Consider the following 230,686-nt stretch of genomic DNA (forward strand, 5'->3'; position numbering starts at 1 on the left):
AGCGAGGCGCCTCGCTCGATGATCGTATCGCCGAGGTTGTCGACCACATAAGTGTCGTTGCCGGCGCCACCGTCAAGGGTATCCGCACCGCCCAGACCATTGAGGACGTTGGCGGCGTTGTTACCGATCAGGCTATTGTTCGAGACGTTACCGACAAGACTCAGGGCGGCAATGCCCAGCAGTTGCCCATCCTCGACATTGGCCGACAAGGTGTAGCTGACCGTTGTGCGTACCAGGTCGCGGCCTTGGTCGGCGAGTTCGATGACGCTGTCACCGAGGTTGTCGATCATATAGGTGTCATTGCCGGCAGCACCGATCAGCGTGTCCCGTCCGACGCCGCCATTGAGCAGGTTGTCACCGGTGTTGCCGGTCAGCACGTTACCCAGGGCGTTGCCGGTGCCATTGATATTGGCACTGCCCGTCAGCGTGAGGTTTTCCAGGTTGGCACCCAGGCTCCAGCTTACCGAGGCGCGCACGGTGTCGATTTCGCTGACCAGGGCACTGGTTTCGCTGACGACATCCATGAGGTTGTCGACGACGTAGGTATCATTGCCTGCCCCGCCGGTCATCGTGTCTATGCCCGCGCCACCATTTAGAAGATTGCCCAGTGCATTGCCAATCAGGGTGTCGTTATTGGCCGAGCCAGTTGCGTTTTCGATTTTAGCGCCGTAGGCAATCGCGAGCCCTTCATTGAAGGCAGCCCCGGTCTTGAGGTTGGTGAAGGCCTGGCCGATCTTGCTGAACTGGCCTTCATTCAGGTTGATGCGCACCGCTCCTGCCTGATTGCTTGCATCAATGGTGTCATTGCCGCCAGCGTCCCAGATCGTCTCGAACACCGATTGACCCGCCGCCCAGCTATAGGTGGTATTGCCAGTCTGCCACTGGGTGTTTGCGCCATAGAGACTCTGGATGGCAGCGATATCCAGCAGCATGGGCGTGGTCGGCTCATAGGAATACCCAGTGTTGTAACTCATGAGCGTGTAGCGCACGTCATCAAACTGAGCGGAAAGCACCGTGGGGTTTGACAGGACTTTGGAGAACGGATGCTTGAGGCCCAACGCGTGCCCGATCTCATGCATGAAAACCAGGTAGTCGTAGGAACCCTTGTCGGGTGTCGGATCGTTCGTGACTGGCCCCAGCCAGACGTCACCAGCGCTGGGAGTGTTACCGGGAAGATAGGCCCAGGCAGCAGTGTTGTCGTCCATCCACCAAAAGCCACCGAACCGCAAGTCACCGACATTGGTGGAGGACTCTTCGACTTGGGTGAACTTAAGATTGGCGACCGCACTCCAGGTAGCGAGTGCGCTGACAATGCCGTCTTGCTGTGCTGACGTCAGGACGTAGTCGGCCAGGTCCTCTCTTTCTTCGCTATAGCGGCGGGCGTAACTCGAATTCACAGTTATGAAGCTATACGTGAGAGACGTACCCGTGATCGCGTTGCCGGTCCAATAAGTGCCATAAAGCAAGCTGTTGACCTGCACGTTACCGGTCAACTTTGCGGACGAAACGGATGAGTAACCAGTTGGACTAGGCATACGAGCTTCCTGTGAACTATCTACGGCCCTTCCTGGATGCGACCGCTACAAAAAACGTTATTTTGCATGAGAAACAGTGGCATTGATATCACTTGGCCACCTATTTAACCATTAGTCCGATGTCGACGGCGCAACCAACCATTCGTTAGCCTTGCGAATATCCCCATCGGCCAATCTTCCGCTCCAGCGATGCAGCACCAGCAAACTGGTCACGAACCGGTATTGGGACTGATAGAAATCACGCCGTGCGCGAAACGCTTCCTTGATGCTGTCCAGGACATCGACGGCATTCTTGACCCCGTACGCAAAGGCTTTCTCCGTGGCTATCCGTGACTTTTCAGCGGATTCCAGCGCCCGGCGCGTCGCCTTGATTCGACTGAGTTCTGCCGTCATCCCCAGGTAGGCCGTGCGAGTTTCCTTGATGACCTGGCGCCGCAGGGCTTCCAGCTCTTGCTGGGCGACTTCCTTATCGCTTTCCGAGGTCGACACCCGGGCACGGGTGGAGCCGCCACTGTAGAGCGGCACCTGCAAGTCGAGGGATGCGATGAGGTTGTCCGAGCGCGGCGTCAACGTGCCCTCGTAGCCGATATCACTGCGTTGCGCCGTCAAGTTCAGGCCCAATCGGGGTAGATGGCCGGCCTTGGCTTCGCCAATCGCCGCATCGGCGGCACGGATACTGTGTTCGCGGGCGTGCAGTGCCGGGTTGCTGTCCAGTGCCGTCTGCACCCAGTAGTCCTGCGCCTGCGCGGGCAGACTGAACGCCGGATTGTCGCCGATGCGCTTGAACGGCTCCTGGACGTCGCGCCCCACCAGCTCGGAAATCGCTTCACGACTGACCTGGACCTTGTTGGTGGCTTCGATCTCGTCAGCCTTGAGCGCATCCACTCGAGCCTCCAGGTCCAGCGTGTCGGTCACCATCGCCATCTGGCGCGCATACAGGGCATTGACTCGCTTGAGGTTACGCTCGGTCGCCTCCAGCTCGCTGCGCACCAGGGACAGCTCGTCCTCGGCCGCCAGCACAGCGAAATAGCGCTCGGACAGATCAATGCTGGCCTGCACCTGGGTGTCATCGGATTCGTATTCGCCCTGCCGGGCCAGCTCTACGTACTTCTGATAGCTGCGCCAGACCTGCGGATCGTAGATCACCTGATTGAGCACCAGCGCCATGCGCTTGCCGTTGTACTGGATACGCTCCAGGTCATCGTCGCGTCGACTGCGATTGACACTGCCGCTGGCGTTGAGCTGCGGCAGCAATTGACCAAAGGCTGCACGTTCGTTGCCCTCACCACTACGGATCAGCGCCTGCGCCCGCAGGATGCGCGGATCGGCGCCCTGTGCTTCCTGATGCAGTTGCCACAGGTCGATATAAGTGTTGTCAGCCAGGACGCCAAGCGGCATGACGGCCAGACACAGCGCGATCAAAGACTTCATGTCAGTCCTCGATCAACGAACGGGCGAACGCATTGCTGGCAGGCTGCATCAAGTACTGCAACAACGTCCGCGCCCCCGTATTGATCAGCACTTCGACCGGCATTCCCGGCACCAGGGTGAGATCGCCCAGGGCCTGACGCCCGTTGTCGGTCAGGGCCACGCGTGCCAGGTAATAAGCGGTGCCGGTGTCTTTATTGGTCAGGCGATCGGCGGATATCTGCACCAACTGCCCTTCGATGACCGGCGTGGTGCTGCTCTTGAACGCACTGAAACGGATCTGCGCCAGTTTGCCCAATGCGATACGATCGATGTCCATCGGTGAAATCTGCGCTTCGACGATCAGCTCTTCGTTGGCCGGGACGATGTCCAACAGCGCAGTACCTGGGCTGACCACCCCGCCCGTCGTGTGCAGGGTCATCCCCATGACCATCCCCGACTCGGGCGCCAGGATATCGGTGCGCTGGTCGCGGTCCTGCAGGCTGGCCAGGCGCTCGCGCAGTTCATACACCTTGCTCCGCGCATCGCCCAACAGACCGGCGACCTCGGTGGCAAAGGTCTTTTTCAACTGCAGTATTTTCAACTGCGCCTCGTCGATATGAACCCGCGCTCGCGCAATTTCGGACTGGCTTTCAGCTATTTCGGCCTGCAGCCGAGAGAGCGCGCGCTCCTGCTCACGCAGGCGCTGCTTGTCCACGTAACCGTCGGCCAACAGGGCGCGCAAGTCGACAATCTCTTCTTGATAGGACGCCGCCAGTGTCTGCTTGCTGGCAATGATGGCCTTGAGGCCGCGAATCTGCTCCTCGATCTGTCCGATGGACTTCTCCTGCAAGCCGATTTCGCCGAGCAACGAGGTCCGTCGGGTCTGGAAGATCCGCGCTTCACTGTCGCGGGCTTCGCGCACGCGCGGGTCAGCCGGATCCAGCGTCGGCTCGGCGGGTGGTTCGGGCAGCGAGTCACGTTCAGCCACCAGTCGGGCTTGCAGTTCGAGCGCGGCGATCAACTGGCTGCGCATGGCTTCCATTTCCGAACGTGCCTGGGTGTTGTCGAGCACCAGCAACACATCACCGGCTTTCACCCGGTCGCCATCATGCACACGCAGTTCACGCACGATGCCGCCTTCAAGATGCTGTACGGTCTTGCGGTAGCTTTTGACCGTGACCACGCCTGGCGCAAGTGCCGCACTGTCGAGCGGCGCCAGGGTAGCCCAGCCGCCGAACAGGCCAAAGGTGACCAGCAACATGAGGTAGCCGATACGCCGTACCGGCGCATCATCGATGGGGAGCCCGGGTGAATCGGCGGATGAGTACTGACTGTTTTGCATAAAGTTGCTCATCCGCCTCTTACGGTTGAATCGCGCTAGCGGGGTGGATTGCAGGCGTAACGCCCTGCAGTCGCGCCAGGACCTTGTCGCGCGGCCCGAACAGGCTTAGCTCGCCCTGATTGAGCACCAGCAATTTATCCACCTGCGCCAATACCCCGGACCGATGGGTAATGACAAACACGGTGGCACGGCTCTGCCTGAGTTTTTGCAGTGCCTCGGCGAGCATTTTTTCTCCAGCGTCATCGAGGTTGGAGTTCGGTTCATCGAGCACCACCAGGCGCGGCTCACCGTACAAGGCGCGGGCCAGCCCGATGCGCTGCCGCTGGCCGCCGGACAAGCCACCGCCATTGGCGCCGATCACGGTGTCGTAGCCATCGGGCAGTTGCAGCACCAGCTCATGGACGCCGGCCATGCGCGCGGCGGCGACCACCGCGGGCGCATCTGCCGGGCCGAAGCGCGAGATGTTCTGGCTGATGGAGCCCTCGAACAGTTCGATGTCCTGTGGCAAATAGCCGATGTACTGACCCAATTCGTCTCGGCGCCATTGGCTGATGTCCGCACCGTCCAGGCGCACAGTACCGGCCTGGCTTGGCCAGACCCCCAGCAATGCCCTGGCCAGGGTCGACTTGCCGGCGCCGCTGGGTCCGATGATCCCCACCACCTCACCGGCGGATACCTGGAAGTCCACCCCGCGAATAATTGGCTTGCCACCGTGCGGGAGGGCCACCGAAAGCCCCTCGACACGGATCGCCCCTTCAGGCGCGGGCAAGGACATGCGCTCAGGCTCGGCGGCAATCTTGACCAGCAATTCGTGCAGCCGGGCATATTGCGAGCGTGCGCCCAGGAAGCCTTTCCACACGCCGATCAACTGATCGATGGGCGCCAGCGCGCGCCCCAACAAAATCGAACCGGCAATCATCAACCCGGAAGAAATCTCATGATTGATCGCCAGGTAAGCCCCCAGGCCCAACACCAACGACTGGACGATCTGACGGAACGTCCTCGACACGGCGGAAATGGTCGTGGCGCGGTCGCTGGCCAGGCTTTGCAAGGTCAGGACCTTATGGGTTTGCCCGTTCCAGCGCTGGCGCAGACTTGCAAGCATGCCCATGGACTCAACCACTTCGGCATTACGCAAGCTCTTGTTGGTGAAGGCGGTGGCCGCCATCTGCTCACGGTTGGCCGCCTGCAGCGGTGCACGGGTGAGCTTTTCGTTAACGAAGGCCAACACCCCCAGGAACACCGCGCTCAACACCCCCATCCAACCGTACCAGGGGTGAAAAATGAACATGACGGCCAGGTAGATCGGAATCCAGGGCGTGTCGAAAAACGCAAACAGGCCGTTACCGGTGAGGAACTGGCGCAACGCATTCAGATCGCTCAATGGCTGGGCCGTGGCATTCATGCCACCGGTATTGAGCGCCTGCTTGAAGCTGGCGTCGAACAGACGTTGGCCCAGCAGCGTGTCCAGGCGAGTACTGATTCGCACCATGATCCGCGAGCGAACCCATTCCAGGCCCCCCATCGTAACCATCAACAGCAACATGATCAGCGTCAGCATCAACAGCGTCGACAGGCTGGCACTGACTACAGCGCGGTCATACACCTGCAGCATGTAGAACGATGGAACCAGCATCAGCAAGTTGACGAAAAAGCTGAAAAAACCAACGGAAAGAAAACTGCCCTTGCAGGCGGCAAGGGCGCTTTCCAGCTCGGTCCTGGGATGGGCTGACATGGTTTATTACCTGAGGTCCGCTTATGTACAAACCTGCAAAAACGTAGTGGATACAGGCGAACGAACGCCTTGGGAATTTTGCGCAGGACTCCGCTGGCGGCTGCACAATAGGACCTACGCGCGTTGTATCGGCATGTTTGGGCGGTTCTGAAGGGCTTGGACGACGGCTTACTACCAGCGCGTGCGCAAAGTCATGCCGACGCTGCGCGGATCGCCGGTCAGCACCCCGTAGTCACCCGCACCCAGCTTGGCGTAGACAGCAGTGATGTACTGCTCGTCGAACAGGTTGCGCGCCCATAGTTCAGCTTCCCAGCGCCTGTTACTACGGCGCAAGCCAAGACGCAGGTTGGTCAGCCCATAGGACGGTTGATAGCTGCCGGGGCCGCCTTCGAGCGTGCCGTAGTAACCGCTGCGGAACTTGTAATCAAGGCCACTGAACAGCTCCAGGCCGTGCTCCAGCGGGTGGCGATAGTCAATCCCAGCGTTGGCGTTCCACTCCGGTGCGTTGAACAGACGCTGGCCTTTCAAGTCGCAGGACCACTGCGCGCTGGCCGGTGAACAGGGCGCATTGGGAAACTCACGGTAGCGTGCGTCGTTCCAGGCGATCCCCAGCCGCAGATCGATCCGTTCGCTGGCCCGCAGCAGGGCGTCCAGCTCGATGCCACGCAGGCGCACCTTGCCGACATTGATCAGGTTGTCGCGGATCGGTGGGGCAAACGGGCTAGCCGGCGCACGGTTGGTCAGCGCCTGGTAATCGTCGACATCCATCTGGTACACGGCCACGTCGAGCTGGCCCCGGTCGCTCCAGAAACCCTGCTTGACCCCAACCTCGAGCGAGCTCACCCGCTCGGCATCAAACGTCGACTCGGCGCTGGGACCGATCACCTCGAGGTTGATCCCGCCGGCCTTGTAGCCACGCGCCCAAGTGGCATAGCCGAGCAGGTCATCGCGAAACTGGTAGCTGAAGGTCAATTGCCCGGAGAGGTTGCCCTCCTCTACCGCGTCACGCCGGTAATACTCGCCGCCAAGTGCGGTACTGCGCAGCAAAGGTCCCGCCAGCTGGGAAACCAAGTCCGGCCCGAGCGGCGCCAGCCCCGAGACGCTACGGGAAATCCAGCCCTGCTTGCTTTCACGGGTGTAACGCAGTCCCGGCGTAATCGCCAGGCGGTCGGTGGCATGCCAGGTAAGCTGGCCGAACACGGCGCGACTGTCGGTGCGCTGCTCGCCATCGAAGCTCTGCTGCGCGCCCTCCAGCAACGAGGCCGGAATCATCCCCGGCGTAATACCGAGCAATGCGATTTCCGGTCGATCACCCAGAAAGTAAGCCGCCGCGTCCTTGCCGAAGCGCACACCCACCTCACGGTTCAACTTCTGCCGCAAGTAATAGAGACCTACCACGTAATCGAAGTGCTCGTTAGGCGAATCGGCCAGACGCAACTCCTGGCTGAATTGATGGTGATTGAGCTGCACGGCGGCGTTTTCGGCGATGGACAGCGCCATGCCATCGCCATCCTGGTCGGTGTCGTAGGTCCAATCTCGATATCCGCTGATGCTGGTCAGCGTGGCCCCGCTGTCCAACCACCAGTTCAGCTCCAGCGAGGCACCGGTCTGCAATGTCTTTATATTATTCGGCTCATCCTGCTGCACACGGCGCGCGTAGGGGTCGACAGGCAACTGGCGGTAGCCGACGAAAGCGGCCCGCTTGAGGGTCGTCTCACTGTAGTTACTGGCCGCATAAGCACCTCCCTGCTCGTCCTGCCAACCGTACTCGCCGATCAGCCGCGCGCTGAACGCTTCGCCGGGTGTCCACAGCAATTGGCCGCGCAGACCTTGGCGGTTCTGATCGCCAAGGTGGCTGCCGTCGTAACGGTTATCGATGAGACCGTCGCGCTCCACGTCGTAACCGGTCAGGCGCCCGGCCAATACGCCGTCGATCAGCGCGCCTGAAACCGTACCGCGGTACTGACGCAACCCCTTTTCACCGACCGAGACCTCGCCACTGCCCTCCGGCTCGAAGGTCGGCGCGCGACTGCTGACGTTGATCGCGCCGGCCGTGGTGTTCTTGCCATACAAGGTCCCCTGTGGCCCGCGCAATACCTCGACGCGTTCGACGTCAACCAGGTCGCCAAGCGACATGCCTTGGCGGCCCAGGTAAACCCCATCGAGAAACACCCCGACACTGCCATCGATGCCATCGTTGTAGGAGCTCGTGCCCAGCCCGCGAATGCCGTAGCTGGCATAACGCGCACTGGGCACCGTCACCAGCAGACTTGGTACGCGCTGCTGCAGGTCCTCGGTTCGGTAGAGGCCGGCATCGTTCAACTGCTCGCCATTGAGTACGCTCATGCTGATCGGCACTGTCTGCTGGAACTCCTCGCGACGCCGCGCCGTGACCGTTACCTCGTCGAGCACCAGGGCTGAATCGAGACGGGGCACAGCCTGCTCAGCGACCGGATATTCTGCAGCATGCGCCTCACTCAAACAGAAAAGACACACCACATAGAGCGGGCAGCCATTGCGCAATGCTCAATCCTCTTCAACGGTAGCGAGCGCCCCCGTTCATTCGCCGGCGGGACGCGCGAAAGCGTTGAGCGTGTCACGGAGTGCTTCCTGCCCATCGTCATCAAGCTGGCAAGCGGTGTTGATCTTATCGGTCACAGCCAAGAGTTCTTTACTCAACGCCAACGCGGCGTCAGTCAGGGCAATCAGCACACGACGTTCGTCACCTCTGTCTCGGGTTCGAGTCACCATGCCCGATGCCTCGAGACGCTTGAGCAACGGCGTGATTGTCCCGGTATCCATGGCGAGTTTGGTGCCCAGGTCGCCTACGGTCCTGGGCGCTTCAGTGAACAGTTCCAACATCACGAGGTATTGGGGGAACGTCAGCCCCAGCGGTTCCAACAAGGGTTTGTGCAGGCGAATCATCCGATTGGCCGCACCGTACAAGGCAAAGGACAACTGTTCCCCCACTTCCCCGGAGGCTGCAGCGCCATGAGCAGGTACCTGTTTCTGTTGCTCAATATTATCTAGCACACTAGTTAATATTGAATCTGACTGCTTATGCTGCGGCGCGTCTGTCGCCGCCCACCCAGACGGCTTATCAACATCAAGTAGCTCATCACGCGTCGCGCGTAAAATTCGATCCGATAGCTGCGGCTCATCCACTGCGCGGGCGAGCACCATCGCGCCGACAATCGCCGCCAGGAAGCCGATCGCCTGGTCCTCCCTGGAGCGACCGCGCCGCCAGGGAAGACTGGAGGTGAGCAACTCGATCATCCCGACCACCCGGCTCGTGAAGGAGCGGCGCATCCCCGGCTCACGGGAAACATCGATGGCCAGCGCAGGCATGGCGCACCCGGCTTCCGGATGGTCGCGGTGTCGCTGGCTGAGGTACCTGCCCAGAAAGGCCTCCTTGGGCGCATCACTGCCGGAGACCGTTTCCCGCAGTTCGAGCGCCAACTGGTCCATGGCGCGCTCAAGGCTGGCACAGACCAGCGCGTCCTTGGAGTCGAAATGCGCATAGAAGGCACCGTGGGTCAGGCCTGACGCCTTCATGACTTCGGCAATGCTCGCCCCGGCGATACCCTTGCCACGAAATAGCCGAGACGCCTCCTCCAGGATTTTCTCGCGCCGCTCTGCAGTCTGGCTTGGGGGATGCCTCATGAAAAACCTCCAATCTTGAACTTGACGAATTGCATGATGATCATCATGCTCACCTCACAATATGACGACCATCATACATGCTGGCAGGAAGATCAAACCGATTTCGCATCTACCGGTTTGACCTACCGCAACCGCGCCTACAAACGCCAAAGGTGTAAATCCATGACAACAACTGTTGCGACTGCCCCGACTCAAACCGTCCAACCGCTGACCGGGAAGGTTGTGGCACTGCTTGCAGGCCTGGCGGCAATCAGCATGTTGTCCACGAATATCATCCTCCCGGCGTTCCCAGCCATTGGTGAAGACCTCGGGGTGAGCGCACGGGAGCTTGGCCTGACACTGTCCAGCTTCTTCATCACCTTCGCACTGGGCCAGTTGGTGGTCGGGCCGTTGGCCGACCGTTACGGGCGCAAGAAACTGGTGCTGGGCGGGCTCTGCATTTTTGTCGTCGGCACCGTCATCGCAGGCTTGGCTTCCACGCTCGACATGCTGATTGCGGGGCGCATCATCCAGGCCCTGGGGGTATGCGCCGCCTCGGTGTTGTCGCGCGCCATCGCACGGGATCTATTTGAAGGCGAGACGCTCGCTCGCGCCTTGTCCTTGACCATGATTGCCACCGCCGCCGCGCCAGGTTTTTCGCCACTGCTTGGCAGCCTGCTGTCCGCCACGCTCGGATGGCGCGCCATCTTCATCCTGGTGGGGCTGGCCGCTGTCGCACTGGCGTTCTTCTATGTCCAGAGCCTGGGAGAAACCCATCCCGTCGACCGCCGAGCCCCGCATTCAACCAGGAGCGTGGTGCTCGCCTATCGAAAATTGGCACTGGATACGCGCTTCATCCTTCCGGCCGTTTCGATGAGTCTGTTGATGAGTGGGTTGTTTGCATCATTCGCCGCAGCCCCGGCGATCCTGATGAAAGGGATTGGCCTGACGTCATTGCAGACCGGCTTGTACTTCGCCGCCACGGTGTTCGTCGTGTTCGCCGCCGGCATGGCGGCTCCGCGCCTGGCGCACCGCCACGGTTCCCGGATCATTACGTTGCTGGGCATTGCCTGCGCCATGGCGGGCGGCGGCCTGCTGCTCGTGGGCCCGGCCGATCCAAGCCTTGGCTGGTACGCCTTATCGATGGTCACGTTTCTCTGGGGCATGGGGCTCGCCAATCCACTCGGCACGGCCATCGCCATGCAGCCTTTCGGCAGAGAGGCCGGGATGGCTTCCGCGCTGCTGGGTTTTATCTCCATGGGCGCCGCTGCACTCACCACCTGGCTGGCCTCGGTGCTGACCTTCGCGCCAGTCACGACACTGGGGGGCATCCAGGCGACGGCCTGCCTGATCGCATGGGTCTTGTTTGTTCTGCGAGGCAGTCTCGCGAAGTAAACCAGTAAGGCGCTCATGCGCCGCTTTGTTCTTTTTCGTCAATCATTGGAGAATCGACATGCAAATCAAAGGCAGTGTGGCGCTGGTGACCGGCGCCAACCGTGGCCTGGGCAAGGCATTCGTGCAGGCACTTCTCGCGGCGGGCGCCGCAAAGGTGTATGCCGCGGCACGCGACCCGGCCACCCTCGAAGCCCAGCCCAATGTGGTGCCGATCAAACTCGACGTCACCCGCCCCGAAGACATCGCGGCCGTAGCCGAGAGCGCACCGGATCTGACATTGCTGATCAACAACGCGGGCATCAGCGGATTCGAAGGCAAAGACCAGGACAGCAACAGCCTGACCACTCTTCGCCACGAGCTTGAAACCAACGCAGTCGCTCCGCTGGCCACCAGCCTGGCCTTCGCGCCAATCCTGGCGGCGAACGGCGGCGGGGTCATCGTCAACATGCATTCGGCCCTGAGCTGGGTGAACCTTCCCGGCACCCTCACCTATTCGGCCAGCAAAGCAGCCGCCTGGTCGCTCACCAATGGCCTGCGCCTGCAATTGGCAGCCCAGGGCACGCTGGTAGTGGGCGTGCACGTTGCGTTCGTGGACACGGACATGACACGGGGCATCGAAGGCGTGCCAAAGGCGTCTCCCCAGGATGTCGTCCAGCGCGTACTGGACGGGGTGATCAACGGCCAGCCGGAGGTGTTGGCAGACGAGACGAGCCAGCAACTCAAGCAGAACCTGAGTAACGGTATTTACCTGCGGCCGATCTCCTGAAACCAAACGCTCCCACAGATCTTTGTGGGAGCGCGCTTGCTCGCGATAGCGGTGGGTCAGCCTGCATCAATGTTGACCGTGCCGGATCAAGCCTCCCAGCGCCGAAACAGCACGCTTGCATTCACCCCGCCGAACCCGAATCCATTTGAAAGTGCGTGGGTGATCGGCATCTTCCGAGCATTCAGGGCGACCAGATCGAGCCCCTCGGCGGCCTCGTCAGGGTGAAGCAGGTTCAGGGTTGGTGGCACCACCTGATCACGAAGCGCCAACACCGTGAAGATCGCCTCGATGCCTCCCGCCGCGCCCAGCAGGTGCCCGGTAGCAGATTTGGTCGAGGTGATTGCCATGCCGGAATCACGCCCGAACACCGAGCGAATCGCCGCCAGTTCCCCGCTGTCGCCAACCTGGGTGGAGGTGGCATGGGCATTGATATGCTGCACGTCGGCAGGGCTGACAGTGGCCTGGCGCAGCGCCTGCTCCATCGCCCGCCGTGCGCCATTGCCATCTGCCGGACCTGCCGTCAGGTGATAGGCATCGGCACTGGTGCCATAGCCGACCAGTTCCGCCAGGGGTTTGGCACCACGACCCAGGGCATGCTCCAGCGATTCGATCACCAGCAACCCAGCACCTTCGGCCATGACAAAGCCGTCACGATCACGATCAAAGGGACGCGAAGCTTCTTGCGGGCGCTCGGCAAACCCCGTGGAGAGTGCGCGGGCGGCCGCAAAACAACCCAGGGTCACACGGTCTATCGCCGCTTCGGTGCCGCCGCACAGAGCGATATCCGCCTCACCACTTCGGATGAGCCTGGCCGCATCACCAACGGCCTGCACCCCGGCCGCACAGGCTGTGACGGGCGCGCCGAGAGGCCCTTTGAAACCGTGACGGATGGAAACGTGCCCAGCCGCCATGTTGGCGAGAAAGGCCGGTGCGCTGAACGGCGACAAGCGGCGCGGACCACGAGCATCGGTGGTGCGTACAGCATCGGCAATCGCGCCAAAGCCACCCACGCCCGATGAAATGATCGTCGCGGTGCGTTCCTGGTCGGCGGCGTCAGTCGGATGCCAGCCCGCCTGCGCCAGCGCTTCGTCAGCGGCCACCAGGGCGAACTCAATGAAACGATCCATTTTCTTGCGGTCCTTGGGCGAGATGAAACGCTCCGGGTCATACCCCGCAACGGCATCCACCTCCAGGGACGGCACCCGACCGCCCACTGCAACACCCGTTCCCTCAGTCATATCGTCGGGCAGGTGACGAATACCAGAGCAGCCAGCCAGCAACCGCCGCCAGACTTCCTCTACGCCGCAGCCCAGTGGCCCGACAATTCCAACGCCCGTGACGACAATGCGTTTTTGGCCTTCAGGAGTAATCATAAGAACCTCTTCATTTCTCGGTCGACGCCCACTAACAGCAGCATCCGCTTGCTGGCTTACACCCGCCTCGCGGCTTCGGTTTGCGCTGGATGCTCAGGACGGATCTTGAACCAGATGGAATACATCGCCGGCAGGAACACCAGCGTCATGATGGTGCCAACGAACGTGCCGCCAATCAGGGTGTAGGCCAGCGTTCCCCAGAACACCGAGTGTGTCAGCGGGATAAACGCCAGAATGGCCGCCAGTGCCGTCAGCAGCACCGGGCGGGCCCGCTGGACCGTGGCCTCGATCACTGCATGGAACGGGTCCAACCCTTCTTGCGTGTTGTGATGGATCTGCCCGATCAGAATCAACGTATTGCGCATCAGAATGCCCGAGAGCGCGATCAGGCCAACCAAGGCGTTGATGCCAAACGGCTGCTGGAAAATCAGCAAGGTCGGCACCACGCCAATCAATCCCAACGGTGCGGTGAAGAACACCATGATCATGGCTGAGATCGAACGCACCTGGACAATGATGATCAGCAGCGTCAAAGCCACCATGATCGGCACCAGTGGCACGATCGCCTTGCCGGCCTTGCCGGATTCCTCGATAGCCCCCGCCTGCTCGATCCGGTAGCCGTCAGGAAGGCTGTCGATGACCGGCTGCAGTTGTTTGATGATTGCGCTCGAGACGTCCGGAGGCTGCAAGTCTTCGGCGATGTCGCCACGCACGGTAATGGTTGGCGTGCGATCACGCCGCCGCAGGATCGGATCCTCCATGCGCACATCGACCTCGCCGACCTGGGACAGCGGAATACGCTGCCCCGCTGAGCCCACCAACGTAAAGCCTTCTATCCTGGCCGGGTCGAGGCGGATATCACCGGCCGCGCGACCGACCACCTGCACCGAGCGGATGTCTTCACGAACTGCGGTGATCGGCACCCCCGTGAGCAGGAACTGCAACTGCTGGGCGACGGCATTTGAGGTCAGGCCTACTGCCTGCATGCGGTCCTGATCCAGGCTGAAATGCAGCGCCGGCGTCAGTGGGCCCCAGTCGGTATTGACGGTGCGCATCATCGGGCTCGCTTGCATGACGTCTCGTACCTGATCGGCAATCTCGCGCAGCTTTGACGGATCAGGCCCCATCACCCGATAGGCAACCGGGAATGGCGAATACGGACCAAACACCAATTGAGTCACCCGCACCCGTGCCTGGGGAGCGAGCCCTTCGGCGACCGCTTCACGCAGGCGGAACTTCAGGGTTTCACGGGCCTCCTGGCTGTCCGTCAGCACCACAATCTTGGCGAACGACGGGTCGGGAAGCTCCGGCGCCATCGCCAGGTAGAAGCGCGGTGCGCCTTGACCGATGTAAGCCGTGACGATTTTTGCCTCATCCTGCTTTTGCAGCCATTGCTCGACCTTGGCGGTAGTGGCGCTGGTTTGCTCGATGGAGGTCCCATAGGGCATTTGCACTTCGATCAGCACCTCTGGACGGTCCGAGGTGGGAAAGAACTGCTTCTTGACCAGGCTCATGCCAAGGATTGCCACGACAAACGTCGCGATCACCGTGCCGGCCACCCACCATTTATGGGCAATGACACGCGTCAGAACCTGGCGAAAGCGATTGTAATGACGGGTGTTGTAGATGGCCGCGTGACCGCCCTCGACCTGCTTGATGTCCGGCAACAGCTTCACCCCAAGATAAGGGGTAAAAGCCACCGCGACGACCCAGGAGGCGATCAGGGCGATGCCGACGATCCAGAACATGTTGCTGGTGTACTCGCCAGCGGTCGATTGCGCGAAACCGTTGGGCATGAAACCGATGGCCGTTACCAACGTACCGGACAACATCGGCGCGGCAGTATGACTCCAGGCATACGCGGAGGCTTTGATCCGGTCGTAGCCCTCCTCCATTTTCACCACCATCATTTCGATCGCGATGATGGCGTCGTCCACCAGCAATCCGAGCGCCAGAATCAGCGAACCCAGAGTAATCCGGTCGAAGTTCTTTCCGGTGGCCGCCATCACTACAAACACTATCGCCAGTGTCAACGGTACGGCGGCTGCGACCACAACGCCTACACGCCAGCCCATGCTGAGAAAGCAAACGAGCATGACAACCAGCAGCGCGACAAAAAATTTGACCATGAACTCACCGACAGCCGAGTCAATGTTCACGGCTTGATCGGTGACTTTGGTCAACGTCATGCCCAGTGGCATGCCTTCATTTATCTTGGCCGTCTCCGCGTCCAGGGCCTTGCCCAGGTCCAGGCCGTTCCAACCCTCTCGCATTATGACCCCCAGCAACAAGGCCTCCTCGCCGTTACTGCGCACCAGGAAGGTGGCCGGGTCTTCATATCCGCGCTCGACTGTCGCGACGTCCGAGAGCTTGAGCGTGCGACCTTGAATCGCAAGGGGGGTGTCACGAATTTTCTCCAATTTATCGAAGGCGCCGTCCACCCGCAGGACGACCTGCGGCCCATTGGTTTCGATCGAACCGGCGGGCGTCAGCACGTTCTGGCTGTTCAGCGCGGCGAAGATGTCCTGGGGCGAGACGCCCAAGGTGGCCAGCCGATCATGGGAGAAGGACACAAAAATGCGTTCGGCTTGCTCACCGATGATGTTGACCTTCTTCACCCCCGCCACGTGCAACAGGCGCTGGCGCAACGCCTCAGCATCTCGCACCAGCAAGCGCTGCGGCTCACCCTTGGCTTTCAGGGCGAACAGCGCGAATGTCACATCGGCAAACTCATCGTTGACCATCGGCCCGATGACGCCCGCCGGCAGCCTCGCGGCCTCATCGTCGAGCTTCTTGCGCGCCTGATAGAACTCCTCCTGCACTTGCGAGGGCGGCGTGCGATCGACCAACGACACCATGGTGAAAGCCAGACCGGGACGGGTGTAGGTTTCCGTGCGGTCGTACCATTTCAGTTCTTGCAGGCGCTTTTCCAAGGGTTCTGCGACCTGATCCTGCATCTCCTGCGCCGTCGCGCCCGGCCATGCGGTAATGACGGTCAACTGCTTGACCGTAAAAGGAGGATCCTCGGCCCGCCCCAGCTGGAAGAACGCCAGCGTGCCCGCCACGGCGATCAGGAAGATCAGGAATACGGTGATAGAGCGCTCGCGAACGGCGAGCGCCGATAAATTGAGGCTCATTGACGGCCCCCGGCAACCTTCACATCACCCTGTTGAGCCAGCCGTACTTCCTCGCCATCGCGCAGCAGATGCGCGCCGAGCCCGACAATGTGCTCGCCCACCTTGAGATCGCCGGCGACGCGTGCGGCGTCGTCGCTCAAGCCCAGGACCTGGACGGGTCGCCAGGTGACTTTCGCAGGCTCACCGGCGATCACCCACACGCCAGTGCCTTTGCCCGGGTCATACACCGCGGCGATCGGCACTTGCAGCACCTGTTCCTGCGCTGCGCCTTCGGCAATGCGAAGGGTGACGGTCGAACCCAGCGGCGCATTCGCCAGCGCCCCCTCTAACACATACCGCGCCTCAAAGGTGCGCGTCACACGGTCAGCCGAATCCGAAAGCAACCTCAGCTTCGCGGTGACCGCAGCCGAGGTATAGCCATACAACGTCGCCTGCGCGGTGGCCCCTACCGCCGGCCGTAGCGTCTCTGGCAGTTGCACCAGGGCTTCGCGCTGCCCGGCCCGCGCCAGTCGAACCACGGTTTGCCCGGGGCTGACGACTTGCCCCGGCTCGGCGAGCGTTTCCATCACCACACCATCGGCGTCGGCCAGCAGCACGGCATAGCCCGATGCATTACGGGCCACGTCAGCCTGGGCTTGCGCGGCACTGAGTTGTGCCTTGGCGGTATCGGCCGCGGCTTTGATCTGGTCGTAGCCCGAGGCAGAAATGGCGCCTGCGGCCACCAGGTCACGATAGCGAGCCTCGTCATCGGCAGTCTGTTTGGCTCGGGCTTTGGCGGCAGCGACCGCCTCCTGCTGCGCTCGCGCCTGCAACCCCAAGTCGATGGGGTCAAGACGCATGAGCGGTTGACCCCGTTTAACGGTCTGCCCGGCATCGACCAAACGCTCAAGCACCTTGCCCGACACCCGGAAACCCAGGTCGCTCTGGACCCGAGCCGCCACGACGCCGGTAAAAGAACGCGAGATATTGGACGAACCCTGAACTTCAGAAACTCTCACCAGGGGGGCGAGCGTGCGCGGATCTTTGGCGGTGGAAGCGTCACCACACGCTGTCAGGACGAGAGGCAACAAGCAAGCGGCGAAGGTGACAGGTCGGAGCCGGAGCATAGGTTCCCTTTACTTGAGCAAATTAGGACAGGAGCCATATTCTCAGTCTCGTGACCAATACTGTCAATGGTCACATATCGCCCGACATCCACCTTTTAGATCCCCTCCCCTATGCTTCCAGTTAACTCTGGATCGCTCAGCAAGAGCATCAATTGACAGAAAGTGACCATAATATAATATGGTCACAAATCAGCCGCCCTTCCAGGAATCCCAATGCCGCATCTCCGCCCCCTTGCTCTTTTGGTGAGCGCCAGCTTGATGGCCGGTTGCGCGGTCGGTCCGGACTACCATCGTCCGGACGCTGCGCTTTCGAACCGCTTCCTGGGTCAGTCTTCTGTCGAACAGAGGTCCGGCGCAACACGTGCCAGTCTTGTAGCCTGGTGGGAAGGTTTTGATGATCCAGTGTTGACCGAATTCGTCGCCAAGGCGCTCGAACAGAACCTGGACCTGGCTCAGGCGGCTGCGCGAGTCGCGCAAGCACGGGCAGGCCTGGGGGCCGCCAATGCCGCGTTACTGCCTTCGGGTAACATCAACGGTCAAGCCGCGCGCGCCCGCCAGTCTGTGGAGACGCCACTCGGCCAAGTGCTGAACTCGACGCCCGGCTATGATCGGTATGGCAGCGCCTATGAACTCAACCTCAACGCCGGTTGGGAGATAGACGTTTTTGGTGGCCTGCGACGCGGACGCGAGGCCGCACTGGCTGAATACCAAGCCTCTGAAGCGGGCGTCGCCGCCACACGCCTGGCCGTCGCCGCGCAGACCGCCGATATCTACATCACCCTGCGCGGGCTGCAGGCTCGGCTGGACATTACCAACCGACAAGTCAAAACCCAGCAAGACCTGCTGGAGAAAGTCCAATTGCTCTATAGCAAGGGCCTCGCCGCCAACTATCAGGTTCACCAGACTGAAGGCGCCCTGTCTCAAGTCCAGGCGACGGTACCGGTGCTGCAAACCGGCCTGGATTCCGCCATGAACGCGCTGGATGTCATGCTCGGCACACCGCCGGGCACCCATCGCCGGCAACTGGCAACGATGGAAAGTATCCCTGCGGCACCGCAGATAACCGCCATGGGCACGCCGGCCGATCTGCTGCGCCGCAGACCGGATCTCATCGTCGCTGAGCGCCGCCTCGCGGCCTCCAACGCCCGCATCGGCGAAGCAATCGCCGAGTACTACCCAAAATTTTCCCTCAGCGCGTTGCTCGGCAGTGCCACGGCGGTATCCGCCGGAAACCTGTTCACTGGCGACGCCAGCCAGGCGACGGGCGCACTGGGCCTGCGCTGGAGACTCTTCGACTTTGGCCGCATCAACGCCCAGATTGATCAAGCCAAAGGACAGGAAGCCGAAGCCCTCGCCGCTTACCGCCAGTCCGTGCTGCGCGCCACCGAAGACGTTGAGAACGCCTTCTCGGCACTGGTCAATCGAGAAACCCAGACCACCACCCTCACCCAGGGCGAAGCGTCACTGACCCAGGCTCGACAATCATCATTCATCGCCTATCAGAAAGGCACGGCCAGCCTGATCGATGTTCTGAATGCCGACCAGACACTGCTGCAGGCCTCCGATGCCCGGGCCCAAGCACGAACGGAGTCGGCCCGTGCGGCGGTCGCGGCATTTCGGGCGCTCGGGGGTGGCTGGCAGCCGCCTGACGCCCAGCCAGTGGCAGCCAGATGACTGATACCCCTTTCTTTCAACTCAACAACCCGAGACCAACGACATGAAACCGAACGATAACTCCTGGGTGCTCATCACAGGCGCCTCAAGCGGATTTGGCGAGGAGTTTGCCCGGCAATACGCAGCACAAGGGAAATCTCTCGTTCTGGTAGCACGCAGGCTGGATAAGCTCGAAACGCTATCGGCGCAATTGCGCGAACGTTTCAGTGTTGATGTCATAGTCGAGCAAGTAGACCTTTCCTCGATCCCGGCGGTCATCGAGTTGCACCAGCGGCTGCGCGAGCGCAATGTCGTGATCGATGTGCTCATTAACAATGCGGGACATGGCTTGCAGGGGCCTTTCCTGGATCAGCCCCTGGACCAGTCCCTAGCCATGATTGATTTGGATATCGCCAGTCTGACGGCCCTGACTCACGTCTTCGCGGCAGACATGCGAGCCCGCAAACGTGGACATATCCTGATGGTCGCCAGCCTGCTGTCTTTTCAAGGCGTGAAGAATTTTGCCGTTTACTCTGCCGCTAAAGCTTACGTGCTGCGCTTCTCTGATGCGTTGCATCGTGAACTCAAAAGCGACGGCGTCATCGTGACGGCACTTTGTCCGGGGATGTCGGATACCGGGTTTGCGCAAAGCGCCAGGCAAACGATTACGCCAGCCTTGAAAATGGTGATGATGCAGCCACAACCCGTTGTAGCGGCAGGAATCCGTGCACTGCAAGCCGGACGCATAAGTGTCGTACCCGGCTTTGGCAACAAGGCTATGACCGTCCTGACCTGGGCCACGCCTCGCCGGTTTCACCAGGGTCTTATGGCGCGCATCATGGGTGCCTGAGCAGGTAATGAAGCGGCCTTGCACACGCCAACCAAAGGCCGGGGCAGCATGCGCTCCCGGCTTTTAGAGCAGCACTCAATCAAAAGCGATAGCTGACCGAAGTCCCGAAACCGCTCGCACTGTTTTTGTACTTGGAGCTGTAGGCACCCCGGGTGGCCGAGGCATCGTTGACCTGCACGCTTTCTTCCCACAGATAGGAATAAGCGACATCCACGGTGACATTGTCCACCGGAGTCCAGCCCGCGCCGAAGCTGATCACCTGCCGGTCGCCGGTAGGAATACGTGGCCCGCGGTTGGTGTTGTTGGCAGGCGATTGGTCAATCGAAAAACCTGCACGCAGCACCCACTGATTGTTCAATCGATACGCCGTACCGATAGCGTGAGCCCACGTGTCGTGCCAGTTCTGCTCTTCGCTGATGGTACCCAACTGGCCGCTCAACAAAGGCGGCAGCCCGGAGTTCTCGATGGTCAGCTCCTTGAAGCGACTCCAGCGTGTCCAGGTACTGCCCAGGTACAGAGTCCAGTCATTGTTGAGCTGGTGAGTCACCGAGAAGTCGACCGATTCCGGAGTATCCACATCCAGCGAAGCGTCATAGCTGCGCCCGCTTACCCCTAACAAGCTGAAGGTTCCGCCGCTCACCTTGGTCTTGGCATCCAAGCGGTAACTGACCTTGGAATGGTAGGTCACCCCCAGGCGGGTTCGGTCTGTCGCCTGCACCAGGATCCCCGCGTTGAAACCCAGGGCCGTGTCGTCGCCGGTGCTTTTGAGTTTTCCATCATTGCTACCCGGACTGAATGCATTGGGCACCATCGCGGATATCTCACCGCTGATGCGGTTGATCGTAGGTCCAAACCCGATCGACACCGTGTCGTTGAAGGCATAGCTGATAGTGGGCTGGAACGTGAGTGTCTTGACCTCGCTTTTATTAGCGTAATAACGCCCGGCGAAATCACTGCCGTAATCGGTAATCAAGCCGAACGGCACATAAAAACCAACGCCGAACGCCCAGTGTTCATCCACGGGTTTGACGTAGTAACCCATCGGCACCGTGGTTGTTGGCACCATGTCACCGTCTTCCTGGCCGCCGAAGGTACTGCGGGTCCGGCTTATTTCGGAGTTGGTGAAAAGCGTCGCCGCCCCCAGGCTGACCTGTTCCTTCTTCAAGCGAGACATCCCCGCCGGATTACCGAAGACCGTGCTCGCATCTTCAGCGGAGGAAGAACGGCCGGCAAAGCCTGAGCCCATCCCACTGACGCTTTGTTCATTGAGCGCGAAGCCGCTGGCAAACACATGAGAACTTGCGAGCACGACGGAGAGACCCAGCGGGGTCTTGAGCAATATTTTTTTCATTATGAGAACTCTAAGGAGCAGTAGCTGAGGTAATGGAGCGGTTGGGTTGTGTTACGTAAAAATCGCCACGGTCTGGCGAGCCCAAAGCACTCGCCGACCGCTCTCGTCCCAGATCTCCATATCCTGCAGTGAGTAACCTTCCAGGGCCTGCTGGCTAAAGGAGTTGATCAGGAACCACTCTCCACCGACGGCCGGCTGCGGCAGATCGATCGTCCAGGACGCAGAACTGATGGCGGCGGGCTCGGTGAAGCAGGTCATGGCGGCCGGCGGCAAACTGTCAGCCAGGGCAATCAGGGCGACTGCCGGGTCTACACCCCGCGCATCCAGATGGCGCACCCACATCAGTAATTCTGGATTATCAGCGCCGGATACCGGGAGCGAACCACCCGCAGGACGCATCTCAAAGTTGTAGGCACAGGCTGGTGCGACCCGGCTGTCCAACTCCAATGTGGCGTACCGGGAGGGTCCGTCTACCAGCGGACGCCCCCAAGCATCATGGGTAATACGGCTCGCCCGTGGCTGAGCGAACAGCAGGGTCGTGCGCAACGCCAGGTCATCACCCGACAGGCAGTCGACCGATACCGAGGTGACTGACCGGCCTTGACGCAACACGCTGACATCGAATGTCTGGGTCTGCGTGACCGGACCTATGAACGACACCTGGGCGGACTTGAACGGCGGAAAACCCGTCGGACGCTCAAGCAAAACCGCTTGCAGTGACAACGCTGCGGACAGTCCTCCAAAAATCGTACGGCCCTGCCGCCAGTTGGGCGGAGACACAAACGGCGCATCCGGATCGAATTGCTGCAGCAACTGGGCGAAGCTCGTCATGTCGACGCTCCCTGGGCCAAGGGCAGATGCACCATACTTATTCATGTGACTATTTGTGTCAATAGTCACAATCGAAGTAAATGAATACCCTATATCAACCCGCCATGACCGAGCGTTGAAAACGAGGAGGAATGTGTCGTTTGCAAACCGTCAGCCGACGATCAAGGCATGAGGCTACGCAAAATGAGATTGGAGGTGAGCGTGGGGGCCTCTTCGATGACGTCGAGGCTGTACTGCAACAGCAACGGATTGACGAAAGGCCGTAGCGCCAAGTGGATCGCATCTACTGTCTCGTCCAGCGGCGTCTTGCGTTCGAACTCACCGAGTTCTCGTCCTTCTCGCACGATTTGCAACACGAAGCTCTTGATTCGTGCGTTATAGACTTGCGAGCTGGGCCAGCGCTCCGACGCCGAGAACGCGGCAATGTCATAGAGCTTGCGGTCATTGAAGAACAGGTTCACGCCGGTAGTCACCAGGGTTTTGACCAGGCGTCGAAAACGCTCCGTCGGCGAGAGCCCCTCTTCGCTGATGGCCAGCTCCACCGCCGCAACGATTTCCGCCAGGCACCGGGTACAGATGGCCTCGCCGATCGCCTGCTTGGAGTCGAAGAACTTGTAGATGTATGCCTTGGAAAACCCGATGGCCTTGGCCAGGTCGGACACCGTGGTCTTACCGTAACCGTATTGACTGAAGTGCTCATTGGCCGCCGCGACGATCTGATCTCGGATGTCGTGATCGGCCGGGCCGCGGGTGCTGGGCGAAGATGGGGATGGCTGGTTCATGGGGGCAGCTTACGCATCCTGGAGACGGTTGACAACTTGTGACTCTTTTACAACAAAGTCACAAATCGTACATTAGCAGAAGCGCTTCCAGGGATCACGGCCCGGGCAAAAAAACGAATTATTCATAAGGTCAGGGCCTTCCCCGATGCGAGGATTTCGGTTCAAGTTTTCGCAACGGCTGGACCGGGCCGCACAAAGCACTGCTCCGTGACCCACTCTCCCCATTGCTGCCCCTCTTGCTCCCGCTCCAGCCTGAAACCAAAGTCTTCATACAATTTACGCGCGGCATCAAGGCCCTGGAACGTCCAGAGCCTCGTTGCACAAAAACCCCATTCGTCACAGAACTTCATTGCCTCAGCCAGCAAGCGTTTGCCCGCGCCCTTGCCTCGTGCAGAGTCATCCAGAATAAAGAAGCGCAGAACCGCCTCACCGCCTTCTCCTTCACCATCAATAGCGATCGATCCAACCATTCGCTGATCATCCAATGCCACCCAGACCTCATTGCGTGGGTTGTGCAAACGCCCCATCAGGTTAGCCATATCCGCGGCAACCAGGCTCTCGAAGGGCTGGCCAAAACTGAAATATCTTGCGTAGTAGTCAGCATGCATTTGCACGACGCGGGCAATTACGCCAGGCCGATAACCTCGTGCGATACCCAGCTCGACAGTGGCCGGCGGTTGTGTATCGAGTCGATGGGCTTGCAGGGCTGCGGCATAGTTGGCAATGCCCTCACTCGCTGTTTGCCATTGCTCGCGGGTCAAATGAGCCATGGCTGCCGCCACCTGTTTCGTAGCAAACGAATCAATGGATTGCAGGGTCCGTTTGCCTTGAGTCGAGAGCTGCAGCTTCTTGGAGCGCGCATCCTCCTCATGGGCAATTTCTTCAATTTCACCGGCCTCCACCAGCTTGCGAACCATCCGGCTCACGCTGGATTTTTCCAGGCCGAGCAGCTCAACAAGCTCCACCGCCGTCAGCGCCTGGCGATTCCCGATCTCAATGATTGCGTGCACGGATGACGCCGGATACCCCGTTGCCGCCAGCGTGGCGTGCAAGAAGCCCAGCTCTCGCACCATGAGGCGCGAAGCCGAACGGATTTTCTCAATCAACGCTTGTTGGGAATGGATCAAGGGAAATGCCTCAAATGGAACAGTCACATAGTTGTATCGCACAACTAATTACAGGTCAATTGAGGTCACACGCTGCGTAAACCCAGGTCCTTGCAACGCCTGGACCACAGGGGCTCAGTTTTCATGGATGCAATGGTCACGCTATCTATCCAGCCGGCATCAATTTTCAAGGCTCAAGGTTTTTGTCAATTGGATGATCTATACCTTAGGAACACGCAATAAGGCCAAGACGACAACGTTGACGTGCCCCGATAAAAAGACTGTGGCAAACCCGCTTTCGGTTCGCTGCATCGCATAACACATTGGCCTGCTGGACGATGTTTCCCGACGCCAAGCACACGTAGAATGGCGCACCACTTTCAATGCCTGAAGTATCGATCATGAGCCCGATCCCCCGCGTTTTGAATGTACACACCAAGGCGCTTCGCAGGCTTTGTCTGTTGTTACCGCTGCTGGTTGTCTATAACGCGTGCGGTGAACCCCTAGTGATTGAATTGCACATCCTGGACGCTCCCCCGCTAACCTTTGTCAACGACCCCAGGGGCTACGGAGTCGTGGGCGATGTCGCCGTGGCAGCCATGGCCAAAGCCGGATACACGATGAAAATCCATGTGCTCCCCTGGGCCAGGTCGCAGAAACACGTGAGCGAGGAACATGACCATTTGATCACTCCCCTGTCGCGCATACCGGAACGTGAAGACCGCTTCACCTGGATCGCCTCGATCATGCCCATGGAGCGAGCCTTTTTCAGCCTCGACCGGAAAGTGAACAGTTTCGCGCAAGCAAAAGAAACCTACCGCAAGATTGGCGTCGGCCTGGGCAGTGCCCAGGAGCAGATCCTGCGCAGCGAAGGATTCAGCGATGAGCAGATCTATCCGCTGGCCATTGGCGATAACCCCGCCCAGATGCTTTTGATGGGACGTATCGATGCCTGGTTCAACGGCGTCCCGGAGAGTCGCTACATTTGGCCGAACGTGTCCAAACGTAAACTGCTCATGAGTACAGTCGGCAGCCATGCCGATCTCTACCTGGCCTGCTCGAAGCACTGCTCGCCCAAAATGGTGGAGGATTTGCGCGAAGCGGTTGAAGCGCTTCACAAAGACGGTTCAGTCAAGCGTATCCATGATCTCTATTTGCCGGAATAGGCTCCTCCAGAGAGGATTCTCGCCAGCAAACGAGCATTAATTAGATTGATAGCTGACTAACGAAAGCCCCAGCCTAGAGGGCTCGTCGATGGCTTATATCATTCCGAATGATAGTTACCTTTGTTTCATTCGATTCGTTCCCCTGCCTTCGGCCACGCATCATCCGCCCATTCTCAATACATTGGCGGATGCTATCCATGGAACATTCACTTTCAAAACTGCGCTTTCCCCTCGCACTGCTGGCAGTGCTGGTGATGAGCGCCTGCGGCAAGACTCCCGACACGGCAGCGTCGATGCCGCCGGCCAAAGTCAGCGTGGCCAAGGTGCTGGAGCAACCGGTCAACGAATGGGATGAATTCACCGGGCGCCTCGAGGCACCGGAAACCGTCGAGATCCGCCCACGGGTTTCCGGGCAGATCGACGAAGTCGCCTTCACTGAGGGCGCGCTGGTCAAGAAAGGCGACCTGTTGTTCCAGATCGACCCACGCCCGTTCCAGGCTGAAGTACGTCGTCTCGAAGCCCAACTGGCCCAGTCCCGTGCTACCGCCACCCGTAGCGAGAACGAAGCCCAACGTGGCGAACGCCTGCGCTTGAGCAATGCCATTTCCGCCGAGCTGGCCGACTCGCGCACCAGCGCCGCCCAGGAAGCCCGCGCCGCCGCTGCGGCCATCCAGGCACAACTGGACCTGGCCAAGCTGAACCTGAGCTTCACCCGCGTCACCTCGCCCATCAGTGGTCGCGTCAGCCGGGCAGACATCACCGCCGGTAACCTGGTGACCGCCGATGTCACGCCGCTGACCAGCGTGGTCTCCACCGACAAGGTCTACGCCTACTTTGACGCCGACGAGCGCGTCTTCCTCAAGTACACCCAACTCGCCCGCCAGGGCCAGCGCGGCCAGGCCACGCCGGTCTACATGGGCCTGTCCAACGAAGACGGCAACCCGCACCAGGGCCAGATGAACTTCATCGACAACCAGGTCAACCCGCAAACCGGCACCATCCGTGGTCGCGCCGTATTCGACAACAAGGACGGCGCCTACACCCCTGGCCTGTATGCCCGCCTGAAGCTGGTGGGCAGTGGCACTTATTCCGCCGTGCTGATCAACGACGAAGCCGTAGGCACCGACCTGGGCAAAAAATTCGTGTTGGTGATGGATGCCGACAACAAGCCGGCCTACCGCGCTGTCGAACTGGGGCCGAAAATCGAAGGCCTGCGCATCGTGCGTAACGGCCTGAGCAAAGACGACACCATCATCGTCAAGGGCCTGCAGCGGGCTCGCCCGGGGTCGCCGGTCACGCCTGAAACCGTGCCGATGGCCAGCGACGAAACCATTGCCGCCCTGGCACAACAACGTAAAGCGCTCGAAGCCAGCAACCTGCCCCAAGTCGCGCCGTCCAAGGCCGCGTCTGGATCGGCAGGCAAGCTGGCCGCTGCGACCCCACGCGGTTAAGGGACTGAATCCAAGATGAAATTTTCCCAGTTCTTCATTTCGCGGCCGATCTTCGCAGCGGTACTTTCGCTGCTGATCCTGATCGCCGGCGCCATTTCGCTGTTCCAGTTGCCGATCAGCGAATACCCGGAAGTCGTGCCACCGACGGTGGTCGTGCGCGCCAACTTCCCGGGCGCCAACCCCAAGGTCATCGGCGAAACCGTGGCCGCGCCCCTGGAACAAGCCATCACGGGTGTCGAGAACATGCTGTACATGTCCTCGCAGTCTACCGCTGACGGCAAGATCACCCTGACCATCACCTTCGCCCTGGGCACCGACCTGGACAACGCTCAGGTGCAGGTGCAGAACCGCGTCACCCGGACCGAGCCCAAGCTGCCGGAAGAAGTGACCCGGATCGGCATCACGGTGGACAAGGCGTCGCCCGACCTGACCATGGTCGTGCACTTGACCTCGCCGGATCAACGCTACGACATGCTCTACCTGTCCAACTACGCCCTGCTCAACATCAAGGATGAGCTGGCGCGCCTGGGCGGCGTGGGGGATGTCCAGCTGTTTGGCATGGGCGACTATTCCCTGCGGGTCTGGCTGGATCCGAACAAGACCGCTTCGCGCAACCTGACTGCCACCGACGTGGTCACCGCGATCCGTGAACAGAACCGTCAGGTCGCCGCTGGCGCCCTGGGTGCGCCGCCCGCGCCAAATGCCCAGGCCTTCCAGCTCTCGATCAACACCCAGGGTCGCCTGGTGAATGAGGAAGAGTTCGAGAACATCATCATTCGTTCCGGTGCCAACGGTGAGATCACTCGTCTGAAGGACATTGCCCGGGTCGAGCTGGGTTCCAGCCAATATGCCCTGCGCTCACTGCTGGACAACCAGCCAGCGGTGGCAATCCCGATCTTCCAGCGTCCGGGCTCCAACGCTATCCAGATCTCCAACGACGTTCGCGCCAAGATGGACGAACTGAAGAAAGGCTTCCCGGCGGGGATGGACTACAGCATCGTCTATGACCCGACGATCTTCGTCCGTGGCTCCATCGAAGCGGTGGTCCACACCCTGTTCGAAGCGCTGATTCTCGTGGTGCTGGTGGTGATCCTGTTCCTGCAGACCTGGCGCGCCTCGATCATTCCGCTGGTGGCCGTGCCGGTATCGCTGATCGGTACGTTTGCCGTGATGCACCTGTTCGGCTTCTCCCTAAACGCCCTCTCGCTGTTCGGCCTGGTGTTGGCCATCGGTATCGTGGTGGACGACGCCATCGTGGTGGTAGAGAACGTCGAACGGAACATCGGCCTGGGACTCACCCCCGTGGAGGCGACCAAGCGCGCCATGGGCGAAGTGACCGGCCCGATCATCGCCACGGCGCTGGTGCTGTGCGCGGTCTTTATTCCGGCGGCGTTCATCAGTGGCTTGACCGGGCAGTTCTATAAGCAGTTCGCCCTGACCATTGCCATCTCCACGGTGATCTCGGCGATCAACTCCCTCACGCTGTCCCCCGCCCTGGCCGCGGTATTGCTCAAGAGCCACGACGCGCCCAAGGATCGCTTCTCCAAGTTCCTGGACAAGATTTTCGGTGGCTGGCTGTTCCGTCCGTTCAACCGCTTCTTCGACCGCGCCAGCCACGGTTATGTAGGCACCGTTGGCCGCGTGATCCGCAGCAGCGGCATCGCCCTGCTGCTCTACGCCGGGCTGATGGTGTTGACCTTCTTCGGCTTCTCCAACACGCCGACCGGTTTCGTGCCCGGCCAGGACAAGCAGTACCTGGTGGCCTTCGCACAACTGCCGGATGCGGCGAGCCTGGACCGCACCGAAGACGTGATCAAGCGCATGTCCGACCTGGCTCTCAAACAACCGGGCGTACAGAGCGCGGTGGCCTTCCCTGGCCTGTCGATCAACGGCTTCACCAACAGCCCGAACGCCGGCATCGTGTTCGTGACCCTCAAGCCCTTCGACGAGCGCAAGGACCCGAGCATGTCGGCCGGTGCCATCGCCGGAGCCTTGAACGGCCAGTACTCGGAGATCCAGGAAGCCTACATGGCGATCTTCCCACCGCCGCCGGTACAGGGCCTGGGCACCATTGGTGGTTTCCGCCTGCAAATCGAAGACCGGGGCAACCTGGGCTACGACGAGCTGTACAAAGAAACCATGAACATCATCACCAAGAGCCGCAGCGTGCCGGAACTGGCCGGGTTGTTCACCAGCTACACCGTGAACGTGCCTCAGGTCGATGCCGCCATCGACCGTGAAAAAGCCAAGACCCACGGCGTGGCCGTCAGCGACATCTTCGACACCCTGCAGATCTACCTGGGTTCGCTGTATGCCAACGACTTCAACCGCTTCGGCCGCACCTATCAGGTCAACGTCCAGGCCGAGCAACAGTTCCGCCTCGAGTCGGACCAGATCGGCCAACTCAAGGTGCGTAACAACCGTGGCGAGATGATCCCGCTGGCGACCTTCATCAAGGTCAGCAACACCTCGGGGCCGGACCGTGTGATGCACTACAACGGCTTCATCACCGCTGAAATCAACGGTGCCGCCGCCCCTGGCTACAGCTCCGGCCAGGCTGAAAAAGCCATCGAGAAACTGCTCAAGGACGAACTGCCCAACGGCATGACCTACGAGTGGACCGACCTGACGTACCAGCAGATCCTCTCGGGCAACACCGCGCTGTTCGTGTTCCCGCTCTGCGTCCTGCTGGCGTTCCTGGTGCTTGCAGCTCAGTACGAAAGCTGGAGCCTGCCGCTGGCGGTGATCCTGATCGTACCGATGACCCTGTTGTCGGCCATTACCGGGGTGATTCTGTCCGGCGGTGACAACAACATCTTTACCCAGATCGGCTTGATCGTACTGGTGGGGCTTGCCTGTAAGAACGCGATTCTGATCGTCGAGTTCGCCAAGGATAAACAGCTTGAGGGCATGAATCCGCTGGCCGCGGTGCTGGAAGCGTGCCGGCTGCGTCTGCGGCCGATCCTGATGACCTCCTTCGCCTTCATCATGGGCGTGGTGCCCCTGGTGTTCTCCAGCGGTGCTGGTGCCGAAATGCGCCATGCCATGGGTGTGGCGGTGTTCTCCGGGATGCTCGGGGTGACCTTCTTCGGCCTGCTGCTCACGCCAGTGTTCTATGTACTGATTCGCAACTTCGTCGAGCGCAGCGAGGCCCGCAAGGCGGCCCGGGCTTTGAAACTGGAGGCGCAACAATGAGTTTGAAAGTGTTCATGCCGAGCTTGCTGGTTCTGGCACTGAGTGCCTGCGCTGTAGGCCCGGACTACAAGGCACCGCAGACGGAGGCGGCGACTATCACCACCGCCACCGACGGCGCCGCCGGCCAGAAGAATTTCGACCGGGCCCGTTTCGAAGGCATCTGGTGGCAGCAATTTGAAGACCCGACCCTCAACGCACTGGTGACCCGCTCCCTGGACGGCAACCGCGAGTTGCGCGTGGCCTTCGCCCGTTTGCGGGCAGCCCGGGCCATTCGCGATGACGCCAGCAATGACGTCATGCCGACCATCACCAGCCGTGCCAGCAGCGAACTGGGCAAAGGCCAGAATCCAATGGGGCAAACTGACGACCGGGTCAATTCCGAGCGTTACGACCTGGGCCTGGACATGGCCTGGGAGCTGGATCTGTTCGGGCGCATCCGGCGCAACCTGGAAGCCACCGATGCTGACCAACAGGCGATCGAAGCCGACCTCTATCAGTTGCAGGTGACGATGATCGCCGAACTGGTGGACGCCTATGGTCAATTGCGCGGCGCCCAACTGCGGGAAAAAATCGCCCTGGCGAACCTCAAGAACCAGCAGGACTCGCGCAAGATCACCGAAAGCCTGCGTGACGCCGGCGTCGGTGATCAGCTCGACGTGGTCCGCGCCGATGCGCGCCTGGCCTCGGTAGAAGCCAGCGTGCCGCAACTGCAGGCCGAACAGGTGCGTCAACGCAATCGCATCGCCACGTTGCTGGGCGAGCGCCCGGACAAACTGAGTGTGGACCTGAGCCCGCAACAGTTGCCAGCCATCGCCAAGGCCCTGCCCATCGGCGACCCGGGCGAACTGCTGCAACGCCGCCCGGATATCCTCAGCGCCGAACGCCAACTGGCCGCCGCCACGGCACGCATCGGCGTGGCCAAGGCCGACCTGTTCCCACGGGTCAGCCTCAGCGGTTTCCTGGGCTTTACCGCCGGGCGCGGTTCGCAGATCGGTTCCTCGGCGGCCAACGCCTGGGCACTGGGCCCGAGCATTACCTGGGCGGCTTTTGACCTGGGCAGCGTGCGGGCTCGCCTGCGCGGGGCTGACGCCGAGGCCGATGGCGCCCTGGCGAGCTACGAACAGCAAGTGCTGTTGGCCTTGGAAGAATCGGAAAATGCCTTCAGTGATTACGGCAAGCGCCAACAACGCCTGATCTCGCTGATCCGTCAGAGTGAATCGAGCCGCGCCGCCGCTGACCTGGCCGAGATTCGCTACCGCGAAGGCACCGTGGATTTCCTCGTGTTGCTCGATGCCCAACGGGAACGCCTGGCCGCCGAAGACACCCAGGCCCAGGCCGAAGTGGAGCTGTATCGCGGCATCGTCGCAATCTACAAAGCTCTGGGCGGCGGCTGGAAACCGGAAACCGTCGCCAGCAACTAATCCCCTTTCTCCACCGAGCTCCTTTGGTTGGCCGCAACCAACCAAATTTTTGCCCCGCCTCCCATTTGGAGGCGGGGCTTTTTTTGCTTCAGCACACCATGGATTCGAGGCCACCCAGCCTCAAGCAGCGCCCTATGCCTGCTGCAGATGGCTGGAGCGGAAATCCTTGGGCGAGCGCTCGAACTGCTTTTTGAACGAACGGCTGAAGTGGGCCGAATCGGTGAAGCCCCACTTGTAGGCGATCGAGGTAATGGATTCGTCCCGCAAGAACGGGTTGCTCAGGTCGTCGGCGCTGCGTTTGAGTCGAGCGCGCTGGATGTAGCGGCAGACGCTGTCATCCTGCTCTTCGAACAAACGGTACAAATGCCGCACCGAAATGTTCAGGCGATTGGCCAGGCCCACCGGGCTCAGGCCGGGTTGAGTCAGGGATTCATCAATGACTTTCTGCACATAGCTGCGCAGTTGGCTACCTTGCAACGCGGCCCCCTCGTCACGGGCGTCGGTGTCCTGATCCAGGGCCGACCCCAACAGCGAAACGAACGCACTTTGCAACGCCTCCCCCTCTCCTGCCACCCCCTCGCCGTCCGGGGTGTCCTTGCATAGCTGATCCATCAACACATGCAGCATCCGCCCGCAGGCCTTGCTTGAGGAAATCTTGCCAAAGGTCTTGGCTTCTCCGCCCAGTTGCCGGGACACGTCCTGGCGAGACAGGGACAGCACGACGTGTTCAATCAGGCCGAACGGACTGATTTCAAGAGCGCCCACCGAATCCATCAATAACAGTTCGCCGGGCGCCAGTTGAATGCTCAGGCCGTTCTGGGTAATCCGGGAAAAGCCGCTGCGCTGGCTGACCAGAAAGCAATCCTGGTCGTCGTCATGATCTGGATTGGGTGAGTGGCGCTTGATGGCGCCGGCGTTGGTGCGCAGGTTGGCGAGGGCAAGGCCGCCCCGGGAGAAATTGGACACCTGGCCGATAAACAGCGCGCGATTAAAAGCCAGTTCCGTATCGAAATGACCGCAAGTCGCGCGCAGATCCCGGTTCCACGTCTCCAGCCCGTCTTGCCCAGCCTGTTGCATGCTCATGGCGTTCTCCGCAGTGGCTTATTGTTTTTGTCCGGCAATAGTTAACATGTTATCTATATGCGCGCAACAAGTACCTGATCGCCAGAGCAGTAGCAGGATTGATGCCAGGACAACGCCAAAAATCAGAGGGTTCCCAATACCCGCTGCAAACCGCTCAAGGCCGCCAGCAAGGCAGTACGCTGCTCGCGGCCCAGAGGAATGTAACGACGAAAGGCCGGCATGCGGTTCACCACTTCACTGCCGCCCATGTGCTCCAACCGTACGCACCATTGGCGCCCTTGCAGGTCAATGCGCAGGCGTTTGAAGTCCAGGGGCATGAGGGCTTGATACAGCGCTGAATCGCTTTCTATCGCCGCCTTCAATCGGTCCGACAACTCCCCGTCGCCGCCACGCTGCCGATAGCCTATGCCACGGCGTCGAACCGCCCCGCTGTGGTGCAACTCCAAGCGTGCCGCGCCCTCTCTCGACGCAGGCACGCGCAGTACGAACTCAGTCATCACCAGATGCATCAACAGCTGCGACTCGGTGCGCTCGACAATCTCCAACTGCAGGCGGCCATCGTCGGTGGCGACAGTCGCCGTCGCCGGCCCCGACATCTCGAATCGTGCCAGTCCGAGGTTGCGCCGCAACAGCGCCAGGGTCACCCCCGGTCGGTAGCCGGCCGGGGCACGCTGGGCACTGAACAGCTCAGACAGTTTTTGCAGCACGGTCATCAAACTCACCGGCAGATTGCCCTGGCTCATGGGAAAACTCCTTGGCCAGCACGTCTTCCACCGACGCTGGCTTGAATGGATTGACCTTCTGCACCACCAGGGTCCAGAACAAGGCGTACACCGCGGTGCCACCGAGCATCACTGCGAACGGAATGTAAATGTCCGCCGGGTTCATGCCAGGCGGGGTAATGAACCACATGCCAATGACGATGCCGACACTGGACAGGATTTGCGGCAACGGGAAAAACGGCGAGCGATAGGCACGCGGCAGGTCCGGGCGGCGAATGCGCAAACTGACCACTGACACGGTCACCAGCAGGTAGGCGAAACTCCAGGCACACACGGCAGCCAGCACCAGGTGCATGATGTTGTCGGTGTTGCCGCCAAGCCACAGTGCATGCAAACAAGGAATCAGCATCGCCACCAGGATGCACAATAGCGGCGTCTTGAAGCGTGGGTGCAGATAGGTGAAGACTTTCGGCAACGCACCATCTACCGCCATGCCGTAGAGAATCCGTGGCACCCCGGCCATCAGGGTATTGATAGTCGCCGCCCCGGCAAACAGGAAGCCGATCCCCAGCCACATCGGGCCTATGTCGCCCATGACCTGCTCGGCAAAACGCGGAATCGCCATGGGCGTATCCAGCAAATGCACGCCGCTGGTGGCATCCAACAGCACGTTTTCCACCTGACGCTTCATCGCCGCGCCGTAAATGAACATGCAGGTGGCGACGCTGAATAACCCCAGCATCATGGCCCGGGGCATGGTTCTGGCCGAACGGCGCAGGTCCGGCGCCAGTGGCGTGACGAATTCGCAGCCGACAAACATGAACATCGCCATGCCCACCAATGACAGCACCGTGACCAGGTCGGTGCCGACTACGGAAGCGCCGAACCAGCCCTCCAGCTCCACCGCCGGTGCGGCGATCAGGCCCAACACACCGAACACCATCAGGGTCGTCCACATGCCAAACGTGAGGATGATCTCAGCCCGGCCAAAGGCGCTCACGCCGAACCCATTGAGTACGCCAAACACCACGACAAACCCCACGCCCAGCAACCATGAACCACCCGCCGATTCGGCCAGGGTGTTGAGGTGCTCGAAATTCACCAGGGCCATGACCCCGGCCAGGATGGTCTCAGCGGTGCCGGCGAACACATGGACAATCAAATAAGCCGACAGCGTGCCAGTGATCGCAAAGAAGCGTCCCATGCCACAGTTGATGTAGTCATAGACCGAACCGGTAGTGGGCAGGATCGACGCGGCCTCGGCGAAGGTGGTGGCCTGGGCCATCATCATCACCAGGGCGATCAGCATCGCCATGGCAAAGGCACTGCCGCCGATGCCGAAACCCATGGTCGCGGTGAGGATCACCGGGCTTGCCATGATCAGGCCAATGGTGCTGGCCAACGCGGTGGGGAAGCCCACCGTACCCCGGTTCAAGTGCTCGGTGAGCCTGTCATTGATCGACATGGTGCAGATCCTCGAAAGCGGATTTTTAGTATGGATGCCTCAGCCGTCCAGGAGCTGGCGTTCAACCCTCCCCAGCCAGTCCCTGATCGAAACGGCGGTGCGTGCAGCATTACTCTGCGCCGCGCCGCCTCGGGCGTCTTGCCCATGTCTGCCGTCGGTTTTGTTGCTGCCTGCCAGCACTCCCCCCTTGGCGGGCTGGATCAATTGCCTGGCAGGCAGGTGAAAGACTTCCCCGTGCCCTACTCCCCTTAATGCGCGCTCTGCTGACCTATCACACCGGGGAAACCACCATGGAGCAAACACGCAAAGCACCTTTGTTATCCAAGGCAATCGGCCTGGGCATCGCCCTGCTGGTCGCCGATTCATCGGCCCACGCTTATGAGCTGTACGCCGACGAAGACACCACCGTTACCGGCAACTTCCTGGCGGTCTACGGGATGTTCAACAGCCGCAAGAACTACGACGGCAGCACCGGCGGTTCGAGCTGGCGCGAGGGCTTTATCAAGTATGGCTTGAGTATCGATCAGACGCTCAATGGCCTGGGCAGTGTCTACGGGACGGCCAACCTGGTCAGCTCTGGCACCTGGGGCGACGGCGATGCGGCTGGCCTGAGCGATGGTTCCGAGCGCACCACAAAATTCGATGAAGCCTTTGCCGGCTGGCGTTCGGGGGATCTGTTCCCGGTGCTGGGCAAGGACGGCGTCGACGTGTCCTATGGTCGCCAGGTAATCACCCTCGGCGATGGTTTCATCGTCAACGACGACGGCCTGAACCTGGGCAAAGGTGTGGCCGATGGCGAACTCAACCGCGGCGGCGCCTATTACCTGGCGGCCCGTCATGCCTTCGACAAAACCGCCGTGCTGCGCCTGGGTGGCAAGGAAGGCGTGCATGGCAGCCTGATGTGGATCAAGTCCGACAATCGCGCCCAGGCCAACACTGAAATGGCCGCCGGCACCCTGGAGTACAGCGCCGCGCCTGGCACCCTGGGGCTGACCTATATCCATGGCATCGATGTCGACGACCACTACGCCAGCGACTTCCAGAAGCAACGCGAAGGCATGAACATCTACAGCCTGCGTGGCGCCGGGAACGCCGGCGTCGAAAACGCCCACTTCGCCTTCGAATACGCCTGGCAAGACAAGGACGCCGGCCCGGAGAAAGCCTGGTACACCGAAGCCGGCTACACCTTCGCCGACCTGCCCTGGACGCCCGACCTGACCTATCGCTACAGCCGTTATTCGAAAAACTGGGACTCGATGTTCAACGGCCAGAACCGTGGCTATGGCACCTGGTTCCAGGGCGAAGTGGCCGGCAACTACTCCGGGCCATTCAACAGCAACACCGCGATCCAGCACGTCGGGCTCAAGCTCAAACCAGCGGAAACGGTGACCATCGGCGCATTGTTCTTCGACTACAAAACCCTGCACACCCGCGAGGCGTTGAACCTCGATGGGCGCGAAATGGACCTGTATGTGGAATGGGCGGTGAACGAGCACCTGATCGTCACGCCGTTGGTGGGCTTGTACAAGCCTGAGAAGGATGCGGACAGCGGCGGCAATCAGGTGGGCGGCAATGGCACCAACGTCTACAGCCAATTGGTGGTGGCGGTTCCATTCTAACGGTGTCGGGAGCTGCCCCAGCGGCGGCTCCCGCCCGGTTTATTGTTTGTGCTGATGCAACATGGTCTGGATCTGATGCGTTGCCTGGCGGGTGCTTTCAGCCAACTTGCGCACCTCGTCGGCGACCACGGAGAAACCGCGCCCGACCTCACCAGCCCTGGCGGCCTCAATCGCCGCGTTCAGTGCGAGCAGATTGGTCTGGTCGGCAATGCCCTTGATCACCCCCACCACCGTGGCAATCTGGGCGTAGGTCACCTGGTTCTGCTCCAGCATGCGCTGATGGGTGGACTGGGCCGAGCGTTCATCGCTGATGTCGCGTACCGCGCCGATGACGCGAACCAGGCAGCCCTGGGCGTCCCGGACCGCACGACCACGTTCGCGGCACCAGATGTAATCCCGCGTCTTGTGGCGCATCCGGTATTCGAACACGTATTCGCCGCTGCCTTGGGAACCGAGGATTTCCCGATCGAAAATCGCCATGATCTTCGGCAGGTCATCCGGGTGGGTAATGCCGACTTGTGCATCCCAGCCGTCAGGCAATTCGTTTGCCCCGTAGCCCAGCAACGCGCGAAACTGGCTGGAAAATCGCATGCCGCTGGCCGGGTGCTGAAGATCACCGTTGACCACCGTGATGTCCCAACAGCCTTCGGTCAGGGTCGATTGCAACAGCTCCCAGATCTGCGCTTCCTGGCGCTGTTGCTGTAACTGCTGGCTGTGCTCATCCAGGCGGGCTTGCAGCAACTGTTCGCGCTCCCGGGCCTGTTCCAGTTGTTGGCGAACGGCTTCCAGCGCGTGCTCACTTTGCTGCCCCCGAAGGGTTTGCTCAGTCAGCCGTTCTTCGGCCTGGCGAAGCTGCTCGGTAGCGGCGGCCATCTGCCGGGCATGCTGCTCCAGACAACCGCGCAGTTGCGGATACGTCTCCAGCATCGGCGCATCGTCCGTTGCGCCGGCCAGGGTTCGCTGCATTTGTTCGATCAATGCCAGTTTCTGTTTGTTGGTCTGGAGAAACATCGCCCGCCCCTTTGTCCATCAAGTCGAAACACTGATCTGAACGCAAACCGGACGTGCAGGCTTGTACTTGGCTGCACCGGCCTTTGCACCAGCCTGCCAGCCCCAGGCAATTGGCAGCCACAGACATACCGTGGGGCAGGCACAGTCAAGCGCCCCTGCGCCCCGGGGATTAACCTCGGGCTTTCCCTTGTTCGCGATCAGGAACCCCTCATGAGCGATATTGCCCTGCTGCCTCAGGTCAAAGCCTTTCTCGGTCGACACCACGCACTGTTCATCGATGGCCACGCCCTCGAAAGCCAAAGTGGCCAGACGCTGGACGTCATCAATCCCGCCACCGGCCAGGTCATTGCCCAGGTCGGCACTGCATCGCCGGGCGATATCGACGCGGCGGTGGCGTCTTCCCGGCGCGGCTTCAAGCAGTGGTCCCAGGCAGCGCCAGCAGTTCGCGGCCAGGTGCTGCTCAAGCTGGCGGATCTGTTGGAACAGCATCGTGAAGAGCTGGCGCAGATCGAAACCTGCCAGTCGGGGAAAATCATTCATATTTCCCGCGCCTTCGAAGTCGACCAGGCCGCCCACTTCCTGCGTTACTACGCCGGTTGGGCCACCAAGATCGGCGGCCAGACGATCACCCCGTCTCTGCCCTCCTTCGCCGGGGAACGCTACACCGCGTTCACCCTGCGTGAACCGGTCGGGGTAGTGGTCGGCATCGTGCCGTGGAATTTTTCCACCATGATCGCCATCTGGAAACTCGCCTCGGCGTTGGTGACCGGCTGCAGCATCATCATCAAACCCAGTGAGTTCACCCCACTGACCATCCTGCGCATCGCCGAACTGGCCATGGAGGCCGGCCTGCCGGCGGGCGTCCTCAATGTAGTGACCGGTGGCGGCCAGGTGGGCCAGGGCTTGATCGAGCATCCGGGCACCAACAAGGTCTCGTTCACCGGTTCCGTGGCGACCGGCATCGCCGTCGGCCAAGGCGCCATGGGCGCCGGGTTGACCCGAGCGACCCTGGAACTTGGCGGCAAGAATGCGGCGGGGTTCCTGCGGGATGTGGATCCCGACGTGGCAGTCAACGGCATCATCGAAGCGGGCTTCCTGCACTCGGGGCAAATCTGTGCGGCGGCCGAGCGCTTCTTTGTCCATCGCTCGCAACTTGAACCGATCGTGGACAAACTGGCCCAGCGCCTGAGCAAGCTCAACATCGGCTCGCCCCTGGACGAGCGCACCGAGTTCGGCCCGGTTACCAACCGTCAGCATCAACAGAAACTCGCGGCGTTCTTCGACAAGGCCCGGGCGCAAAACAACACCATCGTCCACGGCGGCAAACTGATCGACGGCCCTGGTTGCTACGTCGAGCCGACCATCATCCTCGCCAACCGTCGCGACGACAGCCTGCTCAACGAAGAGACCTTCGGCCCGATTGCCACGTTCTTCCCCTACGACAGCGAAGAGGAACTGCTGGAGCTGATGAACGACACGCCCTATGGCCTGAGCGCCAGCCTGTGGACCAACGACCTGGGCAAGGCCCTGCGCATGGTTCCCGCCATCGAAGCCGGCACCGTATGGGTGAACATGCACACCCTGCTCGATCCGGCGGTGCCCTTTGGTGGCAGCAAATCTTCAGGGATAGGCCGGGAGTTTGGCAGCGCGTTTATCGACGACTACACCGAACTGAAATCGGTGATGATTCGATACTGACGGTCAACGCCCAGGAGTCTGCGTCCAGCACATTTTCCGGGGTGCCCGGAGAGTTTGTGTACACCCCAAAATCCCCTGTGGGAGCGGGCTTGCTCGCGATAGCGGTGGGTCAGCTTGCAACGAAGTTGACTGGATACACGAAAAAACCGGAACTGCCCAAGCCTCCCGTCAGTCGCATGAACAGGTACGTCTGATTCAGGAGTAAATGTGACTCACGATCCCGACTGGCGGGCCGTCGAATCAGTGCCATTGGGCTCGCCTGCGGCGGTCCACCGGCTGCGGGTTCTGACGGTCAACACCCACAAGGGTTTCACCGCCCTCAACCGTCGTTTCATCCTGCCCGAATTGCGTGAAGCGGTGCGCAGTACCGGCGCCGACCTGGTGTTCCTGCAAGAAGTGCTGGGTGTACACGACCGCCACGCATCGCGCTACGACAACTGGCCGCAGACGTCGCAATACGAATTTCTCGCCGACAGTATGTGGAGCGACTTCGCCTACGGTCGCAACGCGGTGTACCCCGACGGCCATCACGGCAATGCCTTACTGTCCAAATACCCGATCCGCCAATTCCGCAACCTCGACGTCTCGATCACCGGCCCGGAACGACGGGGGTTGCTGCATTGCGTGCTGGACGTCCCCGGCCACGCCGAGGTCCATGGGATCTGCGTGCACCTGAGCCTTTTGGAAAGTCATCGCCAATTGCAGCTCAAACTGCTCTGCCAATTGCTCGACTCGCTGCCCGACGACGCCCCGGTGATCATCGCCGGCGATTTCAACGACTGGCAGTTGCGCGGCAATACCGCCCTGGCCCGCCGTCAATACCTGCACGAAGCCTTCGAGCACCATCACGGCCGCCCTGCCCGGACCTATCCGGCCCGCTTCCCCCTGCTGCGCCTGGACCGCATCTACCTGCGTAACGCCACCAGCCGTGCCCCACAAATCCTCGGCAGCAAACCCTGGACCCACCTGAGCGATCACCTGCCACTTTCGGTGGAAGTGCATCTATCACCCCCCTTAAAAGCTGCGCCCTACCTGTAAGTTCTGACAGTAGCGACGCTCCTTATTCGTTGTTAGCGTGCCATTCCATACAGCGAGCGTTGCCAGGCCCTGTGTGCCTTCTGTAGTGCAACCGATGCTGAATCCGGCATACCACGGATGCCGAAGCAGAGGGATAGCACATGAACTTGCGCGAGCATGGATTCAATCGGCTGTTCAACGCCCTATGGGTATCGGCCCCCTTCCTCCTACCTGTCCCGTCTGCCCTGGCGGCTTGCACGTTGACGCCAACCGCTGGCAATGACACCTATGTCTGCGACAGTGGCACCAGCCCCGGGCTGACGGATCTTTCAGGCAATAACCGCCTGACGATGCCGGCCAATGGTGGCGGCGTCATTCAGGGTGACGTCACTTTTGGCGCCGGAGTCGACAGGATCGAGATTAACGCCAACGGTGTGATTCAGGGCGACGTACAACAAGGCTCCGGCATTGACGATTTCGTCATGAATGGCGGCACCATCGAGTCACTGGCCCAAGGCGACGGCCTCGATACATTTTTCATGACTGGCGGCACCATTATCGGAGCGTTCGAAGACGGCGATGAAGCCAAAATGACCGGTGGCACCATTGGTAGGGTCGACATGAAACTCGACGACAACATTTTCGATATGTCCGGCGGGCAGATTCTCGGCAATTTGGTGACCGGTTTTGGCCAGGACACCATTACCCTGTCCGCAGGACGCATCGGCGGTAACGTGAGTGTCAGCGGCGGCAACGACAGTATTACCGTGAGCGGTGGCGAAATCGTCGGCGAGGTCCGTAGCAGTTTCGGCGATGACCAACTGCAGTGGAGCGGCGGCCTGATTCGCTCGGCCATTTTGATGGGTGAAGGCAACGACACGGCGCTGCTGAGCAGCCTCGATGAAACCGTGCTCGCCACCACACCCAGCCTGGATGGCGGGTTGGGCCAGGACGTTTTGAGCTTCGAAGGCACGACCTCCGGCACCGGCTCCCGCTACATCAACTGGGAAACGGTCAACCTCACCCAAGGCTCGCGCCTGGACCTCAATGACACGCTGACATTGGGCGACAGTGCCACCGCCACCGGGACACTCAACATCGAAAGCGGTAGCACGCTGACGGCGACCCAAGGCGTCATTGCCCCTTTTACTGCCGGTCAACTGGCGACGCTCAACAACGCCGGCACGGTTGACCTCAGCGCCGACAACAGCCGCACCGACGATACCCTCACCGTCCAGGGCAATTACGTCGGCAACAATGGCCAGTTGCGCCTGCAAACGGTACTCGGCACCGACGACTCCCCCAGCGATAAACTGGTGGTCAATGGCGCAACGCTCACCGGCAGTACCGCCATCACGGTCACCAACCTGAACGGCGCGGGCGCCTTGACCACCCAGGACGGCATCGAACTGGTCCAGGCACAAGGCGGGGCTGTCAGCGACAGCGGTGCTTTTTCACTGGCCCAAGCGGTCTCGGCCGGCGCATTCGACTACCGCTTGTTCAAGGGCGGTGTGACCGGCAATGAAAACAACTGGTACCTGCGCTCCACCGTGGTAGCAGGCCCGATAGCGGCGCCCAGTCCGACATTGCCTGCTCTACCTGTCGCGGTGCCCGGTGCCGCGCCGATTCCGTTGTATCGCCCGGAAGTGCCGACCTGGTCGGTGTTGCCTCCTGCTGCGGCGCAACTGACGCTGATGGCCCTGGGCACGTTCCATGACCGCCAGGGTGACCAGCGCTTGCTCACGGAGACCGGGGCATTCGCCGCGGGTTGGGGCCGGGTCTATGGCAAGGATCTGGATCAGACCTGGGCCGGCACCGTAACCCCGCGCCTGGACGGCTCCATCAAGGGCTTTCAAGTAGGCAACGATCTGTACAGCTCGGCGCTGTCCGGCGGCCAGACCCAACGCCTCGGCTTCTTCGTCGGCCATACCGAACTCAATGGCGATGTCAAAGGTTTCAACCTGGGCTTCCAAGGTCGGCACGCCGGCAAGATAGAACTCGACGGCGACAGTTTCGGGCTGTACTGGACCCTCATCGATCCCTCCGGTGGCTACGTCGACACAGTGATGATGGGCACACGGCTGAATGGCGACAACCGTTCCGAACGCGGGGTAAAAATCGACAATCGCGGGCACGCCTTGACCTTATCGGCGGAGGCTGGTTATCCCTTCGCCATGGCCGCCAACTGGGTCCTCGAACCCCAGGTCCAAATCATCCATCAGAAAGTGTCCCTGGACACCCAGGATGACGGGATCTCCAGGGTCGAGTTCGATTCCGACAGTGCCTGGACTGGCCGCCTCGGCGCTCGCCTCAAGGGCCGCTATCAGGTCAGCGGCATACCCGTGGAACCGTATCTGCGTGCCAACCTCTGGCACACTTTTTCCGGCACCGATGCGGTGACGTTCGACAATGTCCAAAGGATCGAAACTCAACAGCGCGCCTCCACTGGCGAACTGGGTATTGGTGTCATCGTGAGCCTGGCCCCCACGGTCAACGTCTACGCCGGGGCGGACTACAGCAACAACCTCGACAGCAATCAGCAGCGCAGTCTGGCCGGCAAACTCGGCATAAGGATCAGCTGGTAAACCTACAACCATTAAAAAATAAATAAAATACGATATAAAACATCAAGTTATACATCCTGATTAAACATTGCCATTCATCGTCCATTTTCTTGACGCAACGGCATCGATCCTCTTGACTACAACGTACTACCCCCGGAAATACAGTCAGGGGCAGGCCTCTGGAACCCGCTACAACGGGCCGCCAGAGGCTTGCCTCAATCCATTCGGTCGCCCCTCATTCGGGGTAGGAGAGACGCCAAAAGCGAGAAACGCATGCGATTGCAAGGCAGGCCCCCATGAAAACCTCCCTCCGCCCACAAGAGATCACCACCACTTTTTACACCGTCTCGACGTCGTTGCTGCTTCTTTCGTCCATGGAGGTTCAGGCCTGGCCTGTCGAAGAGACGTCGCAACCCTGGTACGGTCGAACATCGCAGGACAGCCAGAATGCCGCGGTCAGCGGCACTGACGTGGCATCGAACAAAAGCCCCGCCCTATTCACACTGCGCAACGACAGCGGGCACACCCAGCGTATGGGTCTGATCAGTGGACAAAACCAAATCATCTCCAACGCCGGTGGCGTGCTGGTGACGCCAGCCATGGCCGAACCGGGAAAAGACGCGTTGAACCTGCAGGGCCCTAACCTGGGTGCCTACTGGAGCCTGACCGGACCCACCGGCTGGCACGTGGACCTGAGCGCCAGCGGTGGGCGGGTCAACGGCTACGGCCGAACCGAACAAGGCCAGCGCCAGGCTGCCGAAGGCAACGCTGTGACGCTGTCGGTCGAAGGTGGCTTTCCGATCGGCATCAGCACCCACTGGGTGGTCGAACCCCAGGCGCAATTGATCAACCAGCGCGTCACCCTCGAAACACCGAATGCCGAGAGCGGCACCCGTAATGAACTGAACACCTGGAGCGGTCGCGTTGGCGCACGCCTCAAAGGTAATTACCAGGTCAACGGCCTGGGCGTGGAGCCCTACGTGCGAACCAACCTGTGGCATACCGTCCAGAACAACGACACCTTGACCCTGGACAAGGTCGACAAGATCAGCAGCAGCCGCAAATCTTCCACCGTCGAAGTTGGCCTGGGCCTGGTGGCCCGGGTCACGCCGCTGGTAAGCCTGTATGTCAGCGCCGACTACAGCAGTGATGTCGACGACAACGATTTGAACGGCATCATTACCAGCATGGGTGTGCGGATGCGCTGGTAAAACCCTGCCAAGGCGGGTCGGCACAACGTGCTGCCGGCCCATCGGGCTGCTCGGTTAAAATTCCCGTCACCTGCCCATGCCACTTAAAAAAAACCTCCATTAAGGCGTATAACGCTAAAAGCGCTTTACGCCTGCAAGCCGTTTGCCCATGGCTCATTTCATTGATGGAGTAACGACATGACCACAGCCCCTCTCCTCGCCAAGCTGTTTCCCAGTGCTGCCGAGATCCCGGATGCCTACCGCCTCGAGGGTCAGATCGAACAACGCGAGTACCTGGTCGATGGCGTCCTGGAAACCTGGCAAGGGCCGCTGGCCACGGTGCGCAGCCCGGTGTACCTGGCCGGCCCTCATGGCGATGAGCAAGTGATTCTTGGCAGTACGCCGCTGCTCGATGCCGAAACAGCCCTCACCGCCCTGGATGCGGCCGTCCGGGCCTATGATCGCGGCCAAGGCCAGTGGCCAACCATGCGCGTCGCCGAGCGTATCCGTCATGTGGAAACCTTCCTGGCACGCATGCGCGAGCAACGCGAAGCGGTGGTCAAGTTACTGATGTGGGAAATCGGCAAGAACCTCAAGGACTCCCAGAAGGAGTTCGACCGTACCTGCGACTACATCGTCGACACCATCAATGCCCTCAAGGAACTGGACCGGCGCTCCAGCCGCTTCGAACTCGAACAAGATACCCTCGGGCAGATCCGCCGCGTGCCCCTGGGCGTAGCCTTGTGCATGGGGCCCTACAACTATCCATTGAACGAAACCTTCACCACGTTGATTCCCGCCTTGATCATGGGTAACACCGTGGTGTTCAAGCCGGCCAAACTCGGGGTCCTGCTGATTCGTCCGTTGCTGGAGGCCTTCCGCGACAGCTTCCCGGCAGGCGTGATCAATGTGATTTACGGCAGCGGCCGGGAAACCGTCAGCGCGCTGATGGCCAGCGGCAAGATCGACATCTTCGCCTTCATCGGTACCAACAAGGCCGCCAGTGACCTGAAGAAACTCCACCCGCGCCCACACCGTTTGCGTGCTGCCCTGGGCCTGGACGCGAAGAACCCCGGGCTGGTGCTGCGGGACGTCGACCTCGACAACGCCGTCAGCGAGGCGCTGACCGGCTCGTTGTCATTCAACGGCCAGCGCTGCACGGCGTTGAAAATCCTGTTTGTCCATGAAGATGTGGCACCGGCGTTCATCGAAAAATTCAATGCCCGGCTCGCGGCCCTGAAACCCGGCATGCCGTGGGAAGACGGCGTGGCGCTGACGCCGTTGCCGGAGGCAGGCAAGGCCGACTATCTGCACTCGCTGGTGGCCGATGCGCTCGCCAAAGGCGCAGCGGTGACCAATGCCCACGGTGGCGAATCCCGCAGCTCGTTCTTCTACCCGGCCGTGCTCTATCCGGTGAATACCGCGATGCGGGTCTACCACGAAGAACAATTTGGCCCGGTCGTCCCCATCGTGCCGTACCGCGACCTCAATACCGTGGTCGATTACGTGCTCGAATCCGACTTCGGCCAACAGCTGAGTATTTTCGGCACCAATCCGGCCGAAGTCGGCAAGCTGGTGGACACCTTCGCCAACCAGGTCGGGCGCATCAACATCAACGCCCAGTGCCAGCGTGGCCCCGACACCTTCCCGTTCAACGGCCGGAAAAACTCCGCCGAGGGCACCTTGTCCGTGCACGATGCCCTGCGTACTTTTTCGATCCGCACCCTGGTGGCAACCAAGTTCCAGGACAACAACAAGGCGCTGATCAGCGACATCATCCGCGACCGGGACTCGAACTTCCTGAGTACCGACTACATTTTCTGAACCACGCCGAACGGTGGGCTACGACAGGGCTGGGCGACGCAACTTGATGCCCCAGCCCTGTTGCATACCCGCCGCCGCCAACAGGATCGCCGCCACCCCCAGCCATTGCAGCGGCTCGAGGCGATGACCGAAGGCAAACCAATCGACGAAGATCGCCGCAATCGGATAAATGAACGACAGCGCGCCGGTGAGCGCAGTCGGCAATCGTTGAATCGCGCTGTACAACAACACGTACATCACGCCGGTGTGCACCATGCCCAGGGTCAGCAGGCTGGCCCACGCTTCGGCGTGTTGCGGCAGCGCAGAGAAGTTTGCCCAGGGCGCCAACAGCAATACACCGGTGCTGACCTGAATCAGCGCGATCAGATGCGGCGGCGTGCCGGTCAGGCGCTTGATGATCAGCGCCGCGATGGCATACAGCAATGCTGCGCCCAGCGCCAACGCGATGCCCAGCAGATAGTCGTCGCCACCCTGCCCTTGCTCACCGTGGGCGCTGACGATTGCCAACATTCCAAGAAACGACACCGCCAGCCAGAGCAGTTTTTGCGCGGTGATCTTTTCCCCGAGGAACAACGCCGCCAGCCCCACCAACATGAACGGTTGAACGTTGTACACCGCCGTACCGATGGCAATCGAAGCGCGGGAGTAAGAGGCAAACAACAACACCCAGTTGCCGACAATCGCCACACCACTGAGCACCGCCAGCAGGAATGTCGTACGCGTCAGGATGCCCGGACGCAAGAAGCCGAAACCGGCGCAGATCAGTAACAAGGTGGCGGCACCGAACACGCAGCGCCAGAACACCACATCCAGCACCGGCAGGCCCGAGACCAGCACGAACCAGCCGATGGTTCCGGAAATCAGCATGGCGGCCGTCATTTCGAGCGAACCGCGGCGTAGGGTCTTGTCCATCTTCAGGCTCCTTCAGCAAGTGAGGCACAGTATGCCGAGCCGGCGGGAGGCTTCTCCATGGCTTGAAAAAGGCTAAACTGGCTTTCGACCTTTTTTATCAAGGCAACTTCGAGCATTCACCTAACGGAGCCGAAATGACTGACGACATCGACCAGATCCTCATCAGTGCCCTGATGGAAGACTCCCGGCGCTCCCTCAAGGCCCTGGCAAACCTCAGTGGCCTGTCGTCCCCCAGCGTCGCCGAACGACTTCGCCGGCTCGAAGAGCGCGGCGTACTCAGGGGCTACACCGTGGAGGTGGACCCGAAGTGCTTTGGCTATCAACTCCAGGCCATTGTGCGAATTCGCCCGCTACCGGGGCAGTTGCAGGAAGTGGAACGGCAGATCCAGGCCATCGCTGAATTTACCGAATGCGACAAGGTGACCGGTGACGACTGCTTCATCGCCCGGCTGCACGTGCGCTCGATGGAACAGCTGGACACGCTGCTGGACAGGCTCAATGTCCTGGCCGAGACCAATACGGCTATCGTCAAGAAGACGCCAGTCAAGCGGCGCTTGCCACCGATGGCGTGAGTTGGATCCGGCCTCGGTGTGTATCCGAGGCCGGAGGGTACGCTACTCCAGGTCTTCCAGTTCAGGGCTGCGTTGGACTTTTTGCACCTCTTGCTCAGGTGCATTGCTCGCTTTCATCAGCTTAAGTGTCTGTATTTTGGCGCAAGCATTGATGCCGTCCGCATAGATTCCGCTGTGGTTGCATTTCCAGTCGTAGAAGTTGGCCAGGGCGCCGGACAATTGCAGGCTGTAGTCGGTGCTCTGGGTGCCTGGGGTAAAGGGTTGACCCGCCGGAATGTTCTGGAACCACTTCATCCAGATATCACCACCAACGGGTGGCGGACTGGCCTGGAAGGTTGGGTTCATAATCGCCAGTTGTTGGTACTCAGCGGTCATGTGGCAACTCAGGCAGGAAGCCTGGGGGTTGTCCACGGGACCATTGAGGCGCCCGTTCCAACCCAGATGGGTCGGTGGCAGCTCTTTGGTATTGGCATTGATGGCGGTCTGCTTGAGCGCACGGTTGATTTTGGTTTCAGTGGGTGTCGGGTTGGTGAAATTGTTGCCGGTCTCTTTCGGATCGTTCCCCCACATGATCCCCACGGGCACCAGATTGTCCCAGCCCGGCTTACCGGTTACGGCACCGTTGTATTGGAAGGTGCCAAACAGCCAACCGGTATCTTTCACACGGGTATCCCGTACCGCGATGTCCATCTGAATCAATGCAACCTTGGTGACCTGGCGTTTTGTCGAGTAGAAGTCCGTGGTGGTGTAAGCACTCCAGAGCACTGGATTGACCAGGAACGGCACCGTACTGACGTCGATGTCGGCAAACAGCGCCTTGCACACCACCGTGCCGTTCGGAAAGCTTTTAGGGCTTGATGTATAGCTTGGGTCAGGATTCTGCGGGTCCTTCCAGACCTGACCAATGGTGTAGGCGCCTATATCGTTATAAATGCCCACGGCATAAGTCTGGCCGCTCCCGGTTTGCGTACTCGCCAATTGAGACGGCTGGATTGGCGCCTCCTTGGTGAGCCCGTGAAAACCTTCACGTCCGTAGGGGCCGTAATGCTGCCAAGGCATGTGATACCACTGACGAACCTTGTTTTTCTGCACATTCCAGTTGACCTCCGTATTGCCCTCCAAGCAGTACTTTTTCACCTCGTTCATATAGCTGCGCCAGGTTTCAAAATCGTTGTTGAAATTGGCGGGCAGTTGCTTGAAGAACGCCGGCATCGAAGAAGAGCCCGGCGCCACGGTGGGATAGTCCTGGCTGAGACGGAAAAGTTGAGTTCCGCCGGGGTACGCGGTCTTGGGCGGAGCAAAACCGAAATCCGGGAAGGTTCCAGCGTTGGCGCCAGCCATGCACAACGCGCCTGTCAGGGCCAGCAGTGCAGCGATCTTTCCTTGGGGGTGGTTCATCAATATCTCCTTATAGGGAGAACGCCTGCCGTCCCATCGGATTGCTGACCGATGCGCAGGGCCTCCTTCTGTTATCAGGCTGCGGCAAAATGCCTAGCCCGCTCACGGTCCGCGTTCAGTGATGTGATGCACCTCCTTGGTGCCCGGAAAACGGGCACGACCAGACAAGGCCGGGTAGCCAAATGCGTACGGTATGGGGGGGGTTGTGGCGAGATTTCGCGCAGTCACTGATCGATCCACTTCATGCCGCCCCTGGCAATGCATTCCCTAGCCATAGGTGTAGATCATTTGTGCAAAGGTGCCATCACGTTTAAGGCTTTTTGCGGGCCATTGGCCACAGCACCAAAACGCAGGCGAAAAAAAGCCCGCCGAAGCGGGCTTTTCGTTCATCGCGAATGCAATCAGTCGTCGCGGCCCATCAGGCCGAACAGCTGCAGCAGGCTGACGAACAGGTTGTAGATCGACACATACAGGCTGACGGTCGCCATGATGTAGTTGCGCTCGCCGCCGTGGATGATGGCGCTGGTCTGGTACAGGATGCAGACCGACGAGAACAGCACGAAGCCGGCGCTGATCGCCAGTTGCAGGCCGCTGATCTGGAAGAAGAAGCTGGCCAGCACCGCGCCCATCAACACGAAGAAACCGGCGGTGATGAAGCCACCCAGGAAGCTCATGTCCTTGCGGGAGATCAGCACATAGGCCGACAGACCACCGAACACCAGTGCGGTCATGGCGAACGCCGAGCTGACCACTTCGGCACCACCCTGCATCTGCAGGTAACGGTTGAGAATCGGGCCGAGCAGGAAACCCATGAAACCGGTCAGGGCGAAGGTCGATACCAGGCCCCAGGCCGAATCACGGAGCTTGTTGGTGAGGAAGAAAAGACCGTAGAAACCGATCAGCACGACGAAGATGTTCGGGTAACCCACGCGCATCTGTTGTGCGACGTAGGCCATCACACCGCTGAAAGCGAGCGTGAGGGCCAGCAGGCCATAAGTGTTGCGCAGGACGCGGCTAACCTCTAGCTGCTCAGCCTGCACGCTGTTGTTCACTGCGTAATCCTGTTCGCGCATGGCGACACTCCTCCGGTTTTGAAACATTCAGTGGCAAGGATCATAACAGACGCTCTGTAACAAGCTACGTAGAGAGTTTGACAGTGTGTTTCATTCGGGTATTATGGCGCCCGCAACGCAATACGGAGGTGTGGCCGAGTGGTTTAAGGCAACGGTCTTGAAAACCGTCGACTGTAACAGGTCCATGAGTTCGAATCCCATCGCCTCCGCCATTTTCTTACGTTAAAGCCCTGATTATTCAGGGCTTTTTCGTGTCTGGCGCTCAGAAAGAATGCCCGCTTCGGTTTCAACATAGGTGCATGGCTATGGCAAAACCTACCCCTCCACTCAAGGAAAGAAACGTGACCAGTAAAACCATCGGATCTCTAGTGGCGGCACTCACAGGCATCGTCCTGTTGTTTGTCTTCTTTGGCAGTTGGTACACGGTCGACGAAACCGAACGCGGTGTTCTGCTGCGCAACGGTGCGCTGGTCGGGGTGGTGGAGCCAGGGCTGTCCTTCAAGACGCCGTTCATCGAGTCGGTACGCCTGATCAGCGTACAAAGCCAGGTTACGGCTTATGAAGACCTCCAGGCCTACAGCAAGGACCAACAGTCCGCGCAGCTCAAGGTATCGGTGTCCTGGCACATCGCGCCTTCCGATGTGGCGAAGGTCTACACCCAGTTCAAGGACCTTGAAGGCATCCGCGACCGGATGATCAGCCGCCAAGTGCCGACCCAGGTCGAAAACGTGTTCGGCAAGTTCAACGCCGTGGCCGCCGTGCAGAACCGTGTTCAGCTGGTCAACGATATTTCGACCGCTATCAAGGCGACCATCACCGGGCCGGTAATCATCGACAGCGTCCAAGTCGAAAACATCGACTTCAGTGACGCTTATGAGAAAGCCATCGAAGCGCGCATGGCGGCCGAAGTACAGGTTAAAACCCGTGAGCAGCAACTGGCGACCGAGCAGGTTCAAGCCCAGATTCGCGTGACCCAGGCCCAGGCGGAAGCCGACTCGCAAGTTGCGCAGGCCAAGGCAGACGCACTGGCCACTGAATTGCGTGGCAAGGCCGAAGCAGAAGCGATCAAGGCTCGCGCCCAGGCCCTGGCCAGTAACCAGAACCTGGTAGAGCTCACCAAAGCCGAACGCTGGAATGGTGTATTACCCACCACCGTGCTGCCGAACGGCGCCCTGCCCTTCATTGACATCAAGAACCAGTAAGCCCTTACCGGCGCGGCCAGTCCTGGCCGCGCTCGTCCGTCGTCTCGGCCCTTGCGGTCAATGACATCGACCTGTCTCGTTAACGCTACACTGACCTCACTGACGACCCCCGACGTTCACCGTTAGCAGGGAGCTCAACGTGTACCCAGGCAAAAGCACAGCGACGCAACTGTCGATACGACAACTACATCTTCACCCCCGCGATTACCGCCTTGAGCAGTCCTCCCCACTCGGAAATTCACCTATACCCTCGATAGCTGCTCTGCACAGGAGAACGGCGTGAGCACCCTTATCAAAAAATATAAATGGCCGGCCTTACTGGCTGTCGCGCTGATTGTCTTTTCCGCACTGATATTCTTTTTGATCAAGTCATACACCTACGACTCTTCGACCTACTTCGAATCACGCGACTTCATTCGTCAGCTCAAACAATCGGATGCGAACTGGAGCGTCAAGATCCTGAGGAAAAAGATCGGCCTCAACAACAACCTGTCGCTGGCCCCACCGCTTGAAGCGAATAGCCGATGGGAGCAGTTGGAGCGACTCAATAACGCAGGGCCCCTGGCGGCGCTTTGGGCGTCCAGGCGCCAGGGCTATGTGGATGCGGTCAAGAACAAGACCCTGCTGGTCGAGCAATTCCAGCAACACAACGCCAATCTGCGCACATCCCTGGATGCGCTGCCGCTTGTCGAAGACCAGATTCAAACGTTGCTCAAGGACATGAACATCGAAAGCCCTACGCAGCGCCTGACCGCGGCGTCGAATATTCTTGAGCTGACACTGACCACCCTGGAATACACCCTCTATGTGACGTCAAGCAAAGCCAAGGAAGTGCAAAGCCAACTGGATGAGTTTGAGCAATACATTGCCCAGTTGCCTGCCGCCCATCAGCCACCCTTCATCATCCTGACCCAGCACATCAAGACCATTATCCAGGAACAACCGATCGTCAATGATCTGCTTGACCGCATCAGCGTGATTCCGGTCGCCCAGGAACTGGACAACATCACTGAGCTGCTGAACGAGACACAGCGCAGGACCGCCGCAACGGATCGTCAATATCATATCTATCTGGCCGTGTGTGCCAGCCTGATGGCGCTTTTCATGATCTACCTGGCAGTGCGGTTGGTGCGCAGCTACTCCGTCATCAACCAGATCAACCACGAACTGCAATCGTCCAATGAGCGGCTCGAGGAGCGAGTGCAAGAGCGTACTCGCGAGCTGATGGAGGCCGAGCGCGAACTGGTAGAGGCTGCACGGATGGCGGGAATGGCCGAGATCGCCACGAATGTGTTGCACAACGTCGGGAATGTGCTCAACAGCGTGAATATTTCCGCGGACCTTGTGACGCGGAAATTGCGCAGCAGCAAGACACAGGGCCTCGCAAAAGCGGTAAAAATGATGAATGAACATGCCGAAGACCTCGGCCAGTTCATCACCTTCGATGAAAAAGGCAAATTATTGCCTCGCTACTTCAACGAGCTGGTCGACTCCATCGCCACCGAACAAGCACAGCTCATCGAAGAACTGGCGCAACTGACCAAAAGCATCGACCACATCAAAGAAATCGTCACCACTCAACAAACCTATGCCGGCGCCGCCAGGCTGATCGAAACGCTCAATATCAGTGACCTGTTCGAAGACGCATTACGCATGAACTCGGGGGCACTCAGTCGGCATCACGTCACCGTCATCAAAGATTATCAGGACGTCCCTACGATCGCTGGCGACAAGCACAGGTTGCTGTTGATCCTGATCAACCTCATCAGTAACGCCAAATTTGCGATGTCTCACGTCAGCGATCATCCGCGGGAAATGACGCTGGGGATCCGGATCCTCGATCAGACGACGTTGTGCCTCAGCGTCAAGGATCGAGGCGAGGGCATTGCGCCCGAGAACCTGGCCCGCATCTTCAACCACGGCTTCACGACTCGTAAGGACGGCCATGGCTTCGGCTTGCACAGCTGCGCCCTGGCCGCGGTTGAAATGCATGGCCGCCTCCACGTTCATAGCGACGGGCCGGGACAGGGAGCCTTGTTCACCTTGGAGATTCCACTGGAGCTGGCACACAGCTAAAGGCCCGTGTCGCCTGACGCCACGCTCGTGGGGCCCTGTCAGTGGGAATCCGAATCCCATAACCAATCCCACAAACCAGGCAGATGCACCGGCTGGGCGGTGTCCTTGACCGTGCGCGCCAGCGCCGCGCGCTCCAGCGCCTGACGGTCATCATAGAAAGGCTTGGCGTCGGTCTTCACCCCCGTAGCTCGCGCAGCGTCGATCAGGATCTGCAGGTATTCCCGGGCATGTCGGGCGGTATAACGATTGAGGTCGTGAAAGGTGACCACCACCGGAATCACCCCATCAACCGCAGGCAACTGCCCCGCAGCGATGCGCTCACGCACTTCCGAGAGCTGGCGCGTCAGGTTGATTCGCCGTCGCGGGCTGACAGTGATACCCCAGACTTTGCCGTCATTGGCGCTCAGGTCAGTCAGCAATACATGCAGACCGTGCTGCTGGTAGGCCGCAAAGGTACGTCTGTTGTAGCTCCAGAACGGCGGCCTCACCAAAGTCGGCGCGGCACCGGTGATCGCGGCAATATCGGCGCTCCCCCTGACGAGTGACTGCTCCAGTTCGTCAGCACTCAAAAAGCGGTGATTGGTGTGCCAATAGGTCGCCGTATGAAAACCCAGTACGTGACCTTCGCGATGCTCACGGTGCATTACCGAGCGTCCGATATCACTGTTACCGGCTCGTAACGCACGGGTCTGGACAAAAAATACCGCCTTGATCCCCGGTTGCACGGGGTTGTGTTCAAGGGCATCCAGCACGTCCAGGCTCGGGTTCCAGAAGGACGATGCGCTGGGCCCGTCATCGAATGTCAGCAGGAAACGGATCGGGGGTTGTGACTGCAGGCTTTGCTCGGTTTTCGGGGTCAATTCGATGGGCGGGCCGATGCATCCCGACACACCGATGGCGAGGACTGCAATAACCAGCGCCCTGACGATGTTTTTCATGTTTTGCCTTAATGTGATGCCGCACTGCCTTGCCTTTAATCCCTGGCCACGGTGTTGAAGCTCACCTTGGAGAAGGTTAACCGGGTTTGGTTCCTGACCGTGAGCACCGACTTGGCTGCTCTGGCTCCTGGTCTGATTTTTGACCGTCTGGATAATCCGATGGAATTTTCCGCCCGCCTCCGCATCCATCCGTATAGAACTAATTAGGGAGGATTTATGGGCGGGCCATCGCTTTACATCATCGACTACGTGCTCCATGGCGAGCCGAAGTCATTCATCATTCGCGCTGAGGTGATGAATAACTCCGAGGCTTGGCATTGGGCCAGTTGCGACGCGGGGGTCGGGCGCATACCGAAATTCGGACGGGAAAAGGTCAAGCGGGTTTCCAAACCCCTTGCTGAAAAATACGGCATTACCGACGTACGCTGGAGAGCGAGCGTCGCGCCGTCCTGGATCAAGGAGTCCGGCTGACTTAAATAACCCAGTTTCCGGCGCACCGGTTGTCCAGCCGGGCGCCGGATTCTTCGACAGAACCGATATAACTCAACTACGCTTAAACGACAGCACGACCCGCCTCTGGCGGGCTTTGTGCTGCCTTATCAACTTTGAATGCAACTCTGAATGTCTGAATGGAGGTGTGACATGTCCGAAAAAGAGTCCATCACCACGCTGCTTACCTTACTCGAATCGCGCCAGGCTAGACTCGCGGCGGCCTGCAAGGAAATCGCCGACTGGGTCGACCACCAGGGCGGGCATCCTACCGCGGTACGCATCCGCGACCGGCTCAACGACATTGATAAAGATGCTCCGTCGATCCAGAGCGCACTGACTTCGCTTAAGCCCATTGAGCGACCATTACCCAAGTTCCGCTAACGTTAGCCAGAGACATCGCTCCCCCTGGGCTCTACCGGCTGGAAAGCCGATGGACCGAGGGCGTTCTTTGCGCCTCGATTTTGATAAGTACCGATGCAAAGAGCCGCAGATGACGGGCGTTCGTTATGGATTAGGTGTAACCGCCCAGCCGTCGTTCAAAGAACTCGCGCCCTGGGGCGCGCGTTGCATCTACAGTCGCTCATTCAGATGAGCAACCCACTGCTCATAGGCTTCATGTTGACGCTGGACCGCTTCTTCCCAGGCTGTCCCGGTCATCTGATGAACACAAATGAGCTTCATCATTTCAGATGTCGCCGCGTCGAGCTCCACCAGGAGCTCGTGGGATTTGATTTTGAAGTCTTCAACGGTGGTCATCTTTTCTCTCCCCAATGCCAGGGGCTGGCCATCCACCCAATGAGCAATGGATTCATTTTTTCCAAGCTGATTCATTCCAGGCGATGACCGGTACTCCGCGCTAGGCCGGTGCTTGGCTTGATAGAACGAGCCTCAAACCAAGAATGAATTCAATCTTTACCCTCTCGTGGCGGTCGTACTGATATGACCTCGGAACAATCGCTTTTTTGAACAAGCTGATGACGCCTGGAACAAATATTGCAGTTATATTTCAATTTAATGACAGTCACTGATTGAGCAAGCCTATGAAAATTCGAGCGACCGTCATCTGCGAAGAGGATCGCCACATCCTGCTGGTCCGCAAAGCCAACAGCCGTTGGACACTGCCAGGGGGTACCGTCGAGCGCGGCGAAACCCATGCTGGGGCTGCACTCAGAGAGCTGGCGGAAGAAACCGGATTGGGCGCCGAAGACCTGCTGTACTTGATGCGGATCAGCGACGGTGAAACCGAACACCACGTGTTCGAAGCCTCGGTCAGTGACTCAAGGGCAGCCAGGCCACAAAATGAAATCAGCGATTGCCTTTGGCATCCGCTGGATGCCATTGCCCAATTGCAGATGAAAAAAGTCACGCGGGAGATTCTCGAGGCGTTTCGGCGGCGGTTGTGAGACATAACTCTCGGCGCCGGCATGAACAATGGAGACAAAAAAGGTTGCATGAGAAATCTCATGCAACCTTTTGTTTTTAACTCACTCGGATCTCGACACCCTTCCCGCCACCCAATAATGCGCACCCAACTCGACCCAGCTTCCATAACGCACCGGGCAAGCCTTTCTGGAGGGGTGGATTCACTTTTTCTTCCAGTCGGTGCTGATCGGATTGATGACCGTATTTTTTTCCTGCGTATAGGTTCCGTTCTGCTGTGCAATCGCCTCGCCGGTATCAACAATGGCGTTTTGGATGAACACGTTTTCCGTATCACCTCGGATAAAGGTCAGCTGGTGATACGCCGTTTTGTTCCCCCAGTCTGCGGAAGGCAGGGAGATAAATTTCACGGTGTACGTCTCATCACTGTGTTGTCCCTGCAAGACATAGACACCGTAATGATTTTCTCCCTGGGAAATGATCTTATACAGCCCATTGCTGTAGTAATAAATTTCCGCATCGGGAAAGGGTTTCTTGTCGTACATTTTTCGATAGTGGAGCACCTGCTTAACCGTCGGCTCGCCGAAGTTCACGGCCAGCGTTTTCCCATCAGGGGACGTCGTTTCCCCTGCGCATACGGCACTGCTACTCATCAAGCCCAACAGGCTCATCGTTGCAACTGTCTTCACTGGATACCTCTTCCTGGGGTTAAAGGATTAGCGCACTGGACAGGTTCTGGAATCCGATAGCCGCAGCATTGCATTGCGCAGCCACCACTGTTGGCCATAACCGCCAGGCCAACTCACCTTGCTAATCTCAACGCCCATTGTAGAGACTCGTGCTGAAAACACCCGCCCTCGCCTGGGATACCGGTTGCCCTGTTACCGTGGACGCGCTTTAAAACATACTCGACCTCAGGTCTCATCTTCGGCACTAGCCGGAGGAAGTGCTCCACATGAAAAAGGCTCGATGCAGGAAACTGTTGAAGCGAGCGGCATCACGCCGTAGCCCTGCCTGTTGACCACCAATCAGGCACAGATGGGCCATCTGACCAATCACTTCTGCTTGGCCTGGCATACGGACCAAACGGCGGCTCGTCTGTATCGCGAAATCCAGTCGCCTTGTGTCAACACGCTGCTGAAACTCACCTACCAACGGATCGTGCAGCGACCAGGCCCGGATGGAGACTTCCCGCCCAGGTTGTTTCTCAGCGGCAATACTCAAGTAGCGTTTCAAGATTTCGCCCGCGCTACGACCCTGCGCCGCATAAGCGAGCATGCGCTCCGTGTAGTCTTCTTCCCAAGCGGCCAGCAAGGTGCGGACGAAGTCTTCGCGATTGCGGAAATGGTGATAGAACGATCCGCGGGTCACATTCAATCGGCGCGATAGACTCTCGGCCGAAACGCCAACATGCCCTATTTGGTCGAGAGCCTCAAAACCAGCCACGATCCAATGGTTACGAGTTAGTTTTCTCACCCGTTATGTCGCTCCCTATTTAGCGCCATACAGGCTGTGTATGGTGCGCAATCGATTGATACGCTGCGAACACCAGCAAAGATGGCCGTTGCGTTCTGCACGCCAGCACTTTTCATGGAGCTCGCCTTGAAGAAAATCGCTCTGATTGCTTTCGACCAATTCACTGATATCGACCTATTCCTGATGTGGGACATTCTAGGCCGCAACACTGAGGACTGGCACGTCCGAATATTGGGTTCTCGCTCTATCGTGCGATCGGCGCACGGCCTGCCTGTTGCGGTGCACGGTCCGCTTTGCGAGGCCAATAGTGCCGACGCGGTCTTGTTCGCCAGCGGCAAGGAAGGGATACCCGCCGCACTTGCCGCCCCAGATTTCCTGCCGTCGTTTGAACTTGACTCCAGACGCCAGCGAATCGGCTCCATATGCGCCGGAGCTTTCATTCTCGAACGGCTTGGGCTGCTCAGCGGCCAAGCGACTACACACCCGGATGCACGATCGAACTTGCAAGCTCTGGGACTTGAATCCGTGGACAAGCCTCTTGTGTCCCAGGGGAACGTTGCAACCGCTGGCGGATGCCTTTCGGCACTCTATCTGGTGGGATGGCTGGTTGAATCCTGGTTCGATGTCGACAAGCGCCGTGCGACGTTGCGCCCTGTTCTGCCCGCTGGGCAGCAAGAGCTCTATGATGCCTTGATCGGGCTCAGCATCCGACAAGGAGAAGTTGGCGCCTCAACAACATCCAGTTAATCCGTGCTCGCGCCATCGCCACAAGAAACGCGACATGGCATGTCGTCTAATTAGTCGTTAGAACTCAGGAGAGATCCCCGATGCCCCGAGAATTTGAGCTCATCATGTCCGTGCCAGTCCCCTCGAGGTCCGGCATCACCCACCTTTACAAGTCGATGAACCTGGCGGACGCTTTTGCAGTTCGGCTCCCTGCGGGCACATCCAGCAATCCAGACTTGCTAGCTCGATTCATCCTTTCCCACCAGCCATCCTGGATCGGATGGCTCCTGAAAGTCCGAGACACTATCGTTGTCTGTTTTGGTCTCAAGACAGCCAAACACTTGGCATCACTTGCTAATCGGATTGGCGTTTTCAAGGTCTACAGCACGAACCAGACTGAAATCGTGTTGGGAGAGGACGACAAGCACCTCGACTTCCGGATATCGATCCTATGTTCTGGAGAGGCAGAGCCAGAAGGCAGTCGCCAACTCGTTTTTTCAACCGTGGTCCACTGCCACAACCGTCTAGGCCGGGCCTACATCTTCGTTATTGCACCCTTTCATCGCTTGGTTGTTAAGGCCAGCCTCCTGCGTGCAGCGCGCATCGGTTGGCCTCTGCAAACGTTAGACCTCTAAGGCTTATTGTAAGCGCACGCCCAACTCACCTTGCGTAAGTCAGGCCTCGGCAGCCGTGCCAGAAAGGTGCCACGGGCGGCAGCGCTTTTGGCCGGCCCGTTCACGCTGACGGGGCCACGCGGGTGCTGGATTTCAACGCAGATGCTCAATGAAGGAGCCAGGAGACGCCCTTAGGCTAGCGGCATATGGAGTGGAATATTTTTGCGGGGCAGAAACGAACAAAGGTTTGCATCAGCTTTCGCTCGCAAACCCTTGATTTTAGATGGTGCCCGAAGCCGGGGTCGAACATACCGTCTAAAGGACGCTATTTTACTGGATTTATCTATTATTAATCTCGGCATGTATACCTAAACGTATACCTAAAACGGGAAGTACCCTTATCTTCTCCGCCTCCAGCCGGTCGCCTATGCCGACGCCCTCCCCGTTTTGCCGTCGGCGGGTGGCGCTTGTGATCATCATTGTCTCCCCGTTTAGGGATGGTGGTTAGCAATGCACGTTTTGAAGAGATGGAAAAATAGTTTGGCCGCAGGAGCCGATTCTGCGAATCGCTAATCCTTTTGACGCAGCACCTCCCAACATTCCCCCAAATTCGCCCAAGACGGCGATTTCCTAAAAAACTACGAATTAATGATTGAAACAGGCGGGGATCGGTACTTCGGGCGAAGACTCCAGACTTTTGACCTCCCCCTACCCAATGTCTATATCGAGCAGCATCAACTGCCCTGGTTGCGTTGCCCGATGGCGAATTACGGATAAACAACCAATCAAGCACGCCCCTTCGTATGCGACCCTGCGCCGGGTCTCGAGTTACCCGCTAGGAGCGATTACGATTCGTGATCGGAGTCCGCTTTGATTATTGACCGAGAACGGCCAGAAACGGACGTCGGCAGAAGCCCCCCAACCCGCGGGGGCGTGATACAGACCGCATCTGTTTACTAGCATTAGTATCAGCTGCTTGAAGCGACCTGCTCTAGTGCTCATGAAGAAGATCTGCCTTGTGTTCACGGCAAATTCAATGTGTAGTTTTACACCAAGAAAGTCGACATGGTATACGAAGCATAACTCATGAACTCGCTACCACAAGGAAGTGAACAATGTTGAATGCCGTCATTTCTGGCAAGAAACGAGGCACTGGGCTTGAAGGTGCCCGGTTGATACTCGGCCAAGCAGAGGGCGCGGAAGATGTGATCACGGCGAGTGTCTTCGAACGTCTTTCTTACTTGCCAGACGATTTATTCAGTGCCACGTTAACCACGTTGTTGGGCGTAGCCTTTGGTGCAATTGAAGAGATCGACTTTTGGCCATCGTGGTACCTGCCTGACGGTCGTCGCGTCGAACCCGATGTCGTGATAAGCGATGGGCAACAGTCGCTATTGGTGGAGGCCAAGCGTCATGACTATTCTCGGCAACAATATGCAGGGCAGCTGGCGGCAGAGCTGCAAGCCGGTTGGGCTGAGGGCAAGCTTGCCGAAAACTGTATCTTGCTGACTCTCGGCGGCTTGACCGATATAAGCCACAGCACACATAAGGAGTTGTATCAAAACATCATCACAGCCCTACCTGTTGGCAATGACACCCGATTCAAACTGGTCTGCTGTAGCTGGCAGCGGCTGTTCTGCATATTGGAAGACGAGTTGAAGAAAGACTCTGAGCCAGGACTGCAACGGATGCTTTCCGACGTCTCCGACTGCTATTCCTGGCATGGTTTGCACACTCATCGCATGTTATGGCTAAGCGCACTGAAGCCAATCCATTTAACTACAAACCCAAGTATCTTCGACAAGTGGAATCTAAAATGAATCAAGATCTTAACGCGGCCTTGCTCGATGTCCGCCGCGCTTATCGTTTACTGGCCAACTACCAGAAACGTCAATTTGATCTGCTTTCTTACGTCCGCAACAAACTGGAAGCCGTATCTTACTATCAAGATTATGCATTTTCTCGCCAAGGCGACCTGCGAGGATTGGAAAACCAAGCCAGCGCCGGGTTGCGTTTCCTGCCCTTCCTGGACATATCTGCGATCTGGCTGCGTCACCAAAACCAGGATGAGTTTTGGGACAATCACCTACCTGGCGATTTGATGTTTGGTGCGTGGGTTCGCAGTGATACCGGATTCGATAAATATCAAGGTATCTACACTGAAGAAACAGCCGAGGTATCCAAAAGCATCCTCGTTCTATCTGTTGTAATTTGTGACAAACCAAACGACAACCCAGGAAACTGGTATAACAAAGTCTGGAATCCACTGCCTTATCCAGAAGATGGCGAAGTGGGTACCACCGAATCCGTTCCAGGGTATCGCGTGTATTCCAATAGTATCGACTTGGCTGAGTTGGCCGACCAGCTTTCGGTGGATGCAGCCATCGAAAAATGGCGAAAAGATGCTGCAACTGCTCTAAGCGTCTCCCTGATATGACGGTTCCAAAATATTGAATATCCTTGGCGGAACAGCTGACGCTGTTACAGTTGCGACTCCTTTTGCCCCACTATTATTTTCAGAAACGGTTAAAAAAAAGTTCGGTGCCTGCTGAGTTATTTGTTTTTTCAATGCAGCTCCCTGGAATCAATCAAGGCCTTTAGCATCAAGGCCTTCAAGGCATCACGACTCGCCGCGATAAATGTCGAACAGCTCACAAAAAAAGCGGTTGTAGGCCGCAGATCGCGGGTCCCGCCGCACCACCGCTCGAAGATAGAGCGAATGCACGGATGGCCTCCGTCGCGAACCTTGCCGGATGGATTCACCCCAGACTTCGCCCGTGACCGTTACCCGAGGCGCCTGTCGTGCCACAGGAATGTGCGAATAACACCAAAGCTGCGCCCAAACGTTGGGCCAAAGATTGGACGGTAGGGACTGCCGGGATAGCTTGATTTCCACCACTAGCACATGCCCGGTTTTTGCATTGCGAAAGACCAAGTCCGGCGATGCTCGCAGCGGCTGGCCGCGCACGAGCAGTTCATCCAACTCGACGAACGGAACGGTATCGCTATTTAGGTGCAGGCCCTGATGCATCAGGCGCCAACCGTCGCCTCGCCTCGCCAGCATGTTGGCATTGGCGATGGTCCACACCTCTCTCGCGCCTATGTACTCACGGTTGCCAAGCTCGAAGATCAACTTTTCCGCCTCCAAGCCGCGCTTCAACGCATCTTCATCATTGCCTGGTCGGCCATAGAGGCTATACACCCAACTCCCGAAGGCCGATGCCGTAGCTTCTGGACATTCGGGTCGCATGGCACGCGCTTTGGCCAAAAAAGCTGAAGGTTGTAACTCGAATGGGCCTAGGGATGGAGGGCGATGTTGCTCCCAATACATCCCGCCTCCGAACACATTCTCTCGATATACCTGTCTTGAGACTTCGTAGCCGTCATATACCTCAACATCATCAAATAATGCGCACATGCGTTTGTTTACCAGCCGTTCACGCGCTAGGGGACGCGCCTCATCGCCGGCGTAGTAAATGAGATCTATTGTCTTAGCACCTTCAAACGAAGGTTCATGGTCAGAGTCCATTACGGTGTCCACTCGAAACGAAAGGCCCAATTCGGAGATGAAACCTCATTCAACCAAACGGTGATTAAGCAGGCTACACCGTAATCATCCACTTTCCTCCTAACCGTTGGGACTGGAAGCTGTGTTGGCTGGACGCTTACTCTCAATCATCACTGCTACGCTGATTTCTTACGGAGAATTCACGATACCAAACTCTGACCTGCTCCCTTCCCTGCTATTCAAGATCATCGAAAACCAACTCGCCCTTAAGGCCGCCATCCTGGAGCTTTCAAATTGGGTCGAGCAGCGCAGATCGGCCGACGACGCACGACAACGTGCGCGGCGCCTTGGAAGCCATCGATAAGAATGAGGAGTTCATCAAGATGACGCTCGCGGTGATGATGACGCCGGAGTGAAAGCAAACCGACAGCTTTCAGCCCAGAGTGTGTAAAAATACTTCGCCAAAAATTGAAGTGTGAGCATCTACGTTAAATCTGAAATTTATCGGGACGTCAGCAAATGTGGATTTCGCGTAGAAACGCGATTTCCAGTCCGATTTTGAGTACCTATCGCGCTCAAAAACGTTTTTACACAGCTTCGGCCAAAAGCAGTCAATCGTATTAAATCGATGGGGCTGGGATTGTGAGCGGCTCTCTCCGAGGTTAGCCTTGTGCTAACCCGAACACCGCCAGCTAAGGGAACCGCAGGAATGGTGTAATCCATGCTTCTACCTCGTCCTGTCTATCCCAGAGCGGTCTGCTGGTCTCATCTCGTCATGTTATCTACCACACGGTGCGTTTATACGCACAATGTTATCCAATAAGGTCTTGCCAGACATGAAATTTGAGGAATTAGAAACTCTTGAAGCCTACTTAGGCCTTGTTGAAGCAGAGCTTCTGAAAGAAGAAAGGCAGCAACCTGTTGCGTACCCCAAAGAAGACACTTCGCCATGGAATAGTTCGGAACTTGAATCAAAGAATAGCGAACTGCTTGACCTAGTGTCCGGCTCGGCAAATATCTACGCAATATTCACAGCGCCCAAAGGTTCAAATGAATACTCTTTACGCTATATAGGAAAGAGCACTAGAAAATTAGCCCGACAGCGGGTCAGAAATCGTCTTTTCAAAAAGCATGAAGCAACCGGATCAAAGCTCTCCAGCGTAATACAGCACGTGGAGTCTGGCGGCAGCATAAAAATATCGTGGCTCACAATAAAACCCGAATCCTTGCGAAATTACTTAGAAGAAGAATTAATCCAAAAAAATAAATCCGCCAACTGGAATCGTGAAAATGCAAAACAAACGATTTAAGGTCGTTCGCTTCGCACACTCTAGACATTAGGCGACCAGCTATGGACGAGGACGACCACGTACGTGATGTGTATGCCTTCTATGGACTAGCCATATACTGGGCACAGTGCGTGGAGCAGTCCATGTTCATTCATCTTACGTTCTTGGACTTCTTCCCCAAGAATGTGAAGAACTTTAAAAACTCAGAGAAGTGGGCTTCAGACTTTGATGCCTATGAAGAGAAAGAACTTGGTAAAACAATGGGGCGGTTGCTTCAAAGGCTGAAGGATGAAGGGCAACCTACAATCGAAGTCTCCACACTACTGTCCACGACTTTAGAGAAGCGCAACTGGCTAGCGCACAGCTACTTTTCCCATCGCGCCGTCGAGTTCACGCACGAAGCAGGTCGAGCGGGAATGATCGAAGAGCTACAAGGCATAACCGATCTATTCCGTGAGGTCACCGCAAAACTCGATACCATAACAATGCCAATTGCTCGTCGTTATGGCTACACCGAAGAAATGGAAGCGAAAGCCAGAGAGGAATTGTTCGTTGAACTGAGCACGCAACACAAGCCATGAACGCGCCTAGAAAATCGCCTAACTGGTCGGTCAAGCGGACGCTTGCCTTGGGCGTTAGGTACTCATAGATAGCGACAAGGAAACGCTCCGTGCACAAGCGAGGAAAAAAATGAAGATGTACTACTTAACTTCAGAGAAGTGGGCGAAAGTCATTCTGCATGAGCGGCGCCTCAAGCTATCGACCATAGCAGAGCTAAATGATCCTTTTGAGTTACTCGGTGCATCAATAGGAGAACCTGCTGCACGCAAAGTTCTTAGGTACGTCCAAGGGCGTGTCGCCGATACGTTCGGCTTGGTGTGCATGAGCACGACTTGGCAGAGTCCGGTGATGTGGGCGCACTACGGCGACAAACACAAGGGCGTATGCCTAGGCTTTGAGGTGATCGAACACGGGCTCCGCGAAGTCACCTATGAGCCCAAAAGACTTAACAAACTTCTTGGGGAAAATCCCCGCTTGGGCAATGTGACTGCCGAAGTACTGAACACGCTACTCACAACCAAATCGGCGGAGTGGTCCTATGAGAAAGAACATCGCTTGATCGTTCGATTCGACAATGCAGTGCCAGGCCCCAATGGAATGCACTTCCTGCCGTTCAACAATGAACTCCTTACGTTAAAAGAAGTGATTCTAGGCAGTCGTTGCGATTGGACTCTGCAAGCAGTTAAGCGTGCGGTTGGCAAAGTACCGCATCAGGTCTCGCTCAAACGAGTGCGCCCGTCGTTCCAAGATTTCAAAATGGTTCAACAACGCAAGGAGCCTATTGTCTATGTCAAACCGAAAACCTAGCTTTGTCACGCAGCGCCTGACTACGTAGTTAGTGTCCGCTATGGGTCTAAGATGAATGAAAACGTTTTGGAGCAGGTTTTACAGTCAGGACTGGAATGAGAATCGCGCTTCTACACAAATTTCCGATCTGGCTGATGAACCAAACGCTGGCAGATTTTACGTAGCAACGCAGACTTCAAAACGGCGCATGCTTTTTCACACAGCCTCGGTCGGTTGTAGCCCTTTAAGCCGGGCAGAAATCGACCAGAAGAAGTCAGTCGGTGGTCAGAGGCTGCTTAGTCCCTTAATACGGCCATTCGCGGTAATGAACACCATCAACAAGATGAATTTCCATAAGCCCTAACACCCTGCGGATTTTCAGAAAAATTAAAAGGGTTACGTAAAATTTAGACTGCTTTTAGGCCGAAACTTTACGAATAATTCCGCGTAATTAAGAGTTCCCACAGAGTTCACCCGTCGATATCCGACGACTTGGACTACTCAGGTTTTTCATCCATGTCGTTTGCTGAGCAGGGATTATTTTTACTAGGCTAGAAGTTTGGTGCGCATTCTTGCTAAGCCAAATCCTAAAGATCAGAGATCTAGAGTCGTGCTTCACCGAGGAAGTCGCATTGCGATGCGAACCTCCTCTGAACAAAGTGTGATCCATGAATTTAAGCCAAAAAACCATGCATCATGTAACAACCCTATCCAACACGAGAGAAACTGTACACGTTTTTTACCCACTGCGCTAAATAACCTCCCACGGAAGATGCGCTTATCAACTCTTGGTAGACATGTTCAGGCACATCGTAATATTCGTATACCGCTCCATTCAAGAACTCCACTTCGAGAATTTTCGATGACTCGTCATGTCCAACAGAGGCGATATTTGAAGAGCTAACAGATAAACGTTCCATGATTTCTCCTATTGCGCATTATCTTGGTTTCTCCATGCCCGAACAAGCTTGGAGTAATCTTCCTCACCGCGTGCAGCGTTCCACTTTTCGCTAATTTTAGGGTCTCCGCTATTAGGGTATTTATCATCTGGTAAAACATTGAATCTGCACCGAGTAGGGAGCTGTGCTGCTTCTCCCACTATAATGGCCTCTCCAGTTCTAAGGATGGGTAGTGAGTCAACAATCCCGGCCAAGCCATCGGACATAGCTGCTTTGACTATCCCACGATCCGTCGAGTTATTTATACGCAGCGATATAATTGTTCCGCACTGAGATAAAATAGTTTCATCTATTTCGGATGGACGCTGACTAACAATCATGGCGCCGACCCCAAACTTGCGACCTTCTTTAGCAATCCGCTGTACCATTTCTTTTGAGTGCCCATTCTCTGACTTTCCAAGATAACGGTGGGCTTCTTCAAGGACGATAAGAAGGGGGCGCTCACGCATCCCCTCAGTGACATTTTTTCCCCAAATAGCTGACTCAAAGATAATATCGAGAAGTGCGCCCAAAAGAAGCGTCAACCGTGCCGAGGGCATGCCGGACAAATCAAATATCGTTATAGGCTTATCATGCCCAAGCCAATTCTCCAGAAGCCCATCTAAGTCTTTCTTGATCTTGCCCTCTTTGTCTGGATTCCAATCGCCCGGCTCCAGCAAGAATGAGTATTGCGTATCAAGCAGCCTTGATTTCATCAAATCAAGCTGCCTCTTCATTGCCCCAGTTCCACCCTTCTTCGGTAGTGATGAACCAGCCCCAGGAGGGAGAAATTTAGGGGCGATCAAATCATCAAAAGCCCCCTCTCCGCCAGGAGAATATGCCGGCGTAGTCATGGCAGCATCACTGTAATTAACACCGTCCTCATAACAAAGCTCATACCATATCTTCTTTAATCTATAAGGAAGCGGCGTATTACTTGTTATCTTATCAACATCTATATTTGGTATATCATTCTCAATGATGCCAAACCTTTTTTCATCAACGGTTTTATCCATGAAAAGTGATCGCTGAGAATCGTTTGGATTATTGCAAAGAAAATCAATAAGCTTATCTGGCGAGATACACCAGAACGGTATGTACAACTGATTTTCGCCCGAGGGCATGATTGAAAAGGTTTTGGCGACATCGCTAAGTGCTGGACCATATTCACCATGAATATCTATCAGCAAAACTCGCGCAGATGGTAAGGGGGATTCATCAGGCTTGATCACCATCGACCGAAGGATGCTTGCCGTGCTGGTTGACTTCCCAGATCCGGTAGACCCCAAAATTGCAGAATGGCGAGCGACAAGCTTATCCAGATCCAAGCTTATTTCAATTCCTTCCGAACTAGATAGACGGCCAACTTGGAAGTGACTATTTAAGTGCTTTCTGAAAATTAATTTCAGGTCGTTCTCGACGACAAAATGGACATGATCGCCGATGCTTGGGTACTCGCTTATGCCGCGATCAAAATTTCCGCCGATGGATTCTCCCACTAGCTCGACTTTTATCCATTTTCTCTCCGAAGACATTTTGGAATCGGCGTCGACAGTTGAGGTTTCGCTAGATTCGGAAATGACTCCGTATAGGTGGTTATACCCCAAAGGAATTTTCACGAAGCTTCCGACTTGCCCGATTCGATAATTGCGTCCTTCCAAAACGACAATTCCAGACTCCACTGAGGCAGCGAGTTCAACGGCCACCGAAGAGCTCGAGACGGCGCTTACAAGGCCCAGAAACGTTGGTTGGATGATTGTCATATTATCTCCTCTTGCACTTCCTGTGGTTCAGGAGGAACTGCATCTTGAGATATATCGCTACCAGCAGTTGCCAGAAAACGAGCTAGCCGTAGGAAATCTCCAAGCAAGAATTTATTATCTTGATAGTATTCTGCTCGAATTTCATGCCAATTTTTGGTTGGAGGGGTACCGATTTTCCACTTTGCTTCTACTCCATTAATCACAGCGCCATCGCTACAAAAAACACTTATTCCCGGGCACTTTAGCGCCAATTCCTTGGCGGCCTTTTCATCTGCCAGACCATTGAACTGAAAGGCAAATAATGCGGCGGTGGGGTTCGCCATTAGACACTCAAGCAGCCTCGATGAAATGTGGGCATCAGCAAAAGAAAATCCGGTGCTTAAAATCAATGTATCTGGTTCAAGGATGAAGTTCTTCAAACGATCAAAAAGAGAAGAAAATGGGGCTGCTTGCGTTTGATCGTATTTTATGTGCGATGGATAAACCATATTGGCGTTTTTAGAATTCGGTACGCGTACAACCTCTCCATTAGCATTTGACTCCCAGCCAATGGAGCCATGAAGCTTCCAAAGCCTTACCCAACGCGGGGGAAGGTCATTTTTTGAAATGCTGGAAGGATCAAAAAAAGCGCTCTTGGAACCGCTGAACCCATCAAAATAGGGTGTTCGAGCCCGCTCCAAGGCATTTTCAATTAAAAGATCATAGTTTGTTGTAAAGATTTCAATCGCATACTTTCTATTAATACCGTTAATCCATGATACAAGTTCAGAGTATGGATTTGCGCCCAATGGTAAGTCCTGCGCAACCACTTCCCGAATCGAATTGCATATTGCTTCGGACAAACCGGAGAAATCTTTTTCCGTAAAATCAAAGAGCATACCATCGCCAATAACCTCTGCAAGCATTCTGACGCGTGACAGCACCTTCTCTAGATTTGAGTCCGGAAATGAGGATTTTATTTGATTGTAAACTCCCCGCTGACTTTCCGAAAGTTCATGTAACACAATTTTTTCAAGGCCGGCGATATTTGGTATCAACGGCTTCCAAGTGCCGGCCTCACCTATGTTGATACTAACGGGGGCGCCTGCACCGAGCAGTATTCCTATTCTCTTTCTTCCATTTGTAGCAAGCTGGCGAAATCCAAACATGTGCTGGTCGGGGTTGTGCGAGGTATTTTCCATTTCTTACCTAATATATTAATTCAACGACCCTGATTGATTGAATAGATACTAATTTCATGGGTTTGCGATATTGCTTTTGAGATCGGAAAATTTCGCAGCCATAGTTGGGTTGCCGCGGGTAAGTTTTTTTATCGTAACATCCTGCGCTTTGTCGTTCGCTAGACGAAGGTTTCGGTCGGTACCTAGCAATGCCTCCTTCGTTTTTTGAAGATGGTCGATTGACTTATCAATTTCACTAATCGCCGTTTGAAATCGCTTTGAGGCCAGGTCAAAGTTTCTTGCGAATGCTGACTTAAATCCCTCAAGCTCAGATTCAAAGTCTGTGATGTCGATGTTTTGCGCCTTCATAAGCGCAAGCTCAGATTTGTACTTTAGGGCGTTCATAGCCGCGTTTCGCAGCAGCGTTATGATTTGAATGAAGAATTGAGGCCTGACGATGTACATTTTTGGAAAGCGGTGAAAAACATCAATGATTCCAGTGTTGTACAGCTCGCTCTCGGGTTCCAGAAGGGATACCAACACAGCGTACTCGCATCCTTTCTCAACGCGATCTTTATCAAGCTCTTTTAAGAAATCTTCATTCTTATTTTTAGTTGCAGTTCGGTCATTCTCATTTTTCATTTCGAACATAACGGAAACGATTTCTGTTCCTTCCTCGTCCGAATCGCGAAATATATAGTCCCCTTTACTTCCGGCTCGTGCATCATTGTCTTTTTCGAAGTATGCCCTTGGAAAGGCTGTGGCTCGAATACGATTGAACTCTGTTTCGCAGTGCTGCTCGAGGGTTTCACCAACCATCTTTGTCGATAGGCGCGCTTTCATATCTCGGAGACGCTCGATAGCGTCATCACGATCTTTTATCTGCGTTTCGTATTTATCCTTGAGCGATTTTTCTGCAAGCTGCTTTTCTAGTTCTGCTTTTTCGAGACCACTTTGCAGCTTATCTCGCTCTTTCTCGACAGAGCTAATGGCCTCCGTAATCGCAAGCCTTTTACCGATCTCTATAGACTCGAGCTTAGATTTCAACTCCTGAATTTCAGAGTCTTTGGTCGCTGCGCTCTTCTGCAATTCATTTAGAAGCTTCGCTTCAGCCAACTTTGAGGCCGATTCTTGTTCGCGGCGTGTCTGCTCAAGCTCGTAAGCAAGCGTGTCACGCTCTTTCTCTACAACGCTTAGCGCCTCACTGACGGCGAGTTTTCGCGCGACCTCTTCAGTATCAATCCTAGACCGCAGTTCTTGAATTTCTGCATCCTTGGTTGTCGTTGACCTCTGCATTTCGGTCGCGGCCTTGGCGATCGCTAGCTCAACGGCATTCCGCTTATCTTGCTCAGCCAGTTCAAGTCGCTCATGCAGCTGCTTCTCGAAATCGGTATCTCGAACCTGTTTCAGGATATCTGCGTATCCAGCCTCATCAATTTTGAACGCCTTTGCACAATGCGGACAGATAATCTCATGCATGTTTTCGCCTCCGTGCAGTTTCCTGAGTTTTCCTGGTGCCTACGGCCCCGCTTCCAGCTTCAGGCCTGCGCACTTCGCTTGCGTGCGTGTCGGCACACCAGAACGGCCGTTTCCGGGTCCCTTGGCTCCATCACCCTCCTTGCGACTGTAGCACATGGCCGCGTGCCATCAAGTCGCGCCACGCCATGTCCCCGGCTGCGCCTGTGAATCCAGATCAGCGTTTCCCACCACCCAGGCTACGAACGCACCAAGGTTCTGTTCCGCTATCTTCCGACCATGAGCGATCAGGTGTTCTTCTCTGACGAGTCGCCTTTCACGCATGCGTGCTCAGTGCAATTCAAACAGTCTCGATGCTTTGGCAGGGCAGCATCGAATAACCATCTGGGTCGATTGCTGCATGTGGCGAAGGGCTGCAATTAGCCGATTTCTGTCTGTCGCCACCATCAGCTTTGGGTCGGATGATCGGTTCCCGATAGACGTGTTCCAGAGCAGCCAAGACCACCTTGGTGATCAGAACAAATGGGGACCTGCTGGGAGCAGATGCCAGCCACCTTTGCTCAGCCGCTTCTCCACTAGAGCCTTGTACTCCTGCGGCTCAGGCGCGTCCTTGCGCTTATGACGGCGCTGATTGCACAGCAGGCAGGCGGCAGCAATATTGGACTGGGTATTTCTTCCGCCATCCTGCCTGGCGACTAGATGCTCTGCTGTGCACTGGAAGTGCCTAGCCTGCCGAAGGGAAAGGCCATGACGGCGGGCGAAGGCCTCAGGAGTATCGCGCCACATCTGGAAGCCGCAGTAATAGCAGCGGCCTCCTTGGCGATCGAACGCAGCGAAACGATGTTTGATAACAGATTTATCGGCCATGGCGGCCTCCTGTATGAAAAAGGAAGTCCGCTGCGCCGAAAGGCGAGAAACGGTACCAGTCGAGTCACTCGAACCGGCCCAACATCGCCCCCTTAAGGGAACGACAAGAGCAAATCTACGCCAAAACAAAAGCAGTGATCAAGTAGTCTGGAGGCAACCTGAACTGGTCAAGTATTCCCTGACACCCATGCAGGCGAAATCATCACCAATCAATTGTGTAAAAGTATAAAGCCCGGTAGTTATCCGGGCTAAACGTCACTCTACATTCGCTTCAGGCCACAGCATTCGGGCTTCAGCCAAGGCTTCGGTATGGGTCATCGGCTCAACGATCATTGTGAAGGGTCTGTACCCAGTCACGAGCACTGTCCAGTGACTGCTGCGGGCTTCACCATCGTTGGCCACAACTTCGACCATCAGCTCCAAACGGTGCAACTTGATATAGCGGCGCTCCTCCTGTGTCAGCCTGCTAGATGGTGAGACCCATAAGCGGTTGCCCACCACCTCGGCACTGAACCCACGGTCATGGAGATAGTCGATAACTCCCATCAGAAGGCCTCCGCGTCGGATTCATCGAAGGCCATGTCCGGCGAGGTACTGGTGGTGTCGGGGGATAGTTGCCGACTCGAAGTCCTGCAAGTCCCAATGTCCTGCTCGGGGTGATCGTCTGGCAGGACATCAGGACTTGCAGGACATTGCTTCGATAACTTTATCCCGATGCCCCACTTCACCGTCCCCCCAGATTTACCCAGGGACTTGCACTCGATGCCTATCTGCCGAAGAGCGGGAGCAGCACGTCGCAGGGCGTCCCCTAGCCCCTTAGCGGAACGGGGCCACGAATCGCAGCCGGTTGGACGGTACTGTTCCAGGGCACGCAGAATATCCTTTGCCGGGGCGGTCACGCCGTGCGGACGCGCCTCGACCAGTTCCACTACGGCTGCAGCTACCGGACTAGCGTCAATGGTGCGAGCCAGACTTTCCTGCCGACTGGCTTTGAACTCGTGCAGGAAGTCCTCGGGCTCATGACCTGCTGCGGCGGCGACAGCCATACCGAGGCGAGCAAATTCAACCAGCCGCGGACGATCGTCGGCGGGGATTTGCATCTGCGGCAATAACTCCAGCGCCTTGGCGAAAATATCCAGCAGCGCCGCCAGCAAACACGGACGCTCGGCTTCGTACTCCCGCCAAAGGTCTGTTACTTCCAGCCGCTCGCTGATAACCGGCGTCTCGATGGTGATCGTTCTGTCCACCAGATCTTGCGCCGTGACTGCCGCAGATATGCCGTTCAGCACGACGGGGCGCTTCACGCTGATAACACTTTCGTCGGCATCCGAGTACAGCTTGCGCTTGGCAAAGCCGCCTCCGGTTGCCAATACGCACATGGCATCCTGAGTTGCTGCGGGCAAGTGCGAGACGTTCTCCAGGCTCACTACCGCACACACACCAGCTGAAACGAATAGGTCCTCCGACGACCTCGGAGCACTGCGCAAAGGGCAGGAATTCGGATCAATAAGCTGGCGCAGCGCTGTTTGTGTCGTGCTCTTCGCACTACCCTGCTCGCCCAGCAGCTCCAGCACTGGATAAGGCGTATCAGGACGCAGGCATTCGATCAGCCAAGCCAGAGCCAGCAGACGGGAGCCGTGCGGGATGTTCGCCACGTGCCAAAGTTGCTCGATCGATCCACCTGGAACTGGAGCTGGAATCGGCTGCATGGATTCAGGTCGAACGAACATGGCCTCGGGTGACTCGGCGATCTCCCACTTACCCGGCCGAATGCGAACCGCTCGGCTACTGCCTAGTACAGCCAGGTCGAGAAAGTAATCACCAGCGGCACCAGCAGTGCGCAGGTGTACCTCCTGACAGTCTCCATGGAATCGGCCGAGGCCGCTCAGGGTGCCCAGCGCCTCCCGGACCGATTGATCTCGGGGCGCCTTTCCGCTGTCCGAGTAAAATCCGGCGACCAGTGCATCTCGGAACTGGCGCGCGGCTAGATTACGCACTTCGCCCGTCGTACGATCCCGGGCGAAGACGTCCTTGTTTTCATCGTGGAACAGCTCGAAGCGTTGCTCCACGAACTTCACCAGTAGAGACGCCTGGCTCTGCTTTTCCTCGGCATCATCACCGGGCTCGAAGTGTTCCTCGACTGGCTGCTGATCGTCGTCTTCGAACTGGTGATTGCAGGGAGCATCCACCATTTGCAGCAGTTGCTCGACGGTGCCACCCGCGTCCAACCAGTCGGACACGTCGCCCTTCGGCAGCAACCCTGGAAGGCAGAGCACGCGAACTTCGGCCTCTGCCAGACTCAGCGCCCGACAAACCTTGTCAGCGTGCTTATGTCCCGGTTCGTCGTTATCCGCCAGAATCACTACGCGGCGGCGCGCAAAGGGTTCATTGAGAGCATCAGGCCACTTGCCAGCGCCACCGGCATTGCAGGTTGCGACCAGCCCCAGCGATTCCAGGCGAAGAACGTCCTTCTCGCCCTCCACGACAAACACTGGCGTATCCCACGGCGCGTCCAGCAATTGCGGCAGATGGAAGAGAACCTGACGCACGCCCTTCACCGACCACAACCAGCCACCTTTTCCGTCGGGGCGGCACTGGCGAAAGTCCTTTGGCTCGAAACGGACAACCTGATACAGAACGTTGCCGTCCTCGTCGGTGTAGTCATAACGAGCCGACACTTGGCCCCTGACCGGAAGGACATCAGGACTTTCACGACTTGGGGCCGGATGTTTTTCTTTTAGGCCGTGCTGCTCAAGCCAGGCCATTTGCTCGGCCCGACTTGTGATGCCGGTTTCCCTGGCAATCAAATCCAACACGCCGCCACCGCTTCCGTCTTCGTGCGAGTGCCATACCCCCTTTCCCAGATCAACAGATAACGAGCCATGCGCTCCGAACCGAAGCTCGGTTTGCTTGCTCATTGCGGTATTTGGCTCGCCAAGAAGGTACCGGGCTACTGGCCCAATCATGGATTTCAGCCAAGCCGATCCCGTCGGCGCATGGGCGCCGTTTTGACTTTTCATGGGTTACACCCCGCGCTGCTTGGCTTTGCGCCAGGACCAGTTAGAAGGAGACGGGAAGGAATCAACGTGCAGGGCGGCCATTACGCGAAGCTTCCAGGAAGCTGTAAGCGATGATGAATGGCTCATACTGCGTCTCTCGCTTCAATCTTGGTCCGTAACCAAGCCTCCACCTCAGCCAAGACGTAATAAGCCGCGGCTTGTCGGCTTTCGTTGGCCTTAATTGGCTTCGGGAACGTCGGGTCTTTCTTGCGGAGTTTGTCTAGGCCAGAGCGGGACAGGTCCAGCCATAGACAGAGCGCTGGCTGACGGATGAGAGCTTTCGGGGGAATTGTTGCTGGCTGCATTTGAGTGACTCCGTATCGGGTACAGAGTCATTTTTGTTGAACCCCCGATTGCTGTCGCAGTGTTCAAAAGAGATTAGTTAGAGGCTTATTTCCCCCCTTTTTGCACGTCGGATCAATTTTTCATATTCGACAATGTCCGCTGGCACCTCGACTCCTGCAGCAACGAGAAGCTCTCGGGCGAGCTCTGCTGCTTTGCGTTTGGTCATCTTCGCTAAGGAAGACTGCCGTAGCTTGTCCGCGGTATCAGCCAACAAATCATCTCGCGGATACTTCGGCTTCACGCCACGAATAGTTGGAGCCGCCTCCAACTTCTGCTCGGTAATGTCCAACACATCGGACACCATGGCGGCCTTCGTCATAAGGTCAGAAAGCAAGCCACCGCTGAAAAAGCACCCATGGCTTCGCCAGCAGGCGTCGTTGATGTAACCCTCGGCGAAAGGAGGGAGATTGTTTAGCCCCCGTAACGTTTCCTGAAGATGCAGTTGCACCTGCCGTACATGGCGAAGTTCTTCGTGGCGCGCGGGGCCTTTTTCCGTTTCGCGGATGACCGCTCTGTAGGACCCAAGCCTTTCCTTGAACCATTCCTGAAGATCGCCGTCGTGATGTCCGGCCAAGTCAGCGATAATTGCCCGCGCAGCATCAGACAGGCTTTCATCGACCAAATCACCTGTACCCCATTCGGGTTGATTGTCGAATACTGGAAGTGCCTTTGATCGCTTGCCCCTTTTTATTTCCATGCTTGTAGCCCCCTCTCCACGCTCACCACATCAGTGTTCCGGTGTGCAAAATCATAGGGCGTGATGTGCTTTTCCCGGTTGGCGTCCAGGTAGTCAGCCCACCACGTCATCATCAGCCGACGCTCTTCCAGGTGCTCAGCCTTGTGGATATAGGCCGCGCGCACGCCGTTGCGCTCTTGGTGGCTCATTTGCCGTTCAACCGCGTCACGCGACCATAGGCCGGACTCGACCAACGCGGAACAGGCCATAGTGCGGAAACCGTGCCCGCAAACCTCTATCTTGGTGTCGTACCCCATACGGCGCAGTGATTTGTTTACGGTGTTCTCCGACATTGGCCGCCAGTAGTAGTGATCTCCTGGCAGCACCAGATCAAAACGCCCGCTAAGCCGGCGTATCTGCTCTAGTACTTCCAGCGTCTGGCGTGACAACGGGACAAGGTGCGGAGTCCCCATCTTGGCTCCTCGGTGCGACCTCTTGACGCCCTCGATTGGTGCCCGTTCGCCGGGAATCGTCCACATGCTCCGGGTAAAGTCGAACTCAGACCAGCGGGCAAAGCGCAGCTCACTAGAACGAATGAACACCAGTAGAGCGAGGCTTACAGCAAGACAGGTAAGCGGTCGTCCGGTGTCAGCCTCGCAGCGTTGCAACAACTCCGGCAACCGCTCAAGGGGCAAGGCCGGGCGGTGTTTGGTCTTGCGGGTGGCAGTCCCGCCCACCAGATCAAGCGCCGGGTTGTATTCGATAAACTCGCGCTGAACGGCGATTCGCATGATTCCGGCGATGCGCTGGCGCAGTCGCCCAACCACATCAAGCGCGCCGCGCTTCTCTACCGCCTTCAGACAGGCCAGCAGGTCGCGGGTTCTCAGGTCGGATACAGGGCGTTTGCCCAGCATGGGGAAAAGATCGACCTCGATCTCTTTCAGCACCCTGACCGCGTGATCCTTCGACCATTTGCCGGCCATGCTGGCGTGCCATTCCAGGGCCAGCGCCTCAAAGGTGTTCCCCGCCTCATTGGCCGCCTCGATCTTTGCTTGCTTAGCGCTCTCGATGGGGTCTTGGCCATGCGCCAGCAACTCGAGTGCATCGGCTCGACGCGCGCGGGCGGCTTTCAGACCGAGAGCCGGGTAGTTGCCGAACGTTGCCAGACCAGGCTTACCGCTTGGCTTCTTATACTTGAAGCGCCAGACCTTGGTGCCGGTGGCCCTTACAAGCAAAAAAAGCCCTTGCCCGTCGAACAGGGTGTAGTCCTTTGCGCGGGGTTTGGCGGCCTCGCATTTGGGGTCAGTAAGAGGGGTTACGGTGCGCGCCATAGGTATACGCCTCGATATCGAACCGATATATACCTAAACGTATACCTAAATCTTGGGGCTGTACAGGAACATACGGGGATATTCAGACACAAAAAAACCGGCTATAAGGCCGGTTTCTCTAGGTTTCAGGTGTTTACGGGAACATCTGAAATCATACTATTGGTGCCCGAAGCCGGAATCGAACCGGCACGCCCTTACGAGCGGGGGATTTTAAGTCCCATGCGTCTACCAGTTTCGCCATTCGGGCGGTAGCGCGGTCAAGCTGGGTGGAACTGGCAAATATCGGATTGGCCAGTTTCGAGCCTGGTGCAGCAGAGGGAGGAATATATACATCCCACCCCGTCGAAGCAAGGAGGCCCAAGGCCTTTTCCAGACAAAACTTTTCATTGCCTCGAAAATAAAAAAGCTCTGTAGATCAAAGATCTACAGAGCTTTTTAAAAGTGGAATTCGAAGTCGGAATCGAACCGCCGTAGGTGGGATTTCAATCCATCCACTTTGTTCAGCTTTTCAATAGCTTAGCATCGGAATCGTCCCGTAGGCTACAGATTTTTGACGGTCTATAGCAGGGTTCCATGGTCGATATCCACTGACGCCGGCGGTGGTACTGGCCGCCGACCTGGCCCGGGAATGGCTAGCTGCTTCGGCAGGATATCCTTGGCTCCGATCAGGTCGGGGTCGTTCAGGTCGCTTTGTTCCAGCAGCCGAACTGGTATGGCTTCAGGCAGAAACCGCCATAGCCCTCGCCCCACCACGAACGGTCCTTTCCGTCGAGCACGCGATAGGCCACGGAGATCTGGCCGGCGAGGCCTTCACCCTTTGTTTCACCCCACAGAGGGCGCGCCAGGCTGTCGCGCCCCTTCTCGGTTACGGTCATAAGTTTCCTCCAGACAGAAGAGTCCTGTCTCAGTCGGAGCAAAAGGATTTGTCACTGTTTGTAGAAAAAGATATCCATTCCGATACAATGCCGGCCCCATAATCCCTCCGGTGATGTCCTAACTGATGACCATGCCAATCGCGCCTAATGGAACCAGAGTGTCGTATTCCTACAGAGTGGAAGCTCTGGATTGGCAGCGAGGACTACTAGCACTATCCATCATGATTTATCATCTAATGTTCTGGCATGGAGAAACAACCACTGCCTCGAGCGTTATCGGTCGCTTAGGCATTTATGCGGTATCAATGTTCTTTGTTCTTTCAGGCCTGAGCATGGCCATCGCCCATGAGCGTTACGAACTAACAATAAAAAGCTCCATTCAGTTCTATATCAGACGAATCTTTAGGATATGGCCGTTACTTTGGCTAGCTATTTTCGCAGTCACAGCCAAAAGCCTGCTACTAAAGAACGAAGACATATCGATATATAAAATACTGTTAAATCTAACAACAGCCTTTGGCTTTATCGAGCCATCCGCATACTTGAATACAGGCGCGTGGTCAATCGGAAATGAAATGGTGTACTACGCATTGACACCGATCATTCTTGTAATTTATCGCAGAAGCGTGACCGGAGGGAACATTCTAGCTTTGGCCTCCATCGCAATCGGGGGGGGCTACGCATTAAATCTTCTTACCCCGGCCCAACCACTTGAGCTCCAGTGGAATACATATATACACCCACTCAACAACCTATTTTTTTATGTCATGGGCGTTGCTATATACTACAATGCAAAACACCTAAAGCCACAGCTCGCACTACCAGCCGCATGCATCTTTTTATCGGCATGCATCTTTGCGATCTTCCCAAGTGGCAGCGACAACTCATCTATTGTAACGAGCCTCAACCGCCTGGTTTTTTCCTCAGCCTCGGTACTGATGGTGTTCGGTTTTTTCAAAATAACGCCAATTCTATCGAAAACGCTATCCAGCCCCCTAGAGAGGCTGGGCATCATTACATATGGCGTTTACCTTCTGCACCCCATCGTGAACTCTGCAGTGACTATGTTATTTGCCAGGCTCGACTGGCAACTGGGAGCACCGACAAGGATCCTTATTATTTCGCTGGCCACCATTGCAGTAGCAAACATTGCGTATGAGCTTATTGAAAAACCAATGATACGACTTGGCAAAAAATTAGCGTGAAATCGTCGCCCCGAGGGCATAAACACCTGCGGGGCATTCAACCTGCCTTAAATGCCGCAAGCTCTTCAAGCGACATCACCTCAGTGTTCTGCCCAGGCAGAGATCTGTTCAGCACACTCCCCACTCTGAACCCCGCGAGGTTTATGGAGCGCTTACTGTGCCATTATCAGCAACGCCCACGCATGAGCCAGGCGATGTTACGCGAAGCAAGGGAAAAGGCAGTTGTTAAGGCTGCGGCCGAGGGTGACTGACTCTACGCTGAGCACAGCTACTACTCGTCAGCTCCAATTCCAGGATATTCGACCCAAAGCAGCGAGCGAAATTGAGGAAATCACCGCACATCGCTTAGAAGCAGTCAAAAAAAAACCCGTAACTCATTGAGCTACGGGTTTTTCAATAGTGGAGGCCGAAGTCGGAATCGAACCGGCGTAGGTGGATTTGCAATCCACTGCATAACCATTTTGCTATTCGGCCTCAAAACGCTTGATGCAATACAGCCACATCAACCGCGTACAAACCTGATCAGGAAACAGAGCACTTATGCAGCGCTATCTCCTTGAAAACATTGAGATTTTTTACGTCCCAGTGCGTTCGATGGGCGCAATTATGGACTCATTTGCCTAAGCTGACAACCCCTTGATTTCAAAAAAAAATCGTCGATTGTTCGGCTTCCGCAGGCGCCTGCTGCATTTTTTTCTTGCTCAGATCCACACAACTGTCGGATAAGACTCAGCCTTCCGCCTCTGCGAGTCTGTCCATGCCCCGTGCCGGTATCCCCCAGGGTTCGAGCGTTCGCTTGCTGATCTATCTGTTGTTTGCGATCCAGCTGGTTTCCATGGGCGCAATGGAGATGAGCGGGCCGTTCTGGCCCGTTCACCTGCGACAACTGACCAGCAACGATGCGGTGTTCAGCTTCGCCAGCACGGCGGTGTATGTCGGCCCTATGCTCGGCATTATCCTGACCAGTGCTTTCTGGGGCCGTATCGGTGATCGCTACGGGCATAAATTGATGATGATTCGGGCACTGGCCGGGTTGTCCCTGACTCAGCTTGGCCTGGCGCTATGCAACGATATCTGGGTGATCCTGGTCCTGCGCTTCCTGCAGGGTGCGTTCGCCGGGTATATCGCCCCCGCCCAGGCCTATGGCGTGAGCATCGAGGCACCCTCGCGGCGGGCCAGGCTGTTTGCCATCCTGCAGATTTCCACCAATGTCGGCTCGCTGCTGGGCGCGGTCGCGGGCGGGCTGATCCTGGACCATGCCACGTTTTTCTGGATCAACATCGTGGCCTCAGGCTTGTGCGCATTGTGTACCGTGATCGCGGCGTTGACGCTGCCCGACGTAGCGCCGGCCACGAAGACAACCGCCAGCAGCGCTCCCTCCGCCCCCTCGCGCCCCGGGCTGTATAACCCGCTGACTTTATCGCTCCTGGGTATCATGGGTCTTCTGCTTCTGGCGCGAATGCTCCCGCAGACTTCGTTTTCGCTGTATGTCAGCTCGACCTTCGACGTCAGCAATGCCCTGGTCGGGCTCTGCTATGGCCTGCTGGCCCTGGGCTTTATCCTTTGCGCAACGTCCTGGTCGCGCTACTTCGAGCAGCGCAACCCGACTCAGACGCTGCAGGCCATCACCGCCATCGTGATCGCTTGCATAACCCTGACCGCCATGGCCGGCCTGACGCGTCAGCCGTTGGTCTTCGCCATTGTCTACTTCGCCTGGGGCGTCCTCTTGGGCGCAACCACCCCGGTACTGACCGCGCTCATCTCCAAAAGCACCGACAACAGCCGCCAAGGCCAGGTGCTGGGACTCGCCCAAGGGGTTTCGCAAACGGCGTCCATCATCGGCATTTCCCTGGGTGCCTTGCTCAGCCAGGTCTATGGCCTTCAATACACCTACCTTTACGTCAGCCTTGCCTATGGCGTGGTGCTGTTGCCCTTGGTGCTACTGCGCTACAGGTCGGTCGGCGTGCTGGACCGGGCGAGCGAATAGCGGTTCTCATCCCCCCTGCCCCAACACAATTGCTCATTGCCGCAGGATGATCTTGCGTGCCGCCGAGCACCTCCACTACTATTGGGAATAATTCTCACTATCAAAAATATAAACAGCCATGAGCGATCCCGGTTCAGCGACCAACGATTGTCATCTGCGTACCGTCGCAGACCTCTACAGCGGACACCATGGCTGGTTGTACGCCCGACTCTACCGCAAACTGGGCAATGCGCTGGATGCCGCAGACCTGGCGCATGACACCTTCATCCGTATCCTCGCCTCGAAGGTCGCGGTCATCGAAGAGCCACGCGCGTACCTCAGCTGCGTGGCCGGTGGCATCCTGGTCAACTGGTTCCAGCGCAAGGCCTTGGAGCGTGCCTATCTGCAGGCACTGGCGCTGCTGCCCGAACCCGAAGCGCCCTCGCCGGAACGCCGCCTGCTGGTGCTGGAAACCCTGCATGAAATCGACGCCATGCTCGACACCCTCCCCGGGCCGGTCAAACGGGCGTTTCTGTTATCGCAAATCAGCGGCTTGAAATACAACGACATCGCTCATCAGTTGGGAGTCTCGCTGATTACGGTCAAGCGCTACATGAAGCAGGCCTTCCTGCACTGCCTGATGTTGGTGGACTGAATGCCTGCTCGCGATAATCACGCCGTCGATCCCGCCATCCTCAATGAAGCAGCCGACTGGCTGATGCGCCTGAGCGAAGGCAGTGTCAACGACACCGAGCGCCTGGAATGGGAACGCTGGCGCAACAGCAGCACGGCGCACCGCCAGGCCTGGGCACGGGCCGAATTGTTGCTGAGCAAACTGCAAGGCTTGCCACCGGCGTTGGCCATGCCGGCGCTGGACCGTCCCAGCAACCCCGAGCGCCGTGCCGCCATGGGCAAACTGGCGACCTTGCTGGCGCTGGCGCCACTGGCCTGGGGCAGTTGGAAGCTCAACGACTGGCAGAACTGGACCGCCGACTACCGCGCGCCCGTGGGCGAGCGTCGCGACCTGACATTGACCGACGGTACTCGCGTGACGTTGAACACCGACACCGCCATTGATGTGTATTTCGATCAGCGCCAGCGCCTGTTGCTGTTGCGCCGCGGCGAAATATTGGTGCAGACCGCACCGGACCCGTCGCCTGTCGCCCGGCCATTCAGGGTGGAAACCCACGAGGGCCGGATGCAAGCGCTCGGCACACGTTTCAGTGTTCGCGAAGAGCGCGGGCACACCCGCCTCGCCGTGCTCGAGGGCGCAGTCAGTATCCAGCTCAAAGGCATTGGTGAGAAAGTCGTCGAGGCTGGTCAGAGCAGTGGTTTCACAGCGTTCGCCATTGACGGATTGAAACCTGTCGATAAATCGGTGCTGGCCTGGACCCAAGGCATGCTGATGGCCGACAACATGCGCCTGGCCGATTTCATCGGTGAACTGACCCGCTATCGCAACGGCGTCCTGCGTTACGACCCGGCCATCGCCGACCTGCGGATTTCCGGTGCCTTCCCCATCAGCGACACTCCACGAACCCTCAACATGCTCGCCCGGACCTACCCAATCCGCGTCACTTCGCGCCTGGGCGACTACTGGATCATGTTGGCACCGGCGTGAGCCAAAAAAATAATCGTGCGAGGGTGATACTTTTTTCGATCCTGGCTGGCTAGAGAACAAACCCCTCTGAACAGGATCATCAAGCCATGCCCGTTGCCCGCCCCCTGCGCTCGGATCGCACGCTGAATCTGGCGATTCGCAGTGCAATGCTCGGCCTTGCACTTTCGACCTTAAGCCCAGGCAGCTGGGCCGCACCGGGCGCGCCGCTGGACAGCATCGCCAGCCAATCCTACAACATTCAACCCGGTCCCCTGGGGCCGACCCTCTCGACGTTCGCCGTGCAGGCCGGCGTCGCCCTGTCGTTCGAACCGTCCCTGACCCAGGGCCTGGACAGCCCAGGCCTGTCCGGCCAGTTCACCGCGCGCGAAGCGTTTGCCCGGCTGCTGGCCGGCAGCGGCCTGGACCTGGTGGCTCGCGACGATGGCAGCTATACCTTGCAAAAACGCAGCACCGACGGCGGACTGACCCTGGCGCCAACCACCGTCAGCGCCACCGAAGCTCGCCCTGGTGATTTGCCGGCCGCCTACAGTGGCGGTCAGGTCGCCCGTGGCGGTCGTGTAGGCCTGTTGGGCAACAAGGACCTGATGGACACACCGTTCAGTGTGAGCAACTACACCTCGACGCTGATGAAAGACCAACAAGCCGTGACCGCCGCCGACGTGCTGGAGCGTGACTCCTCGGTGCGCTCAACCGGCCAGACCGGCGGCATCGTTGACTCGTTCTTCATTCGTGGCTTTCCCGTGGGCGAAGGCAACCTGGGGGAGTTGGCGTTCGACGGCGTGTACGGCGTAGCCCCCAACTATCGGGTATTTACCGAGTACGCTGAGCGTATCGAAGTGATCAAGGGCCCGGCCGCCCTGCTCTACGGCATGTCCCCCAACAGTGGCGTGGGCGGTGTCATCAATATCGTACCCAAGCGCTCGCTGGACGAAGACTTGACCCGTGTGACCGCCAATTACGCCATGGACTCGCAAGCGGGTGGCCACGTCGATATCAGCCGTCGCTTTGGCGAGGAACGACGCTTTGGCGTGCGGGTCAATGGCAGTCTCCAGGGCGGCGACACGGCGATCGACAAGCAGTCGCGGGATGTGGGTATCGGCTCGATCTCCCTGGATTACCAGGGCGACCGATTCAGGACCAGCCTGGACCTGATCAGCCAGGAAGAACAGTGGGACGCGCCGTCCCGACCGTTTCAGATCGCGAACGGTGTCGAGATACCGTCGGCCGCCAACGGGCGCAGCAACGTGACCCAGGAATGGGGCTGGTCGAAGACCCGCGATAAATCGGCGTTGCTCAGTGGTGAATATGACCTGAGCGACAGCCTGACGGTATTTGGCCATGCTGGGGGCGGCAAGTCCGATGTAGCAAGGCTGTCGGACCAGACACCCACAATTATCAATAGCGCCGGGGATACCCGATCGACGCCCGGCTATTACAAGTTCGAAGTGGAGCGCTACACCGTGGACGCTGGTGCCCGGGCCCGTTTCGAGACTGGTCCGGTCAGTCACAGCACCACGCTGCAGGTCAGTCGCTACCGCGATGAACTGCGCAGGGGGATCAATTCAGGCGCCCCCGTATTATCGAACATCTACCACCCGGTGGAGCGCGACAAACCCTCCATTGCCTCCCCCGACGTGCTGAAGATTTCCGACACCGAACTGTCTGGTGTCGCCCTGGCCGACACCCTGTCGATCCTCGACGAACGTGTTCAGGTGACCTTGGGCCTACGCAAGCAAAGCATCGAATCGAACAACTATAACGCTGCTGGAGCGGTCACCACTGCGTATGACGAAAGCGAAACCACACCGCTGTTCGGTGCGGTGATCAAGCCTTGGGAACATGTATCGTTCTACTACAACTACATCGAAGGCCTGAGCAAGGGCGATACCGCGCCTGCGAATGCGAGCAACTCCGGTGAAATATTCAAGCCCTACATCTCCCGCCAGCAGGAAGTTGGGGTCAAGGTCGATTACGGCACCTTCACCTCGACCCTGGCGCTGTTCCAGGTCAAGAAACCCGCCGGCGAATTGACTAACAACACGGCAAACAGTGTGTATTCGGTCCAAGGCGAACAACGCAACCGTGGCATCGAGCTGAACATGTTCGGTGAACTGCGCGAAGGCACTCGCCTGTTGGGTGGTGTCACGTTGCTGGACGGCGAACTGACCAAAAGCGGCACCGCCGCCAATCGCGGCAACAAGCCGGTCGGCGTACCCGAAGTGCAGGCCAACCTCTGGGCCGAATGGGACACGCCATGGGTCCAGGGCGTGACCCTCACCGGCGGCGCGATCTACACCGGCAGCCAGTACGTCGACCAGGCCAACACCCGCGAACTCGATCCTTGGACGCGCTTCGACGCGGGTGCTCGTTATAGCACCGTGCTCGATGGCCGGCCGACTACGTTCCGCGCCACGGTGCAGAACGTCTTCGACCGCGAGTACTGGTCCGGCGTGGCCTCCTATGGTGCGTTCTCCCAAGGGGCACCGCGCACCCTGCTGCTCTCGGCCACGGTCGACTTCTGAGTTTCCCCCGGCCCGGCAGCGCGTGCATCGCTGTCGGCCGGGGCCATCATCAAGGTTTAAACGATGTTATCCAGACCTCGAAAGCTTGCGTCGCTCATCGCTGTGCTGCTGGGTGCCATGACCCTGCTGCTGAGCGGTTTCACCTATTCAGACACGGCACCAGACAGCACGCCAAGAACCACTGTCACCGATTTGCTGGGCCGCCAGGTCCAAGTGCGCATTCCCGTACGCCGGGTGATCCTGGGTGAAGGTCGTCAGTTGTATCTGGTGGCGGCCCTCGACACCGCCAACCCGATCCGGCGCATCGTTGGCTGGCGCAAGGATCTGATCCAGTCCGACCCGGACACCTACGGCGCCTACCTGCGGCGTTATCCGGACCTTGCCAAAGTCCCGACGTTCGGCGGTTTCGAAGACGGCACCTTCGACATCGAGCAAGCGATCAGCCAACAGCCGGACGTCATTATCCTCAACATCGAAGCCCAGCATGCCACCGAGGACGCCCGCTACATCGAAAAGCTCGACGCCCTTGGCATCCCGGTGGTGTACGTGGATTTTCGCAACAACCCGATGCAGAACACCGAACCGACCATGCGCCTGTTCGGCCAGTTGTTCGGCGAAGAAGCCCGCGCCGAGGCGTTCATTGCCTTTAGCCAGCAACAGATCCGGCGTGTCACCGATGTGATCGAGGCCCGCCAACCGCCCAGGCCCAAGGTCTTCATCGAACGCATCGGCGGCTACACCGACGACTGCTGCTTGAGTTTCGGCAATGAAAACTTCGGCCGTTTCGTCGAACTGGCCGGCGGTCACAACATCGCCCGCGCCATCATCCCCAACACCTTCGGCCAGTTGAACCCCGAACAGGTGATCGTCGCCGACCCGGATCAGGTGGTGGTCACCAGCGCAAACTGGCAAGCCTTCGCCCCTGGCGGACATTGGGTTGGTGTCGGGCCCGGTGCCGATCTGGTCGAGGCACGGCGCAAACTGCAGTGGTTCACCCAGCGCCCCGCCTACGCCGGAATCAAGGCCCAGCAAACCCGGGCGTTTCACGCCATCTGGCATCAGTTCTACAACAGTCCTTACCAGTTCATCGCCATCCAGCAACTGGCCAAGTGGTTCCACCCGGATCTGTTCGCCGACCTGGACCCCGATGCCACGTTTCGTGAGTTCCACGACCGATTCCTGCCGGTGCCCTATGAACCAGGCTATTTCGTCAGCCTCAAGCCCGCGCAGGCCCAACCATGAACGGCGGTATCGATCAACTCGCCCTCGGCACGATCTATCGCGCGCAGGTCTGGCGTAAACGACTGATTCTAGTTGGCCTGGGAGCGCTGTTGCTGTTCAGCGTGCTGCTGGACCTGGCCCTCGGCCCGGCCAGCTATGGCCTGGCCGAGGTGCTGGGCGCGCTGTTTGCGCCCGAGTCCGCCGCCCCCCAGGTACGGGTGGTGATGTGGGACATTCGCCTGCCGGTGGCACTGATGGCGGTGGCAGTGGGCGCCGCGCTGTCCTTGGCCGGCGCGCAGATGCAGACCATCCTCAACAACCCATTGGCCAGCCCGTTCACCCTGGGCATCTCGGCGGCGGCCAGTTTTGGCGCCGCCCTGGGGCTGGCGTTCGGCGTGGCGCTAGTGCCGGTGATCGCTCAATACATGGTGCCACTCAACGCCTTTGTCATGGCGATGCTCTCGGCGTTGCTGATTCATGTGTTGAGCCTGCGCCGCGGCATGACCAGCGAAACCATCGTGCTGCTGGGTATCGCCCTGGTGTTCACCTTCAATGCCCTGCTGGCGCTGGTGCAGTTCTTCGCCACCGAGCAAGCCGTTGCGGCAGTGGTGTTCTGGACCATGGGCAGCCTGACCAAGGCCACCTGGCCGAAGCTTGGGGTGATTTGCCTGGTGATCCTTGTCACCTTGCCGATTTTTGCCCGCCGCGCCTGGGCCATGACCGCGCTGCGCCTGGGGGATGAGAAGGCCGCAAGCTTCGGCATCAATGTGCGCAAGTTACGTTTGCAGACCCTGATCATGGTCAGCCTGCTGGCCTCATTTCCCGTGGCGTTTGTCGGCACCATCGGCTTCATCGGCCTGGTGGGCCCGCACATTGCGCGGATGCTGATCGGAGAGGACCAGCGCTTCTTCCTGCCGGCCTCGTTGCTGACTGGCGCGTTGATCCTGTCGGCCAGCTCGGTGGTGAGCAAAACCCTGATACCAGGCGCGATCTTCCCCATCGGCGTGGTCACGTCACTGATCGGCGTGCCTTTTTTCATCTCTCTCATTCTTGGCGGGAAGAAGCAGTCATGGTGACGATTGAACTGACAGGCCTCGGCGCCCGTTATGGTAGTCGACCGATCCTCGAGGCAATCAATACCCCGGTTTTCTGCGGTGGTGAAGTGGTTGCGGTGGTTGGCCCCAACGCGGCCGGTAAATCCACGCTGTTCAAACGCATCGCCGGCCTGATCGACGGCCCCGGCCAGGTGCGGTTGGAAGGTTCGCGCAAAGGCCCGGAGGGCATCTGCTACATGCCGCAGAACCTCAACACCAGTGCCCGGCTGACGGTCTACGAATCGGTGCTGCTGGCCCGCAAGCAACAGGCTCCGGGCTGGGCCGTACAAGCCGATGAACTGGCGGTGGTGGACCGCATCCTTGCATCCCTGGGCATCAGCGAGCTGTCGTTTCGCAACCTCGGTGAATTGAGCGGCGGGCAGCAGCAACTGGTGTCCATCGCCCAGACACTGGTGCGCGAACCCGAGGTCTTGCTGATGGATGAACCCACCAGTGCCCTGGACATGCACCGTCAGGTCCAGGTCCTGACCTTCATGCGCACCCTCGCCCGCCAACATGGAATCATCCTGTTCATCGCCATCCATGACCTGAACCAGGCGTTTCGCTTCGCTGACCAGGTGTTGGTCATCGCCCAAGGCACCCTGCAAGGCAGCGGTCCGAGTGAGGACGTCATCACCGAGCAGATGCTGCGCACGGTGTACCGGGTCCAGGCGCGGATCGAGCGGTGTTCACGGGGTGAGCGGCATATCATTGTCGATGATGTGGTTTGAGGGCTGTGACCGAACTCTGTGGGGGCTTACGGGACTACGCACCCACCGGCTGTCGCAGCCCTGCACCATTATGGGTAACATACCGGCCTTCCCCGCAGCCCTTCTGCGATCTGCCGAATAAGTCCATTCCATGCCTTTCGAACTCAGTGTTGACCTCACTACCCTCGCTATCCTTGCCGTTGTCGCCTTCATTGCCGGTTTCATCGATGCCATTGCCGGCGGCGGTGGCCTGTTGACCACGCCTGCGCTGTTGACCGCCGGCCTGCCACCGCACCTGGTGCTGGGCACCAACAAGCTCAGCTCGACCTTCGGCTCGGCCACGGCCAGCTTCACCTTCTACAAGCGCAAGCTGTTCCACCCCCGGCAATGGACCCACGCCCTCGTCGGCACGCTGGTGGGTGCCTTGACCGGCGCCATCGTCGCCCATTACCTGCCTGCCGAATGGCTGAACAAGATGCTGCCGGTGATCGTCTTCGCTTGCGGCCTGTACCTGCTGTTCGGCGGCACGCCCAAAGCGCCGCTGGACAGCGACGCACCGATCAAGAAAACGTGGCAATCACCCCAGGGCTTCATCCTGGGTTTCTATGACGGCGTGGCCGGCCCGGGCACGGGTGCGTTCTGGACCGTCAGCAGTCTGCTGCTCTACCCCATCGACCTGGTCAAGGCCAGCGGCGTGGCCCGCAGCATGAACTTCGTCAGCAACATCGCGGCGCTGTCGGTGTTCATCTTCTCGGGTCAGGTGGATTGGATCATCGGCCTGAGCATGGGCCTGTCGGTGATGGTCGGCGCGTTCTTCGGCGCTCGCACCGCCATCAGCGGTGGCGCGAAGTTCATTCGACCGGTGTTCATCACCGTGGTACTGGGCTTGACCGTGCGCCTAGCCTGGCAGCACTGGTTCAGCGTGGCCTAGACGCCGCGCCACGTAGAGATCGATCAGGTAACGGGCGATGGAACGCGAGGCCGGCAACGGCGGCAGGTCGTGGACGTTGAACCACTGGGCGTCCTCGATTTCATCCTCCTGGGGCACGATGTCGCCACTGGCGTATTCGGCGTGAAAGCCCAGCATCATCGAATGGGGGAACGGCCAGCACTGGCTGCCCATGTACTGGATGTTCTTCACCTCGATGCTGACCTCCTCGCGCACCTCGCGAATCAGGCAATCCTCAGCCGACTCGCCCGGTTCGGCAAACCCGGCCAGGGTGCTGTAGACGCCGGTGACGAAACGCGGCGAACGGGCCAGCAGGACTTCATCGCCGCGGGTAATCAACACGATCATGCTCGGTGAGATCCGCGGGTAATGCCGCAGATCACAGACATCGCAATACATCGCCCGCTCCAGCCGGATCTGACTCATGCGCTTGCCGCAACTGCCGCAGAAACGGTGTTCCCGGGCCCAGGTACCGATCTGCGCCGCGTAGCCCAGCACTTTGTACAGCGTGTGGTCATCTTCGAGCATGAAGGCCCGCAGGCCTTTCCAGTTACAGCCGGGAACGTCCAGCGAGCTGTGCAATTCCAGCAGGTAGACCGGCTCACCATCCAGGTGGCCGATACCGTGCTCGGCAAGAATCGACAGGTCCTGGCGCTTGAGCCAGTCGCGGGGAAACAGCGCGCCGTTGTCATCGAACAGAAAGCCTTCCGGGCTACGGGCCACGGCCCAGCCGCCAGGAAGGTCGGTATCGAGTACTGCGGTGGTCCAGCGTGAAATCATGATCATTCAATCCAGAAATTCGGGCTTCTGTTTGCTCATATGGGCGGCCATGGCCACACGCAGGTCGGTCGATTGCAGCATGGCGGCGTTCCACGTGGCGACGTATTCCAGGCCGTCGTCGATGCGGTGATCGCGCATGTAGCTGATCATTTCCTTGGTACCGGTCACGGCAATCGGCGACTTGGCGGCGATTTCCCGGGCAATGCCCATCACCCCGTCGAGCAGGCTGGCGGCATCGCTGTAGACACGATTGACCAGGCCGATGCTGCGCGCTTCTTCGGCACCGAAGGTGCGCCCCGTATAAGCGAGTTCACGCAGCATGCCGTCCCCGATGATCCGCGGCAAGCGTTGCAAGGTGCCAACGTCGGCGGCCATGCCGATGTCGATTTCCTTGATGGAGAACTGGGCGTCCTCGGCGGCGTAACGCATGTCGCAGGCGGCAATCAGATCAATGGCGCCGCCCAGGCAGTAGCCCTGGATCGCTGCGAGCACCGGTTTGCGGCAGTTGTCCACGGCGTTGAACGAGGCTTGCAGTTGCAGGATCTTGCGCCGTAACAGGCGCGCATTGCGCCCCACATCCTTGCCCAGTTCGTTGGCCACACCGGCCAGCATCATCAGGTCTATCCCTGAGGAAAAGTGTTTGCCAGCACCGCTGAGCACCACCACCCGTGCTTCGTCGGTGTCATCGATCCATTGGAAAATTTCGATGATCTCGCTCCAGAACGCGGCATTCATCGAGTTGATCTTTTCCGGGCGATTGATCTGCACATGGGCGATGTTGTCTGCAAGTTCGACGTTGAACGCTTGGTATTGCGACATGGCAGTGATCCTTTACCGGTTGAAAAGAGGCCTGAACTATAACAAGCCAACGCGACAGGTCGTAGACAGTGCATCGGCCAAAAGCGGGACTGCCTAGGCATTACAGGAGCCCTTGCTCGCGATAGCGGTGAACCATTCAATACAGATGTCGGCTGACTTGACGCTATCGCGAGCAAGCTCACTCCCACAGGTTTTTGCAGCGCCCTAGTTCCTCGCGATTATTCGTTCACCTGCATCTGCCCATCCCAACCCCCACCCAGCGCAGCGATCAACTGCACGCTGGCAATCAACCGGCTCTGCTGAAGGCTCAACACATTGCGCTCATTGCTCAAGGCCGTGGCCTGGACCGTCACCACGTCAAGGTAGGCAATCAGCCCGGCCTTGTACTGGTTCTGGGTCAGGCGCAGGGATTCACGGGCGGCATCCAAGGCTTCCTGGCGCACACGAGCTTCGTCTTCCAGCACCTTGAGCTGGATCATGTAGTTTTCCACCTCGCGAAAACCGTCGAGCACGGTCTGGCGGTAGGTGGCGACGGTCTGGTCATAGGCCGCGACCGTGCGATCGACTTCCGCCGAACGCTGGCCGCCGTCAAACAGCGTCATCGCCAATTGCGGCCCTACCGACCAGAAGCGGTTCGGCACGCTGACCCAATTATCGTAGGTACTGCTGCTGTAGCCACCGCTCAGGCTCAGGGTCAGGTCCGGGTAATAGGCGGCCTTGGCCACGCCAATGTTGGCGTTGGCGGCCATCACCGAGCGTTCTGCCGAGGCGATGTCCGGTCGGCGTTCGAGCAGTTGCGACGGCAGCGCCACCGGAATTTGCGGCAGCGCCGGGATGTCCTGGGTTTCGGCCAGGTTGAACTCGGCGGGCGGCAGGCCCATCAGCACGGCGATGGCGTTTTCGAACTGGGCCCGCTGCCAGATCAGGTCGATCAGGTCGCCCTGGGTGGTCTTGAGCTGGTTCTGCGCCTGGGCCACCGCATCCTTGCCGGACACCCCGGCGCGGTACTGGTTTTCGGTCATCTTCAGCGAGCGCTGATAGTTGTCGACGGTGGTCTGCAACAGGCGTTTCTGTTCATCGATGACCCGCAATTGCAGGTAGTTCTGCACCAACTCCGATTGCTGGCTCAGGCGCATCGCGGCCAGGTCGGCGAAGCTGGCTTGCGCGCTGGCCTCGTCGGCTTCCAGGGTCCGACGCAGTTTGCCCCAGACGTCGGCCTCCCAACTGACTCCGGCCTGGGCATTGTAGGTGTCGCGGATGCCGCTGGAGGAGCTGCTCAGGCTCGAACTGCTGCTGCCGGTGCCCTGGCTGGAGCGGGTCTTGCCCACGGTCAGGTCGACGGTCGGAAAAAATGCGCCACGGGCACTGCGCACCAGCGCCCGGGCCTGCCGGTACTGGGCTTCGGCCTGGGCCACGGTCTGGTTGGAGGTGTTGAGTTTCTCCACCAAACCATTGAGCTGCGCGTCACCGTACAACTCCCACCAGGCGCCACGGGCCAACGCGTCACTGGGGTTGGCCTGGCGCCAGCCCTGGGCCTCTTTGTACTGCACCGGCGCGGCAGCCGGCGGGCGCTGGTAATCCGGGCCGATGGCGCAGGCGCTGAGCATCGCCACGCACAGGGCCAGGCTCAGCACCCGCGAGCCACGGGCAGTCGCCAGCGGTGCGGCAAGATTGAAAAGCGAACGGTCGGTCATAGCGGAGTTTCCAGGGCAGCATCAGTGCGCACGCCGCGCCAGCGATTGAAACGATGGCGCAGTTTATCGAGATAAAGGTAAACCACCGGGGTGGTGTAAAGGGTCAGGACCTGGCTGAACACCAGCCCACCGATGATGGTCAGGCCCAGCGGCTGGCGCATTTCCGAACCTTCGGCGGCACCGAGTAGCAGCGGCAAGGCGCCGAGGATCGCCGCCAGCGTGGTCATCAGGATCGGTCGCAAGCGCAACAGGCAGGCACTGCGGATCGACTCCAGCGGCGCCTGGCCTGCGCGTTCCAACTGCAGCGCCAGGTCAATCATCAGGATCGCGTTTTTCTTCACCACACCGATCAGCAGGAACAACCCCAACAGGGAGATCAGGCTGAACTCCCCGCCCAGTGCGTAGATCGACAGCAACGCGCCGACCCCGGCCGATGGCAAGGTGGACAGAATGGTCAACGGATGGATGTAGCTTTCGTACAGCACGCCCAGCACCAGGTACACCGCCAGCAACGCGCCCAGGATCATGAACGGCTGGCTCTTCTGGGTGGCGGCGAAGGCGTCGGCGGTGCCGGCCATTTTCGCGATGACATCCTCGGGCAAGCCCAGCTTGGCGATGGCCCGTTCAATGGCGGCGGTGCCCTGCTCCACCGTCACGCCTTCGGCCATGTCGAAGGAGATGCCCTCGGACGCGAACTGGCCCTCATGGCTGACCCGGTCGTCCTCCAGGCTGTTTTCATAATGGGCAATGGCCGACAGCGGCACGCGCGCGCCGTCAGCGGTAATGACCTGGACCTGTTCAAGGGTCTTGGGGTCCTGGGCGTACTTGGGATTGACCTCCATTACCACCTGATACTGGTTGAGGCTGTCGTAGATGGTGGAAATCTGCCGCTGGCTGTAGGCGTTGTTCAGCACGGCGGTGACCATGTCCATATCGATGCCCAGGCGCTTGGCCTGGTCGCGATCCACCACCAGCGTCACCTGCTGGGCACCACCGCCGTCACGGGCGTCGATGGCGGTCAGTTCCGGCAAGGCGCGGAAGGCGGCCACCACCTTGGGGTACCACGTGCGCAAGGAGGCCAGGTCTGCGCTTTGCAGGATGTAGGAGAACTGCGAAGTGGTCTGCTCGCGGCCGCCGCCAAACTGCAGGTCCTGGTCGGCCATCAGCATCAATTGGCCGCCGGGAACCTTGGGCATTTCCTTGCGCAGGCGCTCGATGACTTTCTGCGCGGAAATCCCGCGCTCCTTGATCGGCTTGAGGCGCACCAGCATGAAGGCATTGTTGGTGCCGTTGTTGCCGCCGATGAAACCGGCGACGCTCTGCACCGCCTCGTCCTTGAGCACGGCGCGGCGAAAGATTTCCATCTTCGGCTGCATCACGTTGAACGACAGTCCGTCATCGCCACGCACGAAACCGATCAACTGACCGGTGTCCTGCTGCGGCATGAAGGTCTTTGGCACTACAACGTACAACGCGATGTTCACGCCAATGGTCAGCAACAGGCTCAGCAAGGTCAGGCGCCGATGGCGCAGGACCCAGTCGAGGCTGGTGGCGTAACCACGGACCATCCGCTCGTTGAGCCGCTGGCTCCAGCGCTGCAAGCGGTTCTCCTGACCAGGCACGTGCGGCTTGAGCCAACGCGCACAGAGCATCGGCGTGAGGGTCAGCGACACCACCAGCGAGACCACGATGGACGCCGCCAGGGTGATGGAAAACTCACGGAACAGGCTCTCGATGATCCCGCCCATGAACAGGATCGACAGGAACACCGCCACCAGCGAGACGTTCATCGACAACAACGTAAAGCCGACTTCTTCGGCCCCCAGGTAGGCGGCTTTCATCGGCGGCACGCCTTCGTCGATGTGCCGGGAGATGTTCTCCAGCACCACGATGGCATCGTCCACCACCAATCCGGTGGCCAGGATCAGCGCCATCAGTGACAGGTTATTCAAGGAAAAGCCGTAGAGGTACATCACCGCGAATGTGCCCACCAGCGACACCGGCACCGCCAGGGTCGGGATCAGTGAAGCGCGGAAATTACCGAGAAACAGGAACACCACCAGCACCACCAGGGCGACGGCGATCAGCAAGGTCATTTCCGCTTCATGCAGCGTGGCCTTGATTACCGGCGAGCGGTCCATGGCCAGGTTCAACTTGACGCTGGCCGGCAGCACGGCCTGCAACGCCGGCAGTTGGGCCTTGATCTCGTTGACCGTCTCGATGATGTTGGCGCCGGCCTGGCGGTTGATCACCAGCAGCACGGCGGCATCGTTATTGAAGAATCCACTGTTGTAGCGATCCTCGACACTGTCGGTGACTTTCGCCACGTCCTTGAGCCGAAGCACCGAGCCGTCCTGGTAGCGGATGATCAGCGTTTCGTAGTCCTTGGCCTTCTCCAACTGGTCATTGGCCTGGACCTGCCACATGCGTCGGTCATCCTCCACCGAACCCTTGGGCCGGCGTACGTTGCTGTCGGCAATGGCGGTGCGCACATCATCCAGGGCCACGCCGTACTGATTGAGCAACTGCGGCTCCAGTTCGATACGTACCGCCGGCAAGGAGCTGCCGCCGATCTGCACCTCGCCGACGCCCGGGACCTGGGACAGGCTCTGGGACAGGATGGTCGAAGCCAGGTCGTAGAGCTGGCCCTTTTCCAACACATCCGAGGTCAGCGACAGCACCATGATCGGCGCCTGGGACGGGTTGACCTTCTTATAGGTCGGCATACTGCGCATGCCGCTGGGCAGCAAATTACGCGAGGCGTTGATTGCCGCTTGTACCTCCCGCGCCGCGCCGTTGATGTCGCGGTCCAGGTCGAATTGCAGGATCACCCGGGTCGAGCCCTGGCTGGAACGGCTGCTCATGGTGTTGACGCCGGCGATGGCGCCGAAGGAGCGTTCCAGCGGGGTCGCTACGGTGGAAGCCATCACCTCGGGGCTGGCCCCGGGCAAGTTGGCCTGGACCACGATCACCGGAAAATCCATCTGCGGTAGCGGTGCAACCGGCAACAGGCCAAAGCACACACCGCCGAGCAGCATGATGGCGAAGCTCAGGAGCATGGTTGCTACAGGGCGGCGGATGAAGGGGCCGGACAGGTTCATCGGCAGCCGCTCCAGACTTCAAGCGACTGGCTGCAAGAAATGGCTAGGCTTTTGTGGCGAGGGAGCTTGCTCCCGCTTGAGTGCGCAGCGCTCACAAAAGGGGCTGCTGCGCAGCCCAGCGGGAGCAAGCTCCCTCGCCACGAAAAGCCTCCATGTCCCAGGATTCCGGACGCGGCCATCATACCTGGACCTCTTTCCCTTCCGGCTTGGCAAACCGCCGCCCCAGACGATCAAAATACAGGTAGATCACCGGGGTGGTGAACAACGTCAGTATCTGGCTCACCAACAACCCACCCACCATCACCAACCCCAGGGGCTGGCGCAGTTCGGCACCGGAACCGGTGGCGAGCATCAGCGGCACCGCGCCGAACAAGGCCGCCAAGGTGGTCATCAGGATCGGCCGGAAGCGCAGCAACGCAGCCTGGTAGATCGCCGTCTGCGGGTCCATGCCCTGGTTGCGTTCGGCGTCAAGGGCGAAGTCGATCATCATGATCGCGTTCTTCTTCACGATGCCGATCAGCAGGATGATGCCGATGATTGCGATCATGCCCAGGTCGTTGCCACTGATGATCAACGCCAGCAAGGCGCCGATGGCCGCCGAGGGCAATGTCGAGAGGATAGTGATCGGGTGGATGTAGCTCTCGTACAAAACGCCCAGGACGATGTACATGGTCACCACCGCCGCCAGGATCAGCAGCAAGGTGCTCGACAACGATGCCTGGAACGCCTGGGCCGCGCCCTGGAACTCGGTCTGCACCCCCACCGGCATGCCGATGTCCTGCTGGACCTTCTCGATCACATCCACCGCATGCCCGAGGGCCACGCCCGGCGCGAGATTGAACGACATCATCACCGCTGGAAACTGACCGATATGGGCAATCGCCAGTTGCGCCTGACGCTCCTCGACACGGGCCAGGCTCGACAGTCGGACCTGGCCGCCATCGGTGGTCTTGACGTGAATCTGATCCAGCGCCTGCGGTCCGATCCGTTCCCCAGCCTGGGCTTGCAGCACCACACGGTACTGGCTGGCCTGGGTGTAGATGGTGGAAATCTGCCGCTGGCCGAAGGCGTCATACAATGCATCGGTGATGTTCGACACCGACACGCCCAGGCGTGAGGCGGCGTCGCGGTCGATCACCAGATAAACCTGCAAGCCCTTATCCTGCAAGTCACTGGCGACGTCGGTCAGTTCCGGCTGCTGGGCCAGGGCCTCGACCAGACGACCGCTCCAGAGGCTGAGCAACTCGGCGTCCGGCGACGACAGGCTGAACTGGTACTGGGTGCGACTGACCCGATCTTCGATGGTCAGGTCCTGCACCGGTTGCATGAACAGGCGGATGCCCACCAATCGGTCCAACTGGGGCTGCAAGCGGGTAATGATCTCGCTGGCGCTGTCATCCCGCTCGCTGTGGGGCTTGAGGTTGATCAGCAGCCGGCCACTGTTGAGCGTGGCGTTGTCGCCGTCCACGCCGATGTAGGAAGACAGACTCTCCACCGCCGGGTCGGCGAGGATCACCTTGGCCAGTTGCTGCTGGCGCTCGCTCATGGCCGCGAAGGAAATCGACTGCGGCGCCTCGGAAATGCCCTGGATTACCCCCGTGTCCTGCACCGGAAAAAAGCCCTTGGGCACGGCCAGGTACAACACCACCGTCAGCACCAGGCTGCCCACCGCTACCAGCAGGGTCAACGGCTGATGCTTGAGCACCCACTGCAACTTGCGCCCATAGGCGGCGATCAGCCAGTCGATCCAGGCGCCGCTGGCGCGGTAGAAACGGCCCTGTTCTGCCTCCTTGGGTTCACGCTTGAGCAGCCGGGCGCACATCATCGGCGTCAGGGTCAGGGACACCACCAGGGAAATCAGGATCGCCACCGCAAGCGTGATGGCGAACTCACGGAACAGCCGCCCCACCACGTCGGCCATGAACAACAGCGGGATCAGCACTGCAATCAGCGACAAGGTCAGGGAGATCAACGTGAAACCGATCTGCTTGGCGCCCTTGAGCGCAGCCTGCAATGGGCTGTCGCCCTCTTCGATGTAGCGGGCGATGTTCTCCAGCATGACGATGGCATCGTCCACCACGAAACCGGTGGCGATGGTCAAGGCCATCAGCGTCAGGTTGTTGATGGAGAACCCGGCCAGGTACATCACGCCAAACGTACCGATCAACGACAGCGGCACGGCCACCGACGGAATGATGGTAGCGCTGACGCGACGCAGGAACAGGAACGTCACCATGACCACCAGGACGATGGCGATCAGCAATTCATGCTGCACGTCGGTGACCGAGGCGCGGATGGTCTGGGTGCGGTCGGTGAGCACCGTGACGTCCAGGCCGGCCGGCAGGTTGTCGGTGATGCTCGGCAGCAGGGCCTTGATCCGGTCCACCACTTCGATGACGTTGGCCCCTGGCTGGCGCTGGATGTTCAGCAGCACGGCCTGGTTTTCATTGGCCCAGGCGGCAAGACGCTCGTTTTCAGCGCCGTCGACAATCTGCGCCACATCCTTGAGCCGCAACGGTGCGCCGTTGGCGTAGGCCAGGATCAGTTCGGCGTAATCCTTGGGCGAGGTCAACTGATCGTTGGCGTCGAGCATCGAGACCCGGGTCGGGCCGTCGAAGTTACCCTTGGGCTGGTTGACGTTGGAAGCCCCGATCAGGGTGCGCACATCCGCCAGGTTCAGGCCGTTGGCCGCCAGGGCCTCGGGGTTGACCTTGATCCGCACGGCCTGGCGCTGGCCACCGGCGATGGTGACCATGCCGACCCCGCTGATCTGGGCGATTTTCTGCGCCATGCGGGTGTCCACCAGGTCATTGAGCTTGGGCAGCAGCATGGTCTTGGAGGTGATTGCCAGGGTCAGCACCGGGGTATCGGCCGGGTTGACCTTGTTGTACACCGGCGGTGCCGGCAGGTCCTTGGGCAACAGATTGGTGGCCGCGTTGATCGCCGCCTGCACCTGCTGCTCGGCGACGTCCATGTTGATGTCGAGGTTGAAGCGCAGGGTAATCACCGACGCGCCGCCGGAACTGGTGGAGGCCATCTGCGTCAGGCCCGGCATCTGCCCGAACTGGCGCTCCAGGGGGGCGGTCACCGCGCTGGTCATCACATCGGGGCTGGCGCCCGGGTACAGGGTCATCACGCGGATGGTCGGGTAATCGACCTGGGGCAATGCCGACACCGGCAGCAGCCGATAGGCGATCAGGCCAGCCAGGATGATGGCCAGCATGCTCAGGGTGGTGGCGACCGGGCGAAGGATGAACAGCCGCGAGAGATTCATGCGCCGCCCTTTTTCGCCTTGTCGGCCACGGCCGATTCAGTCGGGGTCGCCGCGGTTTTGCCTTGCAGGTGCTCGGTCGGCGTAGTGGGCACGTCCTGGCTGTCGTTGACCACTTCCACTTCGCTGCCCTCCTTCAAGCGATCGGTACCTTCGAGCACGACCCGGTCGCCAGCGGCCAGGCCTTCGGTGACCACGGTATTTTCACCGTCGCTGGCGCCGATTTTCAGCTTTTTGATGGTGACTTTCTTATCGCCGTCCAAGGCATAGACGAAGGTGCCGTTGGTGCCGAACTGAATGGCGGCCGTCGGCGCCAGGACCACACCTTTGAGGGTGTCGGCCAGCAGGTGGACGTTGACGAATTGGTTGGGGAACAGCGACTGGTCGCGGTTGTCGTAGCGGGCCTTGAATTTCAGGGTGCCGGTGGTGATGTCAATCTGGTTGTCCAGGCTTTGCAGCACACCGCTGGCCTGGAGTTTCACGTCGCCACGGTCCCAGGCGTCGACCGGCAGTTTCGCCCCGCTGCGGTAGCGGGCGAGCACTGTGTCGAGGTTGTTTTCCGGCAGGGTGAACACCACGCTGATGGGCTGGGTCTGGGTGATCACCGCCAGAGCCGTGGTGTCGTTGGCCGCCACCAGGTTGCCGACGTCCAGTTGTCGCAGGCCGACCCGCCCGGAAATCGGCGCACGAATCTTGGTGAACTCCAGGTTGAGCTTGGCGTCGTTGACCGCCGCCTGGTTGGTCTTGACCGTGCCCTGATACTGACCCACCAGCGCGGCGGCGGTGTCGAGGGTCTGCTTGGCAATGCTGTCCTCGGCATACAGGCCACGATAACGCTCGAGGTCCACCTGGGCATTCTTCAATTGGGCCTGGTTCTGCAACAGCGTGCCTTCGGCCTGGAGCAAAGCGTTCTGGTACGGACGCGGATCGATCTCGACCAGCAGGTCCCCGGCCTTGACCATTTGCCCTTCTTCAAAAGCAATCTTGACCAGCTCACCGCCCACCCGGCTGCGCACATTGATGGTGTTGAGGGCCGTGACCGTACCCAGCGCCTTGTAGTACAGCGGGAAATCCCCGGTGACCGCCGGTGCCACCCGCACCGGGATGGGCCCCGTTGCACCGCCGAACCCAGGTCGCATGCCACCCGATCGTCCCATGTGTCCAGCCGCGGCCTTCTGCTCTGCCGCGGTTTTTGGAGCCGTGCCGGCGGGCCAGAATTTCCAGACCAGCAGCGCGACGACCAATACGACAAACAGACCGAACAGCCAGCAACGGGAATTGCGGGAAACAGAGGATTGCATGGAGTGATCAACCATTGGGCGCGTGGGCTTCTTTTACAGGAGGCTGAACGATAAGCACTGGCAGGTATTTAGCAAAGCGCCTTTACCGGCAATTTACCTTTGGCTTACGCATCGCATAGTCGGCTAAGGCCTTGAAGCGCAAATAAAAACGGCCTGGACGAGACCAGGCCGTTAATAATTGTAATAAATACGTTACTTCAGAACGGCGAGCGCGGCGTCGTAGTTCGGTTCTTCACCGATTTCCTTGACCAATTCGCTGTGCAGCACGGAGTCGTTTTCGTCCAGCACGACCACGGCACGGGCGGTCAGGCCTTTCAGCGGACCGTCAGCGATGGCCACGCCGTAGTTCTCGATGAACTCGGCACCACGCAGTGTGGACAGGTTCTGAACATTTTCCAGGCCTTCGGCACCGCAGAAACGTGCCTGGGCGAACGGCAGGTCAGCCGAGATGCACAGCACCACAGTATTTTTCAGATCATTGGCCTGGGCGTTGAACTTGCGTACGGAGGTCGCGCAGGTCGGGGTGTCGACGCTTGGGAAAATGTTCAGCACTTTGCGCTTGCCGGCGAAATCCTTCAGGGAAACGTCCGACAGATTGCCGGCCACCAGGGAAAAGGCTGGCGCCTTGGAACCGGCTTGTGGCAACTGGCCATTGACTTGAACCGGGTTGCCTTTGAGAGTGACTTGAGCCATGAACGGTTTCCTTCTGACTTGTTTGAAAATGGTGGAGGCCGGAGTTAACCATAAAACGGCTTCTCGACCTATGGCTGGATTATTTAGGAGCTGGCAAAACCTGCGATCTTTTGATTCTTGATTTTTCGCTTGAGACTCGATTGTCAGGGGAAAGATCGCAGCCTCGCTTCGCTCGGCAGCGCCTACGGATGTCGGCGCCTATTTAGCCTTGAGCTTGAGAAACGACTGGTGCAGATCCGCCGCCCAGCCATCGATCACGCCCTTGACGTCATCGGGTTTCATCACCTGGGACTCGTTGGACAACGGTTTACCGGTGCCCTTGCGCACCACCTGGGCAACCACCGCATTGCTGCCACCGTCGAGGAACACCGCTTCGGTGCCCAGTGTGGTTTCCTGGTCGCGAATGCCGCTGGCAGTGCTGACGGCGGCGGCCACCAACGCAATCGGAACCACCTCATAGGGTTTCAGGCCTTCGGTCTTGCTGCTGACTGCGGTAATGGCCGCGCGCATCACCAATACCCCCGGCCCGGGCGCGGTTGCCAAGGGCAAGGATTTTCCCGCTTCGCGCTTGAGCGCCTGGTCGTAGTAACCGGTGATGCCGGACAAGGTCGCCTGGGGGATCCTGGTGGTCGGCTGCGGCTTGGGATAAAGCTGCGTCGGCTCGATGTAAAGGCTGGTGTACTTGCCCGGATCGATCTTGGGATCGACCCAGCGCATCACCTCGGCCCCCGACGGTGATTTTTCCTCCTTGAGCCGGCTGTAATCCCCCAGGAAACCGGAGTATTCATCCGGCTGGGTGATCTTGCTGGAGCAACCCGCCAAGGCGAGCGAGGCGATGCATACGGTGCCAATCATTGACGCGAACTTCATGCTGTCACTCCTGTAAGCCACACGAGATGGGGCCGGGCATTACAGGTATAGCCAATGGTCAGGTTTTTGCCTGCTCTGAAAAGAACAAGTGATTCAGCTTCGCTCACGCGGTATCAGGCTTTGTAACTGCTGTGCGAGAAAACCGGCGTCGAAGGCAAACGTGTCCGGGTCTTTCAACCCGTTGGTCCGGCGCCATTGCCACTGCACCGAAGGTGGCTGGCAAACCAGCGAAATGCTGCCATAACGTGTTGCGGTCAGTCCCATGATCGACAGGGAAATCTGTCCGCCCGGCCCCATGACCTCCGGCACGAACTCCACCGGCTTGCCGGTAATGGACAAGGTCAGTTTTTCCGTCTTGAAAGCCGACGTTTCTACCGGAACACTCGGCCCATGCGCCACATACGCCTCACGGCGCAACTCCAGGAGGTTCGGCGCCATGATTGGCGCCAGCCATTGTTCGATTTGCCCGTACAACGCCTCGATCTGTTGCGCCCACACCGCTGCCTGGGCCTGGTGCTGTTGCTTCTTGTGCGCCTCGCTGTCGGCGTAGTGACGAAGCATCTCGCCCAATTGCTGTACATCGTCCATGCGCTGTTCCTCGATTAAGGGCCTGCTGCGAAACTGGATGATGACAGGTTCAAGACGCCGGCGTACGCAAAAGCCACTTCGCCTGACCGGCTGCCCCTTCAGCGCAGTCGCGCCATGGCCAGGGTGTCCACCCAGCGCCCGTCACGCACGGCATAGTCGCGCATCAAGCCTTCGGTTTCGAAGCCGAACTTTCGGTACAACCCGATGGCGGCCTCATTGTCAGCGTATACGGTCAACTCGACCCGCCGCAGATTCATCCAATTGTCCGCCACGTCCAGCGCGGCGGCCAGCAGCATCGAACCCACGCCCCTGCCCTGCCAGGCGACTGCCACCCCCATGCCCAGACTGCCGCAATGAGCACGACGGATGCGCGAGTACTGTTCCAGCCCGAGATTACCGATGACCTCGCCCTGATGCAGCGCCACCAGTTTCACCAGGCGTTCATCATCCATCGCCAGGCGCTTGCGCCAGACCTCGGTGGACTGGAAAGGCATCTGCAGCACCTGACGGGTGACCGCCGGGTCGTTGTAGAGCGCGGTGACACCTGTGATATGGGCTTCAGTGAAGCGTGCAAGGGTGATTGAAAACTCGGACATGTGGCTCCTCCCTGGAGAGATGACAAGGCCAATCACTATAAGCCGTCGATCATCCAAGTGGCCAGGTCCCCTGTGGGAGCGAGCAAGCTCGTTCCCACAGGTTTATCGCGATGCCAACTAGGGTTGAAACCACTCCCTGCGTTCATCCAGAGTGTGGTGAATCAGCTCGACGAGCATCTGCACCTCCGGCGAGCCTTGGGCCTGGGCGTTGATTGCCATCCACAGGTGGCGCTGCATCGGCAGGCCGAACAGCCCCGGCAAGGCGACCAGACCCCGGTCAAAGCGACTCATGTACTGCGGCAACAGGCCAATGCAGGCGCTGCAGCGAATCATTTCCAGCATCAATTCGTAGGATTGCACCTGCACCACACCCACACGGCGTTGCTCCATCAAGGCGTTCCACGGCGTGAAATTGTCCACCTGACGGTCCGCCTGCCATTGCACCAGCATGTAATCGTTCAAGTCGTCCAGACAGTCCGGGCGGGTCGTCGGTCTTGAATAACGTTTGGCGATATGCGGCACATAATCCAGGCGTCCCAGTCGCTCTGGCGCCAGGGTGGCAAAACTCGGCCCCGGCACCGCGGCGTGCGCATCGCTCAACCACAGCACCAGGTCGGCAGTGACAGCCTGCAGCGCCAGTTCACTGTCCAGGGTAATGATCTGCAAGCGCACGCTGGCATTGCGTCGCAGCAAGGAGATCAGGTTGCGGCCCAGGATGTCATGCAGGATCGACTCGGCCACAGCCAGGCGAATCAGCGGTTGATCGGCCAGGGACGGCAGGCCTTCGTTAGCCAGGGCCACCAGCCGCGCCTGCAACTGCCGGCCTTCACGACTGAGGGTCAAGGTGTTGCCCTGAAAGCTGAACAACGTGCATTGCAGGCGCGCCTCCAGATGCGCCAGTTGCTTGCGCAACCAGGTCGTCTTGACGTTGAGGCTGCGGGCCGCCTGCATGAAGCAGCCGCAACGGGCACTGACCAGAAAACACTGCGCCACCTGCGGCTCGATACCCCCGACCAGCGCCAGCCAGGGAGCGGGAACACGCAACGGCGTGCGATAAGGGGTAATAGCCTGGCGTCCTGCGGGCTCGATGAATGACATTGGTGACTCCCTGTCGGTTATGCGAATACGTGTGGCTGCGCGAGTCTTCCAAACAACACAGCTCCCTCGCCACGGGTTTGGTGTAGACCTGGCTAAAGCCCCTCCTCCAACACCTTGCTCAACTGTGCCCCATCAATACTCAAGGTCGCGGTGTCGAGCATGCCGTCCAGGTAGGCCTTGGCGATCTGCTCCTGGCGCTGGGCGCGCAAGGCCTGGGTCAGGCGCTCGCGGACTTCGTCCAGGGTCGCCTCCCGGGCCGGTTGTTGTTCGGTGAGCTTGATCACATGAAACCCCGCCGCACTCTGCACCGGGTCCGACACAGCGCCGATTTTCAAGCGTGCCACCGCCTCACGCACCGGCGGCACCAGTTGCTGCAGCGGCTGGAAACCACTGTCGCCACCGCGCTCGGCACTGGCGCGATCCTGGGAAAAACGGCTGGCCAGGACGGCAAAATCGGCGGGCGACGCCTGGGCTTTTTTACTCAGTTCCAGCGCTTGCCGGCGCACAGCCTCTACCGTTTGCGGGTCAGTCGCCGCCAGGAAAATCTGACTCACCCGGTACAACGCTGGCGCGGTCCAATTGGCTTTCCCGGCGTCGTAAGCCTGCTTCAACTCTTCGTCACTGGGAAAGCCGGCCGGCACCTGGCTGACTGACTGCAAGTAGTCGCGAAAGACGATTTGCTCGACGGCAACCTGCGTCTGGCGTTCCACTTCCGGACGCTGCCGCCAGCCCTGGGCATCGGCTTGCTCCAGCACCGCTTTTTCCGCCAGCCGCGCACGGATCCAGCCTTCCAGCGCAGCCCGGTTGCCACGCATTTGCTGGCGAACTTCGGGGGCCAGGGTTGCCAACAACGTCTTGAGTTCATCAGGGCTGACTTGCTGGTTGCCCAACCGCGCCAGGCTCGGCGCGTCGACTGAAACAACGCTTGCGGCTTGCACCGCAGCCACCGGATCGTTGCCCGGCCGCAGGCCAAGCACCACGGCCACGGCGACCAGCCCTAGCGCCGCGGCGCTGATGACGACAGTCGGTTTTTTCACGATGCGGCAACCTCCTCCAGCGAGACCTCGGCGGCCTCGTCCTGGGTTTGCACTCGCGCCGCGTTCTGGCTGTATTCGCGCAGGTAGACAATGAACTCCTGCAACAGGCGATCCCACAGCTCCAGATTGCTGCGCAAATGATCGGCGCTCACGCCTGCGGCGACCACCACGTCCATTTCCATCACCAGGAACTCGCCTTGCAGCGACAAACGGGCAAAGCGCCGCGAGGCGTTCCACAGTTCCGCCAACCCGGCCGGCAACTCACCCTGCACGCGCAAGGCGCAGCTAAAGGTGAAGTCCAGATACTCGCCCGCCGTCGGCGCCGGGTTGCCGAAGCGCACCGCATAGCCGATGCCCTGGCTGGCACTGAGCAGCTGCACGATGCCGTTTTGCTCGGTTTCGTTGACCCGGTATCCGGCGGTCTGCAACAGCTCGGTCAGGGACTTTACCGAGACGTGTTCGATCATTGAAGTCATGTCGATTCTTCCTTGCTAATCAGTGAGTGATCGAGGCCTGGGGCGCATCGAAACGGTTCTTGTAGAGGTCATCGCCAAAGCCTTGGGCCAGTTCTTCGAAACGCACCCGAGTCTTGGCGGCGAACGGCTGGCGGATCTTCATGATGTCGCTCACATCAATGGTTTCGTAGGCGTGGAGCAGCGTCTTGGCGACTTCGTACATCTGCTGATTCTTGACCGAACATTGCTGCACTTGTGTGTCACGCTCGGTCAATTGCGCCGCCAGACGCGCGCGCTCGGTCTCCTTGCCACGGGCCAGGGTCAACAGTTCGTCGTAGGCTTTCTTGAACTTGCCGATCTGCTCGTTGCTGGCCGCGACCTGCGCCTGGGCCTGGCTTTGCAGGTTTTGCTGGTGCCCGGCCAACTGCTCATTCAGGGCCTGGGCCTTGCTCAGTTGTGCAGTCAATTGCTTGATCTGCGCCTGGGCCTCCTTGGCTTGGCCCTCTGCAGCCTGCCGCGCTGCGCTGGCCTGGGCCTGTTCGCTCTGCAGGGCTTGCAACTGCGCGGTGGTGCTGCGCAGCTGGGCCCGCAGTCGTTCTTCCAGGCCTTCGCCGTGAGCCAGGCCGCTCAGCAGCAGCCCCAGCACCAGCAACGCACCCGGACATGGGTATTTGGCTCGCCTTTTCATGAGGCCTCCCTGCGCTTAAAAGCGCGTGTTGATTTCAAGCTGCAAGACATCGATGTCGTACGGCGCGCCGTACACCGCTTCGGAACTCAGCCAGCGGCCAGTGGCGAAGACGTTGCTCGCCAAGCCATAGTTGCCGCCCAGGAAATAGCCCTTGGCGTTGGTGCCGCCCAAGTGGAACGACGAGTCATTGAAGCCGTCCGGCAAGGCGTCCGGCTGGATGTACTTGTAGCCGGCGAACAGGTTCCAGTCGCCCTCGCGCTTGAGCTCCAGCGAATTGCCCAGGGTGAACTGGAGCATCCAGGCGTTCGCGCCGCTTTCCACGTTGCCGTCACTGTCCAGGTTGTTGGCGAACTGCCCTGCGGAACGCTTGCGCATCTCGCCTTCGTCGTAGCCCAGGTTGTGGACGTAGTTGGCCTGGCTGCGCAGTTTCAGGTCTTCGGGCAGATCGGCATCCCATACCAGGTTCAGGTCCAGCAGGTTGAACTCCGAGGCCAGGCCGACATACTGCGGCTGTGGCGTGGTGGACGGGTTGAGCGGGTTGGGCGTGATGTCCCGCAGCAGGAACACGGTGTTGCCCTTTTGCATGAATGCCACGCGTGAACCGTCGCTGTCGCAGCCAGGGTCCCCTGCCCAAGGTTGGCACGGCGAAGAACGCTGGCCTTCGATGTCGTCGAAACGGTAGTAGGCCAATGCCCCCTTGAGGCGGTTGCTGCCGTTGATCGCCCAGTTGGCCCCCAGTTGCGCGCCGTACAGCCACTTGTTGTCGCTCTCTTCCTTGTCCGAGCCATTGCTGGTGCTGGTGTCGTTGGTGTACTCCACCGGAAACGCCCCGACGGTGCCGAACAGGCCCCAATCCTGATTGAGCTTGCGGTTGAAAATCGCCGCCACGCCGTCGAAGTTCAGGTCACCGGAATAGAGCAGATCGGTGGCGAAAAACGGGTTGGCGATACGCCCGCCGGTCAGGGTCAATTCATCCGAGGGCTTCCAGGTCAGGTAACCCTGGTCGAGCCAGATGTCTTTCTTGCCAAAACCGCCGCCCAGGGTCTGCGTGGTGGACACCGGGTTGTTGTCCGAGCCGGTGCCGATGCGAATGCCCGCGGTCCATTGCGGGGCTATCACCGCTTTCATACCCAGGCGTGCGCGCAGGCGAAACAGGTTTTCCCGGTCTTCGCGGGTGTTGAGCAGCGGTGGCAGGCTGGAACTGCTGTTGGGATTGACGTCGTACGGCCCCCGGTCATTGAGTCGGGCGAAGTCGACGATTTCATTGCTGTTGGTGCCCGAGTAGTAGCGCGACTCATCCCGCAGGCGAATGTCACCATCAAAACTGATCCGCGAAACCCAATCCGGGAACGTGTTGGGCTGCGCCCAGTTTTCCTGTTTGGCGGTGGCCATGACTTCAGCCTTGACCTGATCCCGAATCTGCTCGCGCACGATATTCGGCACGTATTGCACCCGCACGTCCCCCGGCGCACCGGCGGGCGCTGCGGCAATCGCCGTGGCCGCCTGGCGGGCCTGCACGGCTTCCCGTTCGGCCTGGGCGATCAAGCCATCGGCCTGGTCCTGCTTCAACACGCCCTGCTGCACCAGCAGGCGGATCAGATTGATCGTGGCGTTTTCCGAAGGCGCCGGGGCGGCCAACGAGTGCCCGGACAGGCCCAGAACGATCAGGCCGACTGCCCACGACAATCGATTCACATTGGAAATCATCTGCACACAACTCCTGTTGGCAAGCTGTCAAATAGTCGGTTAACCCGGACGCCGTCCCTGCAAGGACAGGCGTACAGGCAAAGTCAGGGAGGCCGGTGGCCGCTCACTCAAATGGGGCGCGGTACGCAGGGCTGTCATCACCTGTTCATCCACTTGCGGGTTGCCGCTGGACTTGACCAGCTCGACCCGGGTGATTTCGCCCACGGCACTGAGCCAGACGTCGGCCTGCAGCGAGAACGCCAGGCTGCGCAGGTCGGGGTTTTCCCGCAGCAGACGCTGAAAGGTGAACGCCAGGAACTGGCTATAGGTGCCATTGCCCAGGCGTCCGCCGCCGGCCCCGGCCATGCCGCCCCCCTTGCCGGCGCCGATGTTGAAAGCGTCATTGCCAGACTGGGCATCACCCTCCATCTGCATCGGGTTGGCCAGGTCATCCACCGGCGACGGCGGCGCTTCTTCCTCGGGCTTGACCTCTTCGGGTTCCGGGGTCGGCTCTGGCTCGGGCACCTTTTCCTCGACCTGGGGCTCCGGTTCCTTGGGTTTCTCCGGCGGCGGGGGTGGCGGTGGCGGCAGTGGGATAATGGTCGGCACCTTCGGCGCTTCGCGCCGCACACCGCTCATGTCGTTGGCCCACTGCCACAGCAGCCAGGCCGCCACGGCGCCGAGCACCAGGCCAGCGGCCCACTTGAGCAGGCGCAGCGGCGAGGTCTTCACCGGGGGCGGGTTGATGGGAAGTCTGGCAGTCATGATCAGCCCTGGCTCGGTTTGCCGGTCACGAGACCGACCTGGGACAGTTCCAGACGCCGCAACAGATCCAGCACTTCGATGACTTTCTGGTACTGCACCGTGGCGTCGCCGCGCACGATGATCGGGAAGTCCGGGTTCTGGGCCTTCTCGATGCGCAGGCGCTCTTCCAGCTCGGCCAGGGTCACCGGGTAGGCATCGAGGAACACCTGCCCGCCGTCATTCACCGAAATCGCCTTGGTCTTGGCCTCGGACAACGACACCGAGGCGCTGGCCTTGGGCAGATTGATCTGGATACCCGACACCTGGGCCGTGGCGGTGAGGATGAACATCACCAACACCACCATGAGCACGTCCACCAGCGGCGTGATGTTGATGCTGTCGACCGCCGCGTCATCGTCGTCATCGTGTGAAGCGTTTACGCTAGCCATGACAATTTCCTCAGGCCGGTACGGACGATGGGGCGTGATGATTGCGGCGCTGCGCCGCTTCACCGGACTGGCCTTCACCGTGCATCTCGGCCAGGCGCGTGATGAACTCGTCGACGAACACCCGCATGTCGGCGCTGACTTCCTTGTTGCGGGTGATCAGGCGGTTGTAGCCAAACAGCGCGGGAATCGCGACGAACAGGCCCATGGCGGTGGCGAGCAATGCCGCGGCCATGCCCGGGGCGATGGCGTTGATGTTCACGTCACCGGCCATCGCCGTGCCGAGGAACACCACCATGATCCCCAGCACCGTGCCGAGCAGGCCAATGTACGGGCCGCCGGCGATGGCATTGGACAGGGTCGAGAGCTTCGAACTGAGCTGCTGGTTTTCTCGGGTGCGCACACCGTCCATGGAGCAGCGGATCGCTTCGATGGTGGCCGCTGACACCGACGAAGTGTCGGCGCCCTGCTCGCGGCGGGTGCGGATTTCCTTGACGGCCACCAGGTACAAGCGCCACAAGGACGAGTGTTGCAGGCGCTGGGCGAGGTCCTGGTCGTCGGCGAACATTTCCAGGCGTGTACCGATCCTGGCGAACTGCTCGCGGAAGGCTTCGTTGGCCACGCTGAGGCGACTGACCATGCGGTTCTTGCGGATCATGATGATCCACGACTGGAACATCATCAGCACCAGCACCCCGATGATCACCCAGGCGTCCATCGGCACGGCGTTGAGCAGGAAACCCAGGCTGCCGAAACCGAAGCCGGATTGCTCTTCATCGACCCCATAGGCCACCAGTTTCGATTCCGCGCCCTGGGCATTGGCGTCGGCCAACAGCAGTGGCGCCGGGCGGGCAACCTTGGACAGGCGCGCTTCATCCATGGCCCCGCTGAAGGGCGCGAAGGCCCCGGCGGAAACCTCAGCGCCCAAGGCAATCGGCGCATTGAACGCTGGCATCGCCACCGCCAGACTCGCGGTTTCACGTCCATTGACATACAACACGACCCGGTCGCCCGAGGCAGTCAACGCCAGGTGCTGCCATTGGCCGGGATTCAGCGGCTGGGTCGAGACCGCGCGCTGGTCGTTGATCGCTACGAACGGCACACCCTGGTTTACGCCAATCAACAGGCTGGTGGCGGCTTCGCGACGGGCCAGGACGATTTGCTCGCCGCTGGCCTGGTCCTGACGCAGCCAAGTGCTGAAGGTGAACGCCGCGCCAGCACTGTGTTGCAACGAAGGGCTGGCCGGCAACAACAGCGGCTGGCCGTTGAACTGCAAGGCACGCCCGATCACGCCGTCGATGCTGGTGCCAGCCGCACCCTGGGCATTGTTACCGTAGGCGGTGGTGTCCTTGGGCGGTACGCCAGTGGCGCCGTCGAAGTGATACAGCGCGGTGTAGTCCGGGTCGAAGGTCAACTGGCCGCTGCCGGTGGCCGGCGCTTTCTGGTTGCCGTAATACATCCACAGGTCCTGACGCTGACCGCCCTCCACGCTTGGCACATCGACCCAGATCAGCGCCATGCCCATCAGCGGGTCGAAGCTTTCGACCTGGTGATTGAACACGGTCTTGTCATCGGCACTGACAAAGCGCAGATCCGAGCCGTCGTCCTTGACGCCGTCGAAGGTGAAGTTGCCGGTGTGCAGACGCACCAGCAGCGCGGTGCGCCCCAGAGCCTGGGCGATGGCAGCCCCCTGGGGCGTGGTGTCCACCGAAATCTGTTTGCGATAATGCCAATCGTCCTGCCACCAGGCATTGGCGGTGGCCGGAAGCGCCAGCCCCAGGCAAATAAACAGGGATAACAATAAGCGTTGCATGGACATGACTCCTGGGTTCAAAACGTCGCTTGCAGGTTGAAGTGCAGGCGCGATTCCTGTTTCAAGGTGTTCGGCCCGTCGAGCAGCGGGTAGCCCCAATCGAGGCTGCCGGACAGCCATTTGCTCAGGCTCGCGCGAGTGCCCAGGCCAACGCTGGCCAGGCTGTAGTCGGCTTCCTGGTCAGGCAGTTCGTCACGCAGGTACAACTGCGCGCCTTCGGCGAAGGCATAGAAACGCCATTCCTGGACGTAGCTGCCGAGGAACTTGGCGAGGGACGGTGTGCGCAGCTCCTGGGACAGCAGGTAGCCGTCGTCCCCGGTGCGCTCGGCGGCCAGATAACCGCGTACCGACGTGGCGCCACCGGCGGAAAACTGCTCGTTGGAGACCAGCGGCCCGGAGGCGAGCTGGAAGGCAGCCTTGGACGCAGTCTGCCAATCGTTGCCGAAGGTGAAGGTGTAGTTGCCGTCGCCCTTGAGCACCGCGAAGCTGGGGCTGGCGCGATAGCGTTTGTAGTCGAACTCTTCGTCGGAACTGCCGTAACCCAGCAGGCTGCGAGTGCCCGCCACCAGGCTCAGGCCGAGGCCCAACTGGCTGTTTTCGGTGTAGCGAAAGCCGTTGTAAGCGAACGTGAATGGCGCGTACTTGAGCGGAGCCTTGTCACTGGCGCCGCCCAGGTTCAGCTCTTCCTCGAAGTCCTTGAAATCGACTCCGACGGAAAAGGTGTTGGCCCAGGCGCCGCTGGACGGCAGGGTGTAGATCGCCGAGACACCATAGGAATGACCTTTGCCCAACACATTGCTACCGCCCACCGTTGCCACGTTGCTGTCGGACTGATAACCAGAGAACTGCACGCTCCAGCGTTCGCTCAACGGTGCGGTATAGGAACCCGACCAGACCTTGGCATTCTCGGTGTCCTGGGGCGCGGTGAAGAAGGTCAGCGAAATGCTGTGGCCCAGTTGCCAGAGGTTGTTGTAGCCCAGGCTGGCGACGGTGCGCAGCTTCTCGGTGTCGGCGCTGTAGTCGTTGTTCAACCCCAGGCTGGCTTGCCAGGGGTTCTGGTCTTCGACCTGCAAGTCAACGTCCATGGTGCCCGGTCGCTGGCCCTCGCGCACCAGCGGCATCACCTGCCGTCCCGGGGTTTTGTTCAATTGCGCCAACTCGCTCTGGACCTGGGCGAAGTCGGGCACTTCACCCTCCTTGAGCGCTGGAACATCCTCGCGAATTTCCACGGGCGAATAGTGCTTGGCCCCGACGACACGGACCCGGCCGACCTTGGTCTCGCTGACCTGCAAGTAGACGATACCGTCCTCGACCTTCTGCTCCGGCAGCTCGACGAACACCGATTGATAACCGCGTGCCTGATAAGCTTTTTGCAATGCTTCCCGGGCCCCTTCAATATCGCTCAAGGCCCTCTGTGGGCCGAGGAACGGGTATACCGCTTCTTCGATGGCCCGGGCGTCGAGCACGGTATTGCCGCGTACGAAATACTCGTTCACATCCACCAGGCGCGCCGGTGCCGCTTCGGCCTCCTGCCCTCCTTCTGCAGCGAATGCCGACGGCCCCCCGACCGCCAGCAACAGCCAGCCCCACAGCGCTGGCCGCGATTTGAAGAAATGCTCCACACCACCCCCTGAATTCAAAGTACGGCTCAATTGCTTGCGGTCGATGTCGTGATGTGCCGGGCCAGCCAGGTGTGCAACAGTGCGAAGTTCAAGGAGAACTCCGGCATTTGCAGCAAGGCGCCACAGAACACTTCACCGATGATTTTCTGGATGAGCCTCACCGCACGCGCATCGCCCAGCAGTGTGGCGAGGTCTTTGCTCAGGACGTTGAAGCTCCAGACCTTCTGATTCAGGTCCAGGCCGACGAACCAGCGGAACAGCAGGTTGTAGTTGAGTTGTTCATAGAGCTGCTGCTCGCTGGGCACCGAATAGAGCAGTTGCAGCAGGAGGATATGCATGGCGGTCTGTGGCGCGATCAGCATTTCGGCATGCGCGTTGAGGCCTTGCAGCACGTCACGATGCTCGTCCAGCAGGTCGTCGATCTGCGGACGCAGCAACACCAGTGAATGGCCCTGTGGGATATAGCTGGACACCTCCTTGAGCGCGCCCTGCCAGTCATCCTGGGAAACAATCCAAACCCACGGAGCGCCGTAGCGATACACCGAGACCGGCTGCTTGCGCGCCGCCTCGACGATCTTCGACAGCCGCTGGTCGAGCTCCTGCATGCCCACTTTTGAATAACGTTCCATAGTCCCCATTGCCTCACTCCCGGCTTCGCGCCCCGGTTCCAAAACGACCTTGCAGGTCCCCTTGAACACGTCACACAGGCATGACGGGAATGGCGATGTGCTACCGAACTTTTGTCACGAAAGCTTCATTTGGTGGGTACGCAGGGGTCAGGGGTGACGGCTGATTTTTGTGGGCGAGCGAGCCTGCTCGCGATGGCGGTGAGTCAGCTTGCGGCGATGTTGGCCGGGCGACCGCCATCGCGAGCAAGCTCGGCTCCCACAGGGGTTCTCGGGTGTTTTCAGATCTGATGCTCGCCACAGACCTTCTGTGGGAGCGGGCTTGCTCGCGAAAGCGGTGGGTCAGCTGACGGTGATGTCGGATGGGCTGCCGTCATCGCGAGCAAGCTCGCTCCCACAGGGGTTCTCGGGTGTTCATCGATTCGATGTTCACCACCAATACCCGTGGGAGCGAGCCTGCTCGCGATGAGGTCTTCAGGTTTACTGGGCTACTGGTGCTGCACCTGCACCATCGAGCTCACCTGCACCCTTGCCTGCATCTGCTCCGCCCCGCCGCCGCGACGCATGCCGCGTACCGGGCAGGCGTCGAGGTAGTCCAGGCCGACCGCCAGTTTCAGGTGGCGGTCTGGGCGAGTCAGGCGGTTGGTCACGTCGAAGCTGTACCAGCCGTCGTCCAGCCAGGCTTCCGCCCAGGCATGGCTCGCCAGATGGTTTTCATCTTCGGTGCACAGGTAACCGGACACATAGCGTGCCGGGATCCCCAGGCTGCGCGCGCAGGCCAGGAACGCATGAGTGTGGTCCTGACACACCCCGCTACCACCGGCAAACGCCTCGGCGGCGGTGCTGCTGACTGCCGTCGTGCCGGGGCTGTAGGGCATGCGGGCAGCCAGGCCATGCATCAAGTCGGTCAGCGCCGCACGATCACGCCGTGCCCCGCATTGCTCCACAGCGAAGGCGCTGAGCGCATCATCTGCCTGGGTCAGAGGGCTGGTGCGCAGGAATGGCAATGGCGACTGAGTGTCCGCCTCCATCTCCACCGTCTGGTCGATTTCCACCTGGCCATAAGCCGTCAGCACCAAGGCGCCGTGGGGCTCGTCCATGGTCATCACGTGCAGGATGTTGCCGTAAGGGTCGATCTGACTGCGCACCAGCCGCGGCAGTTCCAAGTGCCACTCAAGGATGCGCTGGCGCTCGGTGTTCTTGGGCGTCAAACGCAGAAACTGGATGCTGGTGCAGACTTCATCGGCATAGCTGTAGGTCGTGTCGTGGCGTATGGACAGTTTCATACGACCTCCAGATAAGACTCGTGAACGGTCTGGCCCAAATGGCGGATCTGGCCAATGAGGTCGGTCAACCACTGGTGCAGGCCCGAGGCGAGGATCTCGTCGATCCCGGAATAGCGCAGGCGCGCATTCAGCTCGGCGGCCAGGCGCTGCGCCGGCCGGCCGTTGTTGCCCGGCAGGCTGGCGAGGATATGGTCCAACTCCTCGATACAGGCATGCAGCGAGCGCGGAACGTCGGCGCGCAGCAGCAACATCTCCGAGACCTGCTCGGCATTGGGCGCGTTACGGTAGATCTCGTTGAACGCTTCAAACGAGGACAGCGCGCGCAACAAGGCGCTCCACTGGTAATAACCACGGGCAGAATTGTCGCTGACCTCCTCCGACTCCTCGCCGAACATTTCGTAGCGTGCGTCCAGCAGGCGCAGGGTGTTGTCCGCCCGCTCGATAAAGGTCCCAAGGCGAATGAAGCAGTAGGCATCGTTGCGCATGATGGTGCCCGAGGTCGCTCCACGGAACAGGTGCGAGCGCTCCTTGACCCATTCGCAGAAATGACTGATGCCATAGCGGCCCAGGCCGTTGCTGGCGATGTTGCGCATTTCCAGCCAGGTGGCGTTGATGTTCTCCCACATGTCGGCGGTGATCCGCCCGCGCACCGCATGGGCGTTGGTCCGTGCGGCCCGCAGGCAGCTATAGATACTGCCCGGGTTGGTTTCATCCAGCGCGAAGAAGTGCAGCATGCGTTCGGTGTTCAGCGCGTCATAACGCGCGTTGTAATCGTCCAGCGTACCAGCCGCCAGCAGCGACATCGCCAGCTCGGCATGGCCATCGCTGCGTCCGGCCTGGGGCATCAATGACAGCGAGTAACTGACTTCGAGCATACGCGCCAGGTTCTCGGCGCGTTCCAGGTAGCGGGACATCCAATAGAGGTCAGAAGCGGTTCTTGAAAGCATGTCTTAGTCCTCCACTACCCAAGTGTCTTTGGTGCCGCCGCCCTGGGACGAGTTCACCACCAGCGAGCCTTCGCGAAGCGCCACGCGGGTCAGCCCGCCAGGCACCAGGCGGGTTTCCTTGCCCGACAGCACGAACGGACGCAGGTCGATGTGACGCGGGGCGATGCCGCTCTCGACAAAGGTCGGGCATGTGGAGAGGCTCAAGGTTGGCTGGGCAATGTAGGCTTCGGGACGGGCCTTGAGGCGCGTACGGAAGTCTTCGATTTCCGCCGCCGTGGCCGCAGGGCCGACCAGCATGCCGTAGCCGCCGGAGCCTTGGGTTTCCTTGACCACCAGGTCGGGCAGGTTGGCCAGCACATGGGACAGGTCCTGGGGCTTGCGGCACTGCCAGGTGGGCACGTTCTTCAGGATCGGTTCTTCGGTCAGGTAGAAACGGATCATCTCGTCGACGTAAGGGTAAATCGACTTGTCATCGGCCACGCCCGTGCCGACCGCGTTCGCCAGTACCACATTGCCCGCACGGTAAACGGCGATCAGCCCTGGAACACCCAACATGGAGTCGGGGTTGAACGACAACGGGTCGAGGTAGGCATCGTCAAGACGGCGATAAATCACATCCACCTGCCGAGGGCCGGCGGTGGTGCGCATGTAGACGTGGTCGTCACGCACAAACAGATCGGCGCCTTCCACCAGTTCCACACCCATTTCACGGGCCAGGAACGCGTGTTCGAAATAGGCACTGTTGAAGCGGCCCGGGGTCAGCACCACGGCGGTGGGATTGTCCAGGGGGCTTGAGCTTTTCAGGGTATCGAGCAGCAGGTTCGGATAGTGGTCGATGGGGGCTACGCGTTGGGCGGCGAAGAGCTCAGGGAACAGGCGCATCATCATCTTGCGGTCTTCGAGCATGTAGCTCACGCCGCTGGGGGTGCGAAGGTTGTCTTCGAGCACGTAGTAACTGCCGTCACCGTCGCGAACCAGGTCGACACCGGCGATGTGGGCATAAATGCCCCGGTGCAGGTTCAGGCCCTGCATCGCGATCTGATAACCCTCGTTGGCGAGCACCTGCTCGGCTGGAATGATGCCTTCCTTGAGGATGTGCTGCCCGTGGTAGATGTCGGCCAGGAACATGTTCAGGGCCTGGACCCGCTGGATACAGCCCCGCTCGACCATCTGCCACTCGCTGGCCTTGATGCTGCGAGGAATGATGTCGAATGGAATCAACCGTTCGGTGCCCTGCTCGTCCCCATAGAGGGTGAACGTAATACCGGCCCGGTGGAACAGCAGGTCAGCTTCGCGACGGCGTTGTTCAAGCAGTTCAAGCGGCGTGTCCGCCAGCCAGCGTGAGAAGGCTTGGTAATGCGGGCGGCAGTCACCCTTTGCGTCATACATTTCATTAAAAAAAGCGTGGGGCATAGCCAACTCCGAGCCGCGTTCTACACGGCATTTCTTATCACTTCGTCATTCCAATGGTCCGGCCTTGCTTTGTTTTAATGAGCCCTGTTTCTCTGAGCACCTCGATAGCAACGGTCTCTGATCTGGCCTTTGCGTCTGGATGACGTGCGCCCCCTTGATTAAATCTGCGTGGCGAAATGACTCCTATACTGAATCCAACGATGCGCTGGTTTTCGCTATTGAGCCGTAGCAAAGGCTGTGCCCAAGCGCGATGCATCAAGACTGCGCTAGAAAAACCGGCGCAAAGTTACGGTAAAGCGAAATTTATTTTCGTTTTTGCGACAAAACAGCCTAAAAAAGCTGAAACGTTTATTTCAGCTTTTTTAGGCGAGCCCTGGAACGGGTCGAATAGGTGCAAAAAGGCAGGTAACAGGGATTGAGTGCCCTGAAAGGGGGAAATTTTTACTCACTGCTGGCTGCGAAGGCTGGGTTCCTTCTGGGAGAGCCGCCTAGATAACGTTTGGATCAAGCTCACCGGCCCAAGCCAGTAATGCCGCCAGCAGGAAAAAACTGCCACAGGCCGACTCCACTTTCTGCTCCTCAGCGGCCGATGTCCGGTAGCAATGGCCGACGAAACGTCCCTCGTGAAAATCGCCGCCGCGAATAATCGCCGCCAGTTGCGCACCGGCCTGATGGTGCAGTACCTCGCCGGCGGGTACCTGGGACGCCAGCCCTAGGAGGGCCAGCGACGCCATCGCCGCCGCACAGGGATCGTCCGGCCCCTGGGGTTCGGAAAGGCGATTGAACGGTGCGTCCACACCCCGACTGCGTTGCCAGTACTGGCAGGCCTGCACGGCATCCTGTTGGTAAGGCGCGCCATACAACCGGGCACCGACACTCAGGCCAAGCATCGCCCAGGCCTGGCCCCGGGACCAATTGCCCGGCCTGTCGTCGGCACGCCACTGGCCATTTTCATGGCAAGCCTGACTGCTCCAGGCCCCGTCGCCAGCGGCGCAACCACGAAAGGAAGCCTGCAGTTGTTGCCGTCCGAGGCTCAACAGCCGAGGGTCGGCCCGACGCGAGAACAATTGCAGTGTGGCAGCCAGCGGGTCGATGCTCAGGCGCTGATCACCCTGCTCGCCGCCGCCCATGTCCCGCCCCAGTGCAATGCAACCGAGCAACGGATCGAAGGCCCGCGCCAGTTCCAGCACCGCTTGCTCCGCGAGTTCATGGGCCATGGCGTCATCCAGCAAACAACTGCCCAGCCCTGCGCCGTAATGAAAGATCAGGCTGCGATGATGCGTGGCGCTGCCCAGTTTGTCCCGCAGCCGTTCGGTGATCCGGCGGGCCTGGCGACGGTCGTCCAGCAGTGCGCTGCGATGGGCGCGCAGCCACCACATTCCAGCCCAGAACCCGCCCAGCCAGGAGCCGCCAGCCGACACTTTCCAATGACTGTCAGCCCCCGTGCAATACAACGGAAAACCCTGCGCACAAGAGGCCTGGATCTGCTCCATGCGCCTGAGGATCGCCGCAATGGCGCGATAGGTCTCATCGAGCCGCAACGGTTCTTGCCACGCCTGGGCGAGGTTCATTTGACCGCCCTCAGCCCGGTGACGGCCGACGCCTTGTGGCGTTGCCGCAGACGAATCAACAGCAGGCTCGACGCGCCACCCACCACGAGTACGCCGATCAACAGCAACCACGCATCGGCGAACCCCCACGGTCCGCGCTGGAACAGGCCAAACAAAGGTGGCCCCACGGCAAACCCGCCGAAAAAACCCGCCGACAGCAGCCCGGCAGCCGACGCCGGGCTACCAAACCCTGGATCGCGCAGCACCATGCTCATCGCGATGGCATTGGTCGCCACGGCAGTCAGGCCCATGCCCAAGGCGCCCGCCCACAGCGGCCAATGACGCACGGGCAAGGCCAACGAGGTCAGCCACAACGCCACGCCTGACAACAGCAACAGCACCAACAGCAACCAGGACTCATCGACCATCCGCGCGCCCAACGGGGTGAGCACGACCCGGGCGGCGATGCCCATCACGCCGAAACCGGCGATCAATGCGCCGATCCATTGCGCGGTCATGCCTTGCTGGGCGGCAAAGACCCCAAGAAAGGTCACGAACGACGACAACACGATGCCTACACACAGTTGCACGCTCATCAGCAACGCCAGGCGTGTGTTGGGTCGACTCAAGGCAAATCCCAGGGGGTTGCCCGAATGTTCACGGGCGGCCACCCGCGGGCCCAACAGCGCCAGGAACAATGCTGGCAACAGCAGCGTGGCCAAGGCACCGCGCCAGCCCAGACTCAGGGCCAGGCTGGGCAACAACAGGCCAGCGAACAAGGCCGAGACCTGCACCCCGGACTGTTTCAAGCCGACCACCGCCGCCTTTTGCCGGGGCTCGACGCGCTCGGCGATCAACAGATTGGTCGCCGGATTGGCCAGCGCCTGGGCAATGCCGCAGGCCGCCAGGGCCAGTACGACGCCCATGAATCCGGGCAAGCTCGCCAGTAACCCATAAGCCGCCACCGTGCTCCAGAACAGCAATGCCAGGGCACGCCGGGTTCCCAGACGATTGACCAATGGCCCGGCCCACAACGACAGCACGGCGGCAAAACCGAACGCGCTGGTGATCAGCCATCCCAACCAATGGGTCGGCACACCGAGGTCTGCGACCATCAACGGCCCGAGGGTGCCGACTGCGTAGAAAATCAGCATCGGCAAGGCCATTGCCGCCGTCAGCACCAGCCGCAGCCAAACGCCCCGTGAAGGATTGTGCTCGCTCATCGACCTGCCCCCGCCATCACGGACGGCCAATCGAAGTCCAGGCCCGTTTCGTCGCAGCTGTCGAGCAACTGCCGGCCTACCGCGCTCACCAGCGCATCGTCGGTGCCGTCGAGGATATGGGTGGTGCGCGCCGTGCGATAAATCCCCGACAACGGTGACAGTTCGCTCAGGCCTTCGGCACCCATGATCTGGATCGCCGAGTCCGCAGCCTCGCTCAAGGCCTGGGAAGCGGCGACCTTGGCGATGTTCACCTCAATACTGTTGGCAACGCCGGCGTCGTATTTGTCGGCAGCGTCGTGAAGCAGTGCGCGGGCGCTGGCAATGCCCTGGTAAACCCGGAACACCCGCTGGCGCACCAGCTGTTTATCCGCCAGCCGCGCCTGCACGCCGCGGGCCGAATGGATACGTGCGCACATCAGGTCGAAGCAGCGTTGGGCCAGCCCCAGCCAATGCACCGAACGCAGGATGCGCCCCAGCGCCAGGCGCTCTTGCATCAATGCCAGGCCCTGCCCTACCTCGCCCAGCACATGACTGGCCGGGACTTGAACCTGATCGAATGAAAGCTCCCCCTGTCCGGAAAACCGCCCGAGAATCGACAAGGGTCGTTCCACGCGAAAGCCAGGCAAGTCGGTGGGAACCAACAACATCGATAACCCACTCTCCAATGGCCCTGGCGCGGTGCGGGCAATCACCGTGACCAATGCCGCCCGTTCGGCACGGCAGATGAACCACTTGCGCCCACTCAACCGCCAGTGGCCGTCAACCAGTTCGGCGTGGCTGCTCAGGGTCGCCGGGATCGAACCGATGCTGTCCGGCTCGGACATGCCATAGCTGGAGACCATCGTCCCCGCCGCCAACGGAGCAAGAAAGCGCTGGCGGATCTCCTCGCCGGCATGGCGGCTCAACATGTGCAGATCCAACGTGGCGTCGTCGCCGAAGATCGCCGGCCCGTACTCGGACCGGCCCTCCTGCTCGGCCACCAGCAGATAAGCACGCAGGCTGGCAATCCGACCGCCCAAGGCCTGGGGGTAGAAGCTGCCCCACAACCCGGCAGCCCGGGCCTGGGCACTCAGCTCGGCGATGCGCCGGGCGGCTTGTCGGGGTTCGGCCGCCAGCTCGGGCTCCACCGGAAGGATGCGCTCATCGACAAAACGCCGAACCTGGCGCGCCCGCTCATCAACGTCCTGAGCGCTGCCGACTCTCATCGCGCTCAACATGCGATGCCCGCCCCGCTCTCCAGGAACGCCACTTCGGCGGCCAGGGATTTCTTGTCGATCTTGCCCGCGGGTGTCAGCGGCAGCTGTTTATAGAAGCGCAGGTACTCGGGCAGTTTATTGACTTCCAATCCTTGCTCGCGCAGGTAGTCGGTCAATTCACTCAAGCTGAAGCGCGGCGCGCCCTCGCGCAGGGTCACGCAAATGCACACGCGCTGGCCCAGGTCCGGGTCCGGCACGGCCACACAGGCGACACTGACCACATCGGGATGACCGGTCGCCAGGGTTTCGATCTGCACCGGGCTGATGTTGGCGCCGCCACGGATAATGATGTCTTTCTTGCGTCCGGCCAGAATCAAATAGCCGTCTGCATCGATGTAGCCAAGGTCGCCGGTCTTGACCCAGCCTTCGGCGTCTCGATACTGCGCATCGAGTTCCGGAGCGTTGACGTATTGCATCGGGCTCAGGGGCCCCCGCGCGCGGATTTCACCGACGCTGCCCTGGGGCAGTTCCTGGTCCTGCTCATCGAAAATCTTGATGGCGCACACCGCCGGGTTCGGTCGGCCGACACTGTAGAACACCACCTCCAGCGCATCGTCCAGCGTGTTGTGGCAGTTCACCCCGTCCGCCGAACCGTACAGGCTGATGAAGCCACAGCCAAAGGCCTCGACACAACGGCGCACCGTGACTTCGTCGATCAGCGAGCCGCCGCAGATCAACCCCTGCAGGCTGGATTTGTCGACTTCGGCCAGACGTGCATCGGCTGCGATGCGCTGAAGCATCGTTGGCACTCCGAGGATGTGGGTCGGGCGCAGCCGTTCAATGGCCTCGATAGCCGCTGCTACATCGAACTGCGGCAGGACGGCAATCGACCCACCGAGCCACGACAGGCTGCCAAAGGTGGCGGTGGAACCGAACGATGAGCCCAGCGGCACCAGGTACAACCCGCGGAACGTGGCGCCCTCGGGATGGATGCGTTGCAGGAAGCGCCCGCGTCCGCCCACCAGGGCATTGTGCGAGTAAGCCACCAGTTTGGGTTCCGACTCGGTGCCGGAAGACACCAGCAGGCGCACCGGTGAATTGGGGCAAACCTGGGGCAGTTGCGCCGCTTCAAGGGGCTCGGTTTCGAGCAGGTCCTGCAGGCTCAACCAGCCATCGCGGGTACTGCCCTCGACGATCAACACCCGGAGTGACAACAAGGTCGGGCGCAGTGCCTCGACGACCTGGCATAGATCGATGCCGGCATACTCGGCCGGAACGATCACGGCCCGGGCATCGCAGCGCCGCACCAGTGCCTGGATGTCCAGGCTGCCGCGTCCTGGCGGAAACGGCGCAACCACGGCGCCCAGCGCCGCGGCAGCCAGGTCGATGGCGCAGCAACGCCAACTGTTGGTGAGCTGATAGGCCACCACATCGCCGGGCATGATCCCGGCGGCGCGCAGTCCGGCGGCCATGCGCAAGGCATAGTCATGCAACTGGCCATAACTGAGGGTGCCCTCGGGTGAGAGCACGGCGGTTTTTTCCGGCTCACGCTGGGCGTGCTCGCGGAACAGTTGGTAAACCGAACGGTTGGGGTAGGTTCCGTCACGTTCCCAGACACTGCGAACCTCAACGGGAACCAGATCAATGATGCCTGCGTTATTCATCGAAAACTCCAGTGAGCGTTGACTGAGGTATAGGCATTGAGGCTTAAGCACGGCTTCAATCGGCGGTCTTGGGCCAGCTGCGACAGGTCGTCTACGACCACGCAGGCCGGTATGGCAGCGGCGTCCAGCTCCTGTTCCCAGGTCGCGGCCGCTTGCGAAGACAGGGCGCTGCCCAGCAATGCGTCCAACCTCTGCGGGCTGGTTTGCGGGTCCAGGGCGAGGATTCGGTTCAGTTGTTCAAGTTGCGCCGGGGTCTGGCAATCGATCGCCAGTAACCCGGACTGGGTCGGGTACACCCCCTTGAGCAGGCTGGCCTGGGGCTGATCCGCGTCCTGCAGTGATGGGGCACACAATAAATTGGCCGCCCCGAGCAAGGAGCTGTCGACGCGCACTGACTGGCCGCTGAGGGCACGATGGACCAGGGCGGCGGTCACCCCTTGGGCGGCGACCACACCGCCCAGCACATCGAGCACGGTGAACAGCGAGCCACCCGGGGAGCCCGAGGCCTGGCCGATCTGTTCGCCGACACCGGACCATGCCTGGACAACAAAGTCGGTGCCCGGCAAGGGTTCACCCGGGCGGTCATGGCCCCAGCCACCGGCATAGGCATACACCAGGCCCGGGTTGATCCGTGCCAGGTCGGCGCGGTCCAGCGCCAGCTCCGCCGCCTTGCCCGGTGCCCAGTTGTGCAGGAACACGTCAGCATGACGGACCCGCTCGTAGAGCTCTTCGCGACCGGCGGCTGACTTGATATCGAGTTCGCGTACCTGCTTGAGGCGATTGAGGGCATCGAAGCGCACCGACACGCCGTCGACGCACGGCGGCATGGCCCGCAACGGATCGCCACCGGGCAACTCGATGCGCAGCACCTCGGCACCCAGCATCGCCAGTAAATGACCGGCCAACGGCCCCTGGATCCGGCGACAGGATTCAATCACCGTCAGACCGCTCAAGGGCAACTCGCCCAGTGCCAGCGCGGGCAATGTCCGGCCATCGGCAGCGCTGCAGTCGAACGCCCAAGGGCCTTGTTTCAATTGCCCGGGCAAATCTTCGTCGGCACGCCGCTCGGCGAGGCTGCGCAGCGGGCACACAGCCATGCCGTTCAACGCGCACAAGGCACTGATGCGAGCCATGGACAGCCGCGCCAAGGCCTGGCGAAACACCGTTGGCATCGGCGCAACCGCCTTGGCGTAACGCAACAGGAACGCCTTCCAGCCCTGCCCGGCCTGTTCGGCGTCGATGCCCACCGCAGCCCAGAAACGTCGCCAAGGCTCGGCGTCGAGGGTTTCCAGTTCGAAATGCACACCGTCGGCGGAAACGAAAGGTGGACGATTCTTCGAACAGGTCGCGCCGGGGAGCAGCCGTTCGGCCTCATCAAAGGCCGTGGCACCGGCCAGGTATTGACCAACACCGAGCACCCCGGCGGCGCCCAGGGAACTGCTGACGTGACTGAAACGACCGCCACGCAACTGCCCCAGGGCGGCGGCCAGCGCGCCCTGGAGGGCCAGGCTGGCGCTCAAGGTCGAGACATAATCGAGCCCCAGCCCCTGGGCCTTGCCACTGGCCCGGCCATGCACCGACATCAATCCGCAGGCCGCCTGCACGGTGTGTTCGGTGACACCGTGGGCACGGCCATCGGGCCACCCGTGAATCACCCCTTCGATGGGCGAAAGATCCGGATGATGAAAGGCAAACCCCAGACCGCAAGCCAGCGGATCACCCTGGGAGTGGTGGTGCTCCAGGCCCAGCGCCGTCGCCTGGTAGCGCAGTGACGCGGCCAGCGCAGCAAAGCCGGCGGGCACCTGTTCAACACAGCCAGAGAGGCTGCAACCTTGTAGAAGACGCGACATAAGACATACACCAGCAGGTTTCCATACCGCCACGCGCGGGCCTCTGGTGAGGTGCCGCGCGCAGCCCCGGGTCAGCGTCCGGCCTCAACCACCAGCGACGGCGGGGAGGATGGTGAGGCTGTCGCCGGCCTTGAGCGTGGTGGCGAGATTGTCGGCAAAGCGGATGTCGTCATCGTTGACGTAGATGTTCACGAAACGATGCACCTGACCGTCGCCGATCAGTCGTTCCTTGACCCCCGGATACTGTTTTTCCATGTCTTCGATGACTTCAAGAACGGTCTGCCCCTGGACTTCGACGCGTTTTTGATCTTGGGTAAACGTACGCAACAAAGTTGGCACCGTGACAAAAATCGACATGCAAAACTCCCTGAGCCTTATACAGCTCTTTGATCATTGATTACTTAATTGAGCGACGCCGCTTATAAGTTTCAGCGAACCACGCAAATACGCTCTTCGGTCACTTTGTTATTGATGATTCGAAAACTTCGAATGCACTCATCAACCGTCTGCAGTGTTGAAACAATGACGTAATGCACCGATGAATCACCGGCAAAACGCACATCTTCGGCGCTCGGAAAGGCGATGCTGGCGGTATGGGAGTGATAGATCACCCGACACTCCTCGTCTCGCTCATCCAGCGCTCGCCAGACCGCCAGTTGTTGCCTGGGATCAAAACTGAAGAACGTTGGCGAACGGGCGGCGTTGTCCATCGGCACCAATCGTTCGGCGGTACGAACACCTGCCGGTGCGACGACAATGCCGCAGGTTTCCAATGGATGATCCCGCCGCGCCTGCTCCAGCATGGCTTCCAGTAGGCCGGCACGAATACTCAACATCCTCGGTCCTCATCTTCAGGTTCAGTAGGCCGGCAACGCAGGGTCGATATCCCGGACCCAGGCCAGCACGCCGCCCTCAAGGTTGCGTACGTTGCTGAAGCCTCGCGCCTGGAGTTCACGCAATACCGCCTTGGAGCGCACACCGGTTTTGCAGTGCAGGACCAGATTGGCCTGCTTGCCGAACCGAGCTTCGATCAGCTCTGCCGTCTTCGGGCCCTTGGGAAGGTGCTGGGCGCCGTGGATCCGCACGATGTCCCATTCAGCGCGGTCACGCACATCGATCAACAACACGTTCTGGCCGCTTTCACGCAACGCCTGCAATTGCCTGGCACTGATCGAGGGAATGTCCGAATCCTGCACACCCTGGGGCGCGCTCAGGCCGCAAAAGGCCTGATAGTCGCTCAGGGCCGTGATGGGCTGGCGGCCCGGGGAGCGGCGCAACGGCATCTGCCGGTAGGTCATATCCAGCGCGTCGTAGACCATCAGGCGCCCCAGCAGGCTATCGCCGATGCCAGTGATCAACTTGATCGCCTCAGTGGCCATGATTGCGCCGATGGATGCACACAGAATGCCCAGCACCCCACCCTCGGAACAGGATGGCGCCAGCTCGGGCGGAGGCGGTTCGGGGTATAGGTCGCGGTAGTTGAGGCCGACCCCGCCCGGGGCGTCTTCCCAGAACACCGAGGCCTGGCCTTCGAAGCGGAAGATCGAACCCCAGACATAGGGTTTGCCGGCCAACACACAGGCATCGTTGACCAGGTAACGAGTGGCGAAATTGTCAGTGCCATCGAGGATCAGGTCGTACTGGCTGAACAACTGCACGGCGCTTTGCGGCTCCAGCCGCTGTTCGTGACGTTCGACTTTCACATAGGGGTTCAGCGCGTGGATGGCCTCGGCGGCACTGTCAACTTTCAATTGGCCCACCGTGGCAACCCGGTGGATCACCTGGCGCTGCAGGTTGGACTCGTCCACCCGGTCGAAGTCGATGATGCCCAGGGTACCGATACCGGCCGCCGCCAGGTAAAGCAACGCCGGCGAACCCAGCCCCCCGGCACCGATCACCAATACTTTGCTGCTTTTTAAACGACACTGCCCTTCCAGGCCCACATCAGGAATCAACAAGTGTCGACTGTAACGGGTTATCTCTTCGTTACTTAGACTCGAAACAGCAGCGACAAGCGGAGGAAGTTTCATGTTTAATACCTGTTACTGAATGTAAGTAATTCTCATGCAGCGTCTTTGATTAATCAATTCAAAGGGCTTTGAATTTCATATGCACAAGGTCCGTTTTCGTATGCATTTAGAATGGCCATTACGCGATATGCGTTTATCGACAGCATGGATCGAGGAGAAACTTCGCAGTAACTCCCACGCCACAAAAACACCCGACAGATAGACAAAAGCCCTCTTTCGAGGGCTTTTGCAGGTCATTCGACCGGTCAGGCGAGAAAAGTCGACATGTCCTTGCACACGGCGCTGAAGGCGTCGACAAAATGCTGCGCTTCGACATCAGTAAGCACCAGCGGTGGCTGGATGCGCATGACCCGGTTGTTGTTGGCGGTGACGAAAGTCAGCACACCATGCTCTTGGGACAATTTGCTGACGAAACGCAAAACGAACATCTCCTCGAAGTTTTTCTCCACCTCACTGATGGCCTCCTCGATATGCCGCTTGGCCTTGCCCGAAAGCATGCGGTAGGTGCCTGCGGCGTTGCCCGGGATGCGGCTGGCGAATTCCCGCACGAAGGCCTCGACGCCGCCCTTGAAGCTGTATTCGAACTCGATGGCGATCATCAACCCGACGCCGCGTACTTCACGAATGAACGGGTACGGACTGACCGCCTCCTGCAGGGCCTGCTTGAGCTGCCCCCCCACCCGGGCGGCGTTGCCGGCCAAGTCTTCTGTGGCAATCACCTCAAGCGTCGCCAGGGCCGAAGCCGAGGCAAAGTTGCCGCCGCCGAAGGTCGAGGTGTGCAATGCAAAGGTGTCGATGCTGCCATAGGCACGATCCCACAACGCCGCGCTGGACAGCGTCGCGCCAATGGGTACCGCACCGCCAGACAACGATTTGGACAGCACCAGGATATCCGGCACCACCGCCTCCCACTCACAGGCGAACAACTTGCCGGTGCGGCCCAGGCCGGTCTGGATTTCATCGACAATCAATAGGCAATCGTAGGCGCTGCAAAGCGCGCGAACCTGCTTCAGGTAGCCCTGCGGCGGCACGATCACCCCACCCTCACCCTGGATCGGCTCGAGAATAAAGGCGCCGACATCCCCGTGGCGCAAGGCATCTTCCAGCGCCGCCAGATCGCCAAAAGGGATCGAATCGCAGCGCGCCAGCAAGGGTTTGAAGGGCTCGCGGTGCTTGTCCCGTCCAGTGACAGACAATGCCCCCAGGGTCTTGCCGTGATAGCCGTTGTCGCAATACAGGACTCGAGGTCGCTGCATGGCAGCCATCGCCAGCTTCAACGCCGCCTCGATCGCCTCGGTGCCCGAATTACTGAAAAACACTCGCTCCAGGTTCCCCGGCGCCAGCTCACTCAGGCGCTGGGCCAACAGGCTGGTCTGCAAGGGCACCGACACGTATTGGACGAACGTGGGGTATTGCTGTTGCAGATACGCCTGTAGCGCCTGGTTGATGTGCGGATGATTGTGTCCGGTATTGAGGCAACCATAGCCTGCGACGAAATCCAGGTAACGGCCGCCGTCCAGGTCCGTCAGCCAGCAACCACTGCCATGGGTGAACACCCGTTCGATGTGGTTGAACTGGTAGAACTCACGCAGCACCGGGTTGATGTGCTGACCGAAGCAACGCAAGGCTTCGGCACGCAGGGCTACCGGCTGATCGGCGGCTTGTTCGAGGACGGCGGGGACTTTCGTGGTCCGATGGAAGCGTCGCAGGGCCTGGAAATCCGCATCGGCCAGGCGCTCGCCATAAGACGCCATGGGCGACGGTGAGAAACCGTGCAGTTCGGCGATGCGGCCGATCTCCAGCACCCGCTCCTCGGGCAATTCGCGACCGATGGAAAACGCCTCGGCACGCCCCTCCAGCGCCAGCACCAGGGTTTCCGCCAGGCAGCCGTTGAGGAATTTTTTCGGCGCCAACCCCAGGGTTTCAGTGCCGAAACGCAAATCGGCGCTGGCCGACACCAGGCCACCGTCAAAGATCAGGATGTCCTGGCGGTCTTGATGAAACGGCAGCACATCCCGGGGCAGCGCGGCGTCCACCACCACCGACCCCGGCGCGAGTCGGTAGGGGTCGATCACCCCGCCGCTGGACGTCGCCGCTACGTAAAAACGCACGTGCTCGTAGCAACTGTCGATATCCGTCGTCAGTTGCACCTGGCCGTGAAATTGCGCTGGCAGCCAGGCCAGGCTTTCACGGCCCTGCTCCGCGCTGCCACGATGGACCAGGCGCAGGCGGCAACCGTCGCGGGCCAGTAGTTTGGCGATGACCAAAGCAATCGAACCGGGATAACCAACCACCGCCACTTCACTGTCAGCCGGCGCCACCTCCAGCCGGGCCATGGCCTCCAGCACGTTCTTGTAGGCGGCGTAGGCCGTCAACGAGTTCCCGGTGGTGACCGGTACACCGCTGCGGTCCAGGGTCTGCAACCCGCGGTTGCCGACAATCGCGGTAAAGCCACCCAGACCTACCAGTTGCGCGCCCTGCTCCTGCAGGCTGTGTACGCCTTCGAGTACCCGTGCGGCAATGGTTCGCGGCTGGCTGAGCATTTGCTCGGCGGTCAGCGGCAGGTAATGCAAGATGCCCTCGCACACCGCGCCGCTGGCGCTGACGATGCGCCCGAAGTCCGCGAACGGCACCAGGTTGCGCGACTTCCAGAGCTGAGCCTGATACCCGCGGTCCTGTTCAGCGAGCGTGCGGTCCAACAGGTCGATGATCTTCACCTGACGTTGCAGGGCAATGGAGGTCGGGTGGGCGATGAAGCCGAATTTCATAGGGGTGCGTCCTTGGCGAGGGTTCATTGACGGTTCCAGGCGGTTTCGGAGACCAGGCTCAAGCCGTCGCCCTCCGAGTTATGGGCCAGCAATACGTCGAAAATATTCAGTTGTCCGGGTTGTGTCAGGGCTTGGCGCAAGGCGGCTTCGTCGAAGTTGACCAGGCGTTCGCGGTGCACACTGATGGCCCCGATCCGTTCCAGTGGCGCGGCCATTGCCGCGGCGCTGGTCACGGCGACTTGCTGGGCACCGTTGTGGGCATAGCGTTTATCGAGGTACGTCTGGATCAACGACAACATGCCGTTGGTGAGGTAGAAAAGACTGACGTTGCGCTGGTTCGCGCACGGGTCCTGGGCCAATCCTTGCGCCAGGCGTGCCTCGATATCCGGCACCAGCGCCCGGGCACCATCGCCGATAAAGGCCAGGACATTGCCCTCGGCGGTCATGGCGATATAGGGCAAGGCCATCAGCGCATCGCCCATCAACGCCCGACCATACCATCCGGAAAAACCCGGGTCGGTACGTGGCACGTTACGCACCGCCGAAATACCGCAGCGGCCGACATCGTAGACACCGATATAGCGATAACCCTGGTGCTCGATCAGCTCGCGCACCAGGTGGCCGAGTCGATGGAAAAAGTAGTTGGCGGTCATGGGCAGGGTCTCGATGTGATCCGCCGCCACGGTTTCGCTGCGCTGCGCCATCTCCCGCAGCTTGTCACGCCGCAACGCGAGCACCTGGGGCTCGACCTGCAATCCACGCTCGATATGGTCCAGGAACACATCCAGCGGCACGTCCAGCGCCAGGTCCGTGAACGGTGAAAGGTGCCGTGGTTCATGATTGACCTGGACCACCCGCAGCTGACGCTTGAGCTTGCCTTCGGAAAATGGCGTGGAGGCTTGGTCGACCTTGCCCTTGAGAAAGAACACGCAGTGGTCCTGGGCCCCGTTCAACTCATGCTCGCAATGCATGAACTGGTACACCCGCCGGCTGAACCCATAGAGAGACAGTGGCCCAAGGTATTCGGGCACCGCCCGCCCCTCGTAATAGGGACCGACACTGCCGGGTTGGGTAATGCTGTCAGCCAGGCCGATGGCACCACGCTCGGCCAGGGCATGGACCCGGCGGCGCTGCTCGGCGCTGAGCTTGCCGCACTGCCATAACAGGTGCACCGACTCGTGATTGATCAGATGCAGGGCCTGGTCCAGCGCAGCGGCCTGTCGTGCGTCGGGGCGCCAGGTCGGCACCGGCATGACCTCGGGCAGGCGTACGTCCAGCGGCACCAGTGGCCGGGATTCAAGTACCCCCTGGGTGGCCAGGATAAACACCGGCTCGGGCCGTTCGGCGAGCATGGCGAACGCCTCTTCCAGGCGCGGGCCGATTTCCTCGACCTTGCGGATGAAGACCTGGCGCAAACCCCGGGCTTCGATGACCCGACAGCCATCATTGTCCAGGTCGTGGGTACCCTGGAAGGCAAACCAGACGTTCTCCGGGCTGTCGGCACAGACGATCAACCCCGGGGCACCGAGGCGCTTGAGATTGGCCAGGGTGCCACGAAACTCATCGATCATGCCCGAGGTCACGGCAATCACGTAGGCCCGGCCGAACAGTTGCCAGCCAGCCATGGCGCTGACCGCCAGGCTGTGTTCGTTGCAGCCGCTCAGGCAACGCACGCCGGTGCCGGCGACGTTCTGCTGCATCGACTGGATCAGCCCCGCCACCATCGATCCGGTGTAGGCATGAAAGTCCCAGCGTTGTTGCCAGCGGTTGCACATGAACCGGGTGATTTCCGTCGCCAGGCTCACCGACAGCAGCGGACCGCTGATGGAGCGCGCCAGCAAACGGTTGAAGTGCGCGTGCTCCAGGTGATCGAGGATGATTCGCAGCAGGTCCGCCCGACGCGCGGCCCGGTCCTGTCCCGTGACCCGCAGATGACGGTTGCCGCCGATCCGGTTCATCCAGCCCGGCAGCGCCGGCAAGGCGCAATACAGCAGCGCCGAATGGGGTGACAGGCGTGAGCCGGGCGCGGCAGCGATCAGTTCATCGAAGGGGTCCTGATCCCCCGCCTCGGTTTGCTGGCAAAGATCGAGAATGAATAGCTCGTTGGACAACGGCGGGGTCTGTCGTCGTAAGCTTTGCCGGGCGGCCTGGGCTGAATCAAAGGTCAGCACCCACAAGTCGGGCACGGCCGCAGCTACGCACGGGTTGCCCTGTAAATAGCGCTGGGCCTGGACCATCAGGGTCTCCAGGACCGCTTCGCCGTGGGGCCTGGGGCCCAAGGCGCGATGCATTGGCTCATTGCCTCTGATCGAGATCGGCCAATCGGGATTATTTGCCGGAGGCTGCAAGCAGGCCTGCAAATAATCAACGACAAATGCCACATCCTCGATCAGAGGCTGCGTCTGGGTAATCAAACAGATACCTAAGGTTGCCTTCATGGACTCCATTCCTATTGAGTCTAACTAACTTGTGGGGCGGGTTTACTTTTAGCTCGGTCAGCTCGGTCGTCGGGGATACAGGCATCCACCGTGGCCTGGGCAATCGAACGTCGCGCAGCCATCGCCAGCGCACACACGCCGAGCGTTGCCAGGCACAAGCCGACAAGCATTCCCGCCGGGCCACTGCGATCGAGCAGCGCTCCGGCGCCGATCGGTACCAACAGGCGCGTGAGCACAAACAGGCTGGCCTGGAGGCCGTAGTCGTCGGCCTGGTGCTGCTGGCGGGAGAAAAACATCATCAGGCCAAACATCAGGCTCGATACCGCGCCCATGGCCGTGGCCAATAGATAAGCCGCCACCACCAGCCACAAGGTCGAGGCCTGGAGCCATACCGCGCCAGTCAAGGCCAGCAGCGCCACCAAGGCCCCGACCATGAACCACGGCGTCACCCAGGCCGGGCCCAGGCGTTGCACCAGCCTGGCGCCCAGAATGCTCGCCAGGACACCGACTACTCCGCCGCCGACGCCGGCAACCCAGGCCACCTGCTGCGCAGGCATCCCCTGGTCCAGCAACAGCGGCTTGAGGTAAAGCCACGCGGCGCCGAGAAAGGGGAAACCACTGAGCAGCAGCCAGATCCACAGACGTGCGCCGGGCTGCCGGAAAAAACCCGACCAATCCACCAGTGCCGGCCGGGTTGCCTGGCACTCGACAGCCAGGACATCCGCCTCGTGCAGTCGCCCGAGAAACGGCAGCGCCAGCAACAGCCCGGCGGCCATCAACAGAAACGGCGCCTGCCAGCCCCAGCGCTGCTGCACCAACAGCATCACCCCGGCGCCCACAATGGCGGCGAGGAACAGCGCCGCCGAACGAATACCCCCTGCCCGCAATCGCTGCGTTTGTGGCAATAACTTGATGGCCAGGGCATTGACCGGAATGTCGGCCCAGGTCGCCAGCACCCCAGCGGCAAAAGCCAGGCCGAAAAGGACCAGGCGATTGGTGGTCATCGCCTGCTGACTGGCCAACACCAGCAGCAGCGCCAGCAGCAGGCACAGCCCCAGCGCCCAAAGGCGATAGTGCCCCTGGGGCGCGCGATACCGCTGCACGGGCAAGGCCAACAGGAATTTGAACACCGCTGGCAGCCCCGTCAGTTGGAACAATCCGATGTCGGTGCCGGACCAGCCGTGTTCGCGCATGACCAACGGAAGCCCCAGCAGCAGGTAGATGCTGGGTACTGCAAGGACGAAATGGAGCCAGCCGAACAGCAACTGAAGGCGCCACATACGGGCGCTTTCCTGACCTTTCATGGATGACTCCTACGCGCCACTTGTACCGCGACCGGCGCGACGGCAAAGGCCACTTCTGGGTAATGGTCGATATCGACGAAACCGGCCTGGGTCAATGCATCGGCCAGGCCGCCGGCGTGGGTGACCTGGCGACCGAGCATCTGCATCGACAGGTAGTAAGGCATGACCCGCCGGGCCAGCTCCGGGTCCAGGGGGACTTCGGCATGAGCACTGACCAGCACGCCGCCAGGACGCAACGCGGCGTGGATTTTCTTGAGGCTGGCGGCCAGGTCCGGGACAAAGTGCAGCACCGAGGAACACCAGATCAGGTCATAACCCTCACCGATGTCGTCGTTTGCCAGGTCTCCGCCACGGACCCCGAGGCGCTGCTGGAGGCCGGCCTTATGGATATTTTCCGCCGCCACGCTGACGGTCTGGGGGAAATCAAACACTTCACCACTCAACATCGGGTTATCCCGGGCCAAAGCAATCGCAACCAGCCCTGGGCCGCCCCCCAGGTCGAGGAATCGACGGGCGTGGACGAACTCGGGAATCCCTGCCATCAGGCGCAACGCCACCTCTACGGTAACCGCCCGTTGCTCCTGGGCCAGTTGCAAACGCGCAGCGGCCGTCCAGTTCTCGATGGTGGTCGCCACGTTCGGCGCCTGTCCGCTGGGCTGACCCGCCCGTACCTGGTCGCCCAACTGCCCTCCGAAATGCCGAAGCCCGCGCAGACGGAACGTCCACGCATCACCGCAGTAATCCGGTGCCTCGGCGCGCAAGTAGTCGTGGGCCACAGCGGCGTTGTGGTAACGCGGCGGTTGCTGTTGGTCACGGACCAGCAAGGCCATGCTCCATAGCGCTTCCAGCCAGTAACCGGTGTTGACGGGGTCGAGTTGCAACTGCCGGGCAATGGTCTGTGCCGTGACAGGCACTTGCAGCAAGTTGAACAGCTTCCATTCCAGCGCGATGCGCAAGGCGTCGGCGCGCACGCCGGCCAGGGTCAGATCCCAGTAGGGTTGCAGGGGATGTGGTGTTGCCAGGTCGCTTCCATTCATCATTCGCAGCTCACAGTTCATAGCTCACACGCAGGCCGATTTCCCTTGGCGGGCTGTAGACCCGCGCGGTGCCGTTCAAATAGCCGACGGCGTCGTAGCGCTTGTCGGCGGCGTTCTTCACGTAGGCACTGATGCCGTATTGGCCAAAGTCATAACCGGCATTGAGGTTGATCAAGCCGTAGCCGCCACGGCTGTACTGGTTGGCCGAGTCCAGGTAGGTCTTGCCGACCACGTCCACGCCACCCTGGGTCCACCAACCGGTGGGGGCGTCGTAGCGCAGGCTCAGATGGCCGGTGAAGTCGGGGGCGTAGGGATTGCGATTGCCCTGGTAGTCATTGTTGCCGTCGCTGAAACGCTCGAAACGGGTGCGGTTCAAGCCCACGGAACCGACCAGCGTCCAGTTGTCGGCGAGGAGGTACTGGGCTTCGAGCTCCATCCCCGTGGAATGCGCCGACGCCGCGTTGGTGATGTACACCACGCCCGGCTGGAGCAGTTGCTGCACTTGCATGTCGCGCACGTCCATCCAATACAGCGCCGCCGAATAACGCAGGCGCCGGTCGTCCAGCCAGCCCTTGGCGCCGACCTCATAAGTCTTGACCTTTTCCGGGTCATAACCGGGGTAATTGGCGGCGCTGGAAAAGGCATTGAAACCGCCGGCGCGAAAACCTTCGGCATAGCTGGCGTACAGGTAGGCATCCGGCTGCCACTCGTATTGCAGCGAGACCTTGGGGGTAAAGCGTTGCCATGCCTGGCTCTGGCGCCCAGCACCCCGGGGGTCGATGTGCACTTTGTCCTGTTCAACGCGGGCGCCGAGGGTCAGGGTCCAGCGTTCGGCCAAGGGCATCAGCCACTGGCCGAACAGCGCCGTGGTGTTGCCACCCAATTGCACATCCGTGCGGGACAGGCCGCCGGGCAATTTCTGTTGGTAAGACAGGTCGTGATCATCGCGGTCCGCATAGACGCCGAGCAGCCACTGGCTCTCATCCCATTGGCCCTCCAGACGGAACTCCTGGGACAACGTGTTGAAGTGGTAATCACGGGCGACGTGGAAGCGGTCGACCGGCTGGAAATCGGTGTCTTGGCGAACCCGGTCGTAGAAATCATTGCGTGCGGTGATCGATCGCAACTTCAGGCCCGATTCGAACTCATGCAGCACGTCCAAAGACAGGCTGCGACCGCTGGAATGGTTCCAGCTCGAGGTGCCGGAGCGTACCTGGCGCCGGGATGACTCCGCCGGGCCCCACTGAGAGCCGCCGTCGCGATAATCCTGGCGGCTGTAACGCAGGTTGACGTCCGTGGCCAACGTGGGCGTCCAGCGCAGCACCATGCGGGCGCTGTGACGTTCGCGATCATCGGCTTGCCCGCCGCGCCAGTCGTTGTCGATGTAGCCATCGCGCGCCTGCCATTGTCCGGAAACCCCGACGTACAGCATGTCCGGGAGCAGCGCGGCACTGGTATCAACGCCCAAGATACGCTCGTCGCGGCTGCCGCCACCGCCTTCGATCCGGGCGTAGGGCAGTGCTTCGGGCTGGCGAGTGTGGATGCTCAATACGCCGGCTTCTGCGTTGCGGCCATACAGGGTCGACTGGGGGCCGCGCAGGATTTCGATGCGCTCCACGCCCAGCAGATTGTGGTCAAAGCCCTGCCCCATCAAGGTCGGCACGCCGTCGACCAACATCAGCATCGAAGAGGAAAACGCCGTAGGACTGGCAGTCAGGCCACGCACCACAGGCAGGTTCGTACCCGACTGGCCGAATGGCTGGAAAGTAAAGCCGGGAGTGGCTCGCGCCAGGTTTTGCAGGTCACTGATGCCGCCCTTGCGCAGGTCTTCGCCCGATAGCACCGACAGACTGGCGGGAACCGTTTCCTGAGCCTGTTCAATCTTGTTCGCCGTCACCGTGACCGGCGCCAGCTCGGTCTGCGCCGCCACGTTCACGGCCGCACCCAGACAGCAACCGATGCACAGCATGTAACCGCTGGCTTTCAATACAGGCTTGCCCATCGCACTCCCCATCAATGAATCAACGACCGCCTCGTTCTTGCGATAGCAGTTGAGATGCAAACATGGTATTGATTAATGAGAATAGTTATCATGTAGTTCATATGGAATCTGGATCAATCCATATGCAAGCCAGAGTCAACCAAGGAGGACAATAAAAGTGGCGGCCTTACAGAAGATTTCCCAGTCATATCGAGTTGCGCCAACGCACTCGCGGCTGATCAGCAACGACCCCTGTGGCTGGACACGTCAGCAACTGCCGGGGGAACTGGGCGAGTGCTATTCCGAGCGCTATTTCGTCGACAACGACCTGATGGTGGTGCGCTCGCGCTACCGGCCCACACGTAATCTGATCGAAGAAACCGTCAGCCCGCACAATCGGCACATGCTGGTCATCACGTTCGGTATGCAAGGCGATTCCGGATACAAGGGCGCCGACGGTTCGGCAGTGTCGTTCCGAGCCGGCTACACCACCATCACCTCGTTCCAATTAAGCCTGGGCGAGCGGTGCTACGAAGCCGGGACGACCGTATCCCAGCTCAGGCTGTTGATCGGTGAAAGCATGCTCAACAAATACATCGGCGAGCAGCGCACCCGCCAGTTGCTGGGCAACGGCAATGTGCGCCAACTGGCCTTCCAGAAAACCTCGGCTACCAGCGCCAGCCACGCCACCGCCCTGGCGCGCTATCTCAACCAGGGCGCCACCGGTGCGTTGGACATGCACATCCACACCCTCTGCCTGCTGTCCGAACAGCTGAAACTGCTGAGCCCACCCACCTGTATCCAGAACCCGCAATTCAGCGCCAGTGACATCGAAAAGCTCGACCAGGCACGGGACATCATGATCGAGCAAATGGACCAGCCGCTGACCATTCCCTACCTGTGCGCCGCGGTCGGGCTCAACGAATTCAAGCTCAAGGAAGGCCTGCACTACCGCTTCAACTCCACGCCCCACCGCATGCTTCACGAGATCCGCATGCGCAAGGCCTACACATTGCTTGAAAGCGGTTGCCAGGTCGCCCAGGCGGCTTACAAGGTAGGCTACAAATTCCCGAATAATTTCAGCGCCGCATTCACCCGGTTCTTTGGCAAATCGCCGAAAACAGTATTTGGCAAACGCCGCTGAGCCCGCCCTGGCGCCCAGGTAATTCCGGGCGCCAGACCCTCGCCTCTTAAAATCCCCCGAATCCCCCGCCACGGCTACCTGCTGGCCAGGGCGGCCTTCTGTCGCCTTCCCACGCACAAACGCCCAACCGCCACTTGCGCTAGCAATATTATGGTATACCATCATACGCACAGACCAATTTCCACCCTCCTACGGAGCAGCTCATGAGTTTCGAAATTCGCAAGATCGTCAGCTATGTCGAAGAAACCTTTATCGAAGGCGGCAAGGCCAGCGATAAGCCGGTGACCATGGTCGGGTTGGCGGTGGTGATGAAAAACCCTTGGCTGGGCCGTGGCTTCGTTGAAGACCTGAAACCGGAAATCCGCGCCAACTGCTCCGACCTCGGTGCTCTGATGGTCGAGCGCCTGGTGGGTATCATCGGCGGTGCGCAGAAGATCGAAGCCTATGGCAAAGCCGCCGTGGTCGGTGCCGATGGCGAAATCGAGCACGCCTCCGCCGTGATCCACACCCTGCGCTTCGGCAACCATTATCGTGAAGCGGTCAAAGCCAAGAGCTACCTGAGCTTTACCAACAAACGCGGCGGCCCGGGCACATCGATCCAGATCCCGATGATGCACAAGGACGACGAAGGCCTGCGCTCGCACTACATCACCCTGGAAATGCAGATTGAAGACGCCCCGCGCGCCGACGAAATTGTCGTGGTGCTCGGTTGCGCCGATGGCGGCCGCCTGCATCCGCGTATCGGCAACCGCTACATCGACCTGGAAGAACTGGCCGCCGAGAATGCGCAGTAATCCAGCCTGGGCAACCACAATAAAAAAGGCATGCAGGAGCGCTCCATGATTCGGCTCACCGCTGAACTCACCCCGGCCGGCACCAGTTACCTGGCGACCGGCCAAGGCCAGCCCGTGGTCCTGATCCACGGTGTGGGCCTGAACAAAGAAATGTGGGGTGGCCAGATCGTTGGCCTGGCCACGAAATACCAAGTGATTGCCTACGACATGCTCGGCCACGGTGCCAGCCCGCGCCCCGACAGCGGCACCGCCCTGCTGGGCTACGCCGACCAGTTGCTGGAGCTGCTCGATCATTTGCAACTGCCTCAGGCGACGGTGATCGGTTTCTCCATGGGCGGCCTGGTGGCCCGGGCGTTTGCCTTGCATTACCCGCAGCGCCTGCACGGCCTGGTGGTGCTCAACAGCGTGTTCAACCGCAGCGCCGAACAGCGTGCCGGGGTCATCGCCCGCACCGCCCAGGCCGCCGAACACGGGCCGGACGCCAATGCCGAGGCCGCGCTGTCGCGCTGGTTCAGCCGCGAATACCAGGCGGCCAACCCGGCGCAGATTGCCGCGCTGCGCCAGACCCTGGCGGGTAACGATCCCCAGGGCTACCTGACCACCTATGAACTGTTCGCCACCCAGGACATGTACCGCGCCGATGACCTGGGCAATATCCAGGTGCCGACGCTGATCGCCACCGGCGAACTGGACCCCGGCTCGACGCCGGAAATGGCCCGGCAGCTGGCCGAGCGAATTCCTGGCGCCACCGTTGCCGTGCTCGCCGAGCAGCGGCATATGATGCCGGTAGAATCGCCGCGCCTGGTCAACCAGTTGCTGCTGGCGTTTCTCGACACGGCAAGCGCCCGACAAAACCAGATAAAGGGGATCGTTGCATGACACTCGCACGTTTTTCGATGTGCATCGGCGGCGAATGGGTCGATGCCCTCTGCGGCAAGACTTTTGAAAGCCTGAACCCGGCCTCGGCCCAGCCCTGGGCTGAATTGCCCGATGCCGACGAAGCCGATGTCGAGCGCGCCGTGCAGGCAGCGCAGGCCGCTTTCGAGAGCCCGGCCTGGCGTGGCTTGACCGCCACCGCTCGCGGCAAACTGCTGCGACGCCTGGGTGACCTGATCGCCGAAAACAAAGAACAGTTGGCCCAGCTGGAAAGCCGCGACAACGGCAAGCTGATCCGCGAAACCCGTGGCCAGGTCGGCTACCTGCCGGAGTTTTTCCACTACACCGCCGGCCTGGCCGACAAACTCGAAGGCGGTACCCTGCCGCTGGACAAGCCGGACCTGTTTGCCTACACCGTGCACGAAGCCATGGGTGTGGTCGCGGCGATCATTCCCTGGAACAGCCCGCTGTACCTGACCGCGATCAAGCTCGCCCCGGCACTGGCGGCGGGCAACACCATCGTGATCAAACCGTCTGAGCACGCCTCGGCGACCGTTCTGGAGCTGGCTCGCCTGGCCCTCGAAGCCGGGATTCCGCCGGGCGTGGTCAACGTCGTCACCGGTTACGGCCCAAGCACCGGCGCCGCCCTCACCCGCCATCCGCTGGTGCGCAAGATCGCCTTCACCGGCGGCGCCGCCACGGCCCGGCATGTGGTGCGCAGCAGCGCGGAGAACTTCGCCAAACTGTCCCTGGAACTGGGCGGCAAATCACCGAACATTATCTTTGCCGATGCCGACCTCGACAGCGCCATCAATGGGGCGATTGCCGGGATCTACGCGGCATCCGGCCAGAGCTGCGTGTCCGGTTCCCGGCTGTTGGTGCAGGACGAAATCTATGACGAGTTCGTCTCGCGCCTGATCGAACGCGCCCAACGCATCCGTATTGGCAATCCGCAGGAAGACGCCAGTGAAATGGGCCCCATGGCCACCGCCCAGCAACTGGCCGTGGTTGAAGGCTTAGTGGCCGATGCCATCGCCGAAGGTGCGCGCCTGCGCCTGGGCGGCAAGCGTCCGCAGAACTTGGGCGACGGCTGGTTCTACGAACCGACCCTGTTCGAATGCGACCACAACTCGATGAAGATCATGCAGGAAGAAGTCTTTGGCCCGGTGGCCTCGGTCATCCGTTTCAAGGACGAAGCCGAGGCGCTGGCGATTGCCAACGACTCGCAGTTCGGCCTCGCCGCCGGCATCTGGACCCGCGACCTGGGACGGGCCCATCGTCTGGCCCGGGACGTGCGCTCCGGGATCATCTGGGTCAACACCTACCGTGCGGTCTCGGCGATGGCGCCCATCGGCGGCTTCAAGAACAGCGGTTATGGACGCGAAAGCGGCATCGATTCGGTGCTGGCTTATACCGAACTGAAGACGGTGTGGATCAATCTTTCCCAGGCGCCCATGCCTGATCCGTTCGTGATGCGCTAGGAGTCCTGAGAAATGATCGAACCCGGCATCTACAAAGAAGTCATGAGCTCCTTCCCGTCCGGCGTCACAGTGGTCACCACCCTGGACCCGGACGGCAATATCGTCGGCATCACCGCCAGCGCCTTCAGTGCGCTGTCGATCGATCCGGCGCTGGTGCTGTTCTGCCCCAACTACGCTTCCGACACCTACCCGATCCTGCGGGACAGCAAGCAGTTCGCGATCCACTTGCTGTCCGCCGACCAGACCGCCGAAGCCTACGCGTTTGCAGGCAAAGGCAAGGACAAGGCCAAAGGCATCGACTGGCACCTCAGCGCGCTGGGCAACCCACTGCTGAGCAAGGCCACGGCGATTATCGAATGTGAACTGTGGCGCGAATACGACGGCGGCGACCACGCGATCATCGTTGGCGCGGTGAAGCACCTGATCCTGCCCGAACAGCCGGTCACACCGATGATCTACCACAAAGGCAAGCTGGGCCCACTGCCGGCACTGGCCTGAGGTTACTTTTGGGTTGCACCTCACCACTCCCTGGTGCGGCCCGTTTTTATACTAGCCCCCACGCCCCTGAGTGATGGGCTGACTTAAGAGCACACACCGATGAGCAAGGATAAATACGAACAAGGCCTCAAGATCCGCACTCAGGTGCTGGGCGAGGCTTATGTGCAGCGCTCCATCGAGAACGCCGACGACTTCACCCGTCCCTTGCAGGAAATGGTCACCGAATACTGTTGGGGCCATGTCTGGGGTCGTGAGGGTTTGTCGCTCCAGGAACGCAGCATGATTAACCTGGCGATGATCTCGGCACTCAATCGCCCCCACGAACTCAAGCTGCATGTGCGTGGCGCCTTGCGTAACGGCTTGAGTCGTGAGCAAATACGCGAAATTCTGCTTCAGGTCGGTATCTATTGCGGCGTCCCGGCTGCCGTGGACAGTTTCCGGCTTGCCCGTGAAGCCTTCGCCGAAGCCGACGCCGAGGCCTCCAGTCAACCCTCGGCTGTTTGATCTGAACGTGCACGGATGTTGCCCGTTTGGCATGGACAGCCATATTACAGAGCGGACCCCATGAAACGCCTGCCACTCGACGACAGCTTCAAGGTCAATCGCAACCCCGTTACCCTGCGCGAGATCGTGCTGGATAAATTGCGAAGTGCCATCATGAACTTCCAGCTTCTGCCGGGCGATCGCCTGGTCGAACGCGATCTGTGCGATCGCCTGGGCGTGAGCCGCACGTCGGTGCGCGAAGCCTTGCGTCACCTCGAGTCTGAAGGCCTGGTGGAATTCGCCGATGCCAAGGGACCACGGGTGGCGATCATCACCCTGGCCGATGCCGGCGACATCTATGAATTGCGCTGTGTGCTCGAAGGCTTGATCGTCCAGCTCTTCACCCTGCGGGCCAAGGCCAAGGACATCAAGGCGCTGGAGAAAGCCCTGGAAGAGAACCGCAAGGCCCTCAAGGATGGCGAGCTGCAACAGGTCATCGACTCGGTACAGGGCTTCTACGACGTACTGCTCGAAGGTTCCGGCAACCATGTCGCCGCCACCCAGTTGCGCCAGTTGCAGGCCCGCATCAGCTACCTGCGGGCCACATCGGTGTCCCAGGAAAACCGTCGCGGCAGCAGCAACCAGGAAATGGAACGCATGGTCGAGGCCATCAAGAGCGGCGATCCGCTGGCCGCCCACCAGGCGTGCGTCGACCACGTGCGCGCCGCCGCCAAGGTCGCTCTGGACTACCTCAAGCGCAAGCAGGAAGAAACCGGCGACATCCCTGAAATCACGGCGCCCATCGCCCTGAAAGAACCTCGCATAGGTCGCTGATATGTTCAGCCCGAGCTTTTGTCCAAAGTGTGGCGGCAGTGACCTGAGTCACCGCCTGCCAGCGGGCGATACCCACCAGCGACTGATGTGCGGCGGCTGCGGCTACATCCATTACGTCAACCCGAAGATCATTGCCGGCTGCATCATCGAGCAGGACGGCAAATACCTGTTGTGCCAGCGCGCCATCCCACCGCGCCCCGGCACCTGGACCTTGCCGGCCGGTTTCATGGAAGGTGGCGAAACCACTGAGGACGCGGCGCTGCGGGAAGTCTGGGAAGAGACCGGCGTGCGCGCGGAAATTGTCTCGCCCTACTCGATTTTCAGCGTGCCGAAGATCAGCGAGGTGTACATCATCTTCCGCGCTACAGCGCTGGAGATCACCGGCCAGTACGGGCCGGAAACCCTCGCCTGCCAGTTCTTCGCCCCGGAAGACATTCCGTGGGACAGCATCTATTACCCGGCCATCCGGCAGATCCTCGAACGATACATCGAGGAACGCCAGGCCGGGGTCTATGGCATCTACATCGGCAACGACGACAGCGGCAAGATCCATTTCATCCGCTGACAGGCCTCAGGGCGCCACGCCCTCGACGATGATCACCTCGGCCCGGGCCACGCCCTCGCGATGCCCCCTCGCCGCCTGATACTGCTCCGAGTGATAACAGGCCAGCGCCTGCTCGTAGGAGTCGAACTCGATGACCACGCTACGTTGCGGCGTAGCCCTGCCTTCCATCGCCTCGCTACGCCCGCCCCGAGCCAGCATCCGACCGCCATACAGAGCAAACGCCGCTGGCGCCCGCTGGGTGTATTGGCTGTATTGATCGGGGTCGGTGACATCCACATGAGCAATCCAGTACGCCTTCATAGTGACCTCTCGGGTTATTTTGTATTATGGTATACCACAAGATAATTCCAGCAAGCGCCCATCAAAACAAAGAGAGCCCGACATGGCCTTTAACAGCATTCAGGAAATCATCGAAGACTACCGCCTGGGCAAGATGGTGTTGCTGGTGGATGACGAAGACCGGGAAAACGAAGGTGACCTGCTGCTGGCCGCCGACTGCTGCAACGCCCAGGCCATCAACTTCATGGCCCGGGAAGCCCGCGGGCTGATCTGCCTGACCTTGACCGACGAACACTGCCAGCGCTTGGGTCTGGAACAAATGGTACCGAGCAACGGCAGCGTGTTCAGCACCGCGTTCACCGTTTCTATCGAAGCCGCCACAGGCGTGACCACCGGCATATCCGCCGCCGACCGTGCGCGTACCGTCGCCGCCGCCGTTGCCGCCGACGCGGGGCCCGCCGATATCGTGCAGCCGGGGCATATCTTCCCGTTGCGCGCCAAGGAAGGTGGCGTGCTGACCCGCGCCGGACACACCGAAGCCGGTTGCGATCTGGCGCGCCTGGCCGGCTTCACGCCAGCATCGGTGATCGTCGAAGTGATGAACGACGACGGCACCATGGCCCGCCGCCCGGACCTGGAGGTGTTCGCCCGCAAGCACGGAATCAAGATCGGCACCATCGCCGACCTGATCCACTACCGCCTGAGCACCGAACACACCGTGCTGCGCATCGGCGAACGGGAGTTGCCCACGGTGCACGGCACATTCCGCTTGTTCACCTTCGAAGATCGCATCGAAGGCGGCGTACACATGGCGATGGTCATGGGCGACATTCGCCGGGAAGAACCGACCCTGGTGCGGGTGCACGTGATCGACCCGCTGCGGGATCTGGTGGGCGCCGAATACCACGGTCCTTCCAACTGGACCCTATGGGCGGCCCTACAACGGGTCGCCGAAGAAGGCTGTGGCGTGGTGGTGGTGCTGGCCAACCACGAGTCGTCCCAGGCGCTGCTCGAGCGTGTACCGCAACTGACCCAGCCGCCGCGACAGTTCAGCCGGTCGCAATCGCGCATCTATTCTGAAGTGGGCACCGGGGCGCAGATCCTCCAAGACCTGGGCGTCGGCAAATTGCGTCATTTGGGCCCGCCGCTCAAGTACGCGGGGTTGACGGGGTATGACTTGGAGGTGGTGGAGAGTATTCCCTTTAGCGGCTAGGGCCGAGCCTACATACACGGACCTGTGGGAGCGGGCTTGCTCGCGAAAGCGGTGGATCAGCTTGCAGCAATGTTGAATGTTGGGCCGTCTTCGCGAGCAAGCCCGCTCCCACAGAGGTACACAAAAACTCATTCAGGCAGATAGCCGGTACGGCAAAATGCTTGCAGAAAGTTTGGAATACCATAATATGATATTCCATAGACCGAACACTTCAGCCAAGTGCCCCCTGACAGGGAAAGCACAAACAAGAGCCCTTGGCACGGTCGCCTTTAAGGCCAGATGGACCTACTGCTCCCGATAGGCGGGCAACAAAAGCCCGCTCAAAAACACAACAATGAGGGCGTGAAAATGGTGTTGAAGAAAAGTGCAGCCGCAATCTTTTTTGCGGGCCTGTTGAGCGTCGCCAGCCAGGCAACGTTGGCAGCTGAAAGCGTCAACTTCGTCAGTTGGGGCGGCAGCACCCAGGACGCGCAGAAGCAGGCCTGGGCCGACCCGTTCAGCAAGGCCAGCGGCATCACCGTGGTCCAGGATGGCCCGACTGACTATGGCAAGCTCAAGGCCATGGTCGAAAGCGGCAACGTGCAGTGGGACGTGGTCGATGTCGAGGCAGACTTCGCCTTGCGCGCCGCCGCTGAAGGCCTGCTCGAACCCCTGGATTTCTCAGTCATCCAGCGCGACAAGATCGACCCGCGCTTCGTCTCCGATCACGGTGTCGGTTCGTTCTACTTCTCGTTCGTCCTCGGTTACAACGAAGGCAAGCTGGGCTCCGGCAAGCCCCAGGACTGGACCGCCCTGTTCGACACCAAAACCTACCCGGGCAAACGCGCCCTGTACAAATGGCCGAGCCCAGGCGTCCTTGAACTGGCCCTGCTGGCCGATGGCGTCGCGGCAGACAAGCTCTACCCGCTGGACCTGGACCGCGCCTTCAAGAAACTCGACACCATCAAGAAAGACATCGTCTGGTGGGGCGGCGGCGCCCAGTCCCAGCAACTGCTTGCCTCCGGCGAAGCCAGCATCGGGCAGTTCTGGAACGGGCGCATCTATGCCCTGCAACAGGACGGCGCGCCGGTTGGCGTGAGCTGGAAGCAGAACCTGGTCATGGCCGACATCCTGGTCATCCCAAAGGGTTCGAAAAACAAGGCCGCAGCCATGAAGTTCCTGGCCAACGCCAGCAGCGCCAAGGGCCAGGCCGACTTTTCCAACCTGACCGCCTATGCCCCGGTCAACGTCGACAGCGTCGCGCGCCTGGACTCGGTGCTCGCCCCCAACCTGCCGACCGCCTACGCCAAGGATCAGATCACGCTTGATTTCGCGTACTGGGCCAAGAACGGTCAGGACATCGCGACACGGTGGAACGAATGGCTGGTGAAATGAAAATGTCGGCAACGACACCCCGCACCGGGAGCGCCCTTGGCGCTGCCGGTACGGCAACCGGCAAGACGCTGGCGACTGCGCAAAACCCGTCGCTGGCCCAGCGCTGGCGCGGGGTCGGCAACCTGGTTCCCGCCCTGCTGTTCCTCGGCCTGTTCTTCCTGGCGCCGCTGATTGGCCTGCTGTTGCGTGGGGTGTTGGAACCGGTGCCCGGCTTGGGTAATTACGAGCAACTGTTCGCCAACTCGGCCTATGCCCGGGTGTTGTTCAACACCTTTTCGGTGGCCGGGCTGGTGACGCTGTTCAGCCTGTTGCTGGGCTTTCCCCTGGCCTGGGCCATCACCCTGGTGCCCCGAGGCTGGGGGCGCTGGATGCTGAACATCGTCTTGCTGTCGATGTGGACCAGCCTGCTGGCCCGCACCTACTCCTGGCTGGTGTTGTTGCAAGCCTCCGGGGTGATCAACAAGGCGTTGATGGCCATGGGCATCATCGACCAGCCGTTGGAGATGGTGCACAACCTCACCGGCGTGGTGATCGGCATGAGCTACATCATGATCCCGTTCATCGTCCTGCCGTTGCAGGCAACCATGCAGGCTATCGACCCGATGATCCTGCAGGCCGGCTCCATCTGTGGCGCCAGCCCCTGGACCAACTTCTTCCGGGTGTTCCTGCCACTGTGCCGACCGGGGCTGTTCTCCGGTGGGTTGATGGTGTTCGTGATGTCCCTCGGTTACTACGTGACCCCGGCACTGCTGGGCGGTGCGCAGAACATGATGCTGCCTGAATTCATCATCCAGCAGGTGCAGTCGTTCCTCAATTGGGGCCTGGCCAGTGCCGGCGCCGCCTTGTTGGTGGCGATCACCCTGGTGTTGTTCTACTTCTACCTGAAGCTCCAGCCGGAATCCCCGGTGGGTGCCAGCAACGCGAGGTAAGCCGTCATGCTCCTGACCCCCAATGCCATGAGCCGGCGCATGCGGTTCGGCCTGTACTTCACCACCGGCCTGATCGCGCTGTTCCTGCTGTTGCCGATCGTGTTCATCGTGCTGCTGTCGTTCGGTTCATCCCAGTGGCTGGTGTTCCCGCCACCGGGCTGGACGTTGAAATGGTACGGCCAGTTCTTCTCCAACCCCGACTGGATGAGCGCGGCGCTGACCAGCCTCAAGGTCGCGGTCCTGACCACCGTCTGCGCCGTGGCGCTGGGTTTGCCCACCGCGTTTGCCTTGGTCCGCGGACGTTTCCCGGGCCGGGAACTGCTCTATGGCCTGTTCACCCTGCCGATGATCGTGCCGCTGGTGATCATCGCGGTGGCGGTGTACGCGCTGTTCCTGAAACTGGGTTACACCGGGACGCTGTTCGCGTTCGTGGTCAGTCACGTGATCGTCGCACTGCCCTTCACCATTATCTCGATCATCAACTCGCTCAAGCTGTTCGACCAATCCATCGAGGACGCGGCGGTGATCTGCGGCGCCTCACGCCTGCAAGCGGTGTTCAAGGTGACGTTCCCGGCGATTCGCCCGGGCATGGTTGCCGGCGCCCTGTTCGCGTTCCTGGTGTCGTGGGACGAGGTGGTGCTGAGCGTGATGATGGCCAGCCCGACCCTGCAAACCCTGCCGGTAAAAATGTGGACCACCCTGCGCCAGGACCTGACGCCTGTGATCGCCGTCGCTTCGACGCTGCTGATCGGCCTCTCGGTGTTGGTGATGGTGATCGCCGCCGCCCTGCGCCGGCGCAATGAAATCAGCGCCTGAGCGCCTAGGAGAACACGATGAGTGCCGTCAAAGACCCCGCACAACAGCACAACAAGACCCTGGTCAGCCTGCGCAACCTGAACAAGCACTACGGCGACTTTGCCGCCGTGGACGATATCTCCCTGGACATCCAGGACGGTGAATTCCTGACCTTCCTCGGCTCCAGTGGCTCGGGCAAGAGCACCACGCTGTCGATGCTCGCCGGGTTTGAAACCCCCAGCAGCGGCGAGATCCTCGTGGACGGCAAGTCCCTGGTCAACGTCCCACCGCACAAACGCGACATCGGCATGGTGTTCCAGCGGTACTCGCTGTTCCCGCATCTGTCGGTGCGCGACAACATCGCGTTCCCTTTGGCGATCCGCAAACTGGCGACGGCTGAACGCGAGCGCCGGGTCGATGCGATGCTCAAGCTGGTGCAACTCGGAGAATTCGCCCATCGTCGTCCTTCGCAACTCTCCGGCGGCCAGCAGCAGCGCGTGGCGATTGCCCGGGCGCTGGTCTATGAGCCACGCATCCTGCTGATGGACGAACCTCTCGGCGCGCTGGACAAAAAACTCCGTGAAGACCTGCAAGATGAACTACGCCAGCTGCATCGGCGCCTGGGCATCACCATCGTCTACGTGACCCACGACCAGGAAGAAGCCATGCGCCTGTCCCAGCGCATTGCGATTTTCAGCCACGGCAAGATCGTCGGCCTGGGCAGCGGCTATGACCTCTATCAGAACCCGCCGAATGCCTTCGTGGCCTCGTTCTTGGGCAACTCCAATTTCCTCAAGCTCAAGGCCCAGGGCAACGCGGTGGCGACCTTTGAAGGCCAGTCACTGTCGATCCGCCTGACCGCCGGCCTGCAAACAGACCAGGATGTGCTGCTGATGGTGCGTCCGGAAAAAGCCCTCGCCTTGAGCGTCGAACAAGCCGCCCAGGAGCCCTTGGCAGCCGGCTGGAATGAAGTCTCGGCCAAGGTCGTCGAAGTGCTGTTTCTCGGCGAAAGCCAGACCTGCAGCGTGGTGACTTCCAGTGGAACCGCCATGACCGTCAAGGCGCTTTCCGCCGCCGGCATGCCCCTCAAGGCCGGCGACCCGGTGCGTGTGCGCTGGGCCACCGCCGATGCCTGCGTCTACACCCAATGGGTCGAGAGCGACCTGAACAAAGCCGCCGGTGCCCATTGATGAACGCCGCCTGCCCCTCCATGAAAGCCGCACCCGAGGATCGTCCAATGATCGACGCCGCCGTTTACAAACAAGTCATGGGCTCGTTCCCGTCCGGCGTGACGGTGATCACCACGCTCGATGACGATGGGCAAATCGTCGGCCTCACCGCCAGCGCGTTCAGCTCGTTGTCGATGGACCCGGCCCTGGTGCTGTTCTGCCCCAACTACAGCTCCGATTCCTACCCGGTGCTGATCAAGAACCGCCGCTTCGCCATCCACGTGCTCTCCGGCGGGCAACAGAACGAAGCCTACGCCTTCGCGCGCAAAGGCAAGGACAAGGCCCAGGGCATCGAGTGGACCCTGAGCGAGTTGGGCAACCCGCTGCTGAGCAATGCCACCGCCATCATCGAATGCGAACTGTGGCGTGAATACGAAGGCGGCGACCACGCCATCATGGTCGGTGCCGTGAAGAATCTGATCGTGCCGCAACACACACCGGGGCCGCTGGTTTATTGCCACGGCAAGATGGGCGCCCTGCCCGTCCTCGCCTGAACCGATCGTCAACGACAAGAGAAAGCGCCATGAAATTTTCCCTGTTTGTACACATGGAGCGTTGGGACGAAAGCGTCAGCCATCGCCAGTTGTTCGAGAACCTGAGCGAGCTGACCCTGCTGGCCGAGGCCGGCGGCTTCAGCACCGTGTGGATCGGCGAACACCACGCCATGGAATACACCATCTCGCCCAGCCCGATGCCGCTGCTGGCGTACCTGGCGGGCAAGACCACCACCATCCACCTCGGCGCCGGCACCATCATCGCGCCGTTCTGGCATCCGCTGCGGGTGGCCGGCGAATGCGCGCTGCTGGACGTGATCAGTAACGGCCGCATGGAAGTCGGTCTGGCCCGTGGCGCCTATCAGGTGGAGTTCGACCGCATGGCTGGCGGCATGCCAGCGTCCTCCGGCGGCCAGGCCCTGCGGGAAATGGTCCCGGTGGTGCGCGCCCTGTGGCAAGGCGACTACGCCCATGACGGCGAAATCTGGAAGTTCCCCACCTCCACCAGCGTGCCCAAGCCGATCCGCAAACCCTACCCGCCGATGTGGATCGCCGCCCGCGACCCGGACTCCCACAACTTCGCCGTCGCCAATGGCTGCAATGTGATGGTCACGCCGTTGATGAAGGGCGATGAAGAAGTCCTGGACCTGAAGAACAAGTTCCAGGCCGCCCTGGACAACAACCCTGACGTACCGCGCCCGCAATTGATGGTGCTGCGCCACACCCACGTGCATGCCGTGGACGATCCCGAGGGCTGGAAAGTCGGTGCCCAGGCAATCTCCAAGTTCTATCGCACCTTCGATGCCTGGTTCGGCAACAAGCAAGTGCCGGTCAACGGTTTCCTCGCGCCAAGCCCCGAAGAAAAATTCGCCGAGCGTCCGGAGTTCCAACTGGAAAACATCCGCAAGAACACCATGATTGGCACACCGCAGGAAATCATCGAGCGGATCAAGTACTACCAGGAATTGGGGGTGGATGAGTTCAGCTTCTGGTGCGACAACAGCTTGTCCCATGCCGAGAAGAAGAAGTCTCTGGAGTTGTTTATCCAGCAGGTGGTGCCGGCGTTTCGCTGATCCGCAGCCCTTGAGACCTGATAGTGGGAGCGAGCTTGCTCGCGATGGCGGCCGAAATCTGAAGGTGATCCCCAAAAAAATGCCCGGACTTCAAGGTCCGGGCATTTTGTTTTCAGGAGGGATCAGAACGTCACGCTGGCACTCAGGCGGGCGGTACGCGGTTCACCGACATTGACTTGCTGTTCGCTGCCGGTGGACGACGGGTAGTACTGCTTGTCGAACAGGTTGTCCACGTTCAACTGCAACGAGGTTTTGTGCCCCAGCACTGGAGATTCCCAGCGCAGGAACGCGTCGGCGACGGTGTAGCTGCTGAGCCAGAAGTCGTTGGCCTTGTTAGCGGCGCGCTCGCCGACATACCGCGCACCGGCGCCGGCGTGCCAGACACCGAATTCGGCTGGCACGTTCAGGTGGTGGCTCAGGTATAGGCTGGCGGTGTGCTTGGGTGCATCGGCGAGGCGATGGCCTTCGTCCTTGGGATCATCAAGTATTTCTGTATGGGTATAGGCGTAGGTGCCGATCAAGTCCCAACGCTCAGCCAGACGACCGGTGATGTCGAGTTCCAGGCCTTGGGAGCCGACTTTGCCGGCAGCCTCCGACAGGGTCACACCATTGACAGTGGAGGACGTCACAACGTTCTTTTTCACGATGTCGAACAGTGCCAGATTGATATTCAGCCCCGGCAATGGATCGTACTTGGCGCCGACTTCGTAACTGCGTCCTTCCTCCGGTTTAAAAGTGCTGAGATTGTCGTCGACGGTATCGTTGGGCTTGAAAGAGCGACTGTAGTTGCCATACAGAGACAGGGTCTCGGTGGCTTTATAGACCAGTCCCAGGAACGGAACAAAAGCATCACCATTGTCGTCACGAACCGGCACGCTCGTGATCAGCCCCTGCTTGCTGAATTGGTCGTAATGCTGGTAGCGCCCCCCAAAGACCAGGATCCAGCGATCATCCAGGTGCCAGTTGTCTTTCAGGTACACCGAGCTGGAAGTCAGTTTGTTGCTCAAGTTGCTTTGGCCTGGACTGATGACGCTGGGTTCTTCCAGACCACCGTACACCGGTGCTGTGATGTCGAAACCCGCTTGATAGGCCCCACGGTAGGTCTTGCCACGGAACTGATCGGATACCTGGTTATCCACGCCGATCAACAGGTCATGACGTTGACCGAATAGCTCCTGCTTGCCGATGAAATCCCAGCTGGCGTAGCGGGTTTCATCGTCGTAGTGCGCGCCGTTGGCAGCACGCTGGAAAACACCGCCGCTTGTCATCCGCGGCTGCGCGATTGAAAGGCTATACCGGTCATTGTTCCAGCCATAGGTGACCCGCGTTTTCCAATCCTCGCTCAGTTCATACTCAAACCGCGCCGTGGCCGTCTCGCGAATTCCCACGCTCTTGGCCCACGGCTCATCCAGACGCTTGTCATAGTCGATATCCTCCGGATGCCCATTCCTGAACACCGTTCCGCGATCGAATGGATTGGAATATTCGTTGTACTCGTAACTGAGGTTCAACGAAGCCCGCTCCCCCGTCCAAGCCAAGGACGGCGCCACCAGCGTGCTCTCGTTGACGCCGTAGTTGCGCCAGTAGTCCTCGTGCCCACGCTCGGCAATCAAACGATAAGCCAGGCCGGTATCGCCCAACGGCCCAGTGGTGTCCAGGGCCATGGTGCCGCCGCCCTCGCTGTAGGCCGAGCCGCTCAGCGTGGTGCTCTGGGTGTACTCGGGTTTCTTGCTGATGACGTTGACCAGGCCCCCAGGCTCCAGCGCGCCGTACAGCATCGAGGCCGGGCCCTTGAGCACTTCGACCCGTTCGGTGGTGGCGCTGAAGTTGTGCCCCAGGTTCGAACGCACGCCATCACGCAGGATCGAGCCGTCGTCGTTGGTGCCAAAACCACGCTTGACCAACGAGTCCCGCGAGCCGCCCAAGGTATTGCCCTGGCTGACGCCGCTGACGAACTTCATTGCGTCGGCCAGCGAACGCACCTGATAGTCGTCCAGGGTCTGCTGGGTCACCACGTTGATCGATTGCGCCTCTTCCTTGATCGGTACATCGCTTTTGCTCGCCGTGCTGGCTTGCGATGCCGTGTAGCCCTCGTCCTGAGTGATGCGACTGCCCTGGATGTCCGTAGCCGGCAGTTCAAGGGTGTCCTGTGCCCACACCGGACTTGCGATGAAGCAGCAAGACAAGGTTGGCAATACACACTTGATGAAGACGTTGCGATTAGCGAGGGGGGTGGAACGATTCAAGACGCTGCACTCATAGGGGGGGATGTTAATGAGAGCGAATATACTTTGAGAACGATTCCCAGTAAATCTTTTCTATTCATTACTGACCATCATCAAACCCCTGTGGGAGCGGGCTTGCTCGAATGCGATGGGTCAGTTGCATCAGTGTTGAATGTGCTACCGCCTTCGCGAGCAAGCCCGCTCCCACGGGTCCGTGCTGCGCTGGGCTACGCCAAATCACGTAAAGTGATATCAAATCGCCCTATCCCCCTAAAGCTTTGCCACTCGCGGTCGAATGTATTCCATTGAGAGATTTCTTTGCCCAGGAGCAGCGGCATGCAGACGTTAAAGGCCTTGTACGAGTCTATCGAAATGCAATTTTTCGATACGCTCACCAAAAAGCTGTCGAGCCTTTTCCTGCTGGTGTTGGTCAGTGGCCTGCTGTACTGGGTGGCCCTCAGCGCACGCGCCGATATCCTGCTGCAATTGCGCAACGCGCAGTTGGACGGCGCAATGCTGGGGCAGATCGAGGGTCGGCTCGACAGCCTCACCCATGCCCTGCTCTTCGGTGCGTTTCTGTCGCTGTGCATGATCAGCTTCATGGTCTGGTACTTGCGCCACCTCATCGTGCGCCCCGTCACCGCCATGACCAAGGCCCTGGAAGAGATCGCCAACGGCGAAGGCGACTTGTCCAAGGACCTGCCGCTGGTGACCCACGATGAGATTCGGACGCTGGCCGGCACCTGCAATCGTTTCCTGGCCAAGCAGCGGGAGATCATCAGCAACGTCCAGGCCCTGACCGTGCACATCGCCGTCGAATCGGCGCGTTCGCTGAAGAACATCAGCGATTCCAGTGACAGCGCTACCCACCAGGCCCGCTTCGCCAAGGAAGTGATGGACCAGAGCAACACCGCCGTGGGCCGCATTGAAGAAGTCTCGCGCCAGACCCAGGGCATCTCCAGCACCACCGCCCAGAACCTGAGCATGGCCCGCGACTCCTACGCCGAGCTGCTGGAAGTGACTGGCAACATCAGTGAAATCTCCAGCAGCCTCAATGAATTCGCGACGCTGGTGGGCGCCTTGAACCAGCGCTCTTCAAGCATCAAATCCATTGTCGGGTTGATCCAGCAAATCTCTGCCCAGACCAACCTGCTGGCCCTCAACGCTGCCATCGAAGCCGCCCGGGCTGGCGAAAGTGGCCGGGGCTTCGCCGTAGTGGCCGATGAAGTGCGCACATTGGCGCAGAATGTCAGCCGGGCAACGGACGATATCTCGCGCAACATCGACGCCATGCTTGAAGAGGTCGGCTCCACCCACGAGCAGACCACCCAGATCAGCCACAGCGCCCGGGAAACTCAGAAAGTGGTGGAGCGCGCCTCCGGTCATTTCGAAAGTATGATCGGCGATTTCGAATCCACCAACGGCAAACTGGCGGACATTGCCACGCATATCCAGCAGTTCGCCGACAGCAATACGGGCATCAACGAACGGGTGACCCAGATCCATGCCGATAGCCAGTTGATCGACCAGCGTATGCAGCATTCGGCGACGGCGACCCGTGACCTCTCCGGTGTTGCCGAAAAAGTGCAGGCGCTGTTGGGTCGGTTCGTGCTCGGCCACGGCAAGCTGGATGCCGCCATCACCCGGGCCAGCCAGTGCCGCGACATCCTCCAGGTACGCCTGGAAGCGCTGCAAAAGGAAGGCCTCAACCTGTTCGACCAGAACTACCAATTGATCCCCGGCACCGACCCCAAGCAATACATGACCGGCTATACCGAACGCTTTGCCCAGGTCTGCCAGGAAGAATGCGACAAGCTCACCCGCAGCACGCCGGGTGGCAAGGTGTCGTTTATCGTCGATACCAAGGGCTATTGCCCGGTGAACAACAGCTGGGTGTCGAAGCCGCCCACGGGTGATCGCACAGTCGACCTGCCGGTATGCCGCAACAAACGGATCTTCGGCGACCCGATCGGCCTGCGCGCAGCGGGCAACGTCCAGCGCTTCCTGCTCCAGACCTACCTGCGCGATACCGGGGAAATCATGACCGAGATCGACGTACCCTTCTTCTTCGGCGGCCGTCATTGGGGCAACTTGCGGGTGGGTTTCGATGCGGCGGTGTTGTTGGCGGAGTGATCGCCAGGCAAATACCCCGTGGCGAGGGCGCTTGCTGCCACAGGGTTTGCATTTTAATGGTGTATCCGGGCCGACGCTGAGGTCTTCAGCGAGCCAAGCAAGCCGCTGCGGGTCGCCCGGTTGACGGCACTCACCAAGGCCTTCAAGGACGCCGACAGGAAGCTGCCATCGCGCGCCGCGCCGAAGATGAACTGGCTGCCCAAGCGGATCTCGACGTAGGCAATCGCTTCGGATTGAGCTCCGTCGCGCGTCGCATGCTCGTGGTAATCGGCAATGTCCAGGTTGATGCCGCAAGCGGCGAGCGCATCGACCATGGCCGCCAACGGGCCGTTACCCTCGCCGGCCAGGTGCACCAGGCCCTGTGGTCCGTCCAGCCGCGCATCGATGTAGGTCGTGTCGCCTTCGCTGACCACCTGCGGTTTACCGAGCCGGTACGGCATCCCTTCGGTGAGGTATTGCTCGGTAAAACACTCCAGGATCATTTCGCTGGTGATCTCCCGGCCTGTATCGTCAGCCACTTGCTGGACCAGGCCGCTGAACTCCATTTGCAGGCGCCGCGGCAGGACGATGCCGTATTGCTCCAGCAGGTAGGCCACGCCGCCCTTGCCGGACTGGCTGTTGACGCGGATGACCGCCTCATAGCTGCGCCCCATGTCTGCCGGGTCGATGGGCAAGTAAGGGACTTCCCAAAACCCCTCGGGGCGGGCATTGCGGGCGGCAAAGCCTTTCTTGATCGCGTCCTGATGCGAACCGGAAAACGCCGTGAATACCAGCTCGCCGGCATAGGGATGCCGCGGGTGGGTCGGCAACTGGTTGCAGTACTCGACTTCACGCTGCACATGCACGATGTCGGAAAAGTCCAGCCGTGGGGAAATCCCGCTGGTGTAGAGGTTCATTGCCAGCGTGAGGATATCGACGTTACCGGTACGCTCGCCATTGCCAAACAGCGTTCCTTCGATCCGCTGGGCACCCGCCAGGCAAGCCTGCTCGGCCGTGGCGACACCGGTGCCGCGGTCGTTGTGCGGATGGACGCTGATGATCACGCTGTCCAAACGACTGAAGTGACGGCAGAACCATTCGATCTGATCGGCAAACACGTTCGCGGTGGAGACCTCCACGGTGGTCGGCAGATTGAGGATCATTTTGTTCTGCGGGGTGGGCTCGAATTGCGCGGCCACGGCCTCACAAATCTCCAGGCCGAAATCCAGCTCGGTGAAACAGAAGGTTTCCGGCGAATACTGGAACGTCCACTCGGTCTGCGGGTACTGCTGCATCAGCGCCTTGATTTCCCGCGTTGCATCGGTGGCAATCTTGATGCAACCGGCTTTATCGACCCCGAACACCACATCACGGAACACCGGTGCGGTGGCGTTGTAGACATGAACGATGGCCCGCGGGGCGCCCTTCAGCGCTTCGAAGGTTCGCTCGATCAAATGCGTACGCGCCTGGGTCATGACCTGGATGGTCACGTCCGGTGGAATTTTGTTGCCCTCGATCAACTCACGCACATAGTCGAAATCGGTCTGCGAAGCGGCGGGGAAACCCACCTCAATCTCCTTGAAGCCGGTCTTGACCAACAGCTCGAAGAACCGCCGCTTGCGCTCGGCGTTCATCGGCTCGATGAGCGCCTGGTTGCCATCGCGCATGTCGACGCTGCACCAGGTCGGTGCCTGGCGCTGGACCTTGGACGGCCATTGCCGGTCAGGCAAGTCCACGGTGGAGAAATGGCGGTATTTGAGGGAAGGGTCGCTGAGCATCATGCGTTCGTCTCCTTGAGGACAACAGCCACTGGATCGATTCGCGGGAGGCGAACCAGATTGGATCCAATACACCGTATTCTAGAGATTGCCGGCTGCTCAAGGATTGCAAACCATGTCTTAAAATAAGAATAAAATGATAACAAAAACGAATTATCAAAACTTTTCAGCAATAAATAATCAAAATAGCCGCACCATCAACAACGCCAAAAACCTGCACGTCAACGCGCCCCCGTGCACCAATTACGACCACCACTAAGTTAATCAGCCCTACAGCCGATAAAGGACAGGTGCGGGTGAAATCGCTTTTGGCTGATGACTTATTTATGACTGAAGATGCTGGCAACGACTCAATCGTTCTTTCCCCGGGCTCGCCAACCCGAAGCTTCACCCGTCGTACCTTCCCGGCCATCATGCTCCTGCTGTTTGTCATGTCCGCATTGGCGATCGCCGTGTTGCTCAACATCACCCAGGTCCAGGACCAGCGCGCCCGTGAACAGAGCCTGTTTTTTGCCCAGCGGGCCATTGATGGTATCCGCACGGGCATCGGGCGGGACCTGAGCGATTATTCCAAGTGGAGCGATGCTTACCGGCATTTGCATGTCGAAATGGACAAAGAGTGGGCCTACGACCAGGAAAATGTCGGCAGCAGCGTTTACTCGCTCTACGGTTACCAGGCGGTGTTTGTCATTTCCCCGACAGGTAAAACCGTCTATTCGGTGATCGATGGCAAGATGGATGAGGTCGATGCCGACACATGGCTGACCGGCAACCTGCGCGCATTGGAGGAAAAAGCCAGTGCATCGGAGAACCGCGATGAAGTTGTCGTCGAACTGTTGCATCACGACGGCATGCCCGCGTTCGTCGCCACTTCCGCCATCACCACCGGCACGGACGATAGCGTGGCCGAAATCCCCGGCCCGCCCAGCCTGCTGCTGTTCGTAAAAGTCCTCGATTCCGCCGCCCTGCAAGGCCTGGCGCGGGACTTTGCCCTGCCCGATGCCCATATCGCCAGAACACCGGGCCCCAGTGATACCGCCCAGGTGCTGCTCGACAACTTGACCCAAGAGGCCCTGGCATGGCGGCCATCGACGCCGGGTCAGGATCTGCGCAGGATCCTGCTGCCCTTGCTGGCCCTGGCATTACTGGTCTTGGCCTTTCTGGCGCTGGCCGTGTTACGCCATGCCCTGGCCATGCTCCGCGCACAGGAGCGCCAGTACACCAGCTTACTGGCTCACCGCAAGGCCTTGGAACGCAGTGAAGAACGCTTCAAAGACATTGCCGAAGTGTCCTCTGACTGGCTGTGGGAGATCGACTCGAACGGGACGCTGACCTACCTGTCTGATCGCTTCGAACAAGTGACCGGGTTCAGCCCTGCCGAGTGGTTGGGCAAGCCCCTCTACCGGCTGCTGCACCCCCACGGTGGCTCGATTTCGATTGCCCAATGGTTGCTCGGCGGCGCCGACAGCGCCTCATCCGCCCCACTGTTATGCGAGTACACCGCACGCAACCAGCGCATCCGCACCTGCAAGCTGTCGGTGCGGGCCATCGAATCCGGCGCGTTGGGATTTCGCGGCACCGCCACCGATATCACCGACGAGCTACGGGCCCTGGCGCAGATCAAGCATCTTTCCCTGCACGACCCGCTGACCGGCCTGGCCAACCGAAACCATCTGTTCGATTGCCTGCGCAAGCACCTGGATCGATCTGACGGTACCTCGCTGGCGGTGTTGAACCTGGACATGGATCGGTTCAAACCGGTCAACGATTCCCTGGGGCATGCCGTGGGGGACAAGGTGCTCAGGGAGGTGGCCCATATCCTTCAGCAAAACGTGCGCGACACCGATCTGGTGGCCCGTCTGGGCGGTGATGAGTTTGTCATCGTCATGCCCGACCCGGGCAATGCGCACGATCTCGATCAACTCTGTGAGCGCTTGATCGATTGCATGCAACGCCCCATGCACCTGGACGGTAATACCCTGTACCTGGGGGTGAGCATCGGCGTTGTCTGGTCGCAACCCGGCGACGAACATGCCGATGAATTATTGCGCCACGCTGATATTGCCTTGTATGCGGCCAAGGCGGCTGGTCGTAATACCTGGCGCGTATATGTCGAGGCCATGGGCAATGTGGCCCGCGACCGTCGACGATACGAGCAACAACTACGTGATGCGATGCAGGAGGATCAGCTGGAGCTGCGTTATCTACCGCGCTTCAACGTGAGCGCCGAGCAACTGCATGGCTTTGAAGCCCAGACCTTCTGGCATCATCCCGAAAAAGGTGAACTGGGCGGGTCCGACTTCATACCGGTCGCCGAAGCGTCAGGCCAGTTGGAAGAACTGGGGACCTGGATGCTGATCAACGTCTGTGAGGAAGCAGCTACCTGGCCGACCGCCGTCAGCGTGTCCGTCGCGGTTTCGCCCAAGTGGTTCAGCAGCAGCTTTCTGCTCAACCAGGTGCAAACGGCCCTTGACGCAAGCGGCCTGGAGCCTCATCGGCTGACCCTGGAAGTGGCCGAAGGGGTGCTGTTGGCCGACCATAAGACCGTCGCCCGCACCCTTCATACCCTGAAAGATCTCGGCGTACGGATCAACATCGACAAGTTCGGCACGAGCATCGCATCCCTTCGCGAAGTATTGAACCAGCCGTTCGATGGCATCCGCTTCGATCGCAATATCCTCGCGCAGCTGGGCTTGGAACATGACCAGGAAGGCGTCCTGGCGATGATCCGATTGAGCCGCAGCGTAGGGCTGATGGTCACCGCCGAAGGCATCGAAAACGCCCGGCAATTCAGCCAACTGCGCAGCGTCGCTTGCGACCATGTGCAAGGCCCCTACTTCGGCTCGGCACTGGCCCGCTCGGAAATGGCCTCGTTCTTCACCACGCCCAGGTGGTTATAGAGCTGGCTCGCGCCTTTCTCCCACAGGAGATTCGGAGTGGATACATTTGATGGGATCTGAGTCTTCCGCCCTCCAGGACTAGTCCATCAATGACTCATCGGCGACATGGCCGTTGCCTGCCCCAACAACTGCTGGTCAATGTCGTCCAGGCGCAACACCCGGCCGCCGGTGTCCCTGGCGAGTTTTTCCGCCGCCTGGGCGTCGGAGAACGAGGCCAGGACCACGCCCATGGCGCCCTTGAGCCCGGAGCCGATCACGAAATAAGCGGTCCTGGCATCGATCAGATGAGCATCATCCGGCGTATCCCAATGGCTGCGCCCCATGTCGTGGACGTACAGTTGCACATCGGCGCGGTGGTTTTCCGGCTGTAACCACCAGCCAAGCATCTCCGCCGGCGAGCAGAACTTCCTGACGTTCCCCGCGCCGACCGCTGCGCCCTTGGGCCCGGGAAAGTCGTTGATGACCATGCCGCAGACGTGGCATTCGTCAGTGGGGTGAAACGCCAGCGCCGCCTCGCTGACCGGTGGCGGGGCTTTGTCACACGCCACCAGCGCCAGGCACACCAACACCCCGGCCAAGAGACGGCTCGCCTTGAAATACAGCCTGTTCATCGTTGCATGCTCCCTTATAAACATCAGAAATCACGGACACCGGCGATTGAACAACCGATAAGCCAACCACAACGGCAATGCCACCCACAGCCACAGGCACACCCACAGCAAAGGCCCCGACACCGGCAGGTCGCTGCCCAGGGTCAGCACGGCGGCGCCGCTGGACGCAGGATCGAACCCGGACAGATTGATCAGCCGATACACATCCGTGGGGTTGAACAGCAGCAACCACGGCAACAGGTCCGGGCTGAACCGGCCTTCGCTAAGCACCAATAGCGCCAGCAGCACCAGGTCGAACACCAGCACAAAGAAAAACCACACCCCCAGCGCCAGCCCGGCGGCGGTGGACTTTTCCGCCGAGAGGCTGCTCAGCACATAGGCCAGCCCGAGAAAGCCCCAGCCGAGCAAGGTGGTGGACAACATGAAGCGGCCGAAGGCCCAGAGCAGCAGGCTCAGTTCGATATCGTCCACCAACAGGGCAATGGCCAGCATCGCGCAACCGAAGCCAATCAGCGTCGCCAGGGTCAGGATCAGGCCCTGACCGACGAACTTGCCCAGCAGCAACTGACCGCGCCCCAACGGATAGGTGAGCAACAGCAGCAAAGTGCCGCTCTCGTCTTCGCCGACGATCGCGTCGTAGGCCAAGAGCAAGGCGATCAAGGGCATCAGGAACGTCGCCAGGCTGGCCAGGCTCGCCACCGTCGCTGGCACCGAGGTAAACCCCAATTGGCCAGAGGCCGCCGCGCCGAGCCAGGCGATGCCGATGGCCAGCGCCGCGAACAGCAGACTGATCGCCAGCAGCCAGCGATTACGCAAGCCATCGCTGAATTCCTTGCGGGCCATGTTCCAGATCGGGTTCATGAGCTGGCCTCCTCGGCCGCCGCGCGGACCATGTAATGGCGGTACAGATCCTCCAGGGAAGGCGGCTTGATCTCGACATCCGTCGGGTTGTCCTGGGCCAGCAACTGCCGCAGCAAGACGAGCTTGCTGCCGTCCGGCGCGGACACCTGCAAGCCTGCCGCGCCCCAACCCTGGGTGACATGCCCTTCGCTGCGCCAGCGTTGCAGCAACTGCGCGGAACGAACCAGCCCCGAAGCACGGATCAAGGTCGGCAACCCTGCGTCTTCGCGCAACCGAGCCAGACTGCCCAAGGCCAACAGACGCCCCTGGGTCAGGATCGCGGCGCGGTTGATGTGCGCCTCGACCCCCGGCAGGACATGGGAGCAGAGAATGATGCTGGTGCCCTGCCAGCGCAGGCGATCAAGCAGTTGATAGAGGTCCTGGGTGGCGATGGGGTCCAGGCCCACGGTCGGTTCGTCCAGCAGCAACAGACGCGGCTGGCCGAGCAAGGCTTGCGCCAGGCCAAGGCGTTGACGCATGCCCTTGGAATAGGTTCGCACGCGCCGCCGGGCCGCATCTGCCAGCCCTACCTCCTCCAACAAACGCTCGACCTGTTCCGGTGCCGCGCCTTTGAGCCGGGCAAAGTGACGCAGGGTTTCCAGCCCACTCAGCTGCGGGTAGAACATGACGTTCTCCGGCAGGTAGCCGAGCATCTGCCGCACGCTCGAGTCGCTGGGCGCTCGACCGAAGACACGCACCTGGCCTTCGCTGGCCCGCAGCAGGCCGAGTATCAACTTCATGGTCGTGGTCTTGCCCGCACCGTTGTGCCCGAACAGGCCCAGCACTTCGCCCTGGGCCAAATTCAGGTTCAGCCCGCGCAACACTGCGACGTCGCCGTAGTGTTGGCTGACGCCTTCGATCTCGACGACGTTCAAGACGCGTCCTCCTGCGCACTGTTGCGTGATGGGGGATGGACCGGGGTTTCCATCAACGGATGGCTGTCCATGACCCCAGGGGATTTCATCACCGGGAACGCCCGCTGCACCCAACGCAGCAGTTCGATCCCCGGACTGTTCATCAACAGCCGTACCTGGGGGTACAGCCACAGCAGGCGATCAACGTTGTCGTTGGGCTCATAGGCCACGTCCCCTACCCCGTCACCGTTGCGATCCCAACCCAGGTAGTCGCTCCAGTAATTGCCGCGCCCCTCCGCCGACCATTCCTGCAGCCGGGTGGCGACGTATTTGACTTGGCGCTGGTTATGGACGAAGGCGTTGCCGGCGATGCGGTTGTCCTCCGAACCGGCAGTCAGGTGGATGCCCACCGCACTGCGTTCGAAGTGATTGCCTTCGATGCGGTTGAACAACGAGTTGTAGATGAACAGGGCCTTGCCCTCCGCGCCGGTGATCATGGTGTCGCCGGTAGACCCGTCGCGCACGTCGGTGACGAAGTTGTCGCGCAGGGTGGAATAGGTGATGTAGTTCATCAGGATCCCGTAGTTCTGGTCCTGTTCGGAACGGTTGCCGATCACGGTCAGCTGACGACTTTGCATCAAGGCATAACCGGTGCGGGTACGCCGGGTGACGTTGTCCAGCAGGCGGTTATCGTTGGCGAACATGTAATGCACGCCATAGCGCAGGTCCTCCAGGGTATTGCCCTGCAACAGGTTGCCGCTGGAGGTGTCGATGTAGATGCCGTCGCGGGTTTCGCGCACCTGGTTGCCGATGACGCGGGCACCGTGCACGGCATACAGATGAATGCCATTGCCCCGATCCTGGGAGCGCAGGCTGGGGTCGCCCTGGATGCGGTTGTCGATCAGGCTCACGTCCCGCGTGCCATCGACCCAGATGCCGAAGCCCTGGCCCTGCATCCGGTTTGAGCTAACCACCGCCCCTTGGGCACCAGGCTGGAGGAATATCGCCGCATTCATGGCCGTCAGGTCATGGCCCCAGTCCAGGAACGTGCAGCCCTGGACCCGGACATTCGGCGCGCGAATGATCAACCCGTTGCCCTCGCCCTGCCCCTGGAACACAGCGCCCGGCGCACAGGTGAGCGTCATCGGCTGGTCGATGCTGAACGAGCCCTGGTATTGCCCGGCAGGTAGGCGCCAGTGCTGCTCGCCCTCGGCCTGCAAAGGCAGATTGGTGATCGGCTGCGGCGCGGCGAGCGCACCGCCCGACATCAAACAAAGCACCAGCGCAATGACCGGTTGGCGAGCATGGCCCGCAGGTTGCTGCGTGTTCCCAGTCATTGAACCTGCCTCCTTGATAAGCCGTCTCAGGCCTTTTCAACCAGCATGCGCCCGACCATCTCCATGTGCAGGGCATGGCAGAACCAGCTGCAGTAGTACCAATGCAAGCCAGCCTTATCGGCGATGAAGGTGATCGATGAGGTCTGTTGCGGGCTGATCTCCATGCTCGCGCCATGGTTGGTCATGACAAAACCGTGGGAAACGTCCTCGATCTGGTCGATGTTGGTGATGGTGACCGTCACCTCGTTGCCTTGCTTGACGGTGAACTCGGTCAAGCCATAGGCCGGCGCCATCGACGTCATGTAGACCCGCACCTTGTTGCCGTCACGGATGACTTTGTTGTCGGTCTCCAGGTTGATGCCGTCTTTCTTGGCCAACTCCACGGTGCCGGCGAAGAACGGGTCGTTGCGGTTCCAGATCTTCTGGGTCTTGATCTGGTCGCGCCGGGCGAGGATGCAGTCGTGGGGTTCGGCGAAGGCCGGGCCGTCGTGCACCAGCTTCATTTCCTCGCCGGAGATGTCGATCAGTTGATCGTTCTCCGGGTGCAGCGGACCGGTGGGCAGGAAACGGTCCTTGGAGAACTTGCACAACACCACCAGCCATTTGCCGTCCGCCTCGCTGGTTTCGGTCAGGGAGGCATGGTTGTGGCCGGGCTGGTACTGCACGTCGAGTTTCTGCTTGATGTAGTTGACCTTCTCACCCTTGTAGGCTCGGATCGCCTCGTCCATGTTCCACTTCACCACCTGGCTGTCGATGAACAAGGTCGTGTAGGCATTGCCGCGTCCGTCGAACGTGGTGTGCAGCGGCCCCAGGCCCAGTTCCGGCTCGGCGACGATCACTTCGCGAGGGTCTTTGAAGCGGTCGGCGAACAGGTCATCGAGGCGGTCGATGGCGATCATCGAGACGGTGGGCGACAGCTTGCCGTTGGCGATGAAGTATTTGCCGTCCGACGAGGTATTGAGCCCGTGGGGATTCTTCGGCACGGGGATGTAGCGGGTGAACTCGGAGTCCTTGCCATCGGTCTTGCGGCCATCGACCACCGGCACTTTGGAGCCGTCCAGGTGAATGAATTTGCCGGCCTTGATCGCGGCTTCGATACGCGGAATGTTGAACACCACCACCCAATCGCGCTCGTTGCGCATCATGCCGCCCAGGTCGTAGGCCTTCTCCGAGTTGTAGCAGGTGCTGGCAGCGTATTTGCCGGTGTAGTCGGCGTCGGAGTTGTCCAGGTTACCGTCGACGATCACCTGGAAAGCCATTTCCATTTTCTCGGCATCGATGGCGTTGAACATCGTGAAGCTGTTTTTGTCTTGCAGGTCGAAGGTATGCCCGTCGTTGGGGTGCGGGATCACGAACTCGGCGTTAGCGAACACGTACTTGGTGTACGGCACCTTTTGCAGGCGCAGGCCGTGGATCGCCTGCACGTTGGGCACGGTGAGAATCTTGTCGCACTTCATGATGTCCAGGCGAATACGCGCGACCCGGGAGTTGGCCTTGTCGTTGATGAACAGGTATTTGCCGTCGTATTTGCCGTCAGTCATGGAGATGTGCGGGTGGTGGCAGTCGCCGTTCTGATATTTGGCGCTGTCGCCCAGGATGCGCTTGCTTTCGTTGGTCAGGCCCCAACCGGTGGCCGAGTCCACGTTGAACACCGGGATGCGCATCAGCTCGCGCATCGACGGCACCCCCAGCACCCGCACCTCGCCTTGGTGGCCGCCGCTCCAGAAGCCATAGTATTCATCCAGCTCGCCAGGCCCGACATGGACCTTGGACTTGGCCTCCTTGGCCGCTGCGGCCCAGGACTCACGCGTGAACGTGCCGGCGCCCAGCGCCGTGGCGCCGGCCAGTACCGCGCCGGTGACGGCACCGGTGCCCAGAAAGCTGCGTCGGCTGACACCCCGGGGTTCTTCCGCTGTACCGGTGGTTTCGGTTTTTTTGTCGCTCATGCTGTGTGCTCCACGAAGAATGAAAGGATCAAGGGACAGGACATTCGGGTGCCTCAAGGCGCCGGGCTCACCTGCACCACGGGAATCAATTGCGCCTCGGTCGCGGTCGCCTTGCCGCGCTTCTTGCGCTTGTTGATCAGCGGCGGGCATTTGTTTTCGTTGTGCCAAGTCATCTGGCAGTCGAGGCAGTAGTGACATTCGTTGGCGTTGATCCGGCCATCGGGGTGAATCGCCTGGATCTCGCATTCCTTGGCGCACAACTGGCAGGGGTTGCCACACTCCTTGCGGCGCTTGAGCCAGTCGAACAAGCGCAACCGGGTGGGCATCGCCAGGGCGGCCCCCAGCGGACAGATGTAGCGGCAATAGACTTTGCGGGTGAACAGGTTGACCAGCAGCAGGCCCGCCGCATACGCCACGAACCACCACTGACGGTCGAACCGCAGGGTGATGGCGGTCTTGAAGGGCTCGACTTCGGCCAGCCGTTCGGCGGTGGCCATCGACTCCAGGGAGACGCCGAACAGCACCAGCAAAATGATGTACTTGATCGCCCACAGCCGCTCGTGGATGGCGAACGGCAGTTCGTATTGCGGCACCTTGAGCTTGCGCGCCAGCTCGTTGATCAACTCCTGCAGCGCGCCGAACGGACACAGCCAGCCGCAGAACACCCCGCGGCCCCAGAGCAGAATGCTCGCGGCGGTGAACACCCAGAGGATGAAAATCAACGGATCGGTGAGGAACAGTTCCCAGCGAAAGCCTTGGAACAGTGCGTGGACGAAGGTCAGCACGTTGACCACCGACAGCTGCGCCAACCCATAGCCACCGAGAAACACCACGGTGAACACCAGGTAACCGCGACGCACCCAATGCAACAGTTTCGGCCGCCGGGCCAAGGCATCCTGAAAGAACAGGATTGCCGTGAGCACCAGCAAGGCAACTCCGAGTACCGAGATTTCGACGTTTTTCTGATACCACAGGGTCAGCCACATCGGCCGGCTGGCTTCTTCGGCCGCCGCCAATTGCTCAGCGCTAGGCAATGGCCGCTCCAGATACGGCTCGGGCAGTTGATAGGCCAGCTCGAAGCTGCTGAAGGTGCCGCTGACCGGCCCGGTCTGGCGGCGCACCAGCAACTCCAGGCTCCAGGGCGAACCGGGATCGAAACGGTGCGCGGCGCGGACGATGAAAATCGCCATTTCGTCGAACTCAGGCATGTCCTCGGCGGCCACGTCATCCAAACGCTGGAAATCCAGGTCGCGGAAACTGATGGCATCGCCGAACTGACGCAACAGCACCCGATCGAAAATACCGCCGCGCACATACCCCGAGCCCTTGAAGGAATAGCGCCCGCTGCCCATCACGGCGATGGCTTGCTCGCCCGGCTTGAGTTCGCTCATCAGCGTGCGGTATTGCGCCTCACCCAACAGGTTGCGACCGATGGTGGGTGGGTTGAGGTGGGTGACATAGAGGTCGATGAAGGTGTCGCCTGCCTGCTCGGCGCTGGCGACTTCGACCTGTTCGGCTTCGGTTCCCTTGAAGGAGGCATCTACTTGGCCGCGGGTCAGGTGCAAACGACGTATTGCACCGTTACCGGTCAAGGTCGCCCAGTCAGCGGGTTGATAGAGATCATCGCGCACACGGGCCGGCGCCACGGCCAGCCCCGCGTCACCCTTGACCAGGCCCAGGGAGACCGCGACATCGTGGGCGGCACGCATGATGACTTCGTTGACCACCATCGCCGTCACGGTGGCCCCCGCGATGGCATCCACCGTTACCGCATTCGGGTCACTGGAATGCCCCACCACCACCCGCTGGTTGACCTTGATGCCGCTGTAGCGCGCACTGAACGCGTGGAGTTTCTCTTCGGCGATGCCGATCAGCAGAATCGGCTCATGGTGTTCAAGCACGTAGGCATCGAGGATCACACCGGCAGGATCGAGGATCACCTGGACATTGATCGGCTTACCTGAATAGGCGGGAATGTCCACGACATCCAGGCTTTGAAACACATAACCCAGGACCTTGCCCGCCGCAGACAGCGTGCGCACCTTGAAGGGCCCTTCGGGCTCGGAGATCGCGTCGGTCTGATCCAGGACATGGTGGATGCGCTGTTGCTGGATCTCACCGTAGTCCTTGGCCTGGGCCAAGCCCGCGAATAGGAACAAAAGAGTGAACAGTGCACGGAGCCAGAAGCGGGGTGGGTATTGCATCGCAAAAAGAGGGTTCATGGACGCCAGGTCTTGAAGACAGGATCTTGGCGATCATCGTAGGGCTCGCCCCCCTGCCCGGCCCTTGATTGAAATCAACTTGAAAAAAACTTAACCCCGAACGGTCCGTATCCGTGGGAATTGCACAGCTTTTCTCCACTCCTGCGTCCGGAATGAATTTTTATTGCACGAGAACGGTTGAACCCGGTCGCATAATTGTCGGCGCTGTGATCCAGTCCACTCTCCCACCGCCATAACGCCCCGATGCGTTGCACCAACGTCCACAAGGAATACCCGATGCCCTCACGCTCCTTCCCTGCTCCAACCGCTGACTTGCCACAAGACACTGGTTTCGTCCGGGTGCGTGGCGCGCGCGAACACAACCTCAAGAATGTCGACGTGGACATCCCACGCAATGCCTTGGTGGTGTTCACCGGCGTGTCGGGCTCCGGCAAGTCATCACTGGCCTTCTCCACGCTCTACGCCGAAGCCCAGCGTCGCTATTTCGAATCCGTCGCGCCTTATGCGCGGCGCCTGATCGACCAGGTGGGTGTGCCGGACGTGGACAGCATCGACGGCCTGCCGCCGGCAGTGGCTTTGCAGCAACAGCGCGGCACGCCCAGCGCGCGCTCTTCGGTGGGCAGCGTCACCACCTTGTCGAGCCTGATCCGCATGCTCTACTCCCGCGCCGGCAGCTACCCGGCCGACCAACCGATGCTCTACGCCGAGGACTTCTCGCCCAACACGCCCCAGGGCGCCTGCACGGAATGTCACGGCCTGGGTCGGGTCTATGAAGTGACCGAAGCCTCCATGGTGCCCGACCCGTCGCTGACCATCCGCGAACGCGCCGTGGCAGCCTGGCCCATGGCCTGGCAGGGCCAGAACCTGCGGGACATCCTGGTGACCCTGGGGTATGACGTCGACATTCCCTGGCGCGACCTGCCGAAAAAACAGCGGGACTGGATACTCTTCACCGAGGAAACACCCACCGTTCCCGTGTATGCCGGCCTCACGCCGGCCCAGACCCGCGCCGCCCTAAAACGCAAGCTCGAGCCAAGTTACCAGGGCACCTTCAGCGGCGCCCGGCGCTATCTGCTGCACACGTTCATGCACTCGCAAAGCGCCCAGATGCGCAAACGCGTGGCGCAATACATGCGTGCCAGTCCCTGCCCCGTGTGCGAGGGCAAGCGGCTCAAGCGCCAAGCGTTGACGGTGACCTTCGCCGGCCTGGACATCGCCGAACTGTCTCACCTGCCCTTGCTGGAACTAGCCAAGGTACTTAAAGAGGTCGTGGCGCCGGTTTACCTGGAGCAGGCCGAAGAACCGGGGGAAGTCCTCAGCCACCGGCAAACCCGTGAGGCTCGCGAGCAACGCGCCGCCAGGGGCGACAACCCCCACGCGGGAGGGCCGGACGCCCGCCACACCCCCAACCTGTCTCTGGAAAAACGCCTGGCCGCCCAGCGCATCGCCGCTGAACTGCTGGAGAGGATCGTCACCCTCATCGACCTCGGCCTTGGCTACCTGGCCCTGGAGCGCAGCACGCCCACGCTGTCCTCCGGCGAACTGCAACGCCTGCGACTGGCGACCCAGCTCAACTCCCAACTGTTCGGCGTGATCTACGTGCTGGACGAACCTTCCGCCGGCCTGCACCCGGCCGACAGCGAAGCGCTGTTCGACGCCCTGCAGCGTCTGAAGGCCGCGGGCAATTCGGTGTTTGTGGTTGAACACGACTTGGACACCATGCGCCGCGCCGACTGGCTGATCGACGTCGGCCCGGATGCGGGTGAACAAGGCGGGAAAGTCCTCTACAGCGGTCCACCCAAAGGACTGGAGCAAGTGCCTGAGTCACGGACCCGTACCTACCTGTTTGCCGAAGACTGCGCCGCCGCGCGCAGCCCTCGAGAGCCCAAGGATTGGTTGCGTCTGGACGGCATCACCCGCAACAACCTCGACAACCTGAGCGCCGCGTTCCCCCTGGGCTGTTTCACCGCGGTAACCGGCATCTCGGGCTCAGGTAAATCCAGTCTCGTCAGTCAGGCCCTGCTGGACCTGGTAGGCGCACACCTGGGCCAGGCCAGCCCCAACGCCGAACCCGATGAACAAAGCCTCGAAGACGAGCCCGCGCAAACCAGCGGCGGTCGCGTCAGCGCCGGGCTCGACGCCATCAAGCGGCTGGTGCAGGTGGACCAGAAACCCATCGGCCGCACGCCACGCTCCAACCTCGCCACCTACACCGGGTTGTTCGATCACGTGCGCAAACTGTTCGCCGCGACCGAGCAGGCGCAGGCGTTGGGATTCGATGCCGGACGGTTTTCCTTCAACGTCGCCAAGGGGCGCTGCGAGACGTGTGAGGGCGAGGGTTTCGTCAGTGTGGAATTGCTGTTCATGCCCAGCGTGTACGCGCCCTGCCCCACCTGCCACGGGGCACGCTACAACCCGCAGACCCTGGAAGTGAACTGGCAGGGCTTGAACATTTCCCAGGTGCTGCAACTGACCGTGAACCAGGCACTCGAGGTGTTTGCCGAGCACGCGGCGGCCAGGCGTTCATTGCAAGTGCTGCAGGATATCGGTCTCGGTTATTTGCGCCTGGGACAACCGGCCACGGAACTGTCCGGCGGTGAGGCGCAGCGGATCAAGCTGGCGACGGAACTGCAGCGCAAGGCCCGGGGAGCCACGTTGTATGTGCTGGATGAACCGACTAACGGGCTGCACCCCCAGGACGTGGATCGCTTGCTGCTGCAGTTGAATCGACTGGTGGTGGACGGTCATACGGTGGTGGTCGTGGAACATGACATGCGAGTAGTCGCCCAAAGTGATTGGGTCATCGATATCGGCCCGGGGGCTGGGAACCAGGGTGGGCAGGTGGTGATATGCGGCGACCCGCAGAAAGTGGCAAGATGCAATGATAGTCGGACAGCAGCATTCCTGAAAAAAGCTTTGCAGCTTGAAAAGTAAAGCTTTTTTTAATGTTTTTCGCTGTTTCAAAAAAGATGTCTATACTGTCCTCCAGTTAATCGTTTCAGTAGTCGAACTTAACTGCAGCCTCATGGAGTAACGGTATTGAGGCTGCCCATGCCAGGAGGCGCAATGACAGCAACCTTGTCGAGAAAAGCAGAACTGCACCGCGAGCCGAGACATTCCTATCGCTCCTCGCACCGCCTCCCGCTGAACGGCTACCCGCCCAACACGCCGAGTCCATTCATAATGCTGACTGCGGCCACAAAATACGCTTGTGGTTGTTGATACCGGCGCTATAAAAAATTGCAGTTCCCGCTTGCCGACTATCAAGATAAAGCGTCTGGCCACTGCATAGTCTCAAATCAATATTTCGAGCGCGTCCATTATGCTCAAGCCCACTTCAAGCCATCTATTCAATTTAATTCAAGAGATCGAGAGTAATATTTCAGGGGCAAACGAAGACGAGTACACCGAACTCTTGGCCTGGACATTCTCGAAACTGGGAATCAACAAGTTTGCCTATGTCCACCTGGAGCCCACGCCCTTCAATAACTCAAAAATCTCTATCCACAGCAACTACCCCGCCGAATGGGTTGAAACTTACCGCAAGAACGCACTCTATAAATCAGACCCGGTCATGGCCAATACAGCCATTACCGCCACCCCTTTTTTCTGGGATGAAATCCCTCAAGAAATAGACAATAATCCTGAACTATTTGATCAATCAGCCGCCTATGGCATCAAGCAAGGGTTCACCGTTCCAATTCACGAACCCGGCAGGTCATTCGGCTCCATTCATTTATCTTCCGAAGAAAATGACCCGGATTTCCCCATCCTCGTTCGTTCGCATCTGGTCATTATAAAAACCCTCAGCATCATCGCCAATCAGCATCGTCCCACGGAGGACAGCAATGAGATCAACCTCAAACTATCCCCCAGGGAAATTGAATTCCTGCGCTGGCTCGTGCTGGGGAAAAATTACAAGGAGATAGGTCTGATCATGAACATCACCGAGCGAACAGTAAAGTTTCACGCCAAGCAAATGACTGAAAAACTGGACTGTATCAATGTCAAGCAGGCGATGTTCAAAGCCGTGCATTTGAACCTCGTTTAAAGTCACGCCATCGCTCGTCCACCAAGACTGTCCTGCTCGAATAGCATCGGCCCGGCTGTACAGAGCCGACGCCATGTTCAACTTATCCCCTACTCAAGCAAATCCGGCCTGCGCGGCAATGTTGAACAACATGCCGCATGCAAACAAACCAATCACCAAGGAAATCGCTCGACTTAACAATCGTCCCGATACAATCGCGTGCAATTTCCGCCCGCAAAAAGCTCCTGCCGCAATCCAGACCAGCCCTACCGGAAAAATAATCAGCGAAAATAGCAACATGAATGACACCCAGCTATTCAGCGACAAGAATGTGCCTGCGGGCGCAACGAAGGAAACAAAAAACAACCCTTTGGGATTGGTCAGCGTCGCCACGAACAGATCAGGCACGGCAATTCCCGTGGTTGCACCTGGCGTGTTGTCTTTTACTGAAAACCACAATTTCAAGGAAATATAAAATAAAAAGCATACGGCAAAAATCTTCGTTGCAATCACCACCCAGGAATGCTCGGTCATCAGCAGATCAATAAACACGCCCCATAGGGTCATCTGAATGACGTAAGCCAACCACTCGGCTGCGACGAACCTCATTGAACGCGCGTTGAACCCTCGGCTTACACCGATTTGCAGCAACAATGAGTTCGTCGGCCCCGGAACCAACAGTACAGTCAACAGTGAAAGCGCAATATAATTCATAACACCATCCATATGAGGAGCCTGCACGGCTCATTTTTCAGGGTCAGATCAATCCATCATCTTTCCACATGACGTCCGCCTCTAGTCATGCGAGGTCAGACATCCAGCCAGTAGAGTAATCACACTAGACCAACATCAATGTGCCACTCACTTATTTCAACTCGCTAGTCGATGCCATTGCATCCATCAGGCAAGCACACGTTCGCACGCGAAAGCAACGCTGCCACAACTCCATGACTCTCTGATTACATGCGTCAAATTAAGGGCCGAGCACGTCAATTTTTTGAATCACCAAATATCATACAGTTAGGGTCACTAATTTCGTGCGTCAAAAAAACGATGCATGCAATGGACGCCCGTACAAGACAATAACCCTGGAACACCCCCCATTCGCCACTACTGCATGTCTATACTTTTTTGGATTCACGATGATACAAATCTTACTACTGACATCCACACTAATACTTATAAGCCACCTGCGGAAAGCCGCCGACTAATTAGGCTATCCACTCTATAAATCAAAGACTGTACTTTAGGACAGTTGAAATGCGTTAGTGCAAAGTTAACAGTAGCTTCACCTTGCAGCCAAGAACTCGCACTCATGAACTACTCCCCGTGCACCTATCAATTTTCCGGCGTCACCACCCGCGTCGCAGGCTACTCGAAAATCCCACCAAAAATCCTCGAACAAATATTTTCCATTCGCAAACTCGCTTTCATCGACAGAAAAAAGTGGGACATTGAAAGTTACCAAGGCAGTGATTACGAGTGGGATGAATACGACGACCTCGATGCGACTTATATCTATACCCACCAAAACGATCAAGTAACCGGCTGTGTTCGACTACGCCCCTCCAGCAAACCGACGCTGATGAGTGGCCCTTTGAGCTTTATCCTTCCAGCTGAAGAAACCAGAGCACACTTACAGCATTGCTGGGAAGCCACGCGATTTGCACTTTCGAGCGATGACTTCGCAACAGGAGAACTCACTCAAGCTAATGTAGACATTCGCACGGCGGCACTTTTCCTGTCAATGATTAAGTTTGCCCAACAACAAAATGTACGCACTTATGAAATTGTCGTTGACACCATGATGGAAAAAATACTCAAGCGTTCCGGATGGACAGTTGATCGGCGCAATATTGCATTGGGATCGAAAGGTGAAAAAATCATCTACGGCACATTGCCATGCACACTCCTGACTTATGAAGAGGTCCTCAAGAAAAACGCCATCCACAAAGCCACCGTATATCACCAACCCCTTATTACCTGCCGTTCGTCAGACTCACTCGATAAACCCCAGGTAATCCCCCAAACACTCCCAAACCGAAACATTCCAGCAAAGATATCTATGCACACTGTGCTTCAGCTATAAATCAGATACTTGGATGAGTTAGGAGAAAGGATGAACCTACAACGATTGTTCCCGCACGTTGGCAAAGTCATTGCCAGTACAGGCAGCCGCCATTTTCCTCGCATGCTGCACGACCTCATACTCACGGAAATACCTGTAGATGCAACACATATTACTGAGCAAAGGATAGGCACAAGTAATATTTCTGAGCCGAGCACCTCCAGCATCGGTTGCGTCGGCATGGATAACGCCTGCATCGACGCTGTCATGGACGCTCATACAGCAAAGCCTTTTTTCCTGGCCGACGATATTTTTTTTGAAGATGCAGCGCCGCAAAAAGTGCCCAACTTCTCCCGCTGTCTACTCGCCCGCGAGCGTCCGGATAAAACGCCTTCTCACAACACCACGACTCAATTACACCTGACCACCCGAAAGAATGGTCGCCGTTATGTACTGTCCATCTACCGCTCACCTTTTTCCAAAGGATTTTCCGCGCAGGAACATGCTTTGCTGAAAGATTTTTCCTGCCTTTTATTGCCCATGGTCGAAGAGCACGTTGCTGCCCTGGCTCCAGCAGAGTCTATTCGGCAAGATCCCGGTCTTGCATTGGATACTTCGGAAAACGGAGGCATGGAAGCGCTGCGCCAAAGATTCGCCGATCGGTTACTTTTATCTGGCTTGAGTTTGTCCTCTCGTGAAACGGAAGTGTGCGTTGGTCTGCTGGCCGGGCGTACTGCACCTGAACTTGCAGAACAACTGAACCTGAAAGTCAATACGGTGGAAAGTTATCTGAAACGCGCAGCCATAAAGATGGGGATTGGCGGACGCCGCTCGCTGATCCGATGGATGCATTCGATGGATGCCACCCCCGCGCAGGTCGAATGGAATGGTAATGGCGTGATCCAACAAGCCGTATAAAACCTCCCCCCAACGACTGCTCGATCACCGCCGAATCGAGTATTTGTTGGGGGATTACTGCTCACCCCCTCGAACTCCCCTCTGCCACACTTCCTTCCATTGCTGTCCGAGTACGACGTTTCAACCACTCCAGCACATCGTCCACATAAGTAAAAATCACCGGTACCACCAACAGGCTCAACAGCGTCGAAGTCAGCAAACCACCCATCACCACCACAGCCATCGGCTGCCTGAAACTGGGGTCTTCGCCCATCCCCATCGCAGTCGGCAACATCCCCGCGCCCATGGCGATGGTGGTCATCAGGATCGGGCGGGCGCGCTTGTGACAGGCATCCACCAACGCCTCGTATCGACTCAGGCCATAATCGCGGCGGGCCATGATGGCGTACTCCACCAACAGAATGGAGTTCTTGGTCACGATCCCCATCAACATCAGCAAACCGATAACCGATGGCAGGGAAAAACTGAAGTTGCACAGCAACAGGGCTAGCAGCGCCCCCCCCAGGGAAAGCGGGAGTGCCGAAAGAATCGTGGCTGGCTGCAAGAAGTCATGGAACAACAACACCAGGACCGAATAGATACAAAACACACCGATGGCCATGGCCAGGCTGAAACTGCCGAACAGTTCAGTCATCAGTTGCAATTCGCCCTGCTGCACCAGTTTCACTTCGGCTGGAAGATTGCGCATCACCGGCAGTTGGCTGGCTTCGGCCATGACCTCGCCCAGATTGCGCCCATTGAGTTCGATAGACAGGGTGATATTGCGCAGGCGATCCAGGCGACTGATTTGTGCCGGCCCACTGCCCATGCTGATCTCCCCCAACGAAGACAGGGCGACCTGACCGTCGCGACCGGTCACCCGCAATTGACTGATGGTCTGCAGGTCATCGCGTAGCAGCGAATCCATACGCACCCGCACATCCACCTGGCGCTGGGACAGATTGATTTTGCCCAGTTGCGAGGAATATTCACCGTAGGTCGCCATGCGCAAGGTGTCGGCGATATCCTGACTGGTGATGCCCAGTTCCGCCGCTCGGGCGAAATCCGGCCGCATTTGGATTTCCGGGCGTTGCAAGGCGCTGCTGGACGACACGTTTCCAATCCCTTGCAGTTCACGCAACTGCGGCTCAAGGGCACTCGCCGTGCGTTCCAGCAGATCACCGTCATCACTGGCCAGGACAATATTGAGTTTCTCTCCGCTGCCATCGCCGCCAACATTGATGCGAACCCCTGGCAGGGTACGCAACACCTGACGCATCTGTGCTTCGACCTCCACCTGCTTGCGATCCCGTACCTCTCGATCCGCCAGCGTCACCGTCAGGATGGCATCGCCGGCACCGGTGATATCTCCAGGCCCGGAGCCCGAACTACTGGCTGTTCCCACCGAGCTGAAGACATGTTTGACATCCGGTATGTCCCGCAATCTTTCGCTGGCCTGCAATGCCATCGCGGTGGTTTGTTCCAACGTCGTACCGGGTGGCAGCTCCAAGGTTATTTTGCTGCGACCGGTGTCCTGCGCGGGAAGGAAGCTGGTGGGCAGCAACGGGACCAGCGCCAAGGCGCCGACAAAACACAGGCTGGCCAGTAACATCGTGGTCTTGCGCCGGGTCAGGCTGGCGTGAATCCAGCCCAGGTAGCGGGTCATCAACGGGCCGTCGGCGGCGGTTTGATGGGTTGCCTTGAGAAAATAGGCCGCCATCATTGGCGTCAGCACGCGCGCCACCAGTAGTGAAAACAACAGCGCCACCGAAGCCGTCACGCCAAACTGACGAAACAGTTTCCCGGCAATGCCACCCATGAATGCCGTGGGCAGGAATACCGCAACCAGGGTGACTGTCGTGGCGAGCACTGCCAGGCCGATTTCATCCGCCGCCTCGGTGGCGGCCTGACGGGGGGTCTTGCCCATGCGCAAATGCCGCGCGATGTTCTCGATCTCGACGATCGCATCGTCCACCAATACACCGATGACCAACGCCAGGGCCAGCAGCGAAACCGCATTGAGTGTAAACCCGGCCAGGTACATCACGCCAAAGGTGGGGATGATCGACAGCGGTAACGCCGTGGCCACGATGAGCGTGGCGCGCCAGTCCCGCAAGAACCACCAGACCACCAACACCGCCAGCAGCATGCCTTCGTACAGCAGGTTCATCGAGTCGTGATAATTGGCGAGGACGGCCTTGACCGTGTCATTGGCTTCAACGATCCGCACGTTGGGATGCTGTTCCACGAACGTGGTCATGGCCTTGCGTACGTCATTGGCCACGCCGACATCGGAGAACCCCAGGGAACGGGTGACCTGAAAGCCGATGACCGGCCTGCCGTCATGAAACGCCCGGGTACTGCGTTCAGCGTGGGTGTCGCGAATGTCGGCCAACTGACTCAACGCCAACAGGCGACCGTCACCGCTGGGGATGTCGATGGCTCCAAGGGCTGCCGGATCGTCAATGGCCCCCAAGGTCCGCATGGCCTGCTGACCACTGCCCAGGTTGCCCTGGCCGCCGGAATTGTCCTTCTGCATGGCACGCAGTTGGCTGGCTACATCCGAAACGCGAATGCCCAGCCCCGCCATCAGGGCCGGATCGAGATTGACCTGGACCTCCCGATCGACGCCCCCCATGCGCGAGATCAGTGCCACCCCCGGCACCGCCAGCAGTTGTTTGCTCAGTTCATTGTCGACGAACCAGGACAAGGCTTCTTCATCCAGATTGTCGGAGTCGATGACATAGGTGAGCAACGCGGAGGCACTGGTGGTCAGCCGGGAAACCGATGGTGTGTCCAGGTTCGCCGGTAGCTGCGGCATGGCGCTGTCGACCGCGTTACGCACTTCGTTCAGGGCCTCGTTGCCATCCTTGTCGATGTCAAAGCTGACGTTGATGGTGACGGCACCGTCGGTGATGATCGTCGTGACATGCTTGAGCAAGCGCAGGGACGTCAGTTTATCCTCGATCTTGCGCGCCACTTCCGTTTCCAGTTGCTCCGGGGCCGCGCCTTCGAGCGAGGCGCTGATCACCACCACCGGCAGGTCCATGTCCGGGAAATCCTGGATGGCGAGTTTTCCAAAACCGGCCAGGCCCAAGAGCGTCAGCAGAATGAACAGCATGACGGCCGGAACCGGATAGCGGATCGACAAGGCTGAGATGTTCATGGCTGGGCGACCTGGGCTTGGACGAGGGTCACACTCGCGCCATCGTTGAGGAACGCGCCGCCGGCGCGCACGATTCGGGCAGGCTCATCGAGGCCGCTGAGGATCTCCACGGCCTGGTGCAAGCGTCGGCCGACCACCACCGGTCGCTGGACGACGCGCATGCCCTCATTGAGCGTGAACACATAGGAACGTCCATCCCGCAGGATGACCGCGGTGTCCGGTACCGTGACGGCCTCGCGAGGCGCCAGTTCGATCTGGCCACTGGCGTACATGCCGGCCTGGGCTGCGCTGTCTTTTGGCAAGGAGATGTAGACCAGCGCCCGGCTGGTCTTGGTGCTCAAGGTGGGCGATACCAGACGCACTCGCCCTTCCACGCTCTGACCGCCCGGCAATGTCATACGGGCGATCTGGCCAGGCTGAACCTGGGCCAACTGGCGTGCATCCAGTTCGGCCTGCCATTCGATGCGGCCGTCGCGCACCAGGCGAAACAGCTCGTCGCCGGCGGAGAGGACCTTGCCGAGCAACGCCGTGCGCGCCGAAATGATGCCGTCGTCCACCGCCACGATGCGTGTCTGCCTGAGCCTGATGCGAGTGCTCTGCAATTCGGCGCGGGCGCTGGCCAGATCCGCCTCGGCGAGTGCGACCTTGATTCGATAGTCTTCGCGCTGCTGCTCCGACAAGGCCCCACCCTCTCCGACGACCTGGGCGCGACGATCATTGGAACGGGCCTGCTTCAGGTTTGCCTCGGCTTGGGCGACGAGTGCCTTCTGTTTGCTTTCTTCGGCGACAACCGTTTCGGAGGCCAGCGTGGCCAGCAATTGGCCCTTCTTCACCCGGCTGCCCACATCGGCCTCAATGCTGGCAATGCGCAGGTTGCTGGTCTCGGCATTGATGACCGCTTCCTGCCAAGGCGCGAGCGCTCCATTGGCAAACAGCAGTTGCGGCCAGATCTGGCGCCGCGCCTGAACGACCTCCACGCTCAAGCTACTGACCTCGGGAGCGGCCACCGCCGGTTCGGCGCCGCGGCGAAAATAGATCGACGCCACCACGAGCGCACATACTATGATCGCCAACGCGAATCTGCCTGACCTCGACCTCACGCGCCCTCTCCACTCAATGCCCGGCTCCGCGCCAATGGTTGACTGGCTTGCCAGCCGCCCCCCAGCGCCTTGTACAGGGCGATCCAGTAGCGCACTTGATTCTGCTGCAGGGTGATCAATTCAATCTCGGCGGTCAGCGCCTGGCGGCGTGCGGTTTCCCGGTCCAGCAAGCTGACATTGCCGGCTTGCCAATTGCGGTCGATGGCCTCGAAAGACTCACGAAACCCGGCCGTGGAGCGTTCCACATCCAACTCCCGGCGACGTGCCGAATCGAGGCGTACCAGCGCCTGCTCCACTTCCATCACGCTGGTGCGCAGCGTCTGGCGATAGACCGCGAGTGCCGCGTCATAAGAAGCCTTGGCACCGTCGACCGCCGCGCGGCGCTTGCCACCATCGAACAGCGGAATCGACAACACCGGGCCCAGCGACCAGGAACGGTTGCGCTGACCGACCATGGTGCCCACGGAAAATGTCCCGGAAAGACTCAGGCTCGGCAATCGATCCGCCTGGGCCACGCCGATCTCGGCGCTGGCCGCAGCCAACTCGCGCTCACTGGAGCCGAGGTCCGGGCGCTGACGCACGAGATCGGCGGGTATCTGCTGCACATCAAGCTCAGCCGGTTGAGGCAACTGCGCCGGGGTGTGGCCGAGCACCTCCAGCAGTCGTCCTTCATCACTGCCGGTCAGCGCCACCAGGCTTTTGAGCAGCACCTGGCATTCACTCTGTTGCTGGACCAGGGTCGCGACGCTGCTGGCAGCGCTGGCATCGGCCAGGGCCGCGTCAGCGGAGGACGTGAAGCCCGCCCCGAACGACTGGCGAGTGATACGCGCGGTGTCCTGTTGTGACTGGGCCTGGTCCCCATAAGCCAGCACCAGCTTCTGGCAACCACGGTATTGCACGTAGTAGTCGCCGACCTGGGCCGCCAGCGAAACCCGCGCGTCATGCCAATCATCCACCCGCGCCTGGACACGGGACTTTGCCGCTTCATTGTTGCGGCGCAACTTGCCGAACAGATCGAGTTCCCAGGCCGCATCCATTGTCGCCGAAGAGCCCGACCCACCCAGGCGTTCAGAACCGGTCTGTTGCCCGCCACGGCCACCGGACAATCTGCCGTCGATTTTCGGCAAGGCGTCCGCAGCGTCACTGGCAGCGGTAGCCCGGGCCAACGAGATATTGGCCCAGGCCTGGTCCATGGACGGGCTATCGGCTTCGGCCAGGCGCAACAGTTCGGCCAACGCCGGGTCGTCGAACTGCTGCCACCAGTCGGCCAACGCTACCACCGACGCACCATGGGGCAGCGGCGCTTGCCATTTGGCCGCCACCGGGACGTCCGGCAGTCGATAGTCAGGGCCCAACATGCAGCCACTCAAGGCCACCGCACACAGTGTCACCAGCAATACGTTTTCTGCAGGCTTGAGGACATGCATAGGGTTCTCTATGAGGTGACAAGGTGAAGAAAAGCGAGGCACCCGGCACCGGCATAGCTCTGGAAGTGGGCAGATTATTGACGATGGCTTGATGAGGCTCGTGTGGCAGTCATTTAACCCTGTGCCGGATTGGGTGTCTGGCGTGGAAAACGGGGACAGGTGCCGGCAAGAAAACTCGCGGTAAAGACGGGGGCCTGTTGAAATGACCCGGACCTGCCAAGTACAGACCGCCCCCGCTGTCGAGCACGAATGACAGCCTCGCTCGGTTCACTTTCCATAGCCAATGGATGATCGAATATGGAAGCACTCAATTACCTCGAAAACGTCGAGTCAAACGCACGCACCTATGCGCAGACTTTCCAGCGAATGTTCGTCAGCGGCAAAGGCATGCGCATCAAGGACGCCAGCGGCCAGGAGTTCCTCGATTGCCTGTCGAACGCCGGGACCCTGGCCCTCGGTCACAATCCGCCCGAAGTCCGGGATGCGGTGATGCGTTTCCTCGACAGCGACCACCTGCAGCAGGCACTGGACCTGGCCACGCCAGCCAAACACGCGTTTGTGCAGGAGCTGTTCTCGATGCTCCCGGCGCAAATGCGCGACACCAGCAAGATTCTCTTCTGTGGCCCCAGTGGCTCGGATGCGGTCGAGGCAGCCATCAAGTTGGCGCGCCACTACACCAAGCGCTCGCCATTGATGGCCTTCCACGGTGGTTACCACGGGATGACGGCCGGTGCACTGTCGGCGATGGGCAAGCTGTCTCCCAAGAGCGGTGATGGCCTGATTGCCCAAGGCACGCACTTTCTGCCATTCCCCTACCGGTTTCGCTGCCCGTTCGGCACCGATGGCGAGCACACCGACCAACTGTCCATCGACTACATCCGCACCGTCCTGTCGGACCCCGAAGGCGGCGTTGCCAAGCCGGCGGCGGTTATCGTCGAGGTGGTACAAGGCGAAGGCGGTTGCATCCCGGCCTCGGCCAACTGGCTGCGCGCCCTGCGGGAAATCACCCTGGAACAGGACATCTTGCTGATCGTCGATGAGGTCCAGACCGGCCTCGGCCGCACCGGCAGCACGTTCGCCATTGAACACGCAGGCATCGTCCCCGACATCCTGGTGCTGTCAAAAGCCATTGGCGGTGGCTATCCGCTGGCGGTGATCGTGTATGCCGATTACCTGGACACCTGGGGCCCCGGCATGCACGCGGGGACTTTCCGTGGCAATCAAGTGGCGATGGTCGCCGGTGCTGCAACCATGCAGCAAATCCGCAAAGACAATCTCGTCGCCCATGCCGCCCGGATGGGCCAGAAATTGGAGAGCGGCCTGGAGCAAATCGCCCAACGCTTTCCATGTATCGGCGATATCCGCGGTCGCGGCTTGATGATCGGCGTGGAAATCACCCAGCCAGGCAGCAACCAGCGCGCCGGCCAGGCTGACGGTGTCCGTGCCCACGCCATCAAGCTCAACTGCTTCGACAACGGGTTGATGATGGAGACCGGTGGACGCCATGGCGCGGTGCTCAGGTTCCTGCCGCCCCTGACCATCACCGAGGCCGAGGTCGGCATGGTATTGGAGCGTTTCGAACACGCGGTGAGGAAAGTCGGCGAGCCGCGCTCCCATGCGGCCCGAATAGCGGTATAAGAGGCCTGGCACAGGCCTTTGTGGCGAGGGCGCCATGCTCTCGCCACAGGGGCATGCTCCTGGTTCAAGCCATGCAGGTCAGCTCAATCACGCGCTAACGCGTTGATCGGATCGAGCCGCGCGGCATTGCGCGCGGGCACGAAACCAAACACGATCCCGATGAGAGTCGAACAGACGACCGCGGTGACAATCGACCCCACCGAGAACACCATTTGCCATTCCTTGACGAAGATCGAAAAGACGTAACCGATCCCGAACGACAAGGCGATGCCAATCGTGCCCCCCATCAGGCACACCATCACCGCCTCCACCAGGAACTGCTGGCGTATGTCGGACTGGCGTGCGCCGACGGCCATGCGGATACCGATCTCACGGGTACGTTCGGTCACCGAGACGAGCATGATGTTCATCACCCCGATGCCCCCCACCACCAGCGAAATGATCGCAATCAACGAGAGCAGCAGCGCCAACGACTGGCTGGTCTTCTGCACCGTTTGCATCACGCTGTCGAGGTTGTAGGTGAAAAAGTCCTTGGTCCCATGGCGCTGCTCCAGGAGCTTGACCACGCTGTCTTCCACTAACTTGCTTGGTTGCCCGTCCTTGATCCGCACCGTGACGCTGTCCAGGAAACGCTGGCCCAGTAACCGACCGGCTGCGGTTTCATAGGGCATCCAGATATTCAGGTTCTTGCTGGTGTTGAACACACTTTTGCGGTCTTCGGTCACGCCGATGACCGTGCAAGGCAAGTTGTCGACCAGAATCACCTTGCCCAGTGGGTCTGTGTGTAAGCCAAACAGTCGTTTGCTCGTGTTGTGGTCGATCACCACCACTTGCGACTGCCGGCGGCCATCGTCCTTGCCGAACGCCACACCCGAGCCGATCTTGATCCCGCGAACCTGGAAATAGCTGGCGCTCACACCGTTGACGGTCGCATTGACGTCGATGTTTTCATAACGCAACAACAGGTTGCGCCCCAGGTTGGGGGTGGCGCTGTCGATGTAATATTGGTCGCTCAGGGCGGTCACGTCGGACAACACCAGCGTCTCGATGGCGGTCGAACGACTGTCCCCCCAATCGGCCCCAGGCATGATCTCGATCGTATTGCTGCCGATCGCCTCGATGTCTTTCAGGACATATTGCTTGACCCCCTCACCGATGGCCACGATCGACACCACGGAGGTGATGCCAATAATGATGCCCAACATGGTCAGCAGGGTTCGCATCCGGTGCGAGATCAACGCCACCCAGGCCATGTTGAACGCTTCGCTGAACAGTCCGAAACGGGCAAGCAGACCGTTGGTGGGCTTGACCTTGGCCGGACGCACGTTTTGTTCCGGCAGATCTTGCAGCGGCCCCTGCGGATTGGGACGATCACTGACGATCTCGCCGTCGCGGATCTCGATGATGCGCTGGGCGTGGGCCGCCACTTTCTCATCATGGGTCACGATGATGACCGTATGCCCCGCCGCGTTGAGCTCCAGCAGGATCTTCATCACCTCCTTGCCGCTGGTGGTATCCAGTGCACCGGTGGGTTCGTCCGCCAGAATGATCTCGCCGCCATTCATCAGGGCCCGGGCGATACTCACCCGCTGCTGCTGGCCACCGGAGAGTTGGCTGGGCCGATTGCTCAAGTGCCCTACCAGTCCCAGCCGTCCCAACAACTCTCCGGCGCGCGTGTGCCGTTGTTTCTCTGCCGCGCCAGCGTAAATGGCCGGCATCTCGACGTTGTGCAAGGCACTGAGGTGCGGCAGCAAATGGTAACGCTGGAAAATGAAACCGAAGTGGTCACGCCGCAGCACCGCCAGCTCGTGATCGTCCATCGAGCCGGTTTCGCGTCCGTCCACTTTGTAACTGCCGGAATTCGGATGGTCGAGGCAGCCGAGCACGTTCATCAGCGTGGATTTGCCGGAGCCGGAAGCGCCGGTGATCGCCACGACCTCTCCGGCGTTGATCGTCAGGTTGATGTTCTTGAGCGCGATGAACTCCTTTTCACCCGCGAGGAAACTGCGGGTAATCCCCTCGAGTTCCAACAGTGGTCGCGTCATGGTCAGGCTCCCGCCACGGCTGGGGTCGGCTCGCCGATGACGACCTTGTCACCTTCCGCCAGGCCATCCTTGATCTCGGCCCGGACGTTGTTGTTGATGCCCATCTGTACATTGCGCGGCTGGGCCTTGCCTTCGGCATCGAGGACACGGACCACATAGCTGCCATCCTGGTTTTTTGCACCCAGGGCGGCGACGGGGACCGTCAATACATCCTTGGCCTTGTCCAACACGATACGGACCTGGGCCGTCATGGAAATACGCAGGCGATGATCAGGGTTCGGCACGTCGAAGAGGCTGTTGTAGAACACTGCCGTATTTTGCTTCGGCGCCCCGGCGGTCTGGGTTTCGAGGAAGTTCTGTGGCGCCGGCTCGGTGCCCCGCAGCTTGGCGTAATAGCGCTTTTCCGATTCCCCTAGGATAGTGAAATACACCTCCTGGCCGGGAACGATGTGAATCACATCGGCTTCCGAGACCTGGGCCTTGACCGTCATGGTGTCCAGGTCGGCAAGCTTGAGCAGCACCGGCGCCAGTTGCTCGGCGATCACGGTCTGGCCTTCCTGCGTCACGATCCCCACGACATAGCCATCGATCGGCGCGACGATGTGGGTGTAGGCCAGGTTGACCCGCGCGGTTTCCACCTGGATACGGGCGTCCTTTATCTGCGCATCGAGAGAGAGCAGGTTCGCCGCTTCCACCTTGTAGTTCGACTCAGCGGTCTCGTACTCCTGCTTGGAGATCGCGTCGTCCGGTTGCAGTTTTTTGTAACGATCATAGGTGGCCTTGGCGTCCTTGAGTTGCGCCGCCGTGGCCTGCCGCTTAGCCATCAGGTTCTCTTCATTGACCTGGGCCTGGCGCAATGAATTCTGCGCCAGCATAGGGTCGATTTCCGCCAGCCACTGGCCCTTCTTGACCTTGTCGCCCAGTTTGACCTTGAGCGATTTCAGTTGGCCCGACACTTGTGCACCGACATCGACCTGCTTGACGCCCTGCAGCGTCCCGGACGCCAGTACCGCGTTCTCGATGTCAGTACGTTGGACCTCGGCAGTCAGGTACTCCGGCGGTTTGCCCGGCGACTGCGCACTGTAGAAAATCAGCGCGGCCACCACGACCAGTACAAGCACGATAGCGATTTTGCGAAACTTCGACTTTTCCATAAATAACCATGAGTGCGTTGATTTCAGGCCCGGCCAGTGAGGCGCCGGGTTCCATGGATGCGCGCGAAGGAAGGACGGCTAGACACAATCACTGGCCGCCTCCTCATCGAGCATGGGAAGGCTGTCCTGCCACCAGGCTGCCAGGTTGTGTACATGAGGGGCCTTGAGGATCGTGAAGTGGTTACCCGGACCGTACCAGATACTGAGGTCAGGGATATGCTTGCGCCATCCTTCGATCATTTGTTCCTGTTCACGTTTGTTACCGGCTGTGTCCAGGGTTGGATCATTGGCCAACACCAGCCGCACCGGCCCGGTGTATCGATGTTGTGGTTGATAAACCGTACGCAGGGCCGTGCCAAAGGCCCGCGCCGGACCGCGCATCGAATCCACCGCCGAACGCTGCGGCAGCATGCCGGCACGGACCATGCCGGCATGCAGCAAACGCATCTGCGCGGTATCGTCCTGGGCACCGAAGAACGTGGCATCGATACCCAGGGACTTGCCGGAAGCCAGCTGCATTGCCTCGATCAACCGATTCAAGACTCCCGTCGCGGTGTAAGGCCTACCCACCACCCCGTTGCCACCCGGCGACTCACTGTCGATCAGTGTCAACGAGGCCACCTTGCGACCGCGAGCGTGCAGGCGGGCCGCCATTTCGAAGACGATCCAGCCACCGAAGGAATGGCCGAGCAGATGCACCGGGCCCTGCGGTTGCACCTTGTCGATGGCTTCGAGATAGGCCTGGGCGGCGGTTTCCACGAGACCGAAAGGCTCGGTGTTGCCGTCCAATCCACGAGGTTGCAACCCATGGATGGGCCAGTCCGGGCCAAAGGCGTCGGTCAGACCGATAAAACCAGTCACGCTGTCGCCGGCACCAGGTACACAGAAGATCGGTGCCCGATCGGCACGCCCGCCCTGGATCGTCAGCAGCGGCTGGTAACTATTGCGCCGGGAAGGCGCCGGGCGCGAAGCGACGGTGCGCAATGCATCGTCAATGGCCTGCCCCAATGCCTTGACCTGGGGCGCCTGCATCATCGTCTGATGGTTGCCCGGAACCTTGACGCAGTGGATCTGGGCCTTGGGCAGGACCGCATCCCAGCCCAGGTAGCCGGAATGTTCGGGCGCATCGTCCTTGCGCTCCTCGGCGACCAGCAGGTGCACCGGCACCGAAATCGGATACACCGAGTAATGAGCCAGCGCATGACCGTGGGCGACTTCGCGATCCAGGTATTGCCAGAGCTGGGCCGCGTTGTAGTCCGCCAGTTCCGGCGGTAACAGGCCTTGCTCAGCGCACCGCTGTACCAGCCCCTCGAACTCGAAGTCACTCAGTTGAACCTGCAGGCTGGCCAACTTCGTGAGGACCAGGGTGAGGTCCCCGTCGACCACTGTTCCAGCCCTCCAGAACACCTCGCAACGGTCGAGCAAATGACGTTTGTGCGCTTCGTCCGGCGACCAGCGCTCCCTGCCCTGGTCCACCAGCCGAGGCAGGTAGCTGTCGATCAGGCCGAGGAACTCGACCTCTTCGTCAAGGCCAATGAGCTGGATGGCGATCTCGTACGCCAGCACACCACCGAATGACCAGCCCGCCAGGCGATAAGGCCCCTTGGGCTGGACCGAACGGATGATGCCCACCAGCCGCGAAGCCAGGCACTCCATCGTGTGCAACTGTGGTTCACCCCACGCAATGGCGGGCAGGCCATAGACCGGGATATCCGGATCGATGTGCTTGCCCAGCACCGGAAAGTAGAGATCCAGGCCGCTGAACTCATGCACCAGGAACAACGGATTCTGCTGGCCGGTGGTGCGCACCGGCACGAACGGCTCCTGCACTTGGACCTCGGTGGTACGGTTCTGCAGCAGCGATGCCATGGACGCGACACTTTCATGCTGGAACAACTCGGCCAGTGACACCGTCAGGTTGGCCTGCGCCAGCAGCCCCACCAAGCGGATCGCCAGTAGGGAATGCCCGCCCATTTCGAAGAAGTTGTCATGGCGACCGACCCGTTGCAGGCCCAGCAAGTCTTGCCAGAGCTGCGCCAACAAGGTTTCCACCTCACCTTGCGGGGCTTCGTAGGCACGGCTGACGAAGGCGTCCTGATCCGGTGCCGGCAATGCCCGACGATCCAGCTTGCCGTTGGCGGTCAGCGAGAAGGCTGGCAGCGCCACGAAGGCGCTGGGCAGCATGTATTCCGGTAACTGCGCCTGCAGATAGCCGCGCAAGTCTTCGACCGGCAGCATTGCGTCCACCGCGTGCTGGGTAAAGTAAGCCACCAGGCGTTTCTCGCCCGGGGCGTCTTCACGCACCAGCACTACCGCTTCCTTGACCTCGTCATGCAGATTCAACCGCGCTTCGATCTCGCCCAATTCGATACGGAAACCACGGATTTTCACCTGGTCGTCGTTACGCCCCAGGTAATCCACCGTGCCGTCCGCCCGCCAGCGCGCCAGGTCGCCGGTGCGGTAGAGCAAGGCTCCGGGATCGGCATTGAACGGATCGGCGATGAACTTCTCGGCGGTCAGTTCAGGGCGATTCAGATACCCTTTCGCCACGCCGTCGCCACCGATGTACAACTCGCCGGCCACGCTGATGGGCACGGGTTGCCGGTTGGCATCCAGCACATAGACCCGGCTGTTGCCAATCGGTCGGCCAATCGGGATTCCACCCTCGCCCACGGTTTTGATCTCGTGGGTGGTGGTGAACGTGGTGGCCTCGGTCGGGCCGTAGCCGTTGAGCAGATGAGCCGGTGCGCCTTCGTTCAGGACGCGGCCGATCACCGCCGGGTCGAGCACATCGCCGCCGACGATCAGGTAGCGCAACTGGGCGAACACTGACATCAGCCCGGCGGCGTACTGATGGAACAGGCCGGCGGTCATCCACAGCACGCTGACCGATTGCTCTTGCAGCAGCGCCGCAAAACGTTCCTGTGTCAGCAGTACGTCCTGGTCGACCACCACCACGCAACCGCCGTTGAGCAACGGCGCCCAGACGTCGAGGGTACTGGCGTCGAATGCCGGGTTGGAGGCAAAGGCCACTCGATCCTCGGCGTTGAAGTCGGCGTAACCGTTATTGATCACCAGCCGGTTGATCGCCCGGTGCGGCACCAGCACACCTTTGGGGGTGCCGGTGGAACCGGAGGTGTACATGATGTAGGCCACCGATTCGGTGCTTTGCGTCAGGTCGAGGTTATCGGCGGCTTCATTGACGGCCAGCGTATCCAGGTCCACCCGTTGCGAGGCTTCAGGCGCTAGCGCCGTGCTCAACGTCAGCACGATCTGGGCGCCGCTGTCCTGGACCATGAACTGCTGACGCTCCAGCGGTGCGCTGATGTCCAGCGGCACGTAGGCGGCGGCGCACTTGAGAATCGCCAGTTGGCTGACCAGCAGCTCAATCGAACGCTCCAGCGCAATCGCCACTCGATCGCCCGGTTGCACACCGAGGCCGACCAAATGGCGCGCCAGGCGATTGGCCCGGTGGTTCAACTCGACGTAGCTCAGGCTGTACGCGTCGTGCACAGCTGCAATAGCCTGCGGACGCTCCTTGGCCTGGGCTTCGAACAGGCCATGAACGGTCCTGTCCCGCGGATACCGACGCGTGGTGGCGTTGAAGTCCACCAACAATTGCCGACGTTCGGCGGACGGCAGGATCGACACGCTGCTCAACGGCGCCTGCGGTGCCTGTTCCAGCGCCTGTACCAGATGCTCCAGGGCAATGTTCATGTAGACACACATCCGCTGCGCGCCGATCCGCGGCAGCGCCAGTGCCGATACGCTAAAACCTTCGCCCAGGTCATCCACCGACAAGGTCAAAGGATAGTTGGTGCGCTCTTCACTGCTCAGGGCCTCGATGCCTTCCCAGGCGCTCAGGGCTTCGCTCGAAACCGTCTGGCCTGCGCTGTGCCGGTAATTGAGCAAGGCACTGAACAACGGCAGCGGCGCGGCCACTCCGCTGCAACGTTGGGCCAAGGCCAGCGAAGCGTGCTCATGGCCGAGCAGGCCGGAGAGGCGAGCGTGGGTGGCTTTCACACCGTCACGCACACCTTGGCTACCGAGATCCACTCGCAGTGGCAAGGTGTTGATGAACATACCCAGCGCCCGGTCGGCGCCCTCGCCGCCCTGCATCCGGCCCATCAGCACGGTGCCAAAGACCACGTTCTGTTTGCCGGACACCTGCCCCAGCACGTGTGCCCAAGCCAAGTGATGCAGGCTCGCCGCGCTCACACCCAATTGACGAGCCTGAGCCCGCAAACGACGACTCAGATCGGCAGAAAGGTTCAGTCCGGCGGTTTCGATATCGCTGCCGTCGCCATGTACATCCAGCACGCCGAACGGCAATGTCGGCTCGTCCACATCACCCAGCATGTCGCGGAAGAACCCTTCATGCTCCTCGCGACTGATGCCCAAACGGGCCTGGGCCACGTAATTGCGGAACGGTACTGCTGCGCCCAACTGATCGGCCTGGCCCAGCAAATGCGCCTGCATCTCGTGCTGCACCACCTCCAGCGCCGTGTGATCGAGGGCCATGTGGTGGAACAGCAGCATGGCGATCCAGCGCTGGTTGGCCGGGTCATGGGCAAACGCCATGCGCATCAGCGGTGCCTGGCGTACATCGAGGCTGTAGTGTCGAGGGTTGAAGCGTTCGAGCAATTGCGCGGTGATGTCATCACTTGGCTCGAAAACACACTCTTGCAGAATCAGTCGTGCCTGGCGAAGCACCACCTGGACCGGCTCGCGCAGTCCTTCCCAAAGCACGGCGGTGCGCAGGATGTCGTGCCGATCGATGACAGCTTGCAAAGCGTCGACAAAGGCCTGCAGCCGGCCACGATCCTTGAAGTTGAACGTGGCCTGCTGCACATAGAGATCGCCCTGCTGCGAAGCCAGGTGGTGATACAGGATCCCTTCCTGCAATGGCGCCAGGGCGTAGATGTCCTGGACGTTTGCCTCGCCGCCGGGCACCGTCGCGGCAATCTGATCGATCTCGTCTTGCGACAGGTCGATGAGGGGCAGCATGTCCGGCGTGATGCGTTGGCCAGCCTGGGTAATTGCGTTGTCCGGCACCACGACCTCCGTCGTACCGCCCACTGCCGCCGCCAATGCCGCCAACGTCGGCTGGCCGAACAGTACGCGGACATCGGCACTCAAGCCTACCTGGCGCATGCGTTCGATCAACGTGACCGCCAACAACGAGTGACCGCCCAGTTCGAAGAAGTGGTCATGCCGCCCCACCCGCTCAACCTGGAGCAAATCGGCCCAAAGCTGCGCCAACGTTGTCTCGACCGTACCTTGCGGTGCCTCGTAATCCCGGGTGATAACCGAAGCCAGGTCCGGCGCTGGCAAGGCCTTGCGGTCGAGCTTGCCGTTGGGGGTCAGCGGCAAGGCGTCGAGGCGCACGTAGGCGCTCGGCACCATGTACTCCGGCAGTTGCCCTTGCAGATGGGCGCGCAGGGCTTCGATATCGGCAGCGGCCTCGACAGCATGCGTGGTGAAATAAGCCACCAGGCGCTTCTCGCCTGACGCCTCTTCACGGGCCAGCACCACGGTTTCCTTGATACCCGCGTATTGCGCCAGTCGGGCTTCGATCTCGCCCAACTCGATGCGGAAACCGCGGATCTTCACCTGGTCATCGTTACGCCCCAGGTAGTCGACGTTGCCGTCCGGCAAATAGCGTCCCAGGTCGCCGGTTTTGTACATACGCGCGTTCGGGGCCGTGCTGAACGGGTCTTTGAGGAAACGCTCGGCGGTCAGTTCCGCACGGTGCAGGTAACCCCGCGCCACCTGGACCCCGCCGATATAAATCTCCCCAGCCACGCCCATGGGCACCGGTTGTTGATGGGCATCGAGCAGGTAGATCCGCGTGTTGGCGATCGGCTTGCCAATGGGCGTGCTGTCCGGGGTTTGCGCGCCTGCGCAGTCCCACGCGGTCACGTCCACCGCCGCTTCGGTCGGGCCGTACAGGTTGTACAAGCCGGTCTGCGGTAGTTGCGCCTTGAAGCGCCGCACCAAGTGCCCCGGCAAGGCCTCGCCGCTGCACATCACCCGGAGCAGGCTCGCGCACTCGTCCGCCTCGCCATGGGCCAGGAACACATCCAGCATCGACGGCACGAAGTGTAGCGTGGTGATGCCTTGGGCCTGGATCACTTCGCGCAGGTACGCCGGTTCGCGATGCCCGCCGGGGCGGGCCATCACCAGCCGCGCACCGCTGAACAGCGGCCAGAAGAACTCCCACACTGACACGTCGAAGCTGAACGGGGTCTTTTGCAGCACCGCGTCCGCGGCGGTCAGTTTGTATTCGTCCTGCATCCACAGCAGGCGGTTAACCACCGCGCCATGCTCGTTCATCACGCCTTTTGGCTGGCCAGTCGAACCCGAGGTGTAGATCACATAGGCCAGGTGATTGGCCTGCAGGCCCTCCACCAGCGGATCGCTGGTCGGCTGCGTCGAGAAGCCTTCCTCGTCGGCCGCGTCCAACAGCATGACTCGGGCAGTGGTCGCCGGCAGGCTGGCCTGCAAGGCACGCTGGGTCAGCACCACCGTCGGCGCGCTGTTTTCCAGCATGTAGGCCAGCCGATCGAGTGGGTAATCCGGGTCGAGCGGCACATAGGCCGCACCAGCCTTGAGGATGCCCAACAGGCCCGCGACCATCTCCACGCTGCGATCCACACAGATCGCCACGCGGTCGTCCGGGCGAATACCCAGGGCCAGCAGTCGGTGGGCAACCTGATTGGCGCGGCGGTTCAATTGCGCGTAACTCAGTTGTTCTTCGTCGGAGACCACGGCCACGGCATCCGGACTCGTCGCAACCCGCGCCTCGAACAAACCATGCAGCGTCAGGCCTGACGGATATTCAACCGTGGTGGCGTTGAACCCTTCCAGCAGATGCTCGCGCTCGTTGTCACCCAGCAGTGGGATCTGCGCCACGATAGCCTGCTCGTCGGCAACCATGGCCCGCAGTACGCATTCGAGGTAACCGAGATAGCGTTCCATCGTGGCCTGGTCGAACAGCGCCGTGGCGTATTCCAGCGAACCGAACAGGCGCCCATCGATCAGGGCCATGTCCAGCAACACATCGAACTTCGCGGTGCGGCTGGTCACGCCCAGCCCTTGCAGGGAGATATCGCCCAGTTCCAACCCGGTGCTTTCGTTGTTCTGCCAGGACAGCATGGCCTGGAACACCGGGCTGTGGGACAGGCTGCGCAAGGGCCGGACCACTTCCACCACTTGCTCGAACGGCAGGTCCTGATGCGCCTGGGCCCCCAAGGTCTGGGCCTTCACCTGTTGCAGTAAGCCTTGAACCGTCAGGTCGGCCGCCACATCGACGCGCAGCGCCAGGGTGTTGACGAACAGACCGATCAGGCCCTCGACCTCCGATTGCATGCGGTTCGCCACGGGCGTGCCGATGACAACGTCGTCCTGCCCGGCCATGCGACTGAGCACTGCGGCCCAGGCGGCCATCACCGTCATGAACAACGTGGCGCCATGGCGCTGGCTCAACGCCTTGAGGTTTTCAGTCAGGCTTTCATCCAGTGCAATCCCCACGGCACTGCCTGCATGATCTTGTTGTGCGGGGCGTGGCCGGTCGGTCGGCAACGTCAGCAGCGCCGGAACATCGGCCAGGGTTTGCTGCCAGTAGCGCTCCTGCTGCTCCAAGACCTCGCCGGTGAGCCAGTGCCGTTGCCATAGGGCGTAGTCGGCGTACTGGATTGGCAGGGCCGGCAGCGGGTCATCCCGATCCTGGCTGAACGCCTCGTACAGCACGCCCAACTCATGGGTCAGTACATCGGCGGACCAACCATCGGCGACGATGTGATGCAGGGTCACCAGCAGCACGTGGTCGTCGTCAGCCATACGTACCAGTCGACCACGGGCCAGTGGACCACGGGCCAGGTCGAAGGCTTGGCGAGCCTCTTGCTCGGCCATGATCAACAACTCGGCCTCGGCATCCGGACGCCCGGCCAGGACATGTCGTTGCAAGGCAAAACCGATGTCAGCCGGGGCAATGCGTTGCTGTGCCTCCTGCCCCTGCGCCTGCACAAAGGTGGTACGCAGCGCTTCGTGACGGGCCACGATGCGATCCAGTGCGCGAGTGAGCGCCGGCATATCCAGCGCACCCCGCAAACGCAGGCCGGTGGGAATGTGATACGCCGCGCTGCCGCCGTCCAGTTGCGCCAGGAACCATAGGCGTTGCTGGGCAAACGACAACGGCAGGACCTGGTCACGGGACACCGGCACAATGTCCGGCCGGGTGCTGCGTGCTGCCTGGGAAAGTATCTGGGCCAGCGCGCTTAACTGCGGTTGGGCGAAGACATCGCTCAGATTCAGCTCCACACCCAGTTGTTCGCGCACCTGGGCGATCAAGCGCATCACCAGCAATGAATGGCCACCCAGTTCGAAGAAGTGGTCATGACGCCCCACCGACTCGACCTTGAGCAGAGTTCGCCAGATTTGCGCCAGGGCGATTTCAGCCTGGCCTTGGGGCGCTTCCTGGCTACGGCTGGCGTAGGCCTCGGCATCGGGCGCCGGTAATGCCTGGCGGTCGAGCTTGCGGTTCGGTGTCAGCGGCAGTGCGGACAGGCTGACGAAGGCACTGGGCAGCATGTATTCGGCCAGTTGCATCGACAACTGCGCGCGCAAGGCCGCTGGGTTCAGGCTCGCGTCGGCCTGCGGCACCACATAGGCCACCAGGCGTTTGTCGCCCGGGGTGTCTTCGCGCACGATCACCGCCGCTTCCTTGACTCCGGCACAGTGGCCCAGCCTGGACTCGATCTCGCCCAGTTCGATACGGAACCCACGGACCTTGACCTGGAAGTCATTGCGACCCAGGTACTCAAGGCGTCCGTCCGCACGATAACGGGCCAGGTCGCCGGTCTTGTACATCCGCGCATCGGGCTGATCGCTGAAAGGATCGGCCAGGAAACGTTCAGCGTTGATAGCGTCAAGGTTCAAGTAACCACGCGCCACACCCTCGCCACCGATGAAGATTTCCCCCGCGACGCCGAACGGCACCGGCTGGCGATGCCCATCGAGCAGGTAAATACGAGTGTTGGCCATCGGCGTGCCAATCGTTGCATTGCCACAGGCAGCGTCGTACTTCATATACGCGGCGGTGCAGGACACCGTCGCCTCGGTCGGGCCATAGGTGTTGATCAGTTGCGTATGGGGCGGACGAATCGCGTCCCACATCTGCAACTTCTGCGTCGACAAGGCATCCCCAGTGACGTTGATCAACCGCACGTCCCGCAGCAGGTCGCGGGCCAGAGCCGGGGTGTTGTGCCACTCGGCCGCGAGGGTATGCCAATGGGCCGCCGTCAGGTGCAGGAAGGTCGGACGGATATCGCCATTGCTTTGCAGCTGGGCACTGCCAAACAGCTGCCGGGTCGGCGCCAGGGTGGCACCGGCAAGCAGTGCCGGGAAGATTTCCTCCACCGACAGGTCGAAGTTCAGGGTGTTCTGTTGCAGCACCGTGTCGGCCGCAGTCAGGCCGAACAGCCGGACCGCATCGACGCAGTAGTTGACCAGGCCCCGGTGTTCGATCATCACCCCTTTGGGGTTGCCGGTGGAGCCCGAGGTGTAGATCACGTAGGCCAGGTGGCGCACGCCCAGGGACGCTACGAGCGGGTTGTCGTCGCGCCCGACGCAAATGCCGCTACGAACACGCTCAGCGTGATCGAGCAACACCACTGGCACCGTCAATGCCGGCAGACGACCTTGCAACCCACCTTGGGTCAGCAGCGCCACCGGGGCACTGTCGGCGAGCATGTAGGCCAGGCGTTCAGCCGGATATGCCGGATCGAGCGGCACATAACCAGCGCCGGCCTTGAGAATCGCCAACAGGCCGACCAGCATTTCAGCGCCGCGTTCGACACAGATCGCCACCCGATCATCCGGGCGAATACCCAGTCCGATCAGGTGATGGGCCAGCTGGTTGGCCTGGCGGTTCAGTTCCGCGTAGCTCAACCGTTCACCCTCGAACAGCACCGCGATGGCGTCTGGACGAGCCGCGACCTGCGCTTCGAACAACTGATGGATGGTCTGTCCACGAGGGTATGCGGCCTGGGTAGCGTTGAGGTCCACCAGCAAATGCTCGCGCTCGGCTTCGTCCAGCAACGCCACCCGTTCGATCAAGCTCTGGTCACCAGCCACCATCGCTCGCAGCAGGCGCTCGAAGTAGCCGAGATAACGCTGCACCGTGGTCTCGTCGAACAGCGCCGTGGCGTATTCGAGGGCGCCGAACATCTGCCCTTGGGCCTCGCCCAGCTCCAGGGACAGATCAAACTTGGCGACAGTGCTCGCCGCGCCCAGGCCTTCGAGTTTCAGGTCACCCAGCACCAGCTCGGTGTTGTCCACCGTCTGCCATGACAGCATGGCCTGGAACAGCGGCGTATGGGCCAGGCTGCGCACCGGCTTGAGCACTTCCACCACCTGTTCGAACGGCAGGTCCTGATGCGCCTGGGCACCCAAAGCCTGAGTCTTGACCCGCGCCAACAGGGTTTCGACAGTCGGCGCCCCCGAAACATCGACGCGCACCGCCAGGGTGTTGACGAAGAGACCGATCAACCCTTCGACTTCCGAGCGGGTACGGTTGGCCACCGGCGAACCGATCACCACCTCATCCTGACCGGAAAGCCGGCTCAACAGTGCGCCCCAGGCGGCCATCAACGTCATGTACAGCGTGACGCCGTGGCGCTGGCTCAGCGCCTTGAGGCTTGCCGTCAGGTCGGCGTCGAAGGCCACTGGCAATGCAGCCCCGGTGTAGTCTTGCTGAGGCGGCCGTGCCCGGTCGGTGGGCAGCATCAGCAGCGCCGGCGCGTCGGCCAGGGCTTGCTGCCAGTAGCTGCTCTGGGTTTGCAGCACCTCACCGCTCAACCAGCGGCGTTGCCAGACGGCGTAGTCGCTGTACTGCACCGCCAGCGCCGGCAGCGGATCGTCCAGACCGTGACGGAACGCTTCATAGAGCGCCGCCAGTTCCTTGATCAACACGCCGATGGACCAGCCGTCCGAAACGATGTGGTGCATGGTCACCAGCAGCACATGGTCCTCGCTGCCGAGGCGGATCAGCCTTCCCCGGATCAACGGACCGTGCTCCAGGTCGAAAGCGTTCGTGGCTTCCTCTGCCAGCAATACCTGCAGATGGCCCTCGGCATCGTCCTGATCGGACAGGTCCTGCTGGAACAGTGCAAGACCGATATCGGCAGGCGCGACGCACTGCCGTGCCTCCTGGCCTTGCTCCTGCACGAAGGTGGTACGCAGCGCCTCGTGACGGGCGACGATGCGATCCAGCGCCCGCTGCAAGGCCACGCGATCCAGGATGCCACGCAGGCGCAGGCCAGCGGGCATGTGGTAGGCCGCGCTGGCGCCTTCCATCTGCGCCAGGAACCACAGGCGCTGCTGGGCGAACGACAGCGGCAGGTCTTTCTCACCAGAGACCTGGACGATCTCCGGCAACGTGCTGCGCCCGGCGTGGGCCACCGCCTGCGCCAGGTCCATGAGTTGCGGATGGGCGAACAGCTCGGCCAGGCTGAGTTCAACGCCCAAGCGCAGGCGCACCTGGGAAATCAGCTGGATCGCCAACAACGAGTGGCCACCCAGCTCGAAGAACTGGTCATGGCGACCGACCTGTTGCAGGCCCAGCAGGTTTTGCCAGATCTGCGAGAGAGTGGTTTCGATCTCGCCTTGTGGGGCTTCGTAGCCGCGGGAGATGACTGAATCCTGGTCCGGCGCCGGAAGTGCCTTGCGATCGAGCTTACCGTTGGGGGTCAGCGGCAGTGCGCCGAGGCGTACGTAAGCCGACGGCACCATATAGGCCGGCAGCCGGATCTGCAGATGACTACGCAGGGCTTCGACATCGATGTCGTCACCCGGCGAATGTTCGGTGAAATACGCGACCAGGCGCTTGTCACCCGGGACGTCTTCGCGGGCTTGCACCACGGCTTCCTTGAGAGCCGGGTGCTGGGCCAGTTTGGCTTCGATCTCACCCAGTTCGATGCGGAAACCACGGATCTTCACCTGGTCGTCGTTGCGCCCCAGGTATTCGATGTTGCCGTCCGCCAGGTAGCGACCGAGGTCACCGGTCCTGTACATCCGGGTATTTGGCGTGGTGCTGAACAGGTCTTTGAGGAACCGTTCGGCGGTGAGGTCATCGCGGTTGAGATAACCACGGGCCACCCCGGCACCACCGATGTAGATCTCGCCAGGTACGCCCAGCGGCACCGGTTGTTGGTGCTCGTCCAGCAGGTAGAACTGGGTGTTCGCCACCGGCTTGCCAATGTGTGCCGCAAACCCGTCCTCACGAGCCATCGACACCCAACTTGAGTAGGTCGTGGTTTCCGAAGGGCCGTAGAGGTTGCACAGGCGCTTGACCTGGGTCTGTTCGAACAGCGTTTCCACCAGGCTGCGCTTGAGCGCTTCGCCAGCGACGTTGACCGTGTCGACGCCCTCGCCCAGTCCCCCGGACTCCAGCAAGGCCTTGAGCGCCGAGGGCACGGTGTTGATCAGGGTGATGTCGTGCTCACCCTGTTGCAGTTCCAGCACATTAGTCACGACTTCGATGCTGCCGCCTGAAGTCAACGGCGCGAAGCATTCGTAAACGGCCAGGTCGAAGTTCAGCGAGGTGGAAAACAGGGTTTTCGACAACGTGGCGTCATCGAACGAACGATGGGCCCAGGTCAGGAAGTTCACCGTGTTGCGGTGTTCGATCATCACGCCCTTGGGCAGACCGGTGGAACCGGACGTGTAGATCACATAGGCCAGGTGTGACGAGGTCAGGCCCGGCACCTGTGGATTAGGCGCCGCTTCGTCCTGCCAGACGCCCTGGTCGAGGTCGACCACCGGTACCGCCATCTCGCCCAGCAAGTGGCGCGTGGTTCCTTGAACCAGGATCGCCGCCGGGGCACTGTCTTCGAGCATGTAGGCAATGCGGTCCTGCGGATAAGCCGGGTCGAGCGGCACATAACCGCCCCCGGCCTTGAGAATCGCCAGCAAGCCAACGACCATGTCGATGCCGCGTTCGACGCAGATCGCCACCCGCGAATCCGGCTGCACGCCCTGCTTGCGCAGGTAATGGGCCAAGCGGTTGGCCAGGCCATTGAGCTCGCGGTAGTTGAGCTGACGTCGGCCATGGCGCACCGCCACGGCATCCGGCGTACGCTGCACCTGTTCTTCGAACAACCCATGAATCGTCTGCTGCCGCGGATAGTCTGCCTCGGTGGCGTTGAACGTCACCAGCAGTTGCTCGCGCTCTGTGGCCGGCACAATCGACAGTTCACGCAACGCCAGGTCAGGCGTGTGCTCCAACGCCATCACCAGGCTTTCCAGCGCCGTGTGCATGTACCCACAGACACGCCGGGCACCCACTGCGACCACGGTCTGGGCCGTGAGCCGGAAGCCTTCGCCCAGGTCGTCCACGTTCAGGCACAACGGATAGTTCGTCCGCTCCTCCATGCTCAGGGTTTGAATGCCGTGCCAGGCCGATATGGCCGTGTCGGACACCGCTTCCGCCGCGCTGTGTCGATAGTTCAACAAGGTACTGAACAACGGCAGCGAGGCCGGTACGCCACTGCAACGCTGGGCCAGGGACAACGAAGCGTGTTCATGCCCGAGCAAGGCCGACAGCCGCCCATGGGTCGCCCGGACACCTGCCCGGGCGCCTTGGCCACCGACGCTGACGCGTAATGGCAAGGTATTGATGAACATCCCCAGGGCCCGATCAGCCCCGTCGCCGCCCTGCATCCGCCCCATCAGCACGGTGCCGAACACCACTTCTTCACGGCCCGAGACCCGGCCGACCACCTGCGCCCAGGCCAGGTGCACCAGGCTTGCCGCGCTCACCCCGAGCTGACGGGCCTGCATTCGCAGGCGCTGGGCCAGTTCGGCATCCACATCCAGGTGCTGTTCTTCGATACCGCTGCCATCCCCCTGCACATCCTGCAGGCCGAATGGCAGCGTAGGCTCATCGATATCGGCGAGCATGTCGCGGAAAAACGCTTCATGCTGCTCACGACTGACCCCAAGCCGGGCCTGCGCCACATGGTTGCGATACGGTACCGCTGGCGAAAGCAACTGGGCCTGCCCCAGCAGGCTGGCCTGCATTTCGTGCACCACCACTTCCAGCGCCGTATGGTCCAGGGCCATGTGATGGAACAACAGGATGCCGACCCAACGCTGATTCGCCAAATCCTGGGCATAGGCCAGGCGCATCAGCGGTGCCTGGGCGATATCGAGGCGGTAATGACGCGGATCGAAGCGCTCGTGCAGTTGCTGCACCACGTCACCCCCGGCCGGATCCACTTCGATCTCCTCAAAGCCCAGGGTCGCATGCCGCCAGACCACTTGCACCGGCGCTTCAAGGCCTTGCCAGACCATGCTGGTGCGCAGGATATCGTTACGCGAAACCACGCTCTGCAAGGCATGGGCGAAGGCTTGCAGCCGCTCACGGTTGTCAAAGCCAAACAGTACCTGCAGCACGTAGGGGTCGCCCTGCTCGGCGGCAAGGTGGTGGTAGAGAATCCCCTCCTGCAACGGCGCCAGGGCGTAGATATCCTGCACATTGGCCACGCCGCCCGGCACCGTGGCCACGATGCGGTCGATGGCAGCCTGGCCCAGATCGGCCAGGGGCAACATGTCCGGGGTGATGCGCATGCAGCCGTCCGGGATGGCGTTATCCGGCACCACGACTTCCGTGTGCCCGCCCACGGCGGCGGCCAATGCGGCCAGCGTCGGCTGGCCGAACAGCACCCGCACATCGGCGGCCAGGTCGACCTGACGCATGCGCTCGATCAACTTCACGGCCAACAACGAGTGCCCGCCCAGCTCGAAGAAATTATCGTGGCGACCGATCTGCTCGATCTTGAGCAAGTCTTGCCAGATCCGCGCGATAGCCACTTCGACTTCGCCTTGCGGAGCCTGGTATTCACGACTGATCACCGCCGACTGATCCGGTGCCGGCAGCGCCTTGCGGTCGAGCTTGCCGTTGGTGGTCAATGGGAACGCGGCCAGCGTCACAAAGGCGCTAGGCACCATGTATTCGGCCAACGAAGCCAGCAACTGGGTACGCAGGTCAGCGGCTGACAACTGCGCGTCTTCGCCGGCAATCACATAGGCCACCAGGCGCTTTTCGCCCGACTCGTCTTCGCGGGCAATGACCACCGCCTCGCTGACCCCCTCGCACGCGGCCAGCGCTGCTTCGATCTCGCCCAGTTCGATGCGGAAACCACGGATCTTCACCTGGTCGTCGTTGCGGCCCAGGTATTCAATGCTGCCGTCCGCCAACCAGCGACCGAGGTCGCCGGTCCGGTACAGGCGGGCGTTCGGCGCGGTGCTGAACGGGTCGTCGAGGAAACGCTCGGCGGTCAATGCCTCGCGGTTCAGATAACCACGACTGACGCCGGCCCCTCCCACGTACATTTCACCGACCACGCCCACCGGCACCGGCTCGCGCTGGGCATCGAGCACGTACAGCTGCAAATCGGGAATGCGTTTGCCGATCGGGCTGATACCCGTCAATTGCGCGTCCGCTGCGGTCAGGGGACGGTACGTCACGTGCACCGTGGTTTCAGTGATGCCGTACATGTTGACCAGTTGCGTTCCGGCATTGATTCCACGGGCATACCACGGCTTGAGAATGCCGGTTTCCAGTGCCTCGCCGCCGAAAATCACCTGGCGCAGGCTATGGCTCAGGTCGCTTTCGCCCTGGGCCGCGATCAACTGCCGGAAAGCACTCGGCGTCTGGTTCAGCACCGTGACATCGGCCTCGCACAACAGCGCGTAGCAGTCCTGTGGCGAACGGCTGACCCATTGCGGCACCACCAGCAAGCGGCCGCCATGGGTCAGTGCGCCCCAGATTTCCCAGACCGAGAAATCGAAGGCAAAGGAATGGAACAGCGCCCACACGTCGTGCGGACCGAAGTCGAACCACGGTTGTGTCGCCGAAAACAGCCGGGTGACGTTGCGGTGTTCGACCATCACGCCCTTGGGCAATCCGGTCGAACCGGAGGTGTAGATCACGTAGGCCAGATGGCTGGAGTCCAGGCCCGGCACTTGTGGGTTGGCATCGGACTGGTCCTGCCAGTTGCCGTCATCGAGCGCCAGCACCGGTACCGAAACTTCAGCCACTGCACGGTACGTGGCGGCTTGGGCCAACACTGCCATGGGTGCGCTGTCACGCAACAGGTAGGCAATACGTTCGGCCGGATAGGCCGGATCCACGGGCACATAACCGGCGCCGGATTTCAGGATCCCCAACAGACCAACGATCATGTCCAGGCCACGTTCGACACAGATCGCGACCCGATCATCCGGGCGAATACCTAGCGATAGCAAGCGATGAGCGACCCGGTTCGCCCTGGCGTTGAGTTCGCCATAGGTCAGCGTCCGATCTTCGAACACCACCGCCACCGCATCAGGCTGCGCGGCGGCGCGAACTTCGAATTGGCCATGGATCAAGGAGTCATCGGCGTACAAGGCATCTGTCGTATTCCAGGTTTCGAGCAACTGTCGGCGCTCGGCCGGCGGCAGGATTGCCAACCCATGCAATGGGGCCAGCGGTGATTGCTCCAGGGCCCGCACCAGGTTTTCCAGAGCGCAGTTCACATAGCTGCAAACCCTCCCGGCGCCAATCGGTGCCTGGGCCATGACCGTCAGGTTGAAGTCTTCGCCCAAGTCATCCACCGACAACGTCAGCGGATAGTTGGTGCGTTCCTCACCTTCCAGCGTCTGGATACCGTTCCAGGCGGCTATGATTTCGCTGGAAGCCGTCTGCGTACCGAGATGGCGATAGTTGAGCAACGCGCTGAACAACGGAGTCGGCGTGGCCACGCCGCTGCAACGTTGCGCCAGGACCAGCGAGGCGTGCTCGTGCCCCAGCAACGCCGTCAAACGTGCATGGGTAGCCTTGACCCCGGCGCGTACGCCTTGCGCCCCCAGGCCGACACGCAACGGCAGGGTGTTGATGAACATGCCCAACGCCCGGTCGGCGCCTTCGCCGCCCTGCATGCGCCCCAGCAACACTGTGCCGAAGACCACGTCGTCCTGGCCCGACACCTTGCCCAACACCTGCGCCCAGGCCAGGTGATACAAGCTTGCCGCGCTTACGCCGAGCTGGCGCGCCTGCACCCGCAGACGCCGGCTGAGCTGGGCATCGACCCGCTGGCGGACCTCCTCGATATCGTGTCCATCGCCCTGCACATTCTGCAAACCGAAGGGCAGCGTCGGTTCGGTCACATCACCCAGCATTTCGCGGAAAAAGGCTTCGTGGTCCTCGCGGCTCACGCCCAGCCGCGCTTGTGCGACATAGTTGCGATACGGCACCGATGCCGCCAATTGCTGCCCGTTCCCGGCCATGTAGGCGCCAATTTCCGCAGTGAGCATGCCCAGCGAAGTCGCGTCATCCACCATGTGGTGGAACAGCAACATGCCCACCCAACGATTGTTCGTCACATCTTGTGCATAACCGATACGCATCATCGGCGCCCGGCGAATGTCCAGGCGATAGTGCCGTGGGTCCAAGTGTTCGCGCAGTTGCCGGGCAATATCCCCCGCCTCAGCGTCCAGTGCTATCTCCTCGAGCTCCAGTTGCGCCTCACGCCAGACCACCTGGACCGGGTCGTCCAAGCCTTCCCAGACCACTGCGGTGCGCAAGATGTCATGCCTGGACACCACGTTCTGCAGTGCCTGGGCGAAGGTATCCAGATGTGCACGGCTGTCGAAAGCAAACAGCACGTATTGCAGGTAAGGATCGCCTTTGGCCGCCGCGAGGTGGTGGTACAAAATCCCTTCCTGCAGCGGTGCCAGGGCGTAAATGTCCTGCACATTGCCCACGCCGCCGGGCACCGTCGCCACGACGCGGTCGATCTCGTCCTGGCTCAGTGTGGCCAGTGGCAACAGGTCTGGAGTGATCCGAGAACAGTCGTCCGGAATGAGGTTAGCCGGCACCTGGACTTCCTGGCTGCCGCCCACCGCCGCGGCCAGGGCCGCCAGCGTCGGCTGGCCGAACAACACTCGCACGTCGGCGGCCAGGGCGACCTGACGCATGCGCTCGATCAATTTCACCGCCAACAACGAATGCCCGCCCATTTCAAAAAAGTGGTCATGACGACCGACCCGTTCCACCTGCAACAGGTCTTGCCAGATCCGCGCAATGGTCGTCTCGACCTCACCTTGGGGCGCTTCGTATTCGCGGGTCACCACCGACGACTGATCCGGTACTGGCAAGGCCTTGCGATCCAGCTTGCCATTGGTGGTCAACGGGAAGGCCGTCAGCATCACGAACGCGCTGGGCACCATGTATTCGGCCAGCGAACCCAGCAACTCAGCACGTAGCTCAGCGGCCGACGGTGGCTCGCCCTCTTCGGCAATCACATAAGCCACCAGGCGCTGATCGCCCGGCGCGTCCTGGCGGGCCATCACCACGGCCTCACGTACACCGTTGCAGGCAGCCAGCTTCGCCTCGATCTCTCCCAGTTCGATACGGAAACCGCGGATCTTCACCTGGTCGTCGTTGCGCCCCAGGTATTCAATGCTGCCGTCCGCCAACCAGCGGCCGAGGTCACCGGTCTTGTACATCCGCGCGTTCGCCTCGGGGCGGAACGGGTTGTCGAGGAAACGCTCGGCGGTCAGTTCGTCACGGTTCAGGTAACCACGACTGACACCCGCTCCCCCCACGTACATTTCCCCGACCACGCCCACCGGCACCGGCTCGCGCTGGGCATCGAGCACGTACAACTGCAAATCGGGAATGCGTTTGCCGATCGGGCTGACACCCGTCAATTGCGCGTCCGCTGCGGTCAGGGGACGGTACGTCACGTGCACGGTGGTTTCGGTGATGCCGTACATGTTGACCAGTTGCGTCCGAGCGTTAGCTTGGCGGGCATACCAGGGCTTGAGAATGCCGGTCTCCAGCGCTTCGCCGCCAAAAATCACCTGGCGCAGGCTGTGTCCCAGGTCGCTTTCACCTTGGGCGGCAATCAGTTGGCGGAAGGCACTCGGCGTCTGGTTGAGGATGGTCACGCCCGCTTCGCACAACAAGGCATAGCAATATTGCGGTGAACGGCTGACCAATTGCGGCACCACCAGCAAGCGGCCGCCATGGGTCAATGCGCCCCAGATTTCCCAGACAGAGAAATCGAAGGCAAAGGAATGGAACAGCGCCCACACGTCGTGCGGGCCGAATTCGAACCACGGCTGGGTCGCCGAAAACAGCCGGGCGACGTTACGGTGCTCGACCATCACCCCCTTGGGCAGGCCGGTGGAGCCGGAGGTATAGATCACGTAGGCCAGGTGGCTGGAGTCCAGACCCGGGACGTCGGGGTTGTGCTGCGGTTGCTGGCTCATTTCGCCGGCGTCGGCCAGGTCGAGCACAAGGGTGGGCACCGGCAATACCGGCAGGCTGTCGCGCCATTGCGACTGGGTCACCAACGCCACGGGGCTGCTGTCATCCAGCATGTAGGCGATGCGCTCGGGTGGATAAGCCGGGTCCAGCGGTACATAGCCCGCACCGGCTTTCAGGATACCCAGCAGGCCAACGATCATGTCCAGGCCGCGCTCGACACAGATCGCCACGCGGTCATCCGGGCGAACACCCTGGGCCACCAGTCTGTGGGCCAGTTGGTTGGCGCGGGCATTGAGCTCACCGTAGGTCAATGCCTGGTCTTCATGCACGACGGCCACGGTGTCGGGTTGAGACGCGGCCCAGCCCTCGACTTGCCGATGGATCAGGGCATCGTCGGCATACACGGCGTCGGTCGTGTTCCAGGTTTCCAGCAACTGCCGACGCTCGGCCGGTGGCAGGATCGCCAAGGCGTGCAGCGGAGTGTGCGGTGCCTGCTCGAGGGCCACGACCAGGTTTTCCAGGGCCACCTGCATGTAACCGCAAATACGCTGCGCACCGATGGACGTATCGACCATCGCCGTGAGGAAGAAGCCGTCGCCCATATCATCCACGTTGAGGGTCAACGGATAATTGGTCCGCTCATCACCGCCCAGCGCGTTGATCCCGCTCCAGGCCGACAGGGCGTCCTGGGTCACTTGGACTGCGCTGTGGCGGTAGTTGAGCAAGGCACTGAACAGCGGCGTCGGCGCGACCACGCCACTGCACCGTTGCGCCAGTGCCAGCGAGGCATGTTCGTGGCCCAGCAAGGCCGTCAATCGCCCGTGAGTGGCCTTGACGCCGCTGCGTACGTCCTGGGTGCCCACATCCACCCGCAACGGCAAGGTGTTGATGAACATCCCCAGGGCACGGTCGGCACCGTCGCCGCCCTGCATCCGGCCCAGCAGGACCGTACCGAACACCACCTCTTGTTTGCCGGATACCTTGCCCAGCACCTGCGCCCAGGCCAGGTGCACCAGGCTGGCGGCACTCACACCCAGGTGGCGTGCCTGTGTCCGCAGGCGCCTGGACAACGCCAGATCCACCGGCTGGCGGACCTCATCGATGCCATGCCCCTCACCCTGCACATCCTGCAGACCAAAGGGCAGCGTCGGCTCGTCGATATCGCCGAGCATCTCGCGGAAAAAGGCTTCATGTTCTTGTTCGCTGGCCCCCAGACGGGCCTGGGCCACGTAGTTGCGATACGGCATCGCTTCGCCCAACTGGCCGTCCTGGCCCAACAGGTGCATTTGCATCTCGTGCTGCATCACATCCAGGGCCGTGTGGTCCAGGGCCATGTGATGGAACAGCAGGATCGCCACCCAGCGATCCTGGGCCTCATCGCGGGCGTAAGCCAATTGCAGCAACGGCGCCTGGCCCAAGTCGAGGCGATAGTGTCGGGCATCGAAACGGCTGGCCAGCTGCGTCGCGATGTCGCCAGCCGAAGCGTCTGGAACAATGCATTGCGGCGCCAGCACCACCTCGCGCCAGACCACTTGCACCGGCTCATCCAACCCTTCCCAGACCACGCTGGTGCGCAAGATGTCGTGGCGATCGATCACCACTTGCAGCGCCCCGATGAAGGCGTCGAGGCGTTCACGGTTGTCAAAGGCGAATTGCGTCTGCAATACATAGGGGTCGCCCTGCTCGGCGGCCAAGTGGTGATAAAGAATCCCTTCCTGCAACGGTGCCAGCGGGTAGATGTCCTGCACGTTGCGCGCACCACCGGGCACCGTGGCGACGATCTGGTCGATGGCGTCCTGGGACAGCTTGACCAGTGGCAGCATGTCCGGGCTGATGTGCTCGCAATCTGCCGGGATCCGATTCGCCGGAACACGGATCTCCTTACCGCTACCAACGGCCGCCGCCAGCGCCGCCAGGGTCGGTTGGCTGAACAGCACGCGCACGTCGGCGCTCAAGCCGGCCTGGCGCATGCGTTCGATCAGCGTGACCGCCAGCAACGAATGGCCGCCCAGCTCAAAGAAATGATCGTGGCGACCGACTTTCTCGACCTTGAGCACATCGGCCCAGATCTGTGCCAGGGTCTGCTCCACCTCACCCTGCGGCGCTTCATATTCGCGCGAGGCATAGGCCTCGGCATCCGGCGCCGGCAGTGCGCGGCGGTCCAGCTTACCGTTGGCGGTCAGCGGGAAGGCTGGCAGCACCACCAAGGCGCTGGGCAGCATGTAGTCGGCCAGCACGCTCGACAATTGCCCCCGTAAGTCGTGAACCGACAAGGTCACGCCCGGTTCGGCAATCACATAACCCACCAGGCGCTTGGGCCCGGCATCGTCTTGCCGCGCCAGCACCACCGCGTCTTTCACGCCCGGGCACTGGCCCAAGCGGGCTTCGACCTCGCCCAGCTCAATGCGGAAACCACGGATTTTCACCTGGTCGTCGTTACGCCCCAGGTAATCCACCGTACCGTCCGCCCGCCAGCGCGCCAGGTCGCCGGTGCGGTAGAGCAAGGCTCCGGGATCGGCATTGAACGGATCGGCGACGAACTTCTCGGCGGTCAGTTCAGGGCGATTCAGATACCCTTTCGCCACGCCGTCGCCACCGATGTACAACTCGCCGGCCACGCCGATGGGCACGGGTTGCCGGTTGGCATCCAGCACATAGACCCGGCTGTTGCCAATCGGTCGGCCAATCGGGATTCCACCCTCGCCCACGGTTTTGATCTCGTGGGTGGTGGTGAAGGTGGTGGCTTCGGTCGGGCCGTAGCCGTTGAGCAGATGAGCCGGTGCGCCTTCCTTCAGGACGCGGCCGATCACCGCCGGGTCGAGCACATCGCCGCCGACGATCAGGTAGCGCAACTGGGCGAACACTGACATCAGCCCGGCGGCGTACTGATGGAACAGGCCGGCGGTCATCCACAGCACGCTGACCGATTGCTCTTGCAGCAGCGCCGCAAAACGTTCCTGTGTCAGCAGTACGTCCTGGTCGACCACCACCACGCAACCGCCGTTGAGCAACGGCGCCCAGACGTCGAGGGTACTGGCGTCGAATGCCGGGTTGGAGGCAAAGGCGACGCGGTCCTTGGTGTTGAAGTCGGCGTAACCGTTATTGATTACCAACCGGCTGATCGCCCGGTGCGGCACCAGCACGCCTTTAGGGGTACCGGTGGAACCGGAGGTGTACATGATGTAGGCCACCGATTCGGTGCTTTGTATCAACCTCAGGTCATGATCCGCCTCGCTATCCAGGACGACGGTGTCCAGATCCACACGGGCAATCCCCTCAGGGGCCGTCATCGTGCTCAGGGTCAGAAGCGTCCGGGCACCGCTGTCGCGCACCATGAACTCCTGACGCTCCAGCGGCGCGCTGACGTCCAGCGGCACGTAGGCGGCGGCGCACTTGAGAATCGCCAGTTGGCTGACCAGCAGCTCAATCGAACGCTCCAACGCAATCGCCACTCGATCGCCCGGTTGCACACCGAGGCCGACCAAATGGCGCGCCAGGCGATTGGCCCGGTGGTTCAACTCGGCGTAGCCCAGGCTGTACGCGTCGTGCACAGCTGCAATAGCCTGCGGACGTTCCTTGGCCTGGGCTTCGAACAGGCCATGGACGGTCCTGTCCTGGGGATAGCTGCGAGTAGTGGCGTTGAAATCCACCAGCAATTGCCGACGCTCGGTCGACGGTAGAATCGACAGGCTGTGCAACGGCGTCTGCGGAGCTTGTTCCAGCGCCTCGACCAGATGCTCCAGGGCAACGCTCATGTAAGCACACATCCGTTGCGCGCCAATCTGCGGCACCGCCAGCGCCGACAAGCGGAAATCTTCGCCCAGGTCATCCACCGACAAGGTCAGCGGGTAGTTGGTACGCTCTTCGTTGCTCAGCAGTTGAATACCGTCCCAAGCCACCAAGGCTTCGCTCGAGGCGGCATCCGCGGCGCTGTGCCGGTAATTGAGCAACGCGCTGAACAATGGCAGCGGCGCGGCCACGGCGCTGCAACGCTGGGCCAAGGCCAACGAGGCGTGCTCGTGCCCCAAAAGACCGGTCAGGCGCGCGTGTGCGGCTTTCACCCCGTCGCGCACGCCTTGGGCTCCGACACTCACCCGCAGCGGCAAGGTGTTGATGAACATGCCCAGCGCCCGGTCGGCGCCCTCGCCGCCCTGCATCCGCCCCATCAGCACGGTGCCAAAGACAACGTCCTGCTTGCCGGATACCTGCCCCAGCACGTGTGCCCACGCCAGGTGATGCAGGCTCGCGGCGCTCACGCCCAATTGACGGGCCTGGGCCCGCAGACGACGACTCAAGTCGACAGGCAGACTCAGTCCGGCTTCTTCGATATCGCTACCGTCGCCGCGAACGTCCAGCACGCCAAACGGCAATGTCGGCTCGTCGACATCGCTCAACATGTCACGGAAGAACCCTTCGTGCTCCGCGCGGCTCACGCCCAGGCGGGCCTGGGCCACGTAATTGCGAAACGGTACTGCCTCGCCCAACTGGTCGGCCTGGCCCAGCAGGTGCGCCTGCATCTCGTGCTGCACCACTTCCAGCGCCGTGTGATCGAGGGCCATGTGGTGGAACAGCAGCATCGCCACCCAGCGTTGATGGGCAGGATCGTGGGCGTATGCGATGCGCATCAATGGCGCCTGTTGCATGTCCAGGCGGTAATGCAGGGTGTCGAAGCGCTCGTGTAACTGCCCGGCGATGTCGCCCGCCTCGGCGGTCAGCGCCAGTTCTTCCACCGCCAGTTGCGCTTTGCGCCAGACCACCTGCACCGGCTCGTCCAGGCCTTCCCAGACCACCGAGGTGCGCAGGATGTCATGGCGATCGATGACGCCTTGCAAGGCCTGGGCAAACGCCTCCAGCCGCTCGCGATCCGTGACGATGAACGTGGCTTGCAACACATAGGGATCCCCCGTGTGCGCAGCGATGTGGTGATAGAGAATCCCCTCCTGCAACGGTGCCAACGGGTAGATATCCTGCACGTTGCGCGCACCACCCGGCACCGTCGCCACGATGCGGTCGATGTCTAGCTGGTCCAGCACCACCAAGGGCAGCATCGATGGCGTGATTCGGGTACAGCCCAGCAGAATGCCGTTGTCCGGCACCACAACCTCGCTGCCACTGCCAACCGCCGACGCCAGCGCCGCGAGCGTTGGCTGGCTGAACAGCACCCGCACGTCCGCCGACAAGCCGAGCTGGCGCATCCGGCCAATCAAGCTGACGGCCAACAGCGAATGCCCGCCCAGTTCGAAGAAATGATCATGACGGCCCACACGCTCGACCTTGAGCAGGTCCTGCCAGATCTGCGCCAGGGCGGTTTCGACTTCGCCTTGCGGGGCTTCGTAGCCACGGGTGATGACGGCATCCAGGTCCGGCGCCGGTAGCGCCTTTCGATCAAGTTTACCGTTGGGGGTCAGCGGTAAGGCATCCAGGCGCACGTAGGCGGCAGGTACCATGTAAGCCGGCAGGTGCGCTTGCAGGTGCGTGCGCAGGGTTTCTATTTCTACTGTTTCATCCGGTGAGTGTTGGGTGAAATAGGCCACCAGGCGCTTGTCGCCCGGCACGTCTTCGCGGGCCAGGACCACGGTTTCCTTGATGTTTGGAGCCTGGGCGAGCTTGGCTTCGATCTCACCCAGTTCGATGCGGAAACCACGGATCTTGACCTGATCGTCGTTGCGCCCCAGGTATTCAATGTTGCCGTCCGCCAGGTAACGGCCCAGGTCGCCGGTTTTGTACATGCGCGCGTTCGGGGCCGTGCTGAACGGATCCTTGAGGAAACGCTCGGCGGTGAGGTCATCGCGATTCAGGTAACCCCGCGCCACGCCGGCACCACCGATGTAGATTTCACCCGGAACGCCCAATGGCACCGGCTGTTGGTGCTCGTCGAGCAGGTAGAACTGGGTGTTCGCCACCGGCTTGCCAATGTGCGCGGCAAACCCGTCTTCGCGAGCCATCGACACCCAACTGGAGTAAGTCGTGGTTTCCGAAGGGCCGTAGAGGTTGCACAGACGCTTGACCTGGGTCTGTTCGAACAGCGTTTCCACCAGGCTGCGCTTGAGCGCTTCGCCGGCGACGTTGACCGTGTCGACGCCCTCGCCCAGTCCACCGGATTCCAGCAAGGCCTTGAGCGCCGAGGGCACGGTGTTGATCAGGGTGATGTCGTGCTCACCCTGTTGCAGTTCCAGCACATTAGTCACCACTTCGATGCTGCCGCCCGACGTCAACGGCGCGAAGCATTCATAAACGGCCAAGTCGAAGTTCAGCGAGGTGGAAAACAGGGTTTTCGACAACGTGGCGTCATCGAACGAACGATGGGCCCAGGTCAGGAAGTTCACCGTGTTGCGGTGTTCGATCATCACGCCCTTGGGCAGACCGGTGGAACCGGACGTGTAGATCACATAGGCCAGGTGTGACGAGGTCAGGCCCGGCACCTGTGGATTAGGCGCCGCTTCGTCCTGCCAGACGCCCTGGTCGAGGTCGACCACCGGTACCGCCATCTCGCCCAGCAAGTGGCGCGTGGTTCCTTGAACCAGGATCGCCGCCGGGGCACTGTCTTCGAGCATGTAGGCAATGCGGTCCTGCGGATAAGCCGGGTCGAGCGGCACATAACCGCCCCCGGCCTTCAGAATGGCGAGCAGCCCTACAACCATGTCGATACCACGTTCGACACAAATCGCCACCCGCGAATCAGGCTTCACACCCTGCTTGCGCAGGTAATGCGCCAAGCGGTTGGCCCGTTCATTCAACTCGCGATAGTTCAGGCGTTGCTCGCCGCGAATCACCGCAACGGCATCCGGCGTACGCTGCACCTGCTCCTCGAACAGCCCATGAATGGTCTGCTGCCGCGGATAATCGGCTTCGGTGGCGTTGAACGTCACCAGCAGTTGTTCACGTTCCGAGGCCGGCAGGATCGACAGGCGATACAGAGCCGCCTGTGGCGTCTGCTCCAGTGCCTGCACCAGCGTTTGCAGCGCTGCGTGCATATAAGCGCAAACCCGTTGGGCGCCGATCTGCTGCGCGACCAGCACCGTCAGGTTGAAACCGGTCCCCAGGTCATCGACGTTCAAGGTCAACGGATAATTGGTACGGTCTTCCCCATCCAGGACGTTGATACCGCGCCATGCTTGCAATGCCTGAGCCGACGCCTCGCCCGTGGCGCGGTGCCGATAGTTGAGCAAGGCGCTGAACAGCGGCAACGGCGCCGCCACACCACTGCAACGCTGGGCCAGCGCCAGCGAAGCGTGCTCGTGCCCGAGCAAGGCCGTCAGTTGCCCATGGACCGCCTTGACACCAGCCTTGACACCTTGGCCGCCCAAGCTCACGCGCAGCGGCAAGGTATTGATGAACATCCCCAGTGCGCGGTCGGCGCCCTCGCCAGCCTGCATCCGGCCCATCAGGACCGTACCGAACACCACCTCCTGCTTGCCGGACACCTTGGCCAGCACTTGCGCCCACGCCAGGTGCACCAGGCTGGCGGCACTCACCCCCAGTTGACGGGCTTGGGCCCGCAAGCGCAGGTCCAAGGCGGCATCCACCGCCTGGGTGGTCTCTTCAATATCGCGACCACCACCCTGCACGTCCTGCAGATTGAAGGGCAGTGTCGGCTCGTCGATATCGCCGAGCATGTCGTGAAAGAACGCCTCATGTTCTTCCCGACTCACACCCAAGCGTGCCTGGGCTACGTAATTGCGATAGGGCACCGCTGCGGTCAGTTGCCCGGCTTCACCCAGCAGGTGCGCTTGCATCTCGTGCTGCACCACGTCCATCGCCGTGTGGTCCAGGGCGATGTGATGGAACAACAGTGTCGCGACCAAGCGATGATTGGCCTCGTCCCTTGCGTAAGCCAAGCGCATCAGCGGCGCCTGGGCGACATCGATACGGTGGTGGCGCGGGTCGAAACGCTGGCGCAATTGCCCAACGATATCGCCAGCGGCCGGGTCGAGATCGAGCGCTTCGAGGTGCAGCCTGGCTTCACGCCAGACCACTTGCATGGGCTCTTCCAGGCCTTCCCAGACGATGCTGGTGCGCAAGATGTCATGACGATCGATGACGACCTGCAATGCCTGGACGAACGCCTCGAGACGCTCCTGGTTGTCGAAGGCAAACTGTGACTGGAGCAGATACGGGTCGCCCTGCTCGGCAGCTAGGTGATGATAGAGGATACCTTCCTGCAATGGAGCCAGCGGGTAGATATCCTGCACATTGCGCGCCCCGCACGGCACCGTCGCCACGAGACGGTCGATGGTTTCCTGGGAGAGGTTGGCCAGCGGCAACAGATCGGCGGTGATGCGCTCGCAATCCAGCGCAATGAGGTTCGCCGGAACGCTGACTTCCTTTCCACTGCCAACGGCGGCCGCCAGCGCGGCCAGGGTCGGTTGATTGAACAGTACGCGCACATCGGCGCTCAAACCGGCCTGACGCATGCGTTCGATCAGGCTGACCGCCAGCAGCGAATGCCCGCCCAGTTCGAAGAAATGATCATGACGGCCCACACGCTCGACCTTGAGCAAGTCCTGCCAGATCTGCGCCAGGACGGTTTCGACTTCGCCTTGCGGGGCTTCGTAGCCACGGGTGATGACGGCATCCAGGTCCGGCGCCGGTAGCGCCTTTCGATCAAGTTTACCGTTGGGGGTCAGCGGTAAGGCATCCAGGCGCACGTAGGCGGCAGGTACCATGTAAGCCGGCAGGTGCGCTTGCAGGTGCGTGCGCAGGGTTTCTATTTCTACTGTTTCATCCGGTGAGTGTTGGGTGAAATAGGCCACCAGGCGTTTGTCGCCCGGCACGTCTTCGCGGGCCAGGACCACGGTTTCCTTCAGCCCATCGTGGCGCGCAAGTTTGGCTTCGATCTCGCCGAGTTCGATGCGGAAACCACGGATCTTGACCTGGTCGTCGTTGCGGCCCAGGTATTCGATGTTGCCGTCCGGCAGGTAACGGCCCAGGTCGCCGGTTTTGTACATGCGCGCGTTCGGGGCCGTGCTGAACGGATCCTTGAGGAAACGCTCGGCGGTGAGGTCATCGCGATTCAGGTAACCCCGCGCCACCCCGGCACCACCGATGTAGATTTCACCCGGCACGCCCAATGGCACCGGCTGTTGGTGTTCGTCCAGCAAGTAGAACTGGGTATTCGCCACCGGTTTGCCGATGTGTGCGGCAAACCCGTCTTCGCGAGCCATCGACACCCAACTTGAGTAGGTTGTGGTTTCCGAAGGGCCGTAGAGGTTGCACAGACGCTTGACCTGGGTCTGTTCGAACAGCGTTTCCACCAGGCTGCGCTTGAGCGCTTCGCCGGCGACGTTGACCGTGTCGACGCCCTCGCCCAGTCCCCCGGACTCCAGCAAGGCCTTGAGCGCCGACGGCACGGTGTTGATCAGGGTAATGTCGTGCTCGCCCTGTTGCAGTTCCAGCACATTAGTGACCACGTCGATGCTGCCGCCCGACGTCAGCGGCGCGAAGCATTCGTAGACTGCCAGGTCGAAGTTCAGCGAGGTCGAGAACAGGGTTTTCGACAGCGTCTCGGCGTCGAACGAACGACGCGCCCAAGTCAGGAAGTTCACCGTGTTGCGGTGTTCGATCATCACACCCTTGGGCAGACCGGTGGAACCGGAGGTGTAGATCACGTAGGCCAGATGTGCGGACGTCAGCTCGGCAACCTGCGGATTCTGGACGGATTCGTCCTGCCACAGCCCGCTGTCGAGATTGATCACTGGCATCGAGGCGTCGGCCAACAGTTCAACAGTCGCGGTCTGGGCCAACACCGCTGCTGGGGCACTGTCTTCCAGCATGTAGACAATGCGGTCCAGCGGATAGGTCGGGTCCAACGGCACATAACCGCCGCCGGCCTTGAGGATCGCCAGCAGGCCCACAACCATGTCGATACCACGTTCGACACAAATCGCCACCCGCGAATCAGGCTTCACACCCTGCTTGCGCAGGTAATGCGCCAAGCGGTTGGCCCGTTCATTCAACTCGCGATAGTTCAGGCGTTGCTCGCCGCGAATCACCGCAACGGCATCCGGCGTACGCTGCACCTGCTCCTCGAACAGCCCATGAATGGTCTGCTGCCGCGGATAATCGGCTTCGGTGGCGTTGAACGTCACCAGCAGTTGTTCACGTTCCGAGGCTGGCAGGATCGACACGTGCTGCAAGGGCAGGTCCGGCGTCTGTTCCAGCATGCGGACCAGACTTTCCAGTGCCTGGCGTATATAGCCAGCAATGCGCTGGGCGCCAATCCCGGCCAGGGCCAGCACGCTGAGACTGAAGCCTTCGCCCAAATCATCCACCGATAAGGTCAGTGGATAGTTGGTGCCCTCCGCACCGCCCAGCGAATGCAGACCCTCCCACGCCTCCAGCGTCTGCACCGTGGGCGCTTGCGCCGTGCCGCTGTGGCGGTAGTTGAGCAACGAACCGAATAACGGCGCGGGCGCGGGTACACCGCTGCAACGCTGGGCCAACGCCAACGAAGCGTGTTCATGGCCGAGCAACGCTGTCAGGCCCGCGTGGGTGGCCTTCACGCCTTCGCGCACACCCTGCCCGGCCAGTTTCACCCGCAACGGCAGTGTGTTGATGAACATGCCCAGTGCGCGGTCGGCACCGTCGCCACCCTGCATCCGGCCCATCAATACTGTGCCGAACACCACGTCCTGTCGGCCGGAAACAGCGCCGACCACCCGCGCCCAGGCCAAGTGATACAAGGCTGCCGCGCTGACACCCAACTGGCGGGCCTGCGCTCGCAAGCGACGGCTCAATTCTCCATCGATCGGCAGGTGGACTTCCTCGACCACCGATTCGCCTTCGGGCACTGCGGAAAACCCCAGCGGCAACGTTGGCTCATCGACATCGCCCAGCATCTCGCGGAAAAATGCTTCATGGGAATCGCCGCCCACACCCAGGCGGACCTGCGCCACATAGTTGCGATAAGGTACGGGCTCGGGTAACTGGTCGGCCTGCCCGAGCAGGAACGCCTGCATCTCATGCTGCACCAACTCCAGCGCCGCATGGTCCATCGCCATGTGGTGGAACAACAGGATCGCGACCCAACGCTGGTGGGTTTGATCCTGCGCACAGACCAGACGCATCAGCGGCGCCTGGCCGACGTCCAGTCGGTGATGCCGAGTGTCGAAGCGTTGCTGCAGTTGCCAGAGAATCTCGCCATCGGCAGGGTCCAGCACGATCTCTTCCAGCGACAATCTGGCCTGGTGCCAGACCACTTGCACGGGCTCGTCCAAGCCTTCCCACACCATCGAAGTGCGCAATATGTCGTGGCGATCGATCACGCCTTGCAGAGCCTGGGTAAAGTCATCCAATCGTGCGCGTCGGTCCGCGCCGAACAAGGCCTGCAACACATAGGGATCACCCTGCTCCGCGGCGAGGTGATGATAGAGAATGCCCTCCTGCAACGGCGCCAGGGGGTAAATGTCCTGCACGTTGCCCGCACCGCCAGGAACGCTGTCGACGATCCGGTCGATCGCCTCCTGGCTGAGGCGGGCCAGGGGCAGCATGTCTGGCGTGATACGGAATGCCGGGCTCAGCCAGTCGCCACCGTTTCTCTCCACCAGCTCAAGCAGTTCGCGCTTATGGACAATGAGGCTGTCCCACAGCGCGTTGTCCAGTCCTTCGTCGTCGCCCAGGATCACAAGGTTGTCGTCGTCCTGTTGGAGACGGATCGGGTACTGGGACAGAGCTGTCATCAATTCGCTGAATTGCATCGAAGGACCTGCTTTTCTAGTTCGGAGTGGTTGACGATAAAAACGTGTTGTTCAGGTACGGCGCCGCGCCTGGACGGTGGTTGGCCGACCTCGGCGCACGGGCCAAAGCGATGGATAATCGTCACGTTCAACCGAAGGAGGCGGTTTGCGAACCGCCCCCTTACAGGCCAAAAAAAATTAGAGCATTCGGTAGGTGATGTCTGTCATGGGAAGCAGGGACAAGCCCCGACGTCGCTCAGCCAGGAGGTACAGATGCGCAGGATTCGGGGCGAGCGCCCTGCCCGGAAAGCCCGGGACAGGGCATTCACCCCTCGGATGAAGCTGCCGACTCAGATACTGCGTTTGCGCGTGAGCGCGGGAATTTTCGTCATCGGCACATCGATATGCCGTACCTCGCCCACGGCGGCAGCCACGAGGGCCAGGGTGGGCTGGCCGAACAACACACGGATATCGGCCTCCATGCCGTCCTTGCGCATGCGTTCGATCAGTGTCACGGCGAGCAACGAGTGACCACCCAGTTCGAAGAAGTGGTCATGACGCCCCACCCGCTCGACCTTGAGCAACTCCGCCCACAACGCCGCAAGCTTGACCTCCATATCGCCCACCGGAGCCTCATACAGACGCGTGGTGTACGCATTGCTGTCGGGGGTCGGTAGCGCCTTGCGGTCGAGCTTGCCATTGGGGGTCAACGGCAATGCATCCAGGCGCACGTAGGCGGCAGGTACCATGTAAGCCGGCAGTTGCGCTTGCAGGTGCGTGCGCAGGGTTTCTATCTCTACTGTTTCATCCGGTGAGTGTTGGGTGAAATAGGCCACCAGGCGTTTGTCGCCCGGCACGTCTTCGCGGGCCAGGACCACGGTTTCCTTGATGTTTGGAGCCTGAGCGAGCTTGGCTTCGATCTCCCCCAGTTCGATGCGGAAACCACGGATCTTCACCTGATCGTCGTTGCGGCCCAGGTATTCGATGTTGCCGTCCGGCAGGTAACGGCCCAGGTCGCCGGTCTTGTACATCCGGGCATTTGGCGTGGTGCTGAACGGGTCCTTGAGGAAGCGTTCAGCGGTGAGGTCATCGCGGTTGAGATACCCGCGAGCGACCCCGGCACCGCCGATGTAGATTTCGCCCGGCACGCCCAGTGGCACCGGTTGTTGGTGCTCATCCAGCAAGTAGAACTGGGTATTGGCCACCGGTTTGCCGATGTGTGCAGCGAAACCGTCCTCACGGGCCATCGACACCCAACTGGAGTAAGTCGTGGTTTCCGAAGGGCCATAGAGGTTGCACAGACGCTTGACCTGGGTCTGTTCGAACAGCGTTTCCACCAGGCTGCGCTTGAGCGCTTCGCCAGCGACGTTGACCGTGTCGACGCCCTCGCCCAATCCACCGGATTCCAGCAAGGCCTTGAGCGCCGAGGGCACGGTGTTGATCAGGGTGATGTCGTGCTCACCCTGTTGCAGTTCCAGCACATTAGTGACCACGTCGATGCTGCCGCCCGACGTCAGCGGCGCGAAGCATTCGTAGACCGCCAGGTCGAAGTTCAGCGAGGTCGAGAACAGGGTTTTCGACAGGGTTTGAGCATCAAACGAACGATGCGCCCAGGTCAGGAAGTTCACCGTGTTGCGGTGTTCGATCATCACACCCTTGGGCAGGCCGGTCGAACCAGAGGTGTAGATCACGTAGGCCAGATGTGCGGACGTCAGCTCGGCAACCTGCGGATTCTGGACGGATTCGTCCTGCCACAGCCCGCTGTCGAGATTGATCACTGGCATCGAGGCACCGGTCAACAACCCGACTGTAGCGTCCTGGGCCAACACGGCTGCTGGCGCACTGTCTTCCAGCATGTAGGCAATCCGGTCCAGCGGATAAGCCGGATCCAGCGGCACATAACCACCGCCGGCCTTGAGAATGGCGAGCAGCCCTACAACCATGTCGATACCACGCTCGACACAAATCGCCACCCGTGAATCAGGCTTCACACCCTGCTTTCGCAGGTAATGCGCCAAGCGGTTAGCCCGCTCGTTCAGTTCCCCATAGCTCAGGCGTTGCTCGCCGCGAATCACCGCAACGGCATCCGGCGTAAGCTGCACCTGCTCCTCGAACAGCCCATGAATGGTCTGCTGCCGCGGATAATCGGCTTCGGTGGCGTTGAACGTCACCAGCAGTTGTTCACGTTCCGAGGCCGGCAGGATCGCCAACTGATGCAGCGGTGCCTCCGGCGTCTGCTCCAGCATCCGGACCAGATTCTCCAGCGTGTGCTGCACATAACCACAAAGCCGCTGCGCACCAATGCGTGCCGGGGTCATGACGGTAAAGCTGAACGCCTCGCCCTGATCGTCCACCGACAACATCAGTGGGTAGTTGGTCCGCTCTTCGCCACTGAGAATCTGGATACCGTTCCAGGCTGACAATGCCTCGCTCGACACTGTCGCGCCGGTGTGGCGGTAGTTGAGCAAGGCACTGAACAACGGCGTCGGCGCCTCTACGCCGCTGCAGCGTTGCGCCAGCGCCAAGGCGGCGTGTTCATGACCGAGCAATGCGGTCAGGCGAGCGTGGGTCGCTTTCACACCCGCACGAACGCCGGTTTGCCCGACACTCACTCGCAGCGGCAAGGTGTTGATGAACATCCCCAGCGCCCGGTCGGCGCCCTCGCCGCCCTGCATCCGCCCCACCAGCACCGTACCGAACACGACATCGTCCTTGCCCGATACCTTACCCAGGACCTGCGCCCAAACCAGGTGATACAAGCTCGCCGCGCTCACCCCAAGCTGTCGCGCCTGAGCTCGCAGCCGGCGACTCAGAGCGGCCTCGACCTCCTGACGCACCTCTTCGAGGCCGCTGCCGTCGCCTTGCACATCCTGCAAATCGAACGGCAACGTCGGCTCTTCGATGTCCCCGAGCATCTCGCGGAAGAAGGTTTCGTGCGCTTCACGGCTCACACCCAAGCGGGCCTGGGCCACGAAGTTGCGGTACGGCACCGACGCCGACAGCCGCTGCGCCTGGCCGAGCATATGCGCCTCGATTTCCGCGGACAGCACCGCCAGTGACGTAACGTCGTCCACCAGATGGTGAAACAACAGCATGCCCACCCAGCGTTGGTTCGCCGGGTCTTGCCCATAGACCAACCGCATCATGGGCGCCTGACGAATGTCCAGGCGGTAGAACCGGGGGTCGAACCGCTGGTGCAGTTGCGCGGCGATGTCACCCCGGGCCGGATCCAGCTCAACCGACTCGACACTCAATGGCGCGTCACGCCAGACCACCTGCATGGGCTCGGGCAGGCCTTCCCAGAGCACGGCGGTGCGCAGGATATCGTGCCGGGCAATGACGGCTTGCAGCGCGTGGGCGAAATCTTCCAGGCGCGTGAAACGGTCGAAAGCGAATATCACCTGTTGCAGATAGGGGTCGCCTTCGGCGGCGGCCAAGTGGTGATAGAGGATCCCTTCCTGCAGCGGCGCCAGGGCATAAATGTCCTGGACATTGCTCACGCCGCCCGGCACCGCCGCGACGATCTGCTCGATCTCTTCTTGGGACAGATCCGCCAGCGGCAGCATGTCCGGTGTGATGCGGGTGCAACCGGCCGGGATATCGTTGGCCGGCACGATGACTTCCCGGTAGCCACCGACGGCGGCGGCCAACGCTGCCAGCGTCGGCTGACCGAACAAAACCCGCACATCGACGCTCAGGTCGACCTGGCGCATGCGTTCGATCATTTTCACCGCCAACAGCGAGTGCCCGCCCAACTCAAAGAAATTGTCGTGACGACCGACTTGTTCAAGCTTGAGCAAGTCCTCCCAGATCCGGGCAATGCTGGTTTCCACTTCACCTTGTGGCGCCTCGTATTCGCGGACAATCACCGCTGAATGATCCGGTGCCGGCAACGCCTTGCGATCGAGCTTGCCATTGGGAGTCAACGGCAGTGCAGCGAGCCGCACGTAAGCGGTCGGCACCATGTATTCCGGCAGTTGCCCTTGCAAATGGGTGCGCAGGCTTTCGATATCCGCCATCTCATCCACCGAATGCGTGGTGAAATAAGCCACCAGACGCTTCTCGCCCGGTACGTCTTCACGGGCCAGCACCACGGTTTCCTTCACCGCCTCGTGTTGCGCCAGTTTGGCTTCGATCTCGCCCAACTCGATGCGGAAACCACGGATCTTCACCTGGTCATCGTTACGCCCCAGGTAATCGATATTGCCGTCCGGCAGGTAACGACCCAGGTCGCCAGTGCGGTACATCCGGGCGTTCGCCGCGTCGCTGAACGGATCGCGCAGGAAACGTTCGACGGTCAGTTCCGGACGGTTCAGGTAACCCCGCGCCACCTGCACACCACCAATGTAAATCTCGCCGGCCACACCCAGGGGCACCGGTTGTTGATGGGCATCGAGCAGGTAGATCCGCGTGTTGGCAATCGGCTTGCCGATGGGCGTGCTGTCCGGCGTCTCTGCACCCGCGCAGTCCCACGCGGTCACGTCCACCGCCGCTTCGGTCGGGCCGTACAGGTTGTACAGGCCGGCGTGCGGCAGTTGCGCCTTGAAGCGTCGCACCAGATGCCCCGGCAAGGCCTCGCCGCTGCACATCACCCGCACCAGGCCACCGCACTCGCCCGCCTCGCCATGGGCCAGGAACACATCCAGCATCGACGGCACGAAATGCAACGTGGTGATGCCTTGGGCCTGGATCACTTCGCGCAGGTACGCCGGATCGCGATGCCCACCAGGACGGGCCATCACCAGCCGTGCGCCGCTGAACAGTGGCCAGAAGAACTCCCACACCGACACGTCGAAGCTGAACGGGGTCTTTTGCAGCACCGCGTCCGCCGCGCTCAAGCCGTATTCGTCCTGCATCCACAGCAGGCGGTTGACCACCGCGCCATGCTCGTTCATCACACCCTTGGGCATGCCAGTGGAGCCTGAGGTGTAGATGACATAAGCCAGGTGATTGGCCCGCAGACCCTCGACCTGGGGATTGTGGGTCGGCTGCGTCGAGAAACCTTCCGCCTCATCCAGCAGCAGGATCCGCGCCTGCGTAGCCGGCAGGCTGGCCTGCAACGCACGTTGGGTCAGCACCACCATCGGCGCGCTGTTTTCCAGCATGTAGGCCAGCCGATCGAGCGGGTAATCCGGGTCCAGCGGCACATACGCCGCGCCGGCCTTGAGAATGCCCAACAGGCCCGCGACCATTTCCAGGCTGCGGTCCACGCAGATCGCCACGCGGTCATCCGGGCCAATGCCCAACGACAGCAGACGATGGGCAATCTGGTTGGCACGCTCATTGAGTTGCCCGTAGTTCAGTTGCGTCTGGCCCGATACTACGGCGACCGCGTCCGGGCAAACCGCGACCCGCGCCTCGAACAATCCGTGCAAGGTCAGGCCTTGCGGGTAGTCGACCGCAGTGGCATTGAACGCTTCCAACAGGTGCTGACGTTCGGCCACCGGCAGGCTCGCGAGGGCATGCAGAGGTGTATCCGGCGCCTGCTCCAGTGCCTTGACCAGGCCTTCGAGCGTAGTCTGCACATATTCGCCAATACGCCGCGCACCAGTCCCCACCAGCGCCTGCACCACCAGGCTGAAGCCCTCGCCTTCATCATCCACGGCCAGCGCCAAAGGGTAATTGGTACGTTCTTCACCGCCAATCGACTCGATGCCTTGCCACGCCGTCAGCGCCTGCGCGGTCACCTCGACCCCGCAATGACGATAATTGAGCATCGAGCTGAACAATGGCGTTGGCGCAGCCACACCACTGCACCGCTGGGCCAGTGCCAACGGTGCATGCTCATGGCCCAGCAGGCCAGTGAGTCGCTGGTGGGTAGCCTTTACCGCTGCGTATACGCCTTGACCACCCAGGCTCACCCGCAATGGCAGGGTGTTGATGAACATGCCCAGGGCCCGATCAGCCCCGTCACCGCCCTGCATGCGGCCCAACAGCACGGTACCGAAGACCACGTCGTCGCGACCGCTGACACGGCCCAAGACTTGCGCCCAGGCCAAATGCATCAGGCTCGCCGCGCTGACGCCCAACTGACGGGCCTGGACGCGCAGACGACGGCACAGGCCCGCTTCCATGGCCAGCTTCACCTCTTCCACGCCATTGCCATCACCCTGCACGTCCCGCAGGCCGAACGGCAGCGTTGGCTCGTCGATATCGCCGAGCATCTCGCGGAAAAACGCTTCATGCGCCTGTTGGTCGATACCCAGGCGCGCCTGAGCCACATAGTTGCGATAAGGCACCGACTCCCCCAGTTCGTGCACCTTGCCCAGCAACTGCGCCTGCATTTCACGTTCCAGCACTTCCAGGCCGGTATGGTCCAGGACCATGTGGTGGAACAGCAGCATGGCGACCCAACGCCGGTTGGCGACGTCCTCGGCGATGGCCAGACGCAACATGGGTGCCTGACGCACGTCCAGTCGGTAATGCCGCGCATCGAAACGCTCATACAACCGGGCAACGGCATCGCCGGCACTCGGGTCCGCGTCCAACTCGTCAACGCTGAGCCGAGCCTGTCGCCACACCACTTGCATCGGTTCGTCGAGGTTTTCCCAGACCATCGACGTCCTGAGAATGTCGTGCCGGTCGATCACCCCTTGCAATGCCTGGGCAAAGTCATCCAGACGGGCGCGGCTGTCAAAACCGAACAGCGTTTGCAGTACGTACGGATCACCCATTTTTGCCGTCAAATGGTGATACAGAATGCCTTCCTGCAACGGCGCCAGCGGATAGATCTCCTGCACGTTGCGCGCCCCTCCCGGCACGCTCGCCACGATCCGATCGATGGCCTCCTGGCTCAATGCAGCCAGCGGCAACATATCCGGCGTGATGCGCTCACAGCCTTCGACAATGGCGCAAGCCGGCACGATCACGTCCCGGTGCCCGCCCACCGCAGCGGCCAGTGCGGCCAGGGTCGGTTGGCTGAACAGCACACGTACATCCACCGACAGCTCAGCCTGGCGCATGCGCTCGATCAACCTCATCGCCAGCAACGAGTGGCCACCCAGCTCGAAGAAATTGTCGTGGCGACCGATCCGTTCCACCTTCAACAACTCGGCCCACATGCCGGCCAAGGCCTGTTCGACCTCACCCTGCGGCGCCTCGTAGGCCTGGCTGGCGTAAGCCTCGGCGTGCGGTGCCGGCAGGGCCTTGCGGTCCACCTTGCCGTTGAGGGTCAATGGGAACGCCGGCAACATCACGAACGCCGCGGGCACCATGTAGTCAGACAGGACCGTGGACAATTGCTCGCGCAACGCGGCAACGCCCAGCGTGACCTGCGGCTGTGCAATGACATAGGCCACCAGGCGCTTCTCGCCCGACTCGTCGGCCCGCACCATGACCACTGCGTCCTTCACGCCATCGCAGGCGACGAGTTTGGCTTCGATCTCGCCCAGCTCGATGCGGAAACCGCGGATTTTCACCTGATCGTCGTTACGTCCCAGGCATTCCAGGCTGCCCTCCGGCAACCAGCGCCCGAGGTCGCCGGTGCGGTACAGCAACGCGTCCGGTTCATGGCTGAACGGATCGGCGATGAATTTTTCCGCGGTCAGGTCAGGTCGATTCAGATACCCCTTGGCCACGCCCTTGCCGCCGATATACATCTCGCCGACGACACCCAATGGCGCCAGTTGCTGGCGCGCATCGAGCACATAGACCTGGGTATTGCCAATTGGGCCGCCGATGGGCACGCATTCGGCGTCCGCCGCCACGGCCTTCACCTCCAGGGTGGTGGCGTAGGTGGTGGTTTCGGTCGGGCCATAGCAATGCACCAGGCGCAAACTGGGCGCCAGGTCCAGCAAGCGCCGGAACGACGCTACGTCGGCCCGTTCGCCGCCGCACAACAGGATGCGCAAGCCGCCAATGGCCTCCGGGATCAGTTGCACGTACTGATTGAAAATCGCCGTGGTCACGAACAGCACCGTGACGCCCGCGTCCTCCAGCACTTGGGCGAACTGCGCAGGCTCCAACAAGGTTTCGTGGTCGATCACCACCACCTGGCCGCCATTGAGCAAGGCGCCCCAGACGTCCATGGTGCTGGCGTCGAACGCCGGGTTGGAAGCAAAGGCGATCCGGTCGCGCTCATTGAAATCGGCGTAACCGTTGTTGATCACCAGGCGGTTGATGGCCCGGTGCGGCACCAGCACGCCTTTCGGGGTGCCGGTGGAGCCCGAGGTGTACATGATGTAGGCAATCGATTCACTGGACTGCGCCAGCGCCGGGTTGTGAACCGCGCCCTGCGTTTCCAGGGCGTCGAGGTCGATGCGCGAAGCGCCCTCAGGCACGGTCTCGGTACTGAACGTCAGCAGGCACCGGGCCTGGCAATCCTCGAGCATGAAGCCCTGGCGTTCCAGGGAGGCATTGCGGTCCAGCGGCACATAGGCCGCCGCACACTTGAGGATCGCCAACTGACTGGCCAGCAGCTCGATGGAGCGTGGCAGCAGGATCGCCACGCAGTCGTCCGGCTGCACGCCAAGGCCGATCAAGTGATGGGCCAGGCGATTGGCCCGCTCGTTCAGCTCTGCGTAAGTCACTTGGCGCTGCCCGTGCACCACTGCAATTGCATGTGGCAGGTGGGCCGCCTGGGCCTCGAACAGCGCCAGCACGGTCTGGTCCTGCGGATAGGCACGCTTGGTGGCGTTGAAATCCACCAGCAGCTGGTTGCGTTCGCTTTCCGGCAGGATCTCCAGGCGGTTGAGTGGCGTCTGGGGCGCGTGTTCGAGGGCCTGTACCAGGCTTTCCAGGGCGGTGTGCATGTAGGCGCAGATGCGCGCCGCACCAATCCCCTGCAACACCAGGGCACTCAACAGGAAGCCATCGCCCAGGTCATCCACCGACAGGGTCAGTGGGTAGTTGGTCCGCTCTTCGTTACTCAGGATTTCCATGCCCTGCCAGGCACTCATGGCCTCGGCTGAAGCCGAACCGGTCGCGCTGTGCCGGTAGTTCAGCAGCGCGCTGAACAACGGGGCCGGTGCGGCCACGCGGCTGCAACGTTGCGCCAGGGCCAACGAGGCATGCTCGTGACCGAGCAATGCCGTCAGCCGCCCATGGGTGGTCTTGACCCCGGCGCGTGCGCCCTGCTCATCCAGGTTGACCCGCAGCGGCAAGGTGTTGATGAACATGCCAAGGACCCGGTCGGCACCCTCGCCGCCCTGCATCCGGCCCATCAGGACCGTGCCGAACACCACGTCCTCCCGCGCGGACAGGCGCCCCAGTACCTGCGCCCAAGCCAAGTGATGCAGGCTGGCCGCACTCACACCGAGCTGCCGCGCCTGCGCCCGCAAGCGGCGGCTCAAACTGGCGTCCAGTTCCAGCTTGGCTTCCTCGATCCCGCGACCGTCACCCTGCACCTGCTGCAGCCCCAACGGCAGGGTCGGCTCGTCGACATCGCCGAGCATCTCGCGGAAAAACCCTTCGTGCTCTGCCTCGCTGACACCCAGGCGGGCCTGGGCCACATAGTTGCGGTACGGCAGCGCGGCGGCCAATTGGTCGGCCTGGCCCAGCAGGTGCGCCTGCATTTCCTGCTGTACCACCTCCAGCGCGGTATGGTCCAGGGCAATGTGGTGGAACAACAGCATCGCCACCCAGCGCTGGTTGACCGGGTCATGGGCATAACGCAGGCACATCAACGGGGCCTGGCGAATGTCCAGGCGATGATGACGGGAGTCGTAGCGTGCATGCAGTTGGGTCACGGCATCGGCATCCGACGCGTCCAACTGCAGTTGCTCGACGCTCAACAGCGCCTTGCGCCAGACCACCTGAATCGGCTGCTCCAGCCCCTCCCACAGGATCGAAGTGCGCAGGATGTCATGGCGGTCGATGACACCTTGCAATGCCTGGGCGAAAGCATCGAGGCGCGCTTCGTCCTGAAAGGCGAACAGCGCCTGCAACACATAGGGGTCGCCCTGCTGCGCCGAGACATGGTGATAGAGAATACCTTCCTGCAACGGCGCCAGCGGGTAGATGTCCTGTACGTTGGGCACACCACCCGGAACCGTGGCAACGATCCGATCGATCGCCTCCTGGGTCAATGTCGCCAGCGCCAGCATGTCCGGGGTGATCCGCTCACAATCGGTGGTGATGCCGTTGGCTGGCACCTGGACCTCACTACCGCCCCCCACTGCCGCAGCCAGTGCCGCGAGGGTCGGCTGGCCGAAGAGCACGCGGACATCGGCACTCAAGCCGACCTGGCGCATCTGCTCGATCAGGTTGACCGCCAGCAAGGAATGGCCGCCCAGTTCGAAGAAATGATCGTGGCGTCCCACCCGCTCGACGTTGAGGACTTGCCGCCACAGGCGGGCCAGGGTGATTTCGGTGTCGCCCAGCGGGGCTTCATAGCCCCGGGTAATGATGGACGCCTGGTCCGGCATCGGCAGCGCCTTGCGGTCGAGCTTGCCGTTGGGGGTCAGCGGCAAGGCATCGAGCCGTACGTAGGCCGCCGGAACCATATAGTCCGGCAAACGGCTTTGCAGGTGCACGCGCAGGGCTTCGATGTCCGCGCTGTCATCCGTTGAGTGCAAGGTGAAATAGGCCACCAGGCGTTTTTCGCCGGGAACGTCTTCGCGCACCAGCACCGTCGTTTCTTTCACCGCAGCGTGTTGGGCCAGGCAGGCTTCGATCTCCCCCGGTTCGATGCGAAAACCACGGATCTTCACCTGGCCGTCGTTGCGGCCCAGGTACTCGATGTTGCCGTCCTCCCGGAAGCGGCCGAGGTCGCCTGTGCGGTACATCAAGGCCTGGGCGGTCTGGCTGAACGGGTCGAGGAGAAATTTCTCGGCACTCAGGTCCGGGCGGTTCAAGTAGCCTTTGGCGACCCCCAGGCCGCCGATGTGCAGCTCGCCGACCACGCCTTGGGGCACGGGTCGCTGCTGCGAATCGAGGATGTAGACCCGGGTGTTGCCCAAGGGACGGCCAATCGGGACGCTGCCCTCGCCCACAGCCTTGATTTCGTAGGTGGTCGAGAACGTCGTCGCTTCCGTCGGGCCGTAGCCGTTGAGCAGGTGGGCCGGCGCGCCGTCCTTCAGGACACGGCCGATCACCGCCGGATCCAGCACGTCCCCCCCGACGATCAAGTAGCGCAATTGGGCGAACACGTCCATCAGGCGGTCGGCATATTGGTGAAACAGCCCCGCGGTCATCCACAACACATTCACCGCCTGCTCTAGCAACAGCCCGTGCAAGCGTTCCTGGGACAACAGCACGTCCTGCTCGACCACGACGACGCAGCCACCGTTGAGCAATGGCGCCCAGACTTCAAGGGTGCTGGCGTCGAAGGCCGGATTGGAGGCGAAGGCCACCCGATCCTGCTCGTTGAAGTCGGCGTAGCCGTTATTGATCACCAGCCGGCTGATGGCCCGGTGCGGCACCAGCACGCCCTTGGGCGTACCCGTGGACCCTGAGGTGTACATGATGTAGGCCGGCGCTTCGCTGGACGCCGGTTGCTGGCTGCAATGGGCCGACGACAAGGGAAGGTCGACGCTGTCCAGGTCCACCCGACGCATGCCCGGCGCCAAGGCTTCGCGGCTGTGAGTCAAGGCCAATACAGCGTGACTGTCCTCGATCATGAACTGCTGGCGCTCGGCGGGCGCGTTGACGTCCAGTGGCAGGTACACCGCCGCACACTTGAGGACTGCCAACTGGCTGATCAGCAGATCAAGCGAGCGCGGCAGCAGGATCGCCACGGTTTGACCCGTTTGCAGGCCAAGGTCGAGCAGATGCCTGGCCAGACGTTCGGCTTTGCTGTCCAGTTCGCGGTAAGTCAGGACTTGCCCACCCTGCACCGCAGCCGGCGCGTCTGGACGCACCTCGACCTGGGCCTCGAACAAGGCATGAATCGACTGTTCCCGCGGATAATCACGGTCGGTGTCGTTGAAGGACAACAGTACCCGTTCGCGCTCCGATGCCGGCAGGAACGACAGGCTGTTGAGCATCGCTCCGGGCGCGGATTCCAGGGCCGCAACCAGACTTTCAACGGCGGCCAGCATGTAATCGCCGATGCGTAGCGCGCCAATCAGCGCAGTGGCTTGCACCGACAAGGCGAAGTCATCGGAAAAATCGTCCACCGAGAGGATCAGCGGGTAGTTGGTGCGTTCTTCCGCGCCCAGTGCCTCGATACCGTCCCAGGCCAGGCTGACCTCGGCCGGGAGCTCTTGAGCGGCGCTGGCACTGTGACGATAGTTCAGCAATGTGCTGAACAGCGGCGCCGGCGCGGCCACGCCGCTGCAACGTTGGGCCAGGGCCAGGGACGCATATTCGTGACTGAGCAGGCGGCTCAACCAGGCATGGGTGCTTTTCACCCCGTCGCGCACGTTCTGTGCACCGACGTTCACGCGCAGGGGCAAGGTATTGATGAACATGCCCAGCGCCCGGCTCAGACTCTCGCCGGCCTGCATGCGCCCCAGCATCACCGTGCCGAACACCACGTCTTCGCGGCCCGATACGCCGCCCAGCACCTGGGCCCAGGCCAAGTGGAAAATGCTCGCCGCACTCACACCGAGCTGGCGCGCCTGCGCGCGTAGGCGGCGGCTGAGGTCTGGCGTCAGCGCTTGATGACTCTCTTCGATGGCGCTGCCGTCGCCCAAGACGTCCTGTTGGCCGAAGGGCAAGGTTGGCTCTTCGACATCCCCCAGCATTTCACCAAAGAACGCCTCGTCGGCCTGGCGTTGGCCGGCCTGGCGGGTGCGCGCCACGTAATGACGGTAAGGGATGGCGGGTTGCAATTGCCCGGTCTGCCCCATCAGCCAGGCCTGCATTTCGCTCTGCACCACCATCAGGGCCGCGTGGTCGAGGGCCATGTGATGGAACAGCAGCATGGCGACCCAGCGCTGGTTGGCCGGGTCTTCGGCGACCACCAGCAGCAACAGCGGCGCCTGGCTGACGTCCAGGCGATAATGCCGAGGATCAAAGCGCGCCTGCAATTGCGCCATGACGTCGCCCTCGGCGAGATCGGCGCTGATGTCCTTGACCCCCAGGCGGGCCTCGCGCCAGACCACCTGTACCGCCTCTTGCAACCCTTCGCGGACGATGGCGGTGCGCAGGATGTCGTGGCGATCGATCACGCTTTGCAAGGCGTCGACAAAATCCGTCAGGCGCTCCTGTCGGGTGATGCTGAAATGCGCCTGCAACACATAGGGATCGCCCTGGGTGGCAGTCAGATGGTGATAAAGAATGCCCTCCTGCAACGGTGCCAGCGGGTAGATATCCTGCACATTGGCCGCGCCGCCCGGCACGGTAGCAACGATACGGTCGATGGCCGCCTGGTCCAGGGTCACCAACGGCAGCATCTGCGGCGTGATGTGCAGGCAACCGGCCGGGATGGCGTTGTCCGGGATGTCAACCTCACCAGCCTTGCTGGCATCGTATTGTCCAGCCTGGATCAACTCGATCAGCGCGGCTTTGTGCTCGCGCAGCAAGGCCAGCACCGCCGGCTCGCTCAGCGACTGCTTCCGTCCCCGTACCACGAGCTGATCGCCCTTGACTGAAAGCTGTACGTCTTTTTCTTTTAGTGTCGCCAACAGTTCGATCACACTCACAGGACAATCTCCATTTTTTCTGTCGTTGCCGCGTATTCCGAGAGCGTGGGCCGCTCGAACAACGTCCGTACATCCGCTTCCATACCCTCTTGGCGCATCCGCTCCATCAGGCTGACGGCAAGCAAGGAATGCCCGCCCAGCTCGAAGAAGTGATCGTGACGGCCAACGCGCTCTACGTTGAGCACTTCAGCCCACAACTGGGCCAGTGTGATTTCGGTTTCGCCGATGGGGGCTTCGTAGCCCCGGGTGATGAAGGCATCCAAGTCCGGTGCCGGCAGCACTTTACGGTTGAGCTTGCCGTTGGGCGTCAGCGGCATGGTGTCGAGGCGTACATAGGCCACCGGCACCATGAAGGCCGGCAGTTGGGCCAACAGGCAGGCACGCAGCGCGTCGATGTCCACTGTTTCGCCCGCCGCGTATTCGGTGAAATAGGCCACCAGGCGTTTTTCCCCCGGTACGTCCTCGCGGACCAGCACCGCAGCCTCTTTCACCGTATCGTGTTGGGCGAGCTTGGCTTCGATCTCACCCAGTTCGATACGGAACCCGCGGATCTTCACCTGATCGTCATTACGCCCCAGGTACTGCAACGTGCCGTCGGGCAACCAGCGACCGATGTCACCGGTCTTGTACAGCCGGGCGTCGGCCTTGCCGTAGAACGGGTCGGCGATAAAGCGCTCGGCGCTGAGCTGCGGCAGGTTGAGGTAACCGCGCGCGACTCCGATACCGCCGATGTGGATCTCACCGGGTACGCCCACCGGCAGCAACTGCCCGTGGCTGTCCAGTACATGCAACTGCATGTTGCGGATCGGTCGGCCAATCGGGATCGACTGGTGCCGGTAGGTCTCGAGATCGCTATCAGCGGTGTACCAGGCGACCACGTCACTGCACTCGGTCGGCCCGTAGCTGTTGATCACCGTTGGCCGTGGCAGAGGGAGTTTTTCCAGCATGGCGAGCTGGATCGGCTCACCGCCCAACACCACCCGTTTCAGACAGGCAAGGGCTTGCTGATGATCGGCGTCCACCAGCGCGTGGAAGGCGCTGGGCGACATGTTGAGGTGCGTGATGCCGGCGTCGGCGATCTGCGCGACGATGGCGCCGGGGTTGAAGGGTTCTTCGGCCAGGTGCAGCGTAGCGCCGACCAGCAGTGGCGCGAGGATGTTTTTCTGGGTCAGGTCGAAGTTGTAGGAGGACGCGAGCAGCACGGCATCGCCAGCATCGAACGCCAGGTCTTCGAGGTACCAGTCCAGCAGGTTGCGCAGGCCGCGATGTTCGACCATCACGCCCTTGGGCAAGCCGGTGGAGCCGGAGGTGTAGATCACGTAGGCCAGGTGGGCCGGCGTCAGCTCGCTGACCTGCGGAACCTGTTCCGGCTCGTCTTGCCACGGGCCGGCGTCCAGGTCGATCAGTGGCACCTGGACCTGCGACAAGAGCCCTCGGGTCGCTGCCTGGGCCAGCACCGCAGCCGGCTCGCTGTCGGCCAGCATGTAGGCAATCCGTTCCGCAGGATAAGCCGGATCCAATGGCACATAACCACCGCCCGCCTTGAGAATCGCCAACAACCCGATCACCATCTCGGCGCTGCGCTGGACACAGATCGCCACGCGCGAATCCGCTTGCACGCCCTGCTTGCGCAGGTAATGCGCCAACTGGTTGGCTCGCGTGTCCAACTGGCGATAGCTCAACGCGTGCTCGCCATGCAGGACGGCCACGCTGTCCGGCGTGCGCTGGACCTGGGCTTCGAACAGGCCGAGAACGGTCTGCTCCCGCGGGTTATCGGCGCCACCGGTATTGAACTCGGCCAACAGTTTCAGACGCTCGCTCGGCGGCAGGATCGACAACTGGTGCAACGGCGCTTCTGGCGTCTGCTCAAGCATCTGGATCAGGCCTTCCAGCGCCTGCCGGACATACCCACAAAGCCGCTGCGCACCGACGCGGGCCGGGGTCATGACGGTGAAACTGAACGCCTCGCCCTGGTCATCCACCGACAACGTCAGCGGGTAGTTGGTCCGTTCTTCGCCACCCAGCACCTGGATACCGTCCCAGGCCGACAGCGCTTCGGCGGAAGCGGTCACGCCGGTGTGGCGATAGTTGAGCAAGGCACTGAACAATGGCGTCGGCGCCTCTACGCCGCTGCAGCGTTGCGCCAGCACCAGCGAGGCGTGCTCATGGCCGAGCAACGCGGTCAGTCGGGCATGGGTCGCTTTCACACCGGCACGGACCCCGGTCTGCCCCAGGCTCACCCGCAACGGCAACGTATTGATGAACATCCCCAGGGCCCGGTCGGCGCCCTCGCCGCCCTGCATCCGTCCCACCAACACCGTGCCGAACACCACGTCGTCGCGACCCGACACCGTGCCCAGTACCTGGGCCCAAACCAAGTGATACAGGCTCGCCGCACTCACCCCGAGCTGACGGGCCTGGGCCCGCAGTCGACGACTGAGGTCGGCCTCGACCTCCTCGCGAACCTCTTCGATGCCGCTACCATCGCCCTGCACATCCTGTAAATCGAACGGCAATGTCGGCTCGTCGACATCACCGAGCATGTCGCGGAAGAACAGCTCATGGGCTTCGTGACTCACACCCAAGCGAGCCTGGGCTACGTAGTTGCGGTACGGCACCGATGCCGGCAAGCGTTGCGCCTGGCCGAGCATGTGCGCCTCGATCTCGGCCGACAGCACGGCCAGCGAGGTGGCATCGTCCACCAGGTGATGGAACAACAGCATGCCCACCCAGCGCTGGTTGGCCGGGTCTTGCGCATAAGCGACCCGCATCAGCGGCGCCTGGCGGATGTCCAGGCGATAGTGCCGGGGGTCGAAACGCTGATGCAACTGCGTGGCAACCTCCCCGGCCGCCGGATCCA

Annotated in this window: 146 protein-coding genes, 3 tRNA genes and 4 pseudogenes (1 of these 153 cut by a window edge); 60 read left to right on the forward strand and 93 right to left on the reverse strand. The window is 60.6% G+C overall.

All coding sequences use genetic code 11. The features are described 5' to 3' along the window. The 6 genes from ACWNZ1_RS09185 to ACWNZ1_RS09210 form a co-directional block, all read right to left on the reverse strand. A partial coding sequence (locus tag ACWNZ1_RS09185; protein WP_456027574.1) for a M10 family metallopeptidase occupies positions 1 to 1,535 on the reverse strand: 1,535 nt, incomplete at its 3' end. A gap of 111 nt (positions 1,536 to 1,646) precedes the next feature. Beyond that, positions 1,647 to 2,966, reverse strand: coding sequence for a TolC family protein (locus ACWNZ1_RS09190; protein WP_256452940.1), 1,320 nt, complete (start codon positions 2,964 to 2,966; stop codon positions 1,647 to 1,649). Position 2,967: 1 nt separating this feature from the next. Continuing rightward, positions 2,968 to 4,287 (reverse strand): HlyD family type I secretion periplasmic adaptor subunit, encoded by a 1,320-nt coding sequence (locus tag ACWNZ1_RS09195; protein WP_238346628.1) that lies wholly within the window; start codon positions 4,285 to 4,287, stop codon positions 2,968 to 2,970. Positions 4,288 to 4,306: 19 nt separating this feature from the next. Continuing rightward, on the reverse strand, positions 4,307 to 6,022 hold the full coding sequence (locus tag ACWNZ1_RS09200; protein ID WP_456027575.1) for a type I secretion system permease/ATPase: 1,716 nt from the start codon (positions 6,020 to 6,022) through the stop codon (positions 4,307 to 4,309). A gap of 171 nt (positions 6,023 to 6,193) precedes the next feature. Further along, a complete protein-coding gene (locus tag ACWNZ1_RS09205; protein ID WP_238346629.1) occupies positions 6,194 to 8,458 on the reverse strand; it encodes a TonB-dependent receptor in 2,265 nt (754 codons plus the stop codon). Positions 8,459 to 8,581: 123 nt separating this feature from the next. Next, a complete protein-coding gene (locus ACWNZ1_RS09210; RefSeq protein WP_256452941.1) occupies positions 8,582 to 9,685 on the reverse strand; it encodes a transcriptional regulator, SarA/Rot family in 1,104 nt (367 codons plus the stop codon). Between the two features lie 33 nt (positions 9,686 to 9,718). Between ACWNZ1_RS09210 and ACWNZ1_RS09215 the strand changes: the two genes are divergently transcribed. Together ACWNZ1_RS09215 and ACWNZ1_RS09220 are read left to right on the forward strand one after the other, a co-directional pair. Further along, the gene (locus tag ACWNZ1_RS09215) at positions 9,719 to 11,059 is read left to right on the forward strand and encodes a multidrug effflux MFS transporter (RefSeq protein WP_456027576.1); all 1,341 of its coding nucleotides are present in this window, start codon (positions 9,719 to 9,721) and stop codon (positions 11,057 to 11,059) included. A gap of 58 nt (positions 11,060 to 11,117) precedes the next feature. Then, positions 11,118 to 11,825 carry an SDR family oxidoreductase gene (locus tag ACWNZ1_RS09220; protein ID WP_135845613.1) on the forward strand — a complete coding sequence of 236 codons (708 nt, stop codon included), beginning with the start codon at positions 11,118 to 11,120 and terminating at the stop codon, positions 11,823 to 11,825. Between the two features lie 86 nt (positions 11,826 to 11,911). Here the strand turns inward: ACWNZ1_RS09220 and fabF are convergent, their stop codons facing one another. The 3 genes from fabF to ACWNZ1_RS09235 are packed head-to-tail and all read right to left on the reverse strand — an operon-like array spanning position 11,912 to position 17,441. Beyond that, positions 11,912 to 13,198, reverse strand: coding sequence for a beta-ketoacyl-ACP synthase II (gene fabF, locus ACWNZ1_RS09225; RefSeq protein WP_456027577.1), 1,287 nt, complete (start codon positions 13,196 to 13,198; stop codon positions 11,912 to 11,914). 56 nt (positions 13,199 to 13,254) lie between these two features. Further along, complete coding sequence (locus tag ACWNZ1_RS09230; RefSeq protein ID WP_456027578.1) at positions 13,255 to 16,335, reverse strand: efflux RND transporter permease subunit; 3,081 nt, start codon at positions 16,333 to 16,335, stop codon at positions 13,255 to 13,257. Further along, positions 16,332 to 17,441 (reverse strand): efflux RND transporter periplasmic adaptor subunit, encoded by a 1,110-nt coding sequence (locus tag ACWNZ1_RS09235; protein ID WP_456027579.1) that lies wholly within the window; start codon positions 17,439 to 17,441, stop codon positions 16,332 to 16,334. The genes ACWNZ1_RS09230 and ACWNZ1_RS09235 overlap by 4 nt, the downstream gene beginning before the upstream one ends. Before the next feature lie 213 nt (positions 17,442 to 17,654). Between ACWNZ1_RS09235 and ACWNZ1_RS09240 the strand changes: the two genes are divergently transcribed. Both ACWNZ1_RS09240 and ACWNZ1_RS09245 read left to right on the forward strand, forming a co-directional pair. Then, positions 17,655 to 19,115 (forward strand): efflux transporter outer membrane subunit, encoded by a 1,461-nt coding sequence (locus tag ACWNZ1_RS09240; RefSeq protein ID WP_280944031.1) that lies wholly within the window; start codon positions 17,655 to 17,657, stop codon positions 19,113 to 19,115. A 43-nt stretch (positions 19,116 to 19,158) separates the two neighbouring features. Further along, positions 19,159 to 19,944, forward strand: a complete 786-nt coding sequence (locus ACWNZ1_RS09245; protein WP_135845618.1) for an SDR family NAD(P)-dependent oxidoreductase — start codon at positions 19,159 to 19,161, stop codon at positions 19,942 to 19,944. A gap of 79 nt (positions 19,945 to 20,023) precedes the next feature. Here the strand turns inward: ACWNZ1_RS09245 and ACWNZ1_RS09250 are convergent, their stop codons facing one another. From ACWNZ1_RS09250 to ACWNZ1_RS09265, 4 genes are all read right to left on the reverse strand, one after another. Beyond that, on the reverse strand, positions 20,024 to 21,295 hold the full coding sequence (locus ACWNZ1_RS09250) for an OmpP1/FadL family transporter (protein WP_256452947.1): 1,272 nt from the start codon (positions 21,293 to 21,295) through the stop codon (positions 20,024 to 20,026). Between the two features lie 51 nt (positions 21,296 to 21,346). Then, entirely contained in the window at positions 21,347 to 22,126 is a 780-nt protein-coding gene (locus ACWNZ1_RS09255) for a thioesterase family protein (protein ID WP_256452948.1), read from the reverse strand. A gap of 161 nt (positions 22,127 to 22,287) precedes the next feature. Then, the gene (locus tag ACWNZ1_RS09260) at positions 22,288 to 22,908 is read right to left on the reverse strand and encodes a TetR/AcrR family transcriptional regulator (protein WP_135845621.1); all 621 of its coding nucleotides are present in this window, start codon (positions 22,906 to 22,908) and stop codon (positions 22,288 to 22,290) included. Positions 22,909 to 23,069: 161 nt separating this feature from the next. Continuing rightward, positions 23,070 to 23,981 carry a bifunctional helix-turn-helix transcriptional regulator/GNAT family N-acetyltransferase gene (locus ACWNZ1_RS09265; protein WP_135848006.1) on the reverse strand — a complete coding sequence of 304 codons (912 nt, stop codon included), beginning with the start codon at positions 23,979 to 23,981 and terminating at the stop codon, positions 23,070 to 23,072. 434 nt (positions 23,982 to 24,415) lie between these two features. On the opposite strand from ACWNZ1_RS09265, the gene ACWNZ1_RS09270 reads away from it, so the two are divergent. The 4 genes from ACWNZ1_RS09270 (at position 24,416) to ACWNZ1_RS09285 (ending at position 31,247) form a co-directional block, all read left to right on the forward strand. Continuing rightward, positions 24,416 to 25,180: a substrate-binding periplasmic protein gene (locus ACWNZ1_RS09270; RefSeq protein ID WP_135848007.1), complete on the forward strand. Its 765-nt coding sequence runs from the start codon at positions 24,416 to 24,418 to the stop codon at positions 25,178 to 25,180. 197 nt (positions 25,181 to 25,377) lie between these two features. Further along, positions 25,378 to 26,631: a multidrug efflux RND transporter periplasmic adaptor subunit MexE gene (gene mexE, locus ACWNZ1_RS09275; protein WP_135845622.1), complete on the forward strand. Its 1,254-nt coding sequence runs from the start codon at positions 25,378 to 25,380 to the stop codon at positions 26,629 to 26,631. A gap of 15 nt (positions 26,632 to 26,646) precedes the next feature. Beyond that, positions 26,647 to 29,826, forward strand: coding sequence for an efflux RND transporter permease subunit (locus tag ACWNZ1_RS09280; protein WP_256452949.1), 3,180 nt, complete (start codon positions 26,647 to 26,649; stop codon positions 29,824 to 29,826). Then, on the forward strand, positions 29,823 to 31,247 hold the full coding sequence (locus ACWNZ1_RS09285; protein ID WP_135845624.1) for an efflux transporter outer membrane subunit: 1,425 nt from the start codon (positions 29,823 to 29,825) through the stop codon (positions 31,245 to 31,247). The genes ACWNZ1_RS09280 and ACWNZ1_RS09285 overlap by 4 nt, the downstream gene beginning before the upstream one ends. A gap of 132 nt (positions 31,248 to 31,379) precedes the next feature. Here the strand turns inward: ACWNZ1_RS09285 and feaR are convergent, their stop codons facing one another. From feaR to ACWNZ1_RS09300, 3 genes are all read right to left on the reverse strand, one after another. After that, positions 31,380 to 32,330, reverse strand: a complete 951-nt coding sequence (gene feaR, locus ACWNZ1_RS09290) for a transcriptional regulator FeaR (protein WP_135845625.1) — start codon at positions 32,328 to 32,330, stop codon at positions 31,380 to 31,382. Positions 32,331 to 32,452: 122 nt separating this feature from the next. Next, positions 32,453 to 33,073, reverse strand: a complete 621-nt coding sequence (locus tag ACWNZ1_RS09295; protein ID WP_265072078.1) for a DUF3156 family protein — start codon at positions 33,071 to 33,073, stop codon at positions 32,453 to 32,455. Then, complete coding sequence (locus ACWNZ1_RS09300; protein WP_135845627.1) at positions 33,018 to 34,517, reverse strand: APC family permease; 1,500 nt, start codon at positions 34,515 to 34,517, stop codon at positions 33,018 to 33,020. Before ACWNZ1_RS09300 ends, ACWNZ1_RS09295 begins: the two co-directional genes overlap by 56 nt. 290 nt (positions 34,518 to 34,807) lie before the next feature. Between ACWNZ1_RS09300 and ACWNZ1_RS09305 the strand changes: the two genes are divergently transcribed. Then, the gene (locus ACWNZ1_RS09305; RefSeq protein WP_456027580.1) at positions 34,808 to 36,136 is read left to right on the forward strand and encodes a hypothetical protein; all 1,329 of its coding nucleotides are present in this window, start codon (positions 34,808 to 34,810) and stop codon (positions 36,134 to 36,136) included. Between the two features lie 39 nt (positions 36,137 to 36,175). Here ACWNZ1_RS09305 and ACWNZ1_RS09310 read toward each other — a convergent pair whose 3' ends face one another. Beyond that, positions 36,176 to 37,147 carry a methyl-accepting chemotaxis protein gene (locus ACWNZ1_RS09310; RefSeq protein ID WP_280944034.1) on the reverse strand — a complete coding sequence of 324 codons (972 nt, stop codon included), beginning with the start codon at positions 37,145 to 37,147 and terminating at the stop codon, positions 36,176 to 36,178. Between the two features lie 210 nt (positions 37,148 to 37,357). Between ACWNZ1_RS09310 and ACWNZ1_RS09315 the strand changes: the two genes are divergently transcribed. The 5 genes from ACWNZ1_RS09315 to ACWNZ1_RS09335 all read left to right on the forward strand — a co-directional run bounded on the left by ACWNZ1_RS09315 (position 37,358) and on the right by ACWNZ1_RS09335 (position 45,440). Further along, positions 37,358 to 38,845, forward strand: coding sequence for an aldehyde dehydrogenase family protein (locus tag ACWNZ1_RS09315; RefSeq protein ID WP_256452954.1), 1,488 nt, complete (start codon positions 37,358 to 37,360; stop codon positions 38,843 to 38,845). A gap of 207 nt (positions 38,846 to 39,052) precedes the next feature. Further along, the gene (locus tag ACWNZ1_RS09320; protein ID WP_135845631.1) at positions 39,053 to 39,883 is read left to right on the forward strand and encodes an endonuclease/exonuclease/phosphatase family protein; all 831 of its coding nucleotides are present in this window, start codon (positions 39,053 to 39,055) and stop codon (positions 39,881 to 39,883) included. 140 nt (positions 39,884 to 40,023) lie between these two features. Beyond that, positions 40,024 to 42,447, forward strand: a complete 2,424-nt coding sequence (locus tag ACWNZ1_RS09325) for an autotransporter family protein (RefSeq protein ID WP_456027581.1) — start codon at positions 40,024 to 40,026, stop codon at positions 42,445 to 42,447. A 275-nt stretch (positions 42,448 to 42,722) separates the two neighbouring features. Further along, on the forward strand, positions 42,723 to 43,637 hold the full coding sequence (locus ACWNZ1_RS09330; protein ID WP_265072081.1) for an autotransporter domain-containing protein: 915 nt from the start codon (positions 42,723 to 42,725) through the stop codon (positions 43,635 to 43,637). Positions 43,638 to 43,814: 177 nt separating this feature from the next. Continuing rightward, positions 43,815 to 45,440: an NADP-dependent glyceraldehyde-3-phosphate dehydrogenase gene (locus ACWNZ1_RS09335; RefSeq protein WP_135845634.1), complete on the forward strand. Its 1,626-nt coding sequence runs from the start codon at positions 43,815 to 43,817 to the stop codon at positions 45,438 to 45,440. A gap of 18 nt (positions 45,441 to 45,458) precedes the next feature. Here the strand turns inward: ACWNZ1_RS09335 and ACWNZ1_RS09340 are convergent, their stop codons facing one another. Then, on the reverse strand, positions 45,459 to 46,352 hold the full coding sequence (locus ACWNZ1_RS09340) for a DMT family transporter (protein WP_135845635.1): 894 nt from the start codon (positions 46,350 to 46,352) through the stop codon (positions 45,459 to 45,461). A gap of 134 nt (positions 46,353 to 46,486) precedes the next feature. Here ACWNZ1_RS09340 and ACWNZ1_RS09345 point away from each other — a divergent pair, with 134 nt between their 5' ends. Then, on the forward strand, positions 46,487 to 46,924 hold the full coding sequence (locus tag ACWNZ1_RS09345; RefSeq protein ID WP_135845636.1) for an Lrp/AsnC family transcriptional regulator: 438 nt from the start codon (positions 46,487 to 46,489) through the stop codon (positions 46,922 to 46,924). A 42-nt stretch (positions 46,925 to 46,966) separates the two neighbouring features. Here ACWNZ1_RS09345 and ACWNZ1_RS09350 read toward each other — a convergent pair whose 3' ends face one another. Together ACWNZ1_RS09350 and ACWNZ1_RS09355 are read right to left on the reverse strand one after the other, a co-directional pair. After that, entirely contained in the window at positions 46,967 to 48,322 is a 1,356-nt protein-coding gene (locus ACWNZ1_RS09350) for a hypothetical protein (protein WP_256452958.1), read from the reverse strand. 401 nt (positions 48,323 to 48,723) lie between these two features. Then, complete coding sequence (locus ACWNZ1_RS09355; protein ID WP_122564621.1) at positions 48,724 to 49,395, reverse strand: Bax inhibitor-1/YccA family protein; 672 nt, start codon at positions 49,393 to 49,395, stop codon at positions 48,724 to 48,726. A 124-nt stretch (positions 49,396 to 49,519) separates the two neighbouring features. Here ACWNZ1_RS09355 and ACWNZ1_RS09360 point away from each other — a divergent pair. From ACWNZ1_RS09360 to ACWNZ1_RS09370, 3 genes are all read left to right on the forward strand, one after another. Beyond that, positions 49,520 to 49,607, forward strand: a tRNA-Ser gene (locus ACWNZ1_RS09360). 129 nt (positions 49,608 to 49,736) lie between these two features. After that, the gene (locus ACWNZ1_RS09365) at positions 49,737 to 50,597 is read left to right on the forward strand and encodes a prohibitin family protein (RefSeq protein ID WP_135845638.1); all 861 of its coding nucleotides are present in this window, start codon (positions 49,737 to 49,739) and stop codon (positions 50,595 to 50,597) included. A gap of 279 nt (positions 50,598 to 50,876) precedes the next feature. Beyond that, positions 50,877 to 52,673: a DAHL domain-containing protein gene (locus tag ACWNZ1_RS09370; RefSeq protein WP_256452959.1), complete on the forward strand. Its 1,797-nt coding sequence runs from the start codon at positions 50,877 to 50,879 to the stop codon at positions 52,671 to 52,673. A 38-nt stretch (positions 52,674 to 52,711) separates the two neighbouring features. Here ACWNZ1_RS09370 and ACWNZ1_RS09375 read toward each other — a convergent pair whose 3' ends face one another. Beyond that, a complete protein-coding gene (locus tag ACWNZ1_RS09375) occupies positions 52,712 to 53,611 on the reverse strand; it encodes a polysaccharide deacetylase family protein (RefSeq protein WP_256452960.1) in 900 nt (299 codons plus the stop codon). Between the two features lie 216 nt (positions 53,612 to 53,827). On the opposite strand from ACWNZ1_RS09375, the gene ACWNZ1_RS09380 reads away from it, so the two are divergent. Both ACWNZ1_RS09380 and ACWNZ1_RS09385 read left to right on the forward strand, forming a co-directional pair. Further along, on the forward strand, positions 53,828 to 54,082 hold the full coding sequence (locus ACWNZ1_RS09380; protein ID WP_025213787.1) for a DUF6555 family protein: 255 nt from the start codon (positions 53,828 to 53,830) through the stop codon (positions 54,080 to 54,082). 171 nt (positions 54,083 to 54,253) lie between these two features. Next, complete coding sequence (locus ACWNZ1_RS09385) at positions 54,254 to 54,484, forward strand: hypothetical protein (protein WP_135845641.1); 231 nt, start codon at positions 54,254 to 54,256, stop codon at positions 54,482 to 54,484. Between the two features lie 189 nt (positions 54,485 to 54,673). On the opposite strand, the gene ACWNZ1_RS09390 is transcribed toward ACWNZ1_RS09385, so the two are convergent. Next, positions 54,674 to 54,859 carry a hypothetical protein gene (locus ACWNZ1_RS09390; protein ID WP_135845642.1) on the reverse strand — a complete coding sequence of 62 codons (186 nt, stop codon included), beginning with the start codon at positions 54,857 to 54,859 and terminating at the stop codon, positions 54,674 to 54,676. 284 nt (positions 54,860 to 55,143) lie between these two features. Here ACWNZ1_RS09390 and ACWNZ1_RS09395 point away from each other — a divergent pair, with 284 nt between their 5' ends. Beyond that, positions 55,144 to 55,506 (forward strand): NUDIX hydrolase, encoded by a 363-nt coding sequence (locus tag ACWNZ1_RS09395; RefSeq protein ID WP_135845643.1) that lies wholly within the window; start codon positions 55,144 to 55,146, stop codon positions 55,504 to 55,506. Between the two features lie 180 nt (positions 55,507 to 55,686). On the opposite strand, the gene ACWNZ1_RS09400 is transcribed toward ACWNZ1_RS09395, so the two are convergent. Together ACWNZ1_RS09400 and ACWNZ1_RS09405 are read right to left on the reverse strand one after the other, a co-directional pair. Then, entirely contained in the window at positions 55,687 to 56,154 is a 468-nt protein-coding gene (locus ACWNZ1_RS09400; protein WP_135848008.1) for a hypothetical protein, read from the reverse strand. Positions 56,155 to 56,416: 262 nt separating this feature from the next. Continuing rightward, positions 56,417 to 56,959 (reverse strand): TetR/AcrR family transcriptional regulator, encoded by a 543-nt coding sequence (locus ACWNZ1_RS09405; protein ID WP_135845644.1) that lies wholly within the window; start codon positions 56,957 to 56,959, stop codon positions 56,417 to 56,419. Positions 56,960 to 57,085: 126 nt separating this feature from the next. Between ACWNZ1_RS09405 and ACWNZ1_RS09410 the strand changes: the two genes are divergently transcribed. The 4 genes from ACWNZ1_RS09410 to ACWNZ1_RS09425 all read left to right on the forward strand — a co-directional run bounded on the left by ACWNZ1_RS09410 (position 57,086) and on the right by ACWNZ1_RS09425 (position 60,736). Beyond that, positions 57,086 to 57,706 carry a DJ-1/PfpI family protein gene (locus tag ACWNZ1_RS09410; RefSeq protein WP_135845645.1) on the forward strand — a complete coding sequence of 207 codons (621 nt, stop codon included), beginning with the start codon at positions 57,086 to 57,088 and terminating at the stop codon, positions 57,704 to 57,706. Positions 57,707 to 57,786: 80 nt separating this feature from the next. Further along, on the forward strand, positions 57,787 to 58,320 hold the full coding sequence (locus ACWNZ1_RS09415; RefSeq protein WP_135845646.1) for a DUF2867 domain-containing protein: 534 nt from the start codon (positions 57,787 to 57,789) through the stop codon (positions 58,318 to 58,320). Positions 58,321 to 59,414: 1,094 nt separating this feature from the next. After that, positions 59,415 to 60,119 (forward strand): F-box domain-containing protein, encoded by a 705-nt coding sequence (locus tag ACWNZ1_RS09420; protein WP_456027582.1) that lies wholly within the window; start codon positions 59,415 to 59,417, stop codon positions 60,117 to 60,119. Then, a complete protein-coding gene (locus ACWNZ1_RS09425; protein ID WP_456027583.1) occupies positions 60,116 to 60,736 on the forward strand; it encodes a hypothetical protein in 621 nt (206 codons plus the stop codon). Before ACWNZ1_RS09420 ends, ACWNZ1_RS09425 begins: the two co-directional genes overlap by 4 nt. Before the next feature lie 183 nt (positions 60,737 to 60,919). On the opposite strand, the gene ACWNZ1_RS09430 is transcribed toward ACWNZ1_RS09425, so the two are convergent. Beyond that, entirely contained in the window at positions 60,920 to 61,828 is a 909-nt protein-coding gene (locus ACWNZ1_RS09430; RefSeq protein ID WP_456027584.1) for a hypothetical protein, read from the reverse strand. A gap of 184 nt (positions 61,829 to 62,012) precedes the next feature. On the opposite strand from ACWNZ1_RS09430, the pseudogene ACWNZ1_RS09435 reads away from it, so the two are divergent. From ACWNZ1_RS09435 to ACWNZ1_RS09450, 4 genes and pseudogenes are all read left to right on the forward strand, one after another. Further along, positions 62,013 to 62,223 (forward strand): annotated as a pseudogene (locus tag ACWNZ1_RS09435) (hypothetical protein). A 420-nt stretch (positions 62,224 to 62,643) separates the two neighbouring features. Continuing rightward, the gene (locus ACWNZ1_RS09440) at positions 62,644 to 63,117 is read left to right on the forward strand and encodes a hypothetical protein (protein ID WP_456027585.1); all 474 of its coding nucleotides are present in this window, start codon (positions 62,644 to 62,646) and stop codon (positions 63,115 to 63,117) included. Between the two features lie 122 nt (positions 63,118 to 63,239). Then, positions 63,240 to 63,677: a hypothetical protein gene (locus tag ACWNZ1_RS09445; RefSeq protein WP_456027586.1), complete on the forward strand. Its 438-nt coding sequence runs from the start codon at positions 63,240 to 63,242 to the stop codon at positions 63,675 to 63,677. Between the two features lie 109 nt (positions 63,678 to 63,786). After that, entirely contained in the window at positions 63,787 to 64,464 is a 678-nt protein-coding gene (locus tag ACWNZ1_RS09450; protein ID WP_456027587.1) for a DUF2971 domain-containing protein, read from the forward strand. A gap of 686 nt (positions 64,465 to 65,150) precedes the next feature. Here the strand turns inward: ACWNZ1_RS09450 and ACWNZ1_RS09455 are convergent. From ACWNZ1_RS09455 to ACWNZ1_RS09510, 12 genes and pseudogenes are all read right to left on the reverse strand, one after another. Then, positions 65,151 to 65,363, reverse strand: coding sequence for a KTSC domain-containing protein (locus ACWNZ1_RS09455; RefSeq protein ID WP_456027588.1), 213 nt, complete (start codon positions 65,361 to 65,363; stop codon positions 65,151 to 65,153). An 8-nt stretch (positions 65,364 to 65,371) separates the two neighbouring features. Continuing rightward, positions 65,372 to 67,144, reverse strand: coding sequence for an ATP-binding protein (locus tag ACWNZ1_RS09460; RefSeq protein ID WP_456027589.1), 1,773 nt, complete (start codon positions 67,142 to 67,144; stop codon positions 65,372 to 65,374). Then, entirely contained in the window at positions 67,141 to 68,325 is a 1,185-nt protein-coding gene (locus ACWNZ1_RS09465; protein ID WP_456027590.1) for an SIR2 family protein, read from the reverse strand. The genes ACWNZ1_RS09460 and ACWNZ1_RS09465 overlap by 4 nt, the downstream gene beginning before the upstream one ends. A 54-nt stretch (positions 68,326 to 68,379) precedes the next feature. After that, positions 68,380 to 69,783, reverse strand: a complete 1,404-nt coding sequence (locus ACWNZ1_RS09470) for a DUF2130 domain-containing protein (RefSeq protein WP_456027591.1) — start codon at positions 69,781 to 69,783, stop codon at positions 68,380 to 68,382. Between the two features lie 510 nt (positions 69,784 to 70,293). Further along, positions 70,294 to 70,647: an HNH endonuclease gene (locus tag ACWNZ1_RS09475; RefSeq protein ID WP_456027592.1), complete on the reverse strand. Its 354-nt coding sequence runs from the start codon at positions 70,645 to 70,647 to the stop codon at positions 70,294 to 70,296. A gap of 255 nt (positions 70,648 to 70,902) precedes the next feature. After that, positions 70,903 to 71,193, reverse strand: a complete 291-nt coding sequence (locus ACWNZ1_RS09480) for a hypothetical protein (RefSeq protein WP_456027593.1) — start codon at positions 71,191 to 71,193, stop codon at positions 70,903 to 70,905. Continuing rightward, positions 71,193 to 73,667, reverse strand: a complete 2,475-nt coding sequence (locus tag ACWNZ1_RS09485) for a toprim domain-containing protein (protein WP_456027594.1) — start codon at positions 73,665 to 73,667, stop codon at positions 71,193 to 71,195. The genes ACWNZ1_RS09480 and ACWNZ1_RS09485 overlap by 1 nt, the downstream gene beginning before the upstream one ends. A 122-nt stretch (positions 73,668 to 73,789) precedes the next feature. Beyond that, positions 73,790 to 74,011 (reverse strand): helix-turn-helix transcriptional regulator, encoded by a 222-nt coding sequence (locus ACWNZ1_RS09490; RefSeq protein ID WP_063321337.1) that lies wholly within the window; start codon positions 74,009 to 74,011, stop codon positions 73,790 to 73,792. A 77-nt stretch (positions 74,012 to 74,088) separates the two neighbouring features. Continuing rightward, positions 74,089 to 74,748: a hypothetical protein gene (locus ACWNZ1_RS09495; RefSeq protein WP_456027595.1), complete on the reverse strand. Its 660-nt coding sequence runs from the start codon at positions 74,746 to 74,748 to the stop codon at positions 74,089 to 74,091. Next, positions 74,739 to 76,058, reverse strand: coding sequence for a tyrosine-type recombinase/integrase (locus ACWNZ1_RS09500; RefSeq protein WP_456027596.1), 1,320 nt, complete (start codon positions 76,056 to 76,058; stop codon positions 74,739 to 74,741). The genes ACWNZ1_RS09495 and ACWNZ1_RS09500 overlap by 10 nt, the downstream gene beginning before the upstream one ends. Positions 76,059 to 76,218: 160 nt before the next feature. Then, positions 76,219 to 76,305: transfer RNA gene (locus ACWNZ1_RS09505), tRNA-Leu, on the reverse strand. Between the two features lie 383 nt (positions 76,306 to 76,688). Continuing rightward, positions 76,689 to 76,933 (reverse strand): annotated as a pseudogene (locus tag ACWNZ1_RS09510) (cell wall hydrolase); the annotation flags it as partial. Between the two features lie 158 nt (positions 76,934 to 77,091). Here ACWNZ1_RS09510 and ACWNZ1_RS09515 point away from each other — a divergent pair. Next, positions 77,092 to 78,138 (forward strand): acyltransferase family protein, encoded by a 1,047-nt coding sequence (locus ACWNZ1_RS09515; protein WP_456027597.1) that lies wholly within the window; start codon positions 77,092 to 77,094, stop codon positions 78,136 to 78,138. Positions 78,139 to 78,538: 400 nt separating this feature from the next. Here the strand turns inward: ACWNZ1_RS09515 and ACWNZ1_RS09520 are convergent. Beyond that, positions 78,539 to 78,612, reverse strand: a tRNA-Cys gene (locus ACWNZ1_RS09520). Positions 78,613 to 78,895: 283 nt separating this feature from the next. Between ACWNZ1_RS09520 and ACWNZ1_RS09525 the strand changes: the two genes are divergently transcribed. The 8 genes from ACWNZ1_RS09525 (at position 78,896) to ACWNZ1_RS09560 (ending at position 88,203) form a co-directional block, all read left to right on the forward strand. Next, positions 78,896 to 80,125 (forward strand): MFS transporter, encoded by a 1,230-nt coding sequence (locus tag ACWNZ1_RS09525; protein WP_135845648.1) that lies wholly within the window; start codon positions 78,896 to 78,898, stop codon positions 80,123 to 80,125. Between the two features lie 118 nt (positions 80,126 to 80,243). Then, a complete protein-coding gene (locus tag ACWNZ1_RS09530; RefSeq protein WP_135845649.1) occupies positions 80,244 to 80,759 on the forward strand; it encodes a sigma-70 family RNA polymerase sigma factor in 516 nt (171 codons plus the stop codon). Next, entirely contained in the window at positions 80,760 to 81,725 is a 966-nt protein-coding gene (locus tag ACWNZ1_RS09535) for a FecR domain-containing protein (RefSeq protein WP_256453183.1), read from the forward strand. An 86-nt stretch (positions 81,726 to 81,811) separates the two neighbouring features. Further along, positions 81,812 to 84,247 (forward strand): TonB-dependent receptor, encoded by a 2,436-nt coding sequence (locus ACWNZ1_RS09540; RefSeq protein ID WP_256453184.1) that lies wholly within the window; start codon positions 81,812 to 81,814, stop codon positions 84,245 to 84,247. A 63-nt stretch (positions 84,248 to 84,310) separates the two neighbouring features. Next, positions 84,311 to 85,489, forward strand: a complete 1,179-nt coding sequence (locus ACWNZ1_RS09545; protein ID WP_256453185.1) for an ABC transporter substrate-binding protein — start codon at positions 84,311 to 84,313, stop codon at positions 85,487 to 85,489. Beyond that, positions 85,486 to 86,544, forward strand: a complete 1,059-nt coding sequence (locus tag ACWNZ1_RS09550) for a FecCD family ABC transporter permease (protein WP_135845653.1) — start codon at positions 85,486 to 85,488, stop codon at positions 86,542 to 86,544. The genes ACWNZ1_RS09545 and ACWNZ1_RS09550 overlap by 4 nt, the downstream gene beginning before the upstream one ends. Continuing rightward, on the forward strand, positions 86,538 to 87,293 hold the full coding sequence (locus tag ACWNZ1_RS09555; protein ID WP_265072083.1) for an ABC transporter ATP-binding protein: 756 nt from the start codon (positions 86,538 to 86,540) through the stop codon (positions 87,291 to 87,293). The genes ACWNZ1_RS09550 and ACWNZ1_RS09555 overlap by 7 nt, the downstream gene beginning before the upstream one ends. A gap of 130 nt (positions 87,294 to 87,423) precedes the next feature. Beyond that, complete coding sequence (locus ACWNZ1_RS09560) at positions 87,424 to 88,203, forward strand: TSUP family transporter (protein ID WP_456027598.1); 780 nt, start codon at positions 87,424 to 87,426, stop codon at positions 88,201 to 88,203. Here ACWNZ1_RS09560 and nudC read toward each other — a convergent pair. From nudC to ACWNZ1_RS09740, 36 genes are all read right to left on the reverse strand, one after another. Next, positions 88,171 to 89,001: an NAD(+) diphosphatase gene (gene nudC, locus ACWNZ1_RS09565; RefSeq protein WP_135845656.1), complete on the reverse strand. Its 831-nt coding sequence runs from the start codon at positions 88,999 to 89,001 to the stop codon at positions 88,171 to 88,173. The two genes, ACWNZ1_RS09560 and nudC, sit on opposite strands and share 33 nt — an antisense overlap. Before the next feature lie 6 nt (positions 89,002 to 89,007). Beyond that, positions 89,008 to 89,820, reverse strand: coding sequence for a crotonase/enoyl-CoA hydratase family protein (locus tag ACWNZ1_RS09570; RefSeq protein ID WP_135845657.1), 813 nt, complete (start codon positions 89,818 to 89,820; stop codon positions 89,008 to 89,010). 218 nt (positions 89,821 to 90,038) lie between these two features. Continuing rightward, the gene (locus ACWNZ1_RS09575; protein ID WP_135845658.1) at positions 90,039 to 91,514 is read right to left on the reverse strand and encodes an efflux transporter outer membrane subunit; all 1,476 of its coding nucleotides are present in this window, start codon (positions 91,512 to 91,514) and stop codon (positions 90,039 to 90,041) included. After that, positions 91,511 to 94,615, reverse strand: coding sequence for an efflux RND transporter permease subunit (locus tag ACWNZ1_RS09580; protein WP_456027599.1), 3,105 nt, complete (start codon positions 94,613 to 94,615; stop codon positions 91,511 to 91,513). The genes ACWNZ1_RS09575 and ACWNZ1_RS09580 overlap by 4 nt, the downstream gene beginning before the upstream one ends. Positions 94,616 to 94,793: 178 nt before the next feature. Next, positions 94,794 to 97,889, reverse strand: a complete 3,096-nt coding sequence (locus ACWNZ1_RS09585; RefSeq protein WP_256453189.1) for an MdtB/MuxB family multidrug efflux RND transporter permease subunit — start codon at positions 97,887 to 97,889, stop codon at positions 94,794 to 94,796. Further along, entirely contained in the window at positions 97,886 to 99,202 is a 1,317-nt protein-coding gene (locus ACWNZ1_RS09590; RefSeq protein WP_456027600.1) for an MdtA/MuxA family multidrug efflux RND transporter periplasmic adaptor subunit, read from the reverse strand. The genes ACWNZ1_RS09585 and ACWNZ1_RS09590 overlap by 4 nt, the downstream gene beginning before the upstream one ends. A gap of 177 nt (positions 99,203 to 99,379) precedes the next feature. Further along, on the reverse strand, positions 99,380 to 99,880 hold the full coding sequence (gene tpx, locus ACWNZ1_RS09595) for a thiol peroxidase (protein ID WP_135845662.1): 501 nt from the start codon (positions 99,878 to 99,880) through the stop codon (positions 99,380 to 99,382). Positions 99,881 to 100,078: 198 nt separating this feature from the next. Continuing rightward, positions 100,079 to 100,750: a DUF3313 domain-containing protein gene (locus ACWNZ1_RS09600; protein WP_135845663.1), complete on the reverse strand. Its 672-nt coding sequence runs from the start codon at positions 100,748 to 100,750 to the stop codon at positions 100,079 to 100,081. Positions 100,751 to 100,843: 93 nt separating this feature from the next. Further along, the gene (locus ACWNZ1_RS09605; RefSeq protein ID WP_135845664.1) at positions 100,844 to 101,338 is read right to left on the reverse strand and encodes a hypothetical protein; all 495 of its coding nucleotides are present in this window, start codon (positions 101,336 to 101,338) and stop codon (positions 100,844 to 100,846) included. A 98-nt stretch (positions 101,339 to 101,436) separates the two neighbouring features. After that, positions 101,437 to 101,934 carry a GNAT family N-acetyltransferase gene (locus ACWNZ1_RS09610; RefSeq protein WP_135845665.1) on the reverse strand — a complete coding sequence of 166 codons (498 nt, stop codon included), beginning with the start codon at positions 101,932 to 101,934 and terminating at the stop codon, positions 101,437 to 101,439. A gap of 117 nt (positions 101,935 to 102,051) precedes the next feature. Then, a complete protein-coding gene (locus ACWNZ1_RS09615) occupies positions 102,052 to 103,032 on the reverse strand; it encodes a LysR family transcriptional regulator (RefSeq protein ID WP_135845666.1) in 981 nt (326 codons plus the stop codon). A gap of 92 nt (positions 103,033 to 103,124) precedes the next feature. Then, positions 103,125 to 104,069 carry a peptidylprolyl isomerase gene (locus ACWNZ1_RS09620; protein WP_256453190.1) on the reverse strand — a complete coding sequence of 315 codons (945 nt, stop codon included), beginning with the start codon at positions 104,067 to 104,069 and terminating at the stop codon, positions 103,125 to 103,127. Continuing rightward, on the reverse strand, positions 104,066 to 104,545 hold the full coding sequence (locus tag ACWNZ1_RS09625) for a YbjN domain-containing protein (protein ID WP_406550140.1): 480 nt from the start codon (positions 104,543 to 104,545) through the stop codon (positions 104,066 to 104,068). The genes ACWNZ1_RS09620 and ACWNZ1_RS09625 overlap by 4 nt, the downstream gene beginning before the upstream one ends. A gap of 19 nt (positions 104,546 to 104,564) precedes the next feature. After that, positions 104,565 to 105,212 (reverse strand): DNA repair protein, encoded by a 648-nt coding sequence (locus ACWNZ1_RS09630; protein WP_135845669.1) that lies wholly within the window; start codon positions 105,210 to 105,212, stop codon positions 104,565 to 104,567. A 15-nt stretch (positions 105,213 to 105,227) separates the two neighbouring features. Continuing rightward, positions 105,228 to 106,919, reverse strand: coding sequence for a putative porin (locus ACWNZ1_RS09635; protein WP_265072085.1), 1,692 nt, complete (start codon positions 106,917 to 106,919; stop codon positions 105,228 to 105,230). Positions 106,920 to 106,958: 39 nt separating this feature from the next. Further along, positions 106,959 to 107,663 carry an energy transducer TonB family protein gene (locus tag ACWNZ1_RS09640; protein WP_135845671.1) on the reverse strand — a complete coding sequence of 235 codons (705 nt, stop codon included), beginning with the start codon at positions 107,661 to 107,663 and terminating at the stop codon, positions 106,959 to 106,961. A gap of 2 nt (positions 107,664 to 107,665) precedes the next feature. Then, on the reverse strand, positions 107,666 to 108,091 hold the full coding sequence (locus ACWNZ1_RS09645) for an ExbD/TolR family protein (RefSeq protein WP_092348164.1): 426 nt from the start codon (positions 108,089 to 108,091) through the stop codon (positions 107,666 to 107,668). Positions 108,092 to 108,101: 10 nt separating this feature from the next. Next, positions 108,102 to 109,901, reverse strand: a complete 1,800-nt coding sequence (locus ACWNZ1_RS09650) for a DUF2341 domain-containing protein (RefSeq protein ID WP_256453193.1) — start codon at positions 109,899 to 109,901, stop codon at positions 108,102 to 108,104. Positions 109,902 to 109,918: 17 nt separating this feature from the next. Continuing rightward, on the reverse strand, positions 109,919 to 111,481 hold the full coding sequence (locus tag ACWNZ1_RS09655) for a ShlB/FhaC/HecB family hemolysin secretion/activation protein (RefSeq protein WP_425343040.1): 1,563 nt from the start codon (positions 111,479 to 111,481) through the stop codon (positions 109,919 to 109,921). Between the two features lie 68 nt (positions 111,482 to 111,549). Continuing rightward, positions 111,550 to 112,152 (reverse strand): transposase, encoded by a 603-nt coding sequence (locus ACWNZ1_RS09660; protein WP_135845674.1) that lies wholly within the window; start codon positions 112,150 to 112,152, stop codon positions 111,550 to 111,552. Positions 112,153 to 112,637: 485 nt separating this feature from the next. Then, positions 112,638 to 113,435, reverse strand: coding sequence for a transglutaminase family protein (locus ACWNZ1_RS09665; RefSeq protein WP_135845676.1), 798 nt, complete (start codon positions 113,433 to 113,435; stop codon positions 112,638 to 112,640). Then, complete coding sequence (locus ACWNZ1_RS09670; protein ID WP_003201699.1) at positions 113,432 to 114,382, reverse strand: alpha-E domain-containing protein; 951 nt, start codon at positions 114,380 to 114,382, stop codon at positions 113,432 to 113,434. The genes ACWNZ1_RS09665 and ACWNZ1_RS09670 overlap by 4 nt, the downstream gene beginning before the upstream one ends. Positions 114,383 to 114,385: 3 nt before the next feature. Continuing rightward, entirely contained in the window at positions 114,386 to 115,795 is a 1,410-nt protein-coding gene (locus ACWNZ1_RS09675; RefSeq protein ID WP_135845677.1) for a circularly permuted type 2 ATP-grasp protein, read from the reverse strand. Between the two features lie 488 nt (positions 115,796 to 116,283). Continuing rightward, entirely contained in the window at positions 116,284 to 117,366 is a 1,083-nt protein-coding gene (locus ACWNZ1_RS09680) for a glucuronyl hydrolase (RefSeq protein ID WP_456027601.1), read from the reverse strand. After that, positions 117,363 to 118,568: an MFS transporter gene (locus tag ACWNZ1_RS09685; RefSeq protein WP_135845679.1), complete on the reverse strand. Its 1,206-nt coding sequence runs from the start codon at positions 118,566 to 118,568 to the stop codon at positions 117,363 to 117,365. The genes ACWNZ1_RS09680 and ACWNZ1_RS09685 overlap by 4 nt, the downstream gene beginning before the upstream one ends. Continuing rightward, positions 118,565 to 119,773 (reverse strand): acyl-CoA dehydrogenase family protein, encoded by a 1,209-nt coding sequence (locus tag ACWNZ1_RS09690; protein WP_406550141.1) that lies wholly within the window; start codon positions 119,771 to 119,773, stop codon positions 118,565 to 118,567. The genes ACWNZ1_RS09685 and ACWNZ1_RS09690 overlap by 4 nt, the downstream gene beginning before the upstream one ends. Before the next feature lie 5 nt (positions 119,774 to 119,778). After that, the gene (locus ACWNZ1_RS09695; RefSeq protein WP_135845681.1) at positions 119,779 to 121,428 is read right to left on the reverse strand and encodes a class I adenylate-forming enzyme family protein; all 1,650 of its coding nucleotides are present in this window, start codon (positions 121,426 to 121,428) and stop codon (positions 119,779 to 119,781) included. Further along, positions 121,425 to 123,278, reverse strand: a complete 1,854-nt coding sequence (locus ACWNZ1_RS09700; RefSeq protein ID WP_456027602.1) for a CoA transferase — start codon at positions 123,276 to 123,278, stop codon at positions 121,425 to 121,427. The genes ACWNZ1_RS09695 and ACWNZ1_RS09700 overlap by 4 nt, the downstream gene beginning before the upstream one ends. Positions 123,279 to 123,362: 84 nt before the next feature. Next, a complete protein-coding gene (locus ACWNZ1_RS09705; RefSeq protein WP_135845683.1) occupies positions 123,363 to 123,635 on the reverse strand; it encodes a MoaD/ThiS family protein in 273 nt (90 codons plus the stop codon). A gap of 71 nt (positions 123,636 to 123,706) precedes the next feature. Then, positions 123,707 to 124,114, reverse strand: coding sequence for a Mov34/MPN/PAD-1 family protein (locus ACWNZ1_RS09710; RefSeq protein ID WP_135845684.1), 408 nt, complete (start codon positions 124,112 to 124,114; stop codon positions 123,707 to 123,709). A gap of 21 nt (positions 124,115 to 124,135) precedes the next feature. Further along, the gene (gene moeB / locus ACWNZ1_RS09715) at positions 124,136 to 125,308 is read right to left on the reverse strand and encodes a molybdopterin-synthase adenylyltransferase MoeB (RefSeq protein WP_135845685.1); all 1,173 of its coding nucleotides are present in this window, start codon (positions 125,306 to 125,308) and stop codon (positions 124,136 to 124,138) included. 245 nt (positions 125,309 to 125,553) lie between these two features. Beyond that, positions 125,554 to 128,076, reverse strand: coding sequence for an aminotransferase class III-fold pyridoxal phosphate-dependent enzyme (locus ACWNZ1_RS09720; RefSeq protein WP_256453198.1), 2,523 nt, complete (start codon positions 128,074 to 128,076; stop codon positions 125,554 to 125,556). A 23-nt stretch (positions 128,077 to 128,099) separates the two neighbouring features. Beyond that, entirely contained in the window at positions 128,100 to 130,367 is a 2,268-nt protein-coding gene (locus tag ACWNZ1_RS09725; RefSeq protein WP_256453199.1) for a decarboxylase, read from the reverse strand. A 167-nt stretch (positions 130,368 to 130,534) separates the two neighbouring features. After that, positions 130,535 to 131,818 (reverse strand): MFS transporter, encoded by a 1,284-nt coding sequence (locus ACWNZ1_RS09730; protein WP_135845688.1) that lies wholly within the window; start codon positions 131,816 to 131,818, stop codon positions 130,535 to 130,537. Then, positions 131,815 to 132,855 carry a methyltransferase gene (locus ACWNZ1_RS09735; protein WP_135848010.1) on the reverse strand — a complete coding sequence of 347 codons (1,041 nt, stop codon included), beginning with the start codon at positions 132,853 to 132,855 and terminating at the stop codon, positions 131,815 to 131,817. The genes ACWNZ1_RS09730 and ACWNZ1_RS09735 overlap by 4 nt, the downstream gene beginning before the upstream one ends. A gap of 10 nt (positions 132,856 to 132,865) precedes the next feature. Then, positions 132,866 to 134,857, reverse strand: a complete 1,992-nt coding sequence (locus ACWNZ1_RS09740; RefSeq protein ID WP_456027603.1) for a TonB-dependent receptor — start codon at positions 134,855 to 134,857, stop codon at positions 132,866 to 132,868. 157 nt (positions 134,858 to 135,014) lie between these two features. Between ACWNZ1_RS09740 and ACWNZ1_RS09745 the strand changes: the two genes are divergently transcribed. The 8 genes from ACWNZ1_RS09745 to ACWNZ1_RS09780 all read left to right on the forward strand — a co-directional run bounded on the left by ACWNZ1_RS09745 (position 135,015) and on the right by ACWNZ1_RS09780 (position 141,511). Further along, positions 135,015 to 135,980: a helix-turn-helix domain-containing protein gene (locus ACWNZ1_RS09745; RefSeq protein WP_135845690.1), complete on the forward strand. Its 966-nt coding sequence runs from the start codon at positions 135,015 to 135,017 to the stop codon at positions 135,978 to 135,980. Positions 135,981 to 136,183: 203 nt separating this feature from the next. Continuing rightward, positions 136,184 to 136,774: an amino acid synthesis family protein gene (locus ACWNZ1_RS09750; protein WP_256453201.1), complete on the forward strand. Its 591-nt coding sequence runs from the start codon at positions 136,184 to 136,186 to the stop codon at positions 136,772 to 136,774. 45 nt (positions 136,775 to 136,819) lie between these two features. After that, entirely contained in the window at positions 136,820 to 137,653 is an 834-nt protein-coding gene (locus tag ACWNZ1_RS09755) for an alpha/beta fold hydrolase (RefSeq protein WP_256453202.1), read from the forward strand. Beyond that, positions 137,650 to 139,131, forward strand: a complete 1,482-nt coding sequence (locus tag ACWNZ1_RS09760) for an aldehyde dehydrogenase (RefSeq protein ID WP_135845693.1) — start codon at positions 137,650 to 137,652, stop codon at positions 139,129 to 139,131. Before ACWNZ1_RS09755 ends, ACWNZ1_RS09760 begins: the two co-directional genes overlap by 4 nt. A gap of 12 nt (positions 139,132 to 139,143) precedes the next feature. Then, a complete protein-coding gene (locus ACWNZ1_RS09765) occupies positions 139,144 to 139,629 on the forward strand; it encodes a flavin reductase family protein (RefSeq protein WP_135845694.1) in 486 nt (161 codons plus the stop codon). A 99-nt stretch (positions 139,630 to 139,728) separates the two neighbouring features. Continuing rightward, positions 139,729 to 140,133: a carboxymuconolactone decarboxylase family protein gene (locus ACWNZ1_RS09770; RefSeq protein ID WP_256453203.1), complete on the forward strand. Its 405-nt coding sequence runs from the start codon at positions 139,729 to 139,731 to the stop codon at positions 140,131 to 140,133. Between the two features lie 60 nt (positions 140,134 to 140,193). Next, positions 140,194 to 140,946, forward strand: a complete 753-nt coding sequence (locus ACWNZ1_RS09775; RefSeq protein ID WP_135845696.1) for a GntR family transcriptional regulator — start codon at positions 140,194 to 140,196, stop codon at positions 140,944 to 140,946. 1 nt (position 140,947) lies between these two features. Continuing rightward, positions 140,948 to 141,511 (forward strand): NUDIX hydrolase, encoded by a 564-nt coding sequence (locus ACWNZ1_RS09780; protein ID WP_135845697.1) that lies wholly within the window; start codon positions 140,948 to 140,950, stop codon positions 141,509 to 141,511. A 6-nt stretch (positions 141,512 to 141,517) separates the two neighbouring features. Here ACWNZ1_RS09780 and ACWNZ1_RS09785 read toward each other — a convergent pair whose 3' ends face one another. Continuing rightward, complete coding sequence (locus ACWNZ1_RS09785) at positions 141,518 to 141,811, reverse strand: DUF1330 domain-containing protein (protein ID WP_256453204.1); 294 nt, start codon at positions 141,809 to 141,811, stop codon at positions 141,518 to 141,520. 82 nt (positions 141,812 to 141,893) lie between these two features. Here ACWNZ1_RS09785 and ribBA point away from each other — a divergent pair, with 82 nt between their 5' ends. The 7 genes from ribBA (at position 141,894) to ACWNZ1_RS09820 (ending at position 148,897) form a co-directional block, all read left to right on the forward strand. Further along, positions 141,894 to 143,003 (forward strand): bifunctional 3,4-dihydroxy-2-butanone-4-phosphate synthase/GTP cyclohydrolase II, encoded by a 1,110-nt coding sequence (gene ribBA / locus ACWNZ1_RS09790; protein ID WP_256453205.1) that lies wholly within the window; start codon positions 141,894 to 141,896, stop codon positions 143,001 to 143,003. A gap of 348 nt (positions 143,004 to 143,351) precedes the next feature. Next, the gene (locus tag ACWNZ1_RS09795; RefSeq protein ID WP_135845700.1) at positions 143,352 to 144,377 is read left to right on the forward strand and encodes an ABC transporter substrate-binding protein; all 1,026 of its coding nucleotides are present in this window, start codon (positions 143,352 to 143,354) and stop codon (positions 144,375 to 144,377) included. Beyond that, positions 144,374 to 145,306: an ABC transporter permease gene (locus ACWNZ1_RS09800; RefSeq protein WP_135848011.1), complete on the forward strand. Its 933-nt coding sequence runs from the start codon at positions 144,374 to 144,376 to the stop codon at positions 145,304 to 145,306. Before ACWNZ1_RS09795 ends, ACWNZ1_RS09800 begins: the two co-directional genes overlap by 4 nt. Positions 145,307 to 145,312: 6 nt before the next feature. Next, positions 145,313 to 146,122 (forward strand): ABC transporter permease, encoded by an 810-nt coding sequence (locus ACWNZ1_RS09805; RefSeq protein ID WP_256453206.1) that lies wholly within the window; start codon positions 145,313 to 145,315, stop codon positions 146,120 to 146,122. 17 nt (positions 146,123 to 146,139) lie between these two features. Beyond that, the gene (locus tag ACWNZ1_RS09810; RefSeq protein ID WP_135845702.1) at positions 146,140 to 147,291 is read left to right on the forward strand and encodes an ABC transporter ATP-binding protein; all 1,152 of its coding nucleotides are present in this window, start codon (positions 146,140 to 146,142) and stop codon (positions 147,289 to 147,291) included. A 47-nt stretch (positions 147,292 to 147,338) separates the two neighbouring features. Continuing rightward, positions 147,339 to 147,824 carry a flavin reductase family protein gene (locus ACWNZ1_RS09815; RefSeq protein WP_135848012.1) on the forward strand — a complete coding sequence of 162 codons (486 nt, stop codon included), beginning with the start codon at positions 147,339 to 147,341 and terminating at the stop codon, positions 147,822 to 147,824. Between the two features lie 29 nt (positions 147,825 to 147,853). Next, on the forward strand, positions 147,854 to 148,897 hold the full coding sequence (locus ACWNZ1_RS09820) for an LLM class flavin-dependent oxidoreductase (RefSeq protein WP_135845703.1): 1,044 nt from the start codon (positions 147,854 to 147,856) through the stop codon (positions 148,895 to 148,897). Between the two features lie 122 nt (positions 148,898 to 149,019). Here ACWNZ1_RS09820 and ACWNZ1_RS09825 read toward each other — a convergent pair whose 3' ends face one another. Then, the gene (locus ACWNZ1_RS09825) at positions 149,020 to 151,143 is read right to left on the reverse strand and encodes a TonB-dependent siderophore receptor (RefSeq protein ID WP_135845704.1); all 2,124 of its coding nucleotides are present in this window, start codon (positions 151,141 to 151,143) and stop codon (positions 149,020 to 149,022) included. Positions 151,144 to 151,458: 315 nt separating this feature from the next. Between ACWNZ1_RS09825 and ACWNZ1_RS09830 the strand changes: the two genes are divergently transcribed. After that, positions 151,459 to 153,255 (forward strand): methyl-accepting chemotaxis protein, encoded by a 1,797-nt coding sequence (locus ACWNZ1_RS09830; protein WP_256453207.1) that lies wholly within the window; start codon positions 151,459 to 151,461, stop codon positions 153,253 to 153,255. Positions 153,256 to 153,308: 53 nt separating this feature from the next. Here ACWNZ1_RS09830 and leuA read toward each other — a convergent pair whose 3' ends face one another. Beyond that, positions 153,309 to 155,015 carry a 2-isopropylmalate synthase gene (leuA, locus tag ACWNZ1_RS09835; RefSeq protein WP_256453208.1) on the reverse strand — a complete coding sequence of 569 codons (1,707 nt, stop codon included), beginning with the start codon at positions 155,013 to 155,015 and terminating at the stop codon, positions 153,309 to 153,311. Between the two features lie 323 nt (positions 155,016 to 155,338). Here leuA and ACWNZ1_RS09840 point away from each other — a divergent pair, with 323 nt between their 5' ends. Then, positions 155,339 to 157,912, forward strand: coding sequence for a bifunctional diguanylate cyclase/phosphodiesterase (locus ACWNZ1_RS09840; RefSeq protein ID WP_456027604.1), 2,574 nt, complete (start codon positions 155,339 to 155,341; stop codon positions 157,910 to 157,912). 86 nt (positions 157,913 to 157,998) lie between these two features. Here the strand turns inward: ACWNZ1_RS09840 and ACWNZ1_RS09845 are convergent, their stop codons facing one another. Genes ACWNZ1_RS09845 through nosR form a run of 6 tightly spaced genes read right to left on the reverse strand, consistent with a single transcriptional unit; the run spans position 157,999 to position 165,782 of the window. After that, positions 157,999 to 158,523: a nitrous oxide reductase accessory protein NosL gene (locus tag ACWNZ1_RS09845; RefSeq protein ID WP_135845708.1), complete on the reverse strand. Its 525-nt coding sequence runs from the start codon at positions 158,521 to 158,523 to the stop codon at positions 157,999 to 158,001. A gap of 30 nt (positions 158,524 to 158,553) precedes the next feature. Next, the gene (locus tag ACWNZ1_RS09850; RefSeq protein WP_135845709.1) at positions 158,554 to 159,384 is read right to left on the reverse strand and encodes an ABC transporter permease; all 831 of its coding nucleotides are present in this window, start codon (positions 159,382 to 159,384) and stop codon (positions 158,554 to 158,556) included. Then, positions 159,381 to 160,298: an ABC transporter ATP-binding protein gene (locus tag ACWNZ1_RS09855; protein ID WP_135845710.1), complete on the reverse strand. Its 918-nt coding sequence runs from the start codon at positions 160,296 to 160,298 to the stop codon at positions 159,381 to 159,383. Before ACWNZ1_RS09855 ends, ACWNZ1_RS09850 begins: the two co-directional genes overlap by 4 nt. Continuing rightward, the gene (locus ACWNZ1_RS09860) at positions 160,295 to 161,614 is read right to left on the reverse strand and encodes a nitrous oxide reductase family maturation protein NosD (protein ID WP_456027605.1); all 1,320 of its coding nucleotides are present in this window, start codon (positions 161,612 to 161,614) and stop codon (positions 160,295 to 160,297) included. The genes ACWNZ1_RS09855 and ACWNZ1_RS09860 overlap by 4 nt, the downstream gene beginning before the upstream one ends. Before the next feature lie 26 nt (positions 161,615 to 161,640). Beyond that, positions 161,641 to 163,560: a TAT-dependent nitrous-oxide reductase gene (nosZ, locus tag ACWNZ1_RS09865; RefSeq protein WP_135845712.1), complete on the reverse strand. Its 1,920-nt coding sequence runs from the start codon at positions 163,558 to 163,560 to the stop codon at positions 161,641 to 161,643. 53 nt (positions 163,561 to 163,613) lie between these two features. After that, positions 163,614 to 165,782: a transcriptional regulator NosR gene (gene nosR / locus ACWNZ1_RS09870; protein WP_456027606.1), complete on the reverse strand. Its 2,169-nt coding sequence runs from the start codon at positions 165,780 to 165,782 to the stop codon at positions 163,614 to 163,616. A 276-nt stretch (positions 165,783 to 166,058) separates the two neighbouring features. Between nosR and ACWNZ1_RS09875 the strand changes: the two genes are divergently transcribed. Further along, positions 166,059 to 168,716, forward strand: coding sequence for an excinuclease ABC subunit A (locus ACWNZ1_RS09875; RefSeq protein ID WP_456027607.1), 2,658 nt, complete (start codon positions 166,059 to 166,061; stop codon positions 168,714 to 168,716). Between the two features lie 388 nt (positions 168,717 to 169,104). Then, a complete protein-coding gene (locus tag ACWNZ1_RS09880) occupies positions 169,105 to 169,833 on the forward strand; it encodes a helix-turn-helix transcriptional regulator (protein ID WP_256453213.1) in 729 nt (242 codons plus the stop codon). 93 nt (positions 169,834 to 169,926) lie between these two features. Here ACWNZ1_RS09880 and ACWNZ1_RS09885 read toward each other — a convergent pair whose 3' ends face one another. Then, on the reverse strand, positions 169,927 to 170,526 hold the full coding sequence (locus ACWNZ1_RS09885; RefSeq protein ID WP_135845716.1) for a LysE family translocator: 600 nt from the start codon (positions 170,524 to 170,526) through the stop codon (positions 169,927 to 169,929). Between the two features lie 601 nt (positions 170,527 to 171,127). Here ACWNZ1_RS09885 and ACWNZ1_RS09890 point away from each other — a divergent pair. Beyond that, positions 171,128 to 171,901 (forward strand): acyl-homoserine-lactone synthase, encoded by a 774-nt coding sequence (locus tag ACWNZ1_RS09890; RefSeq protein ID WP_256453214.1) that lies wholly within the window; start codon positions 171,128 to 171,130, stop codon positions 171,899 to 171,901. Between the two features lie 30 nt (positions 171,902 to 171,931). Then, on the forward strand, positions 171,932 to 172,798 hold the full coding sequence (locus ACWNZ1_RS09895) for a LuxR C-terminal-related transcriptional regulator (RefSeq protein WP_456027608.1): 867 nt from the start codon (positions 171,932 to 171,934) through the stop codon (positions 172,796 to 172,798). 61 nt (positions 172,799 to 172,859) lie between these two features. Here ACWNZ1_RS09895 and ACWNZ1_RS09900 read toward each other — a convergent pair whose 3' ends face one another. Genes ACWNZ1_RS09900 through ACWNZ1_RS09910 form a run of 3 tightly spaced genes read right to left on the reverse strand, consistent with a single transcriptional unit; the run spans position 172,860 to position 178,470 of the window. Continuing rightward, positions 172,860 to 175,943: an efflux RND transporter permease subunit gene (locus ACWNZ1_RS09900; protein ID WP_280944047.1), complete on the reverse strand. Its 3,084-nt coding sequence runs from the start codon at positions 175,941 to 175,943 to the stop codon at positions 172,860 to 172,862. Then, positions 175,940 to 177,016: an efflux RND transporter periplasmic adaptor subunit gene (locus tag ACWNZ1_RS09905; protein WP_456027609.1), complete on the reverse strand. Its 1,077-nt coding sequence runs from the start codon at positions 177,014 to 177,016 to the stop codon at positions 175,940 to 175,942. Before ACWNZ1_RS09905 ends, ACWNZ1_RS09900 begins: the two co-directional genes overlap by 4 nt. Before the next feature lie 23 nt (positions 177,017 to 177,039). Continuing rightward, entirely contained in the window at positions 177,040 to 178,470 is a 1,431-nt protein-coding gene (locus tag ACWNZ1_RS09910; protein WP_456027610.1) for an efflux transporter outer membrane subunit, read from the reverse strand. 297 nt (positions 178,471 to 178,767) lie between these two features. Between ACWNZ1_RS09910 and ACWNZ1_RS09915 the strand changes: the two genes are divergently transcribed. Then, complete coding sequence (locus ACWNZ1_RS09915) at positions 178,768 to 180,108, forward strand: diaminobutyrate--2-oxoglutarate transaminase family protein (RefSeq protein ID WP_135845722.1); 1,341 nt, start codon at positions 178,768 to 178,770, stop codon at positions 180,106 to 180,108. An 83-nt stretch (positions 180,109 to 180,191) separates the two neighbouring features. Here ACWNZ1_RS09915 and ACWNZ1_RS09920 read toward each other — a convergent pair. From ACWNZ1_RS09920 to ACWNZ1_RS09945, 6 genes and pseudogenes are all read right to left on the reverse strand, one after another. After that, positions 180,192 to 181,394 (reverse strand): annotated as a pseudogene (locus ACWNZ1_RS09920) (ABC transporter permease); the annotation flags it as partial. A 62-nt stretch (positions 181,395 to 181,456) separates the two neighbouring features. Next, a pseudogene (locus tag ACWNZ1_RS09925) lies at positions 181,457 to 182,153 on the reverse strand (ATP-binding cassette domain-containing protein); the annotation flags it as partial. A gap of 2 nt (positions 182,154 to 182,155) precedes the next feature. After that, positions 182,156 to 183,307 (reverse strand): macrolide transporter subunit MacA, encoded by a 1,152-nt coding sequence (gene macA / locus ACWNZ1_RS09930; protein WP_135845724.1) that lies wholly within the window; start codon positions 183,305 to 183,307, stop codon positions 182,156 to 182,158. A gap of 78 nt (positions 183,308 to 183,385) precedes the next feature. Continuing rightward, positions 183,386 to 214,321, reverse strand: coding sequence for a non-ribosomal peptide synthase/polyketide synthase (locus ACWNZ1_RS09935; RefSeq protein ID WP_456027611.1), 30,936 nt, complete (start codon positions 214,319 to 214,321; stop codon positions 183,386 to 183,388). Between the two features lie 329 nt (positions 214,322 to 214,650). Then, entirely contained in the window at positions 214,651 to 227,826 is a 13,176-nt protein-coding gene (locus tag ACWNZ1_RS09940) for an amino acid adenylation domain-containing protein (protein ID WP_456027612.1), read from the reverse strand. After that, a protein-coding gene (locus ACWNZ1_RS09945; RefSeq protein ID WP_456027613.1) for a non-ribosomal peptide synthase/polyketide synthase crosses the window boundary here: on the reverse strand, positions 227,823 to 230,686 show its final stretch. 26,233 nt of this gene lie beyond the right edge of the window; the window shows 2,864 of its 29,097 coding nt (coding positions 26,234–29,097); its start codon lies off the right edge, out of view; its stop codon occupies positions 227,823 to 227,825. The genes ACWNZ1_RS09940 and ACWNZ1_RS09945 overlap by 4 nt, the downstream gene beginning before the upstream one ends.

The sequence above is a fragment of the Pseudomonas sp. CFBP 5748 genome, assembly GCF_053850495.1.

Bases quoted from the DNA above. Each gene is read 5' to 3' on its own strand.
- moeB (WP_135845685.1), bottom strand. From the start codon at position 125,308: ATGAAACTTCCTCCGCTTGTCGCTGCTGTTTCGAGTCTAAGTAACGAA.
- ACWNZ1_RS09440 (WP_456027585.1), top strand. From the start codon at position 62,644: ATGAAATTTGAGGAATTAGAAACTCTTGAAGCCTACTTAGGCCTTGTT.
- ACWNZ1_RS09220 (WP_135845613.1), top strand. From the start codon at position 11,118: ATGCAAATCAAAGGCAGTGTGGCGCTGGTGACCGGCGCCAACCGTGGC.
- ACWNZ1_RS09570 (WP_135845657.1), bottom strand. From the start codon at position 89,820: ATGTCGCAATACCAAGCGTTCAACGTCGAACTTGCAGACAACATCGCC.
- ACWNZ1_RS09315 (WP_256452954.1), top strand. From the start codon at position 37,358: ATGAGCGATATTGCCCTGCTGCCTCAGGTCAAAGCCTTTCTCGGTCGA.
- leuA (WP_256453208.1), bottom strand. From the start codon at position 155,015: ATGATGCTCAGCGACCCTTCCCTCAAATACCGCCATTTCTCCACCGTG.
- ACWNZ1_RS09900 (WP_280944047.1), bottom strand. From the start codon at position 175,943: ATGAACATCTCAGCCTTGTCGATCCGCTATCCGGTTCCGGCCGTCATG.
- ACWNZ1_RS09540 (WP_256453184.1), top strand. From the start codon at position 81,812: ATGCCCGTTGCCCGCCCCCTGCGCTCGGATCGCACGCTGAATCTGGCG.
- ACWNZ1_RS09640 (WP_135845671.1), bottom strand. From the start codon at position 107,663: ATGACTGCCAGACTTCCCATCAACCCGCCCCCGGTGAAGACCTCGCCG.
- ACWNZ1_RS09750 (WP_256453201.1), top strand. From the start codon at position 136,184: ATGAGTTTCGAAATTCGCAAGATCGTCAGCTATGTCGAAGAAACCTTT.
- macA (WP_135845724.1), bottom strand. From the start codon at position 183,307: ATGGAAAAGTCGAAGTTTCGCAAAATCGCTATCGTGCTTGTACTGGTC.
- ACWNZ1_RS09535 (WP_256453183.1), top strand. From the start codon at position 80,760: ATGCCTGCTCGCGATAATCACGCCGTCGATCCCGCCATCCTCAATGAA.
- ACWNZ1_RS09260 (WP_135845621.1), bottom strand. From the start codon at position 22,908: ATGAACCAGCCATCCCCATCTTCGCCCAGCACCCGCGGCCCGGCCGAT.
- ACWNZ1_RS09665 (WP_135845676.1), bottom strand. From the start codon at position 113,435: ATGAAACTGTCCATACGCCACGACACGACCTACAGCTATGCCGATGAA.
- ACWNZ1_RS09885 (WP_135845716.1), bottom strand. From the start codon at position 170,526: ATGAATTATATTGCGCTTTCACTGTTGACTGTACTGTTGGTTCCGGGG.
- ACWNZ1_RS09605 (WP_135845664.1), bottom strand. From the start codon at position 101,338: ATGGACGATGTACAGCAATTGGGCGAGATGCTTCGTCACTACGCCGAC.
- ACWNZ1_RS09355 (WP_122564621.1), bottom strand. From the start codon at position 49,395: ATGCGCGAACAGGATTACGCAGTGAACAACAGCGTGCAGGCTGAGCAG.
- ACWNZ1_RS09425 (WP_456027583.1), top strand. From the start codon at position 60,116: ATGAATCAAGATCTTAACGCGGCCTTGCTCGATGTCCGCCGCGCTTAT.
- ACWNZ1_RS09735 (WP_135848010.1), bottom strand. From the start codon at position 132,855: ATGAATGGAAGCGACCTGGCAACACCACATCCCCTGCAACCCTACTGG.
- ACWNZ1_RS09910 (WP_456027610.1), bottom strand. From the start codon at position 178,470: ATGCATGTCCTCAAGCCTGCAGAAAACGTATTGCTGGTGACACTGTGT.
- ACWNZ1_RS09585 (WP_256453189.1), bottom strand. From the start codon at position 97,889: ATGAATCTCTCGCGGCTGTTCATCCTTCGCCCGGTCGCCACCACCCTG.
- ACWNZ1_RS09625 (WP_406550140.1), bottom strand. From the start codon at position 104,545: ATGACTTCAATGATCGAACACGTCTCGGTAAAGTCCCTGACCGAGCTG.
- ACWNZ1_RS09385 (WP_135845641.1), top strand. From the start codon at position 54,254: ATGTCCGAAAAAGAGTCCATCACCACGCTGCTTACCTTACTCGAATCG.
- ACWNZ1_RS09400 (WP_135848008.1), bottom strand. From the start codon at position 56,154: ATGAGCCTGTTGGGCTTGATGAGTAGCAGTGCCGTATGCGCAGGGGAA.
- ACWNZ1_RS09680 (WP_456027601.1), bottom strand. From the start codon at position 117,366: ATGAACCTCGCCCAGGCGTGGCAAGAACCGTTGCGGCTCGATGAGACC.
- ribBA (WP_256453205.1), top strand. From the start codon at position 141,894: ATGGCCTTTAACAGCATTCAGGAAATCATCGAAGACTACCGCCTGGGC.
- ACWNZ1_RS09780 (WP_135845697.1), top strand. From the start codon at position 140,948: ATGTTCAGCCCGAGCTTTTGTCCAAAGTGTGGCGGCAGTGACCTGAGT.
- ACWNZ1_RS09645 (WP_092348164.1), bottom strand. From the start codon at position 108,091: ATGGCTAGCGTAAACGCTTCACACGATGACGACGATGACGCGGCGGTC.
- nudC (WP_135845656.1), bottom strand. From the start codon at position 89,001: ATGATTTCACGCTGGACCACCGCAGTACTCGATACCGACCTTCCTGGC.
- ACWNZ1_RS09430 (WP_456027584.1), bottom strand. From the start codon at position 61,828: ATGGACTCTGACCATGAACCTTCGTTTGAAGGTGCTAAGACAATAGAT.
- ACWNZ1_RS09395 (WP_135845643.1), top strand. From the start codon at position 55,144: ATGAAAATTCGAGCGACCGTCATCTGCGAAGAGGATCGCCACATCCTG.
- ACWNZ1_RS09705 (WP_135845683.1), bottom strand. From the start codon at position 123,635: ATGTCGATTTTTGTCACGGTGCCAACTTTGTTGCGTACGTTTACCCAA.
- ACWNZ1_RS09265 (WP_135848006.1), bottom strand. From the start codon at position 23,981: ATGGTGCGAGAGCTGGGCTTCTTGCACGCCACGCTGGCGGCAACGGGG.
- ACWNZ1_RS09830 (WP_256453207.1), top strand. From the start codon at position 151,459: ATGCAGACGTTAAAGGCCTTGTACGAGTCTATCGAAATGCAATTTTTC.
- ACWNZ1_RS09755 (WP_256453202.1), top strand. From the start codon at position 136,820: ATGATTCGGCTCACCGCTGAACTCACCCCGGCCGGCACCAGTTACCTG.
- ACWNZ1_RS09820 (WP_135845703.1), top strand. From the start codon at position 147,854: ATGAAATTTTCCCTGTTTGTACACATGGAGCGTTGGGACGAAAGCGTC.
- ACWNZ1_RS09560 (WP_456027598.1), top strand. From the start codon at position 87,424: ATGCCTTTCGAACTCAGTGTTGACCTCACTACCCTCGCTATCCTTGCC.
- ACWNZ1_RS09245 (WP_135845618.1), top strand. From the start codon at position 19,159: ATGAAACCGAACGATAACTCCTGGGTGCTCATCACAGGCGCCTCAAGC.
- ACWNZ1_RS09465 (WP_456027590.1), bottom strand. From the start codon at position 68,325: ATGGAAAATACCTCGCACAACCCCGACCAGCACATGTTTGGATTTCGC.
- nosZ (WP_135845712.1), bottom strand. From the start codon at position 163,560: ATGAGCGACAAAAAAACCGAAACCACCGGTACAGCGGAAGAACCCCGG.
- ACWNZ1_RS09895 (WP_456027608.1), top strand. From the start codon at position 171,932: ATGAACCTACAACGATTGTTCCCGCACGTTGGCAAAGTCATTGCCAGT.
- feaR (WP_135845625.1), bottom strand. From the start codon at position 32,330: ATGAGCATGCAACAGGCTGGGCAAGACGGGCTGGAGACGTGGAACCGG.
- ACWNZ1_RS09670 (WP_003201699.1), bottom strand. From the start codon at position 114,382: ATGCTTTCAAGAACCGCTTCTGACCTCTATTGGATGTCCCGCTACCTG.
- ACWNZ1_RS09775 (WP_135845696.1), top strand. From the start codon at position 140,194: ATGAAACGCCTGCCACTCGACGACAGCTTCAAGGTCAATCGCAACCCC.
- ACWNZ1_RS09810 (WP_135845702.1), top strand. From the start codon at position 146,140: ATGAGTGCCGTCAAAGACCCCGCACAACAGCACAACAAGACCCTGGTC.
- ACWNZ1_RS09730 (WP_135845688.1), bottom strand. From the start codon at position 131,818: ATGAAAGGTCAGGAAAGCGCCCGTATGTGGCGCCTTCAGTTGCTGTTC.
- ACWNZ1_RS09805 (WP_256453206.1), top strand. From the start codon at position 145,313: ATGCTCCTGACCCCCAATGCCATGAGCCGGCGCATGCGGTTCGGCCTG.
- ACWNZ1_RS09490 (WP_063321337.1), bottom strand. From the start codon at position 74,011: ATGCAGCCAGCAACAATTCCCCCGAAAGCTCTCATCCGTCAGCCAGCG.
- ACWNZ1_RS09935 (WP_456027611.1), bottom strand. From the start codon at position 214,321: ATGCAATTCAGCGAATTGATGACAGCTCTGTCCCAGTACCCGATCCGT.
- ACWNZ1_RS09720 (WP_256453198.1), bottom strand. From the start codon at position 128,076: ATGAAATTCGGCTTCATCGCCCACCCGACCTCCATTGCCCTGCAACGT.
- ACWNZ1_RS09255 (WP_256452948.1), bottom strand. From the start codon at position 22,126: ATGACGAGCTTCGCCCAGTTGCTGCAGCAATTCGATCCGGATGCGCCG.
- ACWNZ1_RS09760 (WP_135845693.1), top strand. From the start codon at position 137,650: ATGACACTCGCACGTTTTTCGATGTGCATCGGCGGCGAATGGGTCGAT.
- ACWNZ1_RS09685 (WP_135845679.1), bottom strand. From the start codon at position 118,568: ATGAGCGAGCACAATCCTTCACGGGGCGTTTGGCTGCGGCTGGTGCTG.
- ACWNZ1_RS09195 (WP_238346628.1), bottom strand. From the start codon at position 4,287: ATGCAAAACAGTCAGTACTCATCCGCCGATTCACCCGGGCTCCCCATC.
- ACWNZ1_RS09200 (WP_456027575.1), bottom strand. From the start codon at position 6,022: ATGTCAGCCCATCCCAGGACCGAGCTGGAAAGCGCCCTTGCCGCCTGC.
- ACWNZ1_RS09875 (WP_456027607.1), top strand. From the start codon at position 166,059: ATGCCCTCACGCTCCTTCCCTGCTCCAACCGCTGACTTGCCACAAGAC.
- ACWNZ1_RS09330 (WP_265072081.1), top strand. From the start codon at position 42,723: ATGAAAACCTCCCTCCGCCCACAAGAGATCACCACCACTTTTTACACC.
- ACWNZ1_RS09390 (WP_135845642.1), bottom strand. From the start codon at position 54,859: ATGACCACCGTTGAAGACTTCAAAATCAAATCCCACGAGCTCCTGGTG.
- ACWNZ1_RS09675 (WP_135845677.1), bottom strand. From the start codon at position 115,795: ATGCCCCACGCTTTTTTTAATGAAATGTATGACGCAAAGGGTGACTGC.
- ACWNZ1_RS09915 (WP_135845722.1), top strand. From the start codon at position 178,768: ATGGAAGCACTCAATTACCTCGAAAACGTCGAGTCAAACGCACGCACC.
- ACWNZ1_RS09475 (WP_456027592.1), bottom strand. From the start codon at position 70,647: ATGGCCGATAAATCTGTTATCAAACATCGTTTCGCTGCGTTCGATCGC.
- ACWNZ1_RS09530 (WP_135845649.1), top strand. From the start codon at position 80,244: ATGAGCGATCCCGGTTCAGCGACCAACGATTGTCATCTGCGTACCGTC.
- ACWNZ1_RS09580 (WP_456027599.1), bottom strand. From the start codon at position 94,615: ATGAACCTGTCCGGCCCCTTCATCCGCCGCCCTGTAGCAACCATGCTC.
- ACWNZ1_RS09840 (WP_456027604.1), top strand. From the start codon at position 155,339: ATGACTGAAGATGCTGGCAACGACTCAATCGTTCTTTCCCCGGGCTCG.
- ACWNZ1_RS09305 (WP_456027580.1), top strand. From the start codon at position 34,808: ATGGAGCAAACACGCAAAGCACCTTTGTTATCCAAGGCAATCGGCCTG.
- ACWNZ1_RS09800 (WP_135848011.1), top strand. From the start codon at position 144,374: ATGAAAATGTCGGCAACGACACCCCGCACCGGGAGCGCCCTTGGCGCT.
- ACWNZ1_RS09850 (WP_135845709.1), bottom strand. From the start codon at position 159,384: ATGAACCCGATCTGGAACATGGCCCGCAAGGAATTCAGCGATGGCTTG.
- ACWNZ1_RS09335 (WP_135845634.1), top strand. From the start codon at position 43,815: ATGACCACAGCCCCTCTCCTCGCCAAGCTGTTTCCCAGTGCTGCCGAG.
- ACWNZ1_RS09610 (WP_135845665.1), bottom strand. From the start codon at position 101,934: ATGTCCGAGTTTTCAATCACCCTTGCACGCTTCACTGAAGCCCATATC.
- ACWNZ1_RS09795 (WP_135845700.1), top strand. From the start codon at position 143,352: ATGGTGTTGAAGAAAAGTGCAGCCGCAATCTTTTTTGCGGGCCTGTTG.
- ACWNZ1_RS09415 (WP_135845646.1), top strand. From the start codon at position 57,787: ATGCCCCGAGAATTTGAGCTCATCATGTCCGTGCCAGTCCCCTCGAGG.
- ACWNZ1_RS09770 (WP_256453203.1), top strand. From the start codon at position 139,729: ATGAGCAAGGATAAATACGAACAAGGCCTCAAGATCCGCACTCAGGTG.
- ACWNZ1_RS09480 (WP_456027593.1), bottom strand. From the start codon at position 71,193: ATGGGAGTTATCGACTATCTCCATGACCGTGGGTTCAGTGCCGAGGTG.
- ACWNZ1_RS09785 (WP_256453204.1), bottom strand. From the start codon at position 141,811: ATGAAGGCGTACTGGATTGCTCATGTGGATGTCACCGACCCCGATCAA.
- ACWNZ1_RS09325 (WP_456027581.1), top strand. From the start codon at position 40,024: ATGAACTTGCGCGAGCATGGATTCAATCGGCTGTTCAACGCCCTATGG.
- ACWNZ1_RS09845 (WP_135845708.1), bottom strand. From the start codon at position 158,523: ATGAACAGGCTGTATTTCAAGGCGAGCCGTCTCTTGGCCGGGGTGTTG.
- ACWNZ1_RS09380 (WP_025213787.1), top strand. From the start codon at position 53,828: ATGGGCGGGCCATCGCTTTACATCATCGACTACGTGCTCCATGGCGAG.
- ACWNZ1_RS09600 (WP_135845663.1), bottom strand. From the start codon at position 100,750: ATGAAGTTCGCGTCAATGATTGGCACCGTATGCATCGCCTCGCTCGCC.
- ACWNZ1_RS09700 (WP_456027602.1), bottom strand. From the start codon at position 123,278: ATGTCGCGTCTTCTACAAGGTTGCAGCCTCTCTGGCTGTGTTGAACAG.
- ACWNZ1_RS09215 (WP_456027576.1), top strand. From the start codon at position 9,719: ATGATGATCATCATGCTCACCTCACAATATGACGACCATCATACATGC.
- ACWNZ1_RS09235 (WP_456027579.1), bottom strand. From the start codon at position 17,441: ATGCTCCGGCTCCGACCTGTCACCTTCGCCGCTTGCTTGTTGCCTCTC.
- ACWNZ1_RS09650 (WP_256453193.1), bottom strand. From the start codon at position 109,901: ATGCAACGCTTATTGTTATCCCTGTTTATTTGCCTGGGGCTGGCGCTT.
- ACWNZ1_RS09495 (WP_456027595.1), bottom strand. From the start codon at position 74,748: ATGGAAATAAAAAGGGGCAAGCGATCAAAGGCACTTCCAGTATTCGAC.
- ACWNZ1_RS09340 (WP_135845635.1), bottom strand. From the start codon at position 46,352: ATGGACAAGACCCTACGCCGCGGTTCGCTCGAAATGACGGCCGCCATG.
- ACWNZ1_RS09310 (WP_280944034.1), bottom strand. From the start codon at position 37,147: ATGTTTCTCCAGACCAACAAACAGAAACTGGCATTGATCGAACAAATG.
- ACWNZ1_RS09190 (WP_256452940.1), bottom strand. From the start codon at position 2,966: ATGAAGTCTTTGATCGCGCTGTGTCTGGCCGTCATGCCGCTTGGCGTC.
- ACWNZ1_RS09270 (WP_135848007.1), top strand. From the start codon at position 24,416: ATGAGCCCGATCCCCCGCGTTTTGAATGTACACACCAAGGCGCTTCGC.
- ACWNZ1_RS09210 (WP_256452941.1), bottom strand. From the start codon at position 9,685: ATGAGGCATCCCCCAAGCCAGACTGCAGAGCGGCGCGAGAAAATCCTG.
- ACWNZ1_RS09740 (WP_456027603.1), bottom strand. From the start codon at position 134,857: ATGGGCAAGCCTGTATTGAAAGCCAGCGGTTACATGCTGTGCATCGGT.
- ACWNZ1_RS09710 (WP_135845684.1), bottom strand. From the start codon at position 124,114: ATGTTGAGTATTCGTGCCGGCCTACTGGAAGCCATGCTGGAGCAGGCG.
- ACWNZ1_RS09450 (WP_456027587.1), top strand. From the start codon at position 63,787: ATGAAGATGTACTACTTAACTTCAGAGAAGTGGGCGAAAGTCATTCTG.
- ACWNZ1_RS09890 (WP_256453214.1), top strand. From the start codon at position 171,128: ATGAACTACTCCCCGTGCACCTATCAATTTTCCGGCGTCACCACCCGC.
- ACWNZ1_RS09860 (WP_456027605.1), bottom strand. From the start codon at position 161,614: ATGACTGGGAACACGCAGCAACCTGCGGGCCATGCTCGCCAACCGGTC.
- ACWNZ1_RS09815 (WP_135848012.1), top strand. From the start codon at position 147,339: ATGATCGACGCCGCCGTTTACAAACAAGTCATGGGCTCGTTCCCGTCC.
- ACWNZ1_RS09660 (WP_135845674.1), bottom strand. From the start codon at position 112,152: ATGGAACGTTATTCAAAAGTGGGCATGCAGGAGCTCGACCAGCGGCTG.
- ACWNZ1_RS09485 (WP_456027594.1), bottom strand. From the start codon at position 73,667: ATGAAAAGTCAAAACGGCGCCCATGCGCCGACGGGATCGGCTTGGCTG.
- ACWNZ1_RS09345 (WP_135845636.1), top strand. From the start codon at position 46,487: ATGACTGACGACATCGACCAGATCCTCATCAGTGCCCTGATGGAAGAC.
- ACWNZ1_RS09460 (WP_456027589.1), bottom strand. From the start codon at position 67,144: ATGACAATCATCCAACCAACGTTTCTGGGCCTTGTAAGCGCCGTCTCG.
- ACWNZ1_RS09295 (WP_265072078.1), bottom strand. From the start codon at position 33,073: ATGAGCCAGGGCAATCTGCCGGTGAGTTTGATGACCGTGCTGCAAAAA.
- nosR (WP_456027606.1), bottom strand. From the start codon at position 165,782: ATGAACCCTCTTTTTGCGATGCAATACCCACCCCGCTTCTGGCTCCGT.
- ACWNZ1_RS09525 (WP_135845648.1), top strand. From the start codon at position 78,896: ATGCCCCGTGCCGGTATCCCCCAGGGTTCGAGCGTTCGCTTGCTGATC.
- fabF (WP_456027577.1), bottom strand. From the start codon at position 13,198: ATGATTACTCCTGAAGGCCAAAAACGCATTGTCGTCACGGGCGTTGGA.
- ACWNZ1_RS09590 (WP_456027600.1), bottom strand. From the start codon at position 99,202: ATGGTTGATCACTCCATGCAATCCTCTGTTTCCCGCAATTCCCGTTGC.
- ACWNZ1_RS09880 (WP_256453213.1), top strand. From the start codon at position 169,105: ATGCTCAAGCCCACTTCAAGCCATCTATTCAATTTAATTCAAGAGATC.
- ACWNZ1_RS09240 (WP_280944031.1), top strand. From the start codon at position 17,655: ATGCCGCATCTCCGCCCCCTTGCTCTTTTGGTGAGCGCCAGCTTGATG.
- ACWNZ1_RS09545 (WP_256453185.1), top strand. From the start codon at position 84,311: ATGTTATCCAGACCTCGAAAGCTTGCGTCGCTCATCGCTGTGCTGCTG.
- ACWNZ1_RS09300 (WP_135845627.1), bottom strand. From the start codon at position 34,517: ATGTCGATCAATGACAGGCTCACCGAGCACTTGAACCGGGGTACGGTG.
- ACWNZ1_RS09350 (WP_256452958.1), bottom strand. From the start codon at position 48,322: ATGAACCACCCCCAAGGAAAGATCGCTGCACTGCTGGCCCTGACAGGC.
- ACWNZ1_RS09280 (WP_256452949.1), top strand. From the start codon at position 26,647: ATGAAATTTTCCCAGTTCTTCATTTCGCGGCCGATCTTCGCAGCGGTA.
- mexE (WP_135845622.1), top strand. From the start codon at position 25,378: ATGGAACATTCACTTTCAAAACTGCGCTTTCCCCTCGCACTGCTGGCA.
- ACWNZ1_RS09250 (WP_256452947.1), bottom strand. From the start codon at position 21,295: ATGAAAAAAATATTGCTCAAGACCCCGCTGGGTCTCTCCGTCGTGCTC.
- ACWNZ1_RS09630 (WP_135845669.1), bottom strand. From the start codon at position 105,212: ATGAAAAGGCGAGCCAAATACCCATGTCCGGGTGCGTTGCTGGTGCTG.
- ACWNZ1_RS09725 (WP_256453199.1), bottom strand. From the start codon at position 130,367: ATGCATCGCGCCTTGGGCCCCAGGCCCCACGGCGAAGCGGTCCTGGAG.
- ACWNZ1_RS09695 (WP_135845681.1), bottom strand. From the start codon at position 121,428: ATGAATAACGCAGGCATCATTGATCTGGTTCCCGTTGAGGTTCGCAGT.
- ACWNZ1_RS09455 (WP_456027588.1), bottom strand. From the start codon at position 65,363: ATGGAACGTTTATCTGTTAGCTCTTCAAATATCGCCTCTGTTGGACAT.
- ACWNZ1_RS09375 (WP_256452960.1), bottom strand. From the start codon at position 53,611: ATGAAAAACATCGTCAGGGCGCTGGTTATTGCAGTCCTCGCCATCGGT.
- ACWNZ1_RS09470 (WP_456027591.1), bottom strand. From the start codon at position 69,783: ATGCATGAGATTATCTGTCCGCATTGTGCAAAGGCGTTCAAAATTGAT.
- ACWNZ1_RS09635 (WP_265072085.1), bottom strand. From the start codon at position 106,919: ATGATTTCCAATGTGAATCGATTGTCGTGGGCAGTCGGCCTGATCGTT.
- ACWNZ1_RS09230 (WP_456027578.1), bottom strand. From the start codon at position 16,335: ATGAGCCTCAATTTATCGGCGCTCGCCGTTCGCGAGCGCTCTATCACC.
- ACWNZ1_RS09555 (WP_265072083.1), top strand. From the start codon at position 86,538: ATGGTGACGATTGAACTGACAGGCCTCGGCGCCCGTTATGGTAGTCGA.
- ACWNZ1_RS09445 (WP_456027586.1), top strand. From the start codon at position 63,240: ATGTTCATTCATCTTACGTTCTTGGACTTCTTCCCCAAGAATGTGAAG.
- ACWNZ1_RS09550 (WP_135845653.1), top strand. From the start codon at position 85,486: ATGAACGGCGGTATCGATCAACTCGCCCTCGGCACGATCTATCGCGCG.
- ACWNZ1_RS09615 (WP_135845666.1), bottom strand. From the start codon at position 103,032: ATGTCATTCATCGAGCCCGCAGGACGCCAGGCTATTACCCCTTATCGC.
- ACWNZ1_RS09575 (WP_135845658.1), bottom strand. From the start codon at position 91,514: ATGACCGACCGTTCGCTTTTCAATCTTGCCGCACCGCTGGCGACTGCC.
- ACWNZ1_RS09420 (WP_456027582.1), top strand. From the start codon at position 59,415: ATGTTGAATGCCGTCATTTCTGGCAAGAAACGAGGCACTGGGCTTGAA.
- ACWNZ1_RS09285 (WP_135845624.1), top strand. From the start codon at position 29,823: ATGAGTTTGAAAGTGTTCATGCCGAGCTTGCTGGTTCTGGCACTGAGT.
- ACWNZ1_RS09765 (WP_135845694.1), top strand. From the start codon at position 139,144: ATGATCGAACCCGGCATCTACAAAGAAGTCATGAGCTCCTTCCCGTCC.
- tpx (WP_135845662.1), bottom strand. From the start codon at position 99,880: ATGGCTCAAGTCACTCTCAAAGGCAACCCGGTTCAAGTCAATGGCCAG.
- ACWNZ1_RS09690 (WP_406550141.1), bottom strand. From the start codon at position 119,773: ATGAGAGTCGGCAGCGCTCAGGACGTTGATGAGCGGGCGCGCCAGGTT.
- ACWNZ1_RS09500 (WP_456027596.1), bottom strand. From the start codon at position 76,058: ATGGCGCGCACCGTAACCCCTCTTACTGACCCCAAATGCGAGGCCGCC.